This is a genomic window from Pseudescherichia sp. L3 (assembly GCF_024656065.1).
GTDB lineage: Bacteria > Pseudomonadota > Gammaproteobacteria > Enterobacterales > Enterobacteriaceae > Pseudescherichia.
The window spans coordinates 2,183,161-2,389,350 of record NZ_JANKYC010000001.1 but is presented as its reverse complement, the minus strand read 5'-3'; the positions used below and the strand labels follow the sequence as shown (position 1 = coordinate 2,389,350).

Below are 206,190 nucleotides of genomic sequence, written 5' to 3'. Positions count from 1 at the left end.
GCCTGGCGGCACTAGCGCGGTGGTCCCACCTGACCCCATGCCGAACTCAGAAGTGAAACGCCGTAGCGCCGATGGTAGTGTGGGGTCTCCCCATGCGAGAGTAGGGAACTGCCAGGCATCAAACAAGCAGAAGGCCATCCGAAAGGATGGCCTTTTTGCGTTGTATTGCTGAACGCCCGGTGGCGCTGTGCTTACCGGGCAAGTATTCCAACTTTACGCTTTATGCCCCGGCAGGACCGTATTCATAATCTGATGCGCCGTATCGGCGATCACTTTACCTGCGGAACGGTCACCTTTAACCAGCGATGACATAAACGCCTTTGCCTGCTCCAGTGTGATATGCGGCGGTAGAGGCGCTACTTCCGGGTCAGTTTTAACCTCCAGCACCACTGGGCGATCCGCGCTCAACGCTTCGTTCCATGCGTCATGCAGCTTTTCCGGATCGTCAATGAAGATCCCTTTCAGTCCAATGGATTCTGCAAACTTAGCGTAAGGCACATCTGGTATATCCTGTGAGGCTTCATAGCGCGGGTTCCCTTCCATGACGCGCTGCTCCCATGTCACCTCGTTCAGATCGCCATTATTAAACACACAGACGATCAGGCGTGGATCGGACCAGCCTTGCCAATACTTCTGAATGGTAATGAGCTCAGCCAGGTTATTCATCTGCATAGCGCCATCGCCGACCAGCGCAACAACCGGTTTTTCCGGGAAGGCGAACTTAGCGGCGATAGCATAGGGTACCGCCGCGCCCATACAGGCCAGGCCACCTGACAGGGAAGATCGCTGGCCCTGCTTTATTCTGAAATCACGTGCGTACCAGTTTGCACAGGAGCCTGAGTCAGACGTCACGATGGCATTGTCCGGCAGCAGGGGTGACATCTCCCACACTACGCGCTGAGGGTTAACCGGGTTAGCTTTTGCCATGGCCCGCTCCTCCATTTTCTCCCACCACGCCTGAACTGAGACCGCAATCTTCTCCTGCCATGCACGATCGTCCTTGTGCTTAAGCAGAGGCAGCAATGCCTGTAGCGTACTGACGGCATCACCGTGCAGATTCACTTCAGTGGGATAACGTAACCCCAGCATGGAGGCATCAATATCAATCTGTACGGCACGCGCCTGTCCCTCTTTGGGTAAAAACTCGGTCCATGGGAAGCCGGTACCAATCATCAGCAGCGTATCGCACTCCTGCATCAGATCCCATGAGGGTTCAGTACCCAGCAAGCCGATACAGCCGGTAACGAACGGCGCATCGTCAGGCAGGATATCTTTACCCAGCAACGCTTTCGCTACCCCTGCACCAAGCAGATTAGCTGTCTGAACTACCTCAACGGCGGCATCCCGAGCGCCCGCGCCAATCAGGATAGCGACCTTTTTGCCCTCGTTGAGGATATCAGCGGCACGCTGGAGATCGTACTGATAAGGAATGACCTGCGGGCGTTGATAGCCGGTGCCGGAATGGGTAAAGCCGTGGGCATGCTGGGGCTCCTGCCACTCTTCATCCTGAATATCTTTCGGCAGGATCAGCACCGTGACGCCGTTATTGGCTTTGGCGATACGTACGCCGCGATCCACCAGATGGCGAACCTGGGAAGGAGTTGCTGCTTCCTGGACGAAGTTCGCCACGTCGCTAAACACGCGATCGAGGTTGATCTCTTGCTGATAATTTGAGCCGCGGGCCGTGGCTTCTGCCTGACCAGCAATGGCGATCACTGGCATATGATCCATGCGGGCGTCATACAGGCCCGTCAGCAGGTGGGTCGCCCCTGGGCCACCGGTAGAGAGGCAAACGCCAGGCTCGCCAGTAAACTTGGCATGGGCGCAGGCCATAAAGGCAGCCATCTCTTCGTGGCGCACCTGGATAAACTCAATTCCGTTACCCGCTTTTTCAGCACGCTGTAGCGCACCAAGCACGCCGTTAATACCATCCCCGGGATAGCCGTAAATACGGGTCACTCCCCAGGCTTTTAATCGTTCTACAAAGAAATCACTGGTCATCTGCGTCATTATTTTGCCTCGCTTCAGGTGTTTGTTCGAGGATAGTTCACCTAAGGCAAATTGGGGAAAAAGGGGGAGTTCTCTGAACAGTGCTATGTTTAGAAGAGCAATCAAAACGGAGAGTATCGGTGCGCAAAGAATTTGATTATGAGCAGAACTTTACTGAAACCGATTTTCGCCAGCATCCTGAACGTTACCAGGTTGGCCGGGGAGAGCAGGGTGTATTGCTGGTCGAGCCTTATAAGGGGGAGATCCTGCCCTTCTGGCGCTATAAGGATCCGGAGTCAGCACAAAAGTCAGCGGAACAAATCTACGCTCTGTTTGAGGAGTACCGCAAAAATGATGACTTTGTGGGTATGGATATGGCGCGTAAGTTTATTCAAATGGGTTATACCCGCGCCCGGCGTTACGCTAATTACAAAGGCGGCAAAAAGTATGATGAGAATCGCGAGCTCAATCCACGCGGCAACGATCCGGTCAAAGCCGCGGCGGCAGCGATCTTTAAAACCTGGTGGGATCGGATCCGTGCCGATGAGGATTACCTGAAGCGCAAAAAAGCGCACCAGGCGAAATGGGGCTAGTGCGCCAGCTGCCAGACGGCGTAACCGGTCGTTGCTCCCGCGACATCCCATGCAAAATCTTTCCAGCTCCAGCCGCTTCCTGCCGGGCGGCTATCCCACAGCTCCTTTGATGCGCCCAGGCTTAACGAAAACATAACGCCGAGAGCCGCACCGCGATCGGCGCTAACGCCCTGGTGCTGGGCATACTCATTCCCGGCAGCAGAGAGCATGGCGGAAGCGAGAAAATGCTGGGCTTTGTCCTGACCGTGCCACTGGTCGTCAGCCATATGCGTGCAGCCGGTTAGGGTCAGTAGGGCAGATAAGATAAGAGCGCGCATCGCCAATCCCAATAAAAAGGCCCCATCAATGACGGGGCCAGACACTATGTTAAAATTACAGAATACGGCTGATCAGCCTGTCGATACGTATCCGGCGCAGACGGCGGATAAGCTTACGCACCTTAACCGGGTACTCGGCAATACTTTGCAGATCGCGATAGTGTTTCACCACGGTGGTGTGAGTGCGGATCAGCGCCAGCTCTTTATCACGCTGCGGGGCCAGCTCCTGTTGCGGATCGTGAATAAGGATCGCGTTTTCCAGATCCAGTCGCCACGCGCGTGGGTTAAGGTTGTTGCCGGTCAGCAGCAGCCACTCGTCATCCACCCACATTCCTTTCAGGTGATAGCTGTTATCCGCGTCTTTCCACAGACGGACAATGAGCTGATCGGTATTCACATAGTACTGCAGGCGGCTCAGGAAACGACGCAGGTTAATTTCATAGAGATAGGGCAGCGCACCGATAATTTTAAACGGCTCGTTTTCCGGGATATAGAAGTCGTTCGCGGTCTTATCCCCGACGATAATCTCTACCTTCTTGCCTTCGCGCAGCAGCTGAATGATGTTGCGTACCAGCACTGCCGGCAGGTTAAAGTAGGGAGTGCAGATCGTCAGCTTGTGCTCGGTGCACGGCATCAGATGGAAGATCGTCTTGTTAAGCAGGCTGGTTTTGCCCAGACCCACCAGCGGCGTCACCGCCAGCTGCTCGTTATCCGCATCGCCCTGGAAATGGTAGCCAGCATCACGCAGCTCCTGACGGAACTGACGGATATCATTTTTGATTTCCGGGCTTTTAGGCCGCTGGTCGCTATCAAGGCGATTAACGCCGCACCCCTGAATCAGGTTGTGGTCGACCCACTCCAGCATAATGTCTGCCATCCGTGCATTGCGGATCAGCTGGTAACGGTCGTAGCGATACTTTTCGTGCTGATGCAGGTAGACGTCGTTCAGGCTGGCACCGCTATAGAGCACGGCATCATCAATGATAAAACCTTTGTAGTGCAGCACGCCCAGCGCTTCACGGGTATTCACGGGTACGCCATAAACGGCGATATCGACGCCAGGATTCTCCTGCGCCAGACGGCAGTACCAGTCGGCATTGGTGTTGGCCGCGGCAGCACCGATCCGGCCACGCTGGGCGCGATGCCAGTCAACCAGGACGCGGACATCCAGCTCTGGACGCTGGCGTTTCGCTTCATAGAGCGCCGCCATAATGTCTTTACCGCCGTCGTCCTGCTCAAGATACAGGGCGATAATACAGATGCGTTGTGTCGCACCAGCAATCTGTTTTAGCAGCGTTTCCCGAAAATCGGCGGGAGCGTAGTAAAACGTGACATCATCAACTGACTGAGAGAGCTTAGGTAGTTGAGCAAGGTGTTGTTGATGTTTATTACGCTTAAATTTTGACAACATCACAGTGCGTATCTTCTCTGTTTATTGAAGGGTCTCTGTATCATGCATCTACAGAAGCATGCAGACCACATAAGCGGACAATGATAACACCAGAGCCAGCGAAAGTGGTCAACATTTCCAGTACCTTACTCAGGAGCCGCCAGGCCCGGCAAGAGGAAGCGTCAGGCTGACAATCCCGTCCTCTAGCTGGATATCAACGGTAAAGCCGAGTTTACGTGCCAGCGTAACCATACCGCGATTATTAGGCATCGTAATACCATTCAGACGCATGAGACCGTGATCGCGGGTGTAGCCAATAAGTTTCTCCAGCAGGCGTCTCCCCAGACCTAACCCCTTAAGGTCAGAGCGGACCAGCACGGCAAACTCCGCATCAACGTTGTCAGGATCGGAGATCGCCCGCGTCACGCCAAGGATCTCTTCGCCATCGTCAGTGCGCCGCACGGCAACGATCGCCATCTCCCGATCGTAGTCGATCTGAGTCATATTGGCTAAGTCCTCATGGGTGAATTCGTTGATCTCACTGAAGTAACGATAATAAAGATCCTCTTTTGTGACCTTGGCGATAAAACGCTGCAGGGCCGGTTCATCTTCGGGCAGGATGGGGCGGAACAGGCAGGCATCGCCGTTTTTCAGCGTCACGCTCTCCTCAAGATGCTGTGGATAGGGGCGTATCGCCAGCCGGCTTTCGCTGCTGCCGCTAAACGGTGCCAGCGTCAGCGTCACGTCGAGGGCGGTAAACTCCCCGGCGGAGGCCAGCAGCGGGTGAATATCCAGCCGTTGGATCTCCGGGCAGTCAACGATCAGGTTTGATACCCGCACCAGAAACTGGCTCAGGCCGATCACATCCAGCGGCTGTAGACCGCTGCGCCCGCGGATCTTCTTATTCTTGATGGCCTGAATAACCAGGTAGCGGGCAAGGTTCATGTTCAACGGCGGCAGCGCTACTGCGGCCTGATCCTGCGCTCGCCACTCCACGCCACCTTCGCCCAGCATAATCAGCGGGCCAAACACCGGATCCTGCTCTACCACCACCCGCAGCTCCTGGGCACCGGCGCGGTTAGCCATGCTTTGCACCTGCAAACCGTGCACTCGTGCCTGGGGCCAGCGCATCTTAACGCGATCGATAATCGCCTCTGCCGCCTGCTGTACCTCCGCAGCGGTGCGCAGATAGAGCATCACGCCCTGAACTTCGGACTTGTGTGGGATATCCGGGGATCGCAGCTTCAGGGCGACCGGGTAGCCAATTTGCCCGGCAATGTGTACCGCCTCGGCGCTGTCGCTGGCAATCCAGGTGGGAAGCGTTTGCAGCCCGTAGGCGCGAAGTACCGGCTGCACCTCGTGCGTATCAAGCGTGGTGGCTCCCTCATCGATAGCCTGCTGCAATAGCTTATGCGCTTCGGCCGTATCGGCGGTCAGGTTGCTGGGCAGGGCAGGCGTCTCACGGAGCTGCTTCTGGTTGCGACGGTACTCCACCATATGCATAAAGGCGGTAATCGTCCCCTCCGGCGTCCGGTAGGTTGGCAGCCCCGCTTCGCTAAACAGGCGGCGGGCCTCCTGAGAAGAGAACTCCCCGCACCAGTTGGTCAGCACGGTGACATATTTACCGCGTGGATGCTTTTTCAGGGCGTCAATCAGAGCCAGCGCGCTTTCGCTGCCGGGCGCCACGGCGCTGGGGGAGTGGATCACCAGCAGGGCGTCATAGTCTGTACTGTCGAGCAGGATATTAAGCGCGGTGATATAGCGCTCGCTGCTGGCATCGTCGCGCAGATCCAGCGGGTTATCCGCCACAACCGATCCCGGCAGCGCTTCACGCAGGCGGGAGAGGGTCTCTTCCCCCAGCGTCGCCAGCTTGCCGTTGCGCAGCCAGAGCTCGTCCAGCGCCAGCGCCGCCGGTGCCGCGCCGTTGCTGATAATCATCAGGCGCTCTCCGCGCAGCGGGCGCATATGGCTCAGGGTCTCAACGGCAGAGAAAAGTTCATGGGTATCCTGCACCCGCAACAGGCCTGCGCGCTGAATTGCCGCATCCCAGGCGGGATCCATCCCGGCGTTAACGTGCAGCAGACGCTGCGCCGCTGGGCTACGGCCGCTTTTGATCACCAGAATGGGCTTATTACGTGAGGCGCTACGGGCGGCGGAGACAAAGCGCCGGGCGTCGCTCAGGTGCTCCAGATAGAGCAGAATAGCGCTGGTTTTGCTGTCGCGGGCAAGGAAGTCCAGAAGCTCATCGACGTCGATATCCAGGCTGTCGCCGAGGGCGATAAAGTAGGAGAAGCCCATTTCGCGCTGCTGGGCCCAGTCAAGAATGGTATTGGATACCGCCGCCGACTGGGAGATAAAGGCCAGCTTGCCGCGCGCGATCGGTACCGGAGAGAAGCTGGCGTTGAGCCCTTGCCAGGGTGCCAGCAGACCGAGGCTGTTTGGCCCCAGCAGGCGCATCTGGAAACGGCTGGCGCAGGCCAGCAGATCGGCATGCTGTTCCGGCGGCGCAGAGAGGATGATGCAGGTCTTACACCCTTTCTGGCCTAGTGCCTCCAGCAGGCTTAAGTTGCGTTTCGCATGGGTGCAGAGCACGGCGAGATCCGGCGTAAAGGGCAGGCTGGCGACATCCGGCCAGGCCAGCACTCCCTGCACGGCCTTCCAGGCCGGGGTCACCGGCAGAACCGGACCGGCAAAGCCGCCGGCCAGTAGGTTACGCATCATCAAAAAGCCGGCGCGATCCGGCTTCATTGAGGCACCAATCACCGCAATCGACTTAGGGCGCAGCAGCGCTTCCAGTCCTCGTTGGCTCATACCGGTCTCCAGAAAAGAGTGACCTGATGATTTTAAACGCTTTCTTCCATATCCGCTGTGACGCTGCCCTTATGCTGCGTTTTTCCTGCCAGATAGCGGGTACGGAAGCAGGAGAAGTGATCCCCCAGCGCCTGAGCGGCATGCTGGTCCGCAGCGAGATCGAGCAGGGCGATCGCCACCTCTGCCGTGCAGTACTGCCCCTCAACCTGTGCTTCGCGCAGGCGGTAGGCGGAGACGCGGGAGAGATCGACAGAGATCACCGGTAGCCTGTCGAGATAAGGACTTTTACGGAACATCTTCCGCGCCTCGGTCCAGGTTCCGTCGAGCATAATAAACAGTGGCGGTTTACCGCTGGGAGGCGTGGTGATCACCTGACGCTCGCTGCCCGCATAGGCAGCGGGAAAGACCACCATTGGCTGGTAATCAGGATTGGCGACCAGATCCAGCAGCGCCTGCGGCGGCTCGGTGCGCGACCACTGGAACGCGGCGGTATCCGGCAGGATATCGGCAATCAGGCGTCCGGTATTGCTGGGCTTCATCGGTTCGGTATCAAACATCACCAGACAGAAGCGGCTGCGGGCAGAGCTGGGCTGTAGCGTAGCGCACAGGCACTGCTTTAGCGGCAGCAGGCAGCGCTGACAGCGGCGGATACGGTTACCCCGGGCGAGAAAAGGGCGTGTAGCGCGGGCAAGACGTTGCGCCCGAAGTTGCAGTACGGCGTTATTGGTCACGGTCATAGAGGTGGCGCAGAAAAAACGCCATTGTGGCAGAGGGAAAAACGGGGCACAAGCGCGCCCCGGAAGATTAGAGTGATTCGTTCAGCCAGCTATCGAACGGTGCTTTCGGCACCGCGCCGCTCAGCATGTCGACAACCTCACCATTTTTGAACAGCATGATGGTTGGAATGCTGCGGATCCGGAAGCGGGCGCTTAGCTCACGTTCGGCTTCGGTGTTAATCTTTACAAAGCGCACTTTGCCGCTGCGCTCTTCAGCAACGTCTTCAAAAATCGGGGCAAAGCTGCGGCACGGGCCACACCAGGGTGCCCAGAAATCTACTACTACTGGCAGATCGTCTTTCAGGAGTTTATCCAGCGTCTCGCCGGTGGCGTTAACTACGTCGCCATCGAAAAGATCGTGGCCACAGCGTCCACATTTCGCGCCGTCGGTAGCATGGTCATCGGGAATGCGGTTCAGTGCCTGACAGCTTGCACATACGGTATTCATAACTAACCTCTGGGTAGTGCGGTGGGACAGAGTATGTTTCCAATATGTTACATATTATCTTTGAGCAGGTGTGAAACGACAACGCGTTTTATTCAATGAGTACAATAGTCGCAGGCTTTTAAATGAAGTAATGGCTATGCGCCTGCACATCGGGTAATCTGCGCGCTTCGCGCAGCGCTGGTGGAGAAAAGCATGAACGACGAACTTAAAAACAAAAGCGGCAAGGTCAAAGTGATGTATGTCCGCAGTGATGATGATTCTGATAAACGTACCCATAACCCGCGTACCGGGAAGGGGGGCGGACGTCCGGGATCGTCTCGTGCAGACGGTGGCCGTCGCCCCGCCCGCGATGAGAGAAAACCTTTTGGTCGCGATCGTGACCGTGATAACGAGCGTGACGGCGGATCGCCGTGGCGCACCGTCTCCCGCCCGCCCGTTAGCGAATCGGTAAGGGACGAGGAGGAGTCAGCCAGCGGCAAGCCGGTTATCGATCCTGAAGTGATCCGTCGCCAGCGCGCTGAAGAGACACGCGTTTACGGTGAAAACGCCTGTCAGGCTCTGTTCCAGAGCCGCCCGGATTGCATCGTCCGCGCCTGGTTTGTCCAGAGCGTGACGCCGCGCTTCAAAGAGGCGCTGCGCTGGATGGCAGCTAACCGCAAGGCCTACCATGTGGTAGACGAGGCCGAGCTGGCAAAAGCGTCCGGAACCGAACACCACGGTGGCGTCTGCTTTATTATCAAAAAGCGTAGCGGTATCTCTGTGCAGCAGTGGGTGAGCCAGGCGGGCGAGCAGGATTGCGTCCTGGCGCTGGAGGATGTGGGCAACCCGCACAACCTCGGCGCGATGATGCGTAGCTGCGCGCACTTCGGTGTGAAAGGCGTAGTGCTGCAGGACGCGGGAATTATCGAGTCTGGCGCAGCGGTACGTACCGCTGAGGGCGGGGCCGAGCACGTGCAGGCGATCACCGGTGACAGCGTGCTTGATGCGCTGGATGCCTTCCGCAAAGCGGGCTACACCATTGTAACCACCTCCAGCCATGAAGGTACGCCGCTTTATCAGGCCGAGATGCCGAAGAAGATGGTGCTGGTATTAGGCCAGGAGCGTGACGGTCTCTCCGATGCGGCGCTGGCCAGCGCCGATCTGAGCCTTGCTATTCCGGGCACCGGCAACGTTGAAAGCCTTAACGTCTCCGTGGCGACCGGCGTTCTGCTCGCCGAGTGGTGGCGTCAGAACAAAGCGTAACGCTTTCCAGGCCCGGCAGGCATCGCGCCGCCGGGCCCAATCCCTTCGCTATTCGCTCTCTGCCGGCAGAACCGGCATCCAGTCAATCGGCTTCTCGCCGTGCTGCTCCAGCCACTCATTAGCCAGTACAAAATGGTGACAGCCAAAAAATCCCCGGTGCGCCGACAGCGGTGAAGGGTGAGGCGCTTTCAGGATATGGTGGCGCTGGCCGTCAATAATCGCCCCTTTCTTCTGCGCGTGGGATCCCCACAGTAAAAACACGACGTTCTCACGGTGCTCGTTAATCAAAGCAATCACCTTATCGGTAAAGGTCTCCCAGCCGAGGCTGGCATGAGAGTGCGCATGGCCTGCGCGCACGGTCAGCACCGTGTTGAGCAGCAGCACTCCCTGACGCGCCCAGCTCTCCAGATAGCCGTGCGTCGGCCGGGTAAATCCCGGAATTGAGCTCTCCAGCTCTTTGTACATATTGAGCAGCGACGGGGGCGTAGCGACGCCGGGGCGGACGGAGAAGGCCAGGCCGTGTGCCTGTCCCGGCCCGTGATAGGGATCCTGACCGAGGATCACCACCTTCACATCCCCCAGCTCGGTGAAGCGAAAGGCGTTGAACACATCCTTCTGTGGCGGGTAAACCGTCACGCCAGCCTCGCGTTCGGCGGCTACTGCGTTAAGCGTATTGGTAAAGTAGGGCTGCTTTTTCTCTTCAGCCAGCACGTCGTGCCATGTTTGCGAAGTGGTCATTCCGGTCTCCTGCCTCTTTTAGTGATCCTAAGCTTAACCGCTTCTTTCCGCGGAATAAAATACGTGGGCATAAACGCGGGCTCAGACTTAACAAAATTTGAGAAAATACAAAATATTTTTAGAGGGCCACGCGGCATAACTTGATATAAAACAACTATTTCCCATCATGACCCTCTTTGTGGTGTGGCTTTTATTGATATAGGTCAAGGAATGACCCCAGTTTGGCTGGTATATATACACTCAGGCAACAATGGTTTTACCAATTGGCCGGGATATGGCCGACACAATAATTTAAGACGCCCGGGAGGCATCATATGATTACAGGTATCCAAATCACCAAAGCCGCAAACGACGATCTGTTAAACTCTTTCTGGCTGCTCGACAGCGAAAAAGGAGAAGCGCGTTGCGTATGTGCTAAAGCCGGTTTTGCCGAAGATGACGTGGTGGCGATTGACCAGCTGGGCAGCATCGAGTATCGCGAAGTACCGATGGAAGTTCAGCCGCAGGTTCGCGTTGAAGGCGGCCAGCACCTGAACGTTAACGTGCTGCGTCGTGAAACCCTGATGGATGCGGTTGAGCATCCGGAAAAATATCCGCAGCTGACCATCCGCGTGTCAGGCTATGCGGTACGCTTTAACTCCCTGACCCCAGAGCAGCAGCGCGACGTTATCGCCCGTACCTTTACTGAAAGCCTGTAACAGGCCTGTATAAAAAAAGCCGGGTAGCGAACCCGGCTTTTTTATTACTCGTTTGAGGACTCTTGAGAGCCGCTCGGCTTACGACGCTTACCCACGTTTTTAGCATCGCGATGACGCACCTTCACGCGCGGCTTCTCTTTCTCTTTCTCTTTCTTTTCGGCACGCTTGGCCAGCGCTTTCTTCGACGGCTTACCCGTCATCTTCTCGCTCGGCGCACGGGTGGTGGGGCGCAGCTCGTCAATCACACGGGCTTTTAGCGGCTCATCAACGTAGCGGCCAATTTTCTGCAGCAGCAGGTAATCGTGGGCCTCGACCAGCGAAATGGCGGTACCTTTGCGGCCGGCGCGGCCGGTACGGCCAATACGGTGCAGGTAGATATCGCCGCTGCGCGGCATATCGAAGTTAATCACGTGGCTCACGTCTGGAATATCGATCCCACGAGCGGCAACGTCGGTGGCGATCAGCACATTTACCCGGCCTTCGGTCAGACGTTTGATACCTTCGGTACGCTTCACCTGGGCCATCTCGCCTTCAAGATAGCAGTTGTTAATACCGGCGTTACGCAGCAGCTCTGCCAGCTCATGCACGCGCTCGCGCTTACGAACAAACACGATGGTGCGGGTCGCATCGTCCTGGGTCAGCAGGTGCTTCAGCAGGGCGGTCTTATGTGCAAAGTCATCCGCGCGGTAGTACCACTGGTGGATTTTTTTACGTTCGCGGGTAGACGGTGTCGCAGAGACCTCGACCGGATCTTCCAGCAGGCGCTCGGCAAAGTCCTTCACGGCGTTGCCTTCCAGCGTGGCGGAGAAGAGCATGGTCTGCTTACGCCAGCGCGTCTCCCCGGCGATGTGCTCGATATCCTGGGCGAAACCCAGCTCCAGCATGCGGTCTGCTTCATCGAGGATCAGCGTCTCTACGGCGCGGCAGTCAAAGTTCTCTTCTTTGATGTACTGCATAAGGCGGCCGGTTGTGGCGACCACGATATCCTGGTTTTCGCTGAACACTTCGGCGTGGTTCATATAGGCTACGCCGCCGGTGATAGTGGCGATATCCAGATGGGTATTTACCGACAGCTCACGGGCGTGCTCGGCCACCTGCGTTGCCAGCTCGCGGGTAGGCGTCAGGATAAGAATACGCGGCGGTCCGGATTTCTTACGTGGAAAATCGATCAGGTGCTGCAACGCAGGCAGCAGATACGCTGCCGTTTTACCCGTGCCGGTAGGCGCGGAACCGAGTACATCTCGGCCCTCCAGCGCAGGCGGAATAGCAGCCGCCTGAATGGCAGTTGGGCGTGTGAAGCCTTTACTCTGGAGCGCGTCCAGCAGGCTTTCATCGAGTTCGAGTTCGGAAAAAGTCGTTACAGTCATGTTCTACCTCAGTGTGGGGCGCTGATTATAATCGTTATGGCTGCAATCTTCATCTCTTTGTGTGGATAACGCTTTCCCGCCTGGCGGCTTTCCCCTATTCTACACCGGTTTCGTTAGTTGGATTGTTAAGAATGCCCCACAGCAAAGCGCAGCTGCGTCGTAATGGATTCACCTTTAAACAGTTTTTTATTGCCCATGACAGATGTGCCATGAAGGTGGGTACTGACGGTATTCTTCTCGGGGCATGGTCGCCGGTTGCCGGGGTTAAGCGTATCCTCGATATCGGCACCGGCAGCGGCTTGCTGGCGTTGATGCTGGCCCAGCGTACCGGTGAGACAGTAAGCATTGATGCCGTAGAGCTGGACGTCGATGCCGCTCAACAGGCGCAGGAGAACGTGAGCGAGTCGCCGTGGGCGGATCGCATTCAGATCCACTCTGCTGACATTCAGGAGTGGGTCAACACCTGCACCCGCCGCTACGATCTCATCGTCAGCAACCCGCCTTACTATGAAAAAGGGGTCGAGTGCGGCACGCCGCAGCGGGAGCAGGCGCGCTATACCGTCTCTCTGGATCACGGTACGCTGCTGGCCTGCGCCGCCGAGTGCATCACTGAAGAGGGGTTTTTATGCGTGGTGCTGCCGGAGGCGCTGGGAAATGGCTTTACGCAAAAGGCGCTGGAGACGGGCTGGCATTTGCGCCTGCGCACCGACGTTGCCGATAACGAAAGTCGTCTACCGCACCGCGTACTGCTGGCTTTCTCCCCCACCCAAGGGGAGTGCTTTAGCGATCGCATGACCATCCGCGGCGCGGATCAGCGCTATTCAGAAGACTATACGGCGCTGACCCAGGCGTTCTATCTCTTTATGTAGGTGCGCGGGACAAGTATCGATGGCCCGGAGTCTGGCAGCAGCGCCGGGTAATCAAGCGTGTAGTGCAATCCTCGGCTCTCCTTACGCGCCATGGCGCAGCGAACAATCAGCTCCGCAACCTGCACCAGATTACGCAGCTCCAGCAGATTGTTAGAGACGCGGAAGTTAGCGTAGTACTCGTCGATCTCCTGCTGCAACATCTGGATCCGCCGTAGCGCGCGCTCCAGCCGCTTGCTGGTGCGCACGATCCCCACGTAATCCCACATCAGCAGGCGCAGCTCGTGCCAGTTATGCTGAATGATGACTCGCTCATCAGGATCCTCAACCTGGCTCTCGTCCCACGCGGGGAGCGTAGCGACCTCTGACACAGCAGAAAGCCGCCCGGTAATATCCTCCGCCGCTGACCAACCGTAGACCAGACACTCCAGCAGTGAGTTCGATGCCATACGGTTTGCGCCGTGCAGGCCGGTATAGCTCACCTCGCCGATGGCATACAGCCCGTCCACGTCGGTACGGCCTGCGTCATCCACCATCACGCCGCCGCAGGTGTAGTGTGCCGCCGGCACGATAGGCACCGGCTCTTTGGTGAGATCGATACCCAGGCCAAGCAGCTTCTCGTAGATCATGGGGAAGTGCTGGCGGATAAAGGCCTCTGGCTTATGGCTAATATCCAGGTACATGCAGTCCGCCCCAAGACGTTTCATCTCATGGTCGATAGCTCTGGCCACGATGTCACGCGGAGCCAGCTCGCCCCGGGAATCGAAGTCGGGCATAAACCGCGTGCCATCCGGGCGCTTAAGGTAGGCGCCTTCCCCGCGCAAGGCCTCGGTAAGCAGGAAGTTACGTGCCTGCGGGTGGAAGAGGGCGGTGGGGTGAAACTGGTTGAATTCGAGGTTAGCCACCCGGCAGCCTGCCCGCCAGGCCATGGCGATACCGTCTCCAGAGGCGATATCCGGGTTAGTGGTGTACTGATAGACCTTCGACGCACCGCCGGTGGCCAGCACTACCGCTTTCGCCCGGCAGGTCTCAACCGCCTCGCGATTGCGGTTCCACACCCAAGCGCCAACCGCCCGACGCGGGCCGGAGAGGCCAATTTTGTCGGAGATAATCAGGTCTACAGCGTTGCAGCGCTCCAGCACGCGAATATTGGGATGGCTCAGCGCCTGGCTTACCAGCGTCGTCTCGACCGCTTTGCCGGTAGCGTCGGCGGCGTGCAGGATCCGGCGATGGCTGTGGCCGCCCTCGCGGGTCAGGTGGTAGCCCTCTGCACCGTTGGGCTGCACGTGGGTATCAAACAGCACGCCCTGATCGATAAGCCACTGTACGCAGGGCCGGGCGTTGCTGGCGACAAACTCAGCCGCATGGCGTTCGACGATACCTGCCCCCGCGATAAGCGTATCTTCCACGTGTGAGCTAATGCTATCGGTGTCATCAAACACGGCGGCAATGCCACCCTGCGCATAGAGGGTGGAGCCTTCGCTAATCGGGCCTTTACTAAGAACAATCACGCTATGGTGTTGCGCCAAACGCAGCGCCAGAGAGAGACCAGCAGCGCCACTGCCAATTACCAGCACATCACAGGAGAGATCGGGAGTCGTATTCATGATAGTGTGTTTAATTTACTAAACAGGATGACGCCAGCATAGATCTAAAGGCAGTATAAATCACCAAATTTTTTAAATCGTGTTGTAAAGGCTAAACAGCGAGGCGGTGAAAAGGCTAAATCAGTTTTGTGGTGAAAAAAAAGCAGGGTTGCGTTACTCTGCTGACGGTATAAAAGGCTTTTCTACTATGCGACGTGCATAGTTTAGCGTCAGTAGACTTATAATGAGTCATAACCAACGGTCTACGAAACGATACACAAAAACAAAGGCGTAACGGAACTTTTGCCGAAAAAGTCTCTCTAACCACATGCTTGCTCAGAGTGCTGTGTGGGAGTGGCGTTTCGATTACGCGTGGATATTAGGTTTGGGGAGACATTACCTCGGATGAGCGAGCAGTTAACGGATCAGGTCCTCGTCGAACGGGTCCAGAAGGGAGATCAGAAAGCCTTTAACTTACTGGTGGTTCGCTACCAGCATAAAGTAGCGAGCCTGGTTTCCCGTTATGTGCCGTCGGGCGACGTTCCCGATGTGGCACAAGAGTCTTTCATTAAGGCCTATCGCGCGCTGGATTCATTCCGGGGGGATAGCGCTTTTTACACCTGGCTCTATCGTATTGCGGTAAATACCGCCAAGAATTACCTGGTCGCTCAGGGTCGTCGTCCACCGTCCAGCGATGTTGATGCTATAGAAGCAGAAAACTACGAAAACGGTGGGGCGCTGAAAGAAATTTCGAACCCTGAGAACTTAATGTTGTCAGAAGAACTGAGACAAATTGTTTTCCGAACCATTGAATCGCTTCCGGAAGATTTACGTATGGCAATTACCTTACGGGAGCTGGATGGCCTTAGCTATGAAGAGATAGCCGCCATTATGGACTGCCCGGTGGGTACGGTACGTTCACGTATCTTCCGAGCTCGGGAAGCCATTGATAATAAAGTTCAACCGCTTATCAGGCGTTGACGATAGCGGGATACTGGAAAAGGTATTAGGCATGCAGAAAGAAAAGCTTTCCGCTTTAATGGATGGTGAGACGCTGGATACCGAGCTGCTCAAGGAGCTGTCTCGCGATCCGGAAATGCAGGAAACCTGGGAGCGTTATCACCTGGTGCGTGACGCTTTACGCGGTGACACTGCCGACGTCATCCATTTCGATATCTCAGCCCGCGTCATGGCTGCTATTGCCGACGAACCGGTACGGCAGGCAACACCATTGATCCCGGAATCCCAGCCTGCGCCACAGCAGTGGCAGAAGATGCCGTTCTGGGCCAAAGTGCGTCCCTGGGCAAGCCAGCTTACGCAAATGGGCGTAGCCGCCTGCGTTTCGCTTGCGGTGATCGTTGGCGTGCAGCACTATAATAGTCCGTCCGACAGTGCCCAGCAGCCTGAAGCGCCGGTGTTTAACACGCTTCCTATGATGGGCAAAGCCAGCCCGGTTAGCCTTGGCGTCCCGTCGGAGGCCACTGCCGATGCGGGTCAGCAGCAGCAGGTTCAGGAGCAGCGCCGCCGTATCAATGCGATGCTGCAGGACTATGAGCTGCAGCGTCGCCTGCACTCCGAACAGCTTCAGTTTGAGCAGGCGCAAACCCAGCAGGCCGCTGTACAGGTGCCAGGAACCCAAACTTTAGGAACGCAATCGCAGTAATGAAGCAACTTTGGTGTGCCATGTCTCTCATGGCCGGTAGTCTGTTGTTTTCTGCTAACGCCTCGGCTGATGTCACCTCCGGGGCGTTGTTGCAGCAGATGAACCTGGCCAGCCAGTCTCTCAACTATGAGCTCTCTTTTGTCAGCATTAATAAGCAGGGCGTCGAGTCGTTACGCTATCGACATGCCCGGCTGGCAAATCAGCCTCTCGCCCAGCTGTTACAGATGGATGGCCCGCGTCGTGAGGTCGTTCAGCGCGGCAGTGAAATAAGCTATTTCGAGCCGGGCCTTGAGCCGTTTACGCTGACCGGCGACTACATCGTCGATTCGTTGCCCTCTCTGGTCTATACCGATTTCAAACGGCTAGCGGCCTTCTACGATTTCATCTCAGTAGGGCGTACCCGGATTGCCGATCGCCTGTGCGAGGTGATCCGCGTCGTGGCCCGTGACGGTACCCGCTACAGCTATATTGTCTGGTTGGATGCGGAGACCAAGCTTCCCATGCGGGTCGATCTGCTCGATCGCGACGGGGAGACCCTGGAGCAGTTCCGCGTCGTCGCGGTCACCGTGAATGAGCAGGTGGGAAGCAATATGGAGAACCTCGCCAAAGCTAACCTGCCGCCGCTGCTGTCGGTTCCGGCGGGCGAAAAGATCAATTTCAACTGGTCGGCGACCTGGCTACCGCAGGGCTTTAGCGAAGTCTCCAGCAGCCGTCGCAAGCTGCCGACGATCGATATGCCGGTGGAGTCGCGTCTCTTCTCTGACGGCCTGTTCAGCTTCTCTATTAACGTTAACCGCGCCAGCCAGAACAGCAGCGATCAAATGCTACGCACCGGGCGTCGTACCGTCAGCACCACAGTGCGGGATAACGCAGAGATTACCGTAGTCGGCGAGCTTCCGCCGCAGACTGCAAAACGTATTGCAGACAGTCTTAAATTCAGGGCAGCACAATGATCAAAGAGTGGGCAACCGTGGTCTCATGGCGCAATGGCGAAGCCGTTGTCAGCTGTGATGTTAAAGCATCCTGTAACAGCTGCGCCTCGCGCGCAGGGTGCGGCAGCCGCGTTCTGAACAAGCTCGGTCCGCAGATGACCCACACTATTTCCGTGCCCAGCGAGCAGCCGCTGGTGGTCGGGCAGAAGGTCGAGCTGGGTATTGCCGAAGGCAGCCTGCTCAGCTCTGCGCTGCTGGTCTATATGTCACCGCTGGTGGGGCTGTTTGTCATGGCCGCACTGTTCCAGACGCTGTTTGGTTACGACCTGGCGGCGATGGGCGGCGCGGTGCTGGGCGGCGTCGGGGGCTTTCTGCTGGCTCGCGCGTTTTCACCCAGGCTGGCTGCCCGCGAAGCCTGGCAGCCGGTGATCCTGAGCGTTGCCCTGCCGCCAAACGAGCTACGTGTAGAAACGCACACTCCGGACGCAGGCCTATAAAGTCTCGCTTTTTCACCGCCTGGCTTGAGTCATCCTCAGCCAGGCGTTCATTTAACGCTGTTTAACTCTCGTTCTACGCTTTATCTTTTTTAAATAACCGTGTTTTGAGCTTTGCATTAATCGTAAGAAAGGGCGACTCAATATAGGTATAAGTTATTATGGCTACGCCGCATGCAAGCGTCATAATCGCTGGAAGGAGAAGGTAGTAAATATATTCAGGTGTATCTGCAAAGGGAAGTAAATTAAAAAGAGTAAAAAGGGTATAAAGAATAAACCCATGAGTCAGATATATGCTATAGCTAATATCACCAAGTTTAGTTAACCCTCTGTTTTTTAGTAATCCAAACATATCATTACCGGCCGCAATACAGCAAAATGAGATGCTAATTAAAAACATCTGTTTATAAGTGTAGTAATGTGAGAAGAATAGGGCATAAATTAACGTCACTAGCGCAATGTATGTCATAAGTTTGCTTCTGAAGATATAAGCGAACCGTGAAGAGGCGATAGCGTAGGCGAGACCACCATAAGCAAAAAGAGTAAATAGATCGTCTATCAGACCCAGTGTATGATAGCTACTATATAGAATTATTGCAGGTAGTGCTGCACATAAAATAGCCCGTACGCTTAGCGTCTTCAGATTAAGCAGAGCCAGGATAGGAAGCGACAGGTAAAAGACAGCTTCGTAAATGAGCGTCCAGTGGGCTCCGCTTATAAATGATGCGATCTCAATACCATTTAACGGTGGAAGATTAAATATCAATGCTTCGCGAAATGAAAATATGAGCTCTCCGGGCGTAGCGTGGCCTTTATAATAAAAAAAGTAGATGGTATAAATCACACCTAAAACAAATATAAAGAGAGGGTAAATGCGCAAAACCCTATTAATAGCCAATTCGCGCCAGTGGATGCCTCCACGGCAAATTTTCCCGATAAAAAGATAGCCAGTAATCATAAAAAACATTGATACGGGAATGGCACCAATATTACTAACAAGTTTATTTTTCGCTAACCCCCAAACGCCGTCCACTTTGAAATGATAGGTGAGAACGAAATGATGACATAGTACTAAGGGTGCTAATAAGCCCCTGAAGGCGTCAAGGGTTATATTTCTTCCTTGTGAAGCAGGGTGGGGTAAATAATTTAATGCTTTTATTACCAAGAGCAGAGATAAAGAAAATATCACAATTAAATATAAATTATACATTATAGATCCGAGTAGTCATGTATACAGACTCGCGCATAGTAGCACTTACCGATGGACTGAGCGATACCCGGTGCTGGATATGCTTAAGTTGTTCTCATCATATAGTGGGAAGTGAGAATCGTGCAGGAATGTAACCTTTTATGTTAATGAAAGGATCCTATGCTGACGATTTGCCCTCTACAGTGTAAGATGCTCGGCAATGTACGGGACGGTAAGTAGCACTGCACGTTCGCTGCCATGTCCATCAAATGATTTAAAATAACACTTGGGTTAGAAAATCCTTACATATGAAGAATATACGTAACTTCTCCATCATTGCGCACATCGACCACGGTAAATCGACGCTGTCTGACCGTATCATCCAGCTTTGCGGCGGCCTCTCCGATCGCGAAATGGAAGCCCAGGTGCTGGACTCCATGGATCTTGAGCGCGAGCGCGGGATCACCATCAAAGCCCAGAGCGTAACCCTGGACTATAAAGCCGCTGACGGTGAAACCTATCAGCTGAACTTTATCGACACCCCAGGACACGTTGACTTCTCCTATGAAGTTTCCCGTTCGCTGGCGGCGTGCGAAGGCGCGCTGCTGGTCGTCGATGCAGGCCAGGGCGTGGAAGCGCAGACGTTGGCTAACTGCTACACCGCGATGGAAATGGATCTGGAAGTGGTTCCGGTTCTGAACAAAATCGACCTGCCGGCTGCCGATCCAGAGCGCGTGGCGGAAGAGATTGAAGACATTGTCGGTATCGACGCCGCCGACGCCGTACGCTGCTCCGCGAAGACCGGGGTAGGGGTGGGCGACGTGCTGGAGCGTCTGGTACGTGATATTCCCCCGCCGCAGGGCGATCCTGAGGGGCCGCTGCAGGCGCTGATCATCGACTCCTGGTTCGATAACTACCTGGGCGTTGTCTCTCTGGTTCGTATCAACAACGGCACCATGCGCAAGGGCGATAAGATCAAGGTGATGAGCACCGGCCAGACGTATAACGCCGATCGCCTGGGCATCTTTACGCCGAAGCAGGTTGACCGCACCGAGCTGAAGTGCGGCGAGGTTGGTTGGCTGGTCTGTGCCATCAAAGACATCCTTGGTGCGCCGGTGGGCGATACCCTGACCACCGCTCGCAACCCGGCGGATAAAGCGCTGCCGGGCTTTAAAAAGGTGAAACCGCAGGTTTACGCGGGTCTGTTCCCGGTTAGCTCTGACGACTACGAGAACTTCCGCGATGCGCTGGGCAAGCTGAGCCTCAACGACGCCTCCCTGTTCTACGAGCCGGAAAGCTCTACCGCGCTGGGCTTCGGCTTCCGTTGCGGCTTCCTTGGCCTGCTGCACATGGAGATCATTCAGGAGCGTCTGGAGCGTGAATACGATCTGGACCTGATCACCACTGCGCCGACCGTAGTGTACGAAGTTGTGACCACCTCGAAAGAGACGGTATACGTCGACAGCCCATCCAAGCTGCCGCCGCTGAATAATATTCAGGAGCTGCGCGAGCCTATCGCCGAGTGCCACATGCTGCTGCCGCAGGAGTACCTGGGCAACGTCATCACCCTCTGCATTGAGAAGCGCGGCGTGCAGACCAACATGGTTTACCACGGTAAACAGGTGGCGCTGACCTATGAGATCCCAATGGCGGAAGTGGTGCTCGACTTCTTCGATCGCCTGAAGTCCACCTCGCGTGGCTATGCGTCGCTGGACTACAACTTCAAGCGCTTCCAGGCCTCTAACATGGTCCGCGTTGACGTCCTGATTAACGGCGAACGTGTTGATGCCCTGGCGCTGATCACCCATAACGATAACGCGCCGTACCGCGGTCGCGAGCTGGTTGAGAAGATGAAAGAGCTGATCCCGCGCCAGCAGTTCGACATCGCGATCCAGGCCGCCATCGGTAACCACGTTATTGCCCGCTCGACGGTGAAACAGCTGCGTAAAAACGTTCTCGCCAAGTGCTACGGCGGTGACGTTAGCCGTAAGAAAAAGCTGCTGCAGAAGCAGAAAGACGGTAAGAAACGTATGAAGCAGGTCGGTAACGTTGAGCTGCCGCAGGAAGCGTTCCTCGCCATTCTGCACGTAGGTAAAGACGGCAAATAAACCATTAAGGAGTTGGTATGGCGAACATGTTTGCCCTGATCCTGGTGATTGCAACCCTGGTGACAGGGTTGCTCTGGTGCCTGGACAAGGCCGTATTTGCACCAAAGCGTCGGGAGCGGCAGGCCGCAGCCCAGGCGGCGGCGGGCGATACGCTGGATCAAAAAACGCTGAAAAAAGTGAGCCCGAAACCGGGCTGGCTGGAGACCGGAGCCTCTGTGTTTCCGGTGCTGGCGATTGTGCTGGTGGTGCGCTCATTTATCTATGAGCCGTTTCAGATCCCATCTGGTTCGATGATGCCAACCCTGCTGATCGGCGACTTTATCCTGGTGGAGAAATTTGCCTACGGGATTAAAGATCCGATCTACCAGAAAACGCTGATCGAAACCGGCCATCCGAAACGCGGCGACATCGCGGTGTTTAAGTATCCGGACGATCCGCGCCTGGACTACATCAAGCGCGTGGTAGGCCTGCCGGGCGATAAGGTCAGCTACGATCCGGTTGCCAAGCAGGTTACGGTACAGCCAGGGTGCAGCTCCGGTCAGGCGTGCGCCAGCGCGCTGCCGATCACTTACTCCAACGTGGCGCCCAGCGATTTTGTCCAGACCTTTAGCCGCCGTAACGGTGGCGAGGCTAGCAGCGGCTTCTTCCAGCTGCCGCCGGGCGAAACCAAAGAGAACAGCGTGCGCCTCGCCGAGCGTAAAGAGACGCTGGGTGACGTGACGCACCGCATTCTGACCGTGCCGATTGCGCAGGATCAGCTGGGGCTCTATCACCAGCAGCCAGGCCAGCCGCTGGCGACCTGGATCGTGCCGCCGGGACACTACTTCATGATGGGTGATAACCGCGACAACAGCGCGGACAGCCGTTACTGGGGCTTTGTGCCGGAGGCGAATCTGGTAGGTCGGGCCACCGCGATCTGGATGAGCTTCGAGAAACAAGAGGGCGAGTGGCCTACCGGCGTGCGCTTAAATCGCATCGGTGGCATCCACTAATCCGTCGGGTTGCAGCGAATCTGACTGCAACCCAAATTATTTCCACGATAAATCAGTCCCGGCTAACGACATCCCTCGCCGTTGTGTATAGAATATTCCCCCGAAGTTAAGGCTGGTTCCGCAGGGAGCCACGGCACACGAAACCGCGTTGTTCTCTTCAGGTCGGTTTCGTGTGCTGCATTTTTGACGCATTCATCCTATTGGTATCGCATGAACCCCATCGTAATTAATCGGCTTCAACGGAAGCTGGGCTACACTTTTCAACATCAGGAGTTATTGCAGCAGGCGTTAACCCATCGCAGCGCCAGCAGCAAACACAATGAGCGTCTGGAGTTTTTGGGTGACTCCATTTTAAGTTTCGTTATTGCTAACGCGCTCTATCACCGCTTCCCCCGCGTGGACGAAGGCGATATGAGCCGGATGCGCGCGACGCTGGTGCGCGGCAACACGCTGGCTGAACTCGGCCGCGAGTTTGAGCTGGGCGAGTGCCTGCGTTTAGGGCCGGGCGAGCTTAAAAGCGGCGGTTTTCGCCGGGAGTCTATTCTGGCCGACACCGTTGAGGCGTTAATTGGCGGCGTGTTTCTCGATAGCGATATCCAGACCGTCGAAAAGCTGATCCTCTACTGGTATCAAACTCGCCTGGACGAGATCAGCCCAGGAGATAAGCAAAAAGATCCGAAGACGCGTTTGCAGGAATTTTTACAGGGTCGTCACCTGCCGCTGCCAACCTATCTGGTTGTGCAGGTGCGTGGTGAAGCCCACGATCAGGAATTTACTATCCACTGCCAGGTAAGCGGCCTGAGTGAACCGGTGGTCGGCACAGGTTCCAGCCGCCGTAAGGCGGAGCAGGCAGCCGCCGAACAGGCGTTGAAAAAACTGGAGCTGGAATGAGCAACGAAAAAACATACTGCGGATTTATTGCCATCGTTGGACGTCCCAACGTGGGCAAATCTACGCTGCTGAACAATCTGCTTGGGCAGAAGATCTCTATTACCTCCCGTAAAGCGCAGACCACGCGTCACCGCATCACGGGGATCCATACCGAAGGCGCTTACCAGGCCATCTACGTGGACACCCCGGGCCTGCATATGGAAGAGAAGCGCGCTATCAACCGCCTGATGAACAAGGCGGCCAGCAGCTCTATCGGCGACGTTGAGCTGGTGATCTTCGTGGTGGAAGGTACCCGCTGGACGGCGGACGATGAGATGGTGCTCAACAAGCTGCGCGACGGCAGAGCGCCGGTGATCCTGGCGGTTAACAAGGTCGATAACGTGCAGGAGAAGGCGGATCTCCTGCCGCACCTGCAGTTCCTCGCCAGCCAGATGAACTTCCTCGATATCGTGCCGCTCTCTGCCGAGACCGGGATGAACGTGGATACCATTGCCAGCATCGTGCGTAAGCACCTGCCGGAAGCGATCCACCACTTCCCGGAAGATTACATTACCGACCGTTCCCAGCGCTTTATGGCCTCAGAGATCATCCGTGAAAAACTGATGCGTTTCCTTGGCGAAGAGCTGCCCTACTCGGTGACCGTTGAGATCGAGCAATTTGTCACCAATGAGCGTGGCGGTTACGACGTCAACGGCCTGATCCTGGTTGAGCGCGAGGGGCAGAAGAAGATGGTGATTGGCAACAAAGGGGCCAAGATCAAAACCATCGGTATTGAAGCCCGCAAAGATATGCAGGAGATGTTCGAAGCTCCGGTGCATCTTGAGCTGTGGGTGAAGGTCAAATCCGGCTGGGCCGACGACGAGCGCGCCCTGCGTAGCCTCGGCTACGTTGACGACCTCAAGTAATTGACCGAAACGAACGGGTACGGCCAACGTACCTGCGGCATGAAAGACGACGAGTATAGAGGCTAATGGAAGGGTGGCAGCGCGCTTTTGTTCTCCATAGTCGTCCCTGGAGCGAAACCAGCCTGATGCTGGACGTCTTCACGGAAGAGTCGGGCCGCGTGCGCCTTGTTGCTAAAGGCGCACGCGCAAAACGTTCCAACCTTAAGGGCGCACTCCAGCCCTTTACGCCTCTATTGGTACGCTTCGGCGGCCGGGGTGAAGTCAAAACCCTGCGCAGCGCCGAAGCGGTGTCGCTGGCGCTCCCTCTGAGTGGTATCACGCTCTACAGCGGCCTCTACGTTAACGAACTTATCTCTCGCGTGCTTGAACATGAGACGCGCTTCTCTGAACTTTTTTTCGATTACCTGCACTGTATCCAGGCGCTGGCAGGCCTGAGCGGCTCGCCCGAACCGGTCCTCCGGCGCTTTGAGCTGGCGCTGCTGGGGCACCTGGGATACGGCATCGATTTTATGCACTGCGCCGGGACCGGCGAAGCGGTAGAGGACACCATGACCTATCGCTACCGGGAGGAGAAGGGGTTTATCGCCAGCGTGGTAATCGATAACCGTACCTTCACCGGCCGTCAGCTGCGGGCGCTCGCCGAGCGTGAGTTTCCCGATAGCGATACGTTAAAAGCGGCGAAACGCTTTACCCGCGCGGCCCTGAAGCCGTATCTTGGCGGTAAGCCGTTAAAAAGCCGGGAGTTGTTTCGCCAGTTTGTGCCGAAACGGCCAGCGCCGGATGCACCATAAAACAAAGGATATTCGAGGATTGTATTGTCATGGCTGAACTACTGTTAGGCGTTAATATCGATCACATTGCCACCCTGCGTAACGCGCGTGGCACGGCATACCCGGATCCGGTCCAGGCGGCGTTTATTGCCGAGCAGGCGGGGGCGGACGGTATTACGGTGCATCTGCGCGAGGATCGCCGCCACATCACCGACCGCGACGTGAAGGTGCTGCGCCAGACGCTCGATACGCGCATGAATCTGGAGATGGCGGTCACCGAAGAGATGCTGGCTATCGCCTGCGAGACTAAACCTCACTTCTGCTGCCTGGTACCGGAGAAGCGCCAGGAGGTCACCACCGAAGGCGGACTGGACGTGGCCGGGCAGCGGGATAAGATGCGCGACGCCTGCACGCGGTTGGCGGAGGCCGGGATCCTGGTGTCGTTGTTTATCGATGCCGATCGCGAGCAGATCAAAGCCGCCGCAGAGGTAGGGGCACCCTACATCGAAATTCACACCGGCTGCTATGCGGACGCGGAAGACGACGCCACCCAGGCCAAAGAGCTGGAGCGCATCGCCAGCGCCGCCACCTATGCGGCAAGCCTCGGCCTGAAGGTCAACGCTGGCCACGGTCTGACCTATCACAACGTGAAACCTATCGCCCGCATCCCGGAGATGCACGAGCTGAACATCGGCCACGCCATTATTGGCCGGGCGGTGATGAGCGGCCTGAAAGAGGCGGTCGCCGAGATGAAACGCCTGATGCTGGAAGCGCGCGCCTGATGGCTATTCTGGGCTTAGGCACGGATATTGTGGAGATTGACCGCATTGAAGCGGTCATCTCCCGCTCCGGCGAACGGCTGGCAAAGCGGGTACTGAGCGCTAACGAGTGGGAAATCTACCAGGCGCACCAGCAGCCGGTACGCTTTCTTGCCAAGCGCTTTGCGGTGAAAGAGGCGGCGGCTAAAGCGTTCGGGACCGGGATCCGCAACGGTCTGGCGTTCAACCAGTTTGAAGTGTTTAACGACGAGTTAGGCAAGCCGCGTCTGCGCCTGTGGGGCGAAGCGCTGAAGCTGGCAGAGCGGCTGGGCGTGACCCATATGCACGTCACCCTGGCGGATGAACGCCGTTACGCCTGCGCGACGGTAATTATCGAGAGTTAGATCTTATCCGCGTGGTGCAGCAGGACAAACTTGTCCCACAGCTGCTCCTGGCTCTCACCGTGCGCCGGATCCTTGAGAATGGTATTGGGGATAGGGCAGACCTTCTGACACGTCGGCGTCTCGTAGTGGCCGACGCACTCCGTACAGCGATCGCTGTTAATCTCATAAACGCTCTCACCCATCGAGATGGCCTCGTTCGGACACTCGGGTTCGCACATATCGCAGTTTATGCATTTTTTGGTGATCAGCAACGCCATCGGAAAATCTCAGAAGCTACACAAGCAGGGCGGGTATTATACGCCCGATTTGTGCTCAGACCAGTTTTTTCACCAGCGCTTCGCTGTGGCGGATCCGCTCCGGGGCGTGCTCCAGGTCCTGCTGCACCAGGGCCATAAACAGCAGGTCGGTGAGCAGCATCTGGGCGCTGGTAGAGGAGATGGCGGCGCTGCGGGTGGCCTGCTCTTCGGCAATGGTATAGAGGCAGCGGGTTGAACGCTGCTGCAGGGCGTTAGGGGTAAAGCCGGTGATCGCCAGGATCTTTGCTCCAACGCGTAAGGCTTCATCCGCCGCCATGTTGATCTCCCGCCTTTCGCCGGTATAGGAGATAGCCAGCAGCAGATCGCTGCTCTCCATCGCCTGGGTCGTTGCTAACAGGGCATGCATATCCTGCTCGACCACGGCGTGAAAACCAATCTTCATCAGCTTCCAGCCAAAGTTACGCGCCACCAGCCCGGATGCGCCGATGCCCGTCAGTACGATCCGTCGCGCATCGCGCAGCATGATCACACTCTCCTGCAGCTTATCTTCACTATTTACATCAAGGGTCGCGTTCATGGCGCTGACCTTCTCATGGATCAGCTTCTCGCCCACCACGCGCAGGGGATCGTCGCCGCGGATTTGGTTATGTACCGGAACGGAGTGGGGCGTTGGCGTGCTAACCAGCGCTTCGCTAATCGCCAGCTTAAGCGCCGGAAAGCCTTTAAACCCTAGCTTTTGGGCAAATTTCACCACGCTCGACTGACTGATGCCCGCCTCGGCGGCCAGCTGCTGAGAACTCAGATGGAGCGCGCGAGCGGGCTGGGTAAGCAGAAAATCCGCCAGCTTTTTATCGCTCTGCGCCAGGCCCGTATAGCGCTGACGGATGTGAATCAAACAGTTCATGACAACTCCAGGGGCAAAACGTGACAACGGCTACAAACATCCTGTTCGCAGGCATCAATGAATTATATATTCCATTATACTGCGCTGGACACGAATAAAATATTCAAAAGGTACTGATAATGAATCTTGGCTCACTGGTATCAGAAACGCGAAATTCTGAGACGATGGATCTGGACGCGCTTTCGACTATCGAGTTAGTAACCCGTTTTAATCAACAGGATACGCTGGTCGCGCTGGCAGTGAAAGAGACATTGCCAGATGTTGCACGGGCAGTGGATGCTGCCGCGACAGCGCTGAAAGCAGGTGGACGTATCATCTATATGGGCGCAGGCACCAGCGGCAGGCTCGGCGTTTTGGATGCCTCGGAGTGCCCGCCGACCTTTGGCGTCCCGCACGATCTGGTGATTGGCCTGATCGCCGGAGGTCCAGGGGCGTTGCTTAAAGCGGTAGAGGGAGCAGAGGATAACCCGCAGCTGGGGGAGGACGATCTGCGTGACCTGACCCTCACCCCCCAGGATCTGGTAGTAGGTTTGGCCGCATCTGGCCGCACGCCTTACGTTATCGGCGGACTTAAGTATGCCCGGGCTACAGGCTGCACCACGGTGGCTATCTCCTGTAATCCCGGTTCGCCGATAGCTCAGGCGGCGGATATTGCTATCTCGCCGGTCGTGGGGCCGGAAGCGCTGACCGGCTCTACCCGCCTCAAGTCCGGCACGGCGCAGAAGCTGGTGCTGAACATGATCTCCACCGGGGCGATGGTTAAGTTTGGCAAGGTCTACCAAAACCTGATGGTCGATATGAAAGCGAGCAATATTAAGCTCATTGACCGCGCCTGCCGAATGGTAGTTGAAGCCACGGGCGTTACCCTTGAGCAGGCTCGCAGCGTGCTGGAGCAGACCGGGTATGACGTCAAGCCCGCTATTTTAATGGTGCTGACCGGCCTGGACGTGGACGCAGCCCGCGCCCGGCTCGACATGCACCAGGGATTCTTACGCGCCGCGCTGAATAGCTAAGAGGTACACATGGATAAGTCACTGACGCTGGCAGGAGAGATCCTGCAGGGCATTGGCGGGCAGGGCAATATTCTGCGGCTGGAAAACTGTATGACCCGCGTACGGTTTGAGGTGCAGGATGAGGGGCTGCTCAATATCAGCGGGCTGAAAGCGCTTCCGGGCGTCAGCGGCTACGTTAAGCAGGGTGAGCAGCATCAGCTGATTGTCGGGCCAGGAAGAGCGGGCCAGGTAGTGGATGCCATGCGCTCGCTGGTTAACGGGGCGGAGGCTGCACCGATCCCGGATGAGATCGACCGTAATAAGGCGCAGGCAAAAGCCCAGTATAAAGCGCCAATGAGCGACGCCCTGCGCATGTTGGCGAACGTTTTCATTCCGCTTATCCCGGCGTTCATCGCCTCCGGGCTGATCACCGGCATTATCAATATCCTGAAGCGGCCCGATATTGCTGGCGATATCGCGATTCACTACCCCAACCTGCTGGGGCTGCTCGGCATCTTTGGCAGCGCCGTGTTTGCGATCATGAATATTCTCGTGGGGGTCAACGCGGCGAAGGTCTTCGGTGGCTCGCAGGCGTTAGGCGGGGTGATGGCCGGTATTCTCTCCAGCCCGCAGCTGGCGCAGATCACCCTGTTTGGCGAAGCGTTGCAGCCTGGGCGCGGCGGGGTGATCGCCGTGCTGCTGGTAGTAGCCCTGATGTGCTGGTTTGAGAAGCGGCTGCGCGAGCGGCTACCGGGTTCGCTGGAGCTGATTCTCAACCCGCTGCTGACCACGCTCATCACCGGGGCGATAGCTATCGTGGCGCTACAGCCGCTCGGGGGGTGGATTTCTGAATCTATTGCTCAGGGGGCAGGCTGGGCTATCGATCGCGGCGGCCTGCTGGTGGGGGCGGTGCTGGCCGGGACCTTTTTGCCGCTGGTGCTTACCGGCCTGCATCAGGGGCTGGTGCCGATCCACGTGGAGCTGGTCCAGGCGCATGGCTATAACGCCCTGTTACCCATCCTCTCAATGGCAGGCGTCGGTCAGGTCGGGGCGGCGCTCGCCGTGTTGCTGAAAACGCGCAATACCCGGTTAAAAACGGTCATCAAAGGCGCGCTGCCGGTGGGGCTGCTCGGCATCGGTGAGCCGCTGATTTTTGGCGTTACGCTGCCGCTGGGTAAGCCGTTTATCGGTGCCTGTCTGGGCGGCGCGGTGGGTGGGGCACTGGTCTGCTACTGGAAAGTGGCGACGGTCATTACCTTTGGCATTTCCGGTTTACCGCTGGCTTTAACGATTGTTACCGGAAAAGTCACGATCTATCTGTTAGGCTATTTATTGGCTGTCCTCGCCGGGTTCGTGTTTACCTGGCTGTTAGGTTTTAACGATCCAAAGGAGTAGGGTTTGGCAAATAGCGAGCGTCGTGTTGTGTTTTTCGATCTGGATGGAACGCTGCATCAGCAGGATATGTTCGGGACATTTCTGCGGTATCTGCTGCGGCATCAGCCACTCAATGCGCTGCTCGTTCTACCTTTGCTGCCGGTTATCGGCATTGCGTTACTGGTAAAGGGGCGGGCCGCCCGCTGGCCGATGAGCCTGCTGCTGTGGGGCTGCACCTTTGGCCACAGCGAGGCGCGGCTTAAAGCGCTGGAGAAGTCATTTGTAACCTGGTTTCGCGAGCGCGTCACCGCCTTCCCGGTGGTGCAGGATCGCCTGACCAACTATCTCGACGCCTCCGATGCTGATATCTGGCTGATCACTGGCTCCCCGCAGCCGCTGGTAGAGCAGGTCTATTTTGATACCCCCTGGCTGCCCCGCGTCAACCTGATCGCCAGCCAGATCCGCCGCAGCCACGGTGGCTGGGTGCTCTCCATGCGCTGCCTCGGGCATGAGAAGGTGGTGCAGCTGGAGCGGAAAATCGGCACGCCGCTGCGCCTCTACAGCGGCTACAGCGACAGCAAGCAGGATAACCCGTTGCTCTACTTCTGCGAGCATCGGTGGCGTGTCACCCCCCACGGTGAGCTTCAGCAACTCGAATAGTGTGTGCGTACTTACACCTGTGTATAATGCGCCCCGTTTTGACTACTGGAGTGCTGAGCCGTGTCCGATACCGAATTGACCCATGAATACTGGATGCGCCACGCGCTTATGCTCGCGCAGCGCGCCTGGGATGAAGGGGAGGTGCCGGTCGGGGCGGTGCTGGTGCACAACGACCGCGTGATTGGCGAGGGGTGGAACCGGCCCATTGGCCGCCACGATCCCACCGCGCACGCCGAGATCATGGCCCTGCGTCAGGGGGGGCTGGTGCTACAAAACTACCGTCTGCTTGATACCACCCTCTACGTCACTCTGGAGCCCTGCGTTATGTGTGCGGGGGCAATGGTTCACGGCCGTATCGGCACGCTGGTGTTTGGCGCGCGCGATCTGAAAACCGGCGCGGCAGGCTCCCTGATGGATGTCCTGCACCATCCTGGCATGAACCACCGGGTAGAGATCGTCGAGGGGACGCTAAATGGGGAGTGTTCCGGCATGCTCAGCGAATTTTTCCGCCAGCGTCGGCTGGCGATCAAAGCGCAAAAGCAGGCGCGCTAAGGCGTCTCAGCGCCTGCTGACGCCTGGTTCAAAATCCCCGGTAGCGTAAAGCTGGACTGACCGAACGCCTCGGCGGGAGAGAAGGCGCTCAGCGGCATCACGCCATAGTGGGTCTCGGCGAGCTCCTCCTGAGCGACCACCGGATAACTTTGCGCCATACGCTGCTCGTGAGCAATCTGCTGCTCCTGCTGCCGCGCTTTCTCCTGCAGATAACCTACCAGGCTAATCTGATACTTACGGATATTTTCCACGTAGGCGTAAGCTTCATGCCCGCGGGCGTAGCCATAGGTAAGCCTGCTATACCACGCCTTCTGGCTAAGCAGCGGCAGACGCTGTTTGACATCTGACCAGCTATCCGGGTTGCCTTTGGTCTTCGCCGTCAGGGCGCGGACGTCAAGCATATGGGCATAGCCCATGTTGTAGGCCGCCAGTGCAAACCAAATCCGCTCCTCCTCGGGCACCGTTGCCGGGACGTGATCCATCATATCCTGAAGATAGCGCGCCCCGCCGCTGATGCTCTGTTCAGCATCGGTGCGATCGGTCAGGCCCAGGCTCTGGGCGGTATTTTTAGTCAGCATCATCAGGCCGCGTACGCCGGTGGGGGAGGTGGCCTGGGTGTCCCAGTGGGACTCCTGATAAGAGATGGCCGCCAGCAGACGCCAGTCGATCTTCTGGGCGTACTTTTCAAACAGCGGACGCAGGTCAGGCAAGACGCTATCGATGGCGCGCAGGAAGGCGCGAGTATCAACATAGTCGAACCCCTTGCCGTGGCCGAGATACTTCTCCTCAAGGCGCGCCAGGGTGCCGTCCTCGTTAATCACGTTGAAGAAGTCCAGCATGGCGGCGGAGAGGGCGTTATCGCTATCATTCTGGCTAAACCATGCCACCGGCTGCTCGTCGGTAATATCCAGCGCCACCGCCAGCTCGGGGTGCACGCGCTGGAATAGACTTATGGCCACGGAGTCGGCGATGGTATAGGCCAGCTTTCCCTGAGCAACTTGCAAGAGCAGATCGTTAGTGCCCAGCTTCTCGTCCACCTTCCAGCTCAGATCCGGATACTTCTTCTCCTTTAACGCCTGCAGATCGCTAATGACAACGTGCCCTGGCGCGACGGTCAGTTGTGCATCGGTCACTGAGGCTAACGTGCGTGGACGCAGGCTGCCTACCCGATAGACCAGCTGCTGGGAAACGGAATAGTAGACCGGCCCGCTCTGATAGTGCTTGATGCGTTCGTTGTTATAGACCAGCCCGGCCGCCAGCATATCGGCATTGTCGTTATCGAGATCGTCAAACAGCTGGTTGATGTTTTGCCGCACGGTAATGCGCAGCTTCACGCCAAGATAGGTAGCAAACTGTTCGGCCAGCTCGTAATCGAGGCCGGTGGGTTTATCACTGGTGGCGTTCCAGGTAAGCGGAGAGACCAGGGTGCTGACGCGCAGCTCGCCGCGCGCCTGGATCGCAGCGATGCGGTTTTCGGCTTTACCCGACCAGGGGATCGAGGGCCACAGAGCTGCTGCCAGCAGCAGAGTCACAATGCCGATAAGCAGATAATTAAACTTTAATTTTCTCAAGGAGTTAATTCTCTGCGTCACCTGACGCCTCAGTCCGCCGTCATTATTATAGAAAAGCATTTATCCGGAAGTGAGCGGCATTTTGCTTAAGATTGCGGCACTTAGCAACTTATTAGAGAATTAGGTAACATCTATTGCTAAAAATTTCGGGCAATTTTATTTCCACGCAAACGGTTTCGTCGGCGGGCAGGATTCTTTATAATGACGCCCGTTTTCCCCCTGGCGCATTCTTACAGCGTCATCGACGCGCTAAAGACGAGAGACTTATGATGGAAATTCTGCGTGGTTCGCCTGCACTGTCTGCATTCCGTATCAACAAACTGCTGGCACGCTTTCAGGCAGCCGCCCTCCCGGTAAGCAACATTTACGCTGAGTATGTCCATTTCGCTGACCTCAACGCTCCTCTAAATGCCGATGAACACGCCCAGCTCGGCCGCCTGCTGACCTACGGCCCGCGCCTGAGCAGCCACGCGCCTGCCGGCAAGCTGCTGCTGGTGACGCCGCGTCCGGGGACCATCTCTCCCTGGTCTTCAAAAGCAACGGATATCGCCCACAACTGCGGCCTGACGCAGATCGCCCGCCTTGAGCGCGGCGTCGCTTACTACGTTGAAGCGTCTACCCTGAGCGCTGAACAGTGGCAGGCGGTGGCCGCCGAGCTGTATGACCGCATGATGGAGACGACCTTTGACGCACTGCAAGAGGCGGAGAAACTCTTTGCCCACCATCAGCCCGCGCCGGTAGAGAGCGTGAACATGCTGGAACAGGGACGTGCAGCGCTGGTAGAGGCTAACCAGCGTCTGGGTCTCGCGCTGGCGGAAGACGAAATTGATTACCTGTTCGATGCCTTCACCACCCTCGGGCGCAACCCGAACGACATCGAGCTGTACATGTTCGCCCAGGCGAACTCCGAGCACTGCCGACACAAGATCTTCAACGCCGACTGGGTAATCGACGGCGAGCAGCAGCCGAAGTCGCTGTTTAAAATGATCAAAAATACCTTTGAGAAAACCCCGGACCACGTGCTGTCGGCCTATAAAGACAACGCGGCGGTGATGGAAGGTTCAGAGGTTGGGCGCTTCTTCGCCGATAGCGAAGCAGGCCGTTACGATTTCCATCAGGAGCCTACCCATATCCTGATGAAGGTCGAGACCCACAACCACCCGACGGCGATCTCGCCATGGCCGGGCGCGGCAACCGGCTCCGGCGGTGAGATCCGTGACGAAGGTGCAACCGGCCGCGGCGCGAAGCCGAAAGCGGGCCTGGTGGGCTTCTCCGTCTCTAACCTGCGTATTCCGGGCTTTGAGCAGCCGTGGGAAGAGGATTTCGGCAAGCCGGATCGTATCGTTACCGCGCTGGATATCATGACCGACGGTCCGCTGGGCGGCGCGGCGTTCAACAACGAATTTGGCCGTCCGGCGCTGACCGGCTACTTCCGTACCTACGAAGAGAAGGTCAACAGCCACAACGGCGAAGAGCTGCGCGGCTACCATAAGCCGATCATGCTGGCGGGCGGTATCGGTAACATCCGCGCCGATCACGTGCAGAAGGGCGAGATTACCGTTGGCGCGAAGCTGGTCGTGCTCGGCGGCCCGGCGATGAATATCGGTCTTGGCGGTGGGGCGGCTTCGTCCATGGCCTCTGGCCAGTCCGATGCCGATCTCGACTTTGCCTCGGTACAGCGTGATAACCCGGAGATGGAGCGCCGTTGCCAGGAGGTAATCGACCGCTGCTGGCAGCTGGGCGATGCCAACCCGATCCTGTTTATTCACGACGTTGGCGCAGGCGGTCTCTCTAACGCCATGCCGGAGCTGGTGAGCGACGGCGGCCGCGGCGGACGTTTCGATCTGCGCAGCATTCTGAGCGACGAGCCGGGCATGAGCCCGCTGGAGATCTGGTGTAACGAATCACAAGAGCGCTACGTGATGGCGGTGGCTGCCGATCAGATGGATCTCTTCGACGCCCTGTGCCGCCGTGAGCGCGCCCCGTATGCGGTGATCGGCGAAGCGACCGAAGAGCGTCACCTGAGCCTGACCGACAGCCACTTCGACAATCAGCCTATCGATCTGCCGCTGGACGTCCTGCTCGGTAAAACGCCGAAGATGACCCGCAACGTTGAGTCGCTGAAAGCCGCTGGTGATCTCTTCGACCCGCAGGGCATTACCGTGGCCGAAGCGGTTAACCGCGTGCTGCACCTGCCTGCGGTGGCGGAAAAAACCTTCCTGGTGACCATTGGCGACCGTACGGTCACCGGCATGGTCGCCCGGGATCAGATGGTTGGCCCGTGGCAGATCCCGGTGGCCAACTGCGCGGTAACCACCGCCAGCCTTGACAGCTACTACGGCGAAGCGATGTCCATCGGAGAACGCTCTCCGGTGGCGCTGCTGGACTTTGCCGCCTCCGCCCGTCTGGCGGTAGGCGAAGCGCTGACCAACGTGGCCGCCACCCAGATTGGCGATATCAAACGCATCAAGCTCTCCGCGAACTGGATGGCCGCAGCGGGTCACCCGGGGGAAGATGCCGGCCTCTATGAGGCGGTGAAGGCGGTGGGTGAGGAGCTGTGTCCGGCCCTCGGCCTGACCATCCCGGTGGGTAAAGACTCGATGTCGATGAAAACCCGCTGGCAAGAGGGTAGCGAGCAGCGCGAGATGACCTCGCCGCTGTCGCTGGTGATCACCGCGTTTGCCCGCGTTGAGGACGTGCGCCACACCGTGACGCCGCAGCTCTCTACCGACAATAACGCCCTGCTGCTGATTGACCTTGGCAAAGGCCATAACGCGCTGGGCGCGACGGCGCTGGCCCAGGTTTATCGCCAGCTGGGTGATAAACCGGCAGACGTGCGCGACGTGCATCAGCTGAAGGGCTTCTACGACGCCATGCAGGCGCTGGTGGCGGCGCGTAAGCTGCTGGCCTACCATGACCGCTCAGACGGCGGCCTGCTGGTGACCCTCGCCGAGATGGCCTTTACCGGCCACTGCGGGATCGAGGCCGATATCGCCGCCCTGGGCAGCGACCGTTTGGCGGCGCTGTTTAACGAAGAGCTGGGCGCGGTGATTCAGGTGCGCGCCGAAGATCGTGAGGCGGTGGAGAACATCCTCAGCGCCCATGGCCTGACCGACTGCGTACACTACCTGGGCCACGCCGTTGCGGGCGATCGCTTCGTGATTACCGCTAACGACCAGGCGGTGTTCAGTGAAAGCCGCACCACGCTGCGTATGTGGTGGGCAGAGACCACCTGGCAGATGCAGCGCCTGCGTGATAACCCGGCCTGTGCCGATCAGGAGCATAACGCCAAGGCGCAGGATAACGATCCGGGCCTCAACGTGACGCTCTCCTTCGACATTAATGAAGACGTGGCTGCGCCCTATATTGCCACCGGCGCACGGCCAAAAGTGGCCGTCCTGCGCGAGCAGGGGGTTAACTCCCACGTTGAGATGGCAGCCGCCTTCCACCGTGCGGGCTTTGACGCCATTGACGTGCACATGAGCGACCTGCTGGCGGGCCGCACCACGCTTGAGAGCGCCCACGCGCTGGTGGCGTGCGGCGGCTTCTCCTACGGGGACGTGCTGGGCGCGGGTGAGGGCTGGGCGAAATCTATTCTCTTCAACGAGCGCGTACGCGACGAGTTCGAAACCTTCTTCCACCGTCCGCAGACCCTGGCCCTGGGCGTCTGTAACGGCTGCCAGATGATGTCCAATCTGCGCGAGCTGATCCCAGGCAGCGAGCTGTGGCCGCGCTTTGTGCGTAACGTCTCCGATCGTTTCGAAGCGCGCTTCAGCCTGGTTGAGGTCACGCAAAGCCCATCGCTGCTGCTGCAGGGTATGGTTGGCTCGATGATGCCTATCGCGGTTTCCCATGGGGAAGGGCTGGTTGAAGTGCGTGACGATTCGCACCTTGCCCAGCTGGAGAGCAAGGGCCTGGTTGCGCTGCGCTACGTGGATAACTTCGGTAAAGTCACCGAGACCTATCCGGCCAACCCGAACGGCTCGCCGAACGGTATTACGGCGGTGACCAGCGAAAGCGGACGTGTCACCATCATGATGCCGCATCCGGAGCGCGTGTTCCGTACCGTGGCGAACTCCTGGCATCCGGAAAACTGGGGCGAGGATAGCCCGTGGATGCGCATTTTCCGCAACGCCCGTAAGCAGCTGGGTTAAGAGCACAAGGCCGCTGTCGCAAAATCCCGACAGCGGCAAAATTAAATGTCTCCATTTGGAGACATTTAATTTATTGATTTTAAATGCTTTATTTTTGATGCTTTTTAGGTGTTGTCAATTGGCGACACTTTGCTTAAAAAGAGCGCAAAGATGATGCAGTTCACAAAATAAAAAACAGGTATATAAACAGAGAGTTATGCATTAACAATATACATTGGCATAACTTGTGCATATAATAGCGCAGTGGCTCATTCACCTTCTTATGTCAGCCCCTTCGGGACGCGCTACATAAACCCTGGAATGACGCACAAACAGGTGCCTGCCGTCTCACTTCTGATCATAGCGCTGCTATTTCAGGCCCGAGGCGAAACGTCGAGTAAGGCACCGCCTATTCCATGATAATGCCGGGTTTTTACCCGGCTTTATTATTTTTAGCCTTCCCCCCTTGGTCATCCTCAGCTAGCATTCCGGTAAATCCTTTCTAACGAGAGTAACGCGTTGAAACGCTGGCCTGCATTTCCCCACTCCCTGCGACAGCTTGTCATTATGGCGTTTTTGTTGGTTCTGCTGCCGCTGCTGGTGCTGGCCTGGCAGGCGTGGCAAAGCCTGAACACGCTCAGCGCCCAGGCGGCGCGCACCAACCGAACCACGCTTATCGATGCCCGGCGCAGCGAGGCGATGACCAACGCGGCGCTGGAGATGGAACGCAGCTACCGGCAGTACTGCGTGCTTGACGATCCCACTCTGGCGCGGGTCTACCAGAGCCAGCGCAAACGCTACAGCGACATGCTTGATGCCCACGCTGACGTGCTGCCGGATGAGCGACTCTCCCAGGCGTTACGGGAGGATCTCAACGCCCTTGCCCAGCTGCAGTGCCACAACAGCGGCCCCACCCAGGCGGCCTCCACCAGCCTTGAAGCCTTCGCTGCCGCCAATACCGAGATGGTGCAAACTACCCGTAAAGTGGTGTTTAACCGCGGGCAGCAGCTTCAGCAGGAGATTGCCGCCCGCGGTCAGTTCTTTGGCTGGCAGGCGCTGCTGCTGTTTCTGGTCAGCCTGGTGCTGGTGCTGCTCTTTACCCGCATGATCATCGGCCCGGTGAAGGGGATTGAGCGAATGATCAACCGGCTTGGGGCAGGGCAGTCGTTGAACAGTCGGGTGGCCTTTAAGGGACCGCGCGAGCTGCGCTCCGTCGGCGAACGCATCATCTGGCTCAGCGAGCGGCTGGCGTGGCTGGAGTCTCAGCGCCATCAGTTTCTGCGCCATATCTCCCACGAGCTGAAAACCCCGCTGGCCAGCATGCGGGAGGGCACGGAGCTGCTGGCCGACGAGGTGGTGGGGCCACTCACGGCGGAGCAAAAAGAGGTGGTCGATATTCTGGACGGCAGTAGCCGCAACCTGCAAAAACTGATCGAGCAGCTGCTGGACTACAACCGCAAGCTGGCCGATGGGGCAGTAGAGCTGGAGACGGTAGCCATTACACCGCTGGTCGAGACGGTGATCTCCGCTCACAGTTTACCGGCACGGGCTAAAATGATGCATACGGAGATCGCGCTGAAGGCGGAGAGCTGTCTGGCGGAGCCGGTGCTGTTACTGAGCGTGCTGGACAATCTCTACTCTAACGCGGTGCACTATGGCACTGAATCCGGTAACATTCTTATTCGTAGCTATCCGCACGGCACGCGCTTGCGTATAGAGGTCACCAATAGCGGTACACCTATTCCGCAGGCCGAGCGGGAGATGATTTTCGAACCTTTCTATCAAGGTAGCCACCAGCGAAAAGGCGCGGTAAAAGGCAGCGGGTTGGGTCTGAGCATCGCCAGGGACTGTATTCTGCGCATGCAGGGTGAACTGCAGCTGGTCACCAGCGATGAAGCGGGCGTCTGTTTTCGCATTGAGCTGCCGCTGGCTGGATCGGATAAAAGCTAAATGAATCTATATCAGGTAACTATGTCGCATATTTTGAGTCGCGTTGTGAAAATGATTTCGCAGCATTCCACGTTGCCTGTTGGCTTAACCTGCCTGCTGCTGGCGGGCTGCGCACCTGACGCCCCCCTTAAACCGGTGAATAAAGTTCAGCAAGAGAAGCTTCCCCAGCATCAGCTGGCCGATTTTCTGTCAACGCCCTGTGATAACGTCTGGTCGCTCACCGGGCAGGCCGTTGAGTCGAATCCACTCTACTGGCTGCGCGGCATGGATTGCGCGGAGCGCCTCTCGCCGGTAATGGCACGTGCCGAAGCCAGGCGCTGGCCGGATGACACCTGGCAGTCTACCTTCAAGCGCGGCATTCTGCTGGCCAACGCCAAAATTACCCCGCTTGAGAGACGCGCCTTTACTACGCGGATGGACACCCTCAGCCCGCAGCTGCCAATGCAGGTGCGGACGCTGTTCCAGGTGTGGCGCGACGGTCAGGCGACGCAGCTTCAGCTGGCAGAGGAGCGTTCGCGCTATGCCAAGCTTCAGGAGTCACGGGACAGCGATCTGGAGGCGTTACGTCAGCAGCAGCAGCATCTGCGCGAGGAGCTGGAGATCACCTCGCGTAAGCTGGAGAACTTAACTGACATTGAGCGGCGGCTCTCGACGCGCAAACCTGGCGGGGCGGAGCTCCCCGACAGCACCCGTCCGGCACAGCCGGATGCCCAACAGGAGGAGGTTAAGCCATGATGACGCCGCGTAAACCTGCCCATCTGCTGCTGGTGGATGACGATCCCGGCCTGCTGAAGCTGCTGGGCCTGCGCCTGACCAGCGAAGGCTATAGCGTAGTGACCGCCGAAAGCGGCCAGGAGGGGCTGCGCGTGCTGGCGCGGGAGAAGGTCGATCTGGTGATCAGCGACCTGCGGATGGACGAGATGGACGGCATGCAGCTGTTTGCCGAGATCCAGCGCGTCCAGCCGGGCATGCCGGTGATCATCCTCACCGCCCACGGCTCGATTCCCGACGCCGTTGCTGCCACCCAGCGCGGGGTATTTGGCTTTCTCACCAAGCCGGTGGACAAAGATGCGTTGTATAAAGCTATCGACGATGCCCTTGAGCATGCGGCCCCCGCCAGCGACGAGACGTGGCGGGAGAATATCATCACCCGTAGCCCGGTGATGCTGCGCCTGCTGGAGCAGGCGCACATGGTGGCCCAGTCCGACGTTAGCGTGCTGATCAGCGGCCAGAGCGGAACCGGCAAGGAGATCCTTGCCCAGGCGATCCACAACGCCAGCCCGCGCGGCAAAAATGCCTTTATTGCCATCAACTGCGGCGCGCTGCCGGAGCAGCTGCTGGAGTCGGAGCTGTTTGGTCACGCGCGCGGGGCCTTTACCGGTGCGGTCAGCAGCCGGGAAGGGCTGTTCCAGGCGGCAGAGGGCGGCACGCTGTTTCTCGATGAGATTGGCGATATGCCTATCCCACTTCAGGTCAAGCTGCTGCGCGTATTGCAGGAGCGCAAGGTGCGTCCGCTGGGCAGCAATCGCGATATCGATATCAACGTGCGGATCATCTCTGCGACCCACCGCGATCTGCCAAAGGCCATGGAGCGGGGTGAATTTCGCGAGGATCTCTTCTACCGCCTGAACGTGGTCAGCCTGAAGATCCCGGCGCTGGTGGAGCGGGCAGAGGATATCCCCCTGCTGGCCAACCACCTGCTGCGTCAGTCGGCCAGCCGGCATAAGGCATTTGTGCGGGCCTTCTCTACCGACGCCATGAAACGCCTGATGACCGCCTCCTGGCCGGGCAATGTACGCCAGCTGGTGAACGTCATTGAGCAGTGCGTGGCGCTCACCTCCTCGCCGGTGATCAGCGATGCGCTGGTGGAGCAGGCGCTGGAGGGGGAGAACACCGCGCTGCCAACCTTTGCTGACGCCCGGAACCAGTTTGAGCTTAACTATCTGCGCAAGCTGTTGCAGATCACTAAGGGCAACGTCACCCACGCCGCGCGGATGGCCGGGCGTAACCGCACCGAGTTTTATAAGCTGCTTTCTCGTCACGAGCTGGACGCCAACGACTTTAAAGAGTAGGCCGCACACGCACGTGAAATATGGTAGTGTGAGCAATCGATTACGACGCTGCTGACAGGCAAAAGAATTAGGGGATCACCGTGAAAAAGATTGATGCGATTATTAAACCTTTCAAGCTGGATGATGTGCGTGAGGCGCTGGCTGAAGTCGGCATTACCGGGATGACCGTCACCGAGGTGAAAGGCTTTGGTCGCCAGAAGGGCCACACCGAGCTGTACCGTGGCGCGGAGTACATGGTGGATTTTCTGCCGAAGGTAAAAATTGAGATCGTGGTGACGGACGATATCGTCGATACCTGCGTGGATACCATTATCCGCACGGCGCAGACCGGGAAAATCGGCGACGGTAAAATTTTCGTTTTCGACGTGGCGCGCGTAGTACGTATCCGTACCGGCGAAGAGGACGACGCGGCTATCTAAAGAGTCCGCAGGCTTACCCCAGCCCCCTTTGCGCGGGGCGGGGTAAGCGAGATCTTAGAGAACCTTGTGCGGACCGAAACACTCGTAGTGGATGCGATCGGCATCAACCCCAAGCGCAATCAGCTGTTTCGCCGCAAACTGCATAAAGGCTACCGGGCCGCAGAGGTAACACTGCATCGCCGGGTCGCTAAACGCCCCCTCCAGCTTGCTTAAATCCATCAGCCCTTCGCTATTAAAGCGTGCTGCGCTGCGATCTGCCTCAGTGGGAATACGATACCAGGTGTGCGCCTGGAAGTGCGGCAGCTTACTGCCCAGGGCGGCAACCTCATCTTCAAAGGCGTGCACCTCGCCGCTCTCGGCTGCATGGTACCAGTTCACCTGGCCTTGATGCTGCGCGCTGGCGAGGGTATCCAGCATGGCCAGCATCGGGGTCTGACCTACGCCAGCGGAGATCAGCGTCACTGGAGCCTGCGCAGGCACGTCGAGGAAGAAGTCACCCGCCGGAGAAGCCAGCTGAACCACGTCGCCGACGCGCGCCTCGTCGTGCAGCCAGTTGGAAACCTGACCGCCTTGCTCACGCTTCACGGCGATACGATACCCTTTACCATCGGCCTTGCGGGTCAGGGAGTACTGGCGGATCTCCTGATGCGGGAAACCGTCCGGTTTCAGCCAGACGGCGAGATACTGGCCTGGGCGATACTCGGCCACCGGCTGGCCGTCGACCGGCTCGAATTCAATGCTGGTGATCAGCGCGCTGCGCGGCGTTTTCGCCACGATGCGGAAGGGGCGGGTGCCTTCCCAACCGCCGGGCTGGGTAGCGTGGGCTTTATACAGCTCGGCTTCGCGGTTGATGAACACGCCCGCCAGCACGCCGTAGGCTTTGCCCCACGCCTCCAGCACCTCCTGACCCGGGCTATACAGCTCATCAAGGGTTGCCAGCAGATGTTCACCGACAATGTTGTACTGGTCAGGTTTGATCTGGAAGCTGGTGTGCTTCTGGGCGATCTTTTCTACCGCAGGCAGCAGCGCCGGGAGATTCTCAAGATTACTGGCATAGGCAGCAATGGCGTTAAACAGCGCTTCACGCTGGTCACCGTTGCGCTGGTTGCTCATGTTGAAAATCTCTTTCAGCTCCGGATTATGCTTAAACATGCGATCATAGAAGTGCGCCGTTAGCTTTGGGCCGGTCTCAACAAGCAGGGGAATAGTGGATTTTACGGTTGCGATAGTTTGAGCATCAAGCATTGCCTTTTCCTTATTGATCATTTCTATAAGTTGCATTATAAATGCATCTTATAAAAGTTCCCCTGCATTGTAAATGGTTAATAGCGTATTTAGGTTGCGTCGCGATGTCATGAAATATTTGCACGATATACCTGAAAAGAAATCGTGATTACAGGGGAGGATACTTATGGGACAAACCCTTGTGCCACGGGGAGCCAATCGTTTGCGTAAAAACCCATGTCAAGACCTGTTATCAGAAAATGGATCGGTTATACTGGTCGCCGGTGCCCCGAGGGCCATTGAAAATTACCGTTAGCTGAGTCAGGAGATGCGGATGTTAAAGCGTGAAATGAACATTGCCGATTATGATGCCGAGCTGTGGCAGGCGATGGAACAAGAGAAAGTACGTCAGGAAGAGCACATTGAGCTGATCGCCTCCGAAAACTACACCAGCCCGCGCGTTATGCAGGCACAGGGTTCTCAGCTGACCAACAAATATGCCGAAGGCTATCCGGGCAAACGCTACTACGGCGGCTGCGAATACGTCGACGTGGTTGAGCAGCTGGCTATCGACCGCGCTAAAGCGCTGTTTGGCGCAGACTACGCTAACGTTCAGCCGCACTCCGGCTCCCAGGCTAACTTCGCGGTCTACACTGCGCTGCTGCAACCGGGCGATACCGTTCTGGGTATGAACCTGGCGCAGGGCGGCCACCTGACTCACGGCTCCCCGGTTAACTTCTCCGGCAAGCTGTACAACATCATCCCTTATGGTATTGATGAGTCAGGTAAAATTGATTACGAAGACATGGCGAAGCAGGCTAAAGAGCACAAGCCGAAGATGATCATCGGTGGCTTCTCCGCTTACTCCGGCGTGGTTGACTGGGCAAAAATGCGTGAAATCGCAGACAGCATCGGTGCTTACCTGTTCGTTGATATGGCGCACGTTGCGGGTCTGATTGCCGCAGACGTCTACCCGAACCCGGTTCCGCACGCGCACGTTGTGACCACCACCACCCACAAAACCCTGGCGGGTCCACGCGGCGGTCTGATCCTGGCGAAAGGCGGTGATGAAGAGCTGTACAAAAAACTGAACTCCGCTGTCTTCCCAAGCGCGCAGGGCGGCCCGCTGATGCACGTTATCGCGGCAAAAGCGGTGGCACTGAAAGAAGCGATGGAGCCAGAGTTCAAGGTTTACCAGCAGCAGGTCGCGAAGAACGCCAAAGCGATGGTGGACGTGTTCCTGAACCGTGGCTACAAAGTGGTTTCTGGCGGTACTGAAAACCACCTGTTCCTGCTGGATCTGGTTGATAAGAACCTGACCGGTAAAGAAGCTGACGCTGCCCTGGGCCGCGCCAACATCACCGTGAACAAAAACAGCGTGCCAAACGATCCGAAGAGCCCGTTTGTGACGTCCGGTATCCGTATCGGTTCTCCGGCTGTGACTCGCCGCGGCTTTAAAGAAGCGGAAGTGAAAGAGCTGGCTGGCTGGATGTGCGACATTCTGGACAATATCAACGACGAAGCCGTCATTGAAAGCACCAAAAAGAGAGTGCTGGATATCTGCGCCCGCTTCCCGGTTTACGCATAATCCTTCCAGAATGTGAAAAAGGCCGCTGATGCGGCCTTTTTTATTGAAGTTTAAAAGAATATTAAATGCTTCCTTTAATGACACCACACGCAATCATAGAAATAAACGCTATTAAAGAAATATAGAAATCGATAATAAACCAATATTTAAGTTTTGGTGGCAATTGCTTCATAAATAAAACATCATCCACTTTGCTGTGAATAGATTTTTTTCCGAATATCAATGGGCGTAAAATAAAGCTGTTTTTTACTGCGTAACCAGCAGCAAAGCCAAACGGACTACACTCTTTCAGGATTGAAACAGCTAATGGTAGCTCTCCAAACTCACGCTCATATAAATCGCAAACTTCATTGAACCTACTTTTGCTAAATATTGCCATTAAAATTGTCAGAAAGCAGCAGGTCAGGAAAATTGACCCTAAAACTAATGCCAATACATCGCGTAAGTTATTCATTTATTATTTGCCCACTAATTTTTTCACCAGTCCATTCACCGATTGCTCCAAATAGCTTATCACCTTTATATGCTGCCGTTCCTGTAACCGCCAGGGAGCACGTGAGAGCCAGAATTCCCCCAGCCTCAATACTTAATCCTCCTAAAACGACCGCACATCCGGCATCCGCTATCTCCGATGTTAAAATTTTAGTGGCAGCTATGCCGCCTCCTAACCCGCCGGCAAACTCCCCCACTGATGCAAACGTCGTTTTCTTGCATTCGCGTCCTGTAGTACAGGCATCATAGATTTTTCCAGCTGCATTAAGAGCATTCAGACCGATCCCGACTCTGCCGAAAACTTCCATCGCCTTAACAATTTTGGCAGCCTTTTCAATATGCGTGGCGTAGTTCTCAATATCACCCACACCGGTTTCGTTCCACCGGTGTGTAATGGCGTGAGTGGAAAGGCCTAATGATGTTTTCAGGCTTTCATATTGATTAAATATGAAACGTTTATTCATGAATGCTTTTAATATGCTGTCGAGTTGAGCCAGCAGTTGACGGCGCTGAACATAAAACTCCTCCCCGATAAGCGCACCCTGGGTGATATAGGCATTTTGATAGGTTGTCTGAATTTGTATTAACAGTTGCTCTATACGCTCAAAATAGCCTTTTGCCGCTTCTGCAATACTCCCTACTGCATCCCTTCCGGTTCCCGATGCATCAAGGGCTGCGGCAGCCATTGCCAGTACATCACGGTTTTTGTGCAGAAACCTGGCCTGCTGGTGGCTGAGTGGTGCCAGTGCCGCATCAACCCGTGCTTTTGCGGCTTTCATATGGGCTATCTGCCGATCATTCTGTTTTTCAGGATCGACAATTAATAGAAGAGAACCTGCTTTATATTCCTCTGAACCATTCAGCGAATGATAAAGGGCTTTTGTACCGGGTACTGATTCGTCATTGAATAACCATGATTCATAACCTTTAGCCGTTGCGCCATAGGGAAGAATACAGTAACCCGCATCAACAGGAGTATGGGGCTTCTTAGACTGTGTTGTAATAGGTACTGGTGAAGGAGGTGTCTGAGGAGGGACTTTAGCTGTCTGCGCAAACTGAATGGGTTGAGGTTGATTCACTATCCTGGTACTTTGCAACCCACCCCTACCTACAGGCCCGGCAGGGGATATAAGGCGATTTGAACCAGGAGGGCAGCCACACGTAACCACAGCACTATTCCCCGCAGCGCATCGCCCATGAAGAATGACGAATGGAATATTACCGATAAGTTCACCGACCTGACCGCAGGCCGGACACGAGGTTGTTTTATCCCCATGTCGAAGTGCGCCTATTTCCTCAGTACTGAAATTCGGTAAAGAACTTATCGCATATGAACCTGTTGTCGTACGGTCGCCATCAAGTCCTTGTGGTATGCCATTCCATATAGCACGGTTAGTTGCCATTATTTTGCCCCTCATGCTCAGGTGTATGAGATGGCCTGTTAAGTTGAGCCAGCAACTCAGATGTCAGCTCATTATTATAGTGCTTTGCCACATAAAACCCCTTTATCAATAAGGATAAAAATCAGGGTAATAATAACGCCGACAGGTGATGTTATTCAAAAAAAGTAACGGCCCTGCAAGCCGCATTAACGTTATGATTATTCTGTTACTTACATTAAATTACCGTCTGTAACCAGATAACAGAAAGTCGCCTGAGTAGCAGTCATAAAAAATCCGGAAATGAGTGAGCATTTCCGGATCGTAACCGATTGGCATTATGTCCAGGGTAGCTTTTTTGCGTCAGGTCATGCACTAACCTGTAGGCCCGGCAAGCAACGCGCCGCCGGGCAATTCACTGCTTGCTGCAAACGCCGGGCGGCGCTTCGCTTGCCCAGCCTACAAAACCCGCAAAAACAGTGGCTGTGAGCGTGTTACCGCTCGCTGCGCAGCGTAACGCCCACGTCGCCGCCGGGATGCACTGCCAGCAGGCTCTCTTTTGAATACCCACTCTCGCTCATCAGGCAGGCGCAGGCGGCATCAAAAATCGCCAGCGCCAGCACGATGGAGGTGGTTGCCAGCATGTTCAGCGGATCGATCTCACGCTGCACGCCGGTAGAGATCACCAGCCGCGAGGCGTGAGCAATCGCCGAATCAGCATTCTCGGTCACGCTAACCAGCGGCACGCTGCGGGCCGCAAGCCCTGGCAGCAGGCGCGTCAGCTCGTCAGAGTTCCCCCCGCGTGAGAGCATGATCATCAGGTCATCGGCGCGTAAAAAGCCCAGATCGCCGTGGGCCGCGTCGGTGGCGTTCAGGTAGATCGCTGGGCGCTCTACGCAGGCCAGCATATGGGCAATCTTACGCGCCGCGATGCCGGAGGTACCGACTCCCGTCACGACAATCTTGCCTTTGCAACCGCGCAGTTCGGCCAGCAGCGCCTCCCACTGCGGCTCGCTGAGGTGCTGACCGAGTCCAGCCAACGCCTCGCTATAGATATCCCAGGCGGCGGTTGCCTGCTGCCACGATGAGCTCATGCGCCCTCCTGCATCAGCTGGCGGTACTTCATGTGATCCTCATACATCGCGTGGAACACCTTGTACTTGCGGTCGTAGTACTGCTTGATCTTATTGGTCTGCGGCGTGACGGTCTTACCGATCCGGCTCATGGCCGACATCGCCTCCGGGAAGGTTTCGAACACGCCCGCCGCAAGCGTGCCCATCATCGCACCGCCGAGCAGCATGGCTTCACTCTCTTCCGGCAGCAGCATCGCGCAACCGGTAGCGTTAGCGTGCTCCTGCACAAAGATCGGGTTCTTGGTGCCGCCGCCGCTGGCCATAATGGTGTCGATGGTATAGCCAGTCTGATTCATAGTCTCAATAATGTGCCGGGTACCGAGGGCAATCGCCTGAATAGTTGCCAGATAGTGCAGGGCCATATCCTCCGGCGTACGGGAGAGCTTCAGACCGCTAATCACCCCGGTTAACGTCGGATTAGCGCGCGGTGAGCGGTTGCCGTGGAAGTAGGGCAGAATATGAATATCGCGGGTCAGGAAAGCGATATCCTCCGGCTCGCCGGCCATCTTGCGCAGCAGGGCGTTGAGTATTTCATAGATGGTCTGCCCCTGGGTTTTAGCCTGCGCCAGCAGGGTTTCGTAGCAGGGGTGAGACTGAATAATATGGTCGATCAGCGCCCCGGTCGCCGACTGGCCGCCTTCGTTAAGCCAGTAGTCAGGCAGCACCGCCGAGTAGTAAGGCCCCCAGACGCCGCCGATAAAGCGCGGCTGCTGGGAGATCGCCATATGACCCGTCGAGGTACCGCCAATCAGCGCCACGCGGCGATCGAAATCCGCTACTTCGCCAGAGACGCCGCTGGCTCCCAACGTGCCGAGGGTACCCGCATGGGCATCGATAATTGACACGCTCACCGCGGTGCCGGGGATCAACCCCATCTCACTGGCGGCACGCTGCGTCAGGCCGTGGCCGAGCGGTTCGCCCATGGTTTTAACGTAGCGGCCAATTTTCTCCGCGTCGTGCTCAAGCAGATCCTCGAGCCCAATCTGGCGGAAATAGCTGCCGTCCCACTTATCCTCGTGGCCCATGTAGGTCCATTTGCAGACCGTAGAGCAGAGCGAGCGTGTATCGTCATCCGTGGCGCGCCAGGTAAGGAAATCCGGCAGATCAAAATAGTAACCCGCGTTGGCCCAGGTATTCGGCATGTGCTGCTTCAGCCACAGCAGCTTCGGGGTCTGCATCTCCGGGGAGATAATTCCCCCGACGTAGTCCAGCACGCGATGGTGCAGGGCGTTGATGCGATCGGCCTGGGTAATGGCGCGGTGATCCATCCAGACGATAATATTTTGCTCGCTGCGCCCGGAGGGGCTGATCGTCAGCGGCTTACCCTCTTTATCCAGCACCACCAGCGAGCAGGTAGCGTCGAACCCCAGGCCTTTCACCTGAATGGGATTGATATCCGCCTGATTCATCGCATCGCGCACCGCGTTGCACACCATCTGCCAGATATTGTCGGAGGACTGCTCAACGAAATCAGCCTGCGGACGATACATTTCAATGGCCCGGCTGGCCTGGCTGACCATTCTGCCGTTAAGATCAAACACGCCCGCCCGGGCGCTCCCTGTGCCTACGTCCACACCAATGAAGTAACTCGCCATAATTTGTTCTCCTGACATCAGGCTTTACGATTCTGTAATGCGATAAAGAGGATCAGCACGGCACCCCACAGTGCCATGGTCAGATAACTGCTGATCCCCAGCAGATTAAAGCCACTTTCCAGCATCTGCAGTACGACGAGAGCCAGCACCAGGCCGACAATGCGGCCAAATCCGCCGTCGGGGTTAATGCCGCCCAGCACCGAGGCGAGAATAGTCACCAGCAGATAGGATTCGCCGTAGCCAGCCTTTGCTGAGTTGAATTTCGCCATCATCAAAATGGCGGCGACCCAGCCGAGCAGGGCAGAGATGACATACACTGCAATCTGCACGCGGACGGTATTCACGCCGCTGTAGCGGGTGGCCTGCTCGTTAGAGCCCACCAGGTAGAGGCTGCGCCCGAGGGTGGTGTGCTCCAGCAGAACCCACAGCAGCACCGCCACCAATAAGAAGAGCAGCAGCGCCACGGGGATGCCCACCACGGTGGCATTGCCGAGGAACTGGATCGCTGCCGGGAAGCCGGAGATCACCGTCCCGTTAGAGAGCAGTATATTGAGGCCGGAGATCAGCGTCATGGTGCCGAGCGTAGCGAGGATAGGCGATACCCCCACCCAGGCGATCAGCGCTCCGTTCAGCGTGCCGATCGCTACCGCTACCGCCGCCCCGGCCAGCAGGGCCAGCGCCAGAAATAGCGGATTATCCGGATGGCTGACGATCACCGCCGCCATCACCAGCGAGCAGGCGTTAGCGCCAGCGATAATCGACAGGTTAATGCCGCCGGTGAGCATGGTGATGCCCATTCCCAGCGCCAGCATACCGAGGATCGGCAGCTGCGAGGTGATGGACTGGAAGTTAGCAACGCTGAAGAAGCGGCTGCCCAGCAGCGCCGAGAAGACCACGGCAACGACGATAATGATCACGCACTGCAGGCGGATGATGGCATCACCGGGTAAGAGTCGTGCGATTGCTTTCATCTTAAAGCTCCCTTGCGAGTTTGCGTTTTTCATTCCACGCCGTGGCGCTGATGCTGACCAGGATAATGACGCCGCTGAATACGGTGTGCCAGTAAGAGGAGACGCTCAGCAGCGTCAGGCCGTTTTGCAGAAACGCCAGCAGCACAACCCCCAGCAGCGTGCCGGTTAAGGTGCCGCGTCCACCGCTCATGCTGGTCCCGCCCAGCACTACCGCCGCCAGCACCGTCAGCTCATAACCGAGCAGCGAGTTGGGGGCAACGGACTGGGTGATCTGCGCCTGCACCACGGCGGCGACCCCGGCGAGAATGCCCATGTAGCCGTAGACGTAGAAGTGCAGCTTCACGAGATTCAGCCCCAGACGTGAGGCCGCGTCGCGGTTGCCGCCCATGGCGTAAATCTGGCGCCCGAGGCGGGTAAAGTTCATCAGTACGGCGGTAAAGAGAATGACCGCCGCCAGGCAGAGCAGGGGCAGGGTCAGGCCGTAGTCGTAGCCGTCGGCGGCGGTAAACGACAGCCAGTTGATGCCGTTCATAAACCAGTCCGGGAAGCCATACAGCCAGGTACCTTTGGTGGCGTAAACCAGCAGGCCGTAGTAGACGTTAAGCGTCGCGATGGTGATGATAATCGCCGGGACCCGCAGCCAGTAGACCAGAAAACCATTGATCAGCCCGAGCAGCAGCCCGACGGCCATTGCGATCGCCAGCGCGAGGGCAAAGTTGCCGCCGTGGCCGATCACCCAGCTTGCCATTGCATACTGGGCAATGGCGGTCATGGCCGGGAAGGAGATATCGATCCCGCCGGAGATCAGCACCACGAACAGGCCACAGGCGAGGATCCCGAGGATCGCGTAGCTGGTGGCGACGTCCGTCAGGTTACCCAGCGAGAAAAACTCGTCGGTGCTGATGCTCAGCCCGACCGCCAGCGCTACCACCAGCAGCCCAAGCCAGAACTCATGTTGCCCGACCAGGCGGGAAAGTCTGTTATTCATGGATCACCTCAACCACTTCAGCAATCTCCTGTTCCGTACAGCGATGCGGATTAAACTCTGCGACCAGCTTGCCGCGGCGCATAACCAGCACGCGGTGGCTGTTGTAATAGGCTTCCGGGATCTCATCGCAGATCATCAGCACCGCCATCCCCTGTTCTGCCAGGTCGCGGGCGATCTGGTAGATACCCTCTTTATTGGCGATATCCACCCCAACGGTGGGGGAGTCGAGGATCAGGATACGCGGATCCGTCGCTACCCATTTCGCAATAGCGATCCGCTGAGCGTTACCGCCGGAGAGCGTTTTCACCGGCAGATGCGGATCGGAGACTTTGATATTCAGGTTGCGGATTAGATCGGCCACTAGCTTTTTCGCCTTGCCGTGATCCAGCAGGCCGCCGCGCGAATGCAGCTTGTCGAATACCGTGACGATGGTGTTGTCGTAGATCGACTGCTCCATGATCAGCCCCTGGGTCAGGCGATCCTCTGAGACGTAGCCGATCCCGTGCTTAATGGCGTCATGGTTATTGCGCAGGGTGACCGGCTTGCCGTTGATGCGCATCTCTCCGCTCTCCGGGTGGGTCATACCGAACAGGCTCAGACACAGCTCGGTGCGCCCGGCACCCAGCAGACCAACGATAGAGACAATCTCACCGCTGCGCAGCGACAGGTTGATGTTCTGGTATTTTCCCCGGCGGCTTAAGTTACGCAGCTCCAGCATCGGCTCCTGCTCGGCAGACGGTTTTTCCGGCAGCGGGCTGTAGTGGAAGCGCTGGCCGGTCATCAGGAATGCCAGTTCGTGGCTGTCGAGTTGGCTCGCCGGATACGTCCCCACCAGCTTGCCGTCGCGCATGACGCTGATGCGATCCGCCACTTCCATCACTTCGTCGAGGCGGTGGCTGACGAATACCACGCAGATCCCGGCGGCTTTCAATTCGTTGACTACCCGTAGCAGGCCGTTTACCTCCTGGCGGGTGAGGGAGGCGGTTGGCTCATCCATAATCACCAGCCGGGCATCGGCGGCGATAGCGCGACAAATCGCCACCAGCTGACGGTCGGCAATAGAGAGTTTCTCGACCTTTTTATCGGGATCGATGCTGACGCCGATCCGCTGCATGGCCGCCAGCGCCTGCTTGCGCATCGCGCCGCGCCGCACCCAAACGTCTCCGCCCGGCAGATAGCGGTTAACGGCTATGTTTTCGGCCACGCTGAAGTTAGGAAACAGGGAGAGATCCTGGTAGATAACCTGAATGCCGTAGTGGGCAGAGAGCTGTGGCGTCAGATGGTGGAACAGTTTGCCGTCGAGCTGGATCTGCGCCCCTTTTTCCGGGTGATAGACGCCGGAGATCACTTTAATAATGGTGCTCTTACCGCAGCCGTTCTGCCCTGCCAGACAGTGAACTTCACCTTTCTGTAGCGTCAGGTTCACGTTATCCAGCGCCAGCACGCCCGGGAATTGCTTGCTGATATTCTCAAGAGTGATAAATGCGGTGGTGTCGGCCATGGACAATACCCCTGCGAGCGCCCGTTTGGGCGCTTAAGTCGTTTTGTTCGAGTGTGCCGGCCAGACGGCCGGCGTTGAGGTTCCCTGGTGTAGGCGGAGAGCCTTAGAAACCGAGCGACTGTGCGTTATCTTTAGTGACTTCGAGGATCTTGTTAAAGCGGATCACTTTCTTCTCCATGTCGACATCGGCTTTCCCTAAACCGTCGATGGTCAGATCGGACGTGACTTCTTTACCCTTCAGCAGCTGGTCGGCAACGGTCACCAGCGCATAGCCTGCATCTTTCGGATCCCACAGCAGCGCTTTCTTGATATCGCCGCGCATCAAATAAGGTGCAGCCTGGGCTGGCATGGCGATACCCACCACGGCCACTTTCTCTTTCGCCCGTTTCTTCTGCACCGCCTGGCCAGCACCGATAGGGCCGAGGGAGCCGAAGCCGATCACCCCTTTCATCTGCGGATAGGTTTTCATCAGGTCCAGAGTCGTGGAGTAGGACTTGTCGATGCTCTCGGCTACCGGCAGGCGCGAGGTCACCTCAAACATATCCGGGTATTTCTCTTTCTGATATTTAATGGCGTAATCGGCCCAGGCGTTATGCAGCGGCACCGTCAGGGAGCCAACGTAGATGGCGTAGCCGCCTTTGCCGCCCATATCTTTTGCTAGCTCATCGACGTTGGCCTGCGCATACTTCTCGCTGTCGATGGTTTCAATATCCCACTGACCAATCTGCTGATCCGGTGACTCATGGGTCAGCACCACGATGCCTTTATCGCGGGCTTTTTTCAGCACAGGCTCCAGCACTTTAGCGTCGTTCGGTACCACGATAATGGCGTTAACGTTTTTGGCGATCAGATCCTCAATCACCTTCACCTGCTGGGCCGGATCCGGCGTTGAAGGGCCGGTCTGGTAGGCGTTAACGTCGAGCTTTTTCGCCGCCTCGTTGACGCCGGTTTCCATACGGTTAAACCACGGAATGCCGGTCACCTTGGCGACCACGGCAATTTCATACTTCTCCGCTGCAACCGACGTACCGGACACCATGCATGCAGAAATCAGGGCTGCGCTGAGCAATGCGAGTTTGAATTTCATAGTTCTACCTTTTTTAGGGACCGAGGCATGTCACGAGGGGAAGATTAGCAATGAAGGGAAGGGGAAACGTATCGCAGAAATTTGAAGTGTGATCTGTGCACGAAAATGTAAATGTAAGGATAATTTTAGGTTAAAATAAGGTTAAATATCAATAATGACATTACGTTATAAGTGGTTATTAATGTTAAAAAATGCTTAATTAATAACTTATATGTAACATTTTATTATCATTTAACGTAACTCAGGCTCGGTTTCGCGTCGTTTTACCCTTTTTCAGCATGTATCAAGTTGCAAATATGTGAACTGAATCGAGACAAGCAAATTCACGCTTTGGCAACCCGTCTCGCTGTTTAGGGTTTGCTTGCACCTGCAGGGTTTTAACGCCAGACTAACGCCTTCAAAACGGGAGGGATTCATGGTTTTGCATTCTACGCGCTGGCTGGCGCTGAGCTACTTTACCTACTTTTTCAGCTACGGCATCTTTTTACCTTTCTGGAGCGTTTGGCTCAAGGGCACCGGCCTGACGCCGGAAACCATCGGCCTGCTGCTCGGCGCAGGGCTGGTCGCCCGCTTTCTCGGTAGCCTGATTATTGCCCCGCGGGTCACCGATCCCTCCCGGCTGGTGTTCGCCCTGCGTGTACTGGCTCTCCTGACGCTGCTGTTTGCCCTGGCCTTTTGGGCTGGAAACCACGTTGGCTGGCTGATGGCGATCATCATAGGCTTTAACCTGTTCTTCTCGCCGCTGGTGCCACTCACCGACGCGCTGGCCAACACCTGGCAAAAGCAGATCGTCATGGACTATGGCCGGGTGCGCCTGTGGGGATCGGTCGCCTTTGTGATCGGCTCGGCGCTGACCGGCAAGCTGGTGAGCCTCTTCGACTACCGGGCGATCCTGGCGATGCTTACCCTGGGGAGTGTCTCCATGCTGCTCGGGATGCTGCTGCGTCCGTCGGTGATGCCGCTTGGGGAGCGCCGGGCGCAGGCCGCCGCCGGTTGGCCCGCATGGCGCAGCCTGATACGTCAGAACGGGCGCTTTCTTGCCTGCGTCTCGCTGCTGCAGGGGGCGCACGCCGCCTACTACGGCTTCAGCGCCATCTACTGGCAGGAGGCGGGCTACTCCGCCTCAACGGTGGGCTATCTCTGGTCGCTGGGCGTTGTTGCGGAGGTGATTATCTTCGCCCTGAGCAATCGCCTGTTCCGCCGCTGGAGCGCCCGGGATCTGCTCCTGCTGTCGGCGGTGTGCGGCGTAGTGCGCTGGACGCTGATGGGCTGGACCACGGCGCTGCCGTGGCTGCTGGTGGTGCAGGTGCTGCACTGTGGAACCTTTACCGTCTGCCACCTGGCGGCGATGCGCTATATTGCCGCCCGCCAGGGGAGCGAGGTGATCCGCCTGCAGGCCGTCTACTCGGCGGTGGCGATGGGGGGTAGCATCGCGGTCATGACCATCTTTGCTGGCTTCCTGTTCCAGCATCTGCACCAGGGCGTATTCTGGGTGATGGCGCTGGTCGCGCTGCCCGCGCTGTTTGTTCGGCCCGGCGTTACCGCCCGGGCTTAAGACTCCAGCATGTCGCGAATGTGTCGCTGCTGCTGCTCGCTCAGGGTCATCACCGCATGGATCAGCGGGGCGGAGAAGAGCGGCAGCGGCGTCACGTAAGGGGTCACTATCAGGGCGGCCTCGCGCGGGGCTCCCTCTTGCTGGAAGGTGGCGAGCGGCAGATACTTGATATTCAGCGGCAGCAGCGTCAGCTCACGCAGCTGCTCTTCAATGGCCCGCTCCCGCTCCGGCGCGTCGTCGGTGAGCAGGACCACCTGCTTCTCGTGCAGATCGCTCTCCTGCATCAGCCATGCGCCAAAGATCACCGCCACCAGTCCCGCCTCCTCATGGGTAAAGCACAGGTTATACTCCTCTTCGAAACAGAGCAGCGCCTCGCGGGTGGTACGCATCAGCCGGGGATAGAGCAGATTGATCTCCTCCGTCAGGCTGGTGTCGATTCCGATGCCAAACAGGCTACGGTTCAGCGCCTGCGCCAGGTGAATATAGAGCTGATCGGTCAGCCCCTGCTCATCGCTAAAGTCCATCCCGGAGAGGGTGCGAAAGCGTTCAATGGTGCGGTGAATAGCTTCCCGTAGCCGGGTATCCTGCTGGTGGCTGTCGCGGATCGGATCCGGCGTGCGCAGCAGCATAAACAGCACCGCCAGAAAGAGATGCTCGCTCACGTGTGGGATCGGAACGACCCGGCGCTGCCAGTGGCGAATGATCTCATGGGCGACCAGATACTCCGCCCGCGCCTCGGCCCAGGCCTGCTGCAAGGGGGCGAACGCGGGCGTAAAGCCAAGCTGGTGCGCAAGCAGGCAATATTGTAGATAGAGGCGGAGGAACTGAATATCCCGCTGCTCAAACTGCCGCTCGAGGCGACGGGAGCAGAGATTAATCAGGGCATGCAGGTTAGTATCGTCATACAATGTTCTGGCGATACCCTGCTGCTTAAGCGCATTTTTTAGCGCCGGGGTAAAGTGAGCGCTAACAAAGTTGGGGCAGAGACGAATGGCGCGCTTGAGCCAGTGGATGAGGCAGAGACGCTGGTCAAGGGCCGCGCCCTCGATGCGGTAGCTGCCGTCTTGCTGCGCGGTAATGTTCAGCCGGTGGTAGCGCTGGATCTCATGACCCGTATCGGCAATATCTTGCCGGGTAATTGTGCCGTCCACGTTGTTCAGCTTGCCGAGTATATCTGGTGTCACCGTTTGTCCTGGCAGGGCGAGCATTAGGAGTACATGACAGCGGCGTTGTGAACTGGAGAGCACAGATGGCGGTATCGTTACGGTTGTCATCTGCTGGATTCCAGTTAGGGGTTTCGATAAGAATAGCTAAAGGATACGGCGGCGAAAGCCCCGCTGTCGGGCTTTCCCTCAGGAATGCCGGGGGGCGTCACAGAATTTTTCTCGTAAGGAACACATGCAAACAGTTAAACCGTACGCTGGCGCGCTGGTTTTCGCGTTTTTATCGCTTCCCGCGCTGGCGCATCCCCATAGCTTTATTCGTCTGCAAACCGAGCCGGTTGTGGCGAAGGGGCAGCTAGTGGCGCTCGATATGCGCTGGACGATGGATGAGATCACTTCAGCCGATCTGCTCTATGACGCCGGTGACGCTAAGCCGGAATCGCCGGTATGGAAAAAGCTGGCGGCGGAGGTGATGGCCAACGTGCTGGGGCAGCACTACTTTACCGAGGTCTGGCATAACGGGCAGCGGGTTAAGTTTCTTAATCGGCCCACGCACTACGGCATGTCGCGGGTCGATCACCAGGCCGTGCTGACCTTTACCCTGCCGCTGGCCACGCCGCAGCCGCTGGCCGGGCAGCGCTACACCTTTTCCACCTTCGATCCCACCTACTATGTCGATATGACCTACCAGAGCGAGCGCGACATTACGCTCTCTGCCGATCTGCAAAAACATTGCCAGGCAGAGCTGCGCACGCCGACGCCGGGGGAGGAGACTCTGGCCTTCGCGCAGTCGCTGGATAAAGAGGATGCGCCGCCGGAGGATATGGATCTCGGCAAGCAGTTTGCCCAGACCGTGATTCTGGAGTGCAAGGCATGATGCTAAGTTCAGTAAGACGCGCGCCCCGCTGGCGTGCGCTCTGGCCGCTGGCCCTGCTGCTGATCTGTGCCGTAGTAGGCGGGGTGCAGCTGTGGCACGCCTGGCCCCGGATCATGCTGGAGAGCGCGGGCTGGCAGCGGGAAGTTAACCAGCAGATGAGCGCCCTGTTAAAAGGCGTGGCGGCGGATCCGAGCCGGGCGGGTGGGGCGCTGCTGCTGTTTAGCTTTCTTTATGGAGTGCTACACGCCCTTGGGCCGGGCCACGGTAAAGTGGTGATAACCACCTGGCTCGCCACCCATCCGTCAAAACTGAGGTCGAGCATAGGCCTGACCCTCGCCTCGTCGCTGCTGCAGGGGCTGGTAGCCATTGTGCTGGTGGTTGTGGTTCTGACCCTGCTCCAGCTGCCTGCCCGTCAGCTGCATGTGAGCAGCTACTGGTTAGAGAAGGGGAGCTATGCTCTGGTGGGCGTGCTGGGACTCCTGCTCTGCTGGCGGGCGCTGAATAAGCTGCGTCTGCTCTTGCGCAGGCCGAAGTTTACCGCTTTTACCCCACACCATGTGCACGATGCCCACTGCGGCTGCGGGCATCAGCATCTGCCCACGCCGGAGCAGCTCACGCGCGGCGATGACTGGCGCGCCCGACTGATTATTATTCTGTCGATGGGGATGCGACCCTGTTCCGGGGCGATCATGGTCCTGCTGTTCAGTAAAGTTATTGGGGTGTTTAGCTGGGGAATGGCATCGGCCATGGCGATGGCGGCAGGCACTTCGCTGACCATCTCTTCTCTGGCGCTGCTGGTGCATAGCTTTCGGCGGCTGGCGGTCAAACTTGGCGGCACTAAAACGCCGGTGCTGTGGCAGCAGGTAGGCTGGTCAACGCTGGCTTTGGCTGGAGGCGTGATTCTGGTAACGGCGGCGGTGGTGATGTGGCTCAGTGCAGTGCCGGTGAGCAGGGGATTGAGGCCGTTTTAAATCGCCGGATAAGCGTAGTGCTTATCCGGCGTTAGCGATGCTTAACGCTTCAGCGCTTCACTCAGCTCGTCACGCATATTCGCCAGCATGGCTTTCACTACGCGCGGGTTACCGGCGACGATGTTACCGCTCATCATGTAGTTGTGGTTACCGGTGAAGTCACACACCAGGCCACCTGCTTCACGAACCAGCAGCTCGCCTGCGGCAAAATCCCACGGCTTCAGGCCGATCTCAAAGAAACCGTCTACGCGGCCAGCGGCAACGTAGGCCAGATCCAGCGCGGCAGAGCCGGTGCGGCGGAAGTCAGCGCACTCGGTGAAGAGTTTACCCACGATCTTGATGTAGGTCGGGGCATGCTGTTTGGCTTTGAACGGGAAACCGGTCGCCAGGATGGTGCCATCCAGATCGCGAGCGGTGCCGCCGCGCAGGCGGTAGCCGTTGAGCTGTGCGCCCTGGCCACGGGTAGCGGTGAACAGTTCGTTACGCATTGGATCGTAAACCACGGCAACTTCGGTACGGCCTTTAATGCGCACAGCGATTGAGACCGAGAAGTGGGGCAGACGTTTGATAAAGTTGGTGGTGCCATCCAGTGGATCGATAACCCATTGCACATCCTGATCTTCGCCTGCGTGTTCACCGGACTCTTCGGTGATAATGGTATGTTGCGGGTAAGATTTGCGGATAGTGTCGATAATCACGGCCTCGGCGGCTTTATCAACGTTAGTTACGAAATCATTGCTGCCTTTCTGGTTGGTTTCAACAGAGTCAGGCGTTTCGTAGTGTTTGGCAATTACATTACCCGCCTTGCGCGCTGCGCGCACGGCGATGGTCAGCATTGGATGCATCGGTATCTCTCACTGGATGTTAAAGAACGGGGGTGAAAACGGCGCAGAGTATACCAGCGAGTTCGGATTATGTCTTTGCTTTATGCTAATATGCGCAAATATTCTTAAGACGCTGAAAAACTATGCTGCAAAATATACGAATCGTGCTGGTTGAAACCTCTCACACCGGCAACATGGGCTCCGTTGCCCGCGCCATGAAAACCATGGGCTTAACAAACCTTTGGCTGGTTAACCCGCTGGTGAAGCCGGACTCCCAGGCCATCGCCCTGGCCGCCGGGGCCAGCGACGTCATCGGTAACGCACAGATTGTCGACACCCTCGACGACGCGCTGGCGGGTTGTAGCCTGGTGGTGGGCACCAGCGCGCGCTCCCGTACGCTGCCGTGGCCAATGCTGGATCCGCGCGAGTGCGGACTGAAGAGCGTTAGCGAAGGGCAGCACGCGCCGGTGGCGCTGGTATTTGGCCGCGAGCGCGTGGGCCTGACCAACGAAGAGTTGCAGAAGTGCCACTACCACGTTGCTATTGCTGCGAACCCGGAGTACAGCTCGCTGAACCTGGCCATGGCGGTACAGGTCATCGCCTATGAAGTCCGCATGGCCTGGCTGGCGGCGCAGGAAGCCGACGCTGAACCGGCAGAGGAAGAGACGCCTTATCCGCTGGTAGACGACCTTGAGCGCTTCTACGGCCACCTTGAACAGACTCTGCTGGCGACCGGTTTTATCCGCCCCGATCATCCGGGACAGGTAATGAACAAGCTGCGTCGACTCTTTACCCGCGCACGTCCGGAGAGCCAGGAGCTGAACATCCTGCGCGGTATTCTGGCGTCGATTGAGCAGAAGAGTAAAGAGTAATAAAACGGCACAAAACGCCTAATACCTGACTAAAACAGTCAAGTAAATAGTTGACCATTTTAGTCGGGAATGTCACACTTGCGCCTGCTATGTAACAGACCATTTATAACTGTTTTTATAACTATCTATATAACGACAACCCCGGGCAGGGGCGAGTTTGAGGTTAAGTAAGACATGAGACTGACATCTAAAGGGCGTTATGCCGTTACTGCAATGCTGGACGTTGCGCTCAACTCTGAATCGGGCCCGGTGCCGTTGGCTGATATCTCCGAGCGTCAGGGAATCTCCCTCTCTTATCTGGAGCAGCTCTTCTCCCGCCTGCGTAAAAATGGCCTGGTCGCCAGCGTGCGCGGTCCGGGCGGCGGTTATCTGTTAGGTAAAGATGCCAACAGCATCGCCGTTGGCGAAGTGATCAGCGCCGTTGACGAATCGGTAGACGCCACCCGCTGTCAGGGTAAAGGCGGCTGCCAGGGCGGCGATAAGTGCCTGACCCACGCGCTGTGGCGCGACCTGAGCGATCGTCTGACCGGCTTCCTGAACAATATCACCCTCGGTGAACTGGTCAATAACCAGGAAGTGATGGACGTTGCCGATCGCCAGCACAGCCAGGAAACACAGCGCACCACCCGCGCGCAGGACTCAATCGACGTCAAACTGCGCGCGTAATAAAACCATAAAAGATTTATGAATCAGGCCGGAGCGCCACGCTTCGCCACGTCGGCCGTACATCCAGCCGGTAGCCTGATTCCTTGCATTGAAGCGATGTACGGAGTCTATAGAGCAATGAAATTACCGATCTATCTCGACTACTCCGCAACTACGCCGGTGGATCCGCGTGTTGCCGAGAAAATGATGCAGTGTCTGACCCTGGACGGAAACTTTGGTAACCCAGCTTCCCGTTCACACCGTTTTGGCTGGCATGCTGAAGAGGCGGTAGATATCGCCCGTAATCAGATTGCCGAGCTGGTTGGCGCTGATCCGCGTGAAATTGTTTTCACCTCCGGTGCAACCGAATCTGACAACCTGGCGATCAAAGGTGCTGCCAACTTCTACCAGAAAAAAGGCAAGCACATCATCACCAGCAAAACCGAACACAAAGCCGTGCTGGATACCTGCCGTCAGCTGGAGCGTGAAGGGTTTGACGTGACCTATCTTGCGCCGCAGAGCAACGGCATTATCGACCTGAAAGAGCTGGAAGCCGCCATGCGCGACGACACCATTCTGGTCTCCATCATGCACGTGAACAACGAAATCGGCGTTGTGCAGGATATCGCGACCATCGGTGAACTCTGCCGTGCGCGCGGCATCATCTACCACGTTGATGCAACCCAGAGCGTGGGCAAGCTGCCTATCGATCTGAGCCAGCTGAAAGTTGACCTGATGTCCTTCTCCGGCCACAAAATCTACGGTCCGAAAGGGATTGGCGCGCTGTACGTGCGTCGTAAACCGCGTATTCGTATCGAAGCGCAGATGCACGGTGGCGGTCACGAGCGCGGCATGCGTTCCGGTACGCTGCCTGTGCATCAGATCGTTGGCATGGGTGAAGCCTACCGCATCGCCAAGGAAGAGATGGACACCGAGATGGCACGCCTGCGTACGCTGCGTAACCGTCTGTGGGACGGCGTGAAAGATATGGAAGAAGTGTATCTGAACGGCGATCTTGAGCAGGGCGTACCGAACATCCTCAACGTCAGCTTTAACTACGTTGAAGGCGAGTCGCTGATCATGGCGCTGAAGGATCTCGCGGTCTCTTCTGGTTCCGCCTGTACCTCTGCAAGCCTTGAGCCATCCTACGTGCTGCGCGCGCTGGGTATGACTGACGAGCTGGCACACAGCTCTATTCGTTTCTCTTTAGGTCGTTTCACTACCGAAGAAGAGATTGACTACACCATCAATCTGGTTCGCAACTCCATTGGCCGTCTGCGCGACCTCTCTCCGCTGTGGGAGATGTTCAAACAGGGCGTGGATCTGAACAGCATTGAATGGTCTCATCATTAATCGGTAGCGGTATCAGGAGAATTTAAAATGGCTTATAGCGAAAAAGTAATCGATCACTACGAAAACCCGCGCAACGTTGGCTCTTTCGACAACAGCGACGCCAGCGTTGGTAGCGGCATGGTGGGTGCACCGGCCTGTGGCGACGTCATGAAGCTGCAGATCAAAGTCAACAACGACGGCATCATTGAAGACGCGCGTTTTAAAACCTACGGCTGCGGCTCGGCGATCGCCTCCAGCTCCCTCGTAACCGAGTGGGTGAAAGGCAAATCCCTGGACGAAGCCCAGGCGATTAAAAACACCGACATCGCCGATGAGCTGGAGCTGCCGCCGGTTAAGATCCACTGTTCTATCCTGGCGGAAGATGCAATCAAAGCGGCGATTGCGGACTACAAAAGCAAACGTGACGCGAAATAACGAGCAGAGGTTTGTATGTCGATTACCCTTAGCGACAGTGCTGCCGCGCGAGTAAATAGCTTCCTGGCCAACCGGGGTAAAGGGTTTGGTCTGCGCCTGGGGGTGAGAACCTCCGGCTGTTCGGGTATGGCCTACGTGCTGGAATTTGTTGACGAGCCTGCGGCAGAAGATACCGTGTTCGAAGACAAAGGCGTTAAGGTCGTGGTCGATGGCAAAAGCCTGCAGTTCCTGAACGGCACTCAGCTGGACTTCGTAAAAGAGGGCCTCAACGAAGGGTTTAAGTTTACTAACCCGAACGTGAAAGATGAGTGCGGCTGCGGCGAAAGCTTCCACGTTTAACCGCGCCTGAACGACTCAACCCCACTGCTCTGCGGTGGGGTTTGCTTTAACCCGCCTAACCCCGAGACTGTTATGGATTACTTTACCCTCTTTGGGTTGCCCGCCAGCTATCATCTGGATACCCAGGCGCTGGCCACCCGCTTTCAGGATCTGCAACGTCAATACCATCCCGACCGGTTTGCCAGCGGCACCGCCGCTGAACAGCTTGCCGCCGTCCAACACTCTGCGACCATCAACCAGGCATGGCAAACGCTGCGCCATCCGCTGCCGCGCGCCGAGTATCTGCTCTCCCTGCACGGTTTCGACCTCGCCAGCGAGCAGCACACCGTCCGCGACACCGCCTTCCTGATGGAGCAGCTTGAACTGCGTGAAGAGCTGGATGAGATTGAGCAGGCCCGCGATACCGATCGGCTTGAGGCATTTCTGAAGCGTGTCGCGGCGATGTTTACCTCGCGCCACCAGACCATGGTAGAGCAGCTTGACGGTGAGTCGTGGAGCGATGCCGCAGAGACGGTGCGTAAACTCCGTTTTCTCGATAAACTACGCAGCACAGCAGAACAACTCGAAGAAAAGCTGCTCGATTTTTAAATTTCGGAAGCAAACATGGCCTTATTACAAATTAGTGAGCCGGGCATGAGTGCCGCGCCGCACCAGCGTCGTCTGGCGGCGGGCATTGATCTGGGTACAACACACTCTCTGGTGGCTACCGTGCGTAGCGGCCAGGCACAAACGCTGCCGGACAGCGACGGGCGTCACCTGTTGCCGTCCGTGGTGCACTATCAGCCGCAGGGCCACAGGGTGGGCTTTGAGGCGCGCAGCAATGCGGTCAACGATCCGGCTAATACCATTAGCTCGGTTAAGCGCATGATGGGCCGCTCGCTGGCCGACATCCAGACGCGCTACCCGCATCTGCCGTATCAGCTGCAGGCGAGCGAAAACGGCCTGCCGATGATCGCCACCGCTGCGGGCCTGCTGAACCCGGTGCGCATCTCTGCCGATATTCTCAAGGCGCTGGCCGCGCGTGCCACTGAAGCGCTGGCGGGCGAGCTGGACGGCGTAGTGATCACCGTCCCGGCCTACTTTGACGATGCCCAGCGTCAGGGCACCAAAGACGCCGCGCGGCTGGCGGGCCTGCACGTGCTGCGCCTGCTTAACGAGCCGACGGCGGCAGCCATCGCCTACGGCCTCGACTCTGGCAAAGAGGGCGTGATCGCCGTTTACGATCTGGGCGGCGGCACCTTTGATATCTCTATCCTGCGCCTGAGCCGTGGGGTATTTGAAGTCCTGGCCACCGGTGGCGACTCCGCGCTGGGCGGCGATGACTTCGACCACCTGCTGGCGGATCGCATCCGTGAGCTGGCGGGCATTAGCGATCGTCAGGATCCGCGCCTGCAGCGCCAGCTGCTGGACGCGGCTATCGATGCAAAAATTGCCCTCAGCGACGCCGAAAGCGTCGACGTCAACGTGGCAGGCTGGCAGGGCACCATCACTCGCACCGAGTTCAACGATCTCATCTCTACCCTGGTTAAGCGCACGCTGCTCTCCTGCCGCCGGGCGTTGAAAGACGCAGGCGTTGAGGCCGACGAGGTGCTGGAAGTGGTAATGGTGGGGGGCTCCACCCGCGTGCCGCTGGTGCGCGATCGCGTCGGCGAGTTCTTTGGCCGCCAGCCGCTGACCACCATCGATCCCGATAAGGTTGTTGCCATCGGCGCGGCGATTCAGGCCGATATTCTGGTCGGCAACAAGCCGGACAGCGAAATGCTGCTGCTGGATGTGATCCCGCTGTCGCTGGGTCTTGAGACCATGGGTGGACTGGTAGAGAAAGTGATCCCGCGTAACACCACCATTCCGGTGGCGCGCGCCCAGGAGTTCACCACCTTTAAAGATGGCCAGACCGCCATGTCGATCCACGTGATGCAGGGCGAGCGTGAGCTGGTCGCCGACTGCCGCTCGCTGGGGCGCTTTACCCTGCGCGGTATCCCGGCGCTGCCTGCCGGCGGGGCACACATTCGCGTGACCTTCCAGGTGGACGCCGACGGCCTGCTGAGCGTCACCGCCATGGAAAAATCCACTGGCGTGGCCGCCTCAATTCAGGTTAAACCCTCCTACGGGCTGACCGATGGCGAAATCGCCACCATGATCCAGGATTCCATGAGCTTTGCTGGCGAAGACGTGAAAGCGCGAATGCTGGCAGAGCAGAAAGTGGAGGCCGCGCGCGTGCTGGAGAGTCTGCAAAGCGCGCTCGGAACCGATGCCGCGCTGTTAAGCGCCGCAGAACGTCAGGTTATTGACGACGCCGCTGCACGTCTGCGTGTAGCCGCCGAGGGCGATGACGCTGACGCCATAGAGCAAGCCATTAAAAATATAGACAAACAAACCCAGGAGTTTGCCGCACGCCGCATGGACCAGTCGGTTCGTAAAGCGCTGAAGGGCCACTCTGTGGACGAGGTTTAATATGCCAAAGATTGTATTTTTGCCCCATCAGGATCTCTGTCCGGATGGCGCTGTTCTGGAAGCGAATGTCGGTGAGACCATTCTTGACGTTGCCCTGCGTAACGGCATTGAGATTGAACACGCTTGCGAAAAATCCTGTGCCTGCACCACCTGCCACTGCGTAGTGCGTGAAGGTTTTGACTCGCTGGCGGAGAGCACCGAAGACGAAGACGACATGCTGGATAAAGCCTGGGGTCTGGAGCCGGAGAGCCGTCTGAGCTGTCAGGCTCGCGTCACCGACGAAGATCTGGTGGTCGAGATGCCGCGTTATACTATTAACCACGCGCGGGAGCATTGATATGGGCCTGAAGTGGAGTGACAGCCGTGAAATCGGCGAGGCGCTGTATGACGCTTACCCGGATCTCGATCCGAAAACCGTGCGCTTTACCGATATGCACCAGTGGATTTGTGAACTGGACGACTTTGATGACGAACCAAACGCATCCAATGAAAAGATTCTGGAAGCGATTCTGTTAGTCTGGTTAGACGAAGCGTCATAATGCACAGCGGGCTGCCTTCGGGTAGCCCGTTTTCACATCGCAGGCTTGATCATAAGGACAGAATAATGACAACCGAAGCCATGAAAATCACCCTGACGACTCAGCCCGCCGATGCGCGCTGGGGCGAGAAAGCAGCTTACAGCATTAACAGCGACGGCGTTGCGCTACACCTTACCGGTGCAGACGACCTGGGCCTGATCCAGCGCGCGGCGCGCAAAATCGACGGCATGGGCATCAAGCACGTCCAGCTGGCAGGCGAGGGCTGGGACGTCGACCGCAGCTGGGCATTCTGGCAGGGCTACCGCGGGCCGAAAGGCAGCCGCAAAATTGAGTGGGCTGCGCTGGACGATGCCCAGCAGAAAGAGCTGGAGAGCCGCCGCAACGTTATCGACTGGGTGCGCGATGCCATCAACGCCTCTCCCGAAGAGCTGGGGCCGGAGCAATTGGCCCAGCGCGCGGTGGATCTGCTGAGCGGCGTGGGCGGGGAGAACATCTCTTACCGCATTACCAAAGGCGAAGATCTGCGCGAGCAGAACTACATGGGGATCTACACCGTTGGCCGCGGCTCCGAGCGCACGCCGGTTCTGCTGGCGCTGGACTACAACCCCACCGGTGATAAAAATGCCCCGGTCTACGCCTGCCTGGTCGGCAAAGGCGTCACCTTTGACTCCGGCGGCTACAGCATTAAGCAGAGCGCTTTTATGGACTCGATGAAGTCCGATATGGGCGGCGCAGCCATGGTCACCGGCGCACTGGCATTTGCCATTACGCGTGGCCTGAATAAACGCGTGAAGCTCTACCTCTGCTGTGCAGATAACCTGATCAGCGGCAACGCCTTCAAGCTTGGCGACATCATTCGCTACCGCAACGGCAAAACCGTTGAGATCATGAATACCGACGCCGAAGGCCGTCTGGTGCTGGCCGATGGCCTGATCGACGCGGTGAAGCAAAATCCAGAGCTGATTATCGACGCGGCAACGCTGACCGGCGCGGCGAAAACCGCCCTCGGCAACGACTACCACGCGCTGCTGAGCTTTGATGACAAGCTGGCAAATCGCCTGCTGGCTAGCGCCAGCGCGGAGAACGAGCCGTTCTGGCGTCTGCCGCTGGCGGAGTTCCACCGCAGCCAGCTGCCGTCTAACTTTGCCGAACTGAACAACACTGCCAGCGCCGCCTTCCCGGCGGGAGCCAGCACCGCCGCCGGTTTCCTCTCCCACTTTGTTGAGAACTACCGTGAAGGTTGGCTGCATATCGACTGTTCTGCCACCTACCGTAAAGCGGCCGTGGATCAGTGGGCTGCTGGGGCAACCGGTCTGGGCGTGCGTACCATCGCTAACCTGTTAACTGCGGAATAATAACGTAGGCCGGGTAAGCGTAGTGCCACCCGGCGATTTACGAAGTTGTGAGTCTATGTCTGAAACGAAAAACGAATTAGAGACCCTGCTTGAGCAGGCGGCGACCGAGCCGGGTCACCGTCCTGCGTTCTTCCGCACGCTGATGACCTCCACCGTCTGGGTTCCCGGTACGGCGGCAGAGGGCCAGACGGTGGTTGAAGATAGCGCCCTGGATATTCAGCACTGGGAGAAAGACGACGGCACCTCGGTGATCCCGTTTTTCACCTCCCTGGAGGCTTTACAGCAGGCGGTTGAGGATGAGCAGGCATTCGTGGTAATGCCGGTGCGTACCCTGTTTGAGATGACCCTCGGCGAGACGCTGTTCCTCAACGCTAAGCTGCCGACGGGCAAAGAGTTTACGCCGAGTGAAATCGCCCACCTGGTGGGGAAAGAGGAGGGAAACCCCCTCAGCCAGCAGAAGGTTATAGAGGGCGGCAGCGCGCTGCTGCTCTCCGAGGTGGCCGAGCCGCCTGCGCAGATGGTTGACTCGTTGACGACGCTGTTTAAGACCATGAAAACGGTCAAGCGGGCGTTTCTCTGCTCTATCAAAGAGGAGGCTGACGCCCAGCCCAACCTGCTGATCGGCATTGAAGTTGAGGCCGACAGCGACATCGACGCGATTATCCAGTCAGCTGGCAGCGTTGCCACCGACACGTTGCCGGGCGATGAGCCCGTCGACATCTGCCTCGTTGCCGAAGGCGAGAAGGGCATCAGCCACTTTATGCTGGCGCACATTACGCCCTTCTATGAGCGGCGCTGGGGCAGCTTCCTGCGCGACTTTAAGCAGCGCATTATCTAGTCCCTCTGACGGGGTGAGCGTTCACCCCGTCGCTTCCAGCAGCAGCAAATCCATCAGCAGCACCAGGTTCGACTCGAATGAGGTTACCCCTGCGGCTTCGGCGGCAAAATGCACCGCCTCGTCATACAGTCCGAAATGGAGATCTGCCATGCCCGCCAGGGTATTGGCCGAGGCGCGGGTAAACGCCACGGTAGTCATGCCAACGTTTTTCGCTATGCGCGCTTTATCCAGCACCTGCTCCGTTTCACCGCTGCGGGAGACGGCAATAAACACCTCATAGCGGGCGGCGTTGCTGAGAAAAATATTGCGGCTGTCCCCCGGCCCAGAGATAAACGCCGTCTTGCCCAGCACCTGTAGTTTCTTGGTGAGATACTCCGCAAAGAGATAGGAGAAGCCCGCCCCGTAGAGAAAAAAGCTCTCTTTCTCACGCAGCAGAGCGGCGAAACAACGGCGCTTCTCCTCCGTCGCCCAGCGAAAGGTCTGCTGGTAGTTAGCGATAAACTGATTAAACCGCAGCGAGAGATCGGCGGTTTCATCCGCCGGGACCGTGATGTGTGGCGTATCGGCAAGCAGCTGCTTGCAGTACCAGATCAGCTCGCTGTAGCCGCTAAAACCCAGCTTCTGACACAGGCGCATGATGGTGGCGGTAGAGACAAAGGTCTCCTGGGCCAGCTCGCGCACGGTGATGTTGCCCACCAGAAGCGGGTGGGCGGTGAGATGGGCCAGCACGCGATACTCCGCGCGGGTCAGCGACTCGCCGCGCGACAGCAGCGGCGCAAGGCGGTTGTCCATGCTCAGGATGGTTCAACGGGCAGATCGTCCCGCGCGCCCCACTCACTCCATGAGCCGTCATAGAGCGTAACGCCCTCTACGCCCAGCGTCTCCAGCGCCAGCGCCACCACGGCAGCGGTAACCCCGGAGCCACAGCTCACCACAATCGGCTTGTTGAGATCGACACCCTGACGGGCAAACACAGCGCTCAGCTCGTCGGTGGTCTTTAACTCGCCCTCAAACACCAGATCGCCCCACGGCACGTTCAGCGCCCCAGGGATATGACCGCGCTTCAGTCCCGGACGCGGCTCATCCGCTTCGGCGTTAAAGCGTGGGGCAGGACGGGCATCTACCAGCTGAGCGGTTTTCTCATGGCTAATCAGCAGCACGTCAGTGAGGCGCTTCACGCGGTCGGCGTCAAAGTGGGCTTCAAACTCAGCTTCAGGCAGCGTCACGTCACCCTGCTGAAGCGGCAGCTCGTCGCGCTGCCAGCCTGCCAGGCCACCCGCCAGAATCGATACCTGCTCCACGCCAAAGGTTTTAAGCATCCACCACGCCCGAGGCGCAGAGTAGAGGTTACCTTCATCGTAAATCACCAGGTGCTTGTCGCTGCTGATGCCTAGCTCACGCATGGCAACGGCGAAGGCCTCCGGGCGCGGCAGCATGTGGGGCAGGGAAGAGGTATGGTCAGAGAGGGCTTCAATATCGAAAAAGACCGCGCCCGGAAGGTGTCCGGCGCGGTACTCGGCGCGCATATCCCTGTGCTCCTGGCCAACCGGTGCCATGCGCGCATCAATAATCTGTACGTCAGGCGAGTCGCCGTGTTCAATTAGCCAGTCGGCAGCAACGAAGAATGAGGTAGTCATAGCAGGTGGGCCTCCTTTAATGTGTTGATTAAAGGATTGTCGGTGTTTTTTCTCACACCGACAAGTTTACCCTCGCAACGCCGCGAGCAGGCTTCAGAAATTTATATGGATTCTCCGTCCTGCCAGGCTTTTTGCAGCTGCGGCCAGTAGTCACGGTTGGCCTCGATCATATCGTCGAGGATCGCTTTCGCGTGCTGCATCGTGGGCACAGTACGGTTCAGCGTAAAGGCCTGAAGGGCTTTCTCATAGCTACCCTCAATGGTTGCCTCCACCAGCAGTTGCTCAGAGGCCAGCTGCTGCATCAGCAGGGTCTGGTGGAACAGCGGCACCGCGCCCATGCGCACCGGCTCAGGCCCGTTGGCAGTAATGTAGGCTGGCACCTCAACCATGGCGTCATAGGGCAGGTTAGCGATTGCTCCCTTGTTTTCGACAATCACCAGATGGCGCTGGCGCAGGTCGAAGGCCAGCGAGCAGGCGACATCAACGATAAACGCCCCGTGGACGCCAACGTGGAAGGCATCTGGCAGGATCCCGGTACGCTGGTACTCTTCGGCGGCGGCAAACAGTTTCTTCTCGCGGCCGTTCATCACCTCGTTGGCGCGAGTCAGGTGCGGATCCTGATGCTCAACGATCTGGTTCGGCATCAGGTAATATTGCAAATAGGGGTTCGGCAGATAGTCCGGGAAGTGGTCCATGATCGGCTTAATGTTGCGCCAGGTCTTCACCCAGGAGGGATCGGCGTGCTGCGGATCGGTCTTCGAGGCGTCCTCAGTCAGCAAACCAAACTGCGCCACGTGACGACGCACCTCGGGCAGGCGGTCTTCACCGTCCACCAGGATACGGGTAAACCATCCGAAGTGGTTCAGGCCAAAGTAGTCCACCTGTAATTTGTGGCGATCGACCCCCAGAATAGCGCCGATGTTACGCATCGCCGCCACTGGCATATCACAGATATTCAGCACCCGCGCGTCAGGACGCAGGCGACGTACCCCTTCGGCCACAATCGCCGCCGGGTTGGAGTAGTTCACGATCCATGCTTTTTTATCCGCATACTGCTCTACCAGGTCGATAAGCTCGACCATCGGCAGGATAGTGCGCAGACCGTAAGCCAGGCCGCCTGGCCCGCAGGTCTCCTGGCCTACTACGCCATGGCGCAGAGGGATCTTCTCATCCTGCTCGCGCATTTTGTACTGGCCGACGCGCATCTGGGCAAAGATGAAGTGTGCTCCGCTGAAGGCGGTTTCGGCATCGCTGGTGATGGTAAACTTAATCGTGTCGCTGTGGTCGCGGATCACCTTCTCCACTACCGGGGCCAGCGTACGTTGGCGTGCCTCATCGATATCATAGAGACGGATCTCGGCCAGGGGGAAATCCTCCAGCCGCACCATCAGGCTTTTGACGATGCCCGGCGTATAGGTGCTGCCGCCGCCGGCGATGGAGAGAATAAATGGGGGGGTAAGCATGTGTGCCTCCTTCAAAGAAACGCCTCAACGGCCTCTCGCATTTTTTTGACGTGCAGCCCGTAGACCACCTGAACGTTATTGCCTTGTTTAATCACCCCCTTCGCGCCGGTGGCTTTCAGGCGTGGCTCGTCGATAATTGCCACGTCTTTCACCGTTACGCGCAGGCGGGTATAGCAGTTATCCACCACCTCAACGTTGTCGCGCCCGCCCAGCCCGGCGACAATCGCTTCGCCCAGGCCGTCGTTGCTACCCTTCGCCTGATACTCCTGCTTGCTATAGAGGCGGGTCTCCTGATCTTCCTCCTCGCGCCCCGGCGTCTTCATATTGAAGCGCAGGATCAGGAAGCGGAAGATGACAAAGTAAAGGGCGAACATAATCAGGCCGACCACGATATACATCGGCCAATTGGATTTTTCGGTGCCGAGCGGCAGGTTATAGATAATGAAATCAACAATGCCGTTCGCTCCGATGGCGTGAACCCCGAGCAGGTAGAAGAGCATCATGCCAATGCCGGTCAGCACCGCGTGAACCACAAACAGCAGCGGGGCGACGAAGAGGAATGAAAACTCAATCGGCTCGGTGACGCCCACCAGCAGGGAGGTAAGCGCCGCGGGGATCAGAATCGCCTTGGCCGCCGCTTTGCGCTCGGGTTTAGCGGTCATGTACATCGCCAGCGCGGCGGCGGGCAGACCAAACATTTTGCTGATGCCGCGCGCGTCCCATACCACGGTGCTGCTCAGCTGGTGCACCGAGGGGCAGGCCATCTCGGCAAAGTAGATATTGCGTGCGCCCTGGTAAGTCTGGCCGCAGACGTCCGCCGTGCCCCCCAGCTCGGTATAGAGGAACGGGGTATAGACCAGGTGATGCAGGCCGGTGGGAACCAGAATGCGCTCCAAAAAACCGTAGACCGCCACGCCAAACGGCCCCGCGCCCTTAATCGCCAGCGCGGCGGTGCTGATGCCCTGCTGGGCGAAAGGCCACAGCTCGCTCATGATCACGCCGAGCAGCATGGAGACCGGCAGCATAATGATGGCCACGAAGCAGTGACCGGAGTAGACCGCCATCGCACCGGAGAACTGCACCCCGGAGTATTTGTTATACAGGTAGCCCGAGAGCGCGCCGGTGAGGATCCCGGCAAAGACGCCCATCTCCAGCACCTGAACGCCCAGTACCATGCTCTGACCGGCGGCCTTCATCCGATCCGCCGCCGCCAGCTCGCCCTGCAAACTCAGGGTGACGTTCATGGCGTTGATAAAGACGACGAAGGTAACCAGCCCGATCAGCGCCGCATAACCCTTGTCACGGGCCGCCAGACCCACAGGGATCCCCACGGCGAAGACCAGCGCCAGGTTGACCAGCACCGACACGGCCGATTTCGCCATTAGCTGGCCGAGGCTTTGAATAAAGGGGTAGCCGAGGAAGGGCAGGTACTCCGCCACATTGCCGTTGCCCAGCAAATTACCGAAGGCAATAAACAGGCCGACGATGGGTAAAATCAGCACCGGACCATAAAGGGACTTACCAAAATTTTGTAGGGCATTAACGGCTCTTTTCATCGTCGTCTCTCATTATGAACCGCGCACAGAGGTGCGATAACAGAGTAACGTTAGCAGTGCCAGGCGGTTTCATGCCAGCTATCTTCTTGTTTTAAAAACAAATGACGGCTAACGTAACATGTGACGTTTTGGGTTGTGATCGACCTAACAGTTGCGCCCGCCGTCAAGCAAAGATTGCGAGCCGCTTTCCAAAGTTTTCATTCTCTTTTGGCTGGTGCAAAAACTGGCGCATACTATGGCTGACTCTCGATCAACGGCAGGGATAAAGGAATGAAACCGTTACGTTTTACTGCGCTTGCGATGGCGCTGGTCGCCACCTCTTTTTTAGCGGGCTGTGATAACAGCGGCGCCCCCCAGGCGGCGGTCACCAAAGCCGCGGATGCTGACCCAAAGCCGGTGGCTAAAGTCGACAGCGCCCAGCGGGAGAAGCTTGCTGCCCAGAGCGCAGGTAAATCCCTGACCCTGCAGGATGCCTCAGAGGTGCAGCTTGATGGCGCAGCCGCCCTGGTGCTGGCCTTCAATATCCCCCTCGATCCCGATCAGGACTTCTCCCGGACGGTGCACCTTGTCGATAAGAAGAGCGGCAAGCTGGACGGGGCGTGGGAGCTGGCACCAAACCTGAAAGAGCTGCGCTTCCGTCATCTGGAGCCGAACCGGGAGCTGATTGTCTCCGTTGATAGCGGGCTGGTGGCGCTGAACAAGGCGACCTTCGGCAACAGTTTCGAAAAAACCCTTACCACCCGCGACGTGGAGCCGAGCGTTGGCTTTGCCAGCCGGGGCTCGCTGCTGCCAGGTAAGGTGGTAGAGGGGCTGCCGGTGATGGCGCTCAACGTCAATAACGTCGACGTTAACTTCTATCGCGTGAAGCCCGAGTCGCTGACATCCTTTGTCAGCCAGTGGGAGTACCGCAACTCGCTCACTAACTGGGAGTCCGATACGCTGTTGAAGATGGCGGATCTGGTCTATACCGGGCGTTTCGACCTGAACCCCGCGCGGAATACCCGCGAGAAGCTGCTTCTGCCGCTGGCCGAGATCAAACCGCTCCAGCAGGCGGGGGTCTATATCGCCGTCATGAATCAGGCCGGGCACTACAGCTACAGCAATGCCGCCACGCTGTTTACCCTGAGCAATATCGGCCTGTCGGTGCATCGCTACCATAACCAGCTGGATGTCTTTACCCAGGGCCTTGAGAACGGCGCAGCGGGTGAGGGCGTTGAGGTCACCCTGCTCAATGAGAAGGGGCAGACCCTTGCCCAGGCCACCAGCGACGCCAAAGGCCATGCGGTGTTGAACACCGACAAAGAGGCTGCCCTGCTGCTGGCACGCAAAGATGGTGAAACCACGCTGCTCGATTTAACCCTGCCGGCGCTGGACCTGGCCGAGTTTGCCATTGCCGGCGAGCCGGGATACAGCAAGCAGCTGTTTATGTTTGGTCCACGCGATCTCTACCGCCCCGGCGAAACGGTGATCCTCAACGCGCTGCTGCGCGATCGGGACGGAAAACCGCTCCCTGCCCAGCCGGTGAAGCTCGAGGTGGTGAAGCCGGATGGCCAGGTGGTGCGCACGGTTGTCAGCCAGCCGCAGGAAGGGGGGCTCTACCAGTTCACCTACTCGCTGGACGCCGGTGCGCCAACCGGCATGTGGCACGTTCGCGCCAATACCGGGGATAACCAGAGCCCGCAGTGGCGCTTCCAGGTGGAAGACTTTATGCCGGAGCGCATGGCGCTCAACCTGACTGCGCAAAAAGCGCCGCTGGCGATGGCCGACAGCGTCAGCTTCGACGTCACGGGACGTTATCTCTACGGTGCGCCTGCCAACGGTAATACGCTACAGGGACAGCTGTTCCTGCGCCCGCTGCGGGAGGCCGTCCCTGCGCTGCCAGGCTTCCAGTTCGGTAACATTGCCGAGGAGAATCTCTCTCGTAGCCTTGATGAGGTACAGGTAACGCTGGACGAGAAAGGCCACGGCGAGGTGACAACTGATAGCCAGTGGCAGGAGGCCCATTCGCCGTTGCAGCTGATCCTTCAGGCAAGCCTGCTGGAGTCCGGCGGTCGTCCGGTGACCCGTCGCGCCGAGCAGGCCATCTGGCCCGCCGCCGCGCTGCCGGGCATTCGTCCGCAGTTTGCGGCTAAATCCGTCTATGACTACCGCACCGATACCACCGTTGACCGGCCTACGGTTGATGAGAACGGTCAGGCCGGCTTTGACATTGTCTACGTTGATGCCAACGGCGTGAAAAAAGCGGTAAACGATCTGCAGGTGCGGCTGATCCGCGAGCGTCGCGACTACTACTGGAACTGGTCCGAGAGCGACGGCTGGCAGTCCCAGTTCGATCAAAAGGATCTGGTGGAGGGCGAGCAGTCTCTCAACCTGGCGGCGGATGAGACCGGTAAAGTCAGCTTCCCCGTAGAGTGGGGCTCCTACCGCCTTGAGGTGAAAGCGCCGGATGAGACAGTCAGCAGCGTGCGCTTCTGGGCAGGCTACAGCTGGCAGGATAATAACGACGGGGCGGATGCGGCGCGTCCTGACCGCGTCACCCTGAAGCTCGATAAGCCCGCCTATCAGCCCGGCGATACCATCAAGCTGCATATTGCTGCCCCCGCTGCCGGTAAGGGCTATGCGATGGTGGAGTCCAGCGATGGTCCGCTGTGGTGGCAGGAGATCGACGTTCCTGCAGAGGGGCTGGATCTGTCTATCCCAGTGGATAAAGCCTGGCAGCGCCACGATCTCTACCTCAGCACGCTGGTGGTGCGTCCCGGCGATAAGTCCCGCGCCGCCACGCCGAAGCGCGCGGTTGGCCTGCTGCACTTGCCGCTTGGCGATGAGGGTCGCCGTCTGGCGATAAGCCTTGACGGTCCGCAGAAGATGCGGCCTGACCAGACGCTGACCGTTAAGGTCAAGGCCAGCGTAAATGCAGGCGAGATGCCGAAAAAGGTGAACGTGCTGCTCTCAGCGGTCGACAGCGGCGTGCTCAATATTACCGACTACGTCACACCGGATCCGTGGAAATCCTTCTTTGGTCAGAAGCGCTACGGGGCCGACATCTATGATATCTACGGCCAGGTGATTGAAGGCCAGGGCCGGGCGGCGACCCTGCGCTTTGGCGGCGACGGCGACGAGCTGAACCGGGGCGGGAAGCCGCCGGTTAACCACGTCAATATCATCGCCCAGCAGGCGCAGCCGGTGGCGCTGGATGAGCACGGCGAAGGCACGGTGACGCTGCCAATCGGTGATTTCAACGGCGAGCTGCGGGTGATGGCCCAGGCCTGGAGCGAGGATGAGTTCGGCAGCGCTGAAAGCAAGGTGGTGGTGGCCGCGCCGCTGATCGCCGAGCTGAATACGCCGCGCTTCCTTGCCAGCGGCGACAGTACCCGGCTGGCGTTGGATATCACCAACCTGACCGACAGCCCGCAGACGCTGAACGTCGCGCTCACAGCCAGCGGCCTCGTAGAGCTGCAAAGCCAGCAGCCCGCTCCAGTGAGCCTCGCCCCTCAGGCACGAACCACAATCTTTATACCTATTACCGCCCGGGATGGCTTTGGCGACGGCGAGATCGGTGCCCAGATTAGCGGCCTGACGCTGCCTGGCGAAACCTTCGCTCCGCAGCACAAGCAGTGGAAGATCGGCGTGCGTCCCGCCTGGCCTGCACAGACGGTCAACACCGGGACGATGCTGGCTCCAGGTCAGAGCTGGACCGCACCTGCCGATCTGCTGGCAGGGTTCGCGCCCGCCACGCTGCAAGGGCAGCTGCTGCTGAGCGGCAAACCCCCGCTGAACCTGGCGCGCTATATCCGCGAGCTGAAGGCCTATCCTTACGGCTGCCTGGAGCAGACCGCCAGCGGCCTCTTCCCATCGCTCTATACCAATGCCGCCCAGCTTAAGGCGCTGGGCATTGCCGGTGACAGCGATGAGAAACGGCGTGCCGCGGTAGAGACGGGGATCGCGCGTCTGCTGCAGATGCAGCGCGACGACGGTGGGTTTGCGCTCTGGGATAAGGGCGGGCCGGAAGAGTATTGGCTTACCGCCTATGTTACCGACTTCCTGGTACGTGCCGGTCAGCAGGGCTACAGCGTGCCCGCCGAGGCGCTGACCCAGGCCAACAATCGCCTTCTGCGCTATCTGCAGGACCCGGGCATGATGGCGATCCGCTACAGCGACAACGACCAGGCAAGTAAGTTTGCCGTGCAGGCCTACGCCGGGCTGGTGCTGGCTCAGCAGCAGAAAGCGCCGCTGGGCGCGCTGCGTGAGATCTGGCAGCGCCATGACCAGGCGGCGTCAGGACTGCCTCTGGTGCAGGTGGGCATTGCTCTGAAGCTGATGGGCGACGGTGAGCGAGGCGATCAGGCCGTGGCGCTGGGGTTAAAAACGCCGCGTCAGGATGATACCCGCTGGCTGGCAGACTATGGCAGCGCCATTCGGGATAACGCCCTGATGCTCTCTCTGTTGCAGGAGAACAACCTGCTGCCAAATGAGCAAAACCGTCTGCTGCACACGCTCTCCGCACAGGCATTTGGCCAGCGCTGGCTCTCGACCCAGGAGAGCAACGCGCTCTTCCTGGCGGGCAGAACCCTGGCGGCAAGCCCGGGTAACTGGCAGGCCCAGACCTCCCTCGCAGGGGAGGCGCTAAGCGGCGACCGTGCCCGGACGCTGCCGCTGACGGCAGATACGCTCGCGGCGCTGCAGGTAACCAACACCGGCAGCGCACCGCTCTGGCTGCGTCTCGATACCAGCGGCTATGCGCAGTATGCACCATCGCCGTCATCTAACGTATTGCACATCGAACGGCAGATCCTCGGCACCGACGGCAAGAGCAAATCGTTGTCGGCGCTGAAGAGCGGCGAGCTGGTGCTGGTCTGGCTGGAGGTGAAGGCCAGCCAGAGCGTGCCGGATGCGCTGGTGGTTGATCTGCTGCCTGCCGGACTGGAGCTGGAGAACCAGAACCTGGCCAGCAGCAGCGCCAGCCTGCAGGAGAGCGCCAGCGAGGTGCAGAACCTGCTTAACCAGATGCAACAGGCGGATATCCAGCATATGGAGTTCCGTGACGATCGCTTTGTGGCAGCGGTAGCGGTAAACGAGGGGCAGCCGGTGACGCTGGTCTATCTGGCCCGCGCCGTTACGCCGGGCAGCTATCAGGTACCGATGCCGCAGGTCGAGTCGATGTACGTACCCCAGTGGCGGGCAACGGGCGAAGCAAGCGGCCCGCTGATTGTCCGGCCATAGCGTGAAACGTGGTCGTATAGGGCGCTCCCGCTGGCTGTTGCTGCCGGGGGCGCTGGTTACTCTGCTTATTGCGCTGCTGCTTGCGGATCGGATCTGGCCTCTGCCTCTCGCCGAGGTCAACCCGGCGCGGGTGGTGGTGGCTGAAGATGGCACGCCGCTGTGGCGATTTGCTGACGCCGACGGCATCTGGCGCTATCCGGTGACCATTGAAGAGGTGTCGCCGCGCTATTTGCAGGCGCTGATCCAGTATGAGGATCGCTGGTTCTGGTCGCATCCTGGGGTTAACCCGCTGGCGATCGCCCGCGCCGCCTGGCAGGATCTGCGCTCGGCCCGGGTGGTTTCCGGCGGCAGCACTCTCACTATGCAGGTTGCACGACTGCTCGATCCCCATCCGCGCACCTTCGGCGGCAAGGTGCGCCAGCTGTGGCGCGCGATGCAGCTGGAGTGGCATCTCTCCAAGCGCGAAATTCTGACCCTCTATCTTAATCGCGCCCCTTTCGGCGGCACCTTGCAGGGTGTCGGTGCGGCTAGCTGGGCTTATCTTGGTAAGTCTCCGGCGCAGCTGAGCTATGCCGAGGCCGCGCTGCTGGCGGTGCTGCCTCAGGCGCCGAGCCGTCTGCGCCCGGATCGCTGGCCCGAGCGGGCGCAGGCGGCACGGGATAAGGTGCTGGAGCGCATGGCATCGCAGCAGGTCTGGTCAGCGCAGCAGGTGCGCGAGTCCCGCGAGGAGCCAGTATGGCTTGCACCCCGGCAGATGCCGCAGCTTGCCCCGCTCTTTGCCCGGCGTGTGGCGGGCCGGGATAAGCAGAGCAAAATTATCACTACCCTCGACGCCTCGCTGCAACGCCAGCTGGAGTCACTGGCCCTCAACGTTAAGCCGCAGCTGCCGCCGCGCAGCTCGCTGGCGATGATCGTTGTCGATCACACCACCATGAAGGTGCGCGGCTGGATTGGCTCGGTGGATATCAACGATGACACCCGCTTCAGCCATGTGGATATGGTCACCGCCATCCGATCCCCTGGATCGGTGCTCAAGCCCTTTGTCTATGGGCTGGCAATGGACGAGGGGCTGATCCATCCGGCATCGCTGTTACAGGACGTCCCCCGGCTGGCGGAGGATTACCGTCCCGGCAACTTTGACAGCGGCTTTCACGGTCCGGTTAGCATGAGCGAGGCCTTGGTCCGCTCGCTTAATCTGCCTGCGGTGCAGGTGCTGGAGGCCTATGGCCCGAAGCGGTTCGCCGCCCGCCTGCGCAACGCCGGGCTACCGCTGACCCTGCCCGCCGGAGCCGAGCCGAACCTGTCGCTGATCCTCGGCGGAGCAGGCGCAACGCTGGCCGATATCACTGCCGCCTACAGCGCCTTTGCCCGCCACGGCAAGGCGGGGTACTTACGTCTGCAGCCGAACGATCCGCTCGTGGAGCGACCGCTCATGTCGCCGGGAGCCGCGTGGATTATCCGTCGTATTCTTGCCTCTCAGGCGCAGCCGCTTCCCGATGCCGATCTGGGCCAGGTTGTTCCCCTGGCGTGGAAAACCGGCACCAGCTATGGCTATCGCGACGCGTGGGCGGTGGGGATCAACGCCCGCTACGTGATTGGCATCTGGACCGGGCGGCCCGACGGCACTCCGGTTGCCGGACAGTTTGGCTTTGCCAGTGCCATACCACTGCTTAACCAGGTTAACACGATGCTGCAGGCTCGCTCGGCGCTGGACGTTGCCCGCCAGCCGCGCGATCCGCGTCCGGAGTCGGTTAGCCGGGGCGTTATCTGCTGGCCCGGCGGTCAGAGCCTGCCTGCCGGGGATAGCAACTGTCGCCGCCGTCTCGCGACCTGGCTGCTGGACAAGAGCGAGCCGCCCACGCTTTTACTGCCGCAGCAGGAGGGGATCCGCGGGATCCGCTTCCCGGTCTGGCTTAATGCGCAAGGTCAGCGCGTGGCGGCGGATTGCCCGGATGCCCGGCAGCAAACCCAGGTCGTGTGGCCTCTGCCGCTAGAGCCGTGGCTGCCTGCCAGCGAGCGCCGCGCCGCCCGCCTGCCTGCGCCTTCGGTCTCCTGCCCACCGCGTCAGCAGGAGTATCCCCCTCCGCTGCTGCTTACCGGCGTAAGAGAGGGGGCCGTAGTGAAGCGCCTGCCCGGTGAGGCGTACGTCTCCCTGCCGCTACAGGCGACGGGCGGGGAGGGGGCGCGCTGGTGGTTTATCAACGGTGAGCCGTTAGAGGATCATGGGCGAGCGTTAAGCCTGCGTCTTGAGAAGCAAGGGGAGTATCAGCTGGTGGTGATGGACGGGGTAGGACAGACCGCGACGGTGCTTTTTCGGGTTTTGTAGAGCCAGTTTGCGACTGGCTGTTGCTAAAACTCATCTTATTTTAAAAAAATGTTATCTTCATCCATAGGCAAGGGTGACGTTGCTCTCTATAATTCGCGCCGGGTCATACGCGTGTATGCACGACAACAAAACACATAACAGAGGTTATCATGGCAATTGAACGTACTTTTTCCATCATCAAGCCGAACGCGGTGGCAAAAAACGTTATTGGCAGCATCTTTTCGCGCTTTGAATCCGCTGGGTTCAAAATCGTTGGCACCAAAATGCTGCATCTGACCGTTGAGCAGGCTCGTGGTTTCTACGCTGAGCACGAAGGTCGCCCTTTCTTTGATGGTCTGGTTGAGTTCATGACCTCTGGCCCGATCGTGGTTTCCGTGCTGGAAGGTGAAAACGCCGTACAGCGTCACCGCGATCTGCTGGGTGCTACTAACCCGGACAACGCGCTGGCCGGCACCCTGCGCGCCGACTACGCTGACAGCTTCACCGAGAACGGCACCCACGGCTCTGACTCCGTTGAGTCTGCCGCGCGTGAAATCGCATTCTTCTTCGCCGAAGGCGAAGTGTGCGCTCGCACGCGTTAATAATTTCGTAAATGCCGCGTGCAAACGTGGCATCCCTGCGCCAGACTTTGTACAATGCAACGCCCCGGATGAGCACATTGCTTTCCGGGGCGTTTCTTTTCAACCCTCCATGGGCCATAACGTGTAACAACGAGGCCGGAAAAAATTATGTCTGAATTAGTTAATACCTCCGAAGTCGTCATTCCTGCGGTTCCAAATAAAAATGGAAAAATCAACCTGTTGGATCTGAACCGCCAGCAGATGCGCGAATTCTTTAAAGAGATGGGCGAGAAACCGTTCCGCGCCGATCAGGTAATGAAGTGGATGTACCACTACTGCAGCGACAACTTTGATGATATGACCGATATCAACAAGGTGCTGCGTAACAAGCTCAAAGAGGTCGCAGAGATCCGCGCCCCGGAAGTCGTGGAAGAGCAGCGCTCTACCGACGGCACCATTAAATGGGCAATCGCGGTGGGCGATCAGCGCGTTGAGACGGTCTATATCCCGGAAGAGGATCGCGCCACGCTGTGCGTCTCTTCCCAGGTCGGCTGCGCCCTGGAGTGTAAATTCTGCTCTACCGCTCAGCAGGGCTTTAACCGTAACCTGCGGGTGTCAGAGATTATCGGCCAGGTGTGGCGCGCGGCGAAAATCGTTGGCGCAGCTAAAGTCACCGGCACGCGTCCTATCACCAACGTGGTGATGATGGGCATGGGCGAGCCGCTGCTCAACCTGAACAACGTCGTCCCGGCGATGGAGATCATGCTGGATGATTTCGGCTTTGGCCTCTCCAAGCGCCGCGTGACGCTGTCGACCTCTGGCGTGGTGCCTGCCCTCGATAAGCTGGGCGACATGATTGACGTGGCGCTGGCTATTTCGCTCCACGCGCCAACGGACGAAATCCGGGACGAAATTGTACCGATCAACAAAAAGTACAATATCGAAACCTTCCTCGACGCCGTGCGCCGTTACATTAGCAAATCCAATGCTAACCAGGGCCGCGTCACCATTGAGTACGTTATGCTGGATCACGTTAATGACGGAACCGAGCATGCGCATCAGCTGGCGGAAGTGCTGAAGGATACCCCATGTAAGATCAACCTGATCCCATGGAACCCGTTCCCCGGCGCGCCGTATGGCCGTAGCTCGAACAGCCGTATCGACCGCTTCTCTAAGGTGTTGATGGAGTACGGGTTTACCACGATCGTGCGTAAAACGCGCGGTGACGATATTGATGCTGCCTGCGGTCAGCTGGCAGGTGAAGTAATCGACCGTACCAAGCGCACCCTGCGCAAGCGTATGCAGGGCGAGCCAATTTCAGTTAAGGCCGTTTAATTATGCTTTCTGCACGGTCCCGTACGGGGATCGTGCAGCATAATCGCGTGGTATAAGTAACCTAAATATACAGTTTCGATAAATAATTACGGTGCGTTTCCGTCGTGTTTAAGGCAGTATGTAACGATGGAACAACAGTTTAGCCCTTGAGGTAAAAGCTGTTCTGTTATCCCCGACCTGACAGCCTTATACTGTCGGTCTAAGGTTAACTGACCCAGAAGTTTCGCGGTGCGGGTGGGCATTGTGACTTACCGGCACCTGATTTTACATCTCACGTACCAGCAGCTGTAGCGAATGAATACTGAAGCCACTCAAGACCTAAATGCAACACAAACCACTGGCGTCCGTCTGCGCAACGCCCGTGAACAACTTGGGCTAAGCCAACAAGCGGTCGCTGAACGCCTGTGCCTCAAGGTTTCCACCGTTCGCGATATCGAAGAAGACAAAGCGCCTGCCGAATTGGCTTCCACCTTCCTGCGGGGCTATATCCGCTCCTATGCACGTCTTGTGCACATCCCGGAAGAAGAGCTGCTGCCTATGATGGAGAAACAGGCTCCGGTCAGAGCGGCTAAGGTCGCCCCAATGCACTCTTTCTCCCTCGGTAAACGCCGTAAGAAGCGCGATGGCTGGCTGTCGAGCATTACCTGGCTGATTGTCTTTGTCGTTGTTGGCCTGACCGGCGCATGGTGGTGGCAGAACCACAAAGCCCAGCAGGAAGAGATCAGCACGATGGCCGATCAATCCTCTGCTGAACTGAATGCTAACAACAACGAAACGCAAAGCGTCCCCCTGAACACCGACCCAACCGAGCCTGCTGACGCGCAGACCACCGGTACCGGGCCTGCCGACGTGGCGACCCAGACACCGCCAGCGGCTACCACCACCGCACCGGCGCAAACCAATGCGCAAAACGCCGTGGTCTCTCCTTCTCAGGCTAACGTTGACTCGGTGACTGCCCCTGCGACCACCACCGCACCTGCGGCGACCGCGGCGGCAAATAGCACGCCGGGTGCCGCGCCGCTGCCAACGGATCAGGCGGGCGTAAACAATACCGCCGATGCCAACGCGCTGGTCATGACCTTTACCGCCGACTGCTGGCTGGAAGTGACCGATGCAAACGGCAAAAAGCTGTTCAGCGGCATCCAGCGCAGCGGTGCTAACCTGAACCTGGCCGGTCAGACCCCTTACAAATTAAAAATTGGCGCACCGTCAGCCGTGCAGATCCAGTTCCAGGGCAAGCCCGTCGATCTGAGCCGCTTTATCAGAAGTAACCAGGTTGCGCGCCTGACCCTCAATGCCGAACAATCAGCAGCTCAGTAACTGACGGGCAACGCGGGAGAGTTTTCATGCATAACCAGGCCCCTATTCAGCGTAGAAAATCGAAACGCATCTACGTGGGGAATGTACCAATCGGCGATGGTGCCCCTATCGCCGTTCAGTCAATGACCAATACGCGCACCACGGATGTGGAAGCGACGGTTAATCAAATCAAAGCCCTCGAGCGCGTGGGTGCGGATATCGTCCGTGTTTCCGTGCCGACTATGGACGCGGCGGAAGCCTTTAAGCTCATCAAACAGCAGGTTAACGTTCCGCTGGTCGCAGATATTCACTTTGACTACCGTATTGCGCTGAAGGTCGCGGAGTACGGCGTCGACTGTCTGCGTATCAACCCAGGCAATATCGGTAACGAAGAGCGTATTCGCACCGTTGTGGACTGCGCGCGTGACAAAAATATTCCGATCCGCATCGGCGTTAACGCCGGCTCGCTGGAGAAGGATCTGCAGGAGAAGTATGGCGAGCCGACGCCGCAGGCGCTGCTGGAGTCCGCCATGCGTCACGTGGATCATCTGGATCGTCTCAACTTTGATCAGTTCAAGGTGAGCGTGAAAGCCTCCGACGTCTTCCTCGCCGTTGAGTCCTACCGCCTGCTGGCGAAGCAGATCGATCAGCCGCTGCACCTGGGGATCACCGAAGCCGGTGGCGCACGTGCGGGCGCGGTGAAATCCGCTATCGGCCTTGGGCTGCTGCTCTCGGAAGGGATCGGCGACACGCTGCGTATCTCGCTGGCGGCGGATCCAGTTGAAGAGATCAAAGTGGGCTTCGATATCCTCAAGTCCCTGCGTATCCGCGCCCGTGGCATTAACTTTATCGCCTGCCCGACCTGCTCCCGTCAGGAGTTTGATGTTATCGGCACGGTTAACGCCCTTGAGCAGCGCCTGGAAGATATCATCACCCCGATGGATGTCTCGATCATCGGCTGCGTGGTGAACGGTCCGGGTGAAGCGCTGGTTTCCACCCTTGGCGTCACCGGCGGCAACAAGAAAAGCGGTCTGTATGAAGACGGCGTGCGTAAGGATCGGCTGGATAACGGCGATATGATCGCCCAGTTGGAAGCACGCATCCGCGCCAAGGCCTCAATGCTTGATGAAGCCCGCCGCATTGACGTTCAGCAGCTGGAAAAATAACGTAGCTGGGAAGCGGCTGGCTTCCCGTGTATGATTGAACCCGCAGGGCCCGCACGTTCGGGTTTGCCCTGAGGGTTCATTTTTATATTTATAAAGAGAATAAACGTGGCAAAGAATATTCAAGCCATTCGCGGCATGAACGATTACCTGCCAGGCGACACCGCCATCTGGCAGCGCATTGAAGGCACACTTAAGAACGTGCTCGGCAGCTACGGTTACAGTGAAATCCGCTTGCCGATTGTAGAGCAGACCCCGTTATTCAAACGCGCCATCGGTGAAGTCACCGACGTGGTTGAAAAAGAGATGTATACCTTTGACGACCGCAACGGCGATAGCCTGACGCTGCGTCCTGAAGGTACGGCGGGCTGCGTACGCGCCGGCATCGAACATGGTCTCCTGTACAATCAGGAGCAGCGTCTGTGGTACGTCGGGCCGATGTTCCGCTACGAGCGTCCGCAGAAAGGGCGCTATCGCCAGTTCCATCAGCTGGGCTGCGAAGTCTTTGGCCTGCAGGGCCCGGACATCGACGCCGAGCTGATCCTGCTCACCGCCCGCTGGTGGCGCGCGCTGGGCATCGCCGATCATGTCCGCCTGGAGCTGAACTCTATCGGCTCGCTGGAGGCGCGTGCTAACTACCGCGATGCGCTGGTGGCGTTCCTTGAGCAGCATAAAGACAAGCTTGACGAAGACTGCAAGCGTCGCATGTACAGCAACCCGCTGCGCGTGCTGGACTCCAAAAACCCGGACGTTCAGGCGCTGTTAAACGATGCGCCGGCGCTGGGCGACTATCTGGACGACGACTCTCGCGAACACTTTGCCGGTCTGTGCAAACTGTTAGACGCGGCTGGCATCGCCTATACCGTTAACCAGCGTCTGGTACGCGGCCTCGACTACTACAACCGCACCGTCTTTGAGTGGGTCACCAGCAGCCTGGGTTCCCAGGGTACGGTGTGCGCAGGCGGCCGCTACGACGGTCTGGTAGAACAGCTCGGCGGTCGCGCGACCCCAGCGGTAGGTTTTGCGATGGGCCTCGAGCGACTTGTTTTGTTAGTTCAGGCAGTTAATCCGGAATTTAATGCCGATCCCGTTGTCGATATATACCTGGTGGCGTCGGGTACGGATACGCAGGCCGCTGCGCTGCAGCTGGCTGAGCGTGTCCGCGATGCTGTGCCAGAGGTAAAATTAATGACCAACCACGGCGGCGGCAACTTCAAGAAACAGTTTGCCCGTGCCGACAAGTGGGGCGCTCGCGTTGCGCTGGTGCTGGGTGAGTCTGAAGTGGCTGACGGCAACGTGGTGGTAAAAGATTTACGCTCTGGTGAGCAGACTACCGTAGCGCAGGATAGCGTTGCCGCGCATGTGCGCACACTACTGGGTTAATCTCCCCGGGGAATTATCGTTTAGGAGAAGGACTGCGTGGAAATCTACGAGAACGAGCACGACCAGGTTGATGCGATTAAACGCTTCTTTGCCGAGAATGGCAAAGCACTGGCCGTTGGGGTTATTTTAGGCGTTGGCGCGCTGGTAGGCTGGCGTTACTGGACAAGCCATCAGGATGATTCCGTGCGCGAGTCCTCCTGGGCCTATGAAACTGCCATCTCTTCGCTGCGGGCAGATAAGCCAGAGACGCTGGCGGCCGCAGAGAAGTTTGCGGCTGATACGAAAAACACTTACGGTGCCTTTGCCTCCCTTGAGCTGGCCCAGCAGTTTGTAGAGAGCAACCAGCTGGATAAAGCCGCAGCGCAGCTGCAGCAGGGCCTGGCCGCCGCCAGTGATGAGAATCTCAAAGCGGTGATCAATCTGCGTCTGGCGCGCGTTCAGGTTCAGCTGAAGCAGCCTGACGCAGCGCTGAAAACCCTGGAGTCAATCAAGGGTGAAGGCTGGACGGCCATCGTAGCCGATCTGCGTGGTGAAGCCCTGCTCAGCAAGGGCGATAAGCAAGGTGCGCGCAGCGCGTGGGAAGCAGGCGCGAAAAGCGACGCTTCTCCAGCGCTGAGTGAAATGTTGCAGATGAAAATCAATAATTTGTCCATCTAAGAGGGACCCGATGCAATTGCGTAAATTACTTCTGCCAGGGCTGCTTTCGGTCACCTTGCTGAGTGGCTGTTCTCTGTTTAACGGTGAAGAGGACGTTGTCAAAATGTCTCCGCTGCCGACGGTAGAGAACCAGTTTGACCCGTCCACCGCGTGGAGCACCTCTGTCGGCGACGGCATTGGCGATTTCTACTCTAACCTGCACCCGGCGTTTGCCGACAGCGTGGTTTACGCTGCCGATCGTCATGGGACAGTGAAAGCCCTCAATGCTGATGACGGCAAAGAGGTGTGGTCTATCAGCCTGGCCGAGAAGAGCGGCTGGTTCTCAACCCGCCCGGCGCTGCTCTCTGGCGGCCTGACGGTAGCGGGCGGTCACGTCTACGTCGGCAGTGAAAAGGCGCAGGTCTATGCCCTGAACACCAACGATGGCTCCCAGGCCTGGAAGACCACCGCCGCCGGGGAAGTGCTTTCCCGTCCGGTCGTGAGCGATGGCCTGGTGCTGATCCATACCAGCAACGGCCAGCTGCAGGCGCTGAGCGAGAGCGATGGCGCAGTGAAGTGGACCGTTAACCTTGATATGCCAGCCCTGTCGCTGCGCGGTGAATCCGCTCCGGCTCCGGCCTTTGGTGCGGCGATTGTTGGCGGCGATAACGGCCGCGTCAGCGCGGTGATGCTGAAAGAGGGCCAGATGATCTGGCAGCAGCGTATCTCCCAGGCTACCGGCGCAACGGAGATCGATCGTCTGAGCGACGTTGATACAACGCCGGTTGTGGTGAACGGCGTGGTCTATACGCTGGCCTACAACGGTAACCTGACCGCGCTGGATCTGCGCAGCGGCCAGATTATGTGGAAACGTGAGCTGGGTTCGGTGAACGATTTCATTGTTGACGGCAACCGCATCTACCTGGTTGACCAGACCGATCGCGTATTGGCCCTGACAACTGACGGCGGCGTCACGCTCTGGACAAACAGCGACCTGCTGCACCGTAACCTGACCTCGCCAGCGTTGTATAATGGATCCATCGTGGTAGGTGATAGCGAAGGCTACATGCACTGGATCAACCCGGAAGATGGACGTTTCGTGGCACAGCAGAAAGTTGACAGCTCCGGTCTGCTGACCGAACCGGTTGTCGCCGATGGTAAACTGCTGATCCAGGCGAAAGACGGTACGCTCTACGCGATTACGCGTTAATTACGGCGGTCGTTAGCATTGAAAAACGGCTCCTGTTTCAGGGGCCGTTTTACTGTTTTTAATTTTTACTGATTTACCAGCGGCGCGAATTGGCGGCGTTGACAATGATTTTTTGAATGAGGCTTTAAACATGATTCCTGTGGTCGCGCTTGTCGGACGCCCGAACGTTGGCAAATCCACCCTTTTTAACCGCTTAACGCGTACTCGTGATGCGCTGGTAGCGGACTTCCCGGGGCTGACGCGCGACCGTAAATACGGTCGGGCCGAGGTCGAGGGCCGCGAGTTTATCTGTATCGATACCGGTGGTATTGACGGTACGGAAGATGGCGTTGAAACCCGTATGGCCGAGCAGTCACTGCTGGCGATTGAAGAGGCGGACGTGGTGCTGTTTATGGTGGATGCCCGTGCAGGCCTGATGCCTGCCGATGAGGCCATCGCCAAGCACCTGCGTTCGCGTGAAAAGCCGACCTTCCTGGTCGCCAACAAAACCGACGGTCTCGATCCCGATCAGGCTGTCCTTGACTTCTACTCCCTGGGTCTGGGCGAAATCCACCCGATTGCTGCCTCCCACGGACGCGGCGTGACCAGCCTGCTGGAGCACGTGCTGGTGCCGTGGATGCAGGAGGTCGATCCCCGTGAAGAGGAAGAGGTGGACGAAGACGCGGCCTACTGGGCGCAGTTTGAAGCCGAGCAGAACGGTGAAGAAGTTGAAGAGCCGGAAGATGACTTCAACCCGCTGGATCTGCCGATCAAGCTGGCGATCGTGGGTCGTCCTAACGTCGGTAAATCTACCCTGACCAACCGCATCCTCGGTGAAGATCGCGTGGTGGTGTACGATATGCCAGGCACCACCCGCGACAGCATCTACATCCCGATGCAGCGCGACGAGCGTGAATACGTGCTGATCGATACCGCAGGCGTGCGTAAGCGCGGCAAGATCACCGATACCGTAGAGAAGTTCTCGGTGATCAAAACCCTGCAGGCGATTGAAGACGCCAACGTGGTAATGCTGGTGATCGACGCCCGGGAAGGCATCTCCGATCAGGATCTCTCCCTGCTGGGCTTTATCCTCAACAGCGGTCGCTCGCTGGTGATCGTCGTCAACAAGTGGGACGGCCTGAGCAATGAAGTGAGAGAGCAGGTCAAAGAGACCCTCGATTTCCGTCTGGGCTTTATCGACTTTGCCCGCGTGCACTTTATCTCTGCTCTGCACGGCAGCGGCGTCGGTAACCTGTTTGAATCCGTTCGTGAAGCCTATGACAGCTCGACTCGTCGCCAGAGCACCGCGATGCTGACCCGCATCATGAACATGGCTGCGGAAGATCACCAGCCGCCGCTGGTACGCGGTCGCCGCGTGAAGCTGAAATACGCCCACGCCGGTGGTTACAACCCGCCAATCGTCGTGATCCACGGCAACCAGGTGAAAGACCTGCCGGACTCCTACAAGCGCTACCTGATGAACTACTTCCGCAAATCGCTGGACGTCATGGGTACGCCGATCCGTATCCAGTTCAAAGAGGGCGATAACCCGTTCGCTAACAAGCGCAACACCCTGACCCCGAACCAGATGCGTAAGCGTAAGCGTCTGATCAAGCATATCAAGAAAGGCAAGTAACAGGCCTGAGCGTAGCACCGCTATCTAGCCCGCATATTGCGGGCTTTTTTATTTTTCGGCCTTGCTCGCAGATAAACGTTTTGAGTGGTGAGATAGCACGCTTTCACTCGCAATATTTTCAGGGGAATGCGATCGTTGCAATCAATACCTATCTATTGTTAACGGCTTATAAAAGGAGACAAATCATGGCAGTGGCAACCCTGAACGATGTAGCAGACTATCTGCTGTGCTTTGCTCAAGAGCATGGAGATATCATTACACCGCTTAAATTGCAGAAAATGATATTTTATGCCGACGCATGGTATATGGCGTTGAATGATGGCGCTGAACTCGTGCCCGAACGTTTCGAAGCCTGGGTGCATGGTCCGGTCGCTAGAGATCTCTATGTCCGCTTTGCCCACTACAAATGGCAGCCTATCACTGCTGAAATACCGCGTCCGGACCTTCCTGCCCATATTACTAAACATCTGGATGAGATCTATCAGGTGTTCGGCGGCTATACCGCTTACGAGCTGGAGCAGTTAACGCATCAGGAGCAGCCTTGGATAAGCGCGCGAGGAGATTTAGCAGTCAGCGCTGTTTGTACTCATGTTCTGGATAAAAAAGAGACTGCGGAGTTTTATCGCAGCATGATGGAAGCTTAACAATGAACAGAGGGAAGGTTAAAGCGGGGAAGATCCTCTCTTCAGGCGCCAGGATTGTTGTAAGCAAGCCTAAAAACGCCCGATCGGCTTTAAGCTTCTCTTTTCAATATATTGATTCAGTCCATGCTAAGTTTGGCTTTGCAAAGCAGGGTGCCACCTATTTCTGCAAGGTGATCGAGCGACTTAAGGGTATATCGAGCCTTACCTTGTTGGAGTTCACAACTAATCGTAACGCAGCACTAAAGTCGCATTGCATAGATTGGGTAAGCACTTCTGAACCTGACGGATTCGCACTCTTGAACGAGCAGTTTCAGAGCTACACTCCCTACCAGTTTGCGGTATCCCGCAATGAATATGGCCGCATACATGGCTTTTTCATCGGTGATGTATTTCATGTTGTATGGCTCGACCCCGATCATCTGCTCTATTCTGCTCGCTAATACGCGTTTCTCGTCTATTCAAAACACAAATTTCCCTGTGCTATGTCAAACACTATTCGTTATTAGCCAACTTTAAATCTAAGAAAGTAGACAAACGTCGAGTTTTCATCTTAAAGTCCCGGGGTTGGTACTAGACAAAACTAGCGCCAGATTATCAAATAGTTAACAAACACTTTGCCGCATGTAAAAAAATCGGTCAGATACGTAACTGGCCGGCGTACTTCGCGGTGTTTACCTGCACAACGACATACCTTTCGGGAGAAATATGCAATCCTCTGTTAATCATCAAGAGAGCCGAACGTTCTTTGGCCATCCCTATCCGCTCGGCTCGCTGTTCTTCACCGAGATGTGGGAGCGTTTCTCGTTTTACGGCATTCGTCCGCTGCTGATCCTGTTTATGGCTGCCACGGTGTATGACGGCGGGATGGGACTGGCACGTGAGAATGCCTCCGCCATTGTCGGCATCTTTGCCGGTACTATGTACCTGGCCGCACTGCCGGGTGGCTGGCTAGCGGATAACTGGCTCGGCCAGCAGCGCGCGGTCTGGTACGGCTCGATCCTGATTGCCCTTGGCCACCTGTCGATTGCACTCTCTGCCTTTATGGGCGACAACCTGTTCTTTATTGGCCTGATGTTCATCGTGCTCGGCTCTGGTCTGTTCAAGACCTGTATCTCGGTGATGGTCGGCACCCTGTATAAAAAAGGTGATGCGCGTCGCGACGGCGGTTTCTCGCTGTTCTACATGGGCATCAACATGGGCTCCTTCATTGCGCCGCTGATCTCCGGCTGGCTGATTAAGAGCCATGGCTGGCACTGGGGCTTTGGTATCGGCGGCATCGGGATGCTGGTGGCGCTGATCATCTTCCGCGTATTTGCCGTTCCGGCCATGAAACGCTACGACAGCGAAGTCGGTCTGGACTCCACCTGGAACAGCCCGGTGGTGAAGAGAAAAGGCGTGGGCATGTGGCTGCTGGCGCTGGCGGTTGGCGTAGCGGTTATCGTAACGCTGATTGCACAGGGCGTGATTGTCATCAACCCGGTCGCGGTCGCCAGCGTGCTGGTGTACGTGATTGCGGCGTCGGTGGCGCTTTACTTCATCTACCTGTTTATCTTTGCTGGCCTGAACCGCAAAGAGCGCGCCCGCCTACTGGTCTGCTTTATCCTGCTGGTCTCCGCAGCATTCTTCTGGTCTGCGTTTGAGCAGAAGCCGACCTCGTTCAACCTGTTCGCCAACGACTATACCAATCGCATGATCGGTGATTTTGAAATCCCTGCCGTGTGGTTCCAGTCAATTAACGCCCTGTTCATTATTCTGCTGGCCCCGGTATTCAGCTGGGCGTGGCCGAAGCTGGCGAGCATGAACATTCGTCCGAGCAGTATCACCAAGTTCGTGATCGGTATTCTCTTTGCGGCGGCAGGCTTTGGCCTGATGATGCTGGCGGCACAGAACGTGTTGAATAGCGGCGGGGCAGGGGTGTCACCTTTCTGGCTGGTAGGCAGCATCCTGATGCTGACGCTCGGCGAGCTGTGCCTGAGCCCGATTGGTCTGGCGACCATGACCTTGCTGGCCCCGGAAAGAATGCGCGGCCAGATGATGGGACTGTGGTTCTGCGCGAGCGCGCTGGGTAACCTGGCGGCAGGCCTGATTGGCGGTCACGTCAAGGCCGACCAGCTTGATATGCTGCCGGATCTCTTTGCCCGCTGCTCCGTTGCCCTACTGATCTGCGCTGCCGTGCTGATCGTCCTTATTGTGCCGGTTCGCCGCATGCTGGCAAACGCCCAGGCTAAACCGGCCGCTAACGCCGGATAACACTTAACGTTGCCGGGGCAGATGCTATGCCCCGGTACTTATTGAGTAGGTTAAGCCAACCCTCGGCCCGGCGCTTAAAACTCTCGCGATATTGTCATATAGCCGTTATAGCGTACTGAGCACTCTTCATCATTCATCAATGCTGAGGAAATGAATACGTCTTTTTTGCCGTCATTATTAGTATAGGTGTAACGTACTATTAAATTCATTGCATGATTGCTGTGATAAATTTCGAAGTAATCATTTTCAGATAGACTGTTTCCGGTCGCGCTATCGGCTTTAGCCATCTGCCGAGCAAAGACTTCGGATACCGGAGTAATACTCAATATCTCCGTGACGATTTTACTGTTTGGTATGTTTGCCAGCTTAATCCCAAGATCGTTTTTAATGCTGACCTGTAACATACTTTCAGCGTAGTGGCCTGGAGCGGCGCATTCACTTCCGGGTAAACCCGCAGCATAACTCACCGTCGGCAGCACTATGATAATGAAAGGTACTAAAACTTTCATCGGATAACCTTTAATTCTGCATCAGCTTTCTTCAATGTATTAATCTTTAACGCAATTAGCTATTCATTAGCATTTATAAAGGTTTGTAGGTGTAATATGTTATGTAATAAAATTAACCAAAAGAGGTGGGGTGAATATATGACTCTTGATTATATTTTTGATGGATAATATGGCGGCTTACAAGCGGCACATCCTATGCAGTCACTTGCATTGTCCACAGGAGCATAAGAGCGTTATAATGAGTTAATTAAAATATTACAGGAGGCGTTATGCAACTGACCTGTCCTGATTGCGATAAACCGGTGGAGCTTGTTGGCACCCATGCACATTGCGAAAATTGTAATCGTGATGTGGCGTTAGAAGCCCGCTGCCCCGAGTGCCATCAGCCATTAGAGGTGCTTAAAGCCTGCGGGGCGGTGGACTACTTCTGCCAGCATGGCCATGGGCTGATCTCGAAAAAGCGCGTCGAGTTCGTCAGGTCTGACGCCTAGCCGCAAAATTTGCGCAATTGTCTCTTAGCACTTACGTTTTTAACTGCTCATAAAAAGAGAAACGTAATGAAAAGAGACGTGACGTTAGGAGTCACCGGCTTTGCTTTGATCGCCGTAACCTATGGGATGGCGAGATTTTCATGGGGGATCATGCTGCCCGATATTCGGCAGGCGATCCCTTTCACACCAGAAGTCGCTGGGTTAATTGCTGCCTGCAGCTACGTAGCCTATTGCTTATCTGTCTTTATCGCGTCCTTTTTGACCAGCCGCTTCGGCCCCCGCGTCACGGCAATATTGGCTGCCATGGTGGCCGCCGCTGGGTTGCTCATCATGGCTTTTGCGGCTGCGCCGCTCTGGCTGGCGCTCGGCCTGTTTGTTGCTGGTATGAGCTCTGGACTGGCCTCTCCCTCCCTGGCGGGTGCCGTCAACGATGCCGTTGCCGATGAACGGCAGACGCAGATGAATACAACGATTAACGCCGGAACAAGCGGGGGCATCATCCTGTCTGTCCCCATTCTTTTTTTCATACCTGGCGGATGGCGCGTCTCCTGCATGGTTTTCGCTTTACTGGCGCTGATATGCCTGGTCGCTGCGTGGCGTACTCTTCCTAAGCACGTGTCTAAACCCACAGAGGGATCGCCGCACTGGCGCGCACTTTTTCGCAAGCCGGGCATGTTGCGGTTGTTAGTCATTGCTTTTGTCAGCGGTACAGCCAGCGCGGCATGGTGGAGCTTTGGGCCTGAGTTACTTCAGCAGTACACCAGGGTAGATAGCGCGATGACAAACATCCTGTGGCTAGTGAGCGGTGGTGCAGGCGTCCTCGCCGTGTTTACCGGCAGCGTGGCGAGACGTATCGGCATGCGCGGCGTTTACTGGGGATCGCAGCTCTTTATGGCCGCGTCTTTGGCCGCGCTGGCGGTGAGCCACGGTTTTAACGGGTGGCTTTTTCCGGTGGTGGCGATGAGCGGCGCGGGGTATGTCATTTTGTCCGGCGTGCTGCTGGTGCAGGGGGCGGAGATTGCGCAACCTTCGCCCGCGGCGGGCGTCAGTATGGCTTTCCTGATGCTGGCCGCAGGGCAGGTAGTAGGCTCAGTGGTCTTTGGCCAGCTCTATGGCGCGATCGGTGCAACTGGCGCACTGGCTATTTTTTCCGGCCTGTCATGGATAATGCTTGCCGTTACGCCTGACAGACATCATCAGGCGAACTAGCGTCAGGTCAGGTTTTTTTACGTGCCCGCGTTTTTTTAGCGGCGGTCACGCCCTTCACTTCACTCTCCACCCAGCCATCAACCAGGCGGGTGGTAAGCACATCCCCGGCTTTTACCTGTTTGGTTTGCTTCAGCACGTTGCCATCCGTTGCGGTGGTCACGCTGTAGCCGCGTGCCAGGGTAGCCAGTGGGCTCACGGCGTCGAGATGGGTCATGGCGTTGCCAAAGCGTTCCCGGGTAGCGCTAAGCCTGGCGCTCATCAGCTGGGCCAGACGGTACTCTAACTGCTGCACCCGGTTCTGAGCGCGGTGAATACGCGGCTGGGGAGAGTGCTGGTTTAGCCGCTGGGTCATCCGCTGCTGGCGCTGACCTGAACGCTTAAGCTGATTATCCATCGCGTAGGTCATCCGCTGGCGCAGTCGCTCAAGCACGGTTTGCTGACGCGCCAGCCTCAGCTGCGGGTGCTGCTGTTGCAGTCGGTGCTCCAGCTGAGTAAAGCGACGGGTGCGGTTAGCGAGGTAGTAATCCATCGCCATCTCCAGCCGCTGCTGGCCGCTTTGCAGCTGACGCAGCAGTTCAAGCTGGTTGCGGCTGACCATCTCTGCGGCGGCGGACGGGGTCGGCGCACGCAGGTCGGCTACAAAGTCGGCGATGGTAACATCGGTTTCATGGCCGACGGCGCTGACGATAGGGATCTGGCTGGCGAAAATCGCCCGCGCTACGCGCTCGTCGTTGAAGCTCCAGAGATCCTCCAGCGAGCCGCCGCCGCGCCCGACGATCAGCACATCACACTCCTTGCGGCTGTTCGCCAGCGCAATGGCGCGAACGATCTGCCCCGGGGCATCTTCGCCCTGAACGGCGGTAGGGTAGATCACCACCGGCAGGGAGGGATCGCGACGTTTAAGCACGTGCAGAATATCGTGCAGCGCGGCCCCGGTTTTCGAGGTGATCACCCCTACGCAGTGGGCGGGGGAGGGAAGCGGCTGCTTGCTCTGCTGATCGAACAGTCCCTCTGCCGCCAGCTTCGCCTTGAGCTGCTCGTACTTCTGTTGGAGCAGGCCTTCCCCTGCGGGCTGCATGCTTTCGACGATGATCTGATACTCGCCGCGCGGCTCGTAGAGCGTAATGCTGGCGCGGACCAGAACCTGCTGTCCGTGCTGGGGACGAAAGGTCACCCGACGGTTGCTGTTGCGGAACATTGCACAGCGAACCTGGGCGGTATCATCCTTCAGCGTGAAGTACCAGTGACCGGAGGCTGGCTGGGTAAAGTTTGAGATCTCACCGCTGATCCAGACCTGGCCAACTTCTCTTTCCAGCAGCAGGCGCACCGTCTGATTCAGGCGGCTAACGGTAAAAATTGCGGGGGATTGCATCGATGACATGTGAGCCAGATCAAATTTTAAATCAGAAGGTTAATTAATCGATAGTAACCCGATGGGCCGCAATCGCAACTATTTTTCCAAAAAAGTGTAGATGCAATCGGTTACGCTCTGTATAATGCCACGGCAATATTTAACCACCCGGTCAGAGATATTGCCCATGCTACGTATCGCTAAAGAAGCCCTGACGTTTGACGACGTCCTCCTCGTTCCCGCTCATTCTACCGTTCTGCCGAATACTGCCGACCTCAGCACCCAGTTAACCAAAACCATTCGCCTGAATATTCCTATGCTCTCCGCAGCAATGGACACCGTGACGGAAGCACGCCTGGCTATCGCCCTGGCGCAGGAAGGTGGCATCGGTTTTATCCATAAAAACATGTCCATTGAGCGTCAGGCGGAAGAAGTACGCCGCGTGAAGAAACATGAGTCCGGCATCGTATCCGACCCACAGACCGTTCTGCCGACCACCACCCTGCACGAAGTGAAAGCGCTGACCGAGCGTAACGGCTTTGCCGGTTACCCGGTAGTGACGGAAAACTATGAGCTGGTCGGTATTATTACTGGTCGTGACGTGCGTTTCGTGACTGACCTGAACCAGCCGGTAAGCGTGTACATGACGCCGAAAGAGCGCCTGGTTACCGTGCGCGAAGGCGAAACCCGTGACGTCGTGCTGGCTAAAATGCATGAAAAACGCGTTGAGAAGGCGCTAGTGGTGGATGATAGCTTCCATCTGCGCGGCATGATCACCGTAAAAGATTTCCAGAAAGCCGAACGTAAACCGAACGCCTGTAAAGACGAGCATGGCCGTCTGCGCGTGGGCGCTGCGGTAGGCGCGGGCGCGGGCAACGAAGAGCGCGTCGATGCGCTGGTTGCCGCTGGCGTTGACGTGCTGCTGATTGACTCCTCTCACGGCCACTCCGAAGGCGTACTGCAGCGTATTCGTGAGACGCGTGCGAAATACCCTGACCTGCAGATCATCGGCGGCAACGTAGCGACCGGTGCAGGCGCGCGTGCCCTGGCCGACGCTGGCGTCAGCGCGGTGAAAGTGGGTATCGGCCCTGGCTCTATCTGTACTACCCGTATCGTGACCGGCGTGGGCGTTCCGCAGATCACCGCCGTCTCCGACGCGGTTGAAGCCCTTGAAGGCACCGGCATTCCGGTTATCGCCGACGGCGGCATCCGCTTCTCCGGCGATATCGCTAAAGCGATTGCCGCAGGCGCAGCGGCGGTGATGGTGGGCTCCATGCTGGCCGGTACCGAAGAGTCTCCGGGTGAGATCGAACTCTTCCAGGGCCGCTCTTACAAATCCTACCGTGGTATGGGCTCGCTGGGCGCGATGTCCAAAGGCTCCTCCGATCGCTACTTCCAGACCGATAACGCTGCTGACAAACTGGTGCCGGAAGGTATCGAAGGCCGCGTAGCGTACAAAGGCTACCTGAAAGAGATCATTCACCAGCAGATGGGCGGCCTGCGCTCCTGTATGGGTCTGACCGGCTGTGGTACTATCGACGCGCTGCGTACGCAGGCTGAATTTGTACGCATCAGCGGGGCGGGCATTCAGGAGAGCCACGTTCACGACGTGACCATCACTAAAGAGTCCCCGAACTACCGCATGGGTTCCTGATTTAATTTGTAGGCCGGGTGGGCGTAACGCTGCCCGGCACTTATTTTCTCTATCTGCTTCTGCCTCGGAACAATCGTCAATGACCGACAATATTCATAAGCATCGTATTCTTATCCTCGACTTTGGTTCGCAGTATACCCAGCTTGTTGCCCGCCGCGTGCGTGAGCTGGGCGTCTACTGTGAGCTGTGGGCCTGGGACGTCACCGAAGCTCAAATCCGTGAGTTCAACCCGAACGGGATCATCCTGTCCGGCGGCCCGGAGAGCACCACTGAAAACAACAGCCCGCGCGCGCCGCAGTATGTATTTGAGGCAGGCGTACCGGTATTCGGCGTTTGCTACGGTATGCAAACGATGGCGATGCAGCTTGGCGGCCACGTTGAAGGCTCCAACGAGCGTGAGTTTGGCTATGCTCAGGTTGAAGTGAAGACTCAGAGCGCGCTGGTGCGCGGTATTGAGGACTCCCTGAGCGCAGAGGGCAACCCGCTGCTGGACGTGTGGATGAGCCACGGCGACAAAGTTACCGCTATACCGGAAGGCTTCGTAACCGTTGCCAGCACCGAGACCTGCCCGTTCGCCATTATGGCTAACGAAGAGAAGCGCTTCTACGGCGTGCAGTTCCACCCGGAAGTGACCCACACCCGTCAGGGCCTGCGTATGCTGGAGCGTTTCGTGCGCGACATCTGCGAGTGTGAAGCCCTCTGGACCCCGGCTAAGATTATCGACGACGCTATCGAGCGTATCCGCCAGCAGGTTGGTAATGACAAGGTGATCCTTGGCCTCTCCGGCGGCGTGGACTCCTCCGTGACCGCGATGCTGCTGCACCGCGCCATTGGCGAGCGTCTGACCTGCGTATTCGTCGATAACGGCCTGCTGCGCCTGAACGAAGCCGAGCAGGTGATGGATATGTTCGGCGACCACTTCGGCCTGAACATTGTTCACGTTGAAGGCGAGCAGCGTTTCCTCGACGCGCTGGCGGGTGAGAACGATCCGGAAGCGAAACGTAAAATCATCGGCCGCGTCTTTGTTGAAGTGTTTGATGAAGAGGCGCTGAAGCTGGAAGACGTTAAGTGGCTGGCGCAGGGCACGATCTACCCTGACGTTATAGAATCCGCTGCGTCTGCGACCGGTAAAGCACACGTCATCAAATCTCACCACAACGTGGGTGGCCTGCCGAAAGAGATGAAGATGGGTCTGGTTGAACCGCTACGTGAGCTGTTCAAAGACGAAGTGCGTAAGATTGGTCTTGAGCTGGGCCTGCCGTACGACATGCTCTACCGTCACCCGTTCCCGGGTCCGGGTCTGGGCGTCCGCGTGCTGGGCGAAGTGAAGAAAGAGTACTGCGACCTGCTGCGCCGCGCTGACGCTATCTTCATTGAAGAGCTGCGTAAAGCTGATCTGTATAACAAAGTTAGCCAGGCCTTCACCGTGTTCCTGCCGGTACGCTCGGTAGGCGTAATGGGCGACGGCCGTAAGTACGACTGGGTTGTCTCCCTGCGCGCGGTTGAAACCATCGACTTTATGACCGCACACTGGGCGCACCTGCCGTACGATTTCTTAGGCCGCGTCTCTAACCGCATAATTAATGAGGTTAATGGCATTTCGCGTGTGGTCTATGACATCAGCGGAAAGCCACCGGCTACGATTGAGTGGGAATAACCGCTTGTTAAGTGTTGTTATCCGCTAAGTATTCTAAGCCCGCTTTAATGCGGGCTTTGTTTTACTGTCTTGCCGCTTTTATCCTGAATGAAAACATCGTCATCAATGGCTAGCGTTATCTCTCCATTCCTGAGTTGAGAAATAACCATAGCGATGTCTTTATCAATGCAGTTATTGGGCGGCGATACGCTGTTAAAGCATATCCTGTCCTTCATCTCTTCCTTTTTAAAGCCATCGCCAAAGTCATAGATGTAAACACTAGGCTGCTCATTAGGCTCGGTGAAATCAAGTTTATACTGTGATGACAGCAGGCTTTTGTTATCAAGCCACCAGCTCAGTTTGCTTTTAGCAGAGTAGGGGAGTCCTTTCACCGCAATCAATACCGTGTTTGGGGTTTTGTCTACCGCCATCACTTCAACGGAAGCAGGTTTATTAACAAAGAAAAACCCCAGGGCTAAAACTGCTATGATAATGACTAAGATACTGCTTTTTTTCATTACTCAATCCTTTAAGAGGATGCTTGATTATATTTTTGGGGGAAATGGTTTCAAATTAAATTATCTAAATTTTGTATGATTAACGGAAATTTTAAATTATCACCAATCGCCAGAAGTGTGTAAAAGGACTGATAATGAAACTTGTAAGTTGGCCAGGTAAAACACTTGTTTGGTTCCTTGCCCATGCGTTAGAGGGAACTATAACAGTAGCGATGAGTTTTGTGGCTCTTTATTCACTATTTGTTTTCGATAATATTGCCATGAAGGTCGCGGGTTTTGTCGGGTCATTTGCTATTGCTTACATTGCGAGTTATTTATTAGGGATGGTCAGAGGTGAACACAGGCGATAGGTTTTTAACATCTATTCGTGATGTGAGTAGTTTAATAGCAGATTAGCGAGCAATCTAAGCTTAGAATAGCCCACCTCAACGGATCAAGCCCTCTGCTCTTACAGAGGGTTTCCCTATCACCTTACCGATCTTTGCTTCTGTAACGGCTGCGCGTCAACGTATAGAGCAGGCTAGGCGGCGCGTCTTTTACATCGTGGATCTCCCTGACAAACGTCAGTCCGCACTTGGTTAACACCTTTTGTGACGCGGTATGATTTTTCCTCACCACTGCCGAAACCTCATCAAGGTTAAACGTATCGAAACCGTAGTGCAGCGCTGCACTGGCGAACTCGGTGGCGAAACCCTGTCCCCACGCCTCTACCGCCAGGCGATAGCCCAAATTGTTGATCGCGAACGTGTCGTATTGCACGATGCGTATTCCACCAAAGCCAACGATCTCATCAGGTTTGTCGAGTCGGGAGACTGCCCAGTTGCCGAACCCGTGGGTCTGCCAGTGCTCAAGCCAGCCGTCCAACACCGTGCGGGAATGAGCGATATCCGGATGCGGCCCGGCCGGATTAAATTGATTTGTCGCCGGGTCGCCGTAGATACGAAACAGATGGTTGAGATCGGAAGGCCTTACCTGGCGCAGAATGAGTCGTTCAGAGTGCAGCTGCATTTTATCTCCTGTTATTTTAATCATTTTTATTCCAGTGACTTACTGATAATGCCCGAAGCGCGCAGCGTTTGATACATGACGATGGCGATTGCCAGGGCGGCGATGACCACCGTTAGCGCCAGTGAGAAGGCCAGTGCGCCCTGGATGCCCAGCGCCCGATCGAGCCATGCATAGGCAAAGGGCGATGCGGCAGCCATCAGCTGCGCCGGAATCAACAGGACGCCCGTCCGCCGGGCATAATCCTCTGCGGCGAACAGCTGAAGCGGCAGCGTCGCTTTAACAATCGTCATCAGGCCATTGATCGCGCCGTACCCGAACACAAACCCTGCGGCCGAGCTGGCAAACAGAGATCCGCTCAGACCGAGCAGGAAGCAGAGCGGCATGGCCAGAGCGGTAACCAGCGTCAACCTGAGCGGGGTGAGACGTGCGCCCGCAACGACCTCCATAAACCGCGCTCCCGTTTGGCCGATTCCCCACAGCATGCCCGCAGCGACCGGTAGCCCAGCACTGGCGATAAATTCCGGCAAGTGTGTCGATGTACCGTTAGAGACAAAGGTGATAAGAGCAATAAAAGCGGCAAACAGCCAGCCGCTGCGACGGTCTTGGGCAGTGCCGGTTTTCGGCGTTAAGGCAGCGGTCATGGTCATCGGCTGGTTGGGCAGCGGGCGGATCAGCGCGGCGCTGAGCAGGCCGAACAGCGCATAGATCAGCAGCACCTCACGCCAGCTCATGATGGCTAACAGCGACTCACCAAGCGGCCAGAAAACAGCGGATGCCAGTCCACCCGCCAGCGTCACCTGGGAAATCGTGCGTCGGGCATGCTGTCCGTAGAGGGTGATGAGTGCAGCAAACAGCGCGTCATAAAGCGACAGGCGCATACCGATACCCATGATAAGCCAGGCGCTATACCAGCCCGCAAGCGAGTGCGTGCAGGCCATGGCGGCGCAGCTTAGCGCTATCATCAGCGTGCCAATAGTTACAACATGCTTTCCGTCCAGTCTGGTTAGCAGCCTGGCGACAAAGGGGGATACCAGCGCCATGACCAGCATCGCCAGCGTCAGGCCGAGATAGATCTGCGGCTGCGTCCAGTGGGTATCGCGGGCGATAGCATGGGCAAACGTGCCGGGCATATAGAACGATATACCCCAGTTAATCAGCTGATTACAGCCAGCGAAGAGAGGGATAAAGCGAGGTATCGCGCGCGAAGTCATTATTTTTCATTCCGTTAGGCAGTTGTCCTGAGCATACCGTGCGCGGTATGGTTCAGGCAGGCCTCAACGTTTATCACCTCTATAAGAGAAACTTTGCATGACGACGCTAAACCTGGGAAATCTGGCGACCTTTCGGCTGGTTGTACAGCGGGGCAGTTTTTCTGCCGCGGCAAACGTGCTTGGCCTCTCCCAGCCTGCGGTAAGCCTACAAATTCGCCAGCTTGAGCAGTTTCTTCAGGCACGGTTGATCGAGCGAACCGGGCGAGGCGTTAAGGCGACCGCCGCTGGCGTAGCGTTGCTGGCCCACGGCGAGCGGATTGGTCAGGCTGTGGACGAAGCGATACGTTCGGTTAGCGCGTTTAGTCATGAAGTCAGCGGCACGGTTACGCTCGGTACGGGGGCGACGGCGTGCATTCACCTTTTGCCACCGCTATTGCAGCGGCTGCGGCTAGACTATCCGCTGCTGCAGGTAGGCGTTACGACCGGAAATACGCCCAGCATTGTCCAGGCGGTAGAGGAAAATCGCCTCGATCTGGGGCTGGTTACGCTACCCGCCAGCGGACGAACGCTGGATATCACGCCGTTTCTCAACGAAGAGTTTGTTTTTATCGAAGCGCTGGCGCAACCGCACCCGGCGGGATCGTTAACGCCCGAGGTGCTACATGCGCTGCCGCTAATCGCCTTTGAGAACGGAAGCAGTACGCGCACGCTTATTGACGGCTGGTTTGCAACAGCCGGGCTGCCGACGATACCTGTGATGCAGCTTGGCAGTATCGAAGCGATCAAGCGCATGGTTAGCGCCGGGCTGGGATATAGCATTGTTCCGCAGATGTCAGTGGCTCACCCAAACGATCGTAAGGCGCTAAACGTGCGTTCACTGAATCCACTTTTGCAGCGCCAGCTGGCGATAGTCATCCGTCAGGATAAGATCCTGAGCAGAGGCATAGGGGCGATCATTCAAATGCTGCAAAAGAAAAGCGAGTTAATTTAGCGTCTTATTTACCGGCGTCTCAACGGAGAGAGAGGACTGCTGTGACTGGGCTTTATCCTGATGATGGTACCAGGCACCGATAGAGGAGTAGACGAAGCGTCCGAAGAAGAAGAAAAAGCTGATAAGCAATACGATACGGGTCATGCGACTGTCAAATCGCTGTCGTTTTCGCATACTGTGTGACTGGCTCACAAGAGGTTCCTAAGGGTTAACCCGACGGGCGGGCGATTGCTGTATTAATGCACAGAGCGCAGCGCAGATCAATCGGTCGTTATGTAAAATTTCGTCAAAGAAAGCATTTACTAAAGCAATAATAATGAAATAATAGTAAAGCGCATGAATTATTAACAAAAATTGCGCGAAGAAGAGATGGCAATATTTGTAAGGCACTCGGTTCCTTGATCCTGGTCAATTGCAGCCGCTTTTGCGGCACTAAACTCTTCACAAATAGCACAGTCTGACCGACTCTATAATCTTCATGGTTAGCCTGGAACCCCGCCTGAAATCGATTTCAGCACGCTGGGTTTTACACTGAACATCGATGAGCTACGCGAAAATTTATACTCTCTATAAAGCTAAATGGTGGGCGTTGCCGCTCGTCTTGCCTTTCCTGCTGCTGCCCCTTGCCCACATGGTCGATACCTTTACCTGGGTCTCGGATGGCAGCATGGTGCTCTATTACCTGCCGCTATCGCTCCTGTTAAGCTTGATGCTTTTCTACGGCTGGGCAGCGCTGCCCGGCATTGTGCTCTCGCTGGCCTGGCACTACTATCCGCAGACCAGCGCCCCAGAGACGTTGCTCAAAATCGTCCATTTTATGGTGCCCATCATCGTAAGCTGGGGCGGCTACCGGATCTTCGTCACCCGGCGACATAACGTCTCCTACGGCAATGCGCAGCTCACCGCGCAGCGTATGTTCTGGCAGGTCGTCTGCCCGGCTACGCTGTTCCTGCTGATCTTCCATACCATCGCCTGGCTTGGCCTGTATGACAAATATCTGGCCCTGGCCGGAGTAACGCCGTTTAGCCTGCGCACGCTGATTAACTATCAGGCGCTGCTGGTGAGCGGCCTGACCGGAACGCCGTTCTGCTATCTGCTGATCAGGGTGCTCCACCATCCGCGCCACATAAAAGGATACCTCTCTCGCCTGCGCCGGGATTTTGATCCCAAGGTGACCCGGCTGGAGGTGGTCGCCTGGTTTGCCGTCATTGCACTGCTGATGCTGCTGATGCTCTCCCCGTGGGATGAAAATACCGGCATCTTCACCACTAACTATACGCTGTCGCTGCTGCTGCCGGTGATGCTATGGGGGTCGATGCGCTATGGCTACCGCCTGATGTCTATCGTCTGGACGCCGTTTATGATGGTAAGCATTCACTACTTCTACCGTTATACGCCGGTCTCGCCGCGCTACGAAATCCAGCTGACGATCCTCTCCTCCAGCTACCTGGTGTTCTCGTTTATCATCGCCTGGATGTCGATGCTGGCAACGCGCCAGCGGCTGATGCACGAGCGGGTGAGCCGCCTGGCGTGGCTAGACCCGGTCCTCAATATGCCCAACCTGCGGGCGCTCAACCGCGCTCTGGCGGATACCCCCTGGTCGGTGCTCTGCTTTTTACGCATCCCCGATCTGGAGCTGCTGGGAAGGCACTACGGTATTATGCTGCGCATCCAGTACAAGCAGATGCTGTCCGAGTGGCTAATGCAGAAGCTGCAACGCAATGAGTGTGTGTATCATCTGTCGGGGTATGACGTCGTTATCCGGCTAAATACCGAATCCTATGCGCTGCGTATCGCCGAGCTGGATAAGCTCATCAAGCAGTTCCGCTTCGCCTGGGATGGCATGCCGCTGCAGCCGCAGGTCGGCATGAGCTACTGCTACGTGCGTTCGCCGGTAGCGCATCTCTATCTGCTGTTGGGCGAGCTGAGCACCACGGCGGATCTCTCCCTGGAAACCCAACGTCCAGAAAGCCTGCAGCATCGCGGGTCGGTCAACCTACAGCGCAGCCTGAAAGGTAAGGTGGAGATGATGAACCGCCTGCAACGGGCGCTGGAGGAGGACCGGTTCCGCCTGATGGCCCAGCCAATCGTCGGCGTGCGCGGTGACGGCTACCACGAGATCCTGCTGCGGATGCTTGATGACGATGACGAGCTCATCAGCCCGGATGCGTTCCTGCCAGTGGCTCATGAGTTTGGCCTTTCGTCACGCATCGACCTGTGGGTCATTGAACACACCCTGCGCTTTATGGCGCACTATCGCGAAACTGAGCCGGGGGCGCGCTTCTCCATCAATCTGTCGCCAGCGTCCGTCTGTCGGAGCAATTTTGTCCGTGAGGTCGCCAGACTGCTTGAGCGCTATAACATTGAGGCCTGGCAGCTTATTTTTGAGGTCACGGAGAGTAACTCGTTGACCAATATTAACCAGGCAAACCAGACCCTGGGCCATCTGCAACAACTAGGCTGCCGGGTCGCCATAGACGACTTCGGTACCGGCTATGCCAGCTATGCGCGCCTGAAAAACATTAACGCCGATATTTTGAAGATCGACGGCAGCTTTATTCGCAACCTGACGTCAAACAGCCTCGACTACCAGATTGTGGCCTCTATCTGCCATCTGGCACGGATGAAAAAGATGCGGGTGGTGGCAGAGTACGTCGAAACGGAGGAGGTGCGTAGCGCGGCCCTTTCGCTGGGGATTGACTATCTGCAAGGGTTCTTGATTGGTAAACCCGCGCCGCTTGAGGCGCTGGCGGGAGACGCTCAGGCACTGTCACAGCGTGCCTGAGCATGAGAGGGGCAGGGCGGTGCGGCTCAGGCCGCGACGCCGGAGGAGTGCTCCTCTTCGATCTTCAGCAGCCAGCCGGTGACTGCCCCCCAGTAATCCTGCTCTTTCTCCAGGTCCAGCAGCACCAGCGCGTTCTGGGAGAACCAGTCGCGGGGGAAGCTGAGGGTCCAGTGGTTATCGTCGGTGGTCAGACGCAGAGTCGGTGGGGTGGTGGTCGCCTGGCGCTGGTTGTTCAGCAGCACGCCGAGGCGCAGGAGCTGGATCAGCGGTAAAAAGTGCTTCTTCTTGAACAGGGTAAAGCGCGGCAGGTCGTCGAGCTTGATCCCTTTGCGGTGGAAGCGCACCAGGGTCGCCATCATCAGCTGCTGCTCCTGGTTAAAGCCAGGCAGGTCGCTGTTCTGCAGGATATAGGCCGAGTGGCGGTGCATCCCGCTGTGGTTGATGTTCAGCCCAACCTCGTGCAGCATCGCCGCCCACTTCAGCAGCGCCGCCAGCTGCGGATTTGCCAGCTTCGGATTCTGCGCTTCCCACTGCTCGTACATGTGGGTCGTGGTCTCCAGCACGCGGCGAGCCTGCTCCCGGTCAATGTTATACTGGTTGGCAAGGCTCTGCGCCGTACGGCTGCGGATATCCTGATGGCGGAAACGGCCCTCCATCTCATACAGTACCCCTTCACGCAGCGCGCCGTCGGAGAGACGCAGCTCGCGAATGGCCAGCGCGTCAAATACGCCGCACAAAATCGCCAGGCCCGGCACGAAGACCGCCTTGCGCTCGTCGGAGAGCCCCGGCAGGTTCAGCTCGTCAAAGCTGTTATGTTTCAGCACCTCGGTAACCAGTTTGTCCAGCCGTTCAGGAGTGATGAAACCATCTTTCTCGCCCATCGCCAGCAGCACTTCATGGGCGGCTTTAATGCTGCCCGATGCGCCCAGCGCCACGTTCCAGCCCTGAATACGATACTGCCAGGTCAGGCTCTCCAGCTTCTGCACTGCCGCCATGCGCGCGCGATGGAAGTTCTCCCGGTTAATGATGCGGCCGCGGAAATAGGTTTGCGCAAAGCTGACGCAGCCCATCCGGCGGCTCTCTACCAGGATAGGTTGAAAATCCTCGCCGATCACCAGTTCCGTAGAGCCACCGCCGATATCAATCACCAGCTTGCGGCCTTTTTCCGGCTGCGTGTGCTCAACGCCCATAAAGATCAGGCGGGCCTCTTCGTTGCCGGAGATGATCTCAATCGGATAGGGGATGACCTGCTCCGCACGCTTGAGGAAATCAGCGGCGTTAGCGGCCTGACGCAGGGTATGCGTGCCAACAATGCAGACGTTAGCCGGGTCAAAGCCCTGCAGGCGTTCGGCAAACAGAGACAGGCAGCTCAGGCCGCGCTCAATCGCCTCTTCGCTCAGGACGCTGTTCTCATCCAGGCCGTCGGCCAGATGCACGCGTTGCTTCAGGCGGCCAATGATCTGCATGGCGCCATCCACCACACGGGCAATGACCATGTGGAAACTGTTCGAACCGAGATCGACCGCAGCAAACTCCTGCGGCCGTGGGGTATTGTCATTTATCGGCATAGATTAGTCTGGTTGTTCGAGTGATTTGATATAGTCGTAAATCGCCAGCTGAGCGCGAACCTTGCGGCGATTGCCCCGTTGCACATAGCGATTGCTCAATTCCTTGTCGATATACCGCGCCTTCACGGTATCGCTGAACAGAAGCTCAATGATGTCCAGCACGCGTTGCTTAAGGCGCGGATCGAGCAGCGGGGCCGCAACCTCAATGCGATAGTCAATATTACGCGTCATCCAGTCGGCAGACGAGAGATAAACCTGCTTATCGCCGCCGTTTTCGAAAATATAGATGCGATCGTGTTCGAGATAGCGGTCCACGATGCTGATCACCCGAATGTTATCGCTCAGCCCTTCGAGCTCAGGGATCAGCGAGCACATGCCGCGCACCAGCAGATTAACCGGCACGCCGGAGCCGGATGCGGCATACAGCCGATCCACCAGGCCTTTGTCCACCAGGTTATTAAGCTTGAGGGTGATCCCCGACGGCTGACCGTTTTGCGCATTGGCGATCTCGCGGTCGATCATATCGTACAGCAGGCGGCGCGAGTTTTGCGGCGACACCAGCAGGTACTCAAAGTGGACTGGTCGGTAGGGGTTCTCGATAAAGTTAAACACCCGGCGCACTTCGTTAGTGATGCGTGCGTCGGCGGTAAGCAGAGAGTAGTCAGTATAGAGCCGGGCGGTTTTCTCGTTAAAGTTACCGGTCCCGATGTGAGCGTAGCGCACCACCTCTTCACCCTCTTTACGCGAGATAAGGAACAGCTTGGCGTGAATTTTCAGCCCCGGCGCGGAGAAGATCACGTGCGCCCCGGCCTCGGTCAGGCGCCTTGCCCAGTGGATGTTGGCCTCTTCATCGAAGCGCGCCTGCAGCTCCACCACCACGGTCACTTTCTTGCCGTTGTGTGCGGCGTGGATCATCGCATCGATGATGCGAGAATCTTTCGCTACGCGGTAGATGTTGATCTTGATCGCCAGCACGTTAGGGTCGAAGGAAGCCTGGCGCAGCAGCTCCAGCACGTGCTCAAAGGTATGGTACGGATAGTAGAGCAGCACGTCCCGCTCGCGAATAGCGTCGAAGCCGTTGCGGAAGTTATCGAACCACACATGGCGCAGGCGCGGCAGCGGCTTGTTCACCAGGTTGGCTTTGCCCACGTTCGGGAAGCTGATGAAGTCTTTAAAGTTGTGGTAGCGGCCACCGGGCACAGTAGAGTCATAGCGGGAGATGGTGAGCTTGTCGCGCAGCATCTCAACCATGGCCTCCGGCATATCGCGCTGGTAGACAAAACGCACCGGCTCGGCGGTAAGGCGCTGCTTGAGGCTGGAGGACATTAGCTCCATCAGGCTCGACTCCATCTCGTGCACCAGGTCGTACTCGGCGTCACGGGTCATCTTCATCGAGTAGGCGTTCAGCGCATCGTAGTCGAAGAAGCCGTAGAAGATATCGTCCAGACAGTAGCGCAGGATGTTATCCAGGAGGATCATTGGCTTACGGCGGCGCGGCGTCTCTGGCGGCAGGTTAACAAAGCGCGGCACCTTATCCGACGGGATCTCCAGCAGCGCGTAGCGAATGCTCTCCCCGCGAATAATCTCTACCGCCAGATAGGTGTAGTCATCTTTCAGGAACTGCACCAGGTCGGTTTCGCGGTTGATCAGGATCGGCGTGATGTGCTGGCGCAGATAGTGTTTAAAGTAGTGGCGTAGCCAGGTTTGCTGGTTCTCAGAGAGCTGGCGCTCGTTGATCAAGAAGATCTGGTTACGGGCCATCTCCAGCAGCAGGTCGTTGTACAGGCCGTTAAACTCCTGATCGGCTTTCAGGACGCGGGTCTGGATCTTACCAAGCAGGTGTCGGGAGTGGGCGTTGGAGCCTTGCTCTTCGCTGATGATGATCCGGCGCTTAAGCTCAGCAAAACGCACCTTGTAGAACTCATCAAGGTTATTGGAGTAGATGCCCAGAAAACGCATTCGCTCAATAAGAGGGTTGCTCTTGTCGGCGGCTTCCTGAAGCACGCGTTCGTTAAACGCTAACCAGCTTAATTCTTTTTCGATGTATAGCTTTTCCTGACCCATTACAACTCACACTCCGGTTCAATCTCGGGACGTGGCAAATCCATCTCAGCCTTTATTATGGTGAGAATTACCACAGCTTGTCCAATTGTGACAGATAAGTATGACAGTAATCTGATAATACGGAGGTTATTGCCGGACGGTGCAGGCTGTCCGGCAACAGAAGGCCTACTCGGCGGCGTGCCCTTGCGGAGGGAGCTGAACGCCATCGAGCCATGCGGCACCCTCGCGCATTGCCAGACGGCCATCAATAAACCAGCTCACCACCAGAGGGTAGATCGCGTGCTCCTGGGTCTGGACGCGATCGGTGACGTCCTCTTCACCATCGCCAGGAAATACCGGCACTTTGGCTTGCAGGATCACCGGTCCGCCGTCCAGCTCGTCGGTAACAAAATGCACGGAGGTGCCGTGCTCTTCGTCGCCGTTGGCCAGCGCCTGACGGTGGGTATGCAGGCCGGGATATTTCGGCAGCAGGGAGGGGTGGATGTTCAGCAGGCGGCCCTGATAGTGGGCAACAAACTCGGGGCTGAGAATGCGCATATAGCCTGCCAGCACCACCAGATCCGGGGCGTAGGCGTCGATCTCCATCATCAGCTCACGGTCAAATGCTTCACGGCTGGCAAACTGGTCGGCCGTAATGGCGTGGGCCGCAATATCGGCCTCACGCGCACGTTGCAGGCCGAACGCGTCGGCCTTGTTACTGAATACCGCACGGACAGTGGCGTTAATTCTCTTTTGCGCGCAGGCGTCAATAATTGCCTGCAAATTGCTTCCGTTACCGGAAATGAGCACCACTATGTTTTTCATTCGATGACCACGCGCTCGCTGGAATCAGAGGCTTTAATCATACCAATTTTCCATGCCTTTTCACCTTTCGCGTTCATCAGCTCAATCGCCTTATCTGCATCCTGGGCAGAGAGCGCGATCACCATGCCGACGCCGCAGTTAAAGGTGCGGTACATCTCGTGCTGGCTGACGTTGCCTGCCTGCTGCAGCCAGTTGAAGACGGAGGGCCACTGCCAGCTGGATTCGTCAATCACCGCCTGGGTGTTGTCCGGCAGCACGCGCGGAATGTTCTCCCAGAAGCCGCCGCCGGTAAGGTGGGCGATGGCATGCACGTCAACGTTAGCAATCAGCTCAAGAATGTTTTTCACGTAGATGCGGGTCGGGGCCAGGAGGTGATCCGCCAGCGATTTACCGTCGAGCTGGGTCGTTTCCGGATCGCAGCCGCTCACCTCAACGATTTTACGCACCAGCGAGTAGCCGTTAGAGTGCGGGCCGCTGGAGCCAAGGGCAATCAGCACGTCGCCGTCAGTGACTTTGGAGCCGTCGATGATTTCCGATTTCTCAACCACGCCCACGCAGAAGCCCGCGACGTCATAATCTTCGCCATGGTACATGCCCGGCATCTCAGCGGTTTCGCCGCCCACCAGCGCACAGCCGGACTGCAGACAGCCTTCCGCGATGCCGCCGATCACGCTGGCAGCGGTGTCGACGTCCAGCTTGCCGGTGGCGTAGTAGTCGAGGAAGAAGAGCGGCTCAGCGCCCTGAACCACCAGGTCATTAACGCACATGGCCACCAGATCGATGCCGATAGCGTCATGACGCTTGAGATCCATCGCCAGGCGCAGCTTGGTGCCCACGCCGTCAGTACCGGAAACCAGCACCGGCTCACGATATTTTTGCGGCAGCGCGCACAGCGCACCGAAGCCACCCAGTCCACCCATCACTTCCGGGCGGCGGGTTTTCTTCACTACGCCTTTGATTCGGTCAACCAGTGCATTACCTGCGTCAATATCAACACCGGCATCTTTGTAGCTGAGAGAGGTTTTATCGGTCACTGCTTGGATCCCCACATGGCGATAGAAATAAAATTCGGCGCAATTCTAACAGTCAAGGCAAACGTTTGCGAGTCCATTATTCATGGCTCTCAGAGATCGTTGCGATATACTGATTTTCAATCTGATTGATCGGGATCAACCCTCTACCTATAGCGCAACGGAGAAAAAGCGGTATAATCCGGCGATTTTTTTTGTGGCTACCAACTGTCTGGGGAAGGAGAAGAGTATGAAGATCGTGGAAGTAAAACACCCACTCGTCAAACACAAGCTGGGACTGATGCGTGAGCATGACATCAGCACCAAACGCTTTCGTGAACTCGCCTCTGAAGTAGGCAGCCTGCTGACCTATGAAGCGACTGCCGATCTGGAAACCGAGAAGGTAACCATCGAAGGCTGGAACGGCCCGGTGGAGATCGAGCAGATCAAAGGTAAAAAAATTACCGTGGTGCCGATCCTGCGTGCCGGTCTGGGCATGATGGAAGGCGTGCTGGAGCACGTCCCGAGCGCGCGTATCAGCGTGGTCGGTATCTACCGCGACGAAGAGACCCTGGAGCCGGTACCTTACTTCCAGAAGCTGGTATCGAACATCGACGAGCGTATGGCGCTGGTGGTTGACCCGATGCTGGCGACCGGCGGCTCAATGATCGCCACCATCGACCTGCTGAAAAAAGCGGGCTGCAGCAGCATCAAGGTGCTGGTACTGGTTGCCGCTCCGGAAGGCGTGGCCGCGCTGGAGAAGGCGCATCCGGATATTGAACTCTATACCGCATCGGTCGATCAGGGACTTAACGAGCACGGGTATATTATTCCTGGTCTCGGCGATGCCGGCGACAAGATTTTTGGTACCAAGTAATTGAATAAATGAAAAAGAGCCGACTTTGATAGTCGGCTTTTTTTTGAATAAAAGACGCAGTTCGCCTAATACAAAACACAACTCAGAGGAAAACACTATGACGCGCCGTGCTATCGGGGTGAGTGAAAGACCGCCGCTTTTACAGACAATCCCGCTTAGTTTGCAGCACCTGTTCGCCATGTTTGGCGCAACCGTGCTGGTGCCAATCCTGTTTCACATTAACCCGGCTACCGTGCTGCTGTTTAACGGCGTCGGCACGCTGCTCTATCTCTTTATCTGTAAAGGTAAAATTCCTGCCTATCTGGGTTCCAGCTTTGCGTTTATCTCCCCGGTGCTGCTCCTGCTACCGCTCGGATACGAGGTGGCGCTCGGCGGTTTTATTATGTGCGGCGTGCTGTTCTGCCTGGTGTCGTTTATCGTTAAGAAAGCGGGCACCGGCTGGCTTGACGTGATGTTCCCTCCGGCGGCGATGGGCGCAATCGTGGCCGTAATCGGCCTTGAGCTGGCGGGCGTGGCGGCCAACATGGCCGGCCTGCTGCCGGCGGATGGGCAGTCTGCGGATAGCAAAACGGTGATCATCTCTCTGGTGACGCTGGGCGTTACCGTGTTTGGCTCGGTACTGTTCCGCGGCTTCCTGGCGATTATCCCAATCCTGATCGGCGTGCTGGCGGGCTATGCGCTGTCGTTCGCCATGGGCGTGGTGGATACCACTCCGATTGCCCAGGCGCACTGGTTTGCGCTGCCAACCTTCTACACCCCGCGCTTTGAGTGGTTCGCTATCTTTACCATTCTGCCTGCCGCGCTGGTGGTCATCGCCGAGCACGTCGGTCACCTGGTGGTGACGGCCAACATCGTTAAGCGCGACCTGATCCGTGACCCGGGCCTGCATCGCTCTATGTTTGCCAACGGCTTCTCTACCATCATCTCCGGCTTCTTCGGATCCACGCCAAACACCACCTACGGCGAGAACATCGGCGTGATGGCGATTACCCGCGTCTACAGCACCTGGGTTATCGGCGGGGCGGCGATCATTGCTATTCTGCTCTCCTGCGTCGGCAAGCTGGCGGCGGCTATCCAGATCATTCCGGTTCCGGTGATGGGCGGCGTGTCGCTGCTGCTGTATGGGGTGATTGGCGCGTCCGGTATTCGTGTGCTGATTGAGTCCAAGGTGGACTACAGCAAAGCGCAGAACCTGATCCTCACCTCGGTGATCCTGATCATCGGCGTCAGCGGTGCGAAGGTGCACATCGGCGCGGCAGAGCTGAAGGGCATGGCGCTGGCCACCATCGTTGGCATCGGCCTGGCGCTGATCTTCAAACTGATCAGCGTCCTGCGTCCGGAAGAAGAGGTAATTGACGCCCAGGAGAACGACGTCACTCCGCATTAATCTGGAATGTGAACCGGGCGTCGTGCCCGGTTCAAACCGCGCATCGTTTTGTGGTAAACTCGCTGCGTTTTCCGTAAGCCCTGTTGAGGTATCTCTGAACGCACCGGCGCAGCTCTCTCTGCCACTCTATCTTCCCGACGATGAAACCTTTGCCAGTTTCTGGCCGGGTGATAACCCCTCTCTGTTGGCAGCTGTGCAAAACGTGCTGCGTCAGGATCATAGCGGATACATCTACTTCTGGTCGCGGGAAGGTGCAGGTCGTAGCCATCTGCTGCATGCCGCCTGCGCCGAACTCTCCGCACGCGGCGACGCCGTGGGCTATGTCCCACTTGATAAGCGCACCTGGTTTGTGCCGGAAGTGCTGGACGGCATGGAGCAGCTTTCGCTGGTCTGCATCGACAATATTGAGTGCATCGCCGGGGACGATCCCTGGGAGATGGCGATCTTTAATCTCTACAACCGTATTCTGGAATCAGGCCGCACGCGCCTGCTGATCACCGGCGATCGCCCGCCGCGCCAGCTCAATTTGCACCTGGCGGATCTCGCCTCGCGCCTCGACTGGGGGCAGATCTACCGGCTTCAGCCGCTGTCGGACGAGGATAAGCTGCTGGCATTGCAGCTGCGCGCCCGCCAGCGTGGCTTTGAGCTGCCGGAGGACGTGTGCCGTTTTCTGCTCAAGAGGCTGGATCGCGAGATGCGCACGCTGTTTGAGACGCTGGATCAGCTGGACCGCGCCTCAATTACCGCCCAGCGCAAGCTAACCATCCCGTTTGTGAAAGAGATCCTTAAACTCTGAAGTCGCCGGATGGCGCTTCGCTTATCCGGCCTACGGTACCTACAGGATCTCCAGCACCTGCTCCGGCGGTCGGCCAATACGCGCCTGGTCGCCCTTCACCACGACAGGGCGCTCGATGAGCTTAGGGTTCTCTACCATCGCCTGAATTAACGCCTCTTCCGAAAGCGTGCTGTCCGCCAGGTTGAGCGTGCGGTAGAGATCCTCTTTCTGCCGCATCAGATCCCGGGCGCTGCTTAAATTGAGCATCTGCAGTAGATTACGCAGCGTGGTCGCATCCGGCGGCGTCTCCAGATAGAGCACCACCTGCGGCTCAACGCCGTGGGATTGCAGCAGGCTCAGGGTCTCGCGGCTCTTCGAGCAGCGGGGGTTATGGTAGATAGTGACCGCGTCGGACATACATTCTCCTGATTACATCTTGGTATAGGGCTTAAAGCGTTCCTGCATCTGCCGCAGCTGATCAATGCGGGCGTCGTAGCGCGCCTGCTGCATGCTGCCCAGCTTCACCTGCGCGCTGGCGCTGCCCAGCAGCGAGATTGCCTGATCCAGCTGACCGTTAAGCGCCAGGCCCTCGGCGCGGGCGGCCAGCTCCTGATCGCGATTGCCGAGCGTGCCCTCGGTCTGCGCCAGCAGCTCCCAGCCGTTGGTGTCATCTTTATAGGTAAAGGTGTAGCGGTTAAGGATCTTCTCCGCCTCGCTTGCCTGGCCGCTCTGCAAATAGGCGTTGGCCAGGTTGAGCTGCAACACCGGGTCGGTTTTCAGCTTCGGCGCATTTTTCAGCCGGTTGATGGCCTGATCAAACTTTCTCTGACCGAGATCGATATCGGTGGCTAAATCGAGATACCAGCTGTTGCCCGGCTCTGCGCTCAGCAGAGGCTGCAACGCCTGGCTGGCGGTGGGGTAGTTAGCGCCCTCCATCGCCTGGAGTGCCCGGCCATACTGGGCGGCACGCTGTTCGCGCACGTTGCCCTTGGCCCACGCATCCAGCAGATCGTTGGTAAGCTGGTTGCGCCCGCTGTTATACATCCCCAGCGTACGCGCCTTCGCCAGGTAAAAATCCTCTGAGGACTGAACCACGACCGGCCGCATCTGGTTGGCACGGTTGCGGGTATCCGAGAGACGGCTCTCTGGCAGGGGGTGAGTCAGCAGGATCTCCGGCGGTCGTGAAGAGTAGCGGGCCTGATCCAGCAGCTTTTCGAGGAAGGTTGGCATCGCCTGCGGATCGAACCCCGAACGCTGTAGCACCTGAATGCCGATGCGGTCCGCCTCCTGCTCATTCTGCTGGGTAAAGGTGATCATCCCCTGACGAGTGCCGGCGAGGGTACCGGTCAGCGCCGCCATCCCCGCCTGCGGACTGGCCATCGCCAGCAGAATAGAGCCTAACGCCCCAGCCCAGGTCAGCGGCGCGCTGTTTTTCTGATCCTCCATCGCCCGCGCAAGGTGGCGCTGGGTAACGTGGGAGATTTCGTGCGCCATTACCGAGGCCAGTTGGCTCTCGTTATCGGCATAGCGGAAGAGGGCCGAGTGCAGCACCACGTTGCCGCCAAAGAAGGCGAAGGCGTTGATTTCGTCATTATTGATTAAGTAGAAGTGAAACGGGGTGCGCACCGAATTGGCATGGGCGACAAGGCGCATCCCTAAGCCATTAATGTACTGCACTAACAGGGGATCGTTAATCAGCGGCGCACTGCCGCGCAGCTGGCGAACGTAGTAGTCGCCCATCTGCAGCTCCTGGGCAATCGACAGCGTGCTGCCCGCCGAGGTGCCCATATCCGGCAGGGTATCCGCTGAATCCGCAAAGACCGGCGCGGCCTGGCCCAGCGTCAGGGTAGCAATCAGGGTAGCAACCAGCGTTTTTCTCAACGTCCTGAACATAACCTCAATCCTGTATGGCGAGCATGATGAACATCTTAATCAATTGATGCGTTAGTTTCCTGTGGCAGCGTCGAAAAGCGAAGTCTTTTTTGTTTCACTTCGATACAATTCCTCCGGAAAACCCACCAGGGACCTATAGGTAAGGTAAGTTATGCTCGAAATGTTAATGCAGTGGTATCGCCGTCGCTTTAGCGATCCGGAGGCGATTGCGCTGCTGGTCATTCTGCTGGCAGGGTTTAGCATCCTGTTCTTTTTTAGCGGGTTATTAGCCCCACTGCTGGTCGCCATGGTGCTGGCCTACCTGCTGGAGTGGCCTACCGCCCGGCTGGAAAATGTTGGCTGCTCACGTACCGTCGCCTCCAGCATCGTGCTGGTGCTGTTTGTCGGCATCCTGCTGCTGATGGCCTTCGTGGTGATGCCTATCGCCTGGCAGCAGGGCATCAATCTGATCCGCGATATGCCCGGCATGCTCAACAAGCTCTCTGATTTTGCGGCTACCCTGCCGCGACGCTATCCGGCGCTGATGGACGCGGGCATTATCGATGCCATGGCGGAGAACATGCGCACCCGCATGCTCAGCCTCGGGGATTCAGTGGTTAAATACTCCGTCGCTTCGCTGGTGGGGCTGCTGACGCTCGCGGTCTATCTGGTGCTGGTGCCGCTGATGGTCTTCTTCCTGGTGAAGGACAAAGAGCAGATGCTCAACGCCGTGCGCCGCATTCTGCCGCGCAACCGTGGCCTGGCAGGCCAGGTGTGGGTGGAGATGAACCAGCAGATCACTAACTATATTCGCGGCAAAGTGCTGGAGATGATCGTCGTCGGCGTGGCGACGTGGATTGGTTTTATTCTCTTCGGTCTCAACTACTCGCTGCTGCTGGCGGTGCTGGTGGGCTTCTCGGTGCTCATTCCCTACATCGGCGCGTTTGTGGTCACTATCCCGGTGATCGGCGTGGCACTGTTCCAGTTTGGGCTGGGAACCGAGTTCTGGAGCTGCTTTGCGGTTTACCTGATTATTCAGGGGCTGGACGGCAACCTGCTGGTGCCGGTGCTCTTCTCGGAGGCGGTCAATCTGCATCCGCTGGTGATCATTCTGTCGGTGGTGATCTTCGGCGGACTGTGGGGCTTCTGGGGGGTGTTCTTTGCGATTCCGCTTGCCACGCTGATCAAGGCCGTGGTGCATGCCTGGCCGGATGTTCCGGCGGTTGAAGAGTAGCGTGTAGGCCCGGCAGGCGCAGCGCCGCCGGGCATTAATACATTACGCGTTCTGTTGTAACCAACCGAGCACGATATCGTGGTGGTTGCTGGTTTTGAAATCGTTGAACACGTGCTCAACGACCCCGTCAGCGCCAATCAAAAAGCTGATGCGGTGAATGCCGTCGTAGGTTTTACCCATAAACGACTTTTCACCCCAGACGCCAAACTGCTCGCAGACCTGATGGTCTTCATCGGACAGCAGGGTAAAGTTCAGCAGCTCTTTTTCAGCAAAGCGGGAGAGCTTTTCCGGCTTGTCGGTGCTGATGCCCAGCACTTCCACACCTATTTTCTTTAAATCGTCCATGTTATCGCGTAGGCCGCAGGCCTGAACGGTACAGCCTGGGGTCATGGCTTTCGGGTAGAAATAGACCAATACACGCTGTCCCTGGAAGTCGGCCAAATTAACTTGTTCTCCGTCTTGATCCGGCAAGCTAAATTTCGGTGCGGTATCACCGGCTTTCAGTGGATTCATCACTTCACTCCATCCTGTTCTTCGTTCTGGGAATAGTTGACGACATTTATACTGCCCTGCGCATTTAATTCTGTACATAGTACTTTGAAAGCTTGTTCAATTTTTGCCGCATCTTCCAGCGCCGGGCTATGGGCGGTGATTTGAATAAAGAGCTGGGCGGCCGCACCAGCCTGGGGTGGCTGGGTGCGAGAGACCAGTTCGGCAATATTCATCTGATGGGCATCGAACAGGGCGGTGAAGCGCTCGATCAGGTGCGGGGAGTCCGCTACCTCCACCTGCACCCACACCGTGGCGGGCAGCGCCGCGCCGGGCCTCGCGGTAGTGCGTTTCATGACGATCAGCAGATCCAGCTCCGCACCCTTCAGCGGCAGTGTGGATTCAATCAGGGTAATGGCGTTCCATGAGCCGGAAAGCAGCATGATAAAGGTGAACTCTTCCCCGAGCATCGCCAGCCGGCTATCTTCAATATTACAGCCGCAGCTGCTCACGTGACGGGTGATCGTATTGACGATACCAGGCCTGTCGACACCTAGCGCGGTAATAACCAGATAATGTTGTGATGAAGGGGTCAAACCTGTTCTTCCTGTAGATGCTTCGCTAACGGTTTCGGTAATCCTAAGGAAAGCATAAAAAAAACCGGCATACAACCGCCGGAACGCCTCGCGTCGCTTGCTTTTATTACAGCACCAAACGTACCATTGAGAATCTTGTTTGCACAGAGGATGGCCCATGTTCACGGGAAGTATTGTCGCGCTTGTTACACCGATGGATGAGAAAGGTAATGTCTGCCGGTCAAGCCTGAAGAAACTGATTGATTATCATGTCGCCAGCGGAACCTCGGCGATTGTATCGGTAGGCACGACCGGTGAGTCCGCCACGCTGAGCCATGAGGAACATGGTGACGTCGTGATGCTGACGCTTGAACTGGCCGACGGGCGCATCCCGATTATCGCAGGCACCGGTGCAAATGCCACCGCTGAGGCGATTGGTCTTACCGAGCGCTTCAACGGCAGCGGCGTGGTAGGCTGCCTGACGGTCACGCCGTACTACAACCGTCCAACTCAGGAAGGGCTGTTCCAGCATTTTAAAGCCATCGCGGAACACACTGATCTGCCGCAAATTCTGTATAATGTACCTTCGCGTACCGGTTGCGATATGCTGCCTGAAACCGTGGGTCGCCTGGCGAAAGTGAACAATATTGTCGCAATCAAAGAGGCCACGGGGAACTTAAGTCGTGTTCACCAGATCAAAGAGCTGGTTTCAGATGACTTTGGTCTGCTGAGTGGTGATGATGCCACCGGGCTGGACTTTATGCAGCTTGGCGGTCACGGTGTGATCTCCGTGACCTCTAACGTGGCCGCACGCGACATGGCAGAGATGTGCCGTCTGGCTGCCGAAGGGCAGTTTAGCGAAGCGCGGGTGATCAACCGGCGTCTGATGCCGTTACACAACAAACTATTTGTCGAACCCAATCCTATCCCGGTGAAATGGGCATGTAAGGAGTTGGGGCTTGTAGCGACCGACACGCTGCGTCTGCCGATGACGCCGATTACCGACCACGGTCGTGAGGCTGTTACCGCTGCGCTTAAGCACGCCGGTTTGCTGTAAAGTTTAGGGAGATTTGATGGCTTACTCAGTACAGAAGTCGCGCCTGGTGAAGGTAGCGAGTGTTTCGCTTGTTATGCTGCTCGCTGCCTGTAATTCGGACTCGCGTTATAAACGCCAGGTTAGCGGTGATGAATCCTATCTGGATGCCGCGCCGCTTGGTGAACTTCATGCGCCTGCTGGCATGATCCTGCCAGTGCAGAACGGTGACTACAACATTCCAGTGACCAACGGCAGCGGTGCCGTCGGTAAAGCGCTGGATATCCGCCCACCGGCCCAGCCGCTGGCGCTGGTGACGGGTGCCCGCACCCAGTTTACCGGTGATACCGCAACGCTGCTGGTGGAGAACGGCAACCGTAGCACGCTGTGGCCACAGGTGGTAAGCATCGTTCAGGGCAATAACTACGCGATTGATAAACGTGACGATGCCGCGCAGACCCTGACAACCGGTTGGATTGACTGGAATCGCCTCGACGAAGATCAGCAGTACCGTGGCCGTTATCAAATCTCGGTTAAGCCGCAGGGCTATCAGCAGGCGGTTGTCGTCAAGCTGATGAACCTCGAGCAGGCTGGCAAGCCAGTGGCCGATACCGCCTCGCTGCAGCGCTACAGCACCGAAATGCTGAACGCAATCTCCGCCGGGCTGGATAAAACCGCTACTGCGTCACAGAACGCCGCGCAGAACCGCTCCGCCGCTACCCTCGACGTACAGAGCGGTGCCGACGACACCGGTCTGCCGATGCTGGTGGTCCGCGGGCCGTTTAACGTGGTCTGGCAGCGTCTGCCTGCGACCCTCGAGAAAGTGGGCATGAAAGTGACCGACTCCACGCGCTCAACCGGCAGCATGGCGGTGACCTACAAGCCGCTCTCTGACAGCGACTGGCTGGCACTTGGCGCACGCGATCCGGGTCTCACCTCCGGTGACTACAAGTTACAGGTAGGCGATCTCGATAACCGCAGCAGCCTGCAGTTTATCGATCCGAAAGGGCACACCCTGACCCAGGCGCAAAACGACGCGCTGGTGGCCGTTTTCGAAGCTGCATTCAAGTAAAAAATCAGGCCGGATTGCTCCGGCCTTTTTTATCAGGGTAGACGCAAACGTGTGCGTAGCGGATAATGGCCGCAGTTAGACTTCAAATCATCACACCTGGAACCTGGAGTAACAAAGATGCAAAAGCAAGCTGAGTTGTATCGTGGCAAAGCGAAGACCGTATACAGCACGGAAAACCCCGACCTGTTGGTGCTCGAATTCCGCAATGATACGTCAGCAGGGGATGGCGCGCGCATTGAACAGTTCGATCGTAAAGGCATGGTGAACAACAAGTTCAACCACTTCATTATGAGCAAGCTGGAAGAAGCGGGCATCCCAACACAGATGGAGCAGCTGCTCTCCGATACCGAGTGCCTGGTGAAGAAGCTGGAGATGGTGCCGGTAGAGTGCGTTATCCGTAACCGCGCGGCGGGTTCGCTGGTGAAGCGTCTGGGTATTGAGGAGGGGATGATCCTGAATCCGCCTCTGTTCGATCTGTTCCTGAAAAACGATGAAATGCACGATCCGATGGTTAACGACTCCTACTGCGAAACCTTCGGCTGGGTGAATCAAAAAAACCTGGCGCGCATGAAAGAGCTGACCTACAAGGCCAACGATGTGCTGACCAAACTGTTTGACGATGCGGGTCTGATCCTGGTGGACTTCAAGCTGGAGTTTGGTTTGTTCAACGGCGAAGTAGTGCTGGGCGATGAGTTCTCCCCGGACGGCAGCCGCCTGTGGGACAAAGAGACCATGGATAAAATGGATAAAGACCGTTTCCGCCAGAGCCTGGGCGGCGTGATCGAAGCCTATGAAGCCGTGGCCCACCGTCTCGGTGTGAAACTGGACTAGTTTCACTCTTTCACTGTTAGCCGGAGGCGTTCCCCACTCCTCCGGCCTGTTACTGATGTTGTGCGTGAAGCCTCACCCATTCGGGCAGGGATATAAGCGCGGAAACTGAAAAAAATTATTTGATCATCGTCAACATGGCTTACAAATTTAAGCGTATTTTGTAAAGCTATGAAACGCGCATATAAATACAGATTCTATCCAACGCCCGATCAGGTTAAGCTACTAGATCAAACATTCGGGTGTGTGCGTTTCGTCTACAACAGCATTCTGCGCTGGCGCACTGACGCATACTATGAGCGGCAAGAGAAAATCGGTTATCCACAAGCCGATAAGCGCCTGACAGCTATCAAAGCCATGCCAGAACACTCATGGTTAGGCGATGTTTCTGCCGTGCCACTCCAGCAGGCGATCCGCCATCAACAAACTGCCTTTTCCAACTTCTTTGCAGGTCGTGCCAGATACCCAACATTCAAAAGTAAGCGCCATAAACAGGCGGCTACTTTCATGAATACGGCGTTCAAATACAAAGATGGCTGTTTGTATATGGCAAAGAGCAAAATGCCTTTAAACGTGCGCTGGTCGCGTCCTTTGCCGTGCGAACCGTCGTCTATCACCATCAGCAAAGATGCTGCAGGGCGCTATTTCGTGTCCTGCCTTTGTGAATTTGAACCTGTATCACTGCCAATCACCGCTTCAACGGTCGGCATTGATGTTGGTTTAAAAAATTTGTTCGTCACTGATAGCGGATTCAAAACCGGCAATCCCCGTTATACCGTTAAATATGCGAAGCGCCTTGCCCTGCTACAGCGCCGTTTGAGCAAGAAACAAAAAGGCTCAAAGAACCGCGCTAAAGCCCGCTTAAAAGTCGCTCGCATCCACGCGAAAATTGCTGATTGCCGCATGGATAACCTGCACAAACTTTCCCGCAAACTGATAAACGAAAACCAAGTTGTTTGCGTCGAATCCCTGAAAGTGAAGAACATGATCCGCAATCCGAAACTGTCCAGAGCGATAGCAGACGCAAGCTGGGGCGAGTTCGTCCGCCAGCTTGAATATAAGGGCGAATGGGCGGGGCGGTCAGTGGTTGCTATTGACCAGTATTTCCCGTCCTCAAAACGCTGTAGCAGTTGCGGCTACACTATGCCAAAAATGGCGCTTAACGTTCGTTCGTGGATCTGCCCTGAATGCGGGGCTAACCATGATCGTGACATTAACGCCGCGAAAAATATTAAAGCGGTCGGGCTGACCGCGTTAGCCCCCGGAGCGACTGTAAATCCTAAAGCCGCTTAATGTGGCTTAGGTAGGTTGCGTTGAAGTGGGAATCCTCATCTTTTAGGGCGGGGAGCAGTCAAAGCATCTTTCTTATGGTAATCCTGCCTTTAACCGCCTACGATCAATCATATTTATTAAAATATCTCTGAGGTGATTATGCGTTGGCAAGGGCGTCGCGAAAGTAATAACGTTGAAGACAGGCGTAACGAATCAGGTAGCCCGCTGAGCGGCCGAGGGCTACGTTTGCCCCGGGGCAAAGGCGGGATTATTTTGCTGGTGATTGTGGTGATCGGCGGCTACTACGGGGTGGATTTAACCGGACTGCTCACCGGACAGCCGATGTCTCAGCCAGGCACTCAGCAGGTTGCTACTCCCCAGGAGAATGAGGCAGCGAAGTTTACCCGCGTCATTTTTGCGACCACCGAAGAGACGTGGACCCAGCTGTTTGAGAAAATGGGCCGCACCTATCAGCAGCCAACGCTGGTGATGTACCGTAACGCTACCCAAACCGGCTGCGGTACCGGTCAGTCGGTCATGGGGCCGTTCTACTGTCCGGCAGACAGCAAAGTCTATATCGATCTCTCTTTCTACGATGAGATGAAGAGCAAGCTTGGCGCGGCAGGCGACTTCGCTCAAGGCTATGTCATTGCCCACGAGGTGGGTCACCACGTGCAGAAGCTGCTGGGTATCGAGCCGAAAGTGCGCCAGCTGCAGCAAAACGCCTCCCAGGTTGAAGTTAACCGCCTGTCGGTGAAGATGGAGCTGCAGGCGGACTGCTTTGCTGGCGTCTGGGGCCGCAGCATGCAGCAGCAGGGCGTAATGGAAGAGGGCGATCTGCAGGAAGGTCTGAACGCCGCCGAAGCGATCGGTGATGACCGTCTTCAGAAGCAGAGCCAGGGCCACGTAGTACCGGACAGCTTTACCCACGGCACCTCCGAGCAGCGTTATACCTGGTTTAAGCGCGGCTTTGATACGGGTGATGTCGCCCAGTGCAACACCTTTGGCAATACGCTGTAAGGCTTCATTTTCGGGAACGGTGACATGGAGCGTTTGATCGCCCTGAGCGCGCAGATGGCGCGCGAGGGGATCCGTCGCCTGCTGGTTATCAGCGGGGAAGAGACGTGGTGCCAGCAGCAGGCCACGGCCCTGATAGCGCCGCAGGCGGCGCTGTGGGTAGGTGACGAGCAGGATGCTGCTCAGGCCGCAGACTACTGCCATCCGCGGGCGCTCACTACGCTGCTGGGCCGCGAGTTTAGCCACGCCGTCTTTGATGCGCGCCGCGGCTTTGACGTGGCCGCCTTTGCGGCTCTCGGCGGTACGCTACGGGCGGGAGGCTGGCTGATCCTGTTGACTCCTTCCTTTTCCCGCTGGGCAGAAACGCCTGACGCCGACGCCTGTCGCTGGAGCGACACCGCTCAACCCATCGCCACCCCACGTTTTATCAGCCACGTTTGCCGCATGCTACGGACGCACGACGAAGCGATCCTCTGGCAGCAGGGAGAGCCGCTCACGCTTCCTGAGTTTGCCGTGCGCCCGACGTGGCACCCAGCCAACGGTGCGCCGGAGCAGGAGCAGGCCGCGATCCTTGCTGAATTACACGCGATGTCGCCCGGTGTCATGGTAGTGACCGCGCCACGCGGACGCGGCAAATCGGCGCTGGCAGGGATGCATCTTCGTCATCTGCACGGCAATGCCATCGTGACCGCACCCACCCGGGCCGCCACCGACGTGCTGGCACAGTTTGCCGGAGAGGAGGTGAACTTTGTTCCACCGGATACGCTGCGCCAGCGGCTGGCTGACGGAGATGCGCCGCATCCTGACTGGCTGATCGTGGATGAGGCGGCGGCGATACCTGGCCCGCTGCTGCGCCAGCTGATCGCCGGATTCAACCGGGTTCTGCTTACGACGACCGTACAGGGCTACGAGGGAACAGGGCAGGGCTTCCTGCTGAAGCTCTGCGCCGGGCTGGATCGCTTGCAACACCATCGCCTCAACACGCCGCTACGCTGGGCCAGCGGCTGCCCGCTCGAGGTCTTCATCAGTGACCTGCTGCTGTTTGATGATGCTCTTCCCGGTTCGGCTGCCGGTGCTGACTACGCTATTTCTCCTCTCACGCAGGATGCTTGGCTGACCTCGCCGGCGCAGCCCGCCGCGCTCTATCGCCTGCTGACCAGCGCCCACTACCGGACCTCGCCTCTCGATTTGCGGCGGATGATGGATGCGCCAGGCCAGCGCTTCTGGCAGGCGCTGGCCGGAGAGCAGCCCATCGCCGCGCTGTGGCTGGTGGAGGAGGGAGGACTCTCTTCCGAGCTTAGCCAGGCGGTGTGGGCGGGCTTTCGACGGCCGCGCGGCAATCTGGTCGCTCAGTCGCTGGCGGCGCACGGAGCCAGCCCGCTGGCGGCCACGCTGGTGGGGTGTCGTATCAGCCGTATTGCCGTCCACCCTTCGCGCCAACGGGAGGGCATCGGCCAGCGGCTGATCGCAAAGGCGCACGCCCACAGCGCAGGCTATGACTATCTGTCGGTGAGCTTCGGCTACACTCGCGAGCTATGGCGCTTCTGGCAGCGCTGCGGTTTTCAACTGGTGCGGCTGGGCAGCCATCGCGAAGCCAGCAGCGGCTGCTACACGGCGATGGCTATCCTGCCGCTCACCCCTGCGGCAGAGGCGCTGGCCGCGACGGAGCAGCGCAGGCTGGCGAGGGATCTCCCCTGGCTAGCGCCCTGGCGTGACGAAAAGTTATCTCTGCCGCCGGGGGAGCCAACTACCCTTAATAGTGATGACTGGCACGAGCTGGCTGGCTTTGCTTTTGCCCATCGCCCACTCTCGGCGGCGATTGGTGCGCTCAGCCGTCTGCTGATGCACAGCACCCTGCCGCTGGCGGCGCTACGTAGCCAGCTGGAGCAGAGTCTGAATGAGGCGCAGGTCTGCCACCGCCTCCGGTTAGCCGGACGTAAGGCGCTGCTGGCGGCTCAACGACACGAGACGGCAGGGGCGCTGACGTCAATCGATGCCGATCGGGCCGCGCAAAGCCAGCAGCAGATAGCACAGCTGCAATTTTTTTAACTAACTCATTCAGTTAAATGGCATGGTCATCGCCGCCGTGCGGCGTAAACTTACCTCAACGCTATAAGGAGACCGCCATGGAACACGACTACCATGTAGTACAACGCCCGGACAAACCTGCCAGCCAGCTGCTGCTGCTGTTTCACGGCGTCGGTGATAATCCGGTCGCCATGGGACAGGTCGGCACCGGCTTTACCGCCCGCTTTCCGGATGCGCTGATCGTTAGCGTTGGCGGGGCTGAACCCTGCGGTCCGCCGCCCGCGCGGCAGTGGTTCTCCGTGCAGGGCGTCACGGAGGAGAATCGTCAGGAACGCGTGGACGCCATCATGCCCGCTTTTATTGAAGCGGTACGTTACTGGCAGCAGGAGAGTGGACTGGGGCCACAGGCCACGGCGCTGATCGGCTTCTCGCAGGGGGCGATCATGGCCCTTGAGGGGGTAAAAGCCCAGCCCACGCTGGCGTCGCGGGTGATCGCCTTTAGCGGTCGCTTTGCCAGCCTGCCTGCGGCTATCAGCGCGACGGTGACGATCCACCTGATCCACGGCGGGGAGGATCGCGTGATTGAGCTGACGCATGCCGTTGCCGCTCAGGAGGCGCTGTTACAGGCCGGGGGCGATGTCACGCTGGATATTGTTGATGATGTGGGACACGGCATCAGCCATGAGAGTATGCAGCTGGCGCTGGACCGTCTAAGCTACACCGTGCCGAAGCACTATTTTGATGAGGCGCTGAGCGGCGGCAAGTTCAACGACGACGATATTGTCGAGTTTATGTAGTTTCGTGGGTCGAGCAAATTGTAGGTGGAGCAAGTTGTAGGCCGGGCAAGCGGTAGCGCCGCCCGGCGTAATCAGCACCGACTACTTCTTCTTCGGCCAGTCGTCTTCGTCGTCCCACTTATCGTTAAAGTCGCGATGCGGGGGCAGATCGGGCTTGTTAGCGAGAAATTTCTTATGGTCGACGCGCTTGAGGTCTTTAATGACGTTCAGCAGCACGCCCACCAGGAAAACCAGTAACAGAATCCACCAGTATTTAGCCAGCCATTCCATGCTCATGTCCTCATTCAGAAACGCCTATTATGCAACGAGCCGTTCCATAATGCGTTGATACATACGGGCCAGCAGCTGCAGATCGGCGGCGTTTACACATTCGTTGATTTTATGAATGGTCGCATTCACCGGCCCCAGTTCCACCACCTGAGCCCCCATTCGCGCAATAAACCGCCCGTCCGAGGTCCCGCCCGTGGTTAACAGCTGCGGTGCAATTTCATTATAGTGTGCAATCGACTTCACCACCGCATCCACCAGCTTACCGCGCGAGGTGAGGAACGGCTGGCCGGAGATCCACCAGTCCACGGTGTAGCGCAGCTGATGTTTATCCAGCAGCGCAGCGACGCGGGCCTTGATCGCCTCGTCGGTGAGCTCGGTGCTGAAGCGGAAGTTAAACTGCACCTTCAGGTCGCCGGGGATCACGTTGTTGCTGCCGGTCCCGGCCTGGATATTGGCGATCTGCATGCTGGTCGGTGGGAAAAATTCGTTACCGCGATCCCACTCGATAGCGACCAGCTCGTTAAGCATCGGCGCAGCGCGGTGTACCGGGTTATCTGCCAGGTGCGGATAGGCCACGTGGCCCTGCACGCCGTGAATGGTCAGGTTACAGGTCATCGAGCCGCGACGCCCGTTCTTCACTACGTCGCCCACCACTTCGGTACTGGAGGGTTCGCCCACCAGGCAGTAGTCGAGGCGTTCGTTGCGCGCCATCAGCGCCTCCACGACCTTCACCGTGCCGTGCGTGGCGCTGGCCTCTTCGTCGGAGGTGATCAGGAAGGCCAGACGACCCCTATGATTCGGATGTCGGGCCACGAAGCGCTCGGCGGCCACTACCATTGCCGCGAGGGAGCCTTTCATGTCGGCCGCGCCGCGACCGTACAGCATCCCATCGCGAATGGTGGGTTCAAACGGCGGATTGATCCAGCGGTCAGCGTCGCCCGCGGGAACCACATCGGTATGACCCGCAAATGCCAGCGTCTCGCCCTGGCCGCGCCATGCCCAGAAGTTTTGCGTGTCGCCAAAATCCATCCGTTCAACGGTAAAGCCAATAGCACGCAGGCGTTCAATCAGTAACGCCTGGCATCCTGCGTCGTCGGGACTAAGAGAAGGGCGGCGAATAAGCTGTTGGGTCAGCTCAATAACCGGGCATGACATAGACTACACCTCGTTAAAATAGCGCTCGTAACTGGCTTCTGTGAAACCCAGCAGCATAGGCTTACCGGGCGCGCAGAGCAATGGGCGTTTGATAATTGCAGGCATTTCAAGCATCAGCTCTGCCGCCGAGGGGGCATTTTGAATGCTTTCCCGTCGCGCATCGTCCAGCTTGCGCCAGGTGGTGCCCCGGGTGTTCAGCAGCGCTTCCCATCCCAGCTCAGCGATAAAGGTATCGAGCAGAGCCGCATCCAGCCCGTCGGCCCGGTAGTCATGAAAGCGGTAGGCTATCTGCTGTGCGTCTAGCCAGCGGCGCGCCTTTTTAACGGTGTCGCAGTTTTTGATGCCGTACATCACCGGCAGAGCGTCTGATGAAATGTTATTCATAAAATTTCACTTTGTAAGCAGGTAAAGAGAGAGTATTACCCGATATGCCATGATGGTGAAGCAGTTTGTTTAAGTTTTAGTTTAGTGTTCATCTATTTTGTATAAAGAAAAACGTATTCAGGAAATAATTAGCAGGCGATCGTTAATACATTTGTTTGCTAATTAAATTAGCTCTCGCGCAATATATGCCCTGAATAATGTCCTGCAGTTATTCGGCAACGTTAAGCCAGCGAAAGTGCAAACTTGCGACGCGCATCACGCTCGCGAAACGTTTCGCTGCCCGTTTTTAGGAATGTTGCTATGTGTCACATTATTACACACGCCGCTACGTCATAGTCTGTTCAAGCCCAACAAATAGCGCGGAGGTGACCAATCATAGCAATTGATTTCGCGTCTCTTCACAGCAATGACGATTTTTTGTAGAATACCCATAATAATTAGATGAGGTTGTTATGATTGAACATGAACTGGGGAACTGGAAAGATTTTATCGAAGGCATGCTTCGTAAATAATTCCAGATAAGCACTACCAAGAAGCACTAATATAACAAAAGCGTGAACAATATCACGCAACAGCGAGGCGGCCACTGTGGGCCGCCTTTTTTATTGTTCAATCTTCCTGACGCTCTTTTAGCGGGAAGCGCTGACGCACCAGCACAAAGAACAGCGGTACAAAGAAGATAGCCAGCACGGTGGCAGAGATCATCCCGCCCATCACCCCGGTTCCCACCGCATGCTGGCTGCCGGAGCCTGCGCCGCTGCTGGTCGCCATCGGCAGGACGCCAAAGATAAACGCCAGAGAGGTCATCAGGATCGGCCGCAGACGCTGGTGGCAGGCGTGCAGCGTTGCCGAAAGCAGATCGTGGCCTTTGGCATTCATCTCGTTAGCAAATTCGACGATCAGAATGGCGTTTTTCGCCGATAGCCCAATAACGGTGAGCAGCCCCACCTGGAAGTAGACGTCATTCTCCAGACCGCGCATCCAGGTCGCCAGCAGAGCGCCAATCACCCCGAGGGGCACCACCAGCATGACCGAGAAGGGCACCGACCAGCTCTCATAGAGCGCCGCCAGGCAGAGGAAGACCACCAGCAGGGAGATGGCGTACAGCGCCGGAGCCTGCGCACCAGAGAGCCGCTCCTGGTAAGACATTGCGGTCCACTCAAGGCCAAAGCTGCCGGGCAGCTGGCGCACCAGGTTCTCCATAATGTCCATGGCGGTGCCGGTACTTACCCCGGTGGCGGCTTCGCCGACGATCTCCACGGCGGAGTAGCCGTTGTAGCGCTCCAGGCGCGGAGAGCCGGTCTCCCAGCGGGAGGTGGCGAAGGCGGAGAAGGGCACCATGCCCCCGGTGCTGTTGCGCACGTACCACAGGTTAATGTCATCCGGCAGCATGCGGTACTTCGCCGCTGCCTGAACGTAGACCTTCTTCACGCGGCCGCGATCCATAAAGTCATTGACGTAGCTGGAGCCCCAGGCGGTTTGCAGCGTGTCGTTGATGTCGTCGATAGAGACGCCGAGCGCCTGAGCCTTGTGCTGATCGATATCGATCTGTAGCTGCGGGCTGTCGTCCAGACCGTTGTGGCGCACACGGGCCAGAGACGGATCGCGCCCGGCCAGCTCCAGCAGCTTATCGCGAGCGGCCATCAGGGCATCGTGTCCGGCGCCAGCGTGATCCTGGAGCTCCATATCAAACCCGGCCGAGCTGCCGAGGCCGCTGATGGCCGGTGGGCTGCTGGCGAAAACCCGCGCCTCGTTGATATCACGAAACGCCCTGGTGGCACGGTCGATAATAGCGAACGAGCTGCCGGTGGTCGGATCGCGATCGTCCCAGTCTTTTAGACGGACAAACATGCGGGCCACGTTCTGGCCGTTGCCGCCAGGCCCGGAGCCGATAGTGGCGAAGACCGACGTAACGTTATCTTTTTCATGGGTGGCGAAGTACTCCTCTACCTTCTGCACGACCTTCAGCGTTTGCTGCTGGGTAGCGCCGCTGGGCAGCTGCACCGAGGTAGTGAACATGCCGCGATCCTCCTGCGGCAGAAACGAGGTGGGCAGGCGCAGGAAGAGAAACACCATGCCACCGAGCAGCAGGGCATAGATCAGCATCCAGCGCAGGCTGCGATGGAGGATCCTGGCGACGCCGGATTCATAGCGCGCCGCGCTGCGGTTAAACATGCGGTTAAACCAGCCGAAAAAGCCCGTCTGCCCGTGCTGCTCGCCTTTTTGTACTGGCTTGAGTAGGGTCGCGCACAGTGCCGGGGTGAGGATCATCGCCACCAGCACCGACAGCACCATCGCCGCGACGATAGTGACCGAAAACTGGCGGTAAATCGCCCCGGTGGTGCCGCCGAAGAAGGCCATCGGCACAAATACCGCCGACAGTACCATCGCGATACCTACCAGCGCCCCCTGGATCTGGCCCATTGATTTGCGCGTGGCCTGGCGCGGGGAGAGGCCCTCCTCGCTCATGATGCGTTCGACGTTCTCAACCACCACGATGGCATCATCCACCAACAGGCCAATGGCGAGCACCATAGCGAACATGGTCAGGGTATTAATGCTGTAGCCGAAGGTGTAGAGCACGGCAAAGGTACCGAGCAGCACCACCGGCACGGCGATGGTTGGAATGAGGGTGGCACGGAAGTTCTGCAGAAAAAGGTACATTACCAGGAAGACCAGGGCGATAGCCTCCAGCAGGGTCTTTACCACGTCGATAATCGAGGCTTTAACGAAGGAGGTGGTCTCGTACGCTACCTTGTACTCCAGGCCGTGAGGGAAGAAGTGCGCCAGCTCGTCCAGCCGGTTGAGCACCAGATTCGCCGTCTCCATCTCGTTAGCCCCGGAGGCCAGCTTGACCCCAAGCCCCGAGGCCGCCTTGCCGTTGAAGCGGCTCAGGTAGTCATATTTTTCTGCCCCCATCTCGACCTGAGCGACGTCGCCAAGGCGGACTTCCGAGCCATCCTGGTTGACCCGCAGGGTGATGTTGCGAAACTGCTCCGGGGTTTGTAACAGCGACTGAGCGTTAATGGTGGCGTTCAGCGCCTGTCTGTCTACAGACGGGGTACCGCCTAACTGACCGACGGCGATCTGTGCGTTCTGCGCCTCAATAGCATCGGTCACGTCCTTAGCCGTTAGCTGGACGCTGTTCAGACGGGCCGGATCGAGCCAGATGCGCATCGAATAGGGCGAGCCGTAGGCGTCAATGTCGCCCACGCCGTTAACCCGGCTGAGGGGATCCTGAATGTTACTCGCGACATAGTCGGCAATATCCTGCTTATCCATCGAACCGTCCGTTGAGACGAAGGCGATGGTTAAGATATTGGTATCGCCGGTTTTACGTACCGTTACGCCCTGGTTCTGCACCGCCTGCGGTAGCTTACGCATTGCCGACTGGAGCTGATTCTGTACCTGCTGAACCGCCTCGTCGGGATCGGTACCCGCCGCAAAGCTAAGGGTCACCGTTGCCTGCCCGGTGGCGCTGCTTTGCGAGGACATATACATCAGGTTATCCAGCCCGGTCATATTCTGCTCAATAACCTGGGTAACGGTGTTTTCCAGCGTCTGTGCAGAGGCACCGGGATAGTTGGCCGCGATCCGCACGTTGGGCGGGGCCAGATCGGGATACTGCTCAACGGGCAGCGAAATAATTGCCAGCGTGCCGGTGAGGCACAAAATGATAGCTAATACCCAGGCGAAAATTGGGCGGTCGATAAAGAAATTCGCCATCAGAAGGGAGACCTCTTTTATTTTGCTTTATAACTCTACATTGCTTCACCCCACTTTAGCGGCAATTGCCTGACTAAACGTGGAGAAAAAAAGGAGAAAGTGTAAATTATCACGTTGTTTGCACAGGACGAACCGATTAACCGGCGCGACAAGGCTGGCCTCAGCGCGTAAAATAGAGGCTCACACTCACCGTATAGGACTGGTATGTCGCTGAAAATAGACGTTATCAAAGATAAGATCCTCTCTGAAAACTACTTCGTGTTACGCAATATCACCTACGATTTGACCCGCCGCAACGGAGAGGTGATCCGCCACCGCCGCGAGGTGTACGATCGCGGCAACGGGGCAACCATTTTGCTCTATAACCGGGAGAAACGCAGCGTGGTGCTGGTTCGCCAGTTCCGTATTGCCACCTGGGTGAACGGCAACGAAGATGGTCGTTTGATTGAGCCCTGCGCCGGACTGCTGGACAACGATGCGCCGGAAGTGTGTGCGCGTAAAGAGGCGATGGAGGAGACGGGTTACGAGGTCGGTGAAGTACGTAAGGTGTTCGAACTGTATATGTCCCCTGGCGGCGTCACCGAAATTGTTCACTTCTTTATTGCCGAATATAACGCCAGCCTGAAGGCTAATGCGGGCGGCGGCGTGGAAGATGAGGATATTGAAGTCCTTGAGATGCCTTTCACCCAGGCGCTGGACGCGGTGGCCAGCGGCGAGATACGTGACGCTAAGGCAGTGATATTACTGCAATATTTACAGGCCTCTGGTCTAATGTCTTGATATTAATCGGGTTAATAACATGTATTTAGAATAAATCTATCCGATAAATCCGATTGAGTCCGCTACCCCAAGAAGACGAAGATACGCTGTTTATTTGCCAGGCTTCTACTTTTGGGGTTGTACCGTTCATGCGTTATCGCGTTTTGCTGCTGCTACTGCTTAATCTGTTTGTCGCCTCGTTTGCGTGGGCGGCACCCGCCCAGCAGAATTTCTCCGACTGGCAGGTGACCTGTAATAACCAAAATTTCTGCGTAGCACGCAATACCGGCGAACACCATGGACTCGTCATGACGTTGACGCGCAGCGCGGGAGCGCGAACCGATGCGCAGCTGCGTATCGAGCTTGGCGGCAGCCAGACACCGTCGGCAAAAGAGCCGCCTGTTGCGCCGCGCCTGCTGATTGACGGTATGCCGCTGCGGCTGGAGCCTCAGCACTGGGCGATGTCACCGTGGCGGTTGATCACCGAGCATGCGCCTACCATCAGCGTATTCTTACAGACCATTCAGAATGCGCAGGCGATTACCCTGAAAGAGGGGCAGGGCACCATCTCCCTGATTGGGCTCAAGGCGGCGCTGCTGTTTATTGATGCGCAGCAAAAGCGCGTCGGCAGCGAAACCGCATGGATTAAAAAGGGCGATAATCCCTCTCTCAGCGTGCCGCCTGCCCCGGCATTGAAAGGGGTGGCGGTAGTAAACCCAACGCCGACCCCGCTTACCCGTGAAGAGATGGATTCCCTGCTGGATTACGGCAGCATGCGGATGAACAGCAGCCAGTGCTCGCTGGATCCGATGCGGCGAGAGGTGCGTGTGACAGCCCTTACCGACGATAAAGCGCTGCTGATCGTGAGCTGTGAGGCGGGAGCTTACAATACGGTGGATCTCGCCTGGCTTGTATCGCGTCATAAGCCTTACGCGACCAAAGCGGTGCGCCTGCGCCTGCCCTTTACCCCCGGCAGCGGCAACGATGAGATGGAGTTAATGAATGCTGAATTCGATCAGAAAGCCCGCGAATTGACAACGCTTGCCAAAGGTCGCGGGCTGGCGGATTGCGGTATCCAGACGCGCTGGCGTTTTGACGGCCAGCGCTTTCGTCTGGTGCGCTATGCAGAAGAGCCAAGCTGTGATAGCTGGCATGGGCCAGACGCCTGGCCCACGCTGTGGATCACACGTTAAGCACTTTTTTCGCTTTAGCGACCACGTTCTCAACGGTAAAGCCAAAGAACGGGAACAGCTTATCGGCCGGAGCGGACTCACCGTAGCCGGTCATCCCAACAATCGCCCCCTTCAGGCCAACGTATTTGTACCAGTAGTCGGCAATCCCGGCCTCAACGGCCACGCGGGCGCTGACGTCTGATGGCAGCACCGACTCACGGTACGCGTCATCCTGGGCATCAAAAATGTCCGTCGATGGCAGAGAAACCACCCGCACCTTATGGCCCTCGGCGCTCAGCTGCTCCGCCGCCTTCATGGTGATCTCAACTTCAGAGCCGGTCGCGATCAGGATCAGATCCGGCTGGCCGTCGCTGTCCTTCAGAATATAGCCGCCGCGGGAGATGGCTTTCACCTGCTCCGGGGTACGCTCCATCTGGGTAAGGTTCTGACGTGAGAGGATCAGCGCGGTCGGGCCGTTGTGCCGCTCAATCGCCAGTTTCCAGCCAACGGCTGCTTCGACCTGGTCACAGGGACGCCATGTGCTGAAGTTTGGCGTCAGGCGCAGGCTGGCGAGCTGCTCAACCGCCTGGTGCGTCGGGCCATCTTCCCCCAGACCAATGGAGTCATGGGTGTAAACCATGATTTGCCGCGCCTTCATCAGCGCCGCCATGCGCGCAGCGTTACGCGCGTACTCGACGAACATCAGGAAGGTGGCGGTATAAGGCACGAAGCCGCCGTGGTGGGCGATACCGTTGGCAATGGCGGTCATACCGAACTCGCGCACGCCGTAGTGAATGTAGTTCCCGGCCGGGTCCTCTTTCAGCGACGTCGATCCGGACCAGATGGTCAGGTTACTTGGCGCAAGGTCCGCCGATCCCCCCAGCAGTTCCGGCAGCGCTGGGCCGTACTGGTTGAGCGCGTTTTGCGAGGCCTTACGGGTGGCCACCTTCGCTGGCTCGGCCTGCAGTTTAGTGATGTACTCTTGGGTCAGCTGCTCCCAATTCTCTGGCAGGCCACCGCCCATACGACGGGAGAATTCTGCTGCCAGCTCGGGGTGTGCCTTCTCATAGGCGGCAAACTTCTCTTTCCATGACTGCTGGGCTTTTTCACCGCGCTCGCGGCCATCCCACGCCTTGTAGATCTCTTTTGGGATCTCAAAGGCCGGATGCTTCCAGCCCAGCTTCTGGCGGGTCAGGGCAACTTCTTCTTCCCCCAGCGCCGCGCCGTGGGAGTCCTCTTTACCCGCTTTGTTCGGCGAGCCAAAGCCAATCACCGTGCGGCAGATGATCAGCGACGGTTTATCTTTCACGCTCTGCGCTTCAAGGATGGCCGCTTTAATCGCCTCTGGATCGTGACCGTCAATCTCATGCACTACGTGCCAGTGATAGGCTTCAAAGCGCTTAGCGGTATCGTCGGTAAACCAGCCTTCGGTTTCACCGTCGATAGAGATGCCGTTGTGGTCATAGAAGCCAATCAGCTTGCCCAGCCCCAGCGTACCCGCTAAAGAGCAGACCTCGTGGGAGATCCCCTCCATCAGGCAGCCGTCGCCCATAAAGGTATAGGTGAAGTGATCGACGATCTCATGTCCCGGCTGGTTAAACTGCGCTGCCAGCGTGCGCTCGGCAATCGCCAGCCCCACCGCGTTAGCCAGCCCCTGGCCGAGCGGGCCGGTGGTGGTCTCAACGCCCGGCGTATAGCCGATTTCCGGGTGGCCCGGCGTTTTCGAGTGCAGCTGACGGAAGTTTTTCAACTCCTCAATCGGCAGATCGTAGCCGGAGAGGTGCAGCAGGCTGTAGAGCAACATTGAGGCGTGGCCGTTAGAGAGAATAAAACGGTCGCGGTCATACCATGTCGGATCGGTCGGGTTATGCTTGAGGAAGTCGTTCCACAGCACTTCAGCAATATCGGCCATGCCCATGGGCGCGCCAGGGTGGCCGGAGTTGGCTTTTTGTACCGCGTCCATGCTCAGGGCGCGAATAGCGTTGGCAAGCTCTTTACGAGACATATTTCACTCCATGACAAAAATTAAAGTTTAGCGGCAAGCAGATCTTCGAGTTTGCGCTGATCAACGGCGAACTGGCGGATACCGTCAGAGAGTTTTTCTACCGCCATCGGATCCTGGTTATGTTCCCAGCGGAATTCAGCTTCGGTCAGCGGCTCCTGACGTGGGAAGCTCTGTGAGGTTGGGACCAGCTTGCGCTCAATGGTGCCCTCTTTGTCCTGTAACTCCTGAAGCAGAGATGGAGAGATGGTCAGGCGGTCGCAGCCGGCCAGGGCGACAATCTGTTCGATCCGGCGGAAGCTTGCCCCCATCACGATGGTTTCATAGCGGTTGCGCTTGTAGTAATCGTAGATATTACGTACCGATTTCACGCCCGGATCCTCTTCAACCACGTAGGGATCCTGCGGCTTGCGCTGCTGGTACCAGTCGTAGATACGCCCTACAAACGGGGAGATCAGGTAGACGCCCGCTTCGGCGCAGGCTCGTGCCTGGGCAAAGGAGAAGAGCAGGGTCAGGTTACACTTAATGCCTTCTCTCTCCAGCTCTTCTGCGGCGCGGATCCCTTCCCAGGTGGAGGCCAGCTTGATCAGAATGCGTGACTTGTCGATGCCCAGCTCCTCATAGAGCTGCACGATACGGCGCGCCTTGGCGATGCTCTTCTCTTTATCAAAGGAGAGGCGCGCATCAACTTCGGTAGAGACGCGGCCCGGAATGCTTTTCAGAATTTCCGCACCAATATTCACCGCCAGCTTGTCGCTGGCTTCGGCAACCTGCTGCTCCTGAGTCTTACCGCGCGCTTTACCGTACTCCAACGCATCATCAACCAGATGCGAGAAGTGCTCCAGCGCTGCGGCTTTCAGCAGCAGGGAGGGGTTAGTGGTGGCGTCTTCCGGTTGATAGTGGCGAATGGATTCGATATCACCGCTGTCGGCTACGACGGTGGTGAACTGTTTGATGCCGTCTAGATAGTTCATACACAATACTCCTTGAAAAGCAAAAGCTTACGTGAGTGCGTTGGTTCACACCTTCGTGGAAAATAGAACATGCATAACAAAAAAGCATAGCAGACGGACACCGGTTTGCTGGCGTAAGGGCATAACACCGTTGATATAAATTGATAACAAATTTTGCGGCGGGGTAGTCAGAGTTTGGCAGCGTTCAAAGTTTATGCCGCGCTCAACGGCGATACTAGGGGGCGCGTCAGGAGCGCTATCACGCTTCAACCCTACAAACGATACGTGAAAGGAACATCATAATGGACGACCAGTTAAAACAGAGTGCCCTCGATTTTCACGAGTTCCCCATTCCCGGTAAAATTCAGGTCTCCCCAACCAAGCCGCTCGCTACGCAACGCGATTTAGCGCTGGCCTATTCGCCGGGCGTCGCCGCCCCCTGTCTGGAGATTGAAAAAGATCCGCTCGCAGCTTTTAAGTACACCGCACGCGGCAACCTCGTGGGGGTCGTCTCCAACGGCACGGCGGTGCTGGGGCTGGGCAATATCGGCGCGCTGGCGGGCAAACCAGTGATGGAGGGCAAAGGCGTTCTGTTTAAGAAATTTGCCGGCATCGACGTCTTTGATATCGAGGTCGATGAGCTGGATCCGGACAAGTTTATCGACGTGGTGGCGGCGCTCGAGCCGACCTTCGGCGGCATCAACCTTGAGGATATCAAAGCCCCGGAGTGCTTCTATATTGAGGCAAAGCTGCGCGAGCGGATGAATATTCCGGTATTCCATGACGACCAGCACGGCACGGCGATCATCAGCACCGCGGCTATTCTCAACGGTCTGCGGGTGGTGGAGAAGAACCTCTCCGACGTGCGGATGGTGGTCTCCGGCGCAGGGGCGGCGGCCATCGCCTGTATGAACCTGCTGGTGGCGCTGGGAATGCAGAAGCACAACATCGTGGTGTGCGACTCCAAAGGGGTGATCTACCAAGGCCGTGAGACACCCATGGCCGAAACCAAGGCCGCTTACGCCATTGAGGACAACGGCAAGCGTACGCTGGCAGAAGTGATGCAAGACGCGGACATCTTCCTTGGCTGCTCGGGCCCCAACGTGCTGACCCAGGAGATGGTAAAGCAGATGGCGCGTCAGCCGCTGATCCTCGCCCTGGCGAACCCGGAGCCGGAGATCCTTCCCCCGCTGGCGAAAGCGGTGCGTGCGGACGCCATCATCTGTACCGGGCGCTCTGACTACCCTAACCAGGTCAATAACGTGCTCTGCTTCCCGTTCATCTTCCGTGGCGCGCTCGATGTGGGCGCTACGGCGATCAACGAAGAGATGAAGCTGGCGGCGGTGCACGCCATTGCCGAGCTGGCCCATGCCGAGCAGAGCGAAGTGGTGGCCTCGGCCTATGGCGATCAGGATTTGAGCTTCGGCCCTGAGTACCTGATCCCCAAACCCTTCGATCCACGTCTGATCGTCAAGATCGCCCCGGCGGTCGCGAAAGCGGCGATGGACTCGGGCGTAGCGACGCGACCCATCGCCGACTTTACCGCCTATGTTGATAAGCTCACCGAGTTTGTCTACAAAACCAACCTGTTCATGAAGCCGGTCTTCTCTCAGGCGCGCAACGATCCGAAGCGGGTGGTGCTGGCGGAGGGCGAGGAGGCACGCGTTCTGCACGCAACTCAGGAGCTGGTCACACTCGGGCTGGCGAAGCCAATTCTGGTGGGTCGCCCCGGCGTCATCGAGATGCGTATCCAGAAGCTGGGCTTGCAGATCCGTCCCGGCGTTGACTTTGAGATCGTAAATAACGAATCCGACCCGCGCTTCAAAGAGTACTGGAGCGAGTATTACAGCATCATGAAGCGCAGCGGCATCACCCAGGAGCAGGCCCAGCGGGCGGTAATCAGCAACACCACGGTGATTGGGGCGATCATGGTTCAGCGCGGCGAGGCGGATGCGATGATCTGCGGCACCATCGGCGACTATCACGAGCATTTTAGCGTGGTTCAGCAGCTGTTTGGCTATCGCGACGGAGTGCATACGGCGGGCGCGATGAATGCGCTGCTGCTGCCGAGCGGCAACACCTTTATTGCTGATACCTACGTCAACGACGATCCGACCCCGGAGCAGCTGGCGGACATTACTCTGATGGCGGCCCAGACCGTGCGCCGGTTCGGCATTGAGCCGCGGGTGGCTCTGCTGTCGCACTCGAACTTCGGCTCGTCGAACTCACCGGCGGCGTGCAAAATGCGCGAGACGCTGGCGAAAGTGCGCGAACGCGATCCGCATCTGATGGTTGACGGGGAGATGCACGGCGACGCCGCGCTGGTTGAGAGCATCCGACAGGACCGGATGCCGGATAGCCCGCTGAAAGGCTCGGCTAATATCTTGATTATGCCTAACGTCGAGGCGGCGCGCATTAGTTACAACTTACTGCGCGTCTCCAGCTCGGAGGGCGTCACCGTCGGGCCGGTGCTGATGGGCGTGGCAAAACCGGTGCACGTGCTGACGCCTATCGCCTCTGTCCGCCGCATCGTCAACATGGTGGCGCTGGCAGTGGTAGAGGCGCAGACGCAGCCGCTATAAGAGCGTTAAATCCACTCTTTGACTTTAATAAACTCGCTGAGGGCGGCTTCCGGGCTGCCCTCCTGCGGCTGGTAGTTATACTCCCACGCCACCTTCGGCGGCATCGACATCAGAATCGACTCCGTGCGCCCGCCGGTCTGTAAGCCAAACAGCGTCCCGCGATCCCACACCAGGTTAAATTCAACGTAGCGACCCCGGCGATAGAGCTGGAAGTTGCGCTCGCGATCGCCGTACGCCATCGCTTTCCGCCGCTGGACAATCGGCAGGTAAGCCTGGGTATACCCATCGCCCACCGCCTGGGCAAAGGCGAAGCACTGGTTAAAGTCTGGCGTGTTGAGATCGTCAAAGAAGAGGCCGCCGATGCCGCGCTGTTCGTGGCGGTGCTTCAGATAGAAGTAGTCATCGCACCACTTTTTGTAGCGCGGATAGACCTCTTCGCCGAACGGCTGGCAGAGATCCCGTGCGGTGCGGTGCCAGTGCACGGCGTCCTCGCTAAAGCCGTAGTAGGGCGTGAGGTCGAAACCGCCGCCAAACCACCAGACCGGATCCTCACCCGGCTTCTCGGCAATGAAGAAGCGCACGTTGGCGTGGCTGGTCGGTACGTAGGGGTTGTGGGGATGGACCACCAGCGAAACGCCCATGGCTTCAAAGCTGCGCCCGGCCAGCTCGGGGCGGTGCGCGGTCGCCGAGGCGGGCAGGACGTCGCCGTGCACGTGGGAGAAGTTCACTCCCGCCTGCTCGAAGACGCCGCCATCGCGTAGAACGCGGGTGCGCCCACCGCCGCCGGCCTCACGCTGCCAGTTATCTTCAAAGAAGTCGCTGCCGTCGACGGCGGAAAGCTGCTGGCAGATCCTGTCCTGCAGCTGAAGGAAAAAGGCTTTAACAGTGTTTGCGTCAGGTTTGCTCATCAACGTTTCTTCGAGTGCGCTTTGTGATTATCGAACCAGCTAAAGTAGCTCAGCACGCCAGAGGCGATAGCCGTGGCGATCTTCTGGCGAAACGCCTTGGTACCCAGCAGCTGCTCTTCAGCAGGGTTAGTAATAAAGGAGGTCTCGACCAGTACCGAGGGGACGGAGGGAGACTTCAGCACCACAAACGCCGCCTGCTCGGTGTGCTTGCTGTGCAGGCGGTGCACCGGCTTGATCTGCTTGAGAATATGCGAGCCAAGGGTCAGGCTGTTCTTAATGGTGTCGGTCTGCACCAGGTCAAACAGCACCTGCTGCAAATAGTGATCTTTATCGCGCGCTTTTTTACCGGCCAGGTCGTCGGCGGCGTTCTCGCGATCGGAGAGGTATTTTGCCATGGCGCTACTCGCTCCCCGGTTGGAGAGGGCAAATACCGACGCGCCTGCTGCATCGGGATTGGTAAAGCCGTCGGCATGAATCGACATAAAGAGATCCGCGCCGTGCTGGTGGGCAATCTCCACGCGGTCGTAGAGCGGGATAAAGGTATCCCCGGTACGCGTCAGCCGCGCGTCGATGCCTTTGCTGCGCAGGATCGCTCGCACGTTCTTGGCGATCGCCAGTACCACATGCTTCTCTTTCGAGCCGTTATGACCGATGGCACCGGTGTCGATCCCGCCATGGCCAGGATCCAGCATGACCACGCGTCTGGCCCCGGCCTTCTTGGCTTTCGGCTTAGTGTGCCCGTTGCCGGTTTTCAGCGATGAATCATCTTTTGCGATGGCCCGCGACGTGCCTGTCAGTGTCAATGCCGCCAGACCTGCTTTCAGAACCTGACGACGCGATGTAAGTACTTTTAATGGTTTAAATGTGCTCATACGACTCGAAATGTATTCCTGCGTCCCTGGTGTTGTAGCGTATCGCCTACAAGCTTACGACACGTCACGTTTTGAATTGCTTTATTTTTCATTTCAATACGTGACAATCCATCATTATGCCATTTTTTCGTTGTCATTTCGCCGCATATTGGCTTCACTGGCACTTCACGCCATAATCAACCTTTTGATCCTGAAGGCAGGTACATACCATGGAGATACGCGTTTTTCGCCAGGCCGACTTCGAAGAGGTGATCACCCTGTGGGAGCGCTGCGACCTGCTGCGACCATGGAACGATCCGGAGATGGACATCGAACGCAAGCTAAATCATGACGTTAGCCTGTTCCTGGTGGCCGAGGTCGGCGGGGAAGTCGTCGGTACGGTGATGGGAGGCTACGACGGCCATCGCGGCTCGGCCTACTATCTCGGGGTGCATCCGGAGTTCCGGGGGCGGGGGATCGCCAACGCGCTGCTTAACCGCCTGGAGAAAAAGCTGATTGCCCGTGGCTGCCCGAAGATCAACATTCAGGTGCGGGAAGAGAACGACCTCGTGCTGGGAATGTACGAGCGTTTGGGCTATGAGCATGCCGACGTCGTTAACCTCGGCAAGCGCCTGATTGAAGATGAAGAGTATTGAGTTTTAGTCAACCAAGACAAAAGGATTTAAGCCATGAAATCGCTGCGTATGCTTCTCTGCGTCCTGCCGCTGGCCCTGACCGGCTGTTCGACTCTCGGGTCGGTGAACTGGTCAGCCGCCAACCCCTGGAACTGGTTTGGTTCCTCATCAGAGGTCACTGACGAAGGCGTGGGGGGCCTGACGGCGGATACCGCGCTGGATGAGGCGTCTATCGCTGATGCGTTGGACGGTGACTACCGCCTGCGCAGCGGGATGCGCTCCGATCAGGGCGGCAACGTTATCCGCTTTTATGAGGCGCTGGATGGGGATAAAGTCGCGCTGATCGTCAACGGTGAAAACGGCAAAGTGAGCCGCATCGACGTGCTCGACAGCAGCATTGAGAGCGACACCGGAGCTAAAGTCGGTATGCCCTTCAGTGAACTGTATGACAAAGCCTACGGCAACTGCACCAAAGCCACCGGCGACGACAGCGGCGGCGTGGAGTGTAAGGCTCAGGGCAGCCAGCACGTCAGCTATGTCTTTACTGGCAGCTGGAACGGCCCGGAGGGGTTAATGCCGCCGGATGACGAGCTGAAAAAATGGTCCCTGAATAAGATTATTTGGCGTCGTTAATTGATCGGAACAATCCTGGTTCTCTGAAAAAACGCGTACAATAGCGCGATTAATGCCGCGGCTGCGCGGCATATTTTTTAGAGGAGTAGCGATGTCTCAGGTTCAAAGCGGCATTTTGCCAGAACACTGCCGGGCGGCGATTTGGATCGAAGCGAACGTAAAGGGCGACGTTAACGCCCTGCGCGAAGGCAGTAAAATTTTTGCCGATAAGCTGGCTAACTTCCAGCTCGCCTTTGCTGAGGCGAATCTCGGGGCGGTAGTGGCCTTTGGTCATCGCGTCTGGCCCGAACTGAGCGGAGGGGAAGGGGCCGAAGAGCTGAAAGAGTTTGTTCCCTACGGCAAAGGGCTGGCCCCGGCTACCCAGTACGATGTGATGATCCACATTCTCTCTCTGCGTCACGACGTTAACTTCTCTGTCGCCCAGGCGGCGCTGGCGGCGTTTGGTGACGCGCTGGAGGTTAAAGAGGAGACCCACGGCTTCCGCTGGGTAGAGGATCGCGATCTGAGCGGCTTTGTTGACGGCACGGAGAACCCGGCGGGCAGTGAAAAACGCACCGAGGTGGCCGTGATTCAGGAGGGCATCGACGCGGGCGGCAGCTACGTTTTCGTCCAGCGTTGGGAGCATAACCTGAAGCAGCTTAACCGAATGAGCGTGCCGGATCAGGAGATGATGATTGGCCGCACCAAAGAGGCCAATGAAGAGATCGACGGCGACGCCCGGCCGATTACCTCGCACCTGAGCCGCGTCGATCTGAAAGAGAACGGTAAAGGGCTGAAAATCGTGCGTCAGAGCCTGCCTTACGGTACGGCAAGCGGCAAGCACGGGCTCTATTTCTGTGCCTACTGCGCCCGCCTGTACAACATTGAACAACAGCTGCTGAGCATGTTTGGTGATACCGACGGCAAGCGCGACGCTATGCTGCGCTTCACCCGCCCGGTCACCGGCGGCTACTATTTTGCCCCGTCGTTAGACCGTCTGCTGACGCTTTAAGCTCCACCCCTCGTCTGCCTCTTTCCGCAGGGCAGAGGAGGGGCATGTCCGATAGAGCCTACCCGACCATTCAAATGTGACTGCTCTCCCTGTTTAACTTCCTGATTTACATTATTTTCCCTGCCCGCTTTATTAGCGTTTATTTGCAGATAGTTCCTGCAAACATTATTTATTCCAAGAATAAGTTTAAAAGGATTTATGATGACAATAAAAAAGCTATTACTCATAGCGTGTTCGCCCTGCTGTTTTTTTGCAGCGGATGTAAATGCGAGCGACTGGGAAAAGACGATTGCCGACGATCCTTTCTTTGCCGATTCCCGCTTTGATATTTCCGCCAGGAATATGTGGAAATATTTAAAGACGGAAAACCGTTACGATAATGAGCAAGAGCGTTATGCCACCTCTGTACAGCAAGCCTGGGCGCAGGGGCTGACCGTTGACTATACCTCAGGTTATTTCGCTGATTTTATCGGTTTTGATGCGTCCTATTACAGCGCCGCAAAATTAGGCGCCAGTGATAACTTCTCCTCCCGTGCCATTCTCTATAACGACGACGGAGAAGCCAAAGGCTATACCAAAATTGGTCAGCGCTATGCAAAGCTGAAAATGGATATTCTTCGCGCTAAAGTAAACGTCAAAGGCGGCTGGTTTACTATCAAGAATACCGGCATCTTCTCTAACTCACAGCGCATGTCCCTCAACACGCATTCAGGCTGGTTTGCCAATACGGCCATCGATAATGTCAGTGTTGATACGCTGTTTCTCGACGGGAAGGTGATGCGGCGTGATAGCCCGAACATCGACAGGATGTATATCCGAGATGGCAATGGAGAGAGCCGCAATGTCGATCACGTGATCACCGGTGGCATCAATTACAAGAGTAATCCCTTGAAAGCCTACTACTTCTACGGCGTAGCCGACGATCTGCTTTTCAAGCAGGGCTTTGAAGGCTGGTGGGATGCTTTTCCCGATATTACCCTTGGAACGCAAATCTATGAGCAGGAGTATGGCAGCGACGCGAAAAGAACCACCTCCAGCACCGCGAGGGGAAAACAGGATTTTGATAAGCGAGCCTGGCACTACTCGGCCACTGTCGAATGGCGTATTCCACAAACGCCCTGGAAAATACTGGGTGGTTTAACCTATACCGAGGCCAAGAAAACAAACGGGGTAGGCCAATTTACCCGTAACGTCATTGGTAATGCCCGTGGCCGTTTTAACTCACCGGCCTATGCGGATATTGATTACGTCCGTGACGGTGAAACCATGCTGGCGTTAGCCGCTGAGTATAAATTTACCCCCGATCTCTCGGTGGGCGTGCGGACGAACTACAGTGAGTTCGAGTATGAAGGCGAAACATTGCGTCAGGGGCAGTTGGGGATGTACAGCAACTGGAACCCGGCTAAAAACTGGTCTGTTTATTTAAATGGTGGTTACGGCTGGCATCATGAGCAAGAGTCAGACTACACCACGCCAAAACTTTATGATGGACATTCGCAACGCGCTAACTCTCTTTGCGGAGAAATGAGCGTAACTTATCGGTTCAGCCTTTAAACACGCTCACACCCGATAAGTTTATTCATGCTGAATATATTTCTTATGGATATCAAAAGCTATTTTGCAAAAACGGTACCTCTGGACCTGATTAAAAAAACCTATTTTCTGTTTTATGAGAATCCACGGATCCTCTTCTCAGTTAACGATGTATGCGAGTTTCTCGATTTAAACAGGAAGCAGGTTGGGTTTATCTTAACCATTCTGGTCAGATTGCAAATGGTTTGCCGGGAGATTAAACGGAACGGCACGAGCCATCGCTATCTCTATCGCGCCAGATGATACCGCGCTGTAAGCGGTGCCCGGCTATCGCCCTGGTGAGCCCGGACACCGCTTATGCTCTTTTCTGCTTGCAAATCACCAAACGGTATATAAAACCGTTACTCCTTTCGTACTGCTTATAAATAAACTGTGTTTTTGATAGTCATCACAGATATAAGGGTGCGCAATGGCCGTTAACTTACTGAAAAAAGGATATCTGACGCTTGCCGCTTCAGTGTTGCTGGTAGCGCAGGCGCAGGCGACGGAGTTGCTCAACAGCTCCTATGACGTCTCTCGCGAGCTGTTTGCCGCCCTTAATCCCCCGTTTGAGCAGCAGTGGGCGAAAGAGAACGGCGGCGACACGCTGACGATCAAACAGTCACACGCGGGCTCCTCCAAGCAGGCGCTGGCTATCTTACAGGGGCTGAAGGCGGACGTGGTGACCTATAACCAGATCACCGACGTGCAGATCCTGCATGATAAAGGCAAGCTTATCCCAGCGGATTGGCAGAGCCGCCTGCCGAACAACAGCTCGCCGTTCTACTCCACGATGGCGTTCCTGGTGCGCAAGGGCAACCCGAAAAATATCCACGACTGGCGCGATCTGGTGCGCGCTGACGTCAAGCTGATCTTCCCGAATCCGAAAACCTCCGGCAACGCCCGCTATACCTATCTGGCAGCATGGGGCGCGGCGGATAAAGCTGACGGCGGCGATAAGGCAAAAACCGAACAGTTCATGACTCAGTTCCTGAAAAATGTTGAGGTGTTTGATACCGGCGGCCGTGGCGCCACCACCACCTTCGTTGAGCGTGGCCTCGGCGATGTGCTCATCACATTTGAATCCGAAGTGAACACCATTCGTAAGCAGTATGAGGATCAGGGCTTTGAGGTTGTGGTGCCAAAGGTCAACATCCTGGCGGAGTTCCCGGTGGCATGGGTTGATAAAAACGTGAAGGCCAACGGCACAGAGAAGGCGGCGAAAGCGTACCTGAACTATCTCTATAGTCCGCAGGCGCAGACCATCATTACTGATTACTACTACCGGGTGAATAACCCGGACGTGATGGAGAAGCTGAAGGACAAGTTTCCGCAGACCGAACTGTTTAAGGTGGAAGATCGCTTTGGCTCCTGGCCAGACGTGATGAAAACCCACTTTACGAGCGGCGGCGAGCTGGACAAGTTGCTGGCGGCGGGGCGTAGCTAATGTTTGCAGTGGCTTCAAAACGCGTGCTGCCCGGCTTTACCCTAAGCCTTGGAACCAGCCTGCTGTTCGTTTGCCTGATCCTGCTCTTGCCTCTTAGCGCGCTGGTTATGCAGCTCTCAGAGATGAGCTGGGCGCAGTACTGGGAGGTGGTGACTAATCCGCAGGTTGTCGCCGCCTATAAGGTTACCCTGCTGTCGGCCTTTGTCGCCTCGATTTTCAACGGCGTCTTTGGCCTGCTGATGGCGTGGATCCTGACGCGCTACCGTTTCCCTGGGCGCACCCTGCTGGATGCACTGATGGACCTGCCGTTTGCCCTACCGACGGCGGTGGCGGGCCTGACCCTCGCCTCGCTCTTTTCCGTCAACGGATTTTACGGCCAGTGGCTGGCGCAGTTTGATATCAAAGTCACCTATACCTGGCTCGGCATTGCCGTGGCGATGGCCTTTACCAGCATCCCCTTTGTGGTGCGGACGGTGCAGCCGGTGCTGGAGGAGCTAGGGCCGGAGTATGAAGAGGCGGCCCAGACCCTGGGCGCAACGCGGCTGCAAAGCTTCCGTAAAGTCGTGATGCCAGAGCTTTCTCCGGCGCTGCTGGCGGGCGTGGCGCTGTCGTTTACCCGCAGCCTTGGGGAGTTCGGCGCGGTGATTTTTATCGCTGGCAACATCGCCTGGAAAACCGAAGTGACCTCGCTGATGATTTTCGTGCGTCTGCAAGAGTTTGACTACCCGGCGGCGAGCGCTATCGCCTCGGTGATCCTTGCGGCCTCACTGCTGCTGCTGTTCTCAATTAATACTCTGCAAAGTCGCTTTGGTCGACGGGTGGTAGGTCACTAATGGCGGAAGTCTCCCAATTGAAACACGATCGTTCCCGGATTAACTGGGGTAAATGGTTCCTGATCGGTACCGGGATGCTGATCTCGGCATTCATCCTGGTGGTGCCGATGGTCTACATTTTCGTGCAGGCCTTTAGTAAAGGGCTGATGCCGGTGCTGGAGAACCTCGCCAATCCGGATATGCTCCACGCTATCTGGCTGACGGTGCTGATTGCCCTGATCACCGTTCCGGTTAACCTTGTATTCGGAACGCTGCTCGCCTGGCTGGTGACCCGCTTTAATTTCCCCGGTCGTCAGCTGCTGTTGACCCTGCTCGATATACCGTTTGCCGTATCGCCGGTGGTGGCGGGCCTTGTCTACCTGCTGTTTTATGGCTCCAACGGCCCGCTTGGCGGCTGGCTCGACGAGCACAATTTACAGATTATGTTCGCATGGCCCGGCATGGCGCTGGTGACCATTTTCGTCACCTGTCCGTTTGTGGTGCGTGAGCTGGTGCCGGTGATGCTTAGCCAGGGCAGCCACGAGGACGAGGCCGCAATTTTGTTGGGTGCATCCGGCTGGCAGATGTTCCGTCGCGTCACGCTGCCGAACATTCGCTGGGCGCTGCTCTACGGCGTGGTGCTGACCAACGCCCGCGCCATCGGCGAGTTTGGTGCGGTATCGGTGGTGTCCGGCTCTATTCGCGGCGAAACCCTGTCGCTGCCGCTACAGATTGAGTTACTCGAGCAGGACTACAACACGGTGGGATCCTTTACCGCCGCGGCCCTGCTGACGTTAATGGCTATTTTGACCCTGTTTTTAAAGAGTGGGTTGCAGTGGCGTTTACATAATCAAGAGAAACGCTCGCAACAGGAGGGAAATCATGAGCATTGAGATTGCCAATATTAAGAAGTCTTTTGGTCGCACCCAGGTGCTGAATGATATCTCGCTGGATATCCCTTCCGGGCAGATGGTAGCGCTGCTGGGGCCGTCCGGCTCGGGCAAAACCACGCTGCTGCGTATTATTGCCGGGCTTGAGCACCAGACCAGCGGACATATCCGTTTTCACGGCACTGACGTGGGCCGTCTGCATGCCCGCGACCGTAAGGTCGGCTTTGTGTTTCAGCACTACGCGCTGTTCCGCCATATGACGGTGTTCGACAACATTGCCTTTGGCCTGACGGTGCTACCGCGACGCGAGAGACCGAACGCGGCGGCGATCAAAGCCAAGGTGACCAAACTGCTGGAGATGGTTCAGCTGGCGCATCTTGCCGATCGCTATCCGGCTCAGCTCTCCGGCGGGCAGAAGCAGCGCGTCGCGCTGGCACGCGCCCTGGCCCCGGATCCGCAGATCCTGCTGCTGGATGAGCCTTTTGGTGCGCTGGATGCGCAGGTGCGTAAAGAGCTGCGTCGTTGGCTGCGTGAGCTGCACGAAGAGCTTAAATTCACCAGCGTCTTCGTGACCCACGATCAGGAGGAGGCGATGGAAGTGGCCGACCGCGTGGTGGTCATGAGCCAGGGCAATATTGAGCAGGTCGATGTCCCCGAGCAGGTCTGGCGTGAGCCTGCGACCCGCTTCGTATTGGAATTTATGGGGGAGGTAAACCGTCTGCACGGCGTAGTGCGCGGCAGTCAGTTCCACGTTGGCGCGCACCGCTGGCCGCTGGGTTACACGCCGGCGCACCAGGGCGAGGTCGATCTCTTCCTGCGTCCGTGGGAAGTGGATATCAGCCGCCGTACCAGCCTAGACGCGCCGCTGCCGGTAGTCGTCGTTGAAGCCAGCCCAAAAGGGCACTATACCCAACTGGTGGTGCAGCCTCAGGGCTGGTATGACGAACCGCTGTCGGTGGTGCTGCGTGGAGAGGATGCGCCGCAGCGCGGTGAACGTCTGTTCATCGGCCTGCAAAATGCGCGTCTCTACCATGGCACCGAGCGTCTTGCCGAGCGTGGGGATCTTGCTCTGGCGCACTCTGCCTGATAGTTTAACGTTACGTGGTTTTTGCCGGGTGGCGCTGCGCTTACCCGGCCTACAAAGCTCCCCGTAGGCCCGGTAAGCGATAGCGCCACCGGGCTTTTTATTGGATAGCGATCGTGAACACACTCGAACACACCATCGGCAATACCCCTCTGGTAAAACTTCAGCGTATGACCCCCGACAACGGCAGTGAAATCTGGGTCAAGCTGGAGGGAAATAATCCTGCCGGCTCGGTAAAGGACCGGGCCGCGCTCTCGATGATCGTACAGGCAGAGAAGCGGGGCGAGATAAAACCCGGCGACGTACTGATTGAGGCCACCAGCGGCAACACCGGTATCGCTCTGGCGATGATCGCCGCACTCAAAGGCTACCGCATGAAGCTGTTCATGCCGGACAATATGAGTCAGGAGCGACGTGCAGCGATGCACGCCTACGGCGCGGAGTTGATTCTGGTGAGCCGTGAGCAGGGGATGGAGGGGGCGCGGGATCTGGCTGCGGCGATGGCCCAGCGCGGGGAGGGTAAGCTTCTCGACCAGTTCAATAATCCCGATAATCCTTATGCCCACTACACTACCACCGGGCCAGAGATCTGGCAGCAGACCGGCGGCCGCATCAGCCATTTTGTCTCCAGCATGGGCACGACCGGCACTATTACCGGGGTATCGCGTTTTCTGCGCGAGCAGGCGAAACCGGTGTCCATCGTCGGCCTGCAGCCGGAAGAGGGGAGCAGCATTCCCGGTATCCGCCGCTGGCCAGCGGAGTACATGCCGGGCATTTTCAACGCCTCGCTGGTGGATCAGGTGCTGGATATTCACCAGCGCGACGCTGAGAACACCATGCGGGCGCTGGCGGTGCGGGAGGGGATCTTCTGCGGCGTGAGCTCCGGCGGCGCGGTTGCGGGTGCAATTCGCGTGGCCAATGAAAATCCGGGGGCGGTGGTGGTGGCGATTATCTGCGACCGTGGCGATCGCTACCTGTCAACCGGCGTATTTGGTGAGGAGAGCTATGCCCAGGGGGCGGGGATTTAACTATTATGGAGATGATCTTATTTCGGGATAAGACCCGAGCGCAGCAGACGGATATCGTGGCGGTGCAGTCTCAGGTGGTCTACGGCAGCGTTGGCAACAGCATCGCCGTGCCCAATATTCGTCAGCATCAGCTGACCGTCACGGCGGTACCTACGGTGCTGTTCAGCAATACGCCGCACTACGATACCTTCTACGGCGGCGTCATTCCCGACGAGTGGTTCAGCGGCTACCTGAAAGCGCTAGGGGAGCGGGATATTCTGCGTGAGCTGAAGGCGGTGACCACCGGCTATATGGGCAGCGCCAGCCAGATTGCGCTGCTGGCGCAGTGGCTCCGTACGGTAAAAGAGACGCATCCGGATCTGCTGATTCTGGTGGACCCGGTGATCGGTGATATCGACAGCGGCACCTACGTGCATCCTGACATCCCTGAGGCCTATCGTCAGCATCTGCTGCCGCTGGCCCAGGGCATCACCCCCAACGTCTATGAGCTGGAAATATTGAGCGGCCAGCCGTGCCGGGATCCTGAAAGCGCCGTTGCAGCGGCGAAAGGGCTGCTGTCAGAGACGCTCAAGTGGGTGGCCATTACCAGCGCGCCCGTTGCCGACGACCCGGACGCGATCCATATTGTGCTGGTTACTGAAGAGGGGGTGACCATCAGTGCACACCCACGGGTAGCCACCGATCTGAAAGGTACGGGCGATCTCTTCTGCTCTGAGCTGGTGAGCCATATCGTGCAGGGGACGAGGGTGGCAGAGGCGATGGGTCGTGCAGGCGATCGGGTTACAGCGGTAATGCGCTATACCCAGCAGGCAGGTTACGATGAATTAATATTACCGGCCTGATTTTATCAAGATAAGAAACAAAAATGGCACCCGGGTGGGTGCCATTTTGCATTCCGGCAAGAATTACTTCTTAATGCGGATCACCGGGGTCTCGCCCACGGTTACGCTACCGGACAGCTTGTTCAGCTCTTTGATCTCGTCCATGTTGGAGATAACAACCGGCGTCAGGGTAGACTTGGCTTTCTCTTCCAGCAGCGGCAGATCGAACTCGATGACCGGATCGCCAACCTTAACGCGCTGGCCTTCTTCAGCGATACGTTTGAAACCTTCGCCTTTCAGCTCAACGGTATCGATACCGAAGTGAACGAACAGCTCAATGCCGCTATCGGATTCGATAGAGAAGGCATGGTTGGTTTCAAAAATCTTGCCAATGGTGCCATCAACAGGCGCAACCATTTTGTTGCCGGTTGGTTTGATAGCGATGCCATCACCAACGATTTTTTCAGCAAACACCACATCCGGCACATCTTCGATATTGACGATCTCGCCAGACAGCGGAGCAATAATCTCAATGGTTCCGGTATCTTTCTTATCGTCAGAAACCAGAGATTTCAGTTTATCGAACAAACCCATGATCTTCTCCTAAGCAGTAATTTGGGCCGCATCTCGTGGATTAGCAGATTGTTTTTTCTTCAATGAACTTGTTAACCAGCGTCATTAACTCGTCCGTTGTCGGTTGAGCAAGAGCCTGCTCTGCTAAAACCTTCGCATCTTCGAAGTTCGTGTTACGAATAATCTTCTTAATGCGCGGGATAGAAATGGCACTCATACTGAATTCATCCAGCCCCATCCCCAGCAACAGAAGTGTAGCACGTTCGTCGCCTGCAAGCTCTCCACACATGCCGGTCCATTTACCTTCAGCATGAGAAGCATCAATAACTTGCTTAATTAAGGTCAATACAGACGGCGACATCGGCTGATACAGATGGGAGATCATATCATTACCGCGGTCAACTGCCAGGGTGTACTGGGTTAAGTCGTTGGTGCCGATACTGAAGAAATCGACCTCTTTCGCCAGGTGACGGGCGATAGTGGCTGCGGCAGGGGTCTCCACCATGACGCCCACTTCAATGCTCTCGTCAAAAGCTTTACCCTCGTCACGCAGCTCCTGCTTGAAGGTTTCGATCGCTTTTTTCAGCACGCGCACCTCTTCAACAGAGATGATCATCGGGAACATGATGCGCAGCTTGCCGAACGCGGAGGCACGCAGGATAGCGCGGACCTGGTCACGGAGGATCTCTTTACGATCCATAGCGATACGCACGGCACGCCAGCCGAGGAACGGGTTCTCTTCTTTCGGGAAGTTCATGTACGGCAGCTCTTTATCGCCGCCAATGTCCATGGTACGGACGATCACTGCCTGAGAGCCGCAGGCTTCTGCCACCGCTTTATAGGCAGCAAACTGCTCTTCTTCAGTAGGCAGCGCGTCACGGTCCATAAACAGGAATTCGGTACGGTAGAGACCTACGCCTTCTGCGCCGTTGCGCTCGGCGCCGTCTACGTCACGCACGGTACCAATGTTGGCGCACACTTCGACCTGATGGCCGTCAAGGGTGATCGCCGGCAGATCTTTCAGCTTCGCCAGTTCAGCTTTCTCGGAAGCAACCTGCTCCTGCACGTTACGCAGGTTTTCGATCTCATCGTTGGTGGGATTAACATAAACTTTGTTATTCACCGCATCGAGGATCAGATAGTCGTCGTTTTTCACCTGGGAGGTGACGCTACCGGTACCCACGATGGCAGGCAGCTCAAGAGAGCGCGCCATGATAGAGGTGTGGGAGGTGCGTCCACCCGCGTCGGTGATAAAGCCCAGCACCTTGTTCAGGTTCAGCTGTGCAGTTTCTGACGGAGTCAAATCCGCCGCAACCAGAATGACTTCGTCCTGAATAGCGCTCAGGTCGATGATCGCCAGGCCGAGGATGTTGCGCAGCAGGCGTTTACCGATGTCGCGCACGTCAGCCGCACGCTCTTTCAGGTACTCGTCGTCCAGCTCTTCCAGGGCAGTTGCCTGACCTTCGATAACTTCATGCGCAGCTGCATCAGCCGTCATGTTTTTATCTTTAATCAGGGCTATGATTTCCTGCTCCAGCTCCTCATCTTCCAGCAACATGATGTGGCCTTCGAAGATGGCTTCTTTTTCTTCACCGAAGGTTTCACCAGCTTTGGTTTTGATCGTTTCGAGCTGTGCGGATGCCTTGGCACGACCGCTCAGAAAACGTTCAACTTCCTGATCAACCTTATCGGCAGAAATTTTTTTCCGGTCGATGACGATCTCGTCTTCTTTCAGCAGCAGTGCTTTGCCGAAAGCGATACCCGGGGATGCTAAAATGCCTGAAATCATAACCCTACCTTACTTGTGACTGATTTTTTAAAAGAACCCGGAACTTACTCGAGTTCAGCCATCAGTTTTACCAGATGCTCTACGGCTTTCTGCTCGTCTTCGCCTTCGGCGGACAGCGTTACAACGGTACCCTGGGTCAGGCCCAGAGTCTGGAGTTTGAACAGGCTTTTTGCGCTAGCGCTTTTGCCGTTGGAGGTCACAGTGATCTCTGAAGTGAAGCCTTTCGCTTCTTTCACAAACTGAGCAGCAGGGCGGGTATGCAGACCGTTCGGAGCGGTAATGGTAACTTCTTGCTGGAACATTATATTTCCCCAACTTATAGGTTTAGTGTTGTGGATCTAAAGTCTAGCCTGGCGGCACAACTTTAGCCTGTATTGTTAGCGCCGGCATAACGGGACGCGGGGCAAAAGTTCGCCTGCGCAATCCGCTGCGGGCACTTTTGACCGTGGCAAGTACTCGTCATTAACATTATGCCGCGAAAGCGAGACTTCAACCAAATCCTAAAATCGATTCAGCTAGTTTAAAGTCACAATTCGATTAATTTCGCGCTTCAAAATAAATGTGCTGGTTAAATACCAGACCCAACGGGGCGAATCAATGCCAGGTGAGTTGAAAGTTTGACGTGGGCCACAAAAAAGCACCCCGAAAGGTGCTTTTTTATGCGATTCTCGCTGTCCGCGACTACTGCTGCAGCTCTTTTTCAGTAAAGAGATCGGCAAACAGGGCGGTACTCAAATAGCGCTCACCTGAAGAAGGCAGAATAACGACAATGTTCTTGTTGGTAAAGGCCTCATCTTCCTGCAACTTCAGCGCAGCGGCAACGGCGGCACCGGAGGAGATCCCAGCCAGAATGCCTTCCTCTTCCATCAGGCGACGGGCAACGCTAATCGCCTCATCGTTGGTGATCGCCACCACTTTGTCGATCAGCTTCAGATCGAGGTTGCCAGGGATAAAGCCAGCGCCGATACCCTGAATTTTGTGCGGGCCAGGCTTCAGCTCTTCGCCTGCCAGCGCCTGGGCGATAACCGGGGAGTCCGTCGGCTCTACCGCCACGGTGATGAGGTCGGTTTTACCTTTGGTGTTTTTAATGTAGCGCGACACGCCGGTCAGCGTACCGCCGGTGCCGACGCCAGAGATAAACACATCAACCTGACCATCGGTATCTTCCCAGATCTCCGGGCCGGTGGTTTTTTCATGAATTTCCGGGTTAGCCGGGTTGCTGAACTGCTGCAGCAGCAGATACTTAGCCGGATCGCTGGCAACGATCTCTTCCGCTTTCTGAATCGCACCCTTCATGCCTTTCGCGCCTTCGGTCAGCACCAGGTTCGCGCCCAACGCTTTCAGCAGCTTACGCCGTTCAATACTCATGGTTTCCGGCATGGTCAGGGTCAGTTTGTAGCCACGTGCGGCCGCCACGTAGGCCAGGGCGATACCGGTGTTGCCGCTGGTCGGTTCAACCAGCTCAACGCCTGCTTTTAGCACGCCGCGTTTTTCGGCATCCCAAATCATATTGGCACCAATACGGCATTTTACGCTGAAGCTTGGGTTACGGGACTCGACCTTAGCGAGGATGCGTCCATTACCGATGCGGTTCAGTCGGACCAGCGGCGTGTGGCCGATAGTCAACGAGTTGTCTTCAAAAATCTTACTCATAGCCCGTCCTTAACTGTATGAATTTGGGAACGACATCAGCATACGCGGTTAAGGAATATGCGGAAGTACGGATTTCGCATATCTATATGCTGATGAGAAATAATAGCAACAACTATGGAATAAGAACGGAATAGCCCATCCATTTCCACCCTTCATTTCCACAGGGCATGCTTCGAGCGATAGCAGTCCACCCACATGGCGGTGGCACCGCAGACGGCAACCGGCATAATCACCAGGTTGAGTACCGGGATAAGGGTAAACAGGCTGGTAAGCGCGCCAAATTGCATGTTGGTCACCTTTCGGGCGCGCAGGGCACCGCGCATGGTTTTAAAGGCCACTTTGTGGTTATCAAATGGATAGTCGCAATACTGGATCGCCAGCATCCATGCGCTAAACAGGAACCACAGCACCGGGGCGACCGTCTGCCCAATACCGGGAATAAAGTAGAGCAGCAGTAGAACGGCTGCCCGCGGCAGATACCACGCCAGCTTCTGCCACTCGCGCTTCATGATCCGCGGCAGATCTTTAACGATACCGGTGATGCCCGTATCCGGCGGCGTCGCGCCGGTCAGCCGGGCTTCAAGCTGCTCGGCCAGCAGGCCGTTAAACGGGGCGGCAATCCAGTTGGCAATGGTTGAGAAGAAGTAGCCAAAGACCAGTACCACAGAGATCACGGCGATGGGCCAGAGCAGATAGCTCAACCACTGCAGCCAGTCCGGTACGTGGTTCATCAGCGCGGGGATCCAGCTATCGAGCTGGGTAAAGAGCCAGGCAAAGGCACAGCCAATCAGGACAATATTGACCAGCAGCGGCATAATCACAAAGCGCCGTATGCCGGGCAGGGTGATGAGCTTCCAGCCCTGGGAAAAGTAATAAACGCCACTGCGAGGTGGGGTGACCGATGTTGAAACCATAGTCAGGCTATACTCCTTTAATCACCCCCGAATGGGGTGCATGGCTATATTATCCGTATCGCGCAGGCTGCACAGCTCGGAAATGTTCGAAAAAACAGCAAAAATCACGATTTTACACATCTTTATGCGGTGAAAGCTGCGTGTGCACTTGCACTTGCGGTGAACGGCAAATACTCTTAGTGAGTAAATGTTTGCCGTGGTGGCAAGGTGTTAGAACAACAGAGAATATAATGATGCAGGATTTGCGTCTGATATTAATCATTGTTGGCGCGATCGCCATAATCGCTTTACTGGTTCACGGTTTTTGGACCAGCCGGAAAGAGCGTTCGACGATGTTCCGCGATCGCCCAATGAAACGCATGAAGTCGCGTCGTGACGACGATGAGTCGTATGACGACGATACCGAAGATAACGTCGATGAAGGCGTGGGTGAAGTGCGTGTTCATAAAACGGGCCACGCCCCGAGTGCGGGTCAGGAGCATGACGTTCCGCGAACGCCGCAGCACCAGTATCAGCCGCCTTACGCGTCTGCTCAACCTCGCCAGCACGCCCCTGTGCAGCCGGATGAGCCGCTGCGCCAGGCTCCGCCTCAGCAGCCTGCTGCACCGTACGTTGAACCTCAGCCGGTGAGAAGTGCACCGACGCAGCCTGTTCAGCACCCGCCTGTGCAACAGCAACCGATTCAACAGCAGCCGGTACAGCATCAACCTGTTCAGCAACAGCCTGTACAGCAGCCTCTGTCTCAGCAACCAGTAGCTCAGCAGCCGGTAGCCCAGCAGCCAGCACCGGAGCCTGCGCCGCAGGAAACACCAGCTGTCGCAGAGAAGCCGCAGCGCAAAGAGACTGTGATTATCATGAACGTTGCCGCGCATCCCGGCAGCGAACTGAGTGGTGAAGTGCTGCTGGCCAGCATTCAGCAGGCCGGTTTTGCCTTTGGTGACATGAACATTTTCCATCGCCACCTGAGCCCCGACGGCAGTGGCCCGGCGCTGTTCAGCCTGGCAAATATGGTTAATCCGGGTACATTCGACCCTGAGATGACCGGCAACTTTACGACGCCGGGCGTTACCATGTTTATGCAGGTGCCGTCCTATGGCGATGAGATGCAGAACTTTAAGCTGATGCTTCAGTCTGCGCAGTACATTGCCGATGAAGTTGGCGGCGTCGTACTGGACGATCAGCGTCGAATGATGACTCCGCAGAAACTGCGTGAGTACCAGGACCGCATTCGCGAAGTGAAAGAAGCGAACGCGTAACGCCTGCGGTAGTAGTGTTATCTCTCTTATAAGCCCCCGCCTGTCGGGGGTTTTTTCTATTGATGGTGCGATATGGACTCAATCGAACAACAGCTAACTGAACTGCGAACCACGCTTCGCCATCATGAATATCTCTATCACGTGATGGATGCCCCTGAAGTCCCGGATGCCGAATATGACCGCCTGCTGCGCGAGCTACGCGCCCTGGAGGCAGAGCATCCCGATCTTATTACCCCGGACTCTCCTACCCAGCGGGTTGGCGCTGCGCCGCTAACCGCCTTTACCCAGGTACGCCATGAAGTCCCGATGCTGTCGCTGGATAACGTCTTCGACGAAGAGAGCTTTCTGGCGTTCAACAAGCGCGTACAGGATCGCCTGAAAAGTACCGATGCGCTGAGCTACTGCTGTGAGCTCAAGCTCGATGGGCTGGCGGTGAGTATCATCTATGAGAACGGCGTGCTGATCCAGGCCGCGACGCGCGGGGACGGCACCACCGGCGAGGATATCACTACCAACGTGCGCACCATCCGGGCAATCCCGCTCAAGCTGCGCGGGGATAATATCCCGACGCGGCTGGAAGTGCGCGGCGAGGTCTTTCTGCCTCAGGCCGGTTTTGAGAAGATCAACGACGAAGCCCGGCGTACTGGCGGCAAGGTATTCGCTAATCCGCGCAACGCGGCGGCAGGCTCGCTGCGCCAGCTCGACCCGCGCGTAACCGCCAAACGACCGCTGACCTTCTTCTGCTACGGCGTCGGGATCCTACAGGGTGGCGATTTGCCCCGCAGCCATTTGGGACGCCTGCAGCAGTTCAAGGCCTGGGGCCTGCCGGTGAGCGATCGCATTCGCATCTGTGATACGCCGGAAGCCGTGCTGGACTTTTATCATCAGGTAGAAGCGGATCGCCCAACGCTGGGGTTCGATATCGACGGGGTAGTCATCAAGGTCGATTCTCTCGATCTGCAGGAGCAGCTGGGGTTTGTTGCCCGAGCCCCACGCTGGGCGGTGGCGTTTAAATTCCCCGCCCAGGAGCAGTTGACCTTTGTGCGCGACGTGGAGTTCCAGGTGGGACGCACCGGGGCGATCACGCCCGTGGCGCGCCTTGAGCCGGTGCACGTCGCAGGCGTACTGGTGAGTAACGCCACTCTGCACAATGCGGACGAAATCGCCCGGCTGGGGCTTAAAATTGGCGATCGGGTGGTGATCCGCCGGGCGGGCGATGTGATCCCGCAGGTGGTTAACGTTGTTGAGTCCGAGCGTCCGGCAGATGCCCGTGACGTTGCATTCCCGACGCACTGCCCGGTCTGCGGCTCTGACGTTGAGCGCGTTGAGGGCGAGGCGGTAGCCCGCTGTACCGGGGGCCTGATCTGCGGCGCGCAGCGTAAAGAGTCGCTGAAACACTTTGTCTCCCGCCGGGCGATGGATGTTGACGGCATGGGCGATAAGATTATCGACCAGCTGGTGGAGAAGGAGTATGTGCATACGCCCGCCGACCTGTTCCGCCTGACGGCGGGTAAGCTCACGGGGCTGGATCGCATGGGGCCGAAGTCGGCGCAGAACGTGGTTAACGCGCTGGAGAAGGCGAAAGAGACCACCTTTGCCCGCTTCCTCTATGCACTGGGCATTCGCGAGGTAGGGGAAGCCACGGCGGCAGGCCTCGCCGCGCACTTTGGTACTCTTGAGGCGCTGGAGGCAGCATCGATTGAGGATCTGCAGAAGGTGCCGGACGTCGGTATTGTGGTTGCTACCCACGTGTTTAACTTCCTGGCAGAAGAGAGCAACCGCGAGGTGATCCGCGATCTGGTCGAAGGGGTGGGCATTCATTGGCCGAAGCCGCTGGTGGTCAATGCGGAAGAGATCGACAGCCCGTTTGCCGGTAAAACGGTGGTGCTAACCGGTAGTCTGAGCCAAATGTCCCGGGATGACGCGAAGGCGCGGCTGGTGGAGCTGGGGGCGAAGGTTGCGGGCAGCGTATCGAAAAAGACCGATCTGGTGATTGCCGGTGAGGCGGCGGGCTCTAAGCTGGCTAAAGCGCAGGAGCTGGGGATTGCGGTGATCGACGAAGACGAGATGCTGCGCCTGATGGGAGCCTGAGATGGATAAGGCCCAGCTGGTAGAGATTGCTAACACTGAGATGCCCTTTGGTAAATATAAGGGCCGGATGCTGATCGATCTTCCGGAGGAGTATCTGCTCTGGTTTGCCCGCAAGGAGACGTTTCCGCCCGGGCATCTTGGGCAATTGATGGCCTTTACGTTGCTAATTAAAACCGAGGGGCTGACGCATCTTGTGCAGCCCCTCCGGCGTTCTTAGCTGTTATCAGCAGCCTGATGGGCATGCTGTGCCTCCGCCTGACGCTTATAGCGGCGCGCCAGCACGGCACAGACCATCAGTTGGATCTGGTGGAAGATCATCAGCGGCAGCACCATCATGCCAATGACGGACGTCGGGAAAAGAATATTGGCCATCGGGATACCGTTGGCCAGGCTCTTTTTTGAGCCGCAGAAGACGATGGTAATCTCATCGGCTTTGTTAAAGCCGCAGAGGCGTGCCACGAGGATATTTACCCCCATCACAATCGCCAGCAGGACCAGGCTGACAATCACGATAAACAGCAGCGATCCCATTCCCACCTTATGCCAGATACCGTTCACCACCGCCTCGCTGAAGGCAGAGTAGACCACCAGCAGAATTGAGGTCTGGTCGGTTTTAGCGATCCACTTTTTATTACGCGCCACAAATGCGGCGGTCCACGGACGTGACAGGTGGCCGAGCACAAACGGCAGCAGCAGTTGCAGCATGATTTTCCCTACCTGCTCAAGGCTGCCCTGTGCGCCGTGCATATCCATCACCAGACCCACCAGCAGTGGCGAGAGGAAGATGCCTAGCAGGCTGGAGGCTGAGGCGGAGCACACCGCAGCCGCTACGTTACCACCGGCCAGCGAGGTAAAAGCGATCGCGGACTGTACGGTGGCTGGCAGAATGCAGAGGTAGAGAAAACCGGTATAGAGCTCTGGGCTGACGTTGACCGGTGCCCACCAGGCAAACAGCACGCCCAGCACCGGGAAGAGGATAAAGGTGCTGCACATCACCCAGAGGTGCAGTCGCCAGTGGCTGCCGCCAGCAATAATGGCCTCGCGGGAGAGTTTGGCGCCGTGCATAAAGAAGAGCAGGGCGATAGCGGCGGTGGTGAGTCCTTCAAAGAAGGGGACGAAGCCGCCGCGGGCTGGAAAAAAAGAGGCCACTAAAACAACGGCAATAAGCGTGAGCGTAAACGGATCGAGGACGCGTAAAAATTTCATAATGACTCCTGAAAGACAGTGCCACCATTTTGCTTTTATCTGGATGTTAATGAAAAGTGATTTATCGCGTTTGTTGAGAAATGAGAGAGGCTTAATGCCTCTCTGAGCGATTAGATATAGATATCAATCTTATTTTCGGCGGAGGGGGAATTGACGCCTTCGGCTTTAGCCTGTTTCTGCTCCTGATTTTTCTGCGCCTCTTCTGCCTGACGGCGCTGAAGCTGTGCGATCTGTGCCTGCAGCATCTTGATCTGATCCTGAATCAGCTCCTGCTGCTTTTTCTTCTCTTCCGTGGTGCCGCTGCCGCTCGCGATCTCTTTCAGCTGTTTGGTGAGTTTGGTGACCTGCAGGGTCAGGCTCTGGATCTGGGAGGCGATATCGCTGCTGGCGCTGCTGGAAGAGCGTCCGGAACTGCCGGACTGGACTGACGGCGTAGTTGTTGAAATTGTTGTCATTATAAAACCTCTCTTGCCATAAACTTGTTATATCGGCATTTTTTTAGAGAGCTTGAGAGAGAAAGTCGACATCGGCATGTCGGGTGGCGCTTCGCTGACCCGACCTACAAAACGCACTGCGCTCACCGTAGGCCGGGCAAACGCAGTGCCGCCCGGCGTTAAATCACGGACGGCAGAAAGCAAAAAAGCGCCTTTAGGGCGCTTTTTTACATTGGTGGGTCGTGCAGGATGACTCGCTTCGCTCGCCCTTCGGGCCGTCGCCGTAAACGGCTCCGTTGTCTCACTGCGCTCGACACGAACCTGCCGCAGGTATACTCGTCTCATCCTGAGACTCGCCCTTTGGGTCAACGCTATGCGTTGCTCAAAATTGTTCCGGACAATTTTATCGAATCTTTTGAAAACGGCAGAAAGCAAAAAAGCGCCTTTAGGGCGCTTTTTTACATTGGTGGGTCGTGCAGGATTCGAACCTGCGACCAATTGATTAAAAGTCAACTGCTCTACCAACTGAGCTAACGACCCGAAATGGTGGGCGATGACGGGCTCGAACCGCCGACCCCCTCCGTGTAAAGGAGATGCTCTACCAACTGAGCTAATCGCCCATTTCGGAACTGCTGTTGATAAGTTGAGATTGGTGGGCGATGACGGGCTCGAACCGCCGACCCCCTCCGTGTAAAGGAGATGCTCTACCAACTGAGCTAATCGCCCAATCTCACTGCTTATCTACACTGCGGTCATCATCTTAATGATGGTGGGTGATGACGGGCTCGAACCGCCGACCCCCTCCGTGTAAAGGAGATGCTCTACCAACTGAGCTAATCACCCCCGCTGTGTGGAGTCGCATTATAGGGAGAGTTGAAAATGAGTCAACGCCTTTTCTCAAGATTTTGTTTGTTCGTCGTAAATTTAGACAAAGCGGCGCATAAATCGCTGCGTACGCATGATTTCTAAACAAAAAACGGCTTTGACTCACCCAGAGTAGTAACAACATTGAGGAATCAGCGCAGGGTGATAGAATATTGCCCATTCTGTTTTCCAGGACTTGCCGGCTGTCGGCATCGTTATCAACGTAAGGCCATTTCATGAAAATCAAAACTCGCTTCGCGCCAAGCCCGACCGGCTATCTGCACGTCGGTGGGGCGCGTACCGCTCTCTATTCCTGGCTTTTCGCACGTCACCAGAACGGTGAGTTTGTGCTGCGTATTGAAGACACCGATCTCGAACGCTCTACGCCAGAGGCTATCGAAGCCATTATGGATGGCATGAACTGGCTGAATCTGGAGTGGGATGAAGGCCCCTATTTCCAGACCAAACGTTTCGACCGCTACAATGCAGTTATTGACGACATGCTGAAAGTGGGCACCGCCTACCGTTGCTACTGCTCTAAAGAGCGTCTGGAGGCGCTGCGTGAAGAGCAGATGGCCAACGGCGAGAAGCCGCGCTATGACGGCCGCTGCCGCCATGACCACAGCGAACACGCTGCCGATGAACCTTGCGTCGTACGCTTTGCGAACCCGCAGGATGGCTCAGTGATCTTTGATGACCAGATCCGTGGCCCGATCGAATTCAGCAACCAGGAGCTGGACGATCTGATCATCCGCCGCACCGACGGTTCGCCAACCTATAACTTCTGTGTAGTGGTTGACGACTGGGATATGCAGATCACCCACGTGATCCGCGGTGAAGACCACATCAACAACACCCCGCGCCAGATCAACATTCTGAAAGCGCTGAATGCCCCGGTGCCGGTCTATGCTCACGTCTCCATGATCAACGGCGACGACGGCAAAAAGCTCTCCAAGCGCCACGGCGCGGTGAGCGTTATGCAGTATCGTGATGACGGCTATCTGCCAGAAGCGCTGCTTAACTACCTGGTGCGTCTGGGCTGGTCCAGCGGCGATCAGGAGATCTTCAGCCGCGAAGAGATGATCAACCTCTTCTCGCTGGGTGCGGTAAGCAAATCGGCCAGCGCCTTTAACACCGACAAGCTGCTGTGGCTGAACCACCACTATATCAACACCCTGGCGCCGGAGTACGTTGCCACCCATCTGCAGTGGCATATCGAGCAGGCAAATATCGACACCCGCACCGGCCCGCAGCTGTCAGAGCTGATCGGACTGCTGGGCGAGCGCTGCAAAACGCTGAAAGAGATTGCCGAGAGCTGCCGCTACTTCTATGAAGAGTTTGCCGAGTTTGACGCCGACGCCGCCAAGAAGCACCTCCGTCCGGTTGCGCGTCAGCCGCTGGAAGTGGTGCGCGACAAGCTGGCCGCTCTGACCGACTGGACGGCGGAACATATCCACCATGCGATTCAGGCGACCGCCGATGAGCTGGAAGTGGGAATGGGTAAAGTCGGGATGCCGCTGCGCGTGGCCGTGACCGGGGCAGGGCAGTCGCCTGCGCTGGACGTTACCGTACATGCGATTGGTAAAACCCGCAGCGTTGAGCGTATTAACCGCGCGCTGGGCTTTATTGCAGAGCGCGAAAGCCAGCAGTAAGCAGGCGGTAACCGCACTCAACAAAAACGGCAGGGTTAACCTGCCGTTTTTTTATGCCTCATCGTCGACAATGCCCAGCCGGGTTAAAAACCCGCGCAGGCCTTCTCGTGCCAGGAAGCGTTCCAGACGCTCCTGCTCTGCGGGCGTCATATTCTGCAGAACAGTATTAATCTGGCGTAGCGAGGCGGTTTGAAACAACGTGCCGTAGTCTGCGGCGGGTTCCGCCATTGACCAGGCCGACTGGCGGTGACGAACCACCGGCGTTTTGCGCATATAGGCCAGCACGCGCTCATCAATATGGATCAGCCGTGCCCGGCCGCCTTTCACACCGGTTAGCGTCTCGGTTGTCCAACTCTGTTCACGGATCCAACGGTTAACGGTTTGTCTGGCCACGCCAAGGTAGTCCGCCATCTCTTCAGGCGTCATTTTATCAGGTAGCTTCATCTTACTTATCCCTACCGCGAATACCCAGCCGTTGGAGCAGGCCGCTGATCCCCTCGCGCATTAACAGAGAGGTCAGCTGTTTCTGTTCAGAAGGCGTCATCTCTTTCGCCAGCGTTACCAGCAGCACGTCGAGTGAGGTATCCAGGCTGGCATCAGCGTAGAGCGTCGCATCGGCCGCCCGGCGAGCGTTGCGGATAAACTCACGCACCTGTTCATTGATATGCACTACGCGCGCCTTGCCACCCTGCACGCCTGGCTTAGGTGACGTTACCCAGCCCTCTTTGCGTACCCACTTGTTAATGGTTTGGCGGCTATAGCCTGTCAGTCTGGCTAACTCTTCCGGCGTCATTCGTTCCTTGATCATACGATTTCCTGACGAGCAGTAGGGGTAATTAGGGGTTCATTTTATAGCACCATTTTACGCGAAAATGTGACAGGTTTAACTCCTGGCTGCGAGCAGGCGCGCAATGTCGTTCATTTGTTTGCTTTTTCAGCGGTTGAGAGACAGAGTGAGATTTTGCCGTTGACACCTGACAAAGGAATTCATATTATGCCGCCCGTCAACACGACAGCTTTACGCAACGGGGCTATAGCTCAGCTGGGAGAGCGCTTGCATGGCATGCAAGAGGTCAGCGGTTCGATCCCGCTTAGCTCCACCAAATTCTGAACCCAACAGATTTGGTGCGTAAAGAAGACTGTGGGGCTATAGCTCAGCTGGGAGAGCGCTTGCATGGCATGCAAGAGGTCAGCGGTTCGATCCCGCTTAGCTCCACCAAAATTCAGACCCTCGCATTTGCGAGGGTTTTTTTATATCTGTCACTCCTCTTTCACGAACATTCAGTAAAATTTTTATAGCGTTTCCAGGAAATTCTCCCATTCCTTAACTATTGTTAAGCACCAATTCACTATCAGCTTGCTAACTTGATTCACCTTGTGAATAAACCTATTATTTCTGCCCAGCGAAAATGCATGCCCAGAGCACATTTATTAACTCAAATGAAAATGAAAATATACAGTCATGTGAAAGTGTTTTTAATTGCGTTAATAATGTGTATAGCAATTGTCCCTTTTTCACGTCTTATTTCTCCGCGCGCCCAGGTAGATGCGAGTGAAATCTTTCTGGCATGGCTACCGTTCAGCGTCTCGCTGGCAATGATCCTGCTTTTTGGTCGCCGGGCCATCTTTCCGCTGGTGGTGGGATTTGCCCTGGTTTATGAGCAGCTGCTGGATTTAACATTGTTGCAAACCGGTGTTTTCCTTTTCTGCTTCTTCTTTCCCCTCCTGCTGTCATGCACCATTGTGCGCTGGCAGTTGGGCACGCGCTGGCGACACGGCTTGCCAAACCGGGATATGGGGGTGCGCACCGTCTGGCTGGCCTTCGTAGCGCCTGCCGCTATTAAGGCAACCATGTACGTTGCGGGTGCCAGGGTGACATTTCCAACGCCGATGGCCCGGTTCTTTGATACCGGCTCGGTTATTTACAGCATCATTGATATACAGAGTTTGATGTGCGCGGCGCTGATTTTTACCATGATGTTTTATTATCCGTTGCGCATGATGGTGAATCCCCGCTATGGCCGGACGCTGTGGCGAAAAAGCATCAGACCTTTTTTGTCACCACGAAGAAGAAATTTTACTTTAGGCTGGCTGCTCACATTAACGCTATTTCTTATTGTCGTCTGTTCACCGTATCAGTCTGACTATATAGCCGGGTACCTGGTACCGATCATCTTTATCTTATTTACCTTAGGGATCGGTAAGTTAAGCCCGCCGTTAATCGGTATGAGCTGGGCAATTACCGCCCTGATGCTCCTTGCTAACAATCAAAACTTCTTGCAGGGTGTTTACACTGAATATTCTATGGCCTTCGTGCTGTCGGTGCTGATCTCCTTTACCATCTGCATTCTCTACATGGCCTCTATTTACCGGCGCAGCGAGTGGCTTAAGCGGGCATGGAAGGCGCAGGCGCTAACCGATCCCCTTACCGGTCTGCCGAATTTACGCGCCCTTGAACAGCAGTTAGAGAAGCATACGCATCGGGTCGTCTGTTGCCTGCACATCAGCAACCTGGAGTTTCTCAGTCGCCACTACGGCATGATGATGCGCGTGCAGTGTAAGCGCAGCATCACCCGTGAGCTACAGCCGCTGCTGATGCGCAACGAGAAGGTCTATCAGCTGCCGGGAAGCGAACTCCTGCTGCTGCTCAACGGTGCCGATCCCACGGCGCGGCTTCAGCACATGGTGGACTACCTCAGCGGGCGGAAAATTTTCTGGCACCACACCGCAATGGATATCGAGTTTGGGGCCTCGTGGGGCATTATTGAAGGCGCAGGGGAGATGTTTCACCAAATGCTGGGGCAGCTGAGCTGGCTTTCCGAGCAGGCCTGTGCAAGCTCGCATGTGCTAGCGCTAACCCAGAGCCTTGAGACCGTATGCGGCCACACTACCGAGCGTGTGCTGCTGCTTAACCGCGTAAAGCGCGCCCTGGAGCAGGATGGACTGTTGCTCTATGCCCAGCCAATCCAGAATGCCGATGGCGTGGGATACCATGAGGTGCTGACCCGTCTTGCAGTTGAAGGTGAAGTTCTGACGCCTGACCGCTTTCTGCCGGTGATTGCCCAGTTTAACCTGAGCATTCGCTTCGATATGCAGGTACTGGAGACCCTGCTGCGCTGGCTACGTGCGCACCCGGTTCCCGGTACTCAGGCGCGTTTCTCCGTCAACCTGATGCCGCTGACCCTGATGCAGGAAGAGTCGGCCACGCAGATTATGACCCTGTTTAAAAGCTATGACGTTGCCCCTCAGTGCGTGATCATTGAGATAACTGAAGAGCAGGCTTTCTCTAATTCTGAAACCAGCATGCATAACATTCAGCGTCTGCAAAACTACGGCTTTAAGATTGCGATCGATGATTTTGGTACCGGCTACGCTAACTTCGAGCGTCTGAAGCGTCTGCATGCTGACATCGTAAAGATTGACGGCAGCTTCGTGAAAGATATCCTCACCGACTCGCTGGACGCGATGATTGTGAAATCGATCTGCTTTATGGCGAAGGCCAAATCCCTGACCGTGGTGGCGGAGTATGTGGAGACCGAGGAGCAGCGTGACCTGCTGCTCTCGCTGGGGGTGGACTACCTACAGGGGTATCTGCTCGGTAAACCCGAGAAGCTGGCAGACTAGAGATAAAAAAACCGGGGCAGGGCCCCGGTTTTTTATAGGTACAACGTAAACTTACAGCACGAGCGCAGCGATAGACGCAGACAGTACGCTGACCAGCGTAGAGCCGTAGACCAGCTTCAGACCAAAGCGTGATACCACGTTGCCTTGCTCTTCGTTCAGGCCTTTAATGGCGCCGGCAATGATGCCGATAGAGGAGAAGTTAGCAAAGGAGACGAGGAACACGGAGAGGATCCCTTCCGCACGTGGCGACAGGGTGCTGGCGATCTTCTGCAGGTCCATCATGGCAACGAATTCGTTAGAGACCAGTTTGGTTGCCATAATACTGCCTACCTGCAGCGCTTCGCCGGCCGGTACGCCCATTACCCATGCAACCGGGTAGAAGATGTAGCCCAGAATGCCCTGGAAGGAGATACCCAGTACGGCGGCGAACAGGGCGTTCAGGCCGGAGATCAGGGCGATAAAGCCGATCAGCATAGCGGCAACGATAATCGCCACTTTGAAGCCTGCCAGGATATACTCACCCAGCATCTCAAAGAAGCTCTGGCCTTCATGCAGATTCGCCATCTGCAGGTTCTCTTCGCTCTCATCCACGCGGTAAGGGTTGATCAGCGACAGAACGATAAAGGTGCTGAACATGTTGAGAACCAGCGCCGCAACGACGTACTTTGGATCCAGCATGGTCATGTACGCGCCAACGATCGACATGGAGACGGTAGACATCGCCGTGGCTGCCATAGTGTACATGCGGTTGCGCGACATTTTGCCGAGGATATCTTTATAGGCGATAAAGTTTTCTGACTGCCCCAGAATCAGCGAGCTTACCGCGTTAAAGGACTCCAGTTTGCCCATGCCGTTAACTTTTGACAGCACGGTACCGATAGCGCGAATGACAATCGGCAGAACGCGAATGTGCTGCAGGATACCGATCAGCGCCGAGATAAAGACGATAGGGCAGAGTACCTTCAGGAAGAAGAACGCCAGACCTTCATCGTTCATTTTGCCAAAGACAAAGTTTGTCCCTTCGTTGGCAAAGCCGAGCAGCTTTTCAAACATCTCGGAGAAGCCACGCACGAAGCCCTGACCAATGTCGGAGTTCAGGAAGAACCAGGCGAGTAACACTTCAATGACCAAAAGCTGAACAACGAAACGAATACGAATTTTCTTGCGATCGCTGCTGACCAGTAAGGCAAGCAGCGCCACAACGGCAAGCGCCAAAACAAAGTGAAGAACGCGGGACATACTTTTTGCTCCAAACATGAGGCAGGTTTAGTTTTCGTGCACATTCTATGAAACAAGAGTAAATAAAACGAGATCAAATACACACTATCGTAATGTCCTGTGACGAGACTCAAAAATAGTGATCAAAGATACAATTTTGTTATGTTAATAAAAGAAGTGTAAAACCCTTTTACGCTGCTAAACTGTAACAAATGGGACAACCTCCCCACGCAATTTCGCTCTTTTCCTGATCTTCACTCCGTTAATCGGTTTTATCTATCAAAGAAATCCACCCAAACCAACTTGATAATCATTCGCATTTTGCTAGCATGAAACATAGCAAAGGCTATATTAGAGGCAAAAATGAACGATAGCAGCGTTGAGAGTAGCAGCGGACGTACAGCGCGGAAGCTTCGGTTCGCATTAATGGGACCCGCCTTTGTGGCGGCTATTGGCTATATCGATCCCGGCAATTTTGCTACCAATATTCAGGCCGGGGCCAGCTTCGGCTACAAGCTGCTGTGGGTGGTGGTCTGGGCTAACCTGATGGCGATGCTGATCCAGGTGCTCTCCGCCAAACTGGGGATTGCCACGAGCAAAAACCTTGCCGAGCATATTCGCGATCGCTATCCGCGTCCTGTGGTGTGGTTCTATTGGGTGCAGGCAGAAATCATCGCCATGGCCACCGACCTGGCGGAGTTTATCGGGGCGGCGATTGGCTTTAAGCTCATTCTCGGCGTCTCGCTGCTGCAGGGGGCGGTGCTCACCGGCATTGCCACCTTCTTGATTCTGATGCTGCAGCGGCGCGGCGATAAACCGCTGGAGAAGGTGATCGGCGGTTTGCTGCTCTTTGTCGCTGTGGCCTACGTGGTAGAGCTGATCTTCTCCCAGCCTAAGCTGGTGGATCTGGGTAAAGGGATGCTGATCCCGAGCCTGCCGACTACCGAAGCGGTGTTTTTGGCGGCGGGCGTGCTGGGGGCAACCATTATGCCCCACGTCATCTATCTGCACTCCTCTCTGACCCAGAACCTGCATGACGGATCGCGCAAAGAGCGCTACTCGGCAACGAAGTGGGACGTAGCGATTGCAATGACCATCGCGGGCTTCGTTAACCTGGCGATGATGGCCACCGCCGCCGCCGCGTTTCACTTTAGCGGCCATACCGGGGTTGCCGACCTGGATCAGGCCTATCTTACTCTCGAACCGCTGCTAAGCCATGCGGCAGCCACCATCTTTGGCCTGAGCCTGGTGGCGGCAGGGCTCTCTTCCACGGTAGTGGGCACCCTGGCCGGTCAGGTGGTGATGCAGGGGTTTGTTCGCTTCAGTATTCCGCTGTGGCTACGTCGGTCTATCACCATGCTGCCTTCGTTTATCGTGATTCTGATGGGGCTGGATCCGACGCGTATTCTGGTGATGAGTCAGGTTCTGCTGAGCTTTGGTATCGCGCTGGCGCTGGTACCTCTGCTGATCTTTACCAGCGACGGCAAGCTGATGGGGGAGCTGGTCAATACCAAACTGGTAAAACGTCTCGGCTGGGTGATTGTGGCTCTGGTGGTAGGGCTTAACCTGTGGCTGCTGATAGGTATGGCGCTGGGGCTGTAGTGTGAGGGTAACGCCGGGTGGCGGCTGCGCCTGACCCGGCTTGGGCAAGGATTACGCTTTTATCAATGGTGGTGGCCGTGACCATGGCCATGACCGCGTCCCGGACCACGACGATCGCTACGATCTTCCCAGCCTTCGCGATAGCCACGCTCATACGCTTTTCGGTTGTCCCAGCCGCGATGGTAACCGCGATCGTGCGGACGCCAGCGGTTATCGCGCCACTGATAGTGGCGATTCCAGTAGTCCCGGTCGCGCCAGTCTCGGCCATCCCAGTAGTGGCCCCGATCGTCCCGGTCGCCAATCTGTAATTTTATAGACGGCAACAGCGTGATCTCACCGGCGTGGGCGACCAGCGGGGCTGTAGTAGCCATTAACAGTGCTGCCAGAATAAGTGACCTGAACATAAAAATTTCCTCCACGAGCGGGCCACGATGGCCTGTAAGAAAATATTACGAGACGTAAAGTCCCGTAGCATCGCCTAAACTCCTAATTCGTGGATGGCAGCACTTTTTGTTAAAAAAAGATTAACCTGCGTCGTTCAGAATTGCATCAATGGCGGCACACTCCTGCTCGGTAAAGTGGCGGTTAGCCAGCATGCCCGCAGCGTCGTCCAACTGGGCAATTTTACTTGCGCCAATTAACACCGAGGTCACTCTGTCCCCGCGCAGCACCCATGCCAGCGCCATCTGGGAGAGCTTCTGTCCACGCGCCTGCGCCAACGCATTAAGCTTACGCACCTTCTCCAGCTTCTCCTCGGTAAGCTGATCCGGGCTGAGGAAGCGGCTCCCGCTGGCGGCCCGTGAATCTTCCGGAATGCCGTTGAGGTAACGGTCCGTGAGCTGACCGCCCGCCAGCGGCGAGAAGGCGATGCTGCCGACGCCTTTTTCCGCCAGCAGATCCAGGAGCTCATCCTCTACCCAGCGCTCAAACAGTGAATATTTCGGCTGATGGATCAGGCAGGGCGTGCCCAAATCGTCGAGGATGGCGATAGCCTCGCGGGCCAGATCGGCCGGGTAGTTCGACAGCCCAACGTAGAGCGCTTTCCCCTGGCGCACAATATGGTCCAGCGCGCGCATGGTCTCCTTCAGCGGCGTATGCGGATCCGGGCGGTGATGATAGAAAATATCGACATACTCAAGCCCCATCCGGCGCAGGCTCTGATCGAGGCTGGCAATAAGATACTTGCGTGAACCCCAGTCACCGTAAGGGCCGTCCCACATGGTGTAACCGGCTTTGGAAGAGATAATCAGCTCGTCGCGGTACGGTAAAAAGTCCTCTTGCAGGATGCGGCCAAAGTTGCTTTCGGCAGATCCCGGCGGCGGACCGTAGTTATTGGCGAGGTCGAAATGGGTGATACCCAGATCGAAGGCGTGGCGTAGCAGCTGGCGGCTGGTATCAACCCGCGTCGCGTCACCAAAGTTATGCCACAGCCCCAGCGATATTGCCGGTAGCCTGATGCCGCTATCGCCGCAGCGGCGATACTCCATTCCCTGATAGCGCTCAGGATTGGCCTGATAAACCATGCAGTTACCCTCTCTGTTCTGTAAATAGCGCAACATTACACCGGACGAGCCGATGAAACCCGCGCGGGTGTTAATCTTTGCGACGTGGCGCAATCATCAGCGGTTTTCCCGCCAGCAGCAGCCACGCGGGAAGCATCACAATACACAGCAGCGGCAGGAGGGTGGTATCCGGCACCACCGCCGCCGCCATAAACAGGCTCAGCCAGCCGTCGCGGGTCACCACCAGCACCAGGCCAAGAATGGCGCACGATACGGTAATCGCTGCCGGAACGGCCTCGACGTGCTCGTGCAGCATCAGCCCTAACGCCACCGCCACGAATACGGCCGGGAAGATGCGCCCGCCGCGAAAGCCGCAGGCGGCAGCAATCACCAGCGCAGCAAGCTTCACCACCGCAAACAGCAGGTAGTCGCTGACGGTAAAGGTCTGGCTAAAGGCCAGCTGCTGCATCTCGCTCAGCCCCTTGAACAGCGTGATATGCCCACCGATAATGCCGAGAATACCCAGCAGAAAGCCGCCGATGCCGAGGATCAACACCGGATGGCCCAGCCGGTGCATCAGCTGGTGCAGGCGTGGCAGGCACCACACCGCAATCATCCCCAACGCAATAGCGATGGCGGCCACTACCGCACCGCTAAAGATATCCATCAGCTGCATCTGCCCGTAGTGGGCAATCGGCAGCGAGAAGTGCGGGTGGAAAAAGAGGCTGGTGGTTAGCGCACCTGCGGCGGCGGACATCAGCGGAGCGAAGAGCCGATCCCACAGCGGGACGTCGCTGTTACCGCCCAGGGTCTGGGAGAAGATCAGCGCGGCGGCAACCGGCGTGCCAAACAGCGCGCCTATGGTGCCGGCAGAGGCCAGCACCGTCCAGTCAAGCGCCGTCACCCGCGGAAAGAGCCGCGCGCCTACGGCAACCGCAAGGGCAATATTGATTACCATAATAGGATGCTCAGGGCCAAGGCTGACGCCACCCGCCAGGCCAATAATCAGCGCACAGAGCAGGCCGGGGAGGGTAGAGGTGGCTACCGGCGCACCAATCAGCGGCTCGGTGGCCGGATCCGGTCCACCGTGACCTGGGCTGTAGCGCAGCACAAGCCCGACGGCCACGCCGGTGAGGGTCAGCATCAGCAGCGTCCAGAAGGGGGAACCCAGGGGGACGCCCAGCGATATCGGCAGGCTTGACCAGAGAATAGATTGCAGCACGGAGGCGACTTTCATCACCGCCACCAGTACAACACTCGACGCTATGCCAATAATCAACGCGGGAAGCGACAGCAACAGCATGGTTCTGGCTCGCGGATGGAGCATGATGATTTCCTTCTACTTTCACTTAGGTGCACCATTGCACGGCTCGCCTGACGGCGTCGACACAAATGATGCGGAAAGAGTAAAGTTATTCTGTGATGAAGCTCTATAATCCCTCAGCACTCGTGCTATGGTCGTTGTTGTTACAGCGCCTTGAATTTACAGTGTGCCAAAGATTTATTCTGACTTTAGCGGAGCCGTAAAAGAATGACAAAGTATGCTTTAGTAGGAGACGTAGGCGGCACCAATGCGCGTTTAGCGCTATGCGATGTCGCCAACGGCGAAATTTCCCAGGCTAAGACCTATTCCGGGCTGGATTATCCAAGCTTGGAAGCCGTGGTTCGCGTCTACCTTGCTGAACACAACGTCAGTGTTGAAGATGGCTCCATTGCCATCGCCTGCCCGATTACCGGCGACTGGGTCGCCATGACGAACCACACCTGGGCTTTCTCCATCGCTGAGATGAAGCAGAACCTCGGCTTTGCTCACCTGGAGATCATCAACGACTTTACCGCCGTATCGATGGCGATCCCTATGCTGGACAGAGAGCATCTGACCCAGTTTGGCGGCGGAGAGCCGGTCGAAGGTAAACCGATTGCCGTCTACGGGGCCGGTACCGGCCTTGGCGTTGCGCATCTTGTGCATGTTGATAAGCGCTGGGTGAGCCTGCCGGGTGAGGGCGGCCACGTTGACTTCGCGCCAAACAGCGAAGAGGAGGCCATTATCCTGGAGGAGCTGCGTGCTGAAGTGGGGCATGTCTCTGCCGAGCGCGTGCTGTCAGGTCCTGGGCTGGTTAATCTTTACCGGGCGATTGTGAAATCGGATGGCCGCCTGCCGGAAAACCTCCAGCCGAAAGATGTCACCGAGCGTGCATTAGCGGACAGCTGTACCGACTGCCGCCGGGCGCTGTCGCTGTTCTGCGTGGTGATGGGCCGCTTTGGTGGCAACCTGGCGCTGACGCTGGGCACCTTCGGCGGGGTCTATATCGCGGGCGGTATCGTGCCGCGCTTCCTCGACTTCTTTAAGGCGTCCGGTTTCCGCGGCGGCTTTGAGGATAAAGGGCGCTTTAAAGCCTATGTGCAGGACATTCCGGTGTACCTGATCGTGCATGACAACCCAGGCCTGCTGGGCGCAGGGGCGCATATGCGCCAGACCCTGGGCTACATCCTCTGATCACAGGTGCATTAGCTGCCTGAACTCTTTAACCTTGCTGCGGCTGACGGGAACCTGAAAATCGAGATCCCTCAGCCGTAGAATATAGGTGTTGTTAAACCAGGGTTCGATCTCGCGGATCTTGTTCAGGTTGACGCAGTAAGAGCGATGGCAGCGGAAGAAGTGCGCCGCTGGTAGCTTGCTGCAAAATTCGGTGATATTCATCGGCATAACGTAGGATTCACGCCGGGTGTAGACAAACGTCATCTTCTCATGGGCTTCGGCATAGTAGATATCGTGAATGCTGGTCACGATAATACGCTCGTCCTTAACAAGATTGATGGTGTCGTTCTCGCGGGTGGCGACCGTGCCGCCGCTGGTGCCGGATTGCTGCTGCCAGGCCGCCTCCAGCTTTTGCAGCATGGTGATGATCCGCGACTCCTGATAGGGCTTCAGAATGTAGTCAAACGCTTCCAGCTCAAACGCCTCGACCGCATGCTCTTTCCACGCGGTAATAAACACAATAAAAGGCTTATGCGCGAACTGGCTGATGTTCTGCGCCAGCAGCACGCCGTCCAGAGACGGAATATTGATATCGAGAAACAGGGCATCCACCTTGTTGTGCTGAAGGTACTTCAGCACGTCCAGACCGTCATCGAAGGTGGCGACAATCTCCATCTGGCTGTGCGCTTTGATAAGCCAGCTCAGCTCCTGCTGGGCAAGGATCTCATCTTCAACGATGATAACTTTCACTGTCACTCTCCTGTTTAACGCAGCAGCGTAACCGGTCCGGGAACCGGGGTGTGCTGATGCGGCACGTAAAAGGCAATCTCCGTCCCCGGCTCAAGGCGGCGAATGTGCAGACCTTCACCGTAGAGCAGCTTCACGCGATGATGCACATTCAGCAGGCCGATTTTATTTCCGGGCATCTCATTGGCTTCAACGCGCTCAATCACTTTGGGATCGATACCGTGGCCGGTGTCGCGCACGGCAATGCGCACCCGGTTGCCACACTCTTCCACGCTGATGTTCACCACACCTTTGCCTTTACACGGCTGGATCCCGTGGACGATAGCGTTCTCAACCAGCGGCTGGATCAGCAGGCTGGGGATCACGCAGGTAACCTCTTCATCAATATCATAAATCACCGTCAGCTTGTCGCCGAAACGCGCCTGCTCAATGGCAATGTAATCTTTAATTTGGTACAGCTCTTTTTTAATGTCGATCTGCTCGTCGTCATTCAGCTCGATGTTATAGCGCAGGTAGCGCGACAGGTTGATGATCAGCTGCCGGGCAGTATCTGGATTCATGCGAATCGACGAGGAGATGGCGTTCAGCGCGTTAAACAGGAAGTGCGGGTTAATCTTGCTCTGTAGCGCCCGCAGCTCTGCTTTATTGGCCATCTCCCGCAGCTGTTCGGCGCGGGAGACCTCCAGCTGGGTCGAGATGATCTGTGACAGGCCTACCGCCATCTCCTGTAGGGACGAGGTGATCTGGTGGGCGTGGCAGTAGTAGATCTTGAGCGTGCCGGTGACTACCCCTTTCTCCCATAGGGGGATCACCAGCATAGAGTGGATCTCCGGCGTGCGGTGCGCCTCGTCATTGTTTTTAATGACGATTTCACCGTTGTCGATCGCCCTGCGGGTTGTGGGGCTGATAATATCATCGCTATCACGGTAGTTGTTTTCACCGACGCCAACGTAGGCAAGGACATGATCGATGTTGGTGATGGCAACCGCGTCAGCGTGAATATCGCGGCGGATAATGTCGCATACCTGGCGCAGAGACTCGCTGTTCACGTGGCGGAACAGGGGCAGCGTTTTATTGGCGATATCGAGGGCCAGCTTCGCCTGGCGCGCCGCGCTGGCCTCCTTCTCACCCTCAACGCTCTGCACCAGCAGCACGATAAAACCGATGCACACCGTGCCTAAAATCATCGGCACGCCGATTTTTGACACGATATCCAGCCCCAGCGCGGTAGTGGGTGCCCAGAGAACGACCAAAATCATCGTCAGGGTTTCGCACAGCATGCCCGCGATAATTCCCACCCGCCAGCGCTGCGCCTTCGGCGTTTTGACGTTGATCCAGCCCGAGAGAATGCCCGCCACGATGCTGGTAATAAAGCAGGGGACGGCGGTAACGCCACCGATATCGATCAGGTAGCGATGGGTACCGGCAATCATGCCGGTAATAATGCCGACCCAGGGCCCGAACAGGATCCCACCCGACATCACCGCAATAATCCGCACGTTAACCAGCGAGCCCTCGACCTGCACACCTGACCAGGTGCTAAACAGGGCAAACATCGAGAAGATAGCGGTCACGGCCAGCAGCTCTTTAGGGGAGTGGGCCGTTTTATGCAGCAGCTCGCGGAACAGGCGGATGCGAATAAGAAAGAAGAGGCAAATAAGCATTAACGCCGCACGATCGAAAACCGCCAGCAGCATAGTGAAAATTTCGTGCACGGGTAGCTCTTGTGAATGACATGAAAAAGCGATGATAAAAAAATTAGCGACAGAAGACCAGTTAACTTCCCTAAAGGGTAAATAGGGAAAAACCCTTTACAGAAAAGGGGATTGATAGAGGCAGGCGGTTGGCTGGCAAACCCAGGCGTGCAGAGTAATATTACGGTAACTTCATTGATATCATCATGTTAAATGGTATTGCATTTAATGTTTAAATTAACCGCAGCGCCATTTTTTGTTTAGCCGATGGTTCCGCTTTTTCTTCGCCAAACAATTTTTGCTTTTTTTCTCGACAGCAGGAAATTTTTCAGGCTATTTTCAATGTCATGCCACTACGACAGGTGGCAACGTCGCTCGGACGGTCCGGGCGCTCACGTTATCCGAGGAATCTATGGCTGAATTCAGTCCTAAACGCCGCTTTACGCGTATCGATCGTCTCCCCCCTTACGTTTTTAACATCACTGCTGAACTGAAGATGGCTGCGCGTCGGCGCGGCGAAGATATTATTGACTTCAGCATGGGTAACCCTGACGGTGCTACTCCGCCGCACATCGTTGAAAAGCTCTGCACCGTGGCCCAGCGCCCGGATACCCACGGCTACTCAACGTCACGCGGTATTCCACGCCTGCGGCGGGCCATCTCCCGCTGGTACCAGGAGCGCTACCAGGTTGAGATCGATCCGGAAAACGAAGCCATCGTGACCATTGGTTCAAAAGAGGGGCTGGCGCATCTGATGCTGGCCACCCTGGATCACGGCGACACCGTGCTGGTGCCGAATCCCAGCTATCCGATCCATATCTATGGCGCGGTGATTGCCGGGGCACAGGTCCGCTCCGTGCCGCTGGTCGAGGGCGTCGACTTCTTTAACGAGCTGGAGCGCGCTATTCGCGAGAGCTATCCGAAGCCAAAAATGATGATCCTCGGCTTCCCGTCTAACCCAACGGCGCAGTGCGTAGAGCTGGAGTTCTTTGAGAAGGTGGTTGCCCTGGCAAAACGCTATGACGTGCTGGTGGTACACGATCTCGCCTATGCTGATATCGTTTACGACGGCTGGAAAGCGCCGTCCATCATGCAGGTACCCGGCGCGCGCGACGTAGCGGTAGAGTTCTTTACCCTGTCAAAAAGTTACAACATGGCAGGCTGGCGGATCGGCTTTATGGTCGGCAACGCCGAGCTGGTGAACGCCCTGGCGCGAATTAAAAGCTACCACGACTATGGAACCTTTACGCCACTACAGGTGGCGGCTATTGCTGCCCTTGAAGGCGATCAGCAGTGCGTGCGTGATATTGCCGACCAGTACAAGCGTCGTCGCGACGTGCTGGTTAAAGGCCTGCACGAGGCGGGCTGGATGGTAGAGATGCCCAAAGCTTCTATGTACGTGTGGGCAAAGATCCCGGATGCCTACGCGGAGATGGGCTCGCTGGAGTTCGCTAAGAAGCTGCTCAACGACGCGAAAGTGTGCGTGTCGCCAGGGGTTGGATTTGGCGAATATGGCGATACCCACGTGCGTTTTGCACTGATTGAGAACCGGGACCGCATTCGTCAGGCGGTGCGCGGAATCAAAGCGATGTTCCGCGCCGATGGCCTGCTTCCCGTGACCGCAAAAACCCCTGCGGAAGAGGGCGAGTAGCGCTGTACGAGAGATAAACGGTAGATAGAAGAGAAACAGGAGCCAAATGGCTCCTGTTTTTTTATGCGTGACAGCTGCTCAGATCATCAGGGCGAAGGTGCCGGCCCAAACGATGACCATCACTGAAATGCCCATAAAAAAATATTTCACGTTTCATCACTCCGCATACGTCAGGGTACGCATTAATGAACATCAGGACTGATTATAGAGAGATGAGGCTACCCCAAAGCGAAATTGAGAATTTTCTCGCTTAAGATGGCGGCATCACCCCGAAATTTCGGGCGTACCTTACGCCAGACGGCGCTAATGTACGCTTAATTTTTACAGGGTGCAAGAGGCTTTTTTTTAAATACTTTTAATGACTTAGCGGTGTCGTTGAACAGCGACACTTTAATTCCTGACTGCAATTATTTGCCATTCAGCGACGAGATTAACCCGACGGCAGACGACTTTTTGACGCTTGATTCCTAAGGAATATATGACGAAAAAGTGTGCGGCAGATCGCTTTTTATAGCCTGTTTGCAGGAAGAAAGAAGCCCGCCGGGAGGGCGGGCAAAAGGTTATTCCATTGCCGCTTTAGCCAGATCGTCCTGCACCTGCTGGCGCTGTGCCGGGGTCAGAACCTGGTTAAGATCGAAGTAGTACTTCACCTTGTAGTAACGCGCCTGCTGTTCGGCATTGCCGAACGCGGTAAGCTGCGTTTTTACCGTGTTATCACTCCATTTGCCGGAACGGATCATATCGATGATCGCGCCATCTTTCGCGCCGGTGATTTTAATTTGCTGAATATTGGTTTTGAGCTGCTGGTGCAACTGCTGAATTTTTGTTACCTGATCCTGGCTCAGCTTCAGGTGCTGCACAATAGGATCCTGAGACGGGGCCGGTGCCGTAGAGACATTTGCTGCAAAAGCCGCACCTGAAGAGAGCGCCAGAGCAGACACCAGTAAAGCGGAACGCAAAATTTTGTTCATATTTTAATCCAACAAGCAAAGATGAAAACAGACTGACGCGCACTTCCTGTCGTCACTGTCTGCCGTAATGGTGCACCGGCGTGAAGCACGATAATACTTCTCGTCTGGCTAAAAATAGAATACGCACTTAAAAGCAGATAGCCACGCGAATTTGTTTTTCTAACGGTAACGGAGTGAAAATAATAGTGGGTTATGCGAATTTCTGTGATCCGCTATCAATTATCTAATATATCAATTGATAATTCTTTTGTATTTATAGAGTGAATGAATTACATAGGTAATTACTTTTATTTGAGATGAATCTTTTTATTGAAAGCAGATAAAGCCAGTCCTGGCGCGCCTTGTGGGGGTGCTGCGTTAATAAATTACGGTTTATTACATTTTTTCAGATTGATAGCTTTGTATGAGGGGAATACTCTTCCCCGGAAATTATACTTCCGTACGGGACCCTTCTTTCTTTTTATTTATTGAGGATGCGGCTAATTGCTTCAATATTGGCCGACAACAGTCAGGCCTGGCAAGCTACTCGTTTGTTATTAAAGGAATGACTATTTACGCCTGCGCTTGCAGGAAGTTACTTAACACTCTGTCAAGGTGGTTTTTATGTTTAGAATATTATCGGCTGAATTTTTCGGCACGTTCTGGCTGGTGCTGGGCGGCTGTGGCAGCGCCGTGCTGGCGGCGGCGTTTCCAGCGCTTGGAATTGGGTTTGTCGGCGTGGCGCTGGCGTTTGGCCTGACCGTACTGACGATGGCATACGCGGTTGGCCATATCTCCGGAGCCCACTTTAATCCGGCGGTTACGCTGGGACTGTGGGTTGCCGGTCGTATTCCTGCCCGTAACGTTATCCCCTATATTGTGGCGCAGGTTATTGGCGGTATCGCCGGGGCGGCGGTGCTCTATTTTATCGCCAGCGGTAAAACCGGCTTTGATGCGACCCTTGGCGGCTTTGCTTCCAATGGCTTTGGCGACCACTCGCCGGGTGGTTTCTCCTTAACTGCCTGCGCCGTAGCCGAAGTTGTACTGACGGCGTTTTTCCTGCTGGTTATTCTCGGCGCAACGGACAGGTATGCGTCAGCGGGGTTTGCGCCGCTGGCGATTGGCCTGGCGCTGACGCTTATCCACCTCATCACTATTCCTGTTACCAACACCTCTGTTAACCCTGCACGCAGCACTGCCGTAGCAATCTTCCAGGGAACGTGGGCACTGCAGCAACTGTGGTTATTCTGGGTAACACCGCTCGTCGGTGGCCTGATCGGCGGGCTGATCTATCGGGTGATGCTTAGCGATACCGTCTCCCTGCCGAAGCAGGCGCAGACAGCAAAAGAGTAGCTATAGTGCCATTCGTATCGCCCTGTCAGGTGGTACGAATGGCTACTTATCGTCCGGCAAGGGAGAATGGCATTCTGTCCAATAGAGATGAATCTGATATAAAATATTACGCGTCGCGCTGTATGACTCATTTCTGTTGGCCATTGCCATCATTAATAATCAATTTAATCGTGATATAATCCTGCCCCTCATTTCTCTTTTCGCTTTGGGGCACTTTTATATGCAACAGCCCGTTGTGTATGTAGGTAAATGGATGGTTACACCCTCTATTAACCAAATCAGCCAGCAAGGACGTCAGCTTACCCTTGAGCCGCGATTAATCGATCTTCTGGTCTTCTTTGCTCGTCATCCTGGACAGGTTCTGACGCGAGATGAACTGATTGATAACGTCTGGACACGCAGCGTAGTGACTGGGCATGTCGTTACCCAGAGCATCTCCGAGCTGCGTAAGTCATTAAAAGATGGCGATACTAACGCGCCTGAATATATCGTCACGGTACCAAAACGGGGCTATAAGCTCACGGTGCCGGTAACATGGCTTAGTGAAGAAGATCAAGAAGCAGGGGATACGCTACCCCCTGCGTCAGGTACACTGCCTGAAGCAACGGCTGAGCCGCCGCCTGCAAGCACTACGCTACGCAGTCGGCTTAATGCTTTTATTGTGTGGGGGTTATTTCTGTTGGCGCTGGGTTCATGTGTGGCACTGGTTGCGCTGGCGACCATCGATGCCCATCCACCGGTCACCAAAACCCGCCTGTTGCTAAACCCACGAGATATAGACATCCATCTTGTCAGTGGTAGCGGCTGTACCAACCGCAACGCACAGCACGCCTACGCCGTGGGACTGGGCAGCCTGATCACCACCTCCCTGAACACCTTCTCAACCTTTATGGTGCACGATAAAACTAACTACAACATTAGTGAACCCAGCAGCTCCGGTAAAACGCTGACCATTGAGTTTGTCAATCAGCGCCACTACCGCGCTCAGCAGTGTTTCATGTCAATTAAACTGGTAGATAACGCGGATGGTTCGACCATGTTGGATAAACGTTATTTCGTTACCAATGACAACCAGCTGTCGATCCAAAAAGATCTGATGAATAGCCTGTCTGACGCGCTGACCCAGCCGTGGCCGGATCGTCTTCAGGCGATGCTGAGTCACTATCAGCCGGCGCAAAGCTCATCTCTAGTCACTTTTTACCAGGCTCATCAGCTGCTCATGAATGGCGATGTCGACTCCCTTGATAAAGCCAGCGAACTGCTTGACGAGGTGCTTAAAGCGTCTCCGGATTTTACCTATGCACGAGCGGAAAAAGCGCTGGTAGATATCTTACGTCACTCCCAGCAGCCTCTGAAAGATAAGCAGCTCGCCGTGCTGAATAACGAAATTACGCAGGTCAGCGATGCGCCTGGCATGAAAGAGATGGCCATTCTCTATCAGGTTAACGCTGTCAATATGCTCAGTAAGGGCAACGTTGATGAAGCCTATAGAAATATTAATACCTCTATCGAACTTGAGATGTCATGGATGAGCTATGTGCTGTTGGGCAAGGTTTATGAAATGAAAGGGCAGAACCGCCTGGCGGCAGATGCCTATATTACCGCCTTTAATTTACGCCCGGGGGAGAACACGCTCTACTGGATTGAAAACAGCGTATTCCAGACATCGGTGAATCGTGTGGTTCCCTATCTCGATAATTTTCTCTCACAAGAATAAATAACTTATTATAAGGTTAAATGAATGTTTAAATAATGGTTTGTTTTGTTATTTAAATGTCTTCTTATATCTTGAATGAGAACTTACTTAGTACGATTTTATCTTTGTAACCCACTGTAATTTAATGATGTTTATCTTTCCCTGACCTTTAAATGTTATCCTGATATTTAACGCAGAAAGGTCAGGGTGTCACTTTTTTGCAGTTTGTTTTTATTTCACTTTATCCTTAGGACTTTGTTAGTGCAGATCCGTAACCTCGTTGGCAGTTGGTCGGATCAATAACGCGTTTTAACTCATGATCCGTACCTCCAAATAACTCTCAGGAGACAACGAAACATGAGTACTGCCAAAAAGATCGGGCTGTTTGCCTGTACCGGTGTAGTTGCCGGGAATATGATGGGGAGCGGTATCGCCCTATTACCTGCGAACCTCGCCAGCATTGGTGCTATTTCAATCTGGGGTTGGGTCATCTCTATTATTGGTGCCATGTCGCTAGCCTATGTCTATGCGCGACTGGCAACCAAAAACCCTCAGCAGGGCGGACCTATCGCTTATGCAGGAGAGATTTCTCCAGCTTTTGGTTTCCAGACCGGCGTCCTTTACTATCATGCAAACTGGATTGGTAACCTGGCTATCGGGATTACCGCCGTCTCTTATCTTTCTACGTTTTTCCCGGTATTAAATAACCCTGTTCCTGCCGGCATCGCCTGTATTGCCATTGTGTGGCTCTTTACCTTCGTCAATATGCTCGGCGGCACCTGGGTCAGCCGACTGACCACTATCGGTCTGGTACTGGTCCTTATTCCCGTGGTGATGACAGCGGTTGTAGGCTGGCACTGGTTTGATATGGCAACCTACCAGGCAAACTGGAACACCTCCACCACCACAGACAGCCACGCGGTAATTAAAAGTATCCTGCTCTGCCTGTGGGCCTTTGTGGGCGTCGAGTCCGCAGCGGTCAGCACCGGCATGGTGAAGGATCCGAAACGTACCGTCCCGCTGGCGACCATGCTGGGCACAGCGCTGGCCGGGATTGTCTATATTGCCGCCACGCAGGTTATCGCCGGTATGTATCCCGCAGCACAGATGGCTTCCTCCGGTGCGCCGTTCGCCGTCAGTGCTTCCACCATTCTTGGTGGCTGGGCTGCGCCAATTGTCTCCGCATTTACCGCGTTTGCCTGCCTGACGTCGCTGGGCTCCTGGATGATGCTGGTCGGCCAGGCCGGTGTCCGTGCCGCTAACGATGGTAACTTCCCGAAAGTCTACGGCGAGATGGATAGCAACGGCATTCCGAAAAAGGGCCTGCTACTGGCCGCAGTCAAAATGACCGTTCTGATGGTGGTGATCACCATGATGAACTCCGCGGGGGGTAAAGCATCCGACCTGTTTGGTGAGCTGACCGGTATCGCAGTACTGCTCACCATGCTGCCTTACTTCTACTCCTGTGTGGATCTGATCCGCTTCGAGGGCATCAACGTCCGTAACTTTGTGAGCCTGATCTGCTCCGTGCTGGGCTGTGGATTCTGCTTTATCGCCCTGATGGGTGCCAGCTCCTTTGAACTGGCCGGTACCTTCATCGTCAGCCTGATCATCCTGATGTTCTACGGTCGCAAAATGCATCAGCGCCAGCTTAACAACGACGCTGCCGAAAGAGAGACCGCTAGCGCGCTGTAAACCTTAACCCTTTCCTGTAGCCCTTCTTTCACCTGTCACCTACGGCGGGAGGGGCTTGCTCTACCCGGAGATTAGATTATGAACGTTATTGCTATCATGAATCATATGGGCGTTTACTTCAAAGAAGAGCCCATCCGTGAACTCCATCGTGCACTTGAACGCCTCGATTTTCGCGTTGTTTACCCTAACGATCGCGACGATCTGCTGAAGCTAATTGAAAACAATGCCCGTCTGTGTGGCGTTATCTTCGACTGGGATAAATATAATCTCGAGCTGTGCGAAGAGATCAGCAAAATGAACGAGTACATGCCGCTGTACGCGTTTGCTAATACCTATTCCACCCTGGATGTCAGCCTCAACGATCTACGCATGCAGGTACGTTTCTTTGAGTATGCGCTGGGCGCTGCTGAAGACATTGCTCATAAAATCAAGCAGAACACCGATGAGTACATCGATGCCATCCTGCCGCCGTTAACCAAAGCGCTGTTTAAATATGTCCGTGAAGGCAAATACACCTTCTGTACCCCAGGTCACATGGGGGGCACGGCTTTCCAGAAAAGCCCGGTCGGCAGCCTCTTTTATGACTTCTTCGGTCCGAACACCATGAAATCCGATGTGTCGATTTCGGTCTCCGAGCTGGGCTCCCTGCTGGACCACAGCGGTCCGCATAAAGAAGCGGAAGAGTATATCGCACGCGTATTTAACGCCGAGCGCAGCTACATGGTGACTAACGGTACCTCGACCGCCAATAAAATCGTCGGCATGTACTCTGCGCCAGCGGGCAGTACCGTACTGATTGACCGTAACTGCCACAAATCGCTGACGCATCTGATGATGATGAGCGACATTACGCCGATCTATTTCCGTCCGACCCGTAACGCCTACGGTATTCTCGGTGGGATCCCGCAGAGTGAGTTCCAGCATGCCACTATCGCTAAGCGCGTCAAAGAGACCCGCAATGCAACCTGGCCGGTACATGCGGTAATCACCAACTCTACCTACGATGGTCTGCTCTACAACACGGACTACATCAAGAAAACCCTGGACGTGAAGTCAATTCACTTTGACTCTGCCTGGGTACCTTATACCAACTTCTCGCCTATCTATGCTGGCAAGTGTGGTATGAGCGGCGGTCGTGTGGAAGGGAAAGTGATCTATGAAACCCAGTCCACGCACAAGCTGCTGGCGGCCTTCTCCCAGGCATCAATGATCCACGTAAAGGGTGACGTTAATGAAGAGACCTTTAACGAAGCCTTTATGATGCACACCACCACCTCGCCGCACTACGGCATCGTGGCCTCTACCGAAACTGCGGCAGCGATGATGAAAGGCAATGCCGGTAAGCGCCTGATCGACGGCTCTATCCAGCGCGCCATCAAGTTCCGTAAAGAGATCAAGCGCCTGAAAGGGGAGTCTGAAGGGTGGTTCTTTGATGTCTGGCAGCCGGAGCATATTGATGAACCCGAATGCTGGCCGCTGCGCTCTGACAGCAGCTGGCACGGTTTCAAAAACATCGATAACGAGCATATGTACCTTGATCCCATCAAGGTCACTATTCTGACGCCGGGGATGACCAAAGACGGCGCGATGGATGAGTTTGGGATCCCGGCCAGCATCGTGGCGAAGTACCTGGACGAGCGCGGCATCGTGGTAGAGAAAACCGGGCCTTACAACCTGCTGTTCCTGTTCAGCATCGGTATCGATAAAACCAAAGCGCTGAGCCTGCTGCGCGCCCTGACCGATTTCAAACGCGGCTTCGACCTGAACCTGCGGGTCAAAAACCTGCTGCCGTCGCTGTACCGTGAGGATCCGGAGTTCTATGAAAACATGCGTATTCAGGAGCTGGCGGAGAATATCCACAAGCTGGTTGAGAAGCATGACCTGCCGGATCTGATGTTCCGCGCATTTGAAGTGCTGCCGTCAATGGTAATGACCCCGTTTGCCGCGTTCCAGAAAGAGCTGCACGGTCAGACCGAGGAGATTTACCTCGAAGAGATGGTGGGGCGTGTTAATGCCAACATGATCCTCCCGTACCCGCCGGGTGTGCCGCTGGTGATGCCTGGCGAGATGATCACCGAAGAGAGCCGTCCGGTGCTGGAGTTCCTGCAAATGCTGTGTGAAATCGGCGCGCACTATCCGGGCTTTGAAACCGATATTCACGGTGCCTATCGCCAGAAGGATGGTCGCTACACCGTTAAGGTGCTGAAAAACGATAAATAAACAATAAAACGTCTACCTGGCCTGCGGGATCGTAGGCCGGGTAAGCGTAGCGCCGCCGGGCATAAACCAGCGCTAATGGAGACCCTATGAAAACACCCTCACAGCCGCGTGCGATTTACTACATCGTCGCGATCCAAATCTGGGAATACTTCAGCTTTTACGGCATGCGTGCCTTACTCATCCTCTATCTTACCCATCAGCTTGGCTTCGATGACAGGCATGCTATCAGCCTGTTCAGCGCCTACGCCTCTTTAGTTTACATAACCCCCATTCTCGGCGGCTGGCTTGCCGACCGCCTGCTTGGCAACCGCGCGGCGGTCGTTGCTGGCGCACTGCTGATGACCCTCGGCCACATCGTACTGGGCCTGGGCTCTGATTCCACAAGGAGTCTCTATCTCGCGCTGGCCATTATTATCTGCGGCTACGGCCTGTTTAAATCCAACGTTAGCTGCCTGCTTGGCGAAATGTATACGCCAGAGGATACGCGCCGGGACGGTGGGTTTGCGTTGCTCTATGCGGCTGGCAACGTCGGCTCGATAGCCTCGCCGATAGCCTGTGGGCTTGTGGCACACTGGTACGGCTGGCATGCAGGTTTCGCGCTTGCGGGAATCGGCATGTTCATCGGCCTGGCAATCTTTTTAAGCGGCCACCGCCATTTTCGTCATGCTCGTCGGGTTAACAAACCCGCTCTCAGCGCGACGACGCTTATGCTTCCCGCCTGGGCATGGATGGTGCTGCTCCTGTGCGTGGCTCCGTTCTTCTTCTCTCTGCTGCTGAAAAATAACTGGGCTGGCTACCTGCTCGCGATCGTCTGCGTCATCGCTGCCCGTATTGTGGCGCGCATTATGGTGAAGTTTCCAGAGCACCGTCGTGCGCTGTGGCAGATTATCCTGCTGATGCTAACCGGCACGCTGTTCTGGGTCCTGGCGCAGCAGGGCGGCAGCTCTATTAGCCTGTTCATCGATCGCTTTGTTAATCGCCACATTTTGCACGCAGAGGTTCCAACCGCGCTGTTTCAGTCGGTTAATGCCGTTGCCGTGATGGCTGCGGGTGTGGTGCTGGCATGGCTGGCAGGCCCCGGAGGCAGCGTCCATTCTGCACTGCGTATGTGGCTGAAGTTTGCGTTTGGCCTCGGGCTGATGGCCGGGGGTTTTATGCTGCTGGCAATTAACGCCCACGGTGGACAGCAGGATGGGCAGGCCTCTATGGGTCTGATGATTACCGGTCTGGCAATGATGGGTTTTGCCGAGCTGTTTATCGACCCGGTAGCAATGGCGCAAATTACACGTTTCAACATGCCTGGCGTGGCCGGGGTTCTGACCGGCATCTATATGCTGGCAACCGGTGCTGTTGCTAACTGGTTAGCGGGGGTGGTGGCACAGCAGACCGCTGAGCCGCAGACCGGCACCGCCGCGCTTGCGGCTTACCAACACTTTTTTTCGCAGATGGGACTGTGGACCTTCGGCTGCGTAGCGCTGATTGTCGCGCTGCTTGCCGGTGCAAGGTTGATTTTCATGTCTCCGGCCCCCTGCGTACAGCATCCCAGTCGTGATTAACTCTATAAGGAGACAGCATGTCCGAACAACTGGTACAAGAAGCCGATGAGGCAATCGATCTTAACAGTGAACTAAAAACCCGCCGCGAGAAGCTGGCGCAGCTGCGTGAGCAGGGCGTTGCGTTCCCGAACGACTTCCGCCGCGACCACACCTCCGATGCGCTGCACGCCGGGTTCGACGCGAAAGAGAACGACGAGCTGGAAGCGCTGAACGTCGACGTGAGCGTGGCCGGTCGTATGATGACCCGCCGTATCATGGGCAAGGCATCCTTCATCACCCTGCAGGACGTTGGCGGCCGTATTCAGCTCTACGTCTCCCGTGACGACCTGCCGGAAGGCATCTACAACGAGCAGTTCAAGAAGTGGGACCTGGGCGATATCCTCGGCGCGAAAGGTAAGCTGTTCAAAACCAAGACCGGCGAGCTCTCCATCCACTGCACAGAGCTGCGTCTGCTGACCAAGGCCCTGCGCCCGCTGCCGGACAAGTTCCACGGCCTGCAGGATCAGGAGGCGCGCTACCGTCAGCGCTACCTGGATCTCATCTCCAACGATGAGTCCCGCAAGACCTTTAAGGTGCGTTCACGGATTTTAGCTGGTATGCGCCAGTTCATGGTTAACCGCGACTTTATGGAAGTGGAAACCCCGATGATGCAGGCGATCCCGGGCGGTGCCTCCGCGCGTCCGTTCATCACCCATCATAACGCGCTGGACATGGACATGTACCTGCGTATCGCCCCGGAGCTGTACCTCAAGCGTCTGGTGGTCGGTGGTTTTGATCGCGTGTTTGAGATCAACCGTAACTTCCGTAACGAAGGCATCTCCGTTCGCCACAACCCTGAGTTCACCATGATGGAACTCTATATGGCGTACGCGGATTATAAAGATCTGATCGAGCTGACCGAATCCCTGTTCCGGACTCTGGCGCAGGACATTCTGGGTACCACCGAGGTGCCTTACGGCGATGAAACCTTCGACTTTGGCAAGCCGTTCGAGAAGCTGACCATGCGCGAGGCGATCAAGAAGTACCGTCCGGAAACCAAGATGGCGGATCTGGACAACTTCGACGCGGCGAAAGCGCTGGCCGAGTCGATTGGTATTCACGTTGAGAAGAGCTGGGGACTGGGCCGTATCGTTACTGAAATCTTTGATGAAGTGGCCGAAGCGCATCTGATCCAGCCGACCTTTATCACCGAGTACCCGGCAGAAGTCTCTCCGCTGGCGCGTCGTAATGACCAGAACCCGGAGATCACCGACCGCTTTGAGTTCTTTATCGGCGGACGTGAGATCGGTAACGGCTTCAGCGAGCTGAATGATGCGGAGGACCAGGCCCAGCGTTTCCAGGACCAGGTGGATGCGAAAGCCGCCGGTGATGACGAAGCGATGTTCTTTGACGAAGACTACGTGACCGCGCTGGAGCACGGCCTGCCGCCGACGGCAGGGCTGGGCATTGGTATCGACCGTATGGTGATGCTGTTTACCAACAGCCACACCATCCGCGACGTGATCCTGTTCCCGGCAATGCGTCCGGTTAAGTAACTCCTGCATGAAAGCCGGATAGCGCTGCGCTTATCCGGCCTACTTTTGCTTACCACATCAAATCGTCAGGCACGACGAAATCGGCATACGGATCGTCTTCATCTTTAGCCTGCTCGCTAAGTTCGCTCCGCAATACAATGTAGCTCGCATCGCGCTGGGCAATCTTGTCAGCGACGCTCGCAGGTATGATCGCGTATTCGCTCTCAGCGCTGTTGTCCGCAGCCAGACGTGCAATGGCGAGACGACCGCTGATAAGCTGCGCCTGGGTAGTTTTATCCACGTAGATTTTTTTGATCAGACTGCCGTCGGTGAAGTTATAGCCGATATCGCCGCGGGAAACGGTGATCCGGTTCATCTCAATCAGCTGTTTAATCTGCGCCTTAAACTCTTTGGCCATGGCGGCTTGCTTCTGCTGCTCGCTGAGCTGCTTGTCGCGCTCAATCTGGGCTTTTTTATTCTCTTCTACCGCCTCTCTGGCCTCACGCGCCTGAACCCGCGACTTCTTGGCAGTGCGCTGCACTTTCGCCATTTTTTTGCCGGACACTAAGCCAGCTTTCAGCATCTGCTCTTGTAGGGTTAACTTTGTCATGTTTGTCGCTAAATTAAGTAAAGTCGTACCGGGATTATAACCCTAACAGTAGAGGCGGAGCCAGATTGCAGGGAAGATCTCTATGCCAGTAAAGGCCACGGCGATGCAGATCAGGAGAAGGGAAAGGGCTGCTGTAAGGGCAGCTTCTTTTAATAATGCTTTAAATTGTTAGTTAATTTGTTAAAATAATCCTCTATTTGTTCAAATTAAGTTGATTGCAATAACAGATGTCACATTTCAGAAAAGTAGTTCCCGCTTTTTCGCTTATCGCGATGCTTGTTGCCGCTAACGTCCATGCTGAAGACACTGCTGAGAAAACAGACGTTCTGTTGATTGGTGGCGGTATCATGAGCGCCTCTCTGGGTACGCTGCTACAGGAACTTCAGCCTGACTGGAAACAGGTCATGGTTGAGAAACTGGACGGCGTTGCGCTGGAATCCTCTAACGGCTGGAACAACGCTGGTACGGGCCACTCCGCCAACATGGAGCTGAACTACACGCCTGAGCGTGCAGACGGTTCGATTGACGTGACCAAAGCGCTGGAGATCAACGAGCAGTTTATGATTTCGCGCCAGTTCTGGTCATCTCAGGTGAAGCGCGGCGTGCTGAACGACCCGCACTCCTTCATCAACTCTACCCCACACATGAGCTTTGTCTGGGGCGACAACGTTGACTATCTGACCAAGCGTTACGCGGCACTGCAGCAGACGACCCTGTTCCAGGGCATGCAGTTCTCTACCGACCAGCAGCAGATCAAAAAATGGGCGCCGCTCATCATTGAAGGCCGCGATCCGCAGCAGCGCGTTGCTGCTACCTGGACCCCGGTCGGGACCGACGTTAACTATGGCGAGATAACCCGTCAGCTGGTCGGCAGCCTGAAAAAGACCAGCAACTTCACGCTGGAAACCGGTGCAGAAGTAACTGATTTTAAACGTAACGGTGACAACTCCTGGCACGTGACTATTACCGACGTGAAGAGCGGTAAAGATCGTGCGGTTGACGCGAAGTATGTCTTTATCGGCGCTGGCGGCGGCGCGCTGAAGCTGCTGCAAAAAACCGGTATTCCGGAAGCGGATAACTACGCAGGCTTCCCGGTAGGGGGGTCCTTCCTTGTAACCGAGAACCCGGAAATCACCCGTCAGCACAACGAGAAAGTCTACGGTCAGGCTTCCGTGGGCGCGCCGCCGATGTCGGTCCCGCACCTGGATGCCCGTTTCCTTGATGGCAAACGCGTGGTGTTGTTTGGGCCGTTCGCCACCTTCTCCACTAAATTCCTCAAACAGGGATCGTTCTTTGATCTGCTGAGCACCACGACCACCAAGAACGTGATGCCGATGACCGATGTCGGTCTGGATAACTTCGATCTGGTGAAATACCTGATTGGTCAGGTGATGCTGAGCGATGATGACCGCTTCGAGGCGCTGAAAGAGTACTATCCGTCGGCGCGTAAAGAGGACTGGAAACTGATCCAGGCAGGCCAGCGCGTGCAGATCATCAAGAAAGATGCAGATAAAGGCGGCGTGCTGAAGCTCGGTACCGAAATCGTTACCGATCGGCAGAAAACCCTGGCGGCGCTGCTCGGCGCATCGCCTGGCGCATCTACCGCCGCGCCTATCTCTATCAATGTGATCAAGCAGCTCTTCCCGGCACAGTTTGCTTCTGCGCAGTGGCAGGAAAAACTGCACGCCATCGTACCGACCTATGGCCAGAAGCTGAACGGCAACGTAGCGCTCACCCAGCAGGTTTGGGATGAAACCGCCTCTACGCTGAACCTGACCAAACCACCGGTCATTCAGATGAAGGACGCGGCGCAGTCCATGCCGCAGGCAAAACCGGCTGAAGCCGCGCCTGCCCAGCACGACATGGCGCTGTAAGCGTTAAGCTCTTATGTCAGCCCCCGCCGCTATGCGCCGGGGGCTTTTTTATGGGTTTTCTTGCGTGTTGCTGACAACAGGGGGAGGAAATAGAACAGCAGTAACGGGAAGACAAGCGTTACCGCGCGATGGAATTCTATGCAGCGCTATGCGGTTTGAACGTCACATCGCCACGGCCAGCCAGTAACCCTTCAATTGAGATATCCTCATCAAGGCTATCCCAGTGAATGCCACGGCGACTTAACTCGTAGTCATTGCGCTCATCGGGGCTGGCATGCATGAGTTTCGGGAACCATGCCAGGGGTACGCCCAGTGTGCGGGCATCGCTTAGTTCGACCCACATGTTGTACTCATCGAAGCGTATATTTTTAGCGGAAATAGTCATTCCAGGCCTCCATCAACATTTTGTGGTTTTCTTCGACCACACCCACCAACTCTTTCAGCTCGCGAGCATTAAAGCCGTCATTGCGTGCAAGGAGCACATCGGGCGTCAACCAGAACTTAGCTTCACCATCAGAACCCCGCACGTGGATATGTGCAGATTCACGGGGATCGCCCTCATTCGAATAGAAAAAGAACTGATACCCTTTGAATCTTAGTATGACAGGCATAGATATGTTCTCAATGTGGCGGGGATGTTTACTGCGCTATAGAGATTAACTTTATCAGAAGAGAAGCGAAGTGTCCCCTGCAGGAATCGAACCTGCAACTAGCCCTTAGGAGGGGCTCGTTATATCCATTTAACTAAGGGGACGAGGCGGCACGAGTATAACGCTATTTGGTCGTTGCGTTAAGCTCACTGCCGCCCGACTGCTTAAAGTGTCACCATTTACGCCTTATTCATCTTCTTTTTGGCTTCTTCGGCCTCGGCTTTCATATCAGCCTTGCGCTTGTTGCTCATATCATTGCGGATCTGCGCATGGCTGAGCAGGGCGAAGATAAAGGTACCGCCGCAGATGTTGCCTGCCAGGGTCGGAATGGCGAAGGGCCAGAGGAAGTCGGTCCAGGGAATGGTGCCGTTAAAGACGAGGTAGAAGATCTCCACCGCACCCACCACAATATGGGTGGTGTCCGCCAGCGCAATAACCCATGTCATCAGAATAATCACCACGATCTTCGCCGAACCGGCGGCCGGGAACATCCACACCATGGTGGCGACCAGCCAGCCAGAGATAATGGCATTAGCAAACATCTCGGCCGGAGTGTTTTTCATCACCTCCATACCGATTTCAACAAAGGCATCCCGCGTGGCTTCATCAAAGATCGGCATATACTCAAACGCCCAGGCGGCAATCGCCGTGCCGATCAGGTTGCCCAGCAGCACAAGGCTCCACAGGCGCAGCAGCAGGCCGCCATTTTTCCAGGTCGGGTTCTGCATCACCGGCAGCACGGCGGTTACGGTATTCTCCGTAAACAGCTGCTGGCGAGCCATAATGACGATGATAAAGCCGAAGGTGTAGCCGAAGCTCTCCAGAACATAGCTGCCGGGAATGCCGTCCAGCTTGACATGAAAGATCCCCTTCACCAGCAGCGATGCGCCCATCGACAGCCCGGCGGCGATAGCCGACCACAGCAGGGCCATGGCATCGCGCTCCATCTCTTTCTCACCGTCCTGGCGAATATGCTCATGGATCGCCATCGCGCGTGAGGGGAGCTCCTCTTCATTTACCTCTATCTCCTCGCCGCGCTTGTTCTCCTCGCTCTCTACCTCAATCTCTTCTTCCGCCAGATCCTCAGATTCCTTGTCGATCTTATCTTCTTTTAATTCGTCCACGATGGGTCACCTTTCTCTTACTCACTTTAATGCTATAAGCGTAGCGGTATCCGCTAATTTTGCTGCGAAGCGCACCTATCGCAACGGCGTTATCTGCTGGCGAGTTTAAAATGGATAGCGAAACAGAGAAGAAAGTCAAAGTCAGGCTATGCTGAAATCAGACCGACGCGCTATTCCGCACGCATGGACATCTTAAAACGTGCTGATACAATCGCTTGCGTATTCTACGGCGTTCGCCGGGGCGCGGTGCAGTTGTGCCGTCACAGGTGGCATTCAGTCATCGCCAAATTTTACAGGGAGACATCTATGAAATTTCGCCTGACGGCGCTCGCGCTGGGCACGACGCTACTGGTGGGCTGTGCCAGCTCTGATTCCGGTGAGCCTCAGGGACGTTCGGATCCGCTGGAAGGGTTCAACCGTACCATGTACAACTTCAACTTTAACGTGGTGGATCCCTATGTTCTGCGTCCGGTGGCGGTCGCCTGGCGTGATTACGTGCCGCAGCCCGCGCGAAACGGCCTGAGCAATTTCACCAGCAACCTTGAAGAGCCCGCCATCATGGTGAACTCCTTCCTGCAGGGCGATCCCTACCAGGGGATGAAGCACTTCACCCGCTTCTTCCTGAACACCATTTTGGGCATGGGTGGTTTTATCGACGTGGCAGGTATGGCGAACAAAGATCTGCAGCGCACCGTGCCGCGCCGTTTTGGCAGCACGCTGGGTCACTATGGCGTCGGCTACGGCCCCTATGTGCAGCTGCCTTTCTACGGCAGCTTTACGCTGCGTGAAGACGGCGGCGATGCGGCGGATACGCTCTATCCAGTGCTCTCCTGGCTGACATGGCCGCTGTCGGTAGGCAAATGGGCAGTAGAGGGCGTTGAGACCCGCGCCCAGCTGCTGGACTCCGACGGCCTGCTGCGCCAGTCTTCGGACCCTTATATTCTGGTGCGCGAGGCTTACTTCCAGCAGCATGACTTTATCGCCAACGGTGGTCAGCTGAAGCCCGAGGAGAACCCGAACGCGCAGGCGATTCAGGGCGATCTGCAGGATATCGACGCCGAATAATACGGCGCAAGGCAATAAAAAAGGTGAACCGAAGTTCACCTTTTTTTATGCGCGTCGCGGTTTTAGAACGCCTGGTTTTAGAACGCCTGGTTTTAGAACGCGTAGTTAAAGTTTGCGCCGTAGAGCCAGGCCTTGCCTTCAGACTGGAAGTTATACGGGCCTTCGGTGAACTTCACCTTCTGACCATGCATATAGGAGACGCCGACGTCCACGGAGGCATCCTGATTGAAGGCGTAGGTGGTACCCGCGCTCAGCCAGAGGCGATCCTGGTCCGGAATAGAGATAGAGCGTTTGTCAGCCGGGATCGGGCTGTCATCGTAGGCAATACCGCTGCGGAAGGTCCAGTTATCATCCATATAGTAGGTAGTACCCAGCGCCAGGCGGTAGGAGTCGCGGAAGCCCTCATCTTTATAGAACAGGGTGCCGCCGTCGCTGTTCTTCGCTTTCAGCTCCTGGAACTGGCTCCAGCTGGTGTAGGCGAGGCTGTAGTGTACGGCCCATTTCGGCGCCACGCGGTTATAGCCTGAAATTTCCCACATCTCTGGCAGGTTCAGGTTGAGCGCACCGTCGATGGTGTTGCCACCGGTGCCGGAAGGCAGGCCGCGCGGCCCCAGGAAGCTGTTAAAGGCCGGGTTCAGGCTGCTGCGGTAGTCACCGTCAAAGTCAATTTTGATCTCAGAGCGGTAGGTCAGGCCGTAGCGGTTGTCTTTATCCAGCTCGTAAAGAATACCGGCGTTCCAGCCGAAGCCCCACTCGTCACCCTTCAGGTAAGCAATCTGCGTATCGCTGGTCAGGCTATTGGCATAGCCAGCAATCGAGCGCAGCGCTGCGCCCTGCGGCGTGGCGGACGTAAAGCCTGGGGTGCGGCTGAGCTGGCCTGCGGTGAGCTGACCGAGGTCACCGGCGTAGCGCTCCAGCTTCGCTTTCGCATATACCGCGTCAAAACCAACGCCGAAGCTCCAGTGGTTATCCAGACGATAGGCACCGCTGAGGTTCAGGTTGATGGTTTCCAGCTCGGTTTTACCACCCATCGACCCTGCGGCGTAGGTGTCGTTAAAGTCGGTAGCCAGACCGTAGTTAGAGGTCAGGGACGCGCCCCAGCCAAACTGGTCATTAATCGGCGCAACGAAGTGCAGGTTAGGCACCCACGCCGTCGGCGCGATGTTATCCGAATCCAGGCTACGGCCAGACGGAGAGACGCCGGAGACGTCCACATCCGGATCAACAAAAATAGCGCCGCCAGAGAAAGTAGGGCGGTCAAACATCGTAATCAGGGCGGGGTTACGGCTAACGTTGCCTGCGTCATCAGCGATAGCGCCTTCACCTGAGTAGGCACGGCCAAGGCCAGAGGAAGAGAACTCATTAAGTTGGAAGCCTGCTGACCAGGCTTGTGTTGAGACAATTGCCACTGCAACTGCGAGTGCAGACTTGGTAAACAGGGTTTTCTGGCTCATGACCATAACCTCATAATTTATTTTTATACAATAAATGTTACATGCCGTAACAGGAGCGCGGAGTGTAGGGTCTGAGCTACGACATACAAATCAGACCAGTCGCGAGAGTATAGGTCTGACCAGCCCGAATGTTGCAAGTATGTTTATAAGTATTTTTAAATGTGATCACGGAAACGCGATCTGGCTGGCAAAAACGCGACGGTTATCAATGAGAGAGAAAGGTGATTATTGCGCCAGATCATTTTTAAGTGTGATATCGGTCACTTACCCACTTTTGGAGCGCTAACAACTGGAGACCGTAACCGTCAGCGCGTAAAATACCCTCACTATTTATCGGGCACGCTACGTGCGAATGAGAGAGGACTTTCAATATGAGTAAATGCAGTGCTGATGAAACCCCCGTTTGCTGCTGTATGGACGTTGGTACCATCATGGACAACAGCGACTGCACGGCCTCTTACAGCCGTGTGTTCACCGACCGCGCCCAGGCCGAAGAGACGCTGGCAGCGCTGACGGAAAAAGCGCGCGGCGTCGAGTCTGAGCCGTGTGAAATTACCCCAACCTTCACCGAGGTTGACGGTGGCGTTAAGCTCGATATCGACTTCGTTTTTGCCTGTGAAGCTGAAACCCTGATCTTCCAGCTGGGCCTGCGTTAATCTTCCTCTAACGCTCCCGCTACCGGGAGCGTTATCTCCGCTTTTCTCTGTGTTTTAGCTCGCATTTTTTCGCCTCTCCGCTTGGCTAAATGTAAAAAAATGGTTAAGACTATTAGCAGGTCAGACCACTTTGCGCAGTATGTCAACAGGGGAGAGTTATGAGTCAGGCATTACCGCTTGTCACCCGTCAGGGCGATCGTATAGCCATTGTTAGCGGGTTACGCACCCCGTTTGCCCGCCAGGCCACCGCCTTTCATGGCGTCACCGCCATCGAACTGGGCAAGATGGCCGTGGGTGAGATGCTGGCGCGCAGCGAAATTGCGCCAGAAATCATTGAGCAGGTGGTTTTTGGTCAGGTTGTCCAGATGCCCGAGGCGCCTAACATTGCCCGCGAAATCGTGCTCGGAACCGGGATGAACGTGCATACCGATGCCTACAGCGTGAGCCGCGCCTGTGCTACGAGCTTTCAGGCGGTAGCAAACGTTGCCGAAAGCCTGCTGGCGGGGACCATCCGCGCCGGTATTGCCGGGGGAGCCGACTCTTCATCCGTCCTGCCGATTGGCGTCAGCAAAACGCTGGCGCGCACTCTGGTCGATCTCAGCAAGGCTCGCTCCGGCGGGCAAAAGCTCAAGCTTCTCTCTCGCCTGCGTCTGCGCGATCTGCTTCCGGTGCCGCCTGCGGTTGCCGAGTACTCGACCGGGCTGCGCATGGGGGATACCGCCGAGCAGATGGCGAAAACCTATGGCATCAGCCGCGAGGAGCAAGACGTGTTCGCGCACCGTTCCCATCAGCGTGCGGCTCAGGCGTGGGCCGATGGCAGGCTGGCGGAGGAGGTGATGACCGCCTATGCACCCCCGTATCGCGAGCCTTTTATTCAGGATAATACGGTGCGGGCCAACGCGTCGCTCGCCGACTACGCCAGGCTGCGTCCGGCCTTTGACCGTCAGCACGGCACGGTAACCGCTGCTAACAGTACGCCACTCACCGACGGCGCAGCGGCGGTGATCCTGATGACCGAATCCCGCGCCCGTGAGCTGGGGCTAACCCCGCTCGGCTACCTGCGCAGCTATGCCTTTACCGCCATTGACGTGAAGCAGGACATGCTGCTCGGCCCGGCGTGGTCTACGCCGCTGGCTCTGGAGCGTGCCGGGCTCACGCTTGGCGATCTTACCCTGTTTGATATGCATGAAGCCTTTGCCGCCCAGACGCTGGCTAACCTGAAGCTTATGGCCAGCGACCGCTTCGCCCGCGAAGTATTGGGGCGCGATCGTGCCACTGGTGACGTCGACGAGAGTCGGTTTAACGTACTGGGCGGCTCTATTGCCTACGGGCACCCCTTTGCCGCTACCGGCGCGCGGATGATTACCCAGACGCTGCACGAGCTGCGTCGTCGCGGAGGCGGTTTTGGGCTGGTGACCGCCTGCGCCGCCGGTGGGCTGGGTGCGGCAATGGTTCTGGAGGCCGAATAATGGACATGGAGATTGAAATGGCAACCCCCTCCGCATTTACCCTTAGCGTGCGGCCGGACAATATCGCTGTCGTCACGATCGACGTGCCCGGCGAAAAGATGAATACCCTTAAGGCGGAATTTGGCAGCCAGGTCCGCGCCATCATAAAAGCGATCCGTGATAATAAAGATCTGCGCGGCGTGGTGTTTATCTCTGCCAAGCCGGATAACTTTATTGCCGGGGCCGATATCAACATGATTGACGGCTGCACCACTGCCCAGCAGGCTGAAGCGCTGGCGTATGAGGGGCGGAAAATTATGTCTGATATTCACGCGCTCACCATTCCGGTGATTGCCGCTATCCATGGGCCTTGCCTCGGCGGCGGCCTTGAGCTGGCGCTGGCCTGCCACGGGCGCGTTTGTAGTGACGACGCGAAAACGGTGCTGGGGTTGCCGGAGGTGCAGCTGGGGCTGCTTCCTGGTTCAGGGGGAACCCAGCGTCTGCCACGTCTGGTGGGCGTCAGCACGGCGCTGGAGATGATCCTCACCGGCAAGCAGCTGCGGGCCCGCCAGGCACGGAAGGTCGGGCTGGTGGATGACGTCGTTCCTCACGCTATTTTACTGGACGCAGCGGCGGCGCTGGCGCTAAAGGGGCGACCCGTGAGCCGTCGGCTGCCGGTAAAAGAGCGCATTCTCGCAGGCCCCCTTGGGCGCGCGCTGCTGTTCCACTTCGTGGGTAAAAAGACCCAGCAGAAGACCCACGGCAACTATCCGGCGGCCTCGCGCATTCTGGACGTTATTCATATCGGGCTGGCGCAGGGCAAAGGTAGCGGCTATACGGCCGAGGCACGTGCCTTTGGCGAGCTGGCCATGACGCCCCAGTCCCAGGCGCTGCGGCAGATCTTCTTTGCCACCACTGAGATCAAAAAGGATCCGGGTAGCAGCGTTGAACCTGGCCCGCTGCGGTCAGTGGGCGTGCTGGGCGGCGGCCTGATGGGAGGCGGCATCGCGTTTGTCACCGCCAGCAAGGCCGGGCTACCGGTGCGCATCAAGGATATTAACCCGACGGGCATCAACCATGCGCTGAAATATAGCTGGCAGCAGCTTGATAAAAAAGTGCGCCGCCGCCATATCAGATCCAGCGAGCGGGACAGCCAGATGGCGATGATTTCAGGCGCGACGGACTATCGCGGCTTCTCTCAGCGGGACGTGATCGTTGAGGCGGTATTTGAAGAGTTAAGTCTGAAGCAGCAGATGGTCGCCGATGTTGAAGCCCACTGCGCGCCGCACACTATTTTCGCCTCCAATACCTCCTCCCTGCCGATTGGCGATATCGCTGCTCGCGCGGCACGTCCGGAGAAGGTTATTGGCCTGCACTTCTTTAGTCCGGTGGAGAAGATGCCGCTGGTTGAGATTATTCCCCACGCTGGCACGGATGAGCAAACCATCGCCACCACGGTGAAGCTGGCGAAAAAGCAGGGTAAAACGCCTGTGGTGGTAGCGGACAAGGCCGGGTTCTACGTTAACCGTATTCTTGCCCCCTATATTAACGAAGCGATGCAGATGCTGACCGAGGGTGAGCGTGTAGAGCACATTGATAACGCGCTGGTAAAGTTTGGTTTCCCGGTTGGCCCGATCCAACTTTTGGATGAGGTAGGAATCGATACCGGCACTAAAATTATACCTGTGCTTGAAGCGGCATATGGAGAACGTTTTTCACCGCCCGCAAATGTCGTCAGTGCAATTTTGAATGACGATCGCAAAGGCAGAAAAAATGGCCGGGGTTTCTATCTTTATGACGCGAAAGGGCGTACAAGCAAGAAACAGGTGGATCCTACAATCTACCCGCTGGTAGGTGCCGCAGGCAGCGGGCGTTTAACCGAAGCTCAGGTGGCTGAACGCTGCGTAATGATGATGCTTAATGAAGCGGCACGCTGTATCGATGAGAAGGTTATCAGAAGCGTGCGCGATGGTGATATTGGCGCCGTGTTTGGCATCGGTTTTCCGCCGTTTCTGGGCGGGCCGTTCCGCTACATGGATCGCCTGGAGGCAGATAACGTGGTGGCGACCCTTCAGCGTTTAGCCGCCCAGTACGGCGATCGTTTTATGCCCTGTGAGATTTTGTTACACATGGCGCAGCACGGCACTACGTTCTGGCCGAACAAGGAGGCCGAGCGGGTAAGTTAAGGTCTGGTAAGGGTAAATCTGGCGTTGAATAGGTCAATGCTGTTCAATTTATAAACAGAGATTGACGAGAGTTACGCCGTTGAGGTAAAACACAGCGTTTCATTCGACGAATGGATAAGGCACAATGCCCGGCCACTGCTGTTTCCCGATGCGTTTACGCAGTTCTGCTCGGGCGATATCAGTGCTTCTGGTTAACAAAAGCGGTGCAATATGCAAGTTTTTATCATGCGTCACGGCGACGCTGCTCTCGAAGCAGCCAGTGACTCGGTACGTCCTTTAACGCTGTGTGGCTGTGATGAGTCCCGTCAAATGGCGACCTGGTTAAAGGGACAAAAAGTAAACGTTGAGCGTGTGCTGGTCAGTCCGTTCCTGCGCGCTGAACAGACGCTGGAGAAGGTAGGGGAGTGTATGAACCTGCCGGACAGCGTTGATGTGCTGCCTGAGTTAACACCTGGCGGCGACGTGGCTCTGGTTGGCGACTATCTTCATGCGCTCGCCAGTAAAGGCGTCGCCTCTGTGCTGGTGATCTCTCACCTGCCGCTGGTCGGCTACCTGGTTTCCGAGCTCTGCCCGGAAGAGACGCCGCCGATGTTCCTGACCTCTGCTATTGCCAGCGTGACGCTGGATGGCGAAGGGAAGGGGACCTTAAACTGGCAGGTTAGCCCCTGCAACCTGAAAATGGCTAAGGCGATTTAACACTGCCTGGCCATCGCTAAAGAGCCGCTTATGCGGCTCTTGTCATTTCTGGCATCTGGTCGCGGTATCTGGGCCGCTCATCATGGGAGTTCTGGCGGCTGCCACTCCTCGACCTCGATCAGCACCAGCAGTGCCGCATCGCCGCCGTACTCTTTCGGCGCCTGGTGGAAGGCCATCACGTGTGGATGCTGCGCCAGCCACAGCGGCGTCTGCTGTTTCAGGATGTGCTTCCCATGACCATGCATCACACAGGCGCAGAAGACGTGTTCCCGACGGCAGGCGGCGATCAGCGCGCCCAGCTCCTGCTTGGCCTGCTGCTGAGTTAGGCCGTGCAGGTCAAGAAAGAGCTCCGGCGAATAGTCTCCCCGCCGCATCTTCTTTACTTCAAAGTGGCTCACGTCCGAACGAACGTACTTTACCGGCCCCTCGGTGTTGAGCAGCGGCTGGAATTCATCAGAAAAGTAGTGGCTGGCGTCGGCCTGCTCCTGAAGCAGTCGCTTGACCGGCACGTCGCTGATCTTCTTGCGCAGGGGACGGTGCACAATGGTGTCCTGCTTGATCTGGCGCGTACCGGTCATCAACTGGCGGAACAGGGTCTGATCCGCCTCGCTAAGTGATGTTTTCTTCTTCATTCATTCATCTCATTTCTGATTTTTTTCAGTTTACCCGACTCGCCGCGCTCTGTGTTCAGGCAAAATGCTTTTTTCCGGCTGGCTGTGCGCGAGAATGCTGATTTATCGGCGTCTTCATGGCAAACTAGCCGCCGAATTTATAGCAAGGCATGTCCCGGAGGATAGCGTGGATAAAATATTTGTCGATGAAGCAGTGAGTGAGCTGCACACCATTCAGGACATGTTACGTTGGTCGGTCAGCCGATTCAGCGCGGCAAACATCTGGTACGGGCACGGTACCGACAACCCGTGGGACGAAGCGGTGCAGCTGGTGCTGCCAACCCTCTACCTGCCGCTGGATATTCCAGAAGATATGCGCAGCGCGCGCCTGACCTCCAGCGAGCGCCACCGTATCGTTGAGCGCGTGATCCGCCGCGTCAACGAGCGTATCCCGGTCGCCTATCTGACCAACAAAGCCTGGTTCTGTGGCCACGAGTTCTATGTCGATGAGCGCGTGCTGGTGCCCCGTTCACCAATTGGCGAACTCATCACCAGCCGCTTTGCCGGCATTATCAACCACCAGCCGCAGCATATTCTGGATATGTGCACCGGCAGCGGCTGCATCGCTATCGCCTGCGCCTACGAGTTCCCGGAAGCGGAAGTTGACGCCGTAGACATCTCTACCGAGGCGCTGGCCGTGGCCGAGCACAATATCGAAGAGCACGGTCTGATCCATAACGTGACGCCTATCCGCTCCGATCTGTTCCGCGACCTGGTTAAGGTGCAGTACGATCTGATCGTCACCAATCCGCCCTACGTGGATGAAGAGGATATGTCGGATCTGCCTAACGAGTATCGCCACGAGCCTGAGCTGGGCCTGGCCTCCGGCAGCGACGGTCTGAAGCTGACGCGCCGCATTCTTGCTTGTGCGCCAGACTACCTCACCGACAACGGCGTGCTGATTTGTGAAGTCGGCAACAGCATGGTACATCTGATAGAGCAGTACCCTGAGGTGCCCTTTACCTGGCTTGAGTTCGATAACGGCGGCGACGGCGTCTTTATGCTGACTAAAGCGCAGCTGCTGGCGGCCCGGGAGCATTTCAGCATCTACAAAGATTAATAAAACCATAATACATAGTTACATAACGACAGTGGAGCCGTGATGGCAGGAAACAGTATTGGACAACTCTTTCGCGTGACCACCTTCGGGGAGTCACATGGCCTGGCGCTCGGCTGCATTGTCGACGGCGTACCACCCGGGATCGCCCTGAGCGAAGCCGATCTGCAGCACGATCTGGATCGCCGCCGTCCGGGCACCTCACGCTATACCACCCAGCGCCGCGAGCCGGATCAGGTGAAGATCCTCTCCGGCGTTTTTGAGGGCGTCACCACCGGTACCAGCATCGGCCTGCTGATTGAGAATACTGACCAGCGCTCGCAGGACTACGGCGCCATCAAAGATGTTTTCCGTCCAGGCCACGCTGACTACACCTACGAGCAGAAATATGGCCTGCGCGACTACCGGGGCGGCGGCCGTTCGTCGGCGCGTGAAACCGCCATGCGCGTGGCGGCAGGGGCGATCGCAAAAAAATTCCTCGCAGAGAAATTGGGCATCACCGTTCGCGGCTGCATGACCCAGATGGGGGATATCCCGCTGGAGATCAAAGCCTGGGACCAGGTTGAGCAGAACCCGTTCTTCTGCCCGGATCCAGACAAGATTGCAGCGCTTGATGAGCTGATGCGCGCCCTGAAAAAAGAGGGCGACTCTATTGGGGCGAAGATCACCGTGGTCGCCGACGGCGTGCCGCCGGGGCTGGGCGAGCCGGTGTTTGACCGTCTCGATGCCGATATTGCCCACGCGCTGATGAGCATCAACGCGGTGAAAGGCGTGGAGATTGGCGAAGGCTTTGCGTCGGTAGCCCTGCGCGGCAGCGAAAACCGGGACGAGATCACCCACGCGGGCTTTACCAGCAACCACGCGGGCGGCATTCTCGGCGGTATCAGCAGCGGCCAGCAGATTGTCGCCAATATCGCCCTGAAGCCGACTTCCAGCATTACCGTGCCGGGAAAAACCATCAACCGCACCGGGGAAGAGGTGGAGATGATCACCAAAGGCCGTCATGACCCTTGCGTAGGTATCCGTGCCGTCCCCATCGCCGAAGCGATGCTGGCAATTGTTCTGATGGATCACTTTATGCGCCAGCGGGCGCAAAACGCGGACGTGACGACAACCCTCCCACGCTGGTAAACGATGAAAAAAACGCTTATTGCGCTGCTGGCGGTGCTCGCCAGCCATACCACGCTTGCGGCGACGCCGTGGCAAAAAATCTCCCAGCCGATTGCCGGTAGCGTGCAGTCGATAGGGGCCTTCTCTAATGGCTGTATCGTTGGCGCCAGCGCGCTGCCGATCCAGTCTGACGCCTATCAGGTGATGCGCACCGATCAGCGCCGCTACTTTGGCCATCCCGACCTGGTGCAGTTTATTCAACGCCTCAGCGGGCGGGTGCACAATCTCAACCTCGGAACGGTGCTGATAGGGGATATGGGCATGCCCGCTGGGGGGCGCTTCAACGGCGGCCACGCCAGCCATCAGACCGGGCTGGACGTCGATATCTTCTTACAGCTGCCAAAAACGCGCTGGACCGCGGCGCAGCTGCTGAAGCCCCAGGCGCTGGATCTGGTCTCTCAGGACGGCAAGCACGTTGTCTCCTCCCTGTGGCAGCCGGAAATCAACCATCTGATTAAGCTGGCCGCGGAAGATAACGACGTGACGCGCATCTTTGTTAATCCGGCCATTAAGCAGCGGCTGTGCGAAGACGCGGGAACCGATCGCGACTGGCTGCGCAAGGTGCGTCCGTGGTTCCAGCATCGGGCGCATATGCACGTGCGTTTGCGCTGCCCGGCAGATAGCCTGGAGTGCGTCGATCAACCTCTGCCGCCGCCGGGAGACGGCTGTGGTGCAGAGCTGCAAAGCTGGTTTGAACCGCCTAAACCTGCCTCAACGAAGCCTGAGAAGAAGACACCGCCGCCGTTGCCGCCTTCCTGCCAGGCGCTACTGGACGAGCATGTACTTTAATGGAAAATTTTAGCGATCTCTTTTTGGTCTCTCCGCTGCTGCTGGCAGTGCTTTTTTTTGTGGCCATTCTGGCCGGGTTTATTGACTCTCTGGCGGGGGGCGGTGGGCTGCTGACCATCCCGGCGCTGCTGGCGGCGGGCATGACCCCCGCCCAGGCGCTGGCGACTAACAAGCTGCAGGCCTGCGGCGGCTCCATCTCATCCTCTCTCTACTTTTTGCGCCGTGGAGTTGTGAGCCTGGGCGATCAGAAGCTGAATATTCTGATGACCTTTATCGGCTCAATGGCGGGGGCGCTGCTGGTACAGCACGTCCAGTCCGACGTGCTGCGCCAGATCCTGCCGGTACTGATCATCTGTATCGGGCTCTACTTCTTATTGATGCCGAAGCTCGGGGAAGAGGATCGGCAGCGCCGCCTCTACGGCCTGCCATTTGCGCTGGTGGCTGGCGGCTGCGTAGGCTTCTACGACGGCTTCTTTGGCCCAGCCGCCGGATCGTTTTACGCCCTGGCCTTCGTGACGCTTTGCGGCTTCAATCTGGCGAAATCCACCGCCCACGCCAAGCTACTCAACGCCACCTCCAATATTGGCGGCCTGCTGCTGTTTATCATCGGCGGCAAGGTGGTGTGGGCCACCGGATTTGTGATGCTTGCCGGGCAGTTTATCGGTGCGCGCTTCGGCTCGCGCCTGGTGCTGAGCAAAGGGCAAAAGCTGATCCGCCCGATGATTGTTATCGTCTCGGCAGTGATGAGCGCCAAACTTCTTTTTGATAGCCACGGACAGGAGATCCTCCACTGGGTGGGGATACACGCATGAGCAGTACGACACACCGCTACGAGCAGCTGATTGGGATCTTCAACGGCTGCTTTGCCGATGATTTTAATACGCGCCTGGTGAAGGGCGACGACGAGCCTATTTACCTTCCGGCTGACGACGAGGTCGACTATCACCGGATCGTTTTTGCCCACGGCTTTTACGCCAGCGCGCTGCATGAGATTTCACACTGGTGCGTCGCTGGCAAGGCACGCCGGGAGCTGGTCGATTTTGGCTACTGGTACTGCCCGGACGGTCGCGATGCCGCTACCCAGGGACAGTTTGAGGACGTCGAGGTGAAACCTCAGTCCTTTGAATGGCTCTTCTGCGTGGCCGCGGGCTTCCCGTTTAACGTCAGCTGCGACAACCTTGAAGGCGACGTCGAGCCGGATCGCATTGCCTTTCAGCGCCGGGTGCATGCCCAGGTGATGACCTGGCTGGAGCAGGGGATCCCCGAGCGTCCGGCCCGCTTTATCAAGGCATTACAGGATTATTATCACACGCCGTCTTTAACGGCAGACCAGTTTCCGTGGCCGAACGATCTGAACTAGCGCCACGGTTTTTAAAGAGGAAAGAAGATGATCGCGGAATTTGAATCACGCATTCTGGCGTTAATTGATGACATGGTTGAGCACGCCAGTGACGATGAGCTTTTCGCCAGCGGTTACCTGAGCGGCCACCTGACGCTGGCCGTCGCCGTGCTGGAAAACGGTGACGATCACTCCCCGGAGGCGGTGTACGCCCAGGTGACCTCCAGCCTTGAGCAGGCGATTCAGGGCGGCGAGCTCTCTCCGCGCGATCAGGTGCTGGTGCTGGAGATGTGGGAGAGACTCTACCAGCAGGCGCTGGCTTAAGGTGCAATTTTGCCCGGTGGCGCGATGCTTACCGGGCCTAGGGGCCTGTAGGCCGGGCAAATGCAGTGCCGCCCGGCGAACCCTCGTTACAACTCAGCGCGTTTCACTGCCTTACCCTTCAGCAGTTTTCTTACCCACAGACGATTTGGATTCAGCGCCGCGAGGGTCTCCGCCTCCAGCGGGATCGGCTCGTCGCTCATCTGCGCCGCCAGGATCTCTGCCGCCAGCGGAGCGCTGCATAGCCCGCGTGAACCCAGCGCGCCAAGCATATACAGCCCTGCATGCACTGGGGCCGAAACGGCGTGCTCCTGCTGCTCAGCCAGCTCCGCATAGTTCTCCACGGTAGCTGCATAATCGGCAACGTTACCCACCATAGGCAGATGGTCGCGTGTGGCGCAGCGCACGCCGCAGCGGGCGGACTTGCCGCTGACGTCTACCTCTTTTGCCCACTCCGCCTCGGGGAAGCAGTCGATTAACCGCTGGCGATTGTGCTGCTGATCCTCTTCGCTGTAGCTCGCCTCCTGTTGACCGCGATGGTAGCTCGCGCCGATGCAGTGCTCGCCGTTAGCGGGATTCTGCGGCGTCAGGTAGCCGTCATAGCACAGCACCTGACGCAGCGCCGACACTCCAGGGCGGGCAGGGATGTGGCTCACCTGGCCACCGACGGCGTAGACCGGCAGGTTTTCCGTCTGGGTAAACTGATTGACGCGGTGACCGTTCGCCAGCACCACCGTCTGATGGCAGGCGCTTTCGCCTTGAGTAAACGTCAGCTGCCAGCCCCTCTCCGTGGCGATGAGGGCGTTAACCTCGGATTGATACTGTACGCGCAGGCCCTGAGAAACTGCCAGCGCCAGCGCGGCGGCGGTAAGCTGGGCCGGGCAGAGCCAGCCGCCTGCCGGGTACTGAATGCCGCCGCAGCCGGTATCGACCCCTGTGGTCGCCTTCACCGCTTCGGCATCTACCGCCACGGCCACCTCGGCAGGGAGGGCCAGACTAAGCATCTGGGCAATCTTCTGCTGACTCTTTTCATCCCAGCCAAGCTGAGTGACGCCGCACCAGTCGCGGTCGAACTCAACCGGCAGGGTATCGTACAGCCTGAGGGCAAAGGTAAAGGCGGCCGGGAAGAAGCGGGCCAGAGC

At 56.9% G+C, this 206,190-nt stretch carries 184 protein-coding genes, 7 tRNA genes, 1 rRNA gene, 1 other RNA gene and 1 pseudogene (1 of these 194 only partly in view); 114 read left to right on the top strand and 80 right to left on the bottom strand.

From position 1 onward, the window contains the following. Nucleotide 1 precedes the first annotated feature (1 nt). Nucleotides 2-117 (top strand): 5S ribosomal RNA (gene rrf, locus NR795_RS11560). Nucleotides 118-213: 96 nt separating this feature from the next. Here the strand turns inward: rrf and NR795_RS11555 are convergent. After that, nucleotides 214-2,010, bottom strand: a complete 1,797-nt coding sequence (locus NR795_RS11555; protein ID WP_257758248.1) for a thiamine pyrophosphate-requiring protein — start codon at nt 2,008-2,010, stop codon at nt 214-216. 119 nt (nt 2,011-2,129) lie between these two features. Here NR795_RS11555 and NR795_RS11550 point away from each other — a divergent pair, with 119 nt between their 5' ends. Continuing rightward, on the top strand, nt 2,130-2,582 hold the full coding sequence (locus NR795_RS11550; protein WP_257758247.1) for a DUF4385 domain-containing protein: 453 nt from the start codon (nt 2,130-2,132) through the stop codon (nt 2,580-2,582). Here the strand turns inward: NR795_RS11550 and NR795_RS11545 are convergent. The 5 genes from NR795_RS11545 to trxC form a co-directional block, all read right to left on the bottom strand. Further along, the gene (locus NR795_RS11545) at nt 2,579-2,899 is read right to left on the bottom strand and encodes a YfiM family lipoprotein (RefSeq protein WP_222888538.1); all 321 of its coding nucleotides are present in this window, start codon (nt 2,897-2,899) and stop codon (nt 2,579-2,581) included. The genes NR795_RS11550 and NR795_RS11545 overlap by 4 nt on opposite strands. 55 nt (nt 2,900-2,954) lie before the next feature. Then, a complete protein-coding gene (pssA, locus tag NR795_RS11540; RefSeq protein ID WP_257758300.1) occupies nt 2,955-4,310 on the bottom strand; it encodes a CDP-diacylglycerol--serine O-phosphatidyltransferase in 1,356 nt (451 codons plus the stop codon). A gap of 129 nt (nt 4,311-4,439) precedes the next feature. Beyond that, nucleotides 4,440-7,100, bottom strand: a complete 2,661-nt coding sequence (pat, locus tag NR795_RS11535) for a protein lysine acetyltransferase (protein ID WP_257758246.1) — start codon at nt 7,098-7,100, stop codon at nt 4,440-4,442. Between the two features lie 32 nt (nt 7,101-7,132). Beyond that, entirely contained in the window at nt 7,133-7,831 is a 699-nt protein-coding gene (gene tapT, locus NR795_RS11530; protein WP_257758299.1) for a tRNA-uridine aminocarboxypropyltransferase, read from the bottom strand. Nucleotides 7,832-7,904: 73 nt separating this feature from the next. Then, the gene (trxC, locus tag NR795_RS11525; protein ID WP_257758245.1) at nt 7,905-8,324 is read right to left on the bottom strand and encodes a thioredoxin TrxC; all 420 of its coding nucleotides are present in this window, start codon (nt 8,322-8,324) and stop codon (nt 7,905-7,907) included. Between the two features lie 192 nt (nt 8,325-8,516). On the opposite strand from trxC, the gene NR795_RS11520 reads away from it, so the two are divergent. Beyond that, a complete protein-coding gene (locus tag NR795_RS11520; protein ID WP_144818094.1) occupies nt 8,517-9,566 on the top strand; it encodes a tRNA/rRNA methyltransferase in 1,050 nt (349 codons plus the stop codon). 48 nt (nt 9,567-9,614) lie between these two features. Here the strand turns inward: NR795_RS11520 and ung are convergent, their stop codons facing one another. Continuing rightward, nucleotides 9,615-10,304 carry a uracil-DNA glycosylase gene (gene ung / locus NR795_RS11515; RefSeq protein ID WP_144818095.1) on the bottom strand — a complete coding sequence of 230 codons (690 nt, stop codon included), beginning with the start codon at nt 10,302-10,304 and terminating at the stop codon, nt 9,615-9,617. Between the two features lie 314 nt (nt 10,305-10,618). On the opposite strand from ung, the gene grcA reads away from it, so the two are divergent. Beyond that, complete coding sequence (gene grcA, locus NR795_RS11510) at nt 10,619-11,002, top strand: autonomous glycyl radical cofactor GrcA (protein ID WP_042395490.1); 384 nt, start codon at nt 10,619-10,621, stop codon at nt 11,000-11,002. Nucleotides 11,003-11,046: 44 nt separating this feature from the next. Here the strand turns inward: grcA and srmB are convergent, their stop codons facing one another. After that, nucleotides 11,047-12,369, bottom strand: coding sequence for an ATP-dependent RNA helicase SrmB (srmB, locus tag NR795_RS11505; RefSeq protein ID WP_257758244.1), 1,323 nt, complete (start codon nt 12,367-12,369; stop codon nt 11,047-11,049). A 131-nt stretch (nt 12,370-12,500) separates the two neighbouring features. Here srmB and NR795_RS11500 point away from each other — a divergent pair, with 131 nt between their 5' ends. Continuing rightward, nucleotides 12,501-13,238 (top strand): tRNA1(Val) (adenine(37)-N6)-methyltransferase, encoded by a 738-nt coding sequence (locus tag NR795_RS11500; protein WP_257758243.1) that lies wholly within the window; start codon nt 12,501-12,503, stop codon nt 13,236-13,238. Here NR795_RS11500 and nadB read toward each other — a convergent pair. After that, on the bottom strand, nt 13,223-14,842 hold the full coding sequence (gene nadB / locus NR795_RS11495; protein WP_257758242.1) for an L-aspartate oxidase: 1,620 nt from the start codon (nt 14,840-14,842) through the stop codon (nt 13,223-13,225). The genes NR795_RS11500 and nadB overlap by 16 nt on opposite strands. A gap of 307 nt (nt 14,843-15,149) precedes the next feature. Here nadB and rseD point away from each other — a divergent pair, with 307 nt between their 5' ends. From rseD to rseC, 5 genes are read left to right on the top strand one after another with little or no spacing between them, the layout of a single operon-like run. Next, nucleotides 15,150-15,230: a rpoE leader peptide RseD gene (gene rseD / locus NR795_RS20720; RefSeq protein ID WP_243731523.1), complete on the top strand. Its 81-nt coding sequence runs from the start codon at nt 15,150-15,152 to the stop codon at nt 15,228-15,230. Beyond that, nucleotides 15,227-15,802, top strand: coding sequence for an RNA polymerase sigma factor RpoE (rpoE, locus tag NR795_RS11490; RefSeq protein ID WP_042395496.1), 576 nt, complete (start codon nt 15,227-15,229; stop codon nt 15,800-15,802). Before rseD ends, rpoE begins: the two co-directional genes overlap by 4 nt. A 31-nt stretch (nt 15,803-15,833) precedes the next feature. Further along, on the top strand, nt 15,834-16,484 hold the full coding sequence (rseA, locus tag NR795_RS11485; protein WP_222888531.1) for an anti-sigma-E factor RseA: 651 nt from the start codon (nt 15,834-15,836) through the stop codon (nt 16,482-16,484). Then, nucleotides 16,484-17,437, top strand: a complete 954-nt coding sequence (gene rseB, locus NR795_RS11480) for a sigma-E factor regulatory protein RseB (RefSeq protein ID WP_222888530.1) — start codon at nt 16,484-16,486, stop codon at nt 17,435-17,437. Before rseA ends, rseB begins: the two co-directional genes overlap by 1 nt. Then, entirely contained in the window at nt 17,434-17,913 is a 480-nt protein-coding gene (rseC, locus tag NR795_RS11475) for a SoxR-reducing system protein RseC (protein WP_257758241.1), read from the top strand. The genes rseB and rseC overlap by 4 nt, the downstream gene beginning before the upstream one ends. 73 nt (nt 17,914-17,986) lie before the next feature. Here the strand turns inward: rseC and NR795_RS11470 are convergent, their stop codons facing one another. Continuing rightward, the gene (locus NR795_RS11470) at nt 17,987-19,120 is read right to left on the bottom strand and encodes an acyltransferase (protein ID WP_144818102.1); all 1,134 of its coding nucleotides are present in this window, start codon (nt 19,118-19,120) and stop codon (nt 17,987-17,989) included. Nucleotides 19,121-19,407: 287 nt separating this feature from the next. Here NR795_RS11470 and lepA point away from each other — a divergent pair, with 287 nt between their 5' ends. The 7 genes from lepA (at nt 19,408) to acpS (ending at nt 25,927) form a co-directional block, all read left to right on the top strand. Beyond that, nucleotides 19,408-21,207, top strand: a complete 1,800-nt coding sequence (gene lepA, locus NR795_RS11465) for a translation elongation factor 4 (RefSeq protein ID WP_042395506.1) — start codon at nt 19,408-19,410, stop codon at nt 21,205-21,207. Nucleotides 21,208-21,224: 17 nt separating this feature from the next. Next, complete coding sequence (gene lepB, locus NR795_RS11460; RefSeq protein WP_042395509.1) at nt 21,225-22,199, top strand: signal peptidase I; 975 nt, start codon at nt 21,225-21,227, stop codon at nt 22,197-22,199. A gap of 210 nt (nt 22,200-22,409) precedes the next feature. After that, the gene (gene rnc, locus NR795_RS11455) at nt 22,410-23,090 is read left to right on the top strand and encodes a ribonuclease III (RefSeq protein WP_042395511.1); all 681 of its coding nucleotides are present in this window, start codon (nt 22,410-22,412) and stop codon (nt 23,088-23,090) included. After that, complete coding sequence (gene era, locus NR795_RS11450; protein ID WP_144818103.1) at nt 23,087-23,995, top strand: GTPase Era; 909 nt, start codon at nt 23,087-23,089, stop codon at nt 23,993-23,995. Before rnc ends, era begins: the two co-directional genes overlap by 4 nt. A 65-nt stretch (nt 23,996-24,060) precedes the next feature. Beyond that, on the top strand, nt 24,061-24,786 hold the full coding sequence (gene recO / locus NR795_RS11445; RefSeq protein ID WP_042395517.1) for a DNA repair protein RecO: 726 nt from the start codon (nt 24,061-24,063) through the stop codon (nt 24,784-24,786). Between the two features lie 29 nt (nt 24,787-24,815). Next, a complete protein-coding gene (gene pdxJ, locus NR795_RS11440; RefSeq protein ID WP_144818104.1) occupies nt 24,816-25,547 on the top strand; it encodes a pyridoxine 5'-phosphate synthase in 732 nt (243 codons plus the stop codon). After that, complete coding sequence (acpS, locus tag NR795_RS11435) at nt 25,547-25,927, top strand: holo-ACP synthase (protein WP_144818105.1); 381 nt, start codon at nt 25,547-25,549, stop codon at nt 25,925-25,927. Before pdxJ ends, acpS begins: the two co-directional genes overlap by 1 nt. On the opposite strand, the gene NR795_RS11430 is transcribed toward acpS, so the two are convergent. Both NR795_RS11430 and NR795_RS11425 read right to left on the bottom strand, forming a co-directional pair. Continuing rightward, nucleotides 25,924-26,184 (bottom strand): YfhL family 4Fe-4S dicluster ferredoxin, encoded by a 261-nt coding sequence (locus NR795_RS11430; RefSeq protein WP_144818106.1) that lies wholly within the window; start codon nt 26,182-26,184, stop codon nt 25,924-25,926. The two genes, acpS and NR795_RS11430, sit on opposite strands and share 4 nt — an antisense overlap. Nucleotides 26,185-26,239: 55 nt before the next feature. Then, a complete protein-coding gene (locus tag NR795_RS11425; RefSeq protein WP_144818126.1) occupies nt 26,240-27,088 on the bottom strand; it encodes a MurR/RpiR family transcriptional regulator in 849 nt (282 codons plus the stop codon). A gap of 116 nt (nt 27,089-27,204) precedes the next feature. Here NR795_RS11425 and murQ point away from each other — a divergent pair, with 116 nt between their 5' ends. From murQ to tadA, 4 genes and pseudogenes are all read left to right on the top strand, one after another. Next, entirely contained in the window at nt 27,205-28,101 is an 897-nt protein-coding gene (gene murQ, locus NR795_RS11420; protein WP_308219180.1) for an N-acetylmuramic acid 6-phosphate etherase, read from the top strand. 9 nt (nt 28,102-28,110) lie between these two features. Further along, nucleotides 28,111-29,475 (top strand): PTS transporter subunit EIIC, encoded by a 1,365-nt coding sequence (locus NR795_RS11415; protein WP_257758239.1) that lies wholly within the window; start codon nt 28,111-28,113, stop codon nt 29,473-29,475. Between the two features lie 3 nt (nt 29,476-29,478). Next, on the top strand, nt 29,479-30,114 hold the full coding sequence (yfhb, locus tag NR795_RS11410; protein ID WP_144818129.1) for a phosphatidylglycerophosphatase C: 636 nt from the start codon (nt 29,479-29,481) through the stop codon (nt 30,112-30,114). A gap of 26 nt (nt 30,115-30,140) precedes the next feature. Then, nucleotides 30,141-30,666, top strand: a pseudogene (gene tadA, locus NR795_RS11405) (tRNA adenosine(34) deaminase TadA). Here tadA and mltF read toward each other — a convergent pair. After that, a complete protein-coding gene (mltF, locus tag NR795_RS11400) occupies nt 30,663-32,237 on the bottom strand; it encodes a membrane-bound lytic murein transglycosylase MltF (RefSeq protein ID WP_257758238.1) in 1,575 nt (524 codons plus the stop codon). The pseudogene tadA and the gene mltF overlap by 4 nt on opposite strands. 266 nt (nt 32,238-32,503) lie before the next feature. Here mltF and purL point away from each other — a divergent pair, with 266 nt between their 5' ends. The 5 genes from purL (at nt 32,504) to glnB (ending at nt 40,811) form a co-directional block, all read left to right on the top strand. Next, complete coding sequence (purL, locus tag NR795_RS11395) at nt 32,504-36,391, top strand: phosphoribosylformylglycinamidine synthase (protein WP_257758237.1); 3,888 nt, start codon at nt 32,504-32,506, stop codon at nt 36,389-36,391. A gap of 498 nt (nt 36,392-36,889) precedes the next feature. Then, nucleotides 36,890-38,320: a two component system sensor histidine kinase QseE/GlrK gene (qseE, locus tag NR795_RS11390; RefSeq protein ID WP_186370578.1), complete on the top strand. Its 1,431-nt coding sequence runs from the start codon at nt 36,890-36,892 to the stop codon at nt 38,318-38,320. Further along, the gene (gene qseG, locus NR795_RS11385) at nt 38,321-39,055 is read left to right on the top strand and encodes a two-component system QseEF-associated lipoprotein QseG (RefSeq protein WP_257758236.1); all 735 of its coding nucleotides are present in this window, start codon (nt 38,321-38,323) and stop codon (nt 39,053-39,055) included. Continuing rightward, nucleotides 39,055-40,392, top strand: coding sequence for a two-component system response regulator GlrR (glrR, locus tag NR795_RS11380; RefSeq protein ID WP_257758298.1), 1,338 nt, complete (start codon nt 39,055-39,057; stop codon nt 40,390-40,392). The genes qseG and glrR overlap by 1 nt, the downstream gene beginning before the upstream one ends. A gap of 80 nt (nt 40,393-40,472) precedes the next feature. Next, a complete protein-coding gene (gene glnB, locus NR795_RS11375) occupies nt 40,473-40,811 on the top strand; it encodes a nitrogen regulatory protein P-II (RefSeq protein WP_002438074.1) in 339 nt (112 codons plus the stop codon). A gap of 54 nt (nt 40,812-40,865) precedes the next feature. Here the strand turns inward: glnB and hmpA are convergent, their stop codons facing one another. Next, on the bottom strand, nt 40,866-42,056 hold the full coding sequence (gene hmpA, locus NR795_RS11370) for an NO-inducible flavohemoprotein (protein ID WP_257758235.1): 1,191 nt from the start codon (nt 42,054-42,056) through the stop codon (nt 40,866-40,868). Between the two features lie 313 nt (nt 42,057-42,369). On the opposite strand from hmpA, the gene glyA reads away from it, so the two are divergent. Next, on the top strand, nt 42,370-43,623 hold the full coding sequence (gene glyA, locus NR795_RS11365; protein WP_144818136.1) for a serine hydroxymethyltransferase: 1,254 nt from the start codon (nt 42,370-42,372) through the stop codon (nt 43,621-43,623). 61 nt (nt 43,624-43,684) lie between these two features. Here glyA and NR795_RS11360 read toward each other — a convergent pair whose 3' ends face one another. The 8 genes from NR795_RS11360 to NR795_RS11325 all read right to left on the bottom strand — a co-directional run bounded on the left by NR795_RS11360 (nt 43,685) and on the right by NR795_RS11325 (nt 52,769). After that, a complete protein-coding gene (locus NR795_RS11360) occupies nt 43,685-44,077 on the bottom strand; it encodes a hypothetical protein (RefSeq protein WP_257758234.1) in 393 nt (130 codons plus the stop codon). Then, nucleotides 44,070-45,518 (bottom strand): PAAR domain-containing protein, encoded by a 1,449-nt coding sequence (locus tag NR795_RS11355; protein WP_257758233.1) that lies wholly within the window; start codon nt 45,516-45,518, stop codon nt 44,070-44,072. The genes NR795_RS11360 and NR795_RS11355 overlap by 8 nt, the downstream gene beginning before the upstream one ends. Before the next feature lie 470 nt (nt 45,519-45,988). Next, nucleotides 45,989-46,588, bottom strand: coding sequence for an SIS domain-containing protein (locus tag NR795_RS11350; protein ID WP_257758232.1), 600 nt, complete (start codon nt 46,586-46,588; stop codon nt 45,989-45,991). Then, nucleotides 46,585-48,222 carry an FGGY-family carbohydrate kinase gene (locus tag NR795_RS11345; RefSeq protein ID WP_144818138.1) on the bottom strand — a complete coding sequence of 546 codons (1,638 nt, stop codon included), beginning with the start codon at nt 48,220-48,222 and terminating at the stop codon, nt 46,585-46,587. Before NR795_RS11345 ends, NR795_RS11350 begins: the two co-directional genes overlap by 4 nt. Nucleotides 48,223-48,239: 17 nt before the next feature. Next, complete coding sequence (locus NR795_RS11340) at nt 48,240-49,193, bottom strand: ABC transporter permease (RefSeq protein ID WP_103818843.1); 954 nt, start codon at nt 49,191-49,193, stop codon at nt 48,240-48,242. Nucleotide 49,194: 1 nt separating this feature from the next. Next, nucleotides 49,195-50,181, bottom strand: a complete 987-nt coding sequence (locus NR795_RS11335; protein WP_144818140.1) for an ABC transporter permease — start codon at nt 50,179-50,181, stop codon at nt 49,195-49,197. Further along, nucleotides 50,174-51,682 carry a sugar ABC transporter ATP-binding protein gene (locus NR795_RS11330; RefSeq protein ID WP_257758231.1) on the bottom strand — a complete coding sequence of 503 codons (1,509 nt, stop codon included), beginning with the start codon at nt 51,680-51,682 and terminating at the stop codon, nt 50,174-50,176. Before NR795_RS11330 ends, NR795_RS11335 begins: the two co-directional genes overlap by 8 nt. A 103-nt stretch (nt 51,683-51,785) precedes the next feature. Further along, entirely contained in the window at nt 51,786-52,769 is a 984-nt protein-coding gene (locus NR795_RS11325) for an autoinducer 2 ABC transporter substrate-binding protein (protein WP_042389020.1), read from the bottom strand. A gap of 415 nt (nt 52,770-53,184) precedes the next feature. Between NR795_RS11325 and NR795_RS11320 the strand changes: the two genes are divergently transcribed. Beyond that, nucleotides 53,185-54,324 (top strand): 3-phenylpropionate MFS transporter, encoded by a 1,140-nt coding sequence (locus tag NR795_RS11320; protein ID WP_144818142.1) that lies wholly within the window; start codon nt 53,185-53,187, stop codon nt 54,322-54,324. On the opposite strand, the gene csiE is transcribed toward NR795_RS11320, so the two are convergent. Then, nucleotides 54,321-55,598 (bottom strand): stationary phase inducible protein CsiE, encoded by a 1,278-nt coding sequence (csiE, locus tag NR795_RS11315; protein ID WP_144818143.1) that lies wholly within the window; start codon nt 55,596-55,598, stop codon nt 54,321-54,323. The two genes, NR795_RS11320 and csiE, sit on opposite strands and share 4 nt — an antisense overlap. A 124-nt stretch (nt 55,599-55,722) precedes the next feature. Here csiE and NR795_RS11310 point away from each other — a divergent pair, with 124 nt between their 5' ends. Beyond that, complete coding sequence (locus tag NR795_RS11310) at nt 55,723-56,364, top strand: DUF1007 family protein (RefSeq protein WP_257758230.1); 642 nt, start codon at nt 55,723-55,725, stop codon at nt 56,362-56,364. Continuing rightward, complete coding sequence (locus tag NR795_RS11305; protein ID WP_257758229.1) at nt 56,361-57,335, top strand: nickel/cobalt transporter; 975 nt, start codon at nt 56,361-56,363, stop codon at nt 57,333-57,335. Before NR795_RS11310 ends, NR795_RS11305 begins: the two co-directional genes overlap by 4 nt. Before the next feature lie 41 nt (nt 57,336-57,376). Here the strand turns inward: NR795_RS11305 and suhB are convergent, their stop codons facing one another. Continuing rightward, nucleotides 57,377-58,180, bottom strand: coding sequence for an inositol-1-monophosphatase (suhB, locus tag NR795_RS11300; RefSeq protein WP_238085418.1), 804 nt, complete (start codon nt 58,178-58,180; stop codon nt 57,377-57,379). Between the two features lie 122 nt (nt 58,181-58,302). Here suhB and trmJ point away from each other — a divergent pair, with 122 nt between their 5' ends. The 11 genes from trmJ to sseB all read left to right on the top strand — a co-directional run bounded on the left by trmJ (nt 58,303) and on the right by sseB (nt 66,968). After that, nucleotides 58,303-59,031 carry a tRNA (cytosine(32)/uridine(32)-2'-O)-methyltransferase TrmJ gene (gene trmJ, locus NR795_RS11295; protein ID WP_144818147.1) on the top strand — a complete coding sequence of 243 codons (729 nt, stop codon included), beginning with the start codon at nt 58,303-58,305 and terminating at the stop codon, nt 59,029-59,031. Between the two features lie 174 nt (nt 59,032-59,205). Then, nucleotides 59,206-59,697 (top strand): Fe-S cluster assembly transcriptional regulator IscR, encoded by a 492-nt coding sequence (gene iscR, locus NR795_RS11290; protein ID WP_222888505.1) that lies wholly within the window; start codon nt 59,206-59,208, stop codon nt 59,695-59,697. A 117-nt stretch (nt 59,698-59,814) separates the two neighbouring features. Then, nucleotides 59,815-61,029 carry an IscS subfamily cysteine desulfurase gene (locus tag NR795_RS11285; protein WP_144818149.1) on the top strand — a complete coding sequence of 405 codons (1,215 nt, stop codon included), beginning with the start codon at nt 59,815-59,817 and terminating at the stop codon, nt 61,027-61,029. Between the two features lie 27 nt (nt 61,030-61,056). Next, entirely contained in the window at nt 61,057-61,443 is a 387-nt protein-coding gene (gene iscU / locus NR795_RS11280; RefSeq protein ID WP_042389043.1) for a Fe-S cluster assembly scaffold IscU, read from the top strand. 15 nt (nt 61,444-61,458) lie between these two features. Next, nucleotides 61,459-61,782, top strand: coding sequence for an iron-sulfur cluster assembly protein IscA (gene iscA, locus NR795_RS11275; protein WP_103818854.1), 324 nt, complete (start codon nt 61,459-61,461; stop codon nt 61,780-61,782). Nucleotides 61,783-61,854: 72 nt separating this feature from the next. Continuing rightward, nucleotides 61,855-62,370 carry a co-chaperone HscB gene (gene hscB / locus NR795_RS11270; protein ID WP_144818150.1) on the top strand — a complete coding sequence of 172 codons (516 nt, stop codon included), beginning with the start codon at nt 61,855-61,857 and terminating at the stop codon, nt 62,368-62,370. Nucleotides 62,371-62,385: 15 nt separating this feature from the next. Then, nucleotides 62,386-64,236, top strand: coding sequence for a Fe-S protein assembly chaperone HscA (gene hscA, locus NR795_RS11265; protein ID WP_257758228.1), 1,851 nt, complete (start codon nt 62,386-62,388; stop codon nt 64,234-64,236). 1 nt (nt 64,237) lies between these two features. Then, nucleotides 64,238-64,573 carry an ISC system 2Fe-2S type ferredoxin gene (fdx, locus tag NR795_RS11260; protein ID WP_034459208.1) on the top strand — a complete coding sequence of 112 codons (336 nt, stop codon included), beginning with the start codon at nt 64,238-64,240 and terminating at the stop codon, nt 64,571-64,573. Between the two features lies 1 nt (nt 64,574). Continuing rightward, nucleotides 64,575-64,775, top strand: a complete 201-nt coding sequence (gene iscX / locus NR795_RS11255; RefSeq protein ID WP_042389051.1) for a Fe-S cluster assembly protein IscX — start codon at nt 64,575-64,577, stop codon at nt 64,773-64,775. Nucleotides 64,776-64,840: 65 nt separating this feature from the next. Beyond that, on the top strand, nt 64,841-66,130 hold the full coding sequence (gene pepB / locus NR795_RS11250) for an aminopeptidase PepB (protein WP_222888501.1): 1,290 nt from the start codon (nt 64,841-64,843) through the stop codon (nt 66,128-66,130). 55 nt (nt 66,131-66,185) lie between these two features. After that, nucleotides 66,186-66,968 (top strand): enhanced serine sensitivity protein SseB, encoded by a 783-nt coding sequence (sseB, locus tag NR795_RS11245; protein WP_238085411.1) that lies wholly within the window; start codon nt 66,186-66,188, stop codon nt 66,966-66,968. A 21-nt stretch (nt 66,969-66,989) separates the two neighbouring features. On the opposite strand, the gene NR795_RS11240 is transcribed toward sseB, so the two are convergent. The 4 genes from NR795_RS11240 to NR795_RS11225 form a co-directional block, all read right to left on the bottom strand. Next, nucleotides 66,990-67,760 carry a MurR/RpiR family transcriptional regulator gene (locus tag NR795_RS11240; RefSeq protein ID WP_257758226.1) on the bottom strand — a complete coding sequence of 257 codons (771 nt, stop codon included), beginning with the start codon at nt 67,758-67,760 and terminating at the stop codon, nt 66,990-66,992. A 2-nt stretch (nt 67,761-67,762) separates the two neighbouring features. Continuing rightward, on the bottom strand, nt 67,763-68,605 hold the full coding sequence (gene sseA, locus NR795_RS11235; RefSeq protein WP_257758225.1) for a 3-mercaptopyruvate sulfurtransferase: 843 nt from the start codon (nt 68,603-68,605) through the stop codon (nt 67,763-67,765). A 101-nt stretch (nt 68,606-68,706) separates the two neighbouring features. Then, on the bottom strand, nt 68,707-70,068 hold the full coding sequence (locus NR795_RS11230) for a 6-phospho-alpha-glucosidase (RefSeq protein ID WP_257758224.1): 1,362 nt from the start codon (nt 70,066-70,068) through the stop codon (nt 68,707-68,709). An 11-nt stretch (nt 70,069-70,079) separates the two neighbouring features. Beyond that, nucleotides 70,080-71,624, bottom strand: a complete 1,545-nt coding sequence (locus tag NR795_RS11225; protein WP_257758223.1) for a PTS transporter subunit EIIC — start codon at nt 71,622-71,624, stop codon at nt 70,080-70,082. 270 nt (nt 71,625-71,894) lie between these two features. Here NR795_RS11225 and NR795_RS11220 point away from each other — a divergent pair, with 270 nt between their 5' ends. The 13 genes from NR795_RS11220 to NR795_RS11160 all read left to right on the top strand — a co-directional run bounded on the left by NR795_RS11220 (nt 71,895) and on the right by NR795_RS11160 (nt 91,265). Continuing rightward, on the top strand, nt 71,895-76,844 hold the full coding sequence (locus NR795_RS11220) for an alpha-2-macroglobulin (RefSeq protein ID WP_257758222.1): 4,950 nt from the start codon (nt 71,895-71,897) through the stop codon (nt 76,842-76,844). Between the two features lies 1 nt (nt 76,845). Then, entirely contained in the window at nt 76,846-79,170 is a 2,325-nt protein-coding gene (gene pbpC / locus NR795_RS11215) for a peptidoglycan glycosyltransferase PbpC (protein ID WP_257758221.1), read from the top strand. 149 nt (nt 79,171-79,319) lie between these two features. Then, nucleotides 79,320-79,751 carry a nucleoside-diphosphate kinase gene (ndk, locus tag NR795_RS11210; protein ID WP_131635837.1) on the top strand — a complete coding sequence of 144 codons (432 nt, stop codon included), beginning with the start codon at nt 79,320-79,322 and terminating at the stop codon, nt 79,749-79,751. A gap of 147 nt (nt 79,752-79,898) precedes the next feature. Then, complete coding sequence (locus NR795_RS11205) at nt 79,899-81,065, top strand: bifunctional tRNA (adenosine(37)-C2)-methyltransferase TrmG/ribosomal RNA large subunit methyltransferase RlmN (protein WP_144818160.1); 1,167 nt, start codon at nt 79,899-79,901, stop codon at nt 81,063-81,065. 294 nt (nt 81,066-81,359) lie between these two features. Further along, a complete protein-coding gene (gene rodZ / locus NR795_RS11200; RefSeq protein ID WP_257758220.1) occupies nt 81,360-82,385 on the top strand; it encodes a cytoskeleton protein RodZ in 1,026 nt (341 codons plus the stop codon). A gap of 26 nt (nt 82,386-82,411) precedes the next feature. Then, entirely contained in the window at nt 82,412-83,530 is a 1,119-nt protein-coding gene (gene ispG / locus NR795_RS11195) for a flavodoxin-dependent (E)-4-hydroxy-3-methylbut-2-enyl-diphosphate synthase (RefSeq protein WP_222888493.1), read from the top strand. A gap of 105 nt (nt 83,531-83,635) precedes the next feature. After that, nucleotides 83,636-84,910 (top strand): histidine--tRNA ligase, encoded by a 1,275-nt coding sequence (gene hisS, locus NR795_RS11190; protein ID WP_144818163.1) that lies wholly within the window; start codon nt 83,636-83,638, stop codon nt 84,908-84,910. A gap of 36 nt (nt 84,911-84,946) precedes the next feature. Further along, nucleotides 84,947-85,567 carry a YfgM family protein gene (locus tag NR795_RS11185; RefSeq protein WP_144818164.1) on the top strand — a complete coding sequence of 207 codons (621 nt, stop codon included), beginning with the start codon at nt 84,947-84,949 and terminating at the stop codon, nt 85,565-85,567. 10 nt (nt 85,568-85,577) lie between these two features. Next, entirely contained in the window at nt 85,578-86,756 is a 1,179-nt protein-coding gene (gene bamB / locus NR795_RS11180; protein ID WP_144818165.1) for an outer membrane protein assembly factor BamB, read from the top strand. A 130-nt stretch (nt 86,757-86,886) separates the two neighbouring features. Next, the gene (der, locus tag NR795_RS11175; RefSeq protein ID WP_144818166.1) at nt 86,887-88,371 is read left to right on the top strand and encodes a ribosome biogenesis GTPase Der; all 1,485 of its coding nucleotides are present in this window, start codon (nt 86,887-86,889) and stop codon (nt 88,369-88,371) included. 185 nt (nt 88,372-88,556) lie between these two features. Further along, nucleotides 88,557-89,015, top strand: a complete 459-nt coding sequence (locus NR795_RS11170) for a Panacea domain-containing protein (RefSeq protein WP_144818167.1) — start codon at nt 88,557-88,559, stop codon at nt 89,013-89,015. Between the two features lie 2 nt (nt 89,016-89,017). Then, a complete protein-coding gene (locus NR795_RS11165; RefSeq protein ID WP_257758219.1) occupies nt 89,018-89,455 on the top strand; it encodes a hypothetical protein in 438 nt (145 codons plus the stop codon). Between the two features lie 265 nt (nt 89,456-89,720). Further along, complete coding sequence (locus NR795_RS11160) at nt 89,721-91,265, top strand: peptide MFS transporter (RefSeq protein ID WP_144818168.1); 1,545 nt, start codon at nt 89,721-89,723, stop codon at nt 91,263-91,265. A gap of 74 nt (nt 91,266-91,339) precedes the next feature. Here NR795_RS11160 and NR795_RS11155 read toward each other — a convergent pair whose 3' ends face one another. Beyond that, nucleotides 91,340-91,774 (bottom strand): Shiga toxin A subunit, encoded by a 435-nt coding sequence (locus tag NR795_RS11155; RefSeq protein ID WP_144818169.1) that lies wholly within the window; start codon nt 91,772-91,774, stop codon nt 91,340-91,342. A 269-nt stretch (nt 91,775-92,043) separates the two neighbouring features. Here NR795_RS11155 and NR795_RS11150 point away from each other — a divergent pair, with 269 nt between their 5' ends. Then, the gene (locus NR795_RS11150; RefSeq protein ID WP_144818171.1) at nt 92,044-92,265 is read left to right on the top strand and encodes a zinc ribbon domain-containing protein; all 222 of its coding nucleotides are present in this window, start codon (nt 92,044-92,046) and stop codon (nt 92,263-92,265) included. Nucleotides 92,266-92,331: 66 nt separating this feature from the next. Beyond that, a complete protein-coding gene (locus tag NR795_RS11145; RefSeq protein ID WP_257758218.1) occupies nt 92,332-93,474 on the top strand; it encodes an MFS transporter in 1,143 nt (380 codons plus the stop codon). Between the two features lie 7 nt (nt 93,475-93,481). On the opposite strand, the gene xseA is transcribed toward NR795_RS11145, so the two are convergent. Beyond that, nucleotides 93,482-94,855, bottom strand: a complete 1,374-nt coding sequence (xseA, locus tag NR795_RS11140; RefSeq protein ID WP_257758217.1) for an exodeoxyribonuclease VII large subunit — start codon at nt 94,853-94,855, stop codon at nt 93,482-93,484. Nucleotides 94,856-95,012: 157 nt separating this feature from the next. On the opposite strand from xseA, the gene guaB reads away from it, so the two are divergent. Then, nucleotides 95,013-96,479 (top strand): IMP dehydrogenase, encoded by a 1,467-nt coding sequence (gene guaB / locus NR795_RS11135; RefSeq protein WP_144818174.1) that lies wholly within the window; start codon nt 95,013-95,015, stop codon nt 96,477-96,479. Nucleotides 96,480-96,558: 79 nt separating this feature from the next. Continuing rightward, nucleotides 96,559-98,136 carry a glutamine-hydrolyzing GMP synthase gene (gene guaA, locus NR795_RS11130; protein WP_144818175.1) on the top strand — a complete coding sequence of 526 codons (1,578 nt, stop codon included), beginning with the start codon at nt 96,559-96,561 and terminating at the stop codon, nt 98,134-98,136. A 44-nt stretch (nt 98,137-98,180) separates the two neighbouring features. Here the strand turns inward: guaA and NR795_RS11125 are convergent, their stop codons facing one another. Then, the gene (locus NR795_RS11125; RefSeq protein WP_257758216.1) at nt 98,181-98,633 is read right to left on the bottom strand and encodes a DUF943 family protein; all 453 of its coding nucleotides are present in this window, start codon (nt 98,631-98,633) and stop codon (nt 98,181-98,183) included. Nucleotides 98,634-98,767: 134 nt separating this feature from the next. Between NR795_RS11125 and NR795_RS11120 the strand changes: the two genes are divergently transcribed. Continuing rightward, nucleotides 98,768-98,983, top strand: coding sequence for a hypothetical protein (locus NR795_RS11120; protein ID WP_257758215.1), 216 nt, complete (start codon nt 98,768-98,770; stop codon nt 98,981-98,983). 121 nt (nt 98,984-99,104) lie between these two features. Here the strand turns inward: NR795_RS11120 and NR795_RS11115 are convergent, their stop codons facing one another. Both NR795_RS11115 and NR795_RS11110 read right to left on the bottom strand, forming a co-directional pair. Further along, on the bottom strand, nt 99,105-99,641 hold the full coding sequence (locus NR795_RS11115; protein WP_257758297.1) for a GNAT family N-acetyltransferase: 537 nt from the start codon (nt 99,639-99,641) through the stop codon (nt 99,105-99,107). A 26-nt stretch (nt 99,642-99,667) separates the two neighbouring features. Further along, nucleotides 99,668-100,852: an MFS transporter gene (locus NR795_RS11110; RefSeq protein WP_257758214.1), complete on the bottom strand. Its 1,185-nt coding sequence runs from the start codon at nt 100,850-100,852 to the stop codon at nt 99,668-99,670. A 97-nt stretch (nt 100,853-100,949) separates the two neighbouring features. Here NR795_RS11110 and NR795_RS11105 point away from each other — a divergent pair, with 97 nt between their 5' ends. Continuing rightward, on the top strand, nt 100,950-101,843 hold the full coding sequence (locus NR795_RS11105) for a LysR family transcriptional regulator (protein ID WP_257758213.1): 894 nt from the start codon (nt 100,950-100,952) through the stop codon (nt 101,841-101,843). On the opposite strand, the gene NR795_RS11100 is transcribed toward NR795_RS11105, so the two are convergent. Continuing rightward, the gene (locus NR795_RS11100; protein WP_072015186.1) at nt 101,835-102,035 is read right to left on the bottom strand and encodes a YfgG family protein; all 201 of its coding nucleotides are present in this window, start codon (nt 102,033-102,035) and stop codon (nt 101,835-101,837) included. The genes NR795_RS11105 and NR795_RS11100 overlap by 9 nt on opposite strands. 349 nt (nt 102,036-102,384) lie before the next feature. Here NR795_RS11100 and NR795_RS11095 point away from each other — a divergent pair, with 349 nt between their 5' ends. Further along, nucleotides 102,385-104,628 (top strand): EAL domain-containing protein, encoded by a 2,244-nt coding sequence (locus NR795_RS11095; RefSeq protein ID WP_144818185.1) that lies wholly within the window; start codon nt 102,385-102,387, stop codon nt 104,626-104,628. 26 nt (nt 104,629-104,654) lie between these two features. Here the strand turns inward: NR795_RS11095 and ppx are convergent, their stop codons facing one another. From ppx to purM, 4 genes are all read right to left on the bottom strand, one after another. Next, a complete protein-coding gene (gene ppx, locus NR795_RS11090) occupies nt 104,655-106,196 on the bottom strand; it encodes an exopolyphosphatase (protein ID WP_144818186.1) in 1,542 nt (513 codons plus the stop codon). Between the two features lie 3 nt (nt 106,197-106,199). Further along, nucleotides 106,200-108,260: a polyphosphate kinase 1 gene (gene ppk1, locus NR795_RS11085; RefSeq protein WP_144818187.1), complete on the bottom strand. Its 2,061-nt coding sequence runs from the start codon at nt 108,258-108,260 to the stop codon at nt 106,200-106,202. A 165-nt stretch (nt 108,261-108,425) separates the two neighbouring features. Continuing rightward, nucleotides 108,426-109,064 carry a phosphoribosylglycinamide formyltransferase gene (gene purN / locus NR795_RS11080; RefSeq protein ID WP_042389318.1) on the bottom strand — a complete coding sequence of 213 codons (639 nt, stop codon included), beginning with the start codon at nt 109,062-109,064 and terminating at the stop codon, nt 108,426-108,428. Further along, nucleotides 109,061-110,098 carry a phosphoribosylformylglycinamidine cyclo-ligase gene (gene purM, locus NR795_RS11075; RefSeq protein ID WP_222888474.1) on the bottom strand — a complete coding sequence of 346 codons (1,038 nt, stop codon included), beginning with the start codon at nt 110,096-110,098 and terminating at the stop codon, nt 109,061-109,063. The genes purN and purM overlap by 4 nt, the downstream gene beginning before the upstream one ends. Before the next feature lie 226 nt (nt 110,099-110,324). On the opposite strand from purM, the gene upp reads away from it, so the two are divergent. From upp to NR795_RS11060, 3 genes are all read left to right on the top strand, one after another. Further along, nucleotides 110,325-110,951: a uracil phosphoribosyltransferase gene (upp, locus tag NR795_RS11070; RefSeq protein ID WP_042389323.1), complete on the top strand. Its 627-nt coding sequence runs from the start codon at nt 110,325-110,327 to the stop codon at nt 110,949-110,951. A gap of 97 nt (nt 110,952-111,048) precedes the next feature. Beyond that, nucleotides 111,049-112,338, top strand: a complete 1,290-nt coding sequence (gene uraA / locus NR795_RS11065; RefSeq protein ID WP_144818189.1) for a uracil permease — start codon at nt 111,049-111,051, stop codon at nt 112,336-112,338. A gap of 94 nt (nt 112,339-112,432) precedes the next feature. Next, complete coding sequence (locus NR795_RS11060; RefSeq protein ID WP_103818889.1) at nt 112,433-113,134, top strand: DnaA inactivator Hda; 702 nt, start codon at nt 112,433-112,435, stop codon at nt 113,132-113,134. A gap of 39 nt (nt 113,135-113,173) precedes the next feature. Here the strand turns inward: NR795_RS11060 and arsC are convergent, their stop codons facing one another. Together arsC and bepA are read right to left on the bottom strand one after the other, a co-directional pair. After that, nucleotides 113,174-113,530, bottom strand: coding sequence for an arsenate reductase (glutaredoxin) (gene arsC / locus NR795_RS11055; protein WP_257758212.1), 357 nt, complete (start codon nt 113,528-113,530; stop codon nt 113,174-113,176). A gap of 12 nt (nt 113,531-113,542) precedes the next feature. Continuing rightward, nucleotides 113,543-115,006 (bottom strand): beta-barrel assembly-enhancing protease, encoded by a 1,464-nt coding sequence (gene bepA, locus NR795_RS11050; RefSeq protein ID WP_257758211.1) that lies wholly within the window; start codon nt 115,004-115,006, stop codon nt 113,543-113,545. Nucleotides 115,007-115,157: 151 nt separating this feature from the next. Between bepA and NR795_RS11045 the strand changes: the two genes are divergently transcribed. After that, nucleotides 115,158-116,219 (top strand): AI-2E family transporter, encoded by a 1,062-nt coding sequence (locus NR795_RS11045; protein WP_144818192.1) that lies wholly within the window; start codon nt 115,158-115,160, stop codon nt 116,217-116,219. A 42-nt stretch (nt 116,220-116,261) separates the two neighbouring features. On the opposite strand, the gene bcp is transcribed toward NR795_RS11045, so the two are convergent. Then, nucleotides 116,262-116,732, bottom strand: a complete 471-nt coding sequence (gene bcp / locus NR795_RS11040; protein ID WP_144818193.1) for a thioredoxin-dependent thiol peroxidase — start codon at nt 116,730-116,732, stop codon at nt 116,262-116,264. After that, complete coding sequence (locus NR795_RS11035; protein ID WP_257758210.1) at nt 116,732-117,304, bottom strand: glycine cleavage system transcriptional repressor; 573 nt, start codon at nt 117,302-117,304, stop codon at nt 116,732-116,734. Before NR795_RS11035 ends, bcp begins: the two co-directional genes overlap by 1 nt. 157 nt (nt 117,305-117,461) lie before the next feature. Here NR795_RS11035 and dapA point away from each other — a divergent pair, with 157 nt between their 5' ends. The 7 genes from dapA to ypfH all read left to right on the top strand — a co-directional run bounded on the left by dapA (nt 117,462) and on the right by ypfH (nt 125,330). After that, nucleotides 117,462-118,340, top strand: coding sequence for a 4-hydroxy-tetrahydrodipicolinate synthase (gene dapA / locus NR795_RS11030; RefSeq protein ID WP_257758209.1), 879 nt, complete (start codon nt 117,462-117,464; stop codon nt 118,338-118,340). 16 nt (nt 118,341-118,356) lie between these two features. Beyond that, the gene (gene bamC, locus NR795_RS11025; RefSeq protein ID WP_238085381.1) at nt 118,357-119,388 is read left to right on the top strand and encodes an outer membrane protein assembly factor BamC; all 1,032 of its coding nucleotides are present in this window, start codon (nt 118,357-118,359) and stop codon (nt 119,386-119,388) included. 117 nt (nt 119,389-119,505) lie between these two features. Further along, nucleotides 119,506-120,219, top strand: a complete 714-nt coding sequence (gene purC, locus NR795_RS11020) for a phosphoribosylaminoimidazolesuccinocarboxamide synthase (RefSeq protein WP_103818897.1) — start codon at nt 119,506-119,508, stop codon at nt 120,217-120,219. Between the two features lie 168 nt (nt 120,220-120,387). Beyond that, nucleotides 120,388-121,509 (top strand): transposase, encoded by a 1,122-nt coding sequence (locus tag NR795_RS11015; protein WP_257758208.1) that lies wholly within the window; start codon nt 120,388-120,390, stop codon nt 121,507-121,509. Between the two features lie 138 nt (nt 121,510-121,647). Continuing rightward, nucleotides 121,648-122,508: a neutral zinc metallopeptidase gene (locus NR795_RS11010; protein ID WP_257758207.1), complete on the top strand. Its 861-nt coding sequence runs from the start codon at nt 121,648-121,650 to the stop codon at nt 122,506-122,508. A 24-nt stretch (nt 122,509-122,532) separates the two neighbouring features. Next, nucleotides 122,533-124,554: a tRNA(Met) cytidine acetyltransferase TmcA gene (locus tag NR795_RS11005; protein ID WP_257758206.1), complete on the top strand. Its 2,022-nt coding sequence runs from the start codon at nt 122,533-122,535 to the stop codon at nt 124,552-124,554. Nucleotides 124,555-124,631: 77 nt separating this feature from the next. Then, complete coding sequence (gene ypfH, locus NR795_RS11000) at nt 124,632-125,330, top strand: esterase (RefSeq protein ID WP_144818200.1); 699 nt, start codon at nt 124,632-124,634, stop codon at nt 125,328-125,330. Nucleotides 125,331-125,411: 81 nt separating this feature from the next. On the opposite strand, the gene NR795_RS10995 is transcribed toward ypfH, so the two are convergent. The 3 genes from NR795_RS10995 to NR795_RS10985 are packed head-to-tail and all read right to left on the bottom strand — an operon-like array spanning nt 125,412 to nt 127,115. Further along, a complete protein-coding gene (locus NR795_RS10995; RefSeq protein ID WP_042389360.1) occupies nt 125,412-125,600 on the bottom strand; it encodes a YpfN family protein in 189 nt (62 codons plus the stop codon). Between the two features lie 27 nt (nt 125,601-125,627). Then, the gene (gene dapE, locus NR795_RS10990) at nt 125,628-126,755 is read right to left on the bottom strand and encodes a succinyl-diaminopimelate desuccinylase (protein ID WP_257758205.1); all 1,128 of its coding nucleotides are present in this window, start codon (nt 126,753-126,755) and stop codon (nt 125,628-125,630) included. A gap of 3 nt (nt 126,756-126,758) precedes the next feature. Then, nucleotides 126,759-127,115 (bottom strand): ArsC family reductase, encoded by a 357-nt coding sequence (locus NR795_RS10985; protein WP_257758296.1) that lies wholly within the window; start codon nt 127,113-127,115, stop codon nt 126,759-126,761. A 476-nt stretch (nt 127,116-127,591) separates the two neighbouring features. On the opposite strand from NR795_RS10985, the gene ypfM reads away from it, so the two are divergent. Continuing rightward, nucleotides 127,592-127,651, top strand: coding sequence for a protein YpfM (gene ypfM / locus NR795_RS10980; RefSeq protein ID WP_100181659.1), 60 nt, complete (start codon nt 127,592-127,594; stop codon nt 127,649-127,651). A gap of 97 nt (nt 127,652-127,748) precedes the next feature. On the opposite strand, the gene acrD is transcribed toward ypfM, so the two are convergent. Continuing rightward, a complete protein-coding gene (acrD, locus tag NR795_RS10975; RefSeq protein ID WP_257758204.1) occupies nt 127,749-130,865 on the bottom strand; it encodes a multidrug efflux RND transporter permease AcrD in 3,117 nt (1,038 codons plus the stop codon). 204 nt (nt 130,866-131,069) lie between these two features. Between acrD and nudK the strand changes: the two genes are divergently transcribed. Beyond that, nucleotides 131,070-131,645, top strand: coding sequence for a GDP-mannose pyrophosphatase NudK (gene nudK, locus NR795_RS10970; RefSeq protein ID WP_257758203.1), 576 nt, complete (start codon nt 131,070-131,072; stop codon nt 131,643-131,645). A 128-nt stretch (nt 131,646-131,773) separates the two neighbouring features. Beyond that, nucleotides 131,774-132,817 (top strand): DUF1176 domain-containing protein, encoded by a 1,044-nt coding sequence (locus NR795_RS10965; RefSeq protein ID WP_144818204.1) that lies wholly within the window; start codon nt 131,774-131,776, stop codon nt 132,815-132,817. On the opposite strand, the gene tkt is transcribed toward NR795_RS10965, so the two are convergent. Then, on the bottom strand, nt 132,807-134,801 hold the full coding sequence (gene tkt / locus NR795_RS10960) for a transketolase (RefSeq protein WP_144818205.1): 1,995 nt from the start codon (nt 134,799-134,801) through the stop codon (nt 132,807-132,809). The two genes, NR795_RS10965 and tkt, sit on opposite strands and share 11 nt — an antisense overlap. A gap of 20 nt (nt 134,802-134,821) precedes the next feature. Then, entirely contained in the window at nt 134,822-135,772 is a 951-nt protein-coding gene (gene tal / locus NR795_RS10955; protein WP_042389377.1) for a transaldolase, read from the bottom strand. Nucleotides 135,773-136,053: 281 nt separating this feature from the next. Here tal and maeB point away from each other — a divergent pair, with 281 nt between their 5' ends. Next, nucleotides 136,054-138,333 (top strand): NADP-dependent oxaloacetate-decarboxylating malate dehydrogenase, encoded by a 2,280-nt coding sequence (gene maeB, locus NR795_RS10950; protein WP_257758202.1) that lies wholly within the window; start codon nt 136,054-136,056, stop codon nt 138,331-138,333. Between the two features lie 5 nt (nt 138,334-138,338). On the opposite strand, the gene hemF is transcribed toward maeB, so the two are convergent. After that, nucleotides 138,339-139,241 (bottom strand): oxygen-dependent coproporphyrinogen oxidase, encoded by a 903-nt coding sequence (gene hemF, locus NR795_RS10945; RefSeq protein ID WP_257758201.1) that lies wholly within the window; start codon nt 139,239-139,241, stop codon nt 138,339-138,341. Then, nucleotides 139,241-140,113, bottom strand: a complete 873-nt coding sequence (amiA, locus tag NR795_RS10940; protein WP_144818209.1) for an N-acetylmuramoyl-L-alanine amidase AmiA — start codon at nt 140,111-140,113, stop codon at nt 139,241-139,243. The genes hemF and amiA overlap by 1 nt, the downstream gene beginning before the upstream one ends. Before the next feature lie 209 nt (nt 140,114-140,322). Here amiA and NR795_RS10935 point away from each other — a divergent pair, with 209 nt between their 5' ends. The 10 genes from NR795_RS10935 (at nt 140,323) to pdxK (ending at nt 150,026) form a co-directional block, all read left to right on the top strand. Further along, nucleotides 140,323-140,748 (top strand): GNAT family acetyltransferase, encoded by a 426-nt coding sequence (locus NR795_RS10935; protein WP_144818210.1) that lies wholly within the window; start codon nt 140,323-140,325, stop codon nt 140,746-140,748. Between the two features lie 33 nt (nt 140,749-140,781). Next, entirely contained in the window at nt 140,782-141,360 is a 579-nt protein-coding gene (locus NR795_RS10930) for an RpoE-regulated lipoprotein (RefSeq protein WP_257758200.1), read from the top strand. 91 nt (nt 141,361-141,451) lie between these two features. Then, complete coding sequence (locus tag NR795_RS10925; protein ID WP_222888458.1) at nt 141,452-142,351, top strand: Dyp-type peroxidase; 900 nt, start codon at nt 141,452-141,454, stop codon at nt 142,349-142,351. Nucleotides 142,352-142,549: 198 nt separating this feature from the next. Then, nucleotides 142,550-143,905 carry an OprD family porin gene (locus tag NR795_RS10920; protein ID WP_257758199.1) on the top strand — a complete coding sequence of 452 codons (1,356 nt, stop codon included), beginning with the start codon at nt 142,550-142,552 and terminating at the stop codon, nt 143,903-143,905. Between the two features lie 448 nt (nt 143,906-144,353). After that, on the top strand, nt 144,354-145,370 hold the full coding sequence (locus NR795_RS10915) for a sulfate ABC transporter substrate-binding protein (RefSeq protein WP_257758198.1): 1,017 nt from the start codon (nt 144,354-144,356) through the stop codon (nt 145,368-145,370). Beyond that, a complete protein-coding gene (gene cysT / locus NR795_RS10910) occupies nt 145,370-146,203 on the top strand; it encodes a sulfate/thiosulfate ABC transporter permease CysT (RefSeq protein ID WP_042389399.1) in 834 nt (277 codons plus the stop codon). Before NR795_RS10915 ends, cysT begins: the two co-directional genes overlap by 1 nt. Then, the gene (gene cysW, locus NR795_RS10905; RefSeq protein WP_257758197.1) at nt 146,203-147,075 is read left to right on the top strand and encodes a sulfate/thiosulfate ABC transporter permease CysW; all 873 of its coding nucleotides are present in this window, start codon (nt 146,203-146,205) and stop codon (nt 147,073-147,075) included. The genes cysT and cysW overlap by 1 nt, the downstream gene beginning before the upstream one ends. Beyond that, a complete protein-coding gene (gene cysA, locus NR795_RS10900; RefSeq protein ID WP_042389407.1) occupies nt 147,065-148,159 on the top strand; it encodes a sulfate/thiosulfate ABC transporter ATP-binding protein CysA in 1,095 nt (364 codons plus the stop codon). The genes cysW and cysA overlap by 11 nt, the downstream gene beginning before the upstream one ends. A 113-nt stretch (nt 148,160-148,272) precedes the next feature. Beyond that, on the top strand, nt 148,273-149,184 hold the full coding sequence (gene cysM / locus NR795_RS10895) for a cysteine synthase CysM (protein ID WP_257758196.1): 912 nt from the start codon (nt 148,273-148,275) through the stop codon (nt 149,182-149,184). A gap of 5 nt (nt 149,185-149,189) precedes the next feature. Beyond that, nucleotides 149,190-150,026 carry a pyridoxine/pyridoxal/pyridoxamine kinase gene (gene pdxK, locus NR795_RS10890; RefSeq protein ID WP_144818217.1) on the top strand — a complete coding sequence of 279 codons (837 nt, stop codon included), beginning with the start codon at nt 149,190-149,192 and terminating at the stop codon, nt 150,024-150,026. Between the two features lie 63 nt (nt 150,027-150,089). Here the strand turns inward: pdxK and crr are convergent, their stop codons facing one another. From crr to cysZ, 5 genes are all read right to left on the bottom strand, one after another. After that, nucleotides 150,090-150,599, bottom strand: coding sequence for a PTS glucose transporter subunit IIA (gene crr, locus NR795_RS10885; protein ID WP_042389417.1), 510 nt, complete (start codon nt 150,597-150,599; stop codon nt 150,090-150,092). Between the two features lie 40 nt (nt 150,600-150,639). Then, nucleotides 150,640-152,367 carry a phosphoenolpyruvate-protein phosphotransferase PtsI gene (gene ptsI / locus NR795_RS10880; protein ID WP_144818218.1) on the bottom strand — a complete coding sequence of 576 codons (1,728 nt, stop codon included), beginning with the start codon at nt 152,365-152,367 and terminating at the stop codon, nt 150,640-150,642. A gap of 44 nt (nt 152,368-152,411) precedes the next feature. Then, on the bottom strand, nt 152,412-152,669 hold the full coding sequence (gene ptsH, locus NR795_RS10875; protein ID WP_002913505.1) for a phosphocarrier protein Hpr: 258 nt from the start codon (nt 152,667-152,669) through the stop codon (nt 152,412-152,414). Between the two features lie 379 nt (nt 152,670-153,048). Continuing rightward, entirely contained in the window at nt 153,049-154,020 is a 972-nt protein-coding gene (gene cysK / locus NR795_RS10870) for a cysteine synthase A (RefSeq protein ID WP_042389425.1), read from the bottom strand. A gap of 152 nt (nt 154,021-154,172) precedes the next feature. After that, nucleotides 154,173-154,934, bottom strand: a complete 762-nt coding sequence (gene cysZ, locus NR795_RS10865; RefSeq protein WP_222888451.1) for a sulfate transporter CysZ — start codon at nt 154,932-154,934, stop codon at nt 154,173-154,175. Nucleotides 154,935-155,164: 230 nt separating this feature from the next. On the opposite strand from cysZ, the gene zipA reads away from it, so the two are divergent. The 3 genes from zipA to NR795_RS10850 all read left to right on the top strand — a co-directional run bounded on the left by zipA (nt 155,165) and on the right by NR795_RS10850 (nt 158,498). Continuing rightward, nucleotides 155,165-156,190, top strand: coding sequence for a cell division protein ZipA (gene zipA / locus NR795_RS10860; protein ID WP_257758195.1), 1,026 nt, complete (start codon nt 155,165-155,167; stop codon nt 156,188-156,190). Between the two features lie 72 nt (nt 156,191-156,262). Continuing rightward, nucleotides 156,263-158,281, top strand: coding sequence for an NAD-dependent DNA ligase LigA (ligA, locus tag NR795_RS10855; RefSeq protein WP_144818221.1), 2,019 nt, complete (start codon nt 156,263-156,265; stop codon nt 158,279-158,281). 1 nt (nt 158,282) lies between these two features. Continuing rightward, the gene (locus NR795_RS10850; protein ID WP_144818222.1) at nt 158,283-158,498 is read left to right on the top strand and encodes a DUF3820 family protein; all 216 of its coding nucleotides are present in this window, start codon (nt 158,283-158,285) and stop codon (nt 158,496-158,498) included. Here the strand turns inward: NR795_RS10850 and NR795_RS10845 are convergent. The 7 genes from NR795_RS10845 to NR795_RS10815 form a co-directional block, all read right to left on the bottom strand. Continuing rightward, nucleotides 158,495-159,487: a bile acid:sodium symporter family protein gene (locus NR795_RS10845; protein WP_257758194.1), complete on the bottom strand. Its 993-nt coding sequence runs from the start codon at nt 159,485-159,487 to the stop codon at nt 158,495-158,497. The two genes, NR795_RS10850 and NR795_RS10845, sit on opposite strands and share 4 nt — an antisense overlap. A 110-nt stretch (nt 159,488-159,597) precedes the next feature. Beyond that, complete coding sequence (locus NR795_RS10840) at nt 159,598-159,942, bottom strand: FlxA-like family protein (protein WP_257758193.1); 345 nt, start codon at nt 159,940-159,942, stop codon at nt 159,598-159,600. Between the two features lie 212 nt (nt 159,943-160,154). Then, a non-coding RNA gene (locus tag NR795_RS10835) (RtT sRNA) lies at nt 160,155-160,290 on the bottom strand. A 95-nt stretch (nt 160,291-160,385) separates the two neighbouring features. After that, nucleotides 160,386-160,461, bottom strand: a tRNA-Lys gene (locus tag NR795_RS10830). A gap of 4 nt (nt 160,462-160,465) precedes the next feature. Next, a tRNA-Val gene (locus NR795_RS10825) sits at nt 160,466-160,541 on the bottom strand. Nucleotides 160,542-160,571: 30 nt separating this feature from the next. Beyond that, nucleotides 160,572-160,647 (bottom strand) — tRNA-Val (locus NR795_RS10820). 41 nt (nt 160,648-160,688) lie between these two features. After that, a tRNA-Val gene (locus NR795_RS10815) sits at nt 160,689-160,764 on the bottom strand. 257 nt (nt 160,765-161,021) lie between these two features. On the opposite strand from NR795_RS10815, the gene gltX reads away from it, so the two are divergent. After that, complete coding sequence (gene gltX / locus NR795_RS10810) at nt 161,022-162,437, top strand: glutamate--tRNA ligase (RefSeq protein ID WP_144818225.1); 1,416 nt, start codon at nt 161,022-161,024, stop codon at nt 162,435-162,437. A gap of 51 nt (nt 162,438-162,488) precedes the next feature. Here gltX and NR795_RS10805 read toward each other — a convergent pair whose 3' ends face one another. Next, nucleotides 162,489-162,881: a YfeC-like transcriptional regulator gene (locus NR795_RS10805; RefSeq protein ID WP_257758192.1), complete on the bottom strand. Its 393-nt coding sequence runs from the start codon at nt 162,879-162,881 to the stop codon at nt 162,489-162,491. A 1-nt stretch (nt 162,882) separates the two neighbouring features. Further along, nucleotides 162,883-163,245, bottom strand: coding sequence for a YfeC-like transcriptional regulator (locus NR795_RS10800; protein WP_144818227.1), 363 nt, complete (start codon nt 163,243-163,245; stop codon nt 162,883-162,885). A 219-nt stretch (nt 163,246-163,464) separates the two neighbouring features. On the opposite strand from NR795_RS10800, the gene NR795_RS10795 reads away from it, so the two are divergent. The 3 genes from NR795_RS10795 to NR795_RS10785 all read left to right on the top strand — a co-directional run bounded on the left by NR795_RS10795 (nt 163,465) and on the right by NR795_RS10785 (nt 166,061). Next, nucleotides 163,465-163,540, top strand: a tRNA-Ala gene (locus tag NR795_RS10795). Nucleotides 163,541-163,580: 40 nt separating this feature from the next. Next, nucleotides 163,581-163,656, top strand: a tRNA-Ala gene (locus NR795_RS10790). A gap of 221 nt (nt 163,657-163,877) precedes the next feature. Then, nucleotides 163,878-166,061, top strand: a complete 2,184-nt coding sequence (locus NR795_RS10785) for a sensor domain-containing phosphodiesterase (RefSeq protein ID WP_257758191.1) — start codon at nt 163,878-163,880, stop codon at nt 166,059-166,061. Between the two features lie 51 nt (nt 166,062-166,112). Here NR795_RS10785 and NR795_RS10780 read toward each other — a convergent pair whose 3' ends face one another. Beyond that, a complete protein-coding gene (locus NR795_RS10780) occupies nt 166,113-167,300 on the bottom strand; it encodes a NupC/NupG family nucleoside CNT transporter (RefSeq protein ID WP_042389457.1) in 1,188 nt (395 codons plus the stop codon). 342 nt (nt 167,301-167,642) lie between these two features. Here NR795_RS10780 and NR795_RS10775 point away from each other — a divergent pair, with 342 nt between their 5' ends. Beyond that, the gene (locus tag NR795_RS10775; protein WP_144818229.1) at nt 167,643-168,881 is read left to right on the top strand and encodes an Nramp family divalent metal transporter; all 1,239 of its coding nucleotides are present in this window, start codon (nt 167,643-167,645) and stop codon (nt 168,879-168,881) included. Nucleotides 168,882-168,943: 62 nt separating this feature from the next. Here NR795_RS10775 and NR795_RS10770 read toward each other — a convergent pair whose 3' ends face one another. The 3 genes from NR795_RS10770 to NR795_RS10760 form a co-directional block, all read right to left on the bottom strand. After that, on the bottom strand, nt 168,944-169,285 hold the full coding sequence (locus tag NR795_RS10770) for a DUF2502 domain-containing protein (RefSeq protein ID WP_144818230.1): 342 nt from the start codon (nt 169,283-169,285) through the stop codon (nt 168,944-168,946). 120 nt (nt 169,286-169,405) lie between these two features. Then, a complete protein-coding gene (gene mgrA / locus NR795_RS10765) occupies nt 169,406-170,404 on the bottom strand; it encodes an L-glyceraldehyde 3-phosphate reductase (RefSeq protein ID WP_257758190.1) in 999 nt (332 codons plus the stop codon). A 70-nt stretch (nt 170,405-170,474) separates the two neighbouring features. Beyond that, complete coding sequence (locus NR795_RS10760; RefSeq protein WP_144818232.1) at nt 170,475-171,710, bottom strand: ion channel protein; 1,236 nt, start codon at nt 171,708-171,710, stop codon at nt 170,475-170,477. 204 nt (nt 171,711-171,914) lie between these two features. Between NR795_RS10760 and glk the strand changes: the two genes are divergently transcribed. Further along, the gene (glk, locus tag NR795_RS10755) at nt 171,915-172,880 is read left to right on the top strand and encodes a glucokinase (protein ID WP_042389469.1); all 966 of its coding nucleotides are present in this window, start codon (nt 171,915-171,917) and stop codon (nt 172,878-172,880) included. Here the strand turns inward: glk and NR795_RS10750 are convergent, their stop codons facing one another. Together NR795_RS10750 and NR795_RS10745 are read right to left on the bottom strand one after the other, a co-directional pair. Further along, entirely contained in the window at nt 172,881-173,612 is a 732-nt protein-coding gene (locus tag NR795_RS10750; RefSeq protein WP_144818233.1) for a LytTR family DNA-binding domain-containing protein, read from the bottom strand. Nucleotides 173,613-173,626: 14 nt separating this feature from the next. Then, the gene (locus tag NR795_RS10745; protein ID WP_144818234.1) at nt 173,627-175,324 is read right to left on the bottom strand and encodes a sensor histidine kinase; all 1,698 of its coding nucleotides are present in this window, start codon (nt 175,322-175,324) and stop codon (nt 173,627-173,629) included. 391 nt (nt 175,325-175,715) lie between these two features. Here NR795_RS10745 and alaC point away from each other — a divergent pair, with 391 nt between their 5' ends. Next, nucleotides 175,716-176,954 (top strand): alanine transaminase, encoded by a 1,239-nt coding sequence (gene alaC, locus NR795_RS10740; protein WP_144818235.1) that lies wholly within the window; start codon nt 175,716-175,718, stop codon nt 176,952-176,954. Between the two features lie 78 nt (nt 176,955-177,032). Here the strand turns inward: alaC and ypdK are convergent, their stop codons facing one another. Both ypdK and NR795_RS10730 read right to left on the bottom strand, forming a co-directional pair. Beyond that, nucleotides 177,033-177,104 carry a membrane protein YpdK gene (gene ypdK / locus NR795_RS10735; protein ID WP_099458783.1) on the bottom strand — a complete coding sequence of 24 codons (72 nt, stop codon included), beginning with the start codon at nt 177,102-177,104 and terminating at the stop codon, nt 177,033-177,035. A 410-nt stretch (nt 177,105-177,514) separates the two neighbouring features. Next, nucleotides 177,515-177,925 (bottom strand): Spy/CpxP family protein refolding chaperone, encoded by a 411-nt coding sequence (locus tag NR795_RS10730; protein WP_144818236.1) that lies wholly within the window; start codon nt 177,923-177,925, stop codon nt 177,515-177,517. Between the two features lie 603 nt (nt 177,926-178,528). On the opposite strand from NR795_RS10730, the gene aqpZ reads away from it, so the two are divergent. From aqpZ to lysS, 6 genes are all read left to right on the top strand, one after another. Beyond that, complete coding sequence (aqpZ, locus tag NR795_RS10725) at nt 178,529-179,257, top strand: aquaporin Z (RefSeq protein ID WP_257758189.1); 729 nt, start codon at nt 178,529-178,531, stop codon at nt 179,255-179,257. 220 nt (nt 179,258-179,477) lie between these two features. Beyond that, nucleotides 179,478-180,974: a lysine decarboxylation/transport transcriptional activator CadC gene (gene cadC, locus NR795_RS10720; RefSeq protein WP_144818238.1), complete on the top strand. Its 1,497-nt coding sequence runs from the start codon at nt 179,478-179,480 to the stop codon at nt 180,972-180,974. 336 nt (nt 180,975-181,310) lie between these two features. Next, a complete protein-coding gene (gene cadB, locus NR795_RS10715) occupies nt 181,311-182,648 on the top strand; it encodes a cadaverine/lysine antiporter (protein ID WP_144818239.1) in 1,338 nt (445 codons plus the stop codon). A gap of 78 nt (nt 182,649-182,726) precedes the next feature. Beyond that, a complete protein-coding gene (gene cadA / locus NR795_RS10710; RefSeq protein ID WP_144818240.1) occupies nt 182,727-184,868 on the top strand; it encodes a lysine decarboxylase CadA in 2,142 nt (713 codons plus the stop codon). Nucleotides 184,869-184,954: 86 nt separating this feature from the next. Continuing rightward, a complete protein-coding gene (locus NR795_RS10705; RefSeq protein ID WP_257758188.1) occupies nt 184,955-186,424 on the top strand; it encodes an oligopeptide:H+ symporter in 1,470 nt (489 codons plus the stop codon). Between the two features lie 17 nt (nt 186,425-186,441). Continuing rightward, nucleotides 186,442-187,959, top strand: coding sequence for a lysine--tRNA ligase (gene lysS / locus NR795_RS10700; RefSeq protein WP_257758187.1), 1,518 nt, complete (start codon nt 186,442-186,444; stop codon nt 187,957-187,959). 49 nt (nt 187,960-188,008) lie between these two features. Here lysS and NR795_RS10695 read toward each other — a convergent pair whose 3' ends face one another. Next, a complete protein-coding gene (locus NR795_RS10695; protein WP_257758186.1) occupies nt 188,009-188,548 on the bottom strand; it encodes a DUF2058 domain-containing protein in 540 nt (179 codons plus the stop codon). Nucleotides 188,549-188,775: 227 nt separating this feature from the next. Here NR795_RS10695 and mqo point away from each other — a divergent pair, with 227 nt between their 5' ends. Beyond that, the gene (gene mqo / locus NR795_RS10690; RefSeq protein ID WP_257758185.1) at nt 188,776-190,422 is read left to right on the top strand and encodes a malate dehydrogenase (quinone); all 1,647 of its coding nucleotides are present in this window, start codon (nt 188,776-188,778) and stop codon (nt 190,420-190,422) included. A gap of 136 nt (nt 190,423-190,558) precedes the next feature. Here the strand turns inward: mqo and NR795_RS10685 are convergent, their stop codons facing one another. From NR795_RS10685 to NR795_RS10670, 4 genes are all read right to left on the bottom strand, one after another. Continuing rightward, complete coding sequence (locus tag NR795_RS10685) at nt 190,559-190,807, bottom strand: DUF2442 domain-containing protein (protein ID WP_222888429.1); 249 nt, start codon at nt 190,805-190,807, stop codon at nt 190,559-190,561. After that, nucleotides 190,791-191,033 carry a DUF4160 domain-containing protein gene (locus NR795_RS10680; protein WP_144816871.1) on the bottom strand — a complete coding sequence of 81 codons (243 nt, stop codon included), beginning with the start codon at nt 191,031-191,033 and terminating at the stop codon, nt 190,791-190,793. Before NR795_RS10680 ends, NR795_RS10685 begins: the two co-directional genes overlap by 17 nt. 71 nt (nt 191,034-191,104) lie before the next feature. Further along, nucleotides 191,105-191,176 (bottom strand) — tRNA-Arg (locus NR795_RS10675). Between the two features lie 75 nt (nt 191,177-191,251). Then, nucleotides 191,252-192,196 (bottom strand): formate/nitrite transporter family protein, encoded by a 945-nt coding sequence (locus NR795_RS10670; RefSeq protein WP_257758184.1) that lies wholly within the window; start codon nt 192,194-192,196, stop codon nt 191,252-191,254. Between the two features lie 306 nt (nt 192,197-192,502). On the opposite strand from NR795_RS10670, the gene mlaA reads away from it, so the two are divergent. Continuing rightward, on the top strand, nt 192,503-193,261 hold the full coding sequence (mlaA, locus tag NR795_RS10665) for a phospholipid-binding lipoprotein MlaA (protein ID WP_042389492.1): 759 nt from the start codon (nt 192,503-192,505) through the stop codon (nt 193,259-193,261). Nucleotides 193,262-193,353: 92 nt separating this feature from the next. Here the strand turns inward: mlaA and fadL are convergent, their stop codons facing one another. Continuing rightward, entirely contained in the window at nt 193,354-194,715 is a 1,362-nt protein-coding gene (fadL, locus tag NR795_RS10660; RefSeq protein ID WP_257758183.1) for a long-chain fatty acid transporter FadL, read from the bottom strand. Between the two features lie 371 nt (nt 194,716-195,086). Here fadL and NR795_RS10655 point away from each other — a divergent pair, with 371 nt between their 5' ends. The 4 genes from NR795_RS10655 (at nt 195,087) to sixA (ending at nt 199,701) form a co-directional block, all read left to right on the top strand. Continuing rightward, nucleotides 195,087-195,371 carry a YfcZ/YiiS family protein gene (locus NR795_RS10655; protein ID WP_042389495.1) on the top strand — a complete coding sequence of 95 codons (285 nt, stop codon included), beginning with the start codon at nt 195,087-195,089 and terminating at the stop codon, nt 195,369-195,371. Between the two features lie 158 nt (nt 195,372-195,529). Then, nucleotides 195,530-196,840, top strand: a complete 1,311-nt coding sequence (gene fadI / locus NR795_RS10650) for an acetyl-CoA C-acyltransferase FadI (protein ID WP_257758182.1) — start codon at nt 195,530-195,532, stop codon at nt 196,838-196,840. Between the two features lie 17 nt (nt 196,841-196,857). Then, nucleotides 196,858-199,005: a fatty acid oxidation complex subunit alpha FadJ gene (fadJ, locus tag NR795_RS10645; protein ID WP_374544164.1), complete on the top strand. Its 2,148-nt coding sequence runs from the start codon at nt 196,858-196,860 to the stop codon at nt 199,003-199,005. Between the two features lie 210 nt (nt 199,006-199,215). Next, the gene (gene sixA / locus NR795_RS10640) at nt 199,216-199,701 is read left to right on the top strand and encodes a phosphohistidine phosphatase SixA (protein WP_144816882.1); all 486 of its coding nucleotides are present in this window, start codon (nt 199,216-199,218) and stop codon (nt 199,699-199,701) included. Between the two features lie 80 nt (nt 199,702-199,781). Here sixA and smrB read toward each other — a convergent pair whose 3' ends face one another. Continuing rightward, nucleotides 199,782-200,333, bottom strand: coding sequence for an endonuclease SmrB (gene smrB, locus NR795_RS10635; RefSeq protein WP_257758181.1), 552 nt, complete (start codon nt 200,331-200,333; stop codon nt 199,782-199,784). Between the two features lie 166 nt (nt 200,334-200,499). Between smrB and prmB the strand changes: the two genes are divergently transcribed. The 6 genes from prmB to NR795_RS10605 are packed head-to-tail and all read left to right on the top strand — an operon-like array spanning nt 200,500 to nt 205,051. Then, nucleotides 200,500-201,432 carry a 50S ribosomal protein L3 N(5)-glutamine methyltransferase gene (gene prmB, locus NR795_RS10630; RefSeq protein ID WP_257758180.1) on the top strand — a complete coding sequence of 311 codons (933 nt, stop codon included), beginning with the start codon at nt 200,500-200,502 and terminating at the stop codon, nt 201,430-201,432. Nucleotides 201,433-201,474: 42 nt separating this feature from the next. Continuing rightward, nucleotides 201,475-202,560 (top strand): chorismate synthase, encoded by a 1,086-nt coding sequence (gene aroC, locus NR795_RS10625; RefSeq protein WP_144816889.1) that lies wholly within the window; start codon nt 201,475-201,477, stop codon nt 202,558-202,560. Nucleotides 202,561-202,563: 3 nt separating this feature from the next. Beyond that, a complete protein-coding gene (gene mepA / locus NR795_RS10620) occupies nt 202,564-203,388 on the top strand; it encodes a penicillin-insensitive murein endopeptidase (protein WP_257758179.1) in 825 nt (274 codons plus the stop codon). Continuing rightward, entirely contained in the window at nt 203,388-204,200 is an 813-nt protein-coding gene (locus NR795_RS10615; protein ID WP_144816894.1) for a sulfite exporter TauE/SafE family protein, read from the top strand. The genes mepA and NR795_RS10615 overlap by 1 nt, the downstream gene beginning before the upstream one ends. Next, the gene (locus NR795_RS10610; protein ID WP_257758178.1) at nt 204,197-204,748 is read left to right on the top strand and encodes an elongation factor P hydroxylase; all 552 of its coding nucleotides are present in this window, start codon (nt 204,197-204,199) and stop codon (nt 204,746-204,748) included. Before NR795_RS10615 ends, NR795_RS10610 begins: the two co-directional genes overlap by 4 nt. 27 nt (nt 204,749-204,775) lie before the next feature. Next, nucleotides 204,776-205,051, top strand: a complete 276-nt coding sequence (locus tag NR795_RS10605; protein ID WP_144816896.1) for a YfcL family protein — start codon at nt 204,776-204,778, stop codon at nt 205,049-205,051. Between the two features lie 86 nt (nt 205,052-205,137). Here the strand turns inward: NR795_RS10605 and mnmC are convergent, their stop codons facing one another. Beyond that, nucleotides 205,138-206,190: the 3' portion of a bifunctional tRNA (5-methylaminomethyl-2-thiouridine)(34)-methyltransferase MnmD/FAD-dependent 5-carboxymethylaminomethyl-2-thiouridine(34) oxidoreductase MnmC gene (mnmC, locus tag NR795_RS10600; RefSeq protein ID WP_257758177.1), read on the bottom strand. Its footprint extends 960 nt past the window's final position; the window shows 1,053 of its 2,013 coding nt (coding positions 961-2,013); its start codon lies beyond the right edge, outside the window; it ends in the stop codon at nt 205,138-205,140.

Bases quoted from the DNA above. Each gene is read 5' to 3' on its own strand.
- glrR (WP_257758298.1), top strand. From the start codon at position 39,055: ATGACGCCGCGTAAACCTGCCCATCTGCTGCTGGTGGATGACGATCCC.
- NR795_RS11335 (WP_144818140.1), bottom strand. From the start codon at position 50,181: ATGAATAACAGACTTTCCCGCCTGGTCGGGCAACATGAGTTCTGGCTT.
- recO (WP_042395517.1), top strand. From the start codon at position 24,061: ATGGAAGGGTGGCAGCGCGCTTTTGTTCTCCATAGTCGTCCCTGGAGC.
- NR795_RS10770 (WP_144818230.1), bottom strand. From the start codon at position 169,285: ATGTTCAGGTCACTTATTCTGGCAGCACTGTTAATGGCTACTACAGCC.
- bepA (WP_257758211.1), bottom strand. From the start codon at position 115,006: ATGTTCAGGACGTTGAGAAAAACGCTGGTTGCTACCCTGATTGCTACC.
- NR795_RS11320 (WP_144818142.1), top strand. From the start codon at position 53,185: ATGGTTTTGCATTCTACGCGCTGGCTGGCGCTGAGCTACTTTACCTAC.
- nadB (WP_257758242.1), bottom strand. From the start codon at position 14,842: ATGAATACGACTCCCGATCTCTCCTGTGATGTGCTGGTAATTGGCAGT.
- NR795_RS10780 (WP_042389457.1), bottom strand. From the start codon at position 167,300: ATGTCCCGCGTTCTTCACTTTGTTTTGGCGCTTGCCGTTGTGGCGCTG.
- NR795_RS11155 (WP_144818169.1), bottom strand. From the start codon at position 91,774: ATGAAAGTTTTAGTACCTTTCATTATCATAGTGCTGCCGACGGTGAGT.
- NR795_RS10775 (WP_144818229.1), top strand. From the start codon at position 167,643: ATGAACGATAGCAGCGTTGAGAGTAGCAGCGGACGTACAGCGCGGAAG.
- NR795_RS10730 (WP_144818236.1), bottom strand. From the start codon at position 177,925: ATGAACAAAATTTTGCGTTCCGCTTTACTGGTGTCTGCTCTGGCGCTC.
- NR795_RS10705 (WP_257758188.1), top strand. From the start codon at position 184,955: ATGAAAACACCCTCACAGCCGCGTGCGATTTACTACATCGTCGCGATC.
- NR795_RS11330 (WP_257758231.1), bottom strand. From the start codon at position 51,682: ATGGCCGACACCACCGCATTTATCACTCTTGAGAATATCAGCAAGCAA.
- csiE (WP_144818143.1), bottom strand. From the start codon at position 55,598: ATGACAACCGTAACGATACCGCCATCTGTGCTCTCCAGTTCACAACGC.
- NR795_RS11430 (WP_144818106.1), bottom strand. From the start codon at position 26,184: ATGGCGTTGCTGATCACCAAAAAATGCATAAACTGCGATATGTGCGAA.
- ptsI (WP_144818218.1), bottom strand. From the start codon at position 152,367: ATGATTTCAGGCATTTTAGCATCCCCGGGTATCGCTTTCGGCAAAGCA.
- NR795_RS10995 (WP_042389360.1), bottom strand. From the start codon at position 125,600: ATGGAATGGCTGGCTAAATACTGGTGGATTCTGTTACTGGTTTTCCTG.
- sseB (WP_238085411.1), top strand. From the start codon at position 66,186: ATGTCTGAAACGAAAAACGAATTAGAGACCCTGCTTGAGCAGGCGGCG.
- nudK (WP_257758203.1), top strand. From the start codon at position 131,070: ATGTCGCTGAAAATAGACGTTATCAAAGATAAGATCCTCTCTGAAAAC.
- xseA (WP_257758217.1), bottom strand. From the start codon at position 94,855: ATGTCATCGATGCAATCCCCCGCAATTTTTACCGTTAGCCGCCTGAAT.
- alaC (WP_144818235.1), top strand. From the start codon at position 175,716: ATGGCTGAATTCAGTCCTAAACGCCGCTTTACGCGTATCGATCGTCTC.
- rseD (WP_243731523.1), top strand. From the start codon at position 15,150: ATGCTTGCTCAGAGTGCTGTGTGGGAGTGGCGTTTCGATTACGCGTGG.
- bamB (WP_144818165.1), top strand. From the start codon at position 85,578: ATGCAATTGCGTAAATTACTTCTGCCAGGGCTGCTTTCGGTCACCTTG.
- lepB (WP_042395509.1), top strand. From the start codon at position 21,225: ATGGCGAACATGTTTGCCCTGATCCTGGTGATTGCAACCCTGGTGACA.
- mqo (WP_257758185.1), top strand. From the start codon at position 188,776: ATGTCACATTTCAGAAAAGTAGTTCCCGCTTTTTCGCTTATCGCGATG.
- qseG (WP_257758236.1), top strand. From the start codon at position 38,321: ATGAATCTATATCAGGTAACTATGTCGCATATTTTGAGTCGCGTTGTG.
- acrD (WP_257758204.1), bottom strand. From the start codon at position 130,865: ATGGCGAATTTCTTTATCGACCGCCCAATTTTCGCCTGGGTATTAGCT.
- tkt (WP_144818205.1), bottom strand. From the start codon at position 134,801: ATGTCTCGTAAAGAGCTTGCCAACGCTATTCGCGCCCTGAGCATGGAC.
- mlaA (WP_042389492.1), top strand. From the start codon at position 192,503: ATGAAATTTCGCCTGACGGCGCTCGCGCTGGGCACGACGCTACTGGTG.
- acpS (WP_144818105.1), top strand. From the start codon at position 25,547: ATGGCTATTCTGGGCTTAGGCACGGATATTGTGGAGATTGACCGCATT.
- NR795_RS10605 (WP_144816896.1), top strand. From the start codon at position 204,776: ATGATCGCGGAATTTGAATCACGCATTCTGGCGTTAATTGATGACATG.
- lysS (WP_257758187.1), top strand. From the start codon at position 186,442: ATGTCCGAACAACTGGTACAAGAAGCCGATGAGGCAATCGATCTTAAC.
- rodZ (WP_257758220.1), top strand. From the start codon at position 81,360: ATGAATACTGAAGCCACTCAAGACCTAAATGCAACACAAACCACTGGC.
- NR795_RS10915 (WP_257758198.1), top strand. From the start codon at position 144,354: ATGGCCGTTAACTTACTGAAAAAAGGATATCTGACGCTTGCCGCTTCA.
- uraA (WP_144818189.1), top strand. From the start codon at position 111,049: ATGACGCGCCGTGCTATCGGGGTGAGTGAAAGACCGCCGCTTTTACAG.
- NR795_RS11240 (WP_257758226.1), bottom strand. From the start codon at position 67,760: ATGGACAACCGCCTTGCGCCGCTGCTGTCGCGCGGCGAGTCGCTGACC.
- ndk (WP_131635837.1), top strand. From the start codon at position 79,320: ATGGCAATTGAACGTACTTTTTCCATCATCAAGCCGAACGCGGTGGCA.
- iscX (WP_042389051.1), top strand. From the start codon at position 64,575: ATGGGCCTGAAGTGGAGTGACAGCCGTGAAATCGGCGAGGCGCTGTAT.
- NR795_RS11425 (WP_144818126.1), bottom strand. From the start codon at position 27,088: ATGAACTGTTTGATTCACATCCGTCAGCGCTATACGGGCCTGGCGCAG.
- NR795_RS10850 (WP_144818222.1), top strand. From the start codon at position 158,283: ATGGATAAGGCCCAGCTGGTAGAGATTGCTAACACTGAGATGCCCTTT.
- NR795_RS11345 (WP_144818138.1), bottom strand. From the start codon at position 48,222: ATGGCGAGTTACTTCATTGGTGTGGACGTAGGCACAGGGAGCGCCCGG.
- NR795_RS11165 (WP_257758219.1), top strand. From the start codon at position 89,018: ATGAACAGAGGGAAGGTTAAAGCGGGGAAGATCCTCTCTTCAGGCGCC.
- NR795_RS11150 (WP_144818171.1), top strand. From the start codon at position 92,044: ATGCAACTGACCTGTCCTGATTGCGATAAACCGGTGGAGCTTGTTGGC.
- ung (WP_144818095.1), bottom strand. From the start codon at position 10,304: ATGACCACTTCGCAAACATGGCACGACGTGCTGGCTGAAGAGAAAAAG.
- dapA (WP_257758209.1), top strand. From the start codon at position 117,462: ATGTTCACGGGAAGTATTGTCGCGCTTGTTACACCGATGGATGAGAAA.
- NR795_RS10610 (WP_257758178.1), top strand. From the start codon at position 204,197: ATGAGCAGTACGACACACCGCTACGAGCAGCTGATTGGGATCTTCAAC.
- rpoE (WP_042395496.1), top strand. From the start codon at position 15,227: ATGAGCGAGCAGTTAACGGATCAGGTCCTCGTCGAACGGGTCCAGAAG.
- fadJ (WP_374544164.1), top strand. From the start codon at position 196,858: ATGGCAACCCCCTCCGCATTTACCCTTAGCGTGCGGCCGGACAATATC.
- aroC (WP_144816889.1), top strand. From the start codon at position 201,475: ATGGCAGGAAACAGTATTGGACAACTCTTTCGCGTGACCACCTTCGGG.
- pat (WP_257758246.1), bottom strand. From the start codon at position 7,100: ATGAGCCAACGAGGACTGGAAGCGCTGCTGCGCCCTAAGTCGATTGCG.
- NR795_RS11545 (WP_222888538.1), bottom strand. From the start codon at position 2,899: ATGCGCGCTCTTATCTTATCTGCCCTACTGACCCTAACCGGCTGCACG.
- NR795_RS11010 (WP_257758207.1), top strand. From the start codon at position 121,648: ATGCGTTGGCAAGGGCGTCGCGAAAGTAATAACGTTGAAGACAGGCGT.
- upp (WP_042389323.1), top strand. From the start codon at position 110,325: ATGAAGATCGTGGAAGTAAAACACCCACTCGTCAAACACAAGCTGGGA.
- zipA (WP_257758195.1), top strand. From the start codon at position 155,165: ATGATGCAGGATTTGCGTCTGATATTAATCATTGTTGGCGCGATCGCC.
- grcA (WP_042395490.1), top strand. From the start codon at position 10,619: ATGATTACAGGTATCCAAATCACCAAAGCCGCAAACGACGATCTGTTA.
- sseA (WP_257758225.1), bottom strand. From the start codon at position 68,605: ATGACTACCTCATTCTTCGTTGCTGCCGACTGGCTAATTGAACACGGC.
- NR795_RS10615 (WP_144816894.1), top strand. From the start codon at position 203,388: ATGGAAAATTTTAGCGATCTCTTTTTGGTCTCTCCGCTGCTGCTGGCA.
- purN (WP_042389318.1), bottom strand. From the start codon at position 109,064: ATGAAAAACATAGTGGTGCTCATTTCCGGTAACGGAAGCAATTTGCAG.
- NR795_RS11310 (WP_257758230.1), top strand. From the start codon at position 55,723: ATGCAAACAGTTAAACCGTACGCTGGCGCGCTGGTTTTCGCGTTTTTA.
- crr (WP_042389417.1), bottom strand. From the start codon at position 150,599: ATGGGTTTGTTCGATAAACTGAAATCTCTGGTTTCTGACGATAAGAAA.
- NR795_RS10685 (WP_222888429.1), bottom strand. From the start codon at position 190,807: ATGACTATTTCCGCTAAAAATATACGCTTCGATGAGTACAACATGTGG.
- bcp (WP_144818193.1), bottom strand. From the start codon at position 116,732: ATGAATCCACTGAAAGCCGGTGATACCGCACCGAAATTTAGCTTGCCG.
- rnc (WP_042395511.1), top strand. From the start codon at position 22,410: ATGAACCCCATCGTAATTAATCGGCTTCAACGGAAGCTGGGCTACACT.
- NR795_RS11340 (WP_103818843.1), bottom strand. From the start codon at position 49,193: ATGAAAGCAATCGCACGACTCTTACCCGGTGATGCCATCATCCGCCTG.
- glk (WP_042389469.1), top strand. From the start codon at position 171,915: ATGACAAAGTATGCTTTAGTAGGAGACGTAGGCGGCACCAATGCGCGT.
- lepA (WP_042395506.1), top strand. From the start codon at position 19,408: ATGAAGAATATACGTAACTTCTCCATCATTGCGCACATCGACCACGGT.
- fadL (WP_257758183.1), bottom strand. From the start codon at position 194,715: ATGAGCCAGAAAACCCTGTTTACCAAGTCTGCACTCGCAGTTGCAGTG.
- NR795_RS11415 (WP_257758239.1), top strand. From the start codon at position 28,111: ATGGATAAGTCACTGACGCTGGCAGGAGAGATCCTGCAGGGCATTGGC.
- amiA (WP_144818209.1), bottom strand. From the start codon at position 140,113: ATGAGCACATTTAAACCATTAAAAGTACTTACATCGCGTCGTCAGGTT.
- NR795_RS10760 (WP_144818232.1), bottom strand. From the start codon at position 171,710: ATGCTCCATCCGCGAGCCAGAACCATGCTGTTGCTGTCGCTTCCCGCG.
- srmB (WP_257758244.1), bottom strand. From the start codon at position 12,369: ATGACTGTAACGACTTTTTCCGAACTCGAACTCGATGAAAGCCTGCTG.
- cysW (WP_257758197.1), top strand. From the start codon at position 146,203: ATGGCGGAAGTCTCCCAATTGAAACACGATCGTTCCCGGATTAACTGG.
- NR795_RS11095 (WP_144818185.1), top strand. From the start codon at position 102,385: ATGAGCTACGCGAAAATTTATACTCTCTATAAAGCTAAATGGTGGGCG.
- NR795_RS11355 (WP_257758233.1), bottom strand. From the start codon at position 45,518: ATGGCAACTAACCGTGCTATATGGAATGGCATACCACAAGGACTTGAT.
- NR795_RS11160 (WP_144818168.1), top strand. From the start codon at position 89,721: ATGCAATCCTCTGTTAATCATCAAGAGAGCCGAACGTTCTTTGGCCAT.
- purC (WP_103818897.1), top strand. From the start codon at position 119,506: ATGCAAAAGCAAGCTGAGTTGTATCGTGGCAAAGCGAAGACCGTATAC.
- pssA (WP_257758300.1), bottom strand. From the start codon at position 4,310: ATGTTGTCAAAATTTAAGCGTAATAAACATCAACAACACCTTGCTCAA.
- bamC (WP_238085381.1), top strand. From the start codon at position 118,357: ATGGCTTACTCAGTACAGAAGTCGCGCCTGGTGAAGGTAGCGAGTGTT.
- NR795_RS10840 (WP_257758193.1), bottom strand. From the start codon at position 159,942: ATGACAACAATTTCAACAACTACGCCGTCAGTCCAGTCCGGCAGTTCC.
- ptsH (WP_002913505.1), bottom strand. From the start codon at position 152,669: ATGTTCCAGCAAGAAGTTACCATTACCGCTCCGAACGGTCTGCATACC.
- NR795_RS11285 (WP_144818149.1), top strand. From the start codon at position 59,815: ATGAAATTACCGATCTATCTCGACTACTCCGCAACTACGCCGGTGGAT.
- guaA (WP_144818175.1), top strand. From the start codon at position 96,559: ATGACCGACAATATTCATAAGCATCGTATTCTTATCCTCGACTTTGGT.
- tal (WP_042389377.1), bottom strand. From the start codon at position 135,772: ATGAACTATCTAGACGGCATCAAACAGTTCACCACCGTCGTAGCCGAC.
- ppk1 (WP_144818187.1), bottom strand. From the start codon at position 108,260: ATGGGTCAGGAAAAGCTATACATCGAAAAAGAATTAAGCTGGTTAGCG.
- hscB (WP_144818150.1), top strand. From the start codon at position 61,855: ATGGATTACTTTACCCTCTTTGGGTTGCCCGCCAGCTATCATCTGGAT.
- pdxK (WP_144818217.1), top strand. From the start codon at position 149,190: ATGGAGATGATCTTATTTCGGGATAAGACCCGAGCGCAGCAGACGGAT.
- cysZ (WP_222888451.1), bottom strand. From the start codon at position 154,934: ATGGTTTCAACATCGGTCACCCCACCTCGCAGTGGCGTTTATTACTTT.
- cysK (WP_042389425.1), bottom strand. From the start codon at position 154,020: ATGAGTAAGATTTTTGAAGACAACTCGTTGACTATCGGCCACACGCCG.
- NR795_RS10965 (WP_144818204.1), top strand. From the start codon at position 131,774: ATGCGTTATCGCGTTTTGCTGCTGCTACTGCTTAATCTGTTTGTCGCC.
- NR795_RS10845 (WP_257758194.1), bottom strand. From the start codon at position 159,487: ATGAAATTTTTACGCGTCCTCGATCCGTTTACGCTCACGCTTATTGCC.
- NR795_RS10695 (WP_257758186.1), bottom strand. From the start codon at position 188,548: ATGACAAAGTTAACCCTACAAGAGCAGATGCTGAAAGCTGGCTTAGTG.
- cysA (WP_042389407.1), top strand. From the start codon at position 147,065: ATGAGCATTGAGATTGCCAATATTAAGAAGTCTTTTGGTCGCACCCAG.
- NR795_RS11500 (WP_257758243.1), top strand. From the start codon at position 12,501: ATGCCCCACAGCAAAGCGCAGCTGCGTCGTAATGGATTCACCTTTAAA.
- ppx (WP_144818186.1), bottom strand. From the start codon at position 106,196: ATGCCGATAAATGACAATACCCCACGGCCGCAGGAGTTTGCTGCGGTC.
- cadB (WP_144818239.1), top strand. From the start codon at position 181,311: ATGAGTACTGCCAAAAAGATCGGGCTGTTTGCCTGTACCGGTGTAGTT.
- iscA (WP_103818854.1), top strand. From the start codon at position 61,459: ATGTCGATTACCCTTAGCGACAGTGCTGCCGCGCGAGTAAATAGCTTC.
- cadA (WP_144818240.1), top strand. From the start codon at position 182,727: ATGAACGTTATTGCTATCATGAATCATATGGGCGTTTACTTCAAAGAA.
- NR795_RS11170 (WP_144818167.1), top strand. From the start codon at position 88,557: ATGGCAGTGGCAACCCTGAACGATGTAGCAGACTATCTGCTGTGCTTT.
- NR795_RS11145 (WP_257758218.1), top strand. From the start codon at position 92,332: ATGAAAAGAGACGTGACGTTAGGAGTCACCGGCTTTGCTTTGATCGCC.
- NR795_RS11220 (WP_257758222.1), top strand. From the start codon at position 71,895: ATGAAACCGTTACGTTTTACTGCGCTTGCGATGGCGCTGGTCGCCACC.
- guaB (WP_144818174.1), top strand. From the start codon at position 95,013: ATGCTACGTATCGCTAAAGAAGCCCTGACGTTTGACGACGTCCTCCTC.
- NR795_RS11230 (WP_257758224.1), bottom strand. From the start codon at position 70,068: ATGCTTACCCCCCCATTTATTCTCTCCATCGCCGGCGGCGGCAGCACC.
- ypfH (WP_144818200.1), top strand. From the start codon at position 124,632: ATGGAACACGACTACCATGTAGTACAACGCCCGGACAAACCTGCCAGC.
- NR795_RS10800 (WP_144818227.1), bottom strand. From the start codon at position 163,245: ATGATCAAGGAACGAATGACGCCGGAAGAGTTAGCCAGACTGACAGGC.
- mgrA (WP_257758190.1), bottom strand. From the start codon at position 170,404: ATGGTTTATCAGGCCAATCCTGAGCGCTATCAGGGAATGGAGTATCGC.
- NR795_RS11325 (WP_042389020.1), bottom strand. From the start codon at position 52,769: ATGAAATTCAAACTCGCATTGCTCAGCGCAGCCCTGATTTCTGCATGC.
- NR795_RS11045 (WP_144818192.1), top strand. From the start codon at position 115,158: ATGCTCGAAATGTTAATGCAGTGGTATCGCCGTCGCTTTAGCGATCCG.
- smrB (WP_257758181.1), bottom strand. From the start codon at position 200,333: ATGAAGAAGAAAACATCACTTAGCGAGGCGGATCAGACCCTGTTCCGC.
- mepA (WP_257758179.1), top strand. From the start codon at position 202,564: ATGAAAAAAACGCTTATTGCGCTGCTGGCGGTGCTCGCCAGCCATACC.
- rseA (WP_222888531.1), top strand. From the start codon at position 15,834: ATGCAGAAAGAAAAGCTTTCCGCTTTAATGGATGGTGAGACGCTGGAT.
- NR795_RS11015 (WP_257758208.1), top strand. From the start codon at position 120,388: ATGAAACGCGCATATAAATACAGATTCTATCCAACGCCCGATCAGGTT.
- cysT (WP_042389399.1), top strand. From the start codon at position 145,370: ATGTTTGCAGTGGCTTCAAAACGCGTGCTGCCCGGCTTTACCCTAAGC.
- trxC (WP_257758245.1), bottom strand. From the start codon at position 8,324: ATGAATACCGTATGTGCAAGCTGTCAGGCACTGAACCGCATTCCCGAT.
- era (WP_144818103.1), top strand. From the start codon at position 23,087: ATGAGCAACGAAAAAACATACTGCGGATTTATTGCCATCGTTGGACGT.
- NR795_RS11225 (WP_257758223.1), bottom strand. From the start codon at position 71,624: ATGAAAAGAGCCGTTAATGCCCTACAAAATTTTGGTAAGTCCCTTTAT.
- NR795_RS11110 (WP_257758214.1), bottom strand. From the start codon at position 100,852: ATGACTTCGCGCGCGATACCTCGCTTTATCCCTCTCTTCGCTGGCTGT.
- sixA (WP_144816882.1), top strand. From the start codon at position 199,216: ATGCAAGTTTTTATCATGCGTCACGGCGACGCTGCTCTCGAAGCAGCC.
- ispG (WP_222888493.1), top strand. From the start codon at position 82,412: ATGCATAACCAGGCCCCTATTCAGCGTAGAAAATCGAAACGCATCTAC.
- NR795_RS11350 (WP_257758232.1), bottom strand. From the start codon at position 46,588: ATGAGCTCATCGTGGCAGCAGGCAACCGCCGCCTGGGATATCTATAGC.
- purL (WP_257758237.1), top strand. From the start codon at position 32,504: ATGATGGAAATTCTGCGTGGTTCGCCTGCACTGTCTGCATTCCGTATC.
- NR795_RS11115 (WP_257758297.1), bottom strand. From the start codon at position 99,641: ATGCAGCTGCACTCTGAACGACTCATTCTGCGCCAGGTAAGGCCTTCC.
- NR795_RS11120 (WP_257758215.1), top strand. From the start codon at position 98,768: ATGAAACTTGTAAGTTGGCCAGGTAAAACACTTGTTTGGTTCCTTGCC.
- rseC (WP_257758241.1), top strand. From the start codon at position 17,434: ATGATCAAAGAGTGGGCAACCGTGGTCTCATGGCGCAATGGCGAAGCC.
- hemF (WP_257758201.1), bottom strand. From the start codon at position 139,241: ATGAGCAAACCTGACGCAAACACTGTTAAAGCCTTTTTCCTTCAGCTG.
- maeB (WP_257758202.1), top strand. From the start codon at position 136,054: ATGGACGACCAGTTAAAACAGAGTGCCCTCGATTTTCACGAGTTCCCC.
- iscU (WP_042389043.1), top strand. From the start codon at position 61,057: ATGGCTTATAGCGAAAAAGTAATCGATCACTACGAAAACCCGCGCAAC.
- NR795_RS10920 (WP_257758199.1), top strand. From the start codon at position 142,550: ATGATGACAATAAAAAAGCTATTACTCATAGCGTGTTCGCCCTGCTGT.
- NR795_RS11360 (WP_257758234.1), bottom strand. From the start codon at position 44,077: ATGAATAACTTACGCGATGTATTGGCATTAGTTTTAGGGTCAATTTTC.
- pepB (WP_222888501.1), top strand. From the start codon at position 64,841: ATGACAACCGAAGCCATGAAAATCACCCTGACGACTCAGCCCGCCGAT.
- arsC (WP_257758212.1), bottom strand. From the start codon at position 113,530: ATGTCCGACGCGGTCACTATCTACCATAACCCCCGCTGCTCGAAGAGC.
- NR795_RS10805 (WP_257758192.1), bottom strand. From the start codon at position 162,881: ATGAAGCTACCTGATAAAATGACGCCTGAAGAGATGGCGGACTACCTT.
- NR795_RS10935 (WP_144818210.1), top strand. From the start codon at position 140,323: ATGGAGATACGCGTTTTTCGCCAGGCCGACTTCGAAGAGGTGATCACC.
- NR795_RS10680 (WP_144816871.1), bottom strand. From the start codon at position 191,033: ATGCCTGTCATACTAAGATTCAAAGGGTATCAGTTCTTTTTCTATTCG.
- NR795_RS11305 (WP_257758229.1), top strand. From the start codon at position 56,361: ATGATGCTAAGTTCAGTAAGACGCGCGCCCCGCTGGCGTGCGCTCTGG.
- der (WP_144818166.1), top strand. From the start codon at position 86,887: ATGATTCCTGTGGTCGCGCTTGTCGGACGCCCGAACGTTGGCAAATCC.
- iscR (WP_222888505.1), top strand. From the start codon at position 59,206: ATGAGACTGACATCTAAAGGGCGTTATGCCGTTACTGCAATGCTGGAC.
- NR795_RS10655 (WP_042389495.1), top strand. From the start codon at position 195,087: ATGAGTAAATGCAGTGCTGATGAAACCCCCGTTTGCTGCTGTATGGAC.
- NR795_RS10925 (WP_222888458.1), top strand. From the start codon at position 141,452: ATGTCTCAGGTTCAAAGCGGCATTTTGCCAGAACACTGCCGGGCGGCG.
- fadI (WP_257758182.1), top strand. From the start codon at position 195,530: ATGAGTCAGGCATTACCGCTTGTCACCCGTCAGGGCGATCGTATAGCC.
- hscA (WP_257758228.1), top strand. From the start codon at position 62,386: ATGGCCTTATTACAAATTAGTGAGCCGGGCATGAGTGCCGCGCCGCAC.
- pdxJ (WP_144818104.1), top strand. From the start codon at position 24,816: ATGGCTGAACTACTGTTAGGCGTTAATATCGATCACATTGCCACCCTG.
- cadC (WP_144818238.1), top strand. From the start codon at position 179,478: ATGCAACAGCCCGTTGTGTATGTAGGTAAATGGATGGTTACACCCTCT.
- fdx (WP_034459208.1), top strand. From the start codon at position 64,238: ATGCCAAAGATTGTATTTTTGCCCCATCAGGATCTCTGTCCGGATGGC.
- NR795_RS11555 (WP_257758248.1), bottom strand. From the start codon at position 2,010: ATGACGCAGATGACCAGTGATTTCTTTGTAGAACGATTAAAAGCCTGG.
- NR795_RS11005 (WP_257758206.1), top strand. From the start codon at position 122,533: ATGGAGCGTTTGATCGCCCTGAGCGCGCAGATGGCGCGCGAGGGGATC.
- ligA (WP_144818221.1), top strand. From the start codon at position 156,263: ATGGACTCAATCGAACAACAGCTAACTGAACTGCGAACCACGCTTCGC.
- rseB (WP_222888530.1), top strand. From the start codon at position 16,484: ATGAAGCAACTTTGGTGTGCCATGTCTCTCATGGCCGGTAGTCTGTTG.
- NR795_RS11125 (WP_257758216.1), bottom strand. From the start codon at position 98,633: ATGAAAAAAAGCAGTATCTTAGTCATTATCATAGCAGTTTTAGCCCTG.
- trmJ (WP_144818147.1), top strand. From the start codon at position 58,303: ATGCTGCAAAATATACGAATCGTGCTGGTTGAAACCTCTCACACCGGC.
- gltX (WP_144818225.1), top strand. From the start codon at position 161,022: ATGAAAATCAAAACTCGCTTCGCGCCAAGCCCGACCGGCTATCTGCAC.
- glyA (WP_144818136.1), top strand. From the start codon at position 42,370: ATGTTAAAGCGTGAAATGAACATTGCCGATTATGATGCCGAGCTGTGG.
- NR795_RS10785 (WP_257758191.1), top strand. From the start codon at position 163,878: ATGAAAATGAAAATATACAGTCATGTGAAAGTGTTTTTAATTGCGTTA.
- NR795_RS11105 (WP_257758213.1), top strand. From the start codon at position 100,950: ATGACGACGCTAAACCTGGGAAATCTGGCGACCTTTCGGCTGGTTGTA.
- NR795_RS11520 (WP_144818094.1), top strand. From the start codon at position 8,517: ATGAACGACGAACTTAAAAACAAAAGCGGCAAGGTCAAAGTGATGTAT.
- NR795_RS10930 (WP_257758200.1), top strand. From the start codon at position 140,782: ATGAAATCGCTGCGTATGCTTCTCTGCGTCCTGCCGCTGGCCCTGACC.
- aqpZ (WP_257758189.1), top strand. From the start codon at position 178,529: ATGTTTAGAATATTATCGGCTGAATTTTTCGGCACGTTCTGGCTGGTG.
- NR795_RS11205 (WP_144818160.1), top strand. From the start codon at position 79,899: ATGTCTGAATTAGTTAATACCTCCGAAGTCGTCATTCCTGCGGTTCCA.
- hmpA (WP_257758235.1), bottom strand. From the start codon at position 42,056: ATGCTTGATGCTCAAACTATCGCAACCGTAAAATCCACTATTCCCCTG.
- suhB (WP_238085418.1), bottom strand. From the start codon at position 58,180: ATGCATCCAATGCTGACCATCGCCGTGCGCGCAGCGCGCAAGGCGGGT.
- dapE (WP_257758205.1), bottom strand. From the start codon at position 126,755: ATGTCATGCCCGGTTATTGAGCTGACCCAACAGCTTATTCGCCGCCCT.
- NR795_RS11470 (WP_144818102.1), bottom strand. From the start codon at position 19,120: ATGTATAATTTATATTTAATTGTGATATTTTCTTTATCTCTGCTCTTG.